Origin of the sequence: Pseudomonas sp. QD4 (assembly GCF_049199125.1) — a bacterium.
GTDB lineage: Bacteria > Pseudomonadota > Gammaproteobacteria > Pseudomonadales > Pseudomonadaceae > Aquipseudomonas.
Map to the genome: position 1 here is coordinate 1 of NZ_JBLZOM010000001.1, position 228629 is coordinate 228629.

Here is a 228629-nt window from a genome sequence, read left to right on the forward strand (position 1 = left end):
GGCGGGGGCCCGGGGCCGCCGGGCCCGGGGGGGGGGGCCCGGGGGGGGCCCCCCCCCCCCCCCCCCGGGGGGCCCCCCCCCCCCCCCCCCCCCCCGGGGGGGGGGGGGGGGGGCCGCCCCCCCCCCCCCCCCCCCCCCACGGCAGGGCCTCAGTCGAAACGGGTGCCGATCCGGCTGCGGTCCGGGGCGAGCCAGATACCCGTGATCCGACCGGTAATGTCGGACTCGGCGACCTGTCCCATAAAGCGGCTGTCATTGCTGTTGTCGCGGTTGTCCCCCAGCAGGTAGACATGGCCCGGCTCGACCTGCAGCGCTGCCAGGTGCTGCGAGTAATCTCTCCTGGCCCGCTCGGGCGGGGCGAAGAACAGGCCCAGGTTGCGGCCGTTGACCAGCACATTGCCGTCGACAATCGCCAGGGTATCGCCGGCCACCGCCGCCACCCGTTTCACCATCTCGGTGCCGTTGTAGCGGTGGACCACGATATCGCCGACCTTGACCGGCCCCGGGCGCAGGTCGGAGACGATGTAGTCACCCAGATCCAGGGTCGGGATCATCGAGCCGGACGGGACGTAGTAGGTCTTGAATCCCAGCAGATGCGGGCGCAGCGGCTCGAACATGACCAGGGTCAGCACCACCAGGCCTGCCAGGTACAACAGGTGCATCCGGGTGCTGGGGTAGCGTGCGCTGTCACTGTTGCGGGAGGCCGTTATGGCAGCAGCGATGGCCGAGGCAAGCTTGATCGACAACACCCACAGCAGGAACAGCAGCACGCCCATGGGGCTGGCCAGCAGGCCGCAAAGCCCCATCAGCGCCACGCCGCCGTAGAGTGCGGCAGCGACCCACACGCCCCATTTGACCCGGCCGACATACACCAGGCCCCAGCCTGCCGCCACACAGGACATGACGAAAGCGAGCAGCGGGTTCTTGCGGGCGAGTGTGGTCATGGGAAGCGTCCATCTGCAGAGGGGGCCGTATCCTAGCGAGTTGCGTGCGCTGACGGAAGGCGCTTCAAGCCTGGGGCGAATCGCGTGCTGCCTACGCCCTCATTCCCCTTCCCCAACTGCTGCCGACTGGGTCTGAAACCAGTCCAGCACTGCGTTGCAAGCCGGGTGCGCGGCGCCGCTGTCGCGCAGCCACAGGGCGTAGACGCCGCCGGTTTTAAGCGGCTGGCCAAAGGGCACGATCAGGCTGCCACGGCTGATGGCGTCCTGGGCCAGGACCCGATCGGTCATGGCCACGCCCAGGCCGCGGGCGGCGGCGTCCAGTGCCAGGTCGTCGAGGTTGAACATCAGGTGCTGGTAGTTGTGCGGTGTCTGGTCGGTCTGGGCCTGCAACCACACGGTCCATTCGTGACGGCTGGTGGAGCCATGGATCAGCGCATGCTCGGCCAGTTGCTCCAGGGAGCGTGGCGGCGGCAGGCCGTCGCTCAACTGCGGGGCGCACACCGGAATCAGGTACTCATCGAACAGCGGCGTCAGCGCCCGCTCATCCAGTCCGTCCCGCAGGTACAACACGTAGGCGTCGCAGTCGCCGCCGGTGTCCACCGTCTCGCCACCGACGGTTTCGATGGACAGGCACAACCCGGGGTTGGCCGCGTAGAACCCGCTGAGTCGGGGCAGCAGCCAGCGCACCGCCAGCGAGACAAAGATCCGGATCCGAAACGGCTGCTCCAGCGGCGCCGGTGCCAGGCGTTGTTGCAGGCCGCCCAGGGCGCGCAGCAGCTCCAGGGCCACGCCGTATACGTCGCGCCCCTGTTCGGTGAGTGATACCCGACGGCTGGTGCGCTCGAACAGCGCCACCGCGTAATGCTCCTCCAGTTGCTGGATCTGCCGGCTGACTGCGCTCTGTGTCAGGTGCAGGCGGCTGGCGGCAGCGGTGAAGCTGTTGCTCTCGGCCACATGGACCAGGGTCTGCAGGGCTTGCAGTGACGGTATCCGGAGTGGGTTATCCATGCGTTTCTCGAATAGATGGATGAATTAATAACGTTCGAAACCGGGCGCTGATCTCCATAGATTGTAGGCATTGGATTGTAGGTATTCAGCGCAAGCGGGGGCGGCGTAACGATTCCCCTGGCGCATCGATTCTGAAGGAGTGGCAGGCATTGAACAATGTATGTGGCTGGATTGCCCTGGCAGGTGAGTCGCCCCAGCGGCCGACGCTGGCGGGCTCGCAGAAAACCGACTGGCTGATTGTCGGCGGCGGCATCACTGGGCTCTCGGCGGCCCACAGCCTGGCGCAGATGTTCCCCCAGCAGCGCATCGTGCTGGTCGAGCGTCAGCGCGTGGCCCAGGGCGCCTCGGCCCGCAACTCCGGGTTTGTGGTCAGCCACGAACTGCCCGGTGCCAGCGAGCTGCTGGGCCAGCCCGGCCACGCCGGCTACCAGTTGGCCTCGCGTATCGGCGTCGCTGCCGGCCTTGAAGTGCGTCAGCGGATTGCCGAGTTGGGCATCGACTGTGAACTCAGCAACGCCGGCTACCACTTTGCCGTGCATCAACCCCAGCGCCTGGAACACGCCCAGCAGTGCGTGGCCACCCTCAACGCAGTCGGGGCCCAGGCCAGCGTGCTGGAGGGCGCGGCGTTGCAGCAGCGGCTGGGCAGCGACTTTTACCAGCGGGCGATCCATTGCGGCGGCGGCAACGGCCTGTTACAGCCGGCCAAGTACGTCAAAGGCCTGCTGGACAGCCTGCCGAACCAGGTCGAGGTATTTGAGAACAGCGCCATCGATGACCTGCAACCGTTGCCCGGCCGCGGCTGGAAAGCGCGCAGCGCCGAGGGCGAAATCGAGGCCGCACAAGTGCTGGTCTGCGTCGGCGCCTTCTTGCCCCGGGTTGGCCTGCGTCGCAGCCAGACCTTTGCCCTGGAACTGAGCGCCAGCATTACCCGGCCCTTGACCGAAGAGCCCTGGCAAACCCTGTTCGACGACCAGGGTTGGGGCGTGCTCTCGACCCTGCCGGGCGGGGCCACGGTGCGCCTGTTGCCGGGCCGGCGGCTGCTGATGCGCAACACCGTGGAGTATCGCCAGCGCGACCTCGACCGTGTGGAGTTGGCAGATCGCCGGCAGCAGCATTTGCACGGCTTGCAACGCCGCTTCCCGGGAATCGTGGCCGAGGATCTGCAGCACACCTGGACCGGGCACCTGAGTGCCACGCGCTCTGGCGAACCGTATTTCGGGCGTATCGCCGAGCGTTTGCACGGGGTCTCCGGCTGCAACGGCTCCGGTGTGGCGCGCGGCACCCTGTGGGGTCGATTGCTGGCGCAGATGGCCGCCGGGGGCGACTCCCAGGTGCTGCGCGATGTGTTGTCCCAGGCCCGGCCCGGCTACCTGCCGCCCAAGCCTTTTTTTGATATCGGCGCGGCGCTGCGCATGGGCTGGGAAGTCAGACGCGCGCAAAACGAACGTTAACCGTCGCGGCGAGGTTCGCCGCAACAATAAAAAAGAGAGGCGGCAACATGCTCAATCGCATACCCACAGCGTGGTTCACCCCGGCCCTGGTCCTGGCCTTGTCGGTCGGTTCGGTACAGGCGGCAGAGTCTGTGCGCATCGCCAACTGGAGCGGCTACATCGCCCCCGACACCCTGGCCAACTTCACCCGCCAGACCGGGATCCAGACCACCTACGACGTGATCGACAGCAACGAGACCACTGAAGCCAAGTTGATGACCGGCGGCAGCGGTTACGACCTGGTCAGCCCGTCCAACCACTTTCTGCCACGGTTGATCCAGGCCGGGGCGATCCAGGAGCTGGACAAGAGCAAGTTGCCGAACTGGAACAACCTCGACCCCAAACTGATGAAGATTCTCGAGGCCAGCGACCCCGGCAACCGCTACGCGATCCCTTACATGTGGGTCACGGTGGGCATCGGCTACAACGTCGACAAGATCAAGGCGATCTTCGGCAACACCGACATCACCCAGTCCTGGCAGATGCTGTTCAAGCCGGAAAACATCGAGAAGCTCAAGCAGTGCGGGGTGGCCTTTCTCGATAACCCGACGCAGATGGTGCCCATCACCCTCAACAGCCTGGGCCTGGATCCCACCAGCGAACAACCGGCCGACCTGAAGCGCGCCGAGCAGGCGTTACTGGCCATCCGGCCGTCGATCTTGTACTTCCACCAGTCCAAGTACGTCAGTGACCTGGCCAACGGCAATATCTGCGTCGCCATCGGCTTCAGCGGCGATGTGCTGCAAGCTATGGCGACCGCCAAACAGGCCAATAACGGGGTCAACCTGGGGTACAGCATTCCCCGGGAAGGCTCGACCGTGGCCGTGGACATGGTCGCCATCCCGAAAAACGCCCCGCACCTGGACAACGCCTACACCTACATGAACTACCTGCTGGACCCGAAAGTGATCGCCACTATCAGCAACGCCGTGCAGTACGCCAATGGCAACGCGGCGTCCCTGCCATACATCGAGCCCGGGCTGCGCAACAACCCGGCGGCCTATCCCGAACCGTCGGTGCTCGAGACCCTGTTCACCATCAAGACCATGTCACCCGCCGGCATGCGCCTGAGCACCCGGTTGTGGACACGGATCACCAGTGGTACGTGATCGGGCCTCGCAGCAAAGGGGGAGCAGGGCGGGGTAAAAACTGCGGGCTAAAGCGGACAAAGACGCATTCGTGTGTTATCAAACCGCGCTTGTCGTAAGCGTTGAGCGACTGGCGCGGCGTCAGCCCATCACCCCCTGTCTTTGTCTGTGAGTCTCAAGCAAATGGAATGCTCCCCGTTGTCCACCCGTTCCCCGTTGATCATGGCGACCCTCGCCGCCGGCCTGCTGGCGCTTGGCGGCTGCCAGAAACCGACCCCGGCCGAAGCCGCCGCCATTGAGGCGGTGGACCGGCAGCAGGTGGACCAGGGCTTTATCGAAGCATTTAGCCAGGTGCTCTATCGCAATGCCCTGGGAGCCAACCAGCAAGGGCTGATCGGGGCGGTGGACATGCACATGACCCTCAATGCGCAAAACCGTGTGCTGGCGTGCACGGCGCGGCCCAGCACCCACTACCTCATCGCCGATAAACGCAGTGACGCAGGACTGCTCAAACTGGCGACCGAGCTGTGCTGGAACACCCTTCTCCCCGGGGTCTCGCCGCAGGTGTTCAAGGACGCCGACGACACCCAGGTCATCGTTGCGCCTTTGGTTTTTCCATCCCTGGATGCGCTGTCGATTGAGCAGAAGCAGCGCCAGGCGGTGCGCGTGAGCCTGTACCAGCAGATGCGCTTCCTGCGTAAGCAGCTGGTGGCCCGGCAGAGCGTGGAGGGGGTCGGGGTGGCCAGTTTCCGCTATGTCGCCAATGCCCAGGGCCAGGTGCAGGAGTGCCAGGTGAGGCTGGAACCGAGCCCCTATCGCCCCGGCGAATTCAAACCTGATAGCGCCCTGCAGCAGCGCCTCGCCAGCCAGTGCCAACAACTGGACCTGCGGCAGATGCCCGGCTTCGCCACCGGCCCCGAGGGCCTGGCGCAAGGCTTCGTTTCCGTGGACTACAGCCCGTGGATGAATGGCGCCAGGGCCAACTGACACACACTGCTGACGCTGTAGCCGCGGCCTCGCAGGCTCGGCAGCGGCTACAGGTCAGCAGGGGTAGACGATTACGGGTCGACCTGGGCCATCAGCTCGGGGATGGATTCCGGGCGTTTGGCGTAGCGCTGGGCCAGCACCGCGCAGACCATCAACTGGATCTGGTGAAACAGCATCAACGGTAGGATCAGCACGCCGATGGTGCTGCCGGCGAACAGTACCTGGGCCATGGGCACACCGGTGGCCAGGCTCTTTTTCGAACCGCAGAACAAAATGGTGATGCGGTCTTCCTGGTTAAATCCGAACGCCTTGCTCAGCACGCTGGACGCCACCAGCACCAGCGCCAGCAGAATGCAGCAGACCACCACCAGCCCCCCCAGCTCCCACAGCGGAATCTGATGCCAGATGCCTTCATTCACCGCTTCGCTGAACGCGCCGTAGACCACCAGCAAAATCGACCCCTGGTCGACAAACTTCAGCCAGTTCTTGTTGCGGCCAACCCAGGCGCCGATCCATCGGCGGGCGATCTGCCCGAGGATAAACGGCAGCAGCAATTGCAGGCTGATCTTGAGGATCGCATCCAGGGTCGAGCCGCCTTCACCGTGCACATTCAGCAGCAGGGTCACCAGCAACGGGGTCAGGAAAATCCCGAACAGGCTGGACGCCGCCGCGCTGCAGATCGCCGCCGGAATATTGCCCCGGGCCAGGGAGGTGAAGGCAATCGCCGACTGCACTGTGGCGGGCAGGGCGCACAGGTAAAGCATGCCCATGTACAGGTCGTTGCCGATCAGCGGCGACAGCAACGGCTTGAGCGCCAGGCCCAGCAGCGGGAACAGGATAAAGGTCAGGCTGAACACCAGCAGGTGCAGGCGCCAATGGCCGGCGCCGGCGATGATCGCCTCTCGCGAGAGCTTGGCGCCATGCAGGAAAAACAACAGGGCAATGGCGGCGTTGGTCAGCCAGCCAAAGCCCACGGCCACCTGGCCGCTGGCGGGCAGGAAGCTGGCGAGCAGCACCACGCCGATCAGGGTCAGGGTGAAATTGTCGGGCAAAAGACGTGAGCGAGTCATAGCGGGATCATCCGGGGGTTGCCAAGAGCGATTGCGCGACTCTAACGTGACGGCTGTTTGCCGACTAACGCCAATGAGCCAGTTAATGCCGCCTAAAGGACATGAAAAGATCGTCCGGCGCAGTATTCCCGGTCTTCCCAGCCTGCCTCGACCGGTTTACGGCCGCACCGAATCACTGCCCAATCGCGCCCTGACCCGGCGCCACAGCCACCCCTGGGTGCAATTGTCGTACGCCATCGCCGGGGTGCTGGAGGTGCAGACCAGTGCCGGACGCTTCATTGCGCCGCCCCAGCGCGCGGTGTGGATCCCCGCCGGCATGCCGCACAAGGTGTTCAGCTCGCCGCGGACCGAAATGCGCAGCCTGTACCTGGATTGCAGCGTCACCGCCTGGGCGTCCGATGCCTGCCAGGTACTGGCGGTCAGCAGCCTGCTGCGCGAACTGATCCGCAGTTTCAGCCAGTTGCCGGTGGAGTACGCCGAAGACGGCGCCGACGGGCGCCTGGCCCAGGTGCTGCTGGACCAATTGGCCGCCGCGCCGCAGCTCGACCTGATGCTGCCGCTGCCCCACGACCCGCGCCTGCGGCAGATCTACCGTAGCCTGCAACTGCACCCCGAACAGGCCACCACCCTGGGCCAGTGGAGCCAGAAACTCGGGGTCGCGGAAAAAACCCTCAGCCGCCTGTTTGTGCACGACACCGGCCTGACCTTCCGCGCCTGGCGCCAGCGCCTGCGCCTGCTCGGCGCCCTGACCCCGCTGGAGCAGGGCGAGCGTGTGACCGATGTGGCGCTGGCCTGCGGCTATGACTCGACCTCGGCGTTTATTGCCGCGTTTCGCCAGCAGTTTGATTCCACGCCAGGGGAGTTTTTTCGCTAACGCCTGAGCGACCCTTCCTTAATAGTGTTTGGCTGGCGGCCGGCAGCGGATAAAATCCGAGCCTGACTTTTCAAGGATCGAAGCCGGTGCGCCCATGACCGACAAAAAGACACCGCCTCAGCGGCCGCGATTGTTCTCGGTCCACAGCAAACACATGACCCTGGAGTTCGACGCCTACGACAGCGAACTCAGGTGTGCGGTCTGCGCCTACCTGGTCGAGGAACTGGGGTTTGAGCGAAGAGGTGAGCGTGTCGATGGCTGGGACGAGGGCATCTCGCCGTCTTTCGTGCGTGACGGCCTGGAGCTCCAGGCGGGCTGGAGCCATTGGGCCGATGGTGACTACCTGGTTGCGGTCTGCGACCGTGGCGATCAACTGTTGCGCGAAATATTCGCGGCCACGGGCCCCGACCTCAGCTTTCAGCCGCAGCGCAGTGGGCCGCCTGAGTAACCTTCACCCCGCCGCCAAATGGCTCAGGGGCAGGATATTGGTCACCTTTATTTCCCGCAGGGAAATATTCGAGCAGATGCTCAGTACCCCGGGCAGTTTTCTCAGGACCTGTTCCACGAAGCGGCTGTAGTCGTCCAGGTCCCGGGCCACCACCTGCAACAGGAAATCGGCCGCGCCGGTGGTGTTGTGGCAGGCCAGCACGTTGGGGCAGGCGCGGATGATGTTCTCGAACTCGGCGGTGACCTCTTCCCCATGCTGGGTGCAGGCAATCTGCACAAAGGCCATGACCCCCATGCCGAGTTTTCGTCGATTGAGCACTGCCTGGTAACCCTCGATCACCCCGGCGTCTTCCAGGCGTTTCTGCCGGCGCCAGCAGGAGGCTTCACTCATGCCCAGGTGCTCGGCCAGTTTGGCGTTGGACAGCTTGCCGTCCTGCTGCAGGCGGTCGGCGATGGCGGCGTCCTGCTTGTCGAATTTTTCCACCTGCAAGATCCTTTCAGTCAGCGCTGGAGATCTGTAAGGCTATTTCGGATTTTTCAGTTATTCAAGGCTAAATAGAAGGGTAAATTCAGCGATCGTCTTCATACTGATGAAATGTTTCAGATAAGGAGCAGTTCATGAAAGCAGTGGTCTTCGAAGCATTCTCCGCGCCGCCCACCGTCCAGACCGTGGCCGACCCTACCCCCGAAAATCACGGGGTGGTGGTCAAGGTCATGGCCACCGGCGTGTGCCGCAGCGACTGGCACGGCTGGGTCGGGCATGACACCGATATCGAATTGCCCCACGTGCCCGGGCATGAACTGGCCGGGATCGTCGAGGCGGTCGGCAAGGACGTGACCCGCTGGAAAGTCGGCGACCGCATCACCGTGCCCTTTGTCGGCGGTTGCGGTGCCTGCCCGGAATGCAGCGCTGGCCAGCACCAGGTGTGCGATCGGCAGTTTCAGCCGGGTTTTACCCACTGGGGCTCGTTCGCCGAATACGTGTCGCTGCATCAGGCCGATATCAACCTGGTGGCGTTGCCCGAGAGCCTCGACTTCACCACTGCCGCGAGCCTGGGTTGCCGCTTCGTCACCTCGTTCCGCGCGGTGGTCGACCAGGGCCAGACCCGCGCCGGGCAATGGGTCGCGGTCCACGGCTGCGGCGGCGTGGGGCTGTCGGCAGTGATGATTGCCAGCGCCATCGGCGCCAACGTCGTGGCCATCGACATCGCCGAAGACAAGCTTGAACTGGCCCGCAGCCTGGGCGCGGTGGCCACCGTCAACGCCAGCCGCGTGGCGAATGTGGTGGAGGCGGTCAGGGATATCACCCAGGGCGGTGCCCATGTGTCGCTGGATGCCCTGGGCCACCCCACAACCTGCTTCAACTCCATCAGCAACCTGCGCAAGCGGGGCAAGCACGTGCAAGTCGGGCTGATGCTCGGCGAACACAGCACACCGATCATCCCCATGAGCACGGTGATCGCCAAAGAATTGGAAATCCTCGGCAGCCACGGCATGCAGGCGCACCGCTATGACGCGATGTTCGCCATGATGCAGTCCGGCAAACTGGCACCGCAGAAGCTGATTGGCCGCACCATCAGCCTGGAACAGTCGGTCGAGGCATTGATGAATATGGACAAGTTCGAGGTGGCGGGGGTGACGGTGGTCAATAGCTTTTGAGGTGAGGGCAGGGGCGGCGCGGGTCATGATGCCGGGTTGTTATGGCTGGAGAACGGATGAGGCGTCATCCGGTCATACGCCTGATTGAGATAAAAAGTGCTATTTTCAGCACTCTTAACAGCACTCGCGGGAGCCCCCTCATGACTCATGTCCTTCTGTCTCACGTAGTCGCGAGTATTTCCGAACTCAAGAAAAACCCCATGGGCACCGTCGCTGCGGGTGGTGGTTCGACGGTGGCCATACTTAATCGCAACGAACCCGCGTTCTATTGTGTTCCGGCCCGAGAATACGAGGCCATGATGGAGCGCCTGGACGACTTGGAACTGGTCGCCCTGTGCCGCGAACGGGAGAACGACCCGACCATCAAGGTTTCGCTCGATGACTTATGAGCTGGAGTTTTCGCAGAAGGCCTGGAAAGAGTGGCAAAAACTAGGCGCCACGCTGAAGGAGCAGTTCAAGAGCAAACTTCAGGAGCGGTTGCTCAATCCTCATGTTCCGGCCGATCGCCTTAGCGGCCTGGGTAATGCTTATAAAATCAAATTGCGCAGCGCGGGCTATCGCCTGGTGTATCGGGTGGTGGATGAAGTGCTGGTGGTAACGGTGATTGCCGTGGGCAAGCGCGAGCGTGGCCGGGTTTATCAAGAGGCCAGCAAGCGTTGAGTGCTCCAAGGCCGGCTGGAGAAAACTCACAGGTATAAGCGAGGTAGGACCGTTATGTTCACCCCCGAATTTGTTTCGCAGGAGCGCGGCGAATACATACTCGTCGCCAATCACAGCCTTGAAACTGGCCAGAGCGTTGACTTGAGTATCAAGTACAACCGGGCACGCATCCTGTTCTCGCGTCAGCATTTGCCTCAGGACTTGAAGGTTTGCAGGCTTGTTTATGACATTCGCGGGCAAGTGGTCGCCGCGTCGGATCTCGACAGAGTGGTTGGAAGCCTGTCGTCAATGTGCCAGGTGGAGTTCAAGCGCTGATGGGTATTCAGATCATTATCAAGTCCAACGACTTGGGCCGTATCCGCGCGGCGCTGGATAGGTTTGCGCCAGGTTGTGAAGTGTTTCCGATTGACCATGAGGTTTCGGGTGTGTCGATCCCGAGCCGGGTGCTGGAAGCCCATGGCGAACCCGCTCTCCAGGCCACGCTGGCCGCTTTTGAGTATTTTGATCTGTGGGCGGGCCGTTGGCAGAAGCCCAAGACAATTCTGTAGCCGCTGCCGTAAAACCCCCGGTACATACTCAAAAATCTGCCAGTCAGTCTTTACATCAAGCCCCCAATTCCTCATCATCCGCGCCGTCTAAGTTTCGCTGCTGACCGGACAATTCCAGCCACCAACAGGGTGGTTGTTTTGTTGCGTCCAAGAAAAGCAGTTGAAAATGACCAAGACTCCTCTGAAAAGAATTCAGCACAAGCTCGCCCGTTCCGGGGTGGCCATCGAACGCCTGAATTCCAATTCCCTCTCTATCTCTTCGATCAATGACGCCGGGCTCAAGGTGGATTTGCTGCTGCCTGACAGCTTTGCCATCGAAGAAAAAGCCATCCTGCAACTGATGGATTTCGCCAAGGTGGCCCACCCCCATGGCGGCGAAGTGAAGTGCGCCTGCGCCACGCCGGACTTCCACACCGGCAGCCCGATTCCGGTTGGCAGCGTGATTGTCACCAGCCACGACCTGGTGGTGCCGCAAGCCATTGGCACCGACATCAATTGCGGCATGCGCCTGCACAAACTGGGGCTGAACTACGAGCAGTTCATGGCGCAGAAAGCCAAGTGGACCGCCCTGGTGCGCGGCGATCTGCTGGAAGGCACGCGCAATATCCCCACCAGCCCGACGGCCATGAGTGCGCTGTTTGCTTCGGGGTTGGGAGATTTCTGGGCCCAGGTGCAGCAGCAGGACCCGATCGGGCTGTTTGCCGGGGCGGACTTTGCCCAATTGCAGCGTGAGCTTTCGGGCCTGCATGAGTCGTCCTTTGCCCGCGGCAGCACCGACTATGCGCCCGAGGCCCTGCAGGACCTTTCGCGCAAAATCCTCCGCGACCCGGGGCTGGGTTCCCTGGGCGGCGGCAATCACTTTGTCGAGATCCAGGTGGTCACCGAGCTGGTGGATCGCCAGGCCTGCTTCGCCCAGGGCCTGTCCGTGGGGCAGGTGGTGGTGATGATTCACACCGGCTCCCGGGACGTGGGCTTTTATGTCGGGCGGCGCTGGATGGACAAGGCCAAGGCCCTGTGGCCGGCGGGGATCAAGCATCCCGACTCGAAGATCTTCGCCCTGTTTGGCGAGATGGCCGATGAGTACCTGTTGGCCATGCACAGCGCCGCCCACTACGCCGATGCCAACCGTGCGCTGATCGCCGAGATGGTGCGCCAGCGCACCCGGCAGGTGTTTGGCGCCGGCATCGAGGCGCCGCTGATTGTCGATGTGCCGCACAACATTGTGCTGCGCGAAGAGGGCGGCAACGTCCACCGCAAGGGCGCGACGCCGGCCTATGCCGGGCAGCCGCTGCTGATTCCGGGGAGCATGGGGCATGATTCCTACCTGCTCACCGGGTTGGGCAATGAGCGCTGGCTGCGCTCGGCCAGCCATGGCGCCGGGCGCTCCATGTCCCGCAGCGAAGTGGTGTTCAAGGCCAAGAAGGACAAGGCCTTCCTCGGCCTGAATGGGGTGGAGTGCATCACTACCAAGGAGGAGCGGATGATCGAGGAAGCACCGGGGGCCTACAAGGAGATTGGCCAGGTGATTCAGTCCCAGGTGGAAGAGGGGACGGTGTCGGTGATAGCGCGGTTTTCGCCGATTCTGACGTTCAAGGCGTAAGGACGCGGGGCCCTTGGGGTCGGGTTGAAGCGAGGCATTCAAGGAGGGCCGCAGTTGTGGGTGTGAATGCCCGTTTTATGCGGGTGCAACGCTGAGGGGTTGCGGATTTGCCGTTCGGGGGTGTGGCCGATACATTGTCGCCCCCCGGCCTGTTCGTTCTGAGCGGTGCGGTTGAAGTTTTCTGTGGAAGGGATGTCATCAGATCGTGAAGCTGTTTAAGAAAGTTGTTTGGTTTGTGTTGTGTATTGCATCTGGGCTGACGATGGGGGCTGGGCTTTATCAGTTCATGCTGCCTAAGGGGGATCCGAGCCTGGCGTTGATGCTGGTGTTGATTGCGCTTATTTCTGGCTTTTACCTGCGGCCGCAAAAGCCGAGGCGGCTGTAGGCACTGCCGCAGGCTGCGCTGGCCGGCTCACACGCCTTAGATATCCGTGGTGAAACGGTATTTGGCAAAGCTTGTTGGGGGGCATATCCGTTGCTGCAGTAACAGGGCGGGTGGGTCAAGATCAAGGCCAACACCTACCGCCAAGCAACAACGAAAAGCCTTGGAGGTCCCGGAGTTTTCGTTCTGGTTTACGCCGCTTCAACAGACACCGAAAGACGTTTGCCCAGAGCAGTCAAAGCCATTTCTAATTGTTCCATCTTGGAGGTGTGCAGGAAGTCGACCAGCCGATCTCCCTGGGCTTGGTGAATACCCAGTAGCCGACACAGATCGGCCTTGCGCATATCTCGCTCCATCATGGTGTTCCAAAGCACGATCTTGGCCACAGTCACTGTGGGTAAATGAATGATGTATTCCCCGTCTTGCGGTGCAGAGGCTTGGGGGATGGCGCGGCGCTGATCAACGTAAATCGAGAGGGTGGTTTCGATCGCATCAAGGGCTTCTTTGAGTGCGTGTTCACGATCATTGCCGAAGCTGTTTAGCTCCGGCAGATCACGGCAGAACACTGCAAGCCCTGGCGTGCTGTCCTGCTCAAAGCGAATGGCGTAGTCGTACATGGTCACTCCTTATCAAGCTGAAGGCTGGCTTCGGCTTCAGTCTTTCTCTGTAGCCGCTGCCGTAGGCTGCGCTGGCCGGTTCAAACGCCTTAGATATTCCTGATGCAACGGTGCTTAGCAAAGCTTGTTGGGGGGCATATCCGTTGCTGCGGTAATGGCTGCTTAGGGTTTCGCCCTTACGGCGAGTCCCTTTTGTCAAACGCCACAAAAGGAACCAAAAAGTCTCGCCCCGAGCGTACGGCCCTCGCTGCGCTCGGGTTCCCTCGTTCCGGCGTCCCTCAGGGGGCATCGCTTCCAGCGACGTCTTCGACTGCGTCGAAGGGCGCTGCGCGCCAATCCCCTGATGAACACCTCCACTCGGCCTGCCGAAGGGGCGGGTGGATCAAGATCAAAAACAGGGTCAAAAGCCAGAGCCAGAGCCAGAGCACAGCATGTGCAATGGCTTTGGCTTGGCGCTACGGCTTAACGCTGTGGTAGGTCCATCGCTTGTTGTTCTGCCGCGCGCAACACGTCGCATCCGTCCTGCAACAACAGGGTTGCCACGCTGGAGAAGCGCATCAGGTCGAGGTCGTCGGCGTTGCGGCTGGTCATGTTGGAGACGCTGTCGAGCATGTCGCGGGCGGCGCGGATGCGCAGGCCGGCGTAGTTCAGCAGATCAAGCAGGGGGGCTTGAGGGTTGATAAAGGCGACGGGGTGGTCGGTGGTGTTGGAAGAGGTGAAAGGTTGGTAATCCATATCAGTGACGCTCCATAACTTAGGTAGCTACCACCAATCGCGGCCAAGCGAAGCAGGGTGGCAACTGTACGCGGGTTGGCCGACCGGGCCTAAGCATCCCGGCACACCCGAAGGTGTCCCACGCACAGTCGCCATAACACGAACGTGCGAGCGCAAAAAAAGCGCTTGCCTTGTTATGGGGAGCGCCTGTGCGCTTAGGATGCTGACGGCCAAGTCAGATCGCTGAATTTGCAGCGACGGGTCGGACTATAGGGCGATCCAGTGAGTCAGGCAAGGTTATAGGGCGTTGGGTTGTTCAGTTTTGTGCTGAGAATTGCTGCCAGCTATTGGAATTAATCAGGTCCTCCTAATGCCAGTCACTTAAGGGCAAGCACTGTCATTGTGGCGAGGGAGCTTGCTCCCGCTGGGCCGCGCAGCGGACCCAAAAAGGGGACTGCTACGCTCCGGAGCGCCGGCCGGTCCCACGGGAGCAAGCTCCCTCACCACAGGTTATGTTTCGTTCCGCTCTAGCGCTTAACTGATCGGCATTAGGGCTCCTCCGTCGCACCATTTTGTGTGCTGCCGAATCACGTTTCGTACCTTTGCGTATCACTCCCTACTCAGTCGATGTGTAACGCCAAAACCCGCGCTGTCCCCATCCCCTTGATTCCCTTCAATTTCCCCATCCCCTGTCATCCCTTCCCATCCCATGGCACACTTCCTGCTGTCTATTCCGTTGTTACATACCATATTCCGGTATAGCGGAATAAACACCATCCTTGGAGTGCTTGTCATGCATCGCGGACTTTCCTTGTTTAAAGCGTGTGTGTTGCTTGCTGTGTCGTTGGCTGGGGCTGTGGGGGTTGCGCAGGCGGCGGACGTTAAGTTGGATTCGGTGCTCAAGCGTGGGCATTTGATTGTCGGGACGGGCAGTACCAATGCGCCGTGGCACTTTCAGGGGGCGGACGGGAAGTTGCAGGGGTTCGATATTGATATCGCCAGGATGGTGGCCAAGGGGTTGTTCAATGACCCGAGCAAGGTGGAGTTTGTGGTGCAGTCGTCTGATGCGCGGATTCCCAATCTGCTGACGGATAAGGTTGATATGAGCTGTCAGTTCATTACGGTCACCGCCAGCCGCGCGCAGCAGGTGGCGTTTACCTTGCCGTATTACCGCGAAGGGGTGGGGCTGCTGCTGCCGGCTAACAGCAAGTACAAGGAGATCGATGACCTCAAGGCCGGCGGTGATGGGGTGACGGTGGCGGTGTTGCAGAACGTGTATGCCGAGGAGTTGGTGCACCAGGCGTTGCCCAAGGCCAAGGTTGATCAGTACGACAGTGTCGATTTGATGTATCAGGCGGTGAACTCGGGGCGGGCCGATGCGGCGGCCACCGATCAGTCGTCGGTGAAGTATTTGATGGTGCAGAACCCCGGGCGTTATCGCAGCCCGGCTTATGCCTGGAGCCCGCAAACCTATGCCTGCGCGGTCAAGCGTGGGGATCAGGACTGGTTGAATTTCGTCAATACCACGTTGCACGAGGCGATGACCGGGGTTGAGTTCCCGACCTACGCGGCGTCATTCAAGCAGTGGTTCGGTGTGGATCTGCCAACGCCCGAAATTGGTTTCCCCGTCGAATTCAAATGAAAACGACTGCGCTCAGAAATACGGCGTTGAAAACGGGATCGCACTGCTCATTGACTGACGTCAACTCCGCTTGCTCACCCGTTTTCGCCTTGTCTTTCTTTCGCTCGCTACGTTTTCACACACACATTGCTGAGTGGGGCGCCCCTCGAAAGCGCCCCGCTCAAGGTGGTGCCGACCATGAATTATCAGTTGAACTTTGCCGCCGTGTGGCGCGATTTCGACACCTTGCTGGCGGGGCTCGGTTTGGGCTTGCAGCTGGCGCTGGTGTCGATCGCCATCGGTTGTGTAATCGGCCTGATGATGGCCTTTGCCTTGTTGAGCAGGCATCGGGCGTTACGGGTGTTGGCCTCGGTGTATGTGACGGTGATCCGCAATACGCCGATTCTGGTGCTGATTCTGTTGATCTATTTCGCCCTGCCGAGCCTGGGGATTCGCTTAGATAAGGTGCCGTCGTTCATCGTCACCTTGTCGCTGTACGCGGGGGCGTATCTGACCGAGGTGTTTCGCGCCGGGCTGTTGAGTATTCCCAAGGGCCAGCGCGAGGCGGGTATGGCCATTGGCCTGGGGGAGTGGCAGGTGCGGGCCTATGTGACGGTGCCGGTGATGCTGCGCAATGTGTTGCCGGCGTTGTCCAACAACTTTATTTCGCTGTTCAAGGACACCTCCCTGGCCGCCGCCATCGCCGTGCCGGAGCTGACTTATTACGCGCGCAAGATCAACGTTGAAAGCTACCGGGTGATTGAAACCTGGATGGTGACCACGGCGTTGTATGTGGCGGCCTGTTACTTCATTGCCTTGCTGTTGCGCCATCTGGAGCAGCGGTTGGCGATCCGTCGCTAGGAGCCCGATATGTATCAAGCACCCAGTTGGTGGCATGAATTGTGGTTGGCTCGCGAGACGCTGTGGGCGGGGTTTCAGACCAGTGTCGGCTGTTCGGCCCTGGCGATTTTGTTCGGCACCCTGATCGGGGTGTTGGCCGGGTTGGTATTGACCTATGGCCGGTGGTGGATGCGGGCGCCGTTTCGGCTGTATGTGGACCTGATCCGCGGCACTCCGGTGTTTGTGCTGGTGCTGGCGTGCTTTTACATGGCGCCGGCCCTGGGTTGGCAGATCGGTGCGTTCGAGGCCGGGGCCCTGGGCCTGACGCTGTTTTGCGGCTCCCACGTGGCGGAGATTGTGCGCGGTGCGTTGCAGGCGATTCCCCGGGGGCAGATGGAGGCGAGCCAGGCCATTGGCCTGACGTTCAAACAGGCGCTGGCCTACGTGCTGTTGCCCCAGGCGCTGCGGCAGATTCTGCCGACCTGGGTCAACTCCTCGACGGAGATCGTCAAGGCCTCGACCCTGCTCTCGGTGATCGGCGTCGCCGAGTTGTTGCTCAGCACCCAGCAGATCATCGCCCGCACCTTTATGACGTTGGAGTTTTACCTGTTCGCCGGTTTGCTGTTTTTTCTTATCAACTACGGCATCGAACTCTTCGGCCGGACCATTGAAAAACGGGTGGCCTTGCCATGACTCACGCTCACGTTTCCCTGCCAGCCGGCCAGCAGCCGTTGCTGAGCATTCGTAACCTGCACAAGCAATACGGCGCGGTGGAGGTGCTCAAGGGCGTCGACCTGGAGATGCCACGGGGCAATGTGGTGACCCTGATCGGCTCCAGCGGCTCGGGCAAGACCACGTTGCTGCGCTGCGTGAATATGCTGGAGGAATTCCAGGGCGGGCAGATTCTGCTCGACGGCGAATCCATCGGCTACCACGAGGTTGACGGCAAACGCCTGCGCCACCCGGAGAAGGTGATTGCCCAGCATCGGGCGATGACCGGGATGGCCTTTCAGCAGTTCAACCTGTTCCCTCATCTGACCGCGTTGCAGAACGTGACCCTGGGCCTGATCAAGGTCAAGAAGCTGGCCAAGGACGAGGCCGTGGCCCTCGCGGAAAAATGGCTGGAGCGGGTCGGGCTGCTGGAGCGCCGCGATCACTTTCCCGGGCAGTTGTCCGGCGGCCAGCAGCAGCGCGTGGCCATCGCCCGAGCCATTGCCATGAACCCGAGCCTGATGCTGTTCGACGAGGTGACCTCGGCCCTGGACCCGGAGTTGGTGGCCGAGGTGCTGAACGTGATCAAGGGCCTGGCGGACGAGGGCATGACCATGTTGCTGGTGACCCACGAAATGCGCTTTGCGTTCGAGGTTTCGGACCAGATTGTGTTTATGAACCAGGGCCGCATCGAGGAGCAGGGCCCGCCCAAAGAACTCTTCGAGCGCCCGCAGTCGCCGCGCCTGGCGGAGTTTTTGAAGAACACCCGTTTCTGATTTCTAACTGCCTTTCAAACAGGAGAAGTACCCATGAGCATTACTCGTTACGGCACCGGCAGCACCGCTGGAGGCGGTCAGCCTCGTCCTTTCGCCCGCGCCGTGGAGGCCGATGGCTGGCTGCACGTGTCGGGGCAGGTGCCGGCCCTGGACGGTGAGATCATCACCGGCGGGATCGTCGAGCAAACCCGGCAGACCATGCGCAACCTGGTGGCGATCCTGGAGGAGGCCGGGTACGGCCTGGAGGACGTGGTGCGGGTTGGCGTGTGGCTGGAGGATCCGCGGGATTTCTGGAGTTTCAACAAGGTGTTTGGCGAGTATTTCAAGCCCGAACATGCACCGGCCCGGGCCTGCGTGCAGGCCAATATGATGGTGGATTGCAAGGTCGAGATTGATTGCGTTGCTTACAAGAAGCGCTAAGTGCTCTGCCACACGTGGCAAGTGAGGATAGAGTGAGCGACCAATTTCCAGGGGAATGCCAGATAGATGACTGAAGACACCATCAAGCGCCGGGCCAAGGGCCTGGATCGGGCGTTCGATATTCTTGATTTCCTCAAGGAGATCGGCCAGCCGTTGCGCCCCAACGATATCGCCAACGGCATCGGCAGCCCCAAGTCCACGGTCTACGAGCTGGTGGCGTCCTTGCTGGAGCGGCGGATTCTGGAGCCGGTGGGCAAGGATGGGCATGTGTACCTGGGCCGCCAGTTGTACTTTCTCGGCCAGGCCCATTTGCGCCATTTCGACCTGAGCCGCGAGGCCGATCAGGCCTTGCAGGACATCGTCAGCCAGACCCGTGAAACCGCGCAGATGTGCCTGCTCAATGGGCGCAAATACACCGTGGCGCTGATGAAGGAGGGCGAGCGGCATTTCCGTATTTCCTCGGACATCGGCGAGAACGCGCCGATTCCCTGGACCGCATCCGGGCGGCTGCTGCTGGGGCATTTGAGCGATGCGCAGATTGTCGATCTGATCGATGAGCGGGACTTCATCCTCCCCGACGGTGAACGCCTGCCCCTGGAGACGTTCCTCCAGCAAATCCGCCAGGCCACCGAGGATGGGTTCTTTTCCTTCGACAGCGTGGCCGACACCTTCACCCATTGTTTTGCCGCGCCGGTGCGGGATGAGCGCGGGGTGTGCATCTGTACGTTGTGCATCGTCGCGCCGCGGGCCGACGCCCAGACCCATTACCAGGAATACCGCCGGGTGCTGATCGACAGCGCCAACCGTCTGGCCCGGCGTATCAACGATTAATGCTGTCCTGCGGCTGTGCGCAGCCGCCTTGAATAAGGAGTGCCAACATGTCTTCCGTTTTTGATCTGCCGCTGGTGGAAAAGGGTGCCGCTGCCAAGGGCGCGAGCCTGTTGCAGGACGTCGCCCTGCCGGCCCTGGTGCTGCACCGCGAGGCCCTGGAACACAACATCCGCTGGATGCAGAAGTTCGTCAGCGACAGCGGCGCCGAGCTGGCGCCCCATGGCAAGACCAGCATGATGCCGGGCTTGTTCCAGCGTCAGCTGGAAGCCGGCGCCTGGGGTATCACCCTGGCCACCGCCACCCAGACCCGTGCCGCCTACGCCCATGGCGTGCGTCGGGTGTTGATGGCTAACCAGCTGGTAGGCGCGCCGAACATGGCGCTGATCGCCGAGCTGCTGACGGACCCGGATTTCGACTTTTATTGCATGGTGGATCACCCGGACAGCGTGGCCGACCTGGGGGCGTTTTTCGCCCAGCGCGGGGCAAAGCTCAAGGTGATGATCGAGTACGGCGTGGTCGGCGGGCGTTGCGGCTGCCGCACTGAGCAGGAGGTGCTGGATCTGGCCCGGGCGATCCAGGTGCAGCCGGCCCTGGCCCTGTGCGGGATCGAAGGTTATGAAGGGGTGATCCATGGCGACCAGGCCATCAGTGGCATTCGCCAGTTCGCGGATTCGCTGGTGCGCCTGGCGGTGGACCTGCACAACGACGGATTGTTCGCCATCGAGCGGCCGATCATCACCGCCTCGGGTTCGGCCTGGTACGACTTGATTGCCGAATCCTTCGAGACCCACAACGCCAAGGGGCGTTTCCTCAGTGTGCTGCGCCCGGGCAGTTATGTGGCCCATGACCACGGCATCTATAAAGACGCGCAGTGCTGCGTGCTGGATCGGCGCAGTGACCTGGAGGAAGGCCTGCGCCCGGCCATGGAGGTCTGGGCCCATGTGCAGTCGCTGCCGGAGCCGGGCTTTGCAGTGGTGGCCCTGGGCAAACGCGATGTAGCTTATGACGCCGGCTTGCCGGTGCCACTGCGGCGTTATCGCGCCGGGGCCGAGACCAGCGCCGGGGATGATGTGGGGGCATGCAAGGTCACGGCGGTGATGGATCAGCATGCGTTTCTCACTGTGGCGCCGGGGGTGAAGCTGCGGATTGGCGACATCATTTCCTTCGGCACTTCCCACCCCTGTTTGACCTTCGATAAATGGCGCACCGGGTTGCTGGTGGATGAGCGCCTGCGAGTGATCGAGAGTCTGGACACCTGCTTCTAGGAGCGGACGGCAACGGTGCACTCCCTCGGGGCGCACCCTTATCACTTCGGGCGCAGAGGTCCCAAGCATGAACCCAACCCCCCGCATCGCCTGCATCGGCGAATGCATGATCGAGTTGCAACAACGCCACGACGGCAGCCTGCAACAGAGCTTTGGCGGCGATACCTTGAACAGCGCGGTGTACCTGTCCCGGGAGTTGTACGGCCAGGGGCGGGTGGATTACGTCACCGCCCTGGGCGATGACAGTTTCAGTGAGGCCATGTGCCGCAGTTGGGCTGCCGAGGGTATCGGCCTGGAGCGGGTGCAGCGCCTGCCTGGGCGCTTGCCCGGCCTGTACTGCATCCAGACCGACGCCCAGGGCGAGCGACGCTTTTTGTATTGGCGCAATGAGGCGGCGGTACGCGATTGCTTCACCACCCCGGCGGCGGCGCCGATTCTTGCGGCGTTGCCGGGCTATGACGTGCTGTATTTCAGTGGCATCACCCTGGCGGTGCTGGGGCCGGTGGGGCGCGAGAAATTGCTGGAGGTATTGGTCGAGGCGCGTCAGCGGGGGGCGCAGATTGTCTTCGACAACAACTACCGGCCGCGGTTATGGACGTCGGTCGAGCAGGCCCAGGCGGCGTACCGTGGGGTGTTGCAGCACGTGGACCTGGCGCTGTTGACCCTGGATGACGAGCAGGCGTTGTTTGGGTTTGCCGACAGTGCGGAGGTGTTTGCGGCGTACGCCGATTGTGCGGAAGTGGTGCTCAAGCGCGGCGCCGAACCTTGCCTGATTCGCTGCGCCGGGGAATCTTTCGAGGTGCCAGGGCAGCGGGTGGAAAAGGTTGTGGACACCACGGCAGCAGGGGATTCGTTTAGCGCCGCGTACATGGCCAGGCGCCTCTTAGGCGGCAGCCCGGTCGACGCCGCAGAGGCCGGACACCGCCTGGCCAGCCAGGTCATCCAGTTCCCCGGCGCCCTGATCCCGCGAAATTAACCTTGTAGCCGCAGCCTTCGGCAGCGGCTACAGGTTTGCAGGGGCTACAGGGGTCAGTCGCGGTAGAAGACTTGCACCAGGTGGTAGCCGAATTTGCTTTTGATGGGGCCGTGCACGGTGCGCAGGGGCTTTTTGAAGATGACCTGGTCGATGGCACCGACCATCTGCCCAGGCCGTACTTCGCCCAGGTCGCCGCCGCGTTTGCCGGAGGGGCAGGTGGAGAACTTCTTGGCCAGCACATCGAAGGCTTCGCCCTTGGCGATGCGTTGCTTGAGTTGCTCGGCCTCTTCGGCAGTTTTCACCAGGATATGGCGGGCTTGGGCTTTCATCGGGCAGTTACCTTGGAACGGTGCGGACGGCGGCCGCGGATTATGCCTGAAATCAACCGGGCTGACTGATCATCTGGCGAATCTTCTGGGCCAGGTCGTCGATGGAAAACGGCTTGGCCATCAGGTCCATGCCGGCTTCGAGAAAGCCCTGGCGCTCGGCGGCCTTTTCCGCGTAACCGGTCATAAACAGCACCTTGAGCTGCGGCCGCTGTTGCCGCGCGATCTCCGCCAACTGGCGGCCATTCATCCCCGGCAGGCCGACGTCGGTCACCAGCAGGTCAACGCGGATCGGCGACTCCAGCAGCGGCAGCGCGCTCTTGGCGTCTTCGGCCTCGAACGCGGTGTAGCCCAGTTCCCCGAGCACATTGAGTACCAGCATGCGCACTGCCGGGTCGTCCTCGACCACCACCACGGTTTCGCCGGCCATGGCGCAGGGGGCCTCGCCGTTGCCGTCGGTTACCGGTTTTTCCTCGGGGGCGGCATACAGCCGGGGCAGGTACAGGCGCACGCTGGTGCCCTGGTTGGGTTCGCTGGTGATGGTCACGTGGCCGCCCGACTGCTGGGCAAAGCCATAGATCATCGACAGCCCCAGGCCCGTGCCCTGACCAATGGGTTTGGTGGTGAAAAACGGATCGAAAGCCTTGGCCAGCACGCGTGGGCTCATGCCGGCCCCGTTGTCGCTGACGCCGAGCATCACGTAGTCGCCGGCCTTGACCGGCTCCAGGGTGCGGATGTCGCTGCCGTCGAGGTAGCTGTTGGCGGTTTCGATCAGCAGCTCGCCGCCGTGGGGCATGGCGTCGCGGGCGTTGATCACCAGGTTCAGCAGGGCGTTTTCCAGCTGGCTGGCATCGGTGTTGACCGGCCACACACCCTCGCCCAGCGCCAGCTTGAGCTCGATGTGCTCGCCCTTGGTGTGGTTGAACAGCTCTTGCAGTGACTGCACCAGCTGGTTCGGGTCCAGGGGCTGGCGGTCCAGGGACTGGCGCCGGGAGAACGCCAGCAAGCGATGGGTGAGGGCGGCGGCGCGCTTGGCCGAGGACACCGCGGCCTCGGTAAAACGGCCGATCTCGGCGCTGCGGCCGTTGTCGATATAGCGCTGCATCAGGTCGAGGCTGCCGATGATGCCGGTCAGCATATTGTTGAAGTCATGGGCGATGCCGCCGGTGAGCTGACCCACGGCTTCCATCTTCTGCGCGTGGCGCAACGCTTCTTCGGCGCGCTCGCGTTCGAACATCTCGCTCTGCAAGCGCTGGTTGGCGGTGGCCAGGGCCTGGGTGCGTTCGTTGACCCGCTCTTCAAGGGTCTCGTTGAGGTTGCGCAGGGCCTCTTCGGTTTGCCGACGCTCGGTCTCGTCGATCACGAAAATATAAAACCCGTTGATTGCCCCATCGGCGCTGTAGCGCGGCAGGTATTTCATCAGTGCATGCCGTGGGCGGCCGTCGCGATGAGGCGAGTCGGCCTCGAAGCTGCACGGGGTGCCCGTGAGCGCGGCGCTGATCTGCTCGACGCGGGTGGCGTAGATCTCGTCGCCGATCACCTCGCGGATGCTCTTGCCGTACAGCTCTTGCGGGGTCAGGCCGTACCAGTCGAGGTAGGCGCTGTTGTTCAGGCGAAAGCGTTCGTCGCGGTCGACGTAGCCGATCAGCACCGGCATGGCGTTGATGATCAGCTGCAGCTCGGTCTGGCTCTGGCGCAGCGCCTGTTCCATCTGCTTGCGTTCGGTAAGGTCCAGGGCGGCACCGAGAAAACGCGTCGGCCGACCGTGGTGGTCCTTGTAGCAACGGCCCCGGGCAAACACCCAGCGCACCTGACCGTCGGCCAGTTGCAGGCGGTATTCCTCGGCGTATTCGGTGCCGTGGGTAATGCAGTGCTTGATGCTGCGCGCCACCATGCCGCGGTCTTCGGGGTGCACGCCGTTGAGGTAGTCGCTGATGGGCAATTGCCCGGCCTGCAACGGATCGATGCTGTGCAACTGGGCGAAGTGCGCATCGGCGATAAAGCGGTCGTCGCCGATGTTCCAGTCCCAGGTGCCCACCGCGTCGGTGGCGGCCAGGGCCAGTTGCAGGCGCTCTTCGGTTTCGTGCTGGGCCTTGAGGCTGGCCTCGGAGCGCTGCTTGAGTTCGAGGGCGATGCGCCGGCGTTCGCTGGTTTCGATGGCGGTGATCAGCACCCCGGCCACTTCGCCGCGCTCGTCGCGGATCGGGCTGTAGGTCAGGTCGAGCCACAGGTCGGACTCGCGACCGCCGTTTTGCAGGGTAAAGCGTTGTTCATTGAAGCTGCGCACCTGGCCCTTGAGTACGGCGCTGTAGATGGGCGCGGTGAACTCCTTGAGCTCCGGCCAGGCCAGGTCCACCGGTTTGCCGAAGGCCTGGGGGTGCTTGTTGCCCGCCAGCAGGGCAAAGCCGTCGTTGTAGATTTGCGTCAGTTGTTCGCCCCACAGCAGCATCATCGGCATCGGCGAGTGGATCACGATGTCCACTGCGGTGCGCAGGCTTTGCGGCCATTGGCCGGCTGCCCCCAGGGGGGTGGTGGTCCAGTCCAGCCGAGCAATCAGGGTTTCGGCTTCGCGGGCATTGGGGGAGACGTTCATGTCAGGGATCCTGGGGTGAAGCTTGATTCTAGAGCCGTGTCAGCAGAGGCATGCAAGCAGTAGACGGCTGGCACTTCAAAAAGTCCCATGCTTGGGGATTTCTATTCAAACGAAGGGGCTCGGTGCCGGTGAGAGGCGTATTTCACTCGTTTTTGCCTCGGATGACCAGTCTAGACAGGTTGCGCGGGATGACGACACCGGCAGAAAGCGTTTTTTGTGCGGGTTCAGGCGGCTCGGGCCAGGAGGTGATACACCTCTCTGGCCCGGCGGTTATCGATGGGCGCCAGGGGTCAGGTGGCCAGTTCCGCGCGGTCGCGAAACTGCTCCAGGGCCTCGGGGTTGGCCAGGGCATCGGTGTTTTTCACCGGCATGCCGTGCACCACGTTGCGCACGGCCAACTCGACGATCTTGCCGCTGATGGTGCGCGGGATGTCGCTGACCTGGAGGATCTTCGCCGGTACATGGCGCGGGGTGGTGTTGGCGCGGATCACCTGGCGGATCTGCTCTTGCAGCGCTGCATCGAGCTGCGCGCCGTCTTGCAGACGCACAAACAGCACCACGCGCACGTCGCCGTCCCACTGTTGGCCGATGGCCAGGCTTTCGCTGACCTGCTGCACTTTTTCCACTTGGCGGTAGATCTCCGCCGTGCCGATGCGCACGCCACCGGGGTTGAGCACCGCGTCCGAGCGGCCATGAATCAGCCAGCTGCCGTGGGCCAGTTGCTCAGCGTAGTCGCCCTGGGCCCAGACCCCGGGGAACTGACTGAAATACGAGGCCCGCAGTTTTTCCTGCTGCGGGTCGTTCCACAGGCCGATGGGCATGGCCGGGAAGTGGCGGGTGCAGACCAGCTCGCCCTTTTCGCCGATCACCGGCCGGCCCTGGTCATTCCACACTTCGATGGCCATGCCCAGGCTCTTGCCTTGCATCTCGCCACGGCGCACCGGCTGCAACGGGTTGCCGATGACAAAGCAGGAAACGATATCGGTGCCGCCCGACATCGAGGCCAGGCACAGCTCCTGTTTCAGTTCGCGGTACACGTAGTCGTAGCTTTGCGGCGACAGCGGCGAGCCGGTGCAGAGCAGGGTCTTGAGGCTGCCCAGGTCATGGCTGAGGCGCGGTTGCAGGCCGGCCTTTTCCAGGGCTGCGAGGTATTTGGGGCTGGTACCGAAAACACTGATGGCTTCCTGGTCGACCAGGTCCAGCAGGTGCTCGGGGCCGGGGTGGAACGGCGAGCCGTCATACAGCACCAGGCTTGCGCCCACCGCCAGGGCCGAGACCAGCCAGTTCCACATCATCCAGCCGCAGGTGGTGTAGTAGAACAGCACGTCGCCGGGGCCGAGGTCGGTGTTCAGGCCGTGCTCCTTGGCGTGTTGCAGGAGCACGCCGCCGGTGCTGTGGACGATGCACTTGGGCACGCCGGTGGTGCCGCTGGAATAGAGGATGTACAGCGGGTGGGCGAAAGGCACGGCGACGAATTCAGGCGTGCCGCCGGGGCGGTAGAAGGTGTCCCACAGCGCGACCTTGGCCGGGGTCTGGAAGTCTTCGACCCGGGCTTCGGGGCGCGCGTAGGGCACGATGATCAGCTGTTGCAGGGACGGCAGGCGTTCGAGGATTTCGTTGAGTTTGGCGCTCTGGTCGATGTCCTTGCCGGCGTAGCGGTAACCGGCGCAGGTGATCAGCACCTTGGGTTCGATCTGGCCAAAGCGGTCGATCACCCCCTGGGTGCCGAAGTCCGGCGAAGAGCAGGACCAGATCGCCCCGAGGCTGGTGGTGGCCAGCATGCCGACCAGGGTCTGCCAAGTGTTGGGCATGCACGCCGCCACCCGGTCGCCCACGCCCACGCCGGCCGCGCGCAGGCTCTGTTGCAGGCCGGCGACATGGGCCGCCAGCTCGGCGTAGGTCAGTTGTTCGCGTTGCCCGTTCTCATTGATCGCCACCACGGCGACCCCGTTATCCCGGCGCTTGAGCAGGTGTTCGGCAAAGTTCAGCGTGGCCCCGGGAAACCATTCGGCGCTGGGCATCTGCGGGCCTTCGCGCAGTACGCACTCGGGTGGGTGCTCAAAGCGCACCTCGAAGAAGTCGACAATCGCCTGCCAGAAGTCCTGGCGCTGGTCGATGCTCCACTGGTGCAGGGACGGGTAATCGTCGAGGGCCAGGTCATGGCGTTGATTGATAAAGCGGCGAAAGGCGTCGATGCGCGTCTTGCCGATGCGCTCGGCGCTGGGTTGCCAGAGAATGTCGGACATGCAAGGCCTCTGTTTCTTCTTATAGGGGGTGGTGCCGTATCGCGTTCGTGGCGAGGGAGCTTGCTCCCGCTGGGGCGCGAAGCGGCCCTGAAACCAGGCAACCGAGACGCAACGACAAAACGCGGTCGTCTGGTGTGCGACCGCTGCGCGGCCGAACGGGAGCAAGCTCCCTCGCCACAGAAAGAGGGAGCGCAGGCAGCGTTACTGCGCCAGCCACCCGCCATCGATGTTCCACGCCGCGCCGCGTACCTGGCTGCCGGCTTCGCTGCATAAAAATAGCACCAACTCACCCAGGTGAGCCGGGGTCACGAACTCCAGGGACGGCTGTTTTTCTGCCAGCAGGTCATGCTGCGCCTGTTGCGGATCGACGCCGCTGGCCGCGCGGTCGTCGATCTGTTTTTGCACCAGTGGCGTCAGCACCCAGCCGGGGCAGATGGCGTTGCAGGTGACGTTGCTGGTGGCGGTCTCCAGGCCCACCACCTTGGTCAGGCCGATCACCCCGTGCTTGGCCGCGACATAGGCGGCCTTGCCCACCGAACCCACCTGGCCGTGCACCGAGGCAATGTTAATGATTCGCCCCCAGCCCTTGGCGCGCATCCCCGGCAACCCCAGGCGCGTGCTGTGGAACACCGACGACAGGTTGATGGCGATGATCGAGTCCCAGCGCTCCACCGGGAATTCTTCCACCGCCGCCACGTGCTGGATCCCGGCGTTGTTGACCAGGATGTCGACGCCGCCGAACTCACGCTCGGCGTAGGCGAACATTTCGGCGATCTGCGCCGGGTCGCTGACGTCCGCCGGGTGGTGCCCGACCCGGGTGCCGAACTGCGCCACTTCGGCGATTACCTTCGACGCATCGCCGAAGCCGTTGAGGATTAGGTTGGCCCCGGCCTTGGCCAGGCCCAGGGCAATCCCCAGGCCGATGCCGCTGGTGGAGCCGGTCACAAGGGCGGTCTTGCCGGAAAGAGTGGTCATCAATACCTCACACAATGCCTGTGGCGTAGAAAGTGGCGATCACGACAAACACCGCCAGCGTCTTGATCAGCGTAATGCAGAAAATGTCTTTGTAGGCTTCGCGGTGGGTCAGCCCGGTCACCGCCAGCAGGGTGATCACTGCGCCGTTGTGGGGCAGGGTGTCCATACCGCCGCTGGCCATGGCGGCCACCCGGTGCAGCACTTCCAGCGGGATGTTGGCGGCGTGGGCCGCGCTGATAAAGCTCTCGGACATGGCCGCCAGAGCGATGCTCATGCCACCCGAGGCCGAACCGGTGATGCCGGCCAGCAGGGTCACGGTGATGGCTTCGTTGACCAGGGGGTTGGGGATGCTTTTCAGCCAGTCCGCCAGCACCAGGAAGCCCGGCAGAGAGGCGATCACTGCGCCAAAACCGTATTCCGAAGCGGTGTTCATGGCCGCCAGCAGCGCGCCGCTGACTGCGCTTTTGCTGCCTTCGGCCAGTTTGCTGCGAATCGCCGAAAAACCGAACGCCAGCACCATCAGGATGCCGATCAACAAGGCGGCCTGCACCGCCCAGATTGCCGTGAGTTTGGCGATTTCGGTGGTCACCGGCGCGGTCATGCCCGGCAGCGCCAGGCTGTGGGTCTTGCCGTACCACAGCGGGATCCAGTGGGTGAACAGCAGGTTCATGATGCCCACCATCAACAGCGGCGAGAGGGCGATCCAGGGGTTGGGCAGTTGGATGTCTTCGGCGGTTTCCGGCTCGTTGCGCAGCTCGGTGCCGTAGCCTTCACCGGCTTTCTGCGCCTTGTTGCGCTGGCGCTGGAGGAACAGCATGCCGGCGCAGAACACGAAGATGGTGCCGATCACCCCCAGCCACGGCGCGGCCCAGGCGGTGGTGTTGAAGAAGGTGCTGGGGATGATGTTCTGGATCTGCGGCGTGCCGGGCAGGGCGTCCATGGTGAAGGAAAACGCGCCCAGGGCGATGGTGGCCGGGATCAGGCGCTTGGGGATGTTGCTCTGGCGGAACATCTCGGCGGCGAACGGGTAGACCGCAAACACCACCACAAACAGCGAAACGCCGCCGTAGGTCAGCAGGGCGCACACCAGCACGATCACCAGCATGGCCTGGCGGGTGCCCAGGAGGCGGATGGCGGCGGCGACGATGGAGCGGGAAAAGCCCGACAGCTCGATCAGCTTGCCGAACACCGCGCCCAGCAGAAACACCGGGAAGTAGAGTTTGATAAAGCCGACCATCTTCTCCATGAACACCCCGGTAAAGGCGGGCGCCACGGCGGACGGGTCGGTCAGCAGCACCGCACCGAGGGCGGCAATCGGGGCAAACAGGATGACGCTGTAGCCACGGTAGGCAGCCAGCATCAGCAGCGCCAGGGCTGCCAGGGCAATGATCACACTCATGGTGTGTCTCTCCAGAGTTGTTATTTTTGTGGGGTGTTGCGTGTGGAGAGGCATATAGCGAGAACTGTGCCATTTACATAACATGTTGAAACATAAGGATATTTTTATAATTTTCGGCGATGAAGCCTGAGCTGGTCTCTGGTTAGAGACAGTGTGGCGAGGGAGCTTGCTCCCGCTGGACCGGGCTGGCGCTCCAGTGCGCAGCACTCCCCAGACCAGCGGGGCATCAGAAAGACCGCGATGGCGGGGTTTGGGGCCGCGGAGCGACCCAGCGGGAGCAAGCTCCCTCGCCACAAGGGCGGTTGTCTCTTTATCGGGACTATTGTCTCGTTATTGGGACTCGGCAATTCCCAGCGCTGCCATCTTTTTGTACAAGGTCGAGCGTCCCAACCCCAGGCGCCGGGCCGCTTCATCCACCTTGCCGGCGCATTGCACGAGGGTGCTGCTGATCAGTTGCCGATCAAAGCGTTCCCGGGCGGCGGCAAAGGTTTCCTGGGGTTGCGCCTCGATCATCTGCGGGACGGCATCCCGTGGCAGCGGGCTGAAGTTGCCAATGGCCGCCCGAATATCCCCGGCATTGAGCATCAGTTTGTCGCTCAGCAGCGCCGCCCGTTCCAGCACATTGCGCAACTCGCGAATATTGCCCGGCCAGCCATGCTGACCCAGCAGGGCTAGCGCCTCGCGGTCCAGTTCATGCTGGCTGCGCAGTTCTTCGAGAATGCCTTCGCTCAGGGCCGGCAGATCGTCCAGGCGCTCGCGCAGGGCGGGCACCTGGATCGGCAGCACATTGAGCCGGTAATAGAGGTCGGCGCGAAATTCGCCACGCTTGATGGCGGCCTCGAGGTCGGTGGAGGTGGCGGCGATGATCCGCACATCACTCTGGATCACCTCATTGGAGCCCACCGGTTCGAATTCCTTTTCCTGCAACACCCGCAGCAGCTTGCTTTGCAGGGGCAGGGGCATGTCGCCGATTTCATCGAGGAACAGGGTGCCGCCCTGGGCGATCTGCAATTTGCCGGAGCGGCCCTTGCGGTCGGCGCCGGTGAAGGCCCCGGGGGCGGTGCCGAAGAACTCCGCTTCCAGCAGGGCTTCGGGGATGGCGGCGCTGTTGATGCTGACAAAGGCCTTGTGCGCTCGCGGCGAGGCAGCGTGGATGGCCTGGGCCAGCAGTTCTTTGCCGGTGCCGGTTTCACCCAGCAGCAACACCGGGGAGTCGGCGCTGGCGCTGCGCCGGGCGCGGCGCTTGACCTCAAGGCTGGCGGCGCTGGTGCCGATGAAGTGGGCGAAGTTGTACTTGGTCTGCCGCGAGCGCAGCAGGGAGCGGGTCGAGGCCAGCTCTTCCTGCATGCTCAGGTAGCGCTTGAGCATGGGCGACAGGCTGCGTAGCTCATCGAACAGGGCAAAGCCGATGGCGCCGATCACGCTGCCGGCGGCGTCGTGGATCGGCAGGCGCATCACCACCAGCGGCTCCTTGGGGGTGTCTTGCATGTCCAGCAGGATCGGGCGCCCGGTGCGCACCACCTCCCGCAACAGGCTGCCGGGGATCACGCTTTCGCAGGCCTTGCCGATGGCGAAGGCGGCTGATTCCAGGCCAAAACGCCGGGCATAACGCTCGTTCATCCACACGATATTGGCGTCGCGGTCGACAATCACCGTGCCCTCGCTGGACTGCTCGATGATCTCGAACAGCGAACGGATCGCCAATTGGCGCACCCGCTGGTAATCCTTGAGGTTTTCGCTGTCGTTCATGCTGGCATCCAGAAAATGTGCGCCCGGGATTATGCCCGATGATTCAAACCCTGTAGTCGCTGCCTCGTGCCTCGGTAGCGGCTGCAGCAACCCTCTTGTAGTTGTGGGGCAATTATCCGGGCTGCGCAGCAGCCAGCAGTTCCTGGGTGTACGGGTGCTGGGGAGCTTCGAACACCTCGTGGCTGGGGCCTTGTTCGACGACTCTGCCGTCCTTGATCACGATCATGTCGTGGGCCAGGGCGCGGACCACGGCCAGGTCGTGGCTGATAAAGAGGTAGGTCAGGCCGTGTTTTTCCTGCAAGTGGCGCAGCAGCGCCACCACTTGCTTTTGCACCGTGCGGTCCAGGGCCGAGGTCGGTTCGTCGAGCAGGATCAGCGCCGGTTTCAATACCAGGGCGCGGGCGATGGCAATGCGCTGGCGCTGGCCGCCGGAAAACTCGTGGGGGTAGCGATGGCGGCTGGCGGGGTCCAGGCCGACCTCCTGCAGCACCTGGATCACCTGCGCTTCGCATTGCCTGGCGGTCGACTGGCTGTGCACCTCCAGCCCTTCGCTGATGATCTGCGCCACCGACATCCGTGGGCTCAGGCTGCCGAAGGGGTCCTGGAACACCACCTGCATCTGCTTGCGCCACGGCCGCAGTTGTTTCTGGGTCAGGCCATCCAGCCCCTGGCCCTGGAAGCGAATGCCACCCTGGGAGTCCAGCAGCCGCAAAATCGCCTGGCCCAGGGTCGATTTGCCCGAGCCCGACTCGCCGACAATCCCCAGGGTCTTGCCTTGCTGCACGCTAAGGCTGATGCCATCCACTGCCCGCAGGTAGTGCTTGCGGCGCAGCAGGCCGCCACCGATCTGGAAGTCGACCCTCAGGTTGTCCACCTCCAGCACCGTTTCCCGAGCATCGAGGCACAGCGCTTCGCCCTCAGGTTCGGCGTTGAGCAACTCGCAGCTGTAAGGATGAGTCGGCGTGCTGAACAGGGTTTCGCAGTCGGCCTGTTCGACGATTTCCCCGGCCTTCATCACGCACACCCGCTGGGCGATGCGTCGCACCAGGTTGAGGTCGTGGCTGATCAGCAGCAGGGACATGCCCAGGCGCTGTTGCAGGGATTTGAGCAGCAGCAGGATCTTGCGCTGCACCGTCACATCGAGGGCGGTGGTGGGTTCGTCGGCGATCAACAGTTCCGGCTCGCAGGCCAGGGCCATGGCGATCATCACCCGCTGGCGCTGGCCGCCGGAAAGCTGGTGCGGGTAGGCCTTGAGCCGTTCCTGGGGTTTTTGAATGCCCACCAGCTCCAGCAGTTCGAGGATTCGCGCCTGGGCCTGTTTGCCTCCCAGGCCCTTGTGCAGCAGCAGGGTTTCGCCGATCTGTTTCTCGATGCTGTGCAGCGGGTTGAGGGAGGTCATGGGCTCCTGGAAGATCATCGCAATGCGATTGCCTCGCAGCTTTTGCAGGGTGGCGGGCTCGGCGCCCAGCAGCTCCTGGCCCCGATAACGCACGCTGCCGGAGCTGCTGCAACCAGTCTGTGGCAGCAGTTGCAGGATCGAGTGTGCGGTCACCGACTTGCCCGAGCCGGACTCGCCCACCAGGGCCAGGCACTCACCGGGGCGGATGTCCAGGCTCAGGTCGCGGACCACCGTCTGCTCGCCGAAGGCGACATTCAGGTGGCGGATTTCGATCAGGTTGTCAGTCATTGCTACAGTCCGCTTCATAAACGTGGATCACGATCGTGGATCAAGATCGGGGATCAAGATCGTGGATCAAAGGCATCGCGCAACGCCTCGCCGATAAACACCAGCAGCGACAGAATCAGCGCCAGGGTGAAAAACGCCGTCAGCCCCAGCCATGGCGCTTGCAGGTTCTGCTTGCCCTGGCCGATCAGCTCGCCCAGGGACGCGCTGCCGGCGGGCATGCCGAAGCCGAGGAAGTCCAGGGCGGTGAGAGTGGAAATGGCGCCGGTCAGAATAAAGGGCAGGTAGCTCAAGGTGGCGTTCATGGCGTTGGGCAGGATGTGCCGCACGATCACCTTGCGATCGGTCAGGCCCAGGGCCCGCGCGGCCTTGACGTACTCCAGGTTGCGCCCGCGCAGGAACTCGGCGCGCACCACGTCGACCAGGGCCAGCCAGGAGAACAGCGCCATGATCCCCAGCAGCCACCAGAAATTGGGCTCGACGAACCCCGAGAGGATGATCAGCAGGTACAGCACCGGCAGCCCCGACCAGACCTCCAGCAAACGCTGGCCCAAGAGGTCGACCCAGCCGCCGTAATAGCCTTGCAGGGCGCCGGCGGCGATACCGATCAGGGCGCTGATGGCGGTCAGGGCCAGGGCGAACAGGATCGACACCCGCGCGCCATAAATCACCCGCGCCAGCACATCGCGAGACTGGTCGTCGGTGCCCAGCCAGTTGACCTTGCTTGGCGGGCTCGGGGCCGGCTGGGTCAGGTCGTAGTTGGGCGTGTCTTCACTGAACGGGATCGGCGGGAACAGCATCCAGCCGCCATCCTTGCGGATCAGTTGCTGCACGTAGTCACTGCGGTAGTCGGCCTGGAACGGCAACTGGCCGCCGAATTCCTGCTCGGTGTAGCGCTTGAACGCGGGGAAGTACAACGAGCCCTGGTAGCTGACCACCAGCGGCTTGTCATTGGCGATCAGCTCGCCGCCCAGGGTCAGGATAAACAGGCCGATAAACAGCCACAGCGACCACCAGCCACGGCGGTTTTTCTTGAAACGGTCGAAGCGCCGGCGCGCCAAAGGAGAAAGCGTGAGCATCAGGCGTTCCTCGCGGCGAAGTCGATACGCGGGTCGACCAGGGTGTAGCACAGGTCGCCGATGAGTTTTATCAGCAGGCCGAAGAGGGTGAAGATAAACAGCGAGCCGAACACCACCGGGTAATCACGGGACACCGCCGCCTCGTAGCTCATGCGTCCCAGGCCATCGAGGGAGAAGATCACCTCGATCAGCAACGAGCCGGCGAAGAACACGCTGATAAAGGCCTGGGGAATGCCCGAGACCACCAGCAGCATGGCGTTGCGGAACACATGACCGTACAGCACCCGGCGTTCGCTCAGGCCCTTGGCCCGGGCGGTGACCACGTACTGGCGGGTGATTTCGTTGAGGAATGAGTTCTTGGTGAGGATGGTCAGGGTGGCGAAACCGCCGATCACCAGGGACGTCACCGGCAGCACCAGGTGCCAGAAGTAGTCGGCGACCTTGCCCAGGGTGCTCAGCTGTTCGAAGTTGTCCGAGACCAGGCCACGCACCGGGAACCAGTTCAGCGAGGTGCCGCCGGCGAACAGCACGATCAGGAACATGGCGAACAGGAACGCCGGCATCGCATAGCCGATGATGATCGCGGTGCTGCTCCAGATGTCGAAATGGCTGCCGTGGTGCACCGCCTTGCGAATCCCCAGGGGGATCGACACCAGGTAGGTGATCAGGGTCGCCCAGAGGCCGAGGGAGATGGTCACCGGCATTTTTTCCAGGATCAGGTCAGTGACCGTGGCGCCACGGAAGAAGCTCTTGCCGAAATCCAGGTGCGCGTAGTTCTTGAGCATCAGCCACAGGCGTTCGTGGGCCGGTTTGTCGAAGCCGTATTGCTTCTCGATGTCCTGGATCAGTTTCGGGTCGAGGCCGCGGCTGGCCCGGGAGCTGCCGCTGCTCATCTCGCCGGAACCGCCGACGCTGCCACCGCCGCCAATCCCCTGCATGCGCGCAATGGCCTGTTCCACCGGGCCGCCCGGCGCGGCCTGGATGATGACGAAATTCACCAGGAGGATGATCAGCAGGGTCGGAATGATCAGCAGCAGGCGCCGCAGAATGTAGCCCAGCATCAGTGTCGCCCTCCGGATTTGCCACGGCGGATCAGCTCGGCGGCCATCTGTTCATTGGTCAGTGCGGTGCTGCTGACTTCCCACCAGCTTTCGATGGCTTCGTCATTGCTGGCGGGCACTGCCGGGATGCCGAAGCGGTTCCACCACACGGTGGAGGTTCCTGGCGGGTAGTAGTTGGGGATCCAGTAGTAGTTCCACTGCAGCACCCGGTCCAGGGCATGGGCGTAGCGCAGCATCTCCGGCTGGCTGGTGGCTTTCACCAGGCCATTGACCAGAGTGTCGACGGCCGGATTCTTGAGCACCATGTAGTTGTTGGAGCCGGCGTCCTTGGCCGCTGCGGAGCCGAAATAGTTGAACAGCTCCATGCCCGGCGACGTGGTCACTGGGTAGCCGGTGACGATCATGTCGTAGTCGCGGGCCATCAGGCGGTTGACGTATTGCGAAGGGTCGATGCGGCGGATGTTCAAGGTAATGCCGATCTGCGCCAGGTTGCGTTTGTAGGGCAGCAGCAGGCGTTCGATGGAGTTCTGGGTGATGAGGAAAGTGAAGCTCAGGGGCTCGCCGTCGGCGTTGACCAGGGTGTCGCCTTCGGCCTTCCACCCCGCCTGTTCGAGCAGGGCCAGGGCTTGCAGCTGCTTGTCGCGGATCACTCCGCTGCCATCGGTCCTGGGCGCCTCGAAGACCTGGGTAAAGACTTCATCGGGGATCTGACCGCGCAGTGGCTCGAGGATTTTCAGTTCTTCGGCGTCCGGCAGGCTGCGGGCAGCGAGCGCGGTGTTGGAGAAGAAACTCTGCTGGCGGATGTACATGTTGCGCATCATCTGCCGGTTGCTCCATTCGTAGTCCCAGAGCATGGCCAGGGCCTGGCGTACGCGGCGGTCCTGGAACATCGGTTTATCCAGGTTGAACACATAGCCCTGGGCTATTTGTGGCGCCGATTTTGCGAGGTGGGCCTTTTGCAGGCGGCCGTCGCTCAGGGGCGGGCTTTCGTAGCCGACGGAATAGCCGGTGGCAGAGAATTCGCGGTTGTAGTCGTAGGCGCCGCCGCGCAGGACCTGGCGCGCGACGTCGATGTCGCCGAAGTATTCGACGCTGAAGCGGTCGAAATTGTACAGGCCGCGGCTCACCGGCAGGTCCTTGCCCCACCAGGCAGGGTTGCGGACGAAGGTGATGCTGCGCCCGGAGTCGACCTTGTCGACCCGATACGGACCGCTGCCCAGGGGCGCGTCATAGCCACCGCCGTTGGCGAAGTCGCGACTCTTCCACCAGTGTTCGGGGAACACCGGCAGGGTCGCGATATCCAGGGGCAGGGTGCGGTTTTCATTGCTCTTGAAGTCGAAACGGATCACTCGCGGCGATTCCACTTCGACGTTTTTGACATCCTCGAACTGGGTGCGATAGCGCAGGCTGCCCTGGGTCATCAGCAGGTCGTAGCTGTAGCGCACGTCTTCGGCGGTGATCGGCGTGTTGTCGGCGAAGCGCGCCTTGGGGTTGAGGTAGAAACGCAGCCACAAGCCATCTTCGGCGCGCTCCATCTTCTCGGCCACCAGGCCATATACGGTGTAGGGCTCATCCAGCGAGCGCTGGGCCAAGGGCGAATAGACCATCCCGTCGAGCTGGGACACGCCAATGCCTTTGTCTATATAAGGCAGGACATGGTCGAAACGGCCGATTTCCAGCGCCGAGCGGCGCATGCTGCCACCCTTGGGGGCTTGCGGATTGGCGTAGGCGAAGTGGCTGAAGCCTTCGGGGTACTTGGCCGGTTCGCCGTAGACGGTCAGGGCGTGTTGCGGTGCGGCACTGGCACCTGCGGCGCCCAGCATCAGCGTCAGGGCGGTGAACATCACGGTGGGGAAAAACAGTCGCATTGTCAGCCTTACGAGCCGGGTGATCGAAGAGCATGATTTGTACGCTAGCGGCGCCTCGCTTGCCAGCCGCAAGCCATCTCCCAAACACAACGGCCCACCAAAAGGCGGGCCGTCATGGACACAAATCGCGACAGGATCAGTCCTGGCGGCTGGTCACTTCCAGCAGGTGGTAACCGAACTGGGTTTTCACCGGGCCTTGCACGACATTGATCGGGGCGCTGAACACCACGGTGTCGAATTCCTTGACCATCTGGCCAGGGCCGAACGAGCCCAGGTTGCCGCCATCACGGCTGGATGGGCAGGTGGAGTTCTTTTTCGCGACTTCGGCGAAGTCTGCGCCGGCTTCGATTTCGGATTTCAGTGCGTTGCACTTGGCTTCGTCGGCAACGAGGATGTGACGGGCAGTGGCTTTGGCCATGGGGAGTTGCTCCTTTCAAGAAAGTGGAGAGCCTACCGGATTCAGGTGGCTATTTCTCGTCAAAGTTCCTTCAACTCGTTACCGTCGCGACCGCTGGCCAACCCTTGTAGCCAATCGTTCCGGCAACGAAGACGCGACCTGTAGCCACTGCCGATAGGCTCGGGCCGCGTTCGGACGCTGTCCGGGACAGGCGCCGCGTTAACCCGAGAGTATTGGGTTGTCTGTAAGGGCCAGCGCAGCCTGGCGGCAGCAGCTACGGTGCTGTCGCCGCCGCGCGGGCTGTCAGGCGGACGCCGGCAACGCCCGCAATTGTTGCGCGGCGTTGCGCAGCAAGTCTTCGGTGGCGTCCCAGCCCAGGCAGCCGTCGGTCACCGATACGCCGTAGCGCATCGAGGGGCTCAGGGGCTGGCAGCCTTCGAACAGGTGGCTCTCCAGCATCACCCCGACCAGCGAGCGGTCGCCGTGCAGGCGCTGTTGCAGCACATCGTTGAACACCGCCGGTTGGCGCAGCGGGTCTTTACCGCTATTGGCGTGGCTGCAATCGACCATGATCCGCGCCGGGATCTTCAACTTCTGCAGCTCGTGCTGCACCTGGGCCACATGCGCACGGTCGTAGTTCGGCCCGCGGTGGCCGCCGCGCAGCACCAGGTGGGTGTCCGGGTTGCCTGGGGTCTGGATGATGGCCGGGTGGCCCTGGCTGTCGACACCGAAATGGCGATGGGGGTGCGCCGCTGAACGCATGGCGTCGCAGGCGATGCCGACCCCGCCGTCGGTGCCATTCTTGAAGCCCACCGGCATTGCCAGGCCGCTGGCCATCTCGCGGTGGATCTGGGATTCGGTGGTGCGTGCGCCAATCGCCACCCAGCTCAGCAGATCATCGAAGTAGCCGGCAGCCATCGGTTGCAACAGTTCGGTGGCAATCGGCAGGCCCAGCTCGAGCATCTGCTGCATCAGCTCGCGGGACAGGGTCAGGCCGCCGGCCATGTCGTCGCTGCCGTCCAGGTGCGGGTCGTAGGCCAGGCCTTTCCAGCCGACCGTGGTTCGGGGTTTTTCGACGTAGGCACGCATCACCAGCAGCAGGTCGTCGCTGACTTCGGCCGCCAGACGGGCCAGATGGGTGGCGTATTCAATAGCGGACTGTGGGTCATGGATCGAGCAGGGCCCGACGACTACCAGCAAACGGGAGTCTTCACCGTTGAGAATGTTGCGCACCGCTTGGCGATGGGTGGCGACTTGCTGTTGCAAGGCAGCGCTGAGGGGCAGTTGCTGCTTGAGGGCAAGCGAGCTGGGCAGGCGCTGGGTCAGGGCTTCGTTGGCAGAAGACAGGGTGGACAGCGGCAGGGCAGAGACGGACGAGTTCATGTTCAAGGCTTCCTGGGCAGGCGGCGGGACGGTTCCCGCGCGCGGCCCTACTGGGGTGTTCGACAATTGGCCGGATTGGCGATTGATGTTGGGTTGCCACCAGTCGGTGACCGATCGGAGGCGGCAGGCTGTCCCGAACGGAGGTTGCTAAATCGCCAGGCGAAGGATGGGTAACGGTAATAAGTGGCGTAGTTCATGGGTCAATCCTCAGTAAGTTCGGTGTGTTGCTAAAAATGTGCAGCCCTAAAAAAACAAAACCCCCGGTCGGGAAGCCGACCGGGGGTGAGAAGTTCTCTGGTGGGCGACCCGTGAAGTGGGCGCCGTTTGGGTATCAGGCGCGCCAGTGGCTAAACCAATACCCAAAATAAAAGCTTGCCGGAGCACAGACGTTGTTCACCCGAGCAGCCGCCACCGAGCGCGAGGCGCTGGCAGTGTGACGATGCGTGGACGGGGTGAGGGGCAACATGCTGTTTCTCCGTGAAGTGGGGCGAGCTTACTTGAGGCGGGGGTTGCGATTCAATCACTAATTTCTATGGCGATTGAGGCCGGGATCTATGGATTAAGCCACCGGAAGTTTTATGACACACTCGCCGCTCGCGAGCGTTGCCGCCCTTCAGGATCATTCATGCCGACACTGACCATTGCTGCTGCCCAATCGATTTCCGTGGCAGGCGACCTGCCTGGCAATATCGCCCGGCACCTCGACTTTATGGCCGCGGCCGCCGAGCAGGGCGTGCAATTGCTGGTGTTCCCCGAGTTGTCATTGACGGGTTATGAGCCTGAGCGGGCGGCCGATCTTGCCGCAGCACGCGGTGTCGGCGAACAGTTGGTGATCGCCCGGCGCACGGACCAGGTCTGGAGCGGGCGGGTCGTGGGCGTCGTGTGCTCTTGAGCGAATTCGAACTGCGCCCGGCCAGCGCGGCGGACCTGGCGTTCGCCCGCGACCTCACCCGCGAAACAATGCTTGGCTATCACATTCGCCACGACCTGCTGTGGTTGGATCAGGCGTTCGACGTCGCCTGGGCCGGACGGGAGAACTGGCTGATCTGCCGTGGTGCCGAGCGCTTGGGTTTTGTCAGCCTGAGCCGTGATCTCAAGGCGCTCTATATTCGCGAACTGCACGTGCAGGCCAGTCGCCGAGGGCAGGGCGCCGGCGCCTGGACAGTCGAACAGATGCTGGCGAAGGCACGCCATGAACGGCGCGGCCTGTTGCGCTTGACCGTGTTCAAGGACAACCCGGCCCAGGGGCTCTATCGGCGGATGGGGCTTGAGGTGGTGGGCGAAGACGAGTGTTTTCTACGGATGGAGCGGCACTGTGTCGCACCTGGGTAGGCGGGGCTGCTTCCGATTGGCTGTCACGGTTCGACGGTGGGGAGTTGAGCGGGTATTTCGTCCGCCAGAATGATTCCGTCCTTCATGCCCAGCAGCACCGCGACTTTATGCGCTTCTCCGCGCCGACCTTTCTTGCGTCCGGCCAGCACCTGATAGGTGGTCGCTGGATCGACACCGTGTTCACGTGCGAACTGTTGTACGGATTTACCTTGGTGTTCTAGCCAGGCCTTGGCTTGTGCGGCAGTGCGGATACCGGGCATAGTTCAAAACCGTTCAAATTTGTTCAATGCGTGAAGAGTGTAACACCCCTAGGGGTGTATAAAATGGGATCATACATCCAAATGAGTGGAATCGGTTCGCGGTTACGACGGGAGCGAGAGCGCCTGGGCATGTCGCAGAAAGTTTTTGGTGAAATAGGTGGCGTTGAAGCCAACGCGCAAGGCAAGTACGAGAGCGGTGACCGTGCGCCCAAGGCGGATTATCTGTCACGGGTCGCCGCCCAGGGGGTGGATGTGCTGTATGTGTTGACCGGCAGCCGCATTCCGGTCCATGTCGGTCATCTGAGCCAGACCGAGGAGAAGGTGCTGGACAGCTACAGAGCGTTGTTCAAGGAGGATCAGGATGCTATCCGGCGCCTGACCATGACCCTCGCAGAGCTCTCTGCCTCCAGCGTGTCGCGCAGAAAGGTGGGGGTGCGCGAAACCTGAGAACCAAGCATTTACTCAGGGATAACTCGGTAATCGCTGATTATTGTGAATAGATGCTCTTTATGTCGCGCTGCCATTAGGTCTGGGCGCTGCTTTTTTGCTAAGGTGTCCGGCAACCTATAAGACCATTTCGCGAGGTGTCTGCTTGATTAGGGTGCTAGTAGTCGATGACCATGATCTCGTTCGTACAGGCATTACACGAATGCTGGCTGACATCGATGGCCTGCAAGTAGTCGGACAGGCCGAGTCGGGAGAGGAATCCCTGCTCAAGGCTCGGGAGCTGAAACCCGATGTAGTCCTGATGGACGTCAAGATGCCCGGTATCGGTGGTCTTGAAGCGACGCGCAAATTGCTGCGCAGCCATCCTGACATCAAAGTCGTGGCCGTCACGGTCTGTGAAGAAGACCCGTTCCCGACCCGCTTGTTGCAAGCCGGTGCGGCCGGGTACCTGACCAAGGGCGCTGGCCTCAACGAAATGGTCCAGGCGATCCGCCTGGTGTTTGCCGGCCAGCGCTACATCAGCCCGCAGATCGCCCAGCAACTGGTGTTCAAGTCATTCCAGCCTTCCAGTGATTCGCCGTTCGACGCCTTGTCCGAGCGTGAGATACAGATCGCGCTGATGATTGTCGGCTGCCAGAAAGTGCAGATCATCTCCGACAAGCTGTGCCTGTCGCCGAAAACCGTGAACACCTACCGTTACCGTATTTTCGAGAAGCTCTCGATCAGCAGTGATGTCGAGTTGACGTTGCTCGCGGTTCGCCACGGCATGGTCGATGCCAGCGCCTGATAATGACTGACCAGTTTGATCCCAGTGCTTTTCTATCTACCTGCAGTGGCCGTCCCGGCGTGTATCGCATGTTCGACAGCGAAGCGCGCCTGCTCTACGTCGGTAAAGCCAAGAACCTGAAAAACCGCCTGGCCAGCTACTTTCGCAAGACCGGCCTGGCGCCCAAGACCGCTGCCCTGGTGGGGCGCATCGCGCAGATCGAAACCACCATCACCGCCAATGAAACCGAGGCCCTGCTGCTCGAGCAGACGCTGATCAAGGAATGGCGGCCGCCCTACAACATCCTGCTGCGCGACGATAAGTCCTATCCCTATGTGTTTTTGTCCGATGGCGACTTTCCGCGCTTCAGCATCCATCGTGGGGCCAAGAAGCAGAAGGGCAAGTACTTTGGTCCTTACCCCAGTGCCGGCGCCATTCGCGAGAGCCTGAGCCTGCTGCAGAAGACCTTTATGGTCCGCCAGTGCGAAGACAGCTACTACAAGAACCGCACTCGGCCCTGCCTGCAGTACCAGATCAAGCGCTGCAAGGCGCCTTGCGTCGGCCTGGTGGAAGCGCCGGTGTATGCCGAAGACGTACGGCATTCGGTGATGTTCCTGGAGGGGCGCAGCAATGCCCTGACCGACGAGCTTTCCAGCGCCATGGAAGCTGCCGCCAGCACCCTGGACTTCGAAAAGGCCGCTGAACTGCGAGACCAGATCTCCCTGCTGCGCCGGGTCCAGGACCAGCAGAGCATGGAAGGTGGCACTGGTGATGTGGATGTGGTGGCGGCTTTCGTTAACCCGGGCGGTGCCTGTGTGCACCTGATCAGCGTGCGCGGTGGGCGAGTGCTGGGCAGCAAGAACTTCTTTCCCCAGGTCGGTATCGAGGAGGAGGTGGCCGAGGTCATGCTGGCGTTTCTCGGCCAATACTTTATCAGCAGCCCTGAACGCGACTTGCCGGCCGAGTTGATCGTCAACGTGGTCCACGAAGACTTTCCGACCCTGATTGCCGCCATCGACGAACAGCGTGGGCGTGAACTGAGCATCAGCCACCGGGTGCGTGGTACCCGGGCCCGCTGGCAACAATTGGCCGTGACCAATGCCGAACAGGCCTTGAGTGCGCGCCTGGCCAACCGGCAGCACGTGGCGGCCCGGTTCGATGCCCTGGCCGAAGTGCTCAACCTCGACGAGCCACCGCAGCGCCTGGAATGCTATGACATCAGCCACTCCAGCGGTGAGGCCACGGTGGCGTCCTGCGTGGTGTTCGGTCCCGAGGGGCCGATCAAGTCCGACTATCGGCGCTACAACATCGAAGGCGTGACCGCTGGCGATGACTACGCGGCGATGCATCAGGCCCTGACCCGACGCTTCAGCAAGCTCAAGGACGGCGAGGGCAAGTTACCGGACATCCTGCTGGTGGACGGCGGCAAGGGCCAGCTATCCATGGCCCGTGATGTGCTCAACGAGCTGGCGGTGCCGGACCTGATCCTGCTCGGCGTGGCCAAGGGCGCTACACGCAAGGCCGGTTTCGAAACCCTGTACTTGAATGACGCGGCCCACGAGTTCACCCTCAAAGGCGACTCTCCGGCGCTGCACCTGATCCAGCAGATTCGCGATGAGGCTCACCGTTTCGCGATCACCGGGCACCGTGCCCGACGTGGCAAGACCCGACGCACCTCGACCCTGGAAGGGGTGGCGGGCGTGGGGCCGAAGCGGCGGCGGGAGCTTCTCAAACATTTTGGTGGATTGCAGGAGCTGTCTCGTGCAAGCATCGAAGAGATCGCCAAAGCACCGGGGATCAGTAAAAAGCTCGCAGAGTCGATTTATGCAAGCCTGCATAGCGAGTAGAATGCCACCTCACCTCGTAGCCAGTTGTGCCGATGAATATCCCTAATCTGATCACCGTTCTACGCGTCCTGCTTATCCCGATTTTCATTCTGCTGTTTTACCTGCCCTACAGCTGGAGCTATATGGCGGCCAGTTCGGTGTTTGCCTTCGCCGCTGCAACCGACTGGCTGGACGGCTACCTGGCGCGCCGCCTGGAGCAAAGCACGCCGTTCGGTGCCTTCCTCGATCCGGTGGCCGACAAGCTGATGGTGGCGGTGGCCTTGGTGCTGCTGGTGCAGGAACACGGCAACCTGTGGCTGACGTTGCCGGCGGCGGTGATCATCGGTCGTGAAATCGTTGTCTCGGCATTGCGCGAATGGATGGCCGAACTCGGCGCCCGTGCCCACGTTGCCGTGTCCAACATGGGGAAATGGAAAACCGCCGCGCAGATGCTGGCGCTGGTGATCCTGCTGGCCAACCCGTCGGACTTCAGCTTCTGGGTCCTGGTCGGCTATGCGCTGCTGTTGATCGCCGCAGGCCTGACCTTGTGGTCGATGCTGCAATACCTGCGCGCCGCGTGGCCGCACCTGAAGACCAATGCGGAAAAGAAATAAAACTTTTTTGAATCAAGGGCTTGACGCCGCTTCTGATTTCTATAAAATGCGCACCACCAAGACGCGGGAATAGCTCAGTTGGTAGAGCACGACCTTGCCAAGGTCGGGGTCGCGAGTTCGAGTCTCGTTTCCCGCTCCAAGCATTAAAAAATGGACCTCTGAAAAGAGGTCCATTTTTTTCGTCCAGAGAAAAGTCTTTCTTTGATTTTTGCCGCCCCGTCTGAAAACACTCGGCTCCAGCTTTGATGGGCGGGCTTTCGTTTATATGTTGATTCAGGGCGGGTTGCGGCCCGTATCTGACCTGCTCAGCTGCACCCAGCCGGAAGGTTTCAGTCTCCATTGTGTTGATCGAGCGCCCCGACCATCAGGGGGTCCACGGTCCCTGAGCAGGGTGGGCATTCACGGCAGGAACACGTACAGGTTCAGCACCTGCAGTCCGCAGAACAGGGTGATTGCCCAAGCCGTGGGGTCGCGACACACATTGACGCCCGGGCCGCCATGACCGCTGCCCGGCCCGTGCCGCGCGAAAAACAGCGCACGCTCCTCGCCCAACCAGTGCCGCAACCTTACGCCGGCCATGGAGAACAGGCCCAGCAGTGCCAGGGGCAGGGTCGTCACCAGCAAGGTGGAGGTAAAGCCCAGTTGCAGGTTCTCCAGCAATGGGCCGACGGTTGTGAAGATCAATCGCAGGTTCAGCGACACCAGGATAAAACCGGCCCACAGCAGCCATGATTGCGCGGCGCTGGTATTGACGTGAGGCGAAACGGTTGAAGCCCCCATCACCCTTCAAGCTCCACCAGGACCAGGCTCTTGAGGTGGCCCGCACAAGCCTCCTGCAATGCCAGCGGTGCTTGGTGCAGGCCTTTGACCAAGGTGTGGGGGGTACGAATACCGCCGTCGCGCTGCCACAGCGCCAGTTGTCGTATCCAGGCGTCGAACATTTCTGGTGCTTCTTCGTCGGCACTGAAACCGCGTAGCGTCACCCCCCTGAGAATCAGGGGGAAGGTGTCCAGTTCGACCGGTGCCTTCAGGGTTGCGCTGTGGGGGTTCAGTTCCGCCGACACTGCTCCGAGCAGTACACAACGTGCACCGTGCCGGACAATCTCCAGGGCGGCCGCCAGTTGTTCGCCGCCCACCATGTCGACAATAACGTCGATACCCTCTGGCGCCATGCGGGCCAGTTGCTCGCGGATCGGCTCGCCTTCGCGCGTGACCACGGCGTCATAGCCCAGTTCGGCCTGCATCCACCGGGCCTTCTCTTGGTTGCTGGTGGTGCCGATGACCCGTGTAGCACCCAGTAGCCGGGCGATTTGTCCGGCCATGGCGCCAATGGCGCCGGCGCCGCTGGTGACGAAGACTGTATCGCCCGGACGAACTTGCACGGCCTTTACCAACGCGGCGTAGGCCGTCCAGCCATGCCCGAGCCAGGCGGCAGGATCAACGACCGAGGCATCGATGAGCGTGCATTGCTCGACCGGCAGCACCGCGTAGTCGCGCCACCCCAGGGGATGCATGACGAGGCTGCCGACACTCAGGCTGACCCCGGCACCGACCCGGATCACCTCGCCAATGGCGCCATCGGCGAGGGTGTCGCCAGGTTTGAGCGGGGGGAAGGGAATGCCTTTGACCTCTTCGGCACCCGCTTCGGCCATCAAACGGGTCGAGATAGAGACCCGAAACCAGCGATTGCGCACCAGCACCTGCCCGGGGCCGGGTTCTGCAACCGCCGTTTCGACCACCGCGAAATGCTCGGCCTTGAGTTCCCGCGAGTGGTAACCGAGGAGTTTGACCTCCCGTGCTTTGAGTGTGTGTTCCGTCATGAATGGACTCCTGCGGTATTCATTTGAACGCTCCTGGGTCGGGCGTATGGAGGTGCTGTCGGTAAAGGCTGGAAATTGATGGGGCGCCAGAGGCGCAAGGCGGGCACACAGGGCTGATCGGCGCTCAACACGTGGCGTGGCGCGACTTCATGGGCACGCTCAATGGGCGTCGGTTGAGCGAGGTGCTCCGCGCCCAGCGCCGGCAGGTTGCCGGCAGCAAACAAGGGCAGCGCTATGAAAACAGTGCCATGCACCGTGTCAGGGAGATCAGTCATGGGGTGGCCAGGGCCGAAAGAGGCGCTAATTAAGGTCGGGCCACTATAGAATCCCAATGCGAATGGATCTGTTTACAGGTTTAGGCAGTCCGGATTATCTGTTTGGCATTTCGCAGATATCCCGGCATTGGGGCAGCGCAACACAAGGAATGATGAGCATGAGCTACCGATTTTCCTCCACGGACAGGGCTGCGCCTTCTCGCCTGGGGCAAACGCCTTGGCAGCGATCCCAGTTACCCGAAAGCCTGGGCACCTGCTTCACTGACTCTCTGACATTCGAGGATGGCCTGGCAGTGACCTACTCCCAGTTCAACCCGAACGTTGACCTGGTGGAGAGCGGGTCGTTTGAAGGGGAGCGTGCCCTGACGGTAGCGATCGCGTTGTCGGGACAGTCGAGCAGCACCGGTATGGACGGGCAGCGTTACGATTTCACCGGCGGCCACAGCACCGTCGCCACCTACGGCAACTTGCGCGGAGAGCGGTGTTATCCGGCCAAACAGGCGATCCGCCAGTTGCGCCTGGTGGCCAAGGCGCCGCTGCTGCAGCGGTACGGGTTGGAATACTTGCTCGAGGGCGGCGTCAAGGCGCTGTCGGCCAACCGTTTATTTTGCGGCAGGCACGGTGCGGCCACACAAAGGCTGGCCAATTCATTGGTCCATCTGCACGACCAGGCTGGAGGGCTGCTCGATATCCACATTGCCGCGCTCGGGCTGTTGTCGGAGCAGATCCGACCGCTGGCGCCCGCGCCAACGTCCGTAGAGGACAGGGTCCGCTCAAAGGACCAGGACTTGATGCTGAGAGCGCGGGATATCCTGATCAGCCAGTTCGACCGCCAATTAACCGTGGGGTATTTGTGCGCTGCGCTGAGCACCAATGAATTCAAGCTCAAGCAGGGGTTTCGCAAGGTGTTTGGCACCAGCCCTTACCGCATGCTGACGGATATCCGCATGGCGAAAGCCAGGGAGCTTCTGGAGTCAGGCATGTACGTGTCCACGGTGGCGTACAAGGTCGGGTTTCAACACCTTTCGAGCTTCAGTAGCGCCTTCGAAAAGTATTACGGGTGCACCCCCAAGTCATTGCGTCACGCCAAATGACACAGAAATGGCCACGGGGATTGGCAAAAACGGCAGGGCTACAGCAGCAATAAGCAACGATATGAGATCCAGTGCTTCAAGTCCTGCATCAAGCCCCGTCAGCCGCCTTGCTGTATCTGCTCCAGTATCAGGCTGTCGGTGATGTTCATGTCGTCCAGCAACAGAAACATCTTGCTCAGCACCTCGGCCATTATCTTGTCGGTGTCGGCGAACGGCAGGTAGAACTCGGTGACGTTGCGGCTCGCGGCCACGATGCACAGGTAGTTGCCGGGTTCGATATGGATGACGGCACTGCCCAGATGAATGCGGTAGTTCGCACGCTGGCCGGTAATGTGCAGAAAATGCCCGGCACATTCAACGTTTCGCAAGCCCAGTCCCTGGATCAACTCGGCGACCAGTTCGGCGCGTCGCTGCAGGGTTTCGTTGCTGGTGCTGTAGCCGTCTGCGGCGTGGGCCACGGAGACCAGCAGGTCGGCGTCACGCATGACTTCCGAGAACAGCAGCGGCGGTACGTGCTCAAGGGGGATGGCTTTCTGCTCGCGGTAGAACGCAATCGTGTCGAAGATAACGTGCTCTGTTTCCGAGAGGTAATGGCCGGTTTCCAGAAAGTTGAACAGGGCGTAAATCCCGTGTTCTTTGCTCTCGTAGTAGATGTCCTCGACGCTTGAGGTCGACCAGTTGCGGGCCTGCAGCAATCGCGCCGCGACGTTGCTTTTCAGGCGGTGGCCGGCAAATCGGTTGGACCACAGGCCGCTGTCTTTCTCGGCAGGTGTCAGCAGGTACAGCTCGCGAAAGGCCTGTTTGAACGGTTGCACGCGGCGATGGCTCACCACGTCTTTCTGCCAGGCCGAGAGTTGCCCTGCCGTAAACAGATGAAAAGGGTGAGCAATCCGCAGGGTTTTTGCCGCGGTGTGCTGGCGGCCTTCAAGGTCAGTCACCGTCAGCGTGGCGGTGTCGAGCCAGCCCAGCGCAGCGTCGTCGACCTGCACGATCAGTTGCTCCAGCAGCAGGCGCACCGCGGGCATGTTCAACAGCGGTTTCAGCTCGTCCAGGGCCAGGGTTTCGCCGCTGCTCATCATGGCTTCCAGGGTGCGGCAGAAGCGTGCGATCTGGTCCTTGAGCAGGGCCTGCTGTGCCTTGAGGGCGACGAAATCTGCGCTTTTGCGAATGGCTGGCGGTGCGGTTTTGAGCGTCTTTCCGGCTTTGCAGATGTGCAAGGTGGGGGACAAGCCGTCGATCACCAGCGTGACCTCGTAGCCATCGATGGTGGCGGCTGTCAGGGCGGATTCGGCGATCTCCGATTCCATGGCCCATTCCAGGCGCATCGCCGAGGGGTAACCGGCGACCCGCGCCAGGTTTTCAAGCCCGGCCTGCACGGCGGCGTGGGAGTTGGCCTGTCGCTCGGCGCCGTATTTACGCACCTCCTTGTGCAGTTTTTTCAGTGTCAGATAGCGCTGGCGTACGTCGTCCGCATCGGTGACGGGCAGTAGGCCATAGATGCGCATGGCCGCCTGGGCGTGGCGGGTCAGCTTCTTTTCCAGCGCCGGTCGACCGATGCCCTGATAGGCGTCAAGCAGCACGCGCGTCTCGGGAAACGCCCAGTGCGAGGGTTTGAGTGCCGCGAGGTACTGACGCAGGTGGTCCGGGTCGGCCTCGGCCAGCGCCTTGTCCAGCAGGTAGCGGTCTACCACACCCACGGTTTCATCCAGGGTATTGGGCAGGTCGCTGCCCCAGCCGGACTGAGGGGCCAGGGCAATGTTCAGGTATTCACGCTGGAAGGCCTGCAGGTCGCTCCAGCCGAGCGCGTCGAGCACCACTCGGCTGGCGTGTCCGGCGTAGGGCAGGGCGGTCAGCAGGGTATTTTTTGAAAAGCCCCTCAGCGCCGCGAGCAGCTCGGCCGATTGCTCCCTGGGCAATTCCTGAAGCAATAGGAAGCGTTCGAGCACGGCGGCCGTATCGCCGAAGCGGTCGAAGAAGCCATCGGGAGTCATGCCCAGTCGTTCGACGACCGCCAGGGCCTGCAGCAACCAGCGGCTCTGATACACCTCGACCGAACCCAGGATGTCAGCCAGCCGCTCGGCATTGTCGGGCAGCCCGGCCAGGGCGCTCTCGGCATAACGCGCGGTGAAGTTCGCCAGTTCAGGAGGCACTGCGGCGGGTTCTTCTGTGTCGGGCGCATCGCTCTGGGGCGACTCGTCATCGAGGTCTTGCTCTTGCGCGGCCTCGTCGTCTGCATCGTCTTCGTCGAACGCTTCATCGCTGCCCAGTCCGGCGACGTCTGAGTAGAACATCATGGCGCGGCCCCAGGTATCGGCCGCCCGCACGAAACGGGGGTAATCGAGGCGGCCCGCTGCCAGCAGGCCCAGAGCGATGCACTTGATATCCCGATGCAGGTAGTGATACGGGTCGGCGACTCTGCGTTGTTCACCATCAGGTGCTGAAGAGGGCTGTGCGCGGTTCCAGCTGCCGTCCAACAACCATTCGGCGAAACTCTGCCAGGCCGGGGTGGACGGGTAATTGCTCAGGCGATTGATGCAGGCTTGAACGTCCGGGAAGGCCCAGGCCTGGTCGGGACTTCTTCGGTAATAGGCTGGGCCATCCTCTTCAGTGGGCAATGGATAGTCACTGTCCTCGAAGGCAAATTGCAGCATGTGCCGCAGTCGCGAACAGATCTGTTCCAGCGCGTAGGCATCCGGGTGAGCAGTGATCCACGCATCGCAGAGTTGATATTGCAGGCCATAGCGCCGTTGATCGCGGTGGTCCTGCAGATCGTCCCAAACGGTCGGGAACACAAAACCATCAGCCAGTGCCTTGGGCCCATCTTCGGGATGCTGCCTGACCCAGTCATCGGCTATGCGCAGGAGGTCGAGGTCTTCCCAGAAATCGATCTCGGACTCTTCATCGGTTCCGGGCTCGCGATAGGCATCCAGCGCTCTATCACAGAAGGCTCGCAGCGCAGCGAGGCGTGTGGCTTGTTCAGGCAGAGGACGACGTGATGGCATGAGGTAATCCGAAGAAGTGAGCGACGAGGGTCAACCGCCAATCAGCGGTACCAGGCGGATAAACGCGAGGGTGGAAGGGGGACTCAGTTCGATGGACTCATCGAGGCTTTGCAGCATGACGCCGTTGTGCAGAACGCGGAACGCGCGGGTTTCGAACCCCTTCAAGGCTCGTTCGACCTCAACCCCGACATCCAGGTCCGGAGGCGCGCTGGCCTGAGGCATGGCCACCGCGCCTTGACGGGCCTGCTGAAGAACGTCCCGCTCGCTGAGGTATTGGCGGTCGAGCGCTTCGCGCGCCGACAGGTGTTGCAGCCAGTGCTGGACCGACAGCGCAGCGATCTGTTGGGCCACGGTCAGGCGAATGAGCTCGGCGACCGTCAAGGTCAATGAAGTCGGTTTCAGGGTGACGGGGGGCAGTAAAGGCTCCTGGCGCGCGCCTTTCAGGCAATAGCTATGAACCACGAACTCCATGACGCATTCCTTGCAAGTCAGGCCAGCCGGGCGGATGGCGCCTTAGCATAGTCCTGTGGGCAATAAACGTCATCGCACTTTATGGTGGAGCCTCATGAGGCGGGAGCTGTGGGTATGGCCCCGTGGATCATGGGGCAGCGCGTTCAGGGTTCAGAAAAAATCAGCCATCAGCAATGCGCTGTCTGTCGCAAATATGGACTCATAGATCGCTTCATGGGGGACGTCACGGGCCAACCAGGCGCTTGCGCTATAGACCCGTGCCTTGTTGAAAAAAACCAGGTGCCTTTCGTCTCCCTGCTCAAACAGCCTGAATTGCTGCTCCTCCATTTCCGCGCAGAGTGCGTCGAACAGCGCGGGGTCTTTTTTCTCCAGCGCGATGACCATCTCCGCCCGGTTGAGGCCGGCTTCGCTGGCTGCCCACAACACGATTCGAGTGGCCACCTGCCGATTTCTGCCGGGGAGGCCGGCGTCCAATGCCTGTTGCACCTCGGGATAACGGCAAGCCAGGCGTGAAGGCATGATCTTTTGCGGGGTATGGCTCATCACGGGCTCCCGAGGGTGGTTCTCCACGCTGGCGTTTTTCACCCTGACTAAGGCGCAGGTCGGCCGGTTGGCGCTTGGTCAGGGGCCAGGCCGGCAAGCGTTTGTGCGGCGATGTAGCCAAAGGTCATGCCCGGGCCGAGGGTGATGCCGCCGCTGGGGTAGTGGCCGTTCATGATGCTGTTCATGTCATTGCCTACGGCAAACAGCCCGGGAATCGGCGCGCCGTGTTGGTCCAGGGCGCGGGCGCAGGCATCGGTGTTCAGGCCGGCGAAGGTGCCGAGGCTGCCGGGCACCAGTTTCACCGCGTAGAACGGTGCTGTGCACAGGCCGCCAAGGGACGGGTTTGGCCCGTGCAGGACTTCGCCCTGTGCCTGGTTGTACAGCGACTCGCCACGCTGGAAGAGCGGGTCATGCCCCTGGGCCGCGCCCAGGTTGAATGCGCTGACGGTGGCTTGCAGTTGCCGGGCATCGATGCCGCATTGGCGGGCCAGGTCGGCCAGGGTCGGGGCCTTGAACAGGTAGCCCGCGCGCACGTAGCGCGCCGTCGGGAATGGAAAGGGCCTGGCCCAGCCCAGGCCATAGCGGCGTTGGGCGCGGTGGTCGCAGATCAGCCAGGAGAGCGGGGTTTCTCCCGGTCCCGTGGCGGCAAACAGGGCGCACATGTAGTCGTGGTAGGAGTCGGCCTCATTGACGAAGCGTCGGCCATCCTGGCGCACGGCGATAAATCCCGGCTTGGCGCGTTCCATCAGGTGCGCAAAACCACTGAAGCCGCCGTCTTCGCGGGGCACTCTCGACACCGGCGCCCAGGCGGCGGCATGGGCCAGGTCGGACACCACCCATGCCCCGACGCGCTCTCCCAGGCGCAGACCATCGCCGGTATTGCCCTTGGGGGCCGCGCTCAAATGGTCGCTGCCATTGGCGGCATGCTGGAACAGGCGCGCGATGCGCTGGTGATCGTGAGGGAAGCCCCCGCAAGCGAGCACCACGCCACGCCGGGCGCGGATCTCGACCCGGCGTCCGGCGGATTCGACGTGCGCCCCGACCACGCGTTCACCGTCACGCAGCAGTTCCCGTACCGGCGTATCAGTCAGCAGGCGTACCTTTTGATCCAGTGCGCTTTTGAGCAGGCGGGCCACCAGTGCATTGCCGTTTACCAGGTGCATGCCGCGGCCATGGCGCAGCAGGTCGCGGGCGTGGCGCAGCAGGCGTTTGCTGGCGTAGAGCAATGAGGACGGCGACTGGCGGGCATTGAGCAAATGATTGAGATCGGCACCGCCGGCGATGCCCATGCCGGCCAGGCTGATCAGGTCGAGTGGACGTCGCAGCCGGTTGATCCAGGGACCGAGGCGTCGCCCGTCGAAGGGCAGGGCACAGACCGAGCGGCCACCTGCTGCGCAGCCTTCGGTGGCGTGAAAATCAGGCATTTTGCTGCCGGAGAAAAACTGCACCTCGGTATGGCGTTGAAAAAACTCGACCATTTTCGGGCCCTGTTCGAGAAACGTCTCCACACGAGGGTCGAGCACCGTGCTGCGCAGTTCATGCCGCAGGTAAACCCGCGCCTGCTCCAGGTCCTCGACGATACCCTCGGCGATGGCCAGGGGGTTGCGTGGAATCCACAGCCAACCGCCCGACCAGGCGCTGGTGCCGCCGAATTGCGGTTCCTTCTCCACCAGCATGACGTCGAGGCCCAGTTGCGCCGCCGTGACTGCGGTTGCCAGACCAGAGGCGCCGGAGCCGACGACCAGAACATCACAAAACAGGGGATCGCTGATGGACATAGGGATTACCGCGATAAGGACGATGAGGTTGGCCGCTCCCGATTGGAAGCGGCACAACACGGCGCCGGGGTTATTTGAGCGGGGAAAAATCGGTAGGGCGCAGCAGGCGTGATTCCAGGGTCACCACGGCGTTCAGCTCCTTGTTCAGCCGCGCAAACTCCTGCCAGCGCGGGTCGGCAGCCATGGCGTTGCGACGGGTGATACGTTCGTCAAGGCTGGCATAACCCCAGATGTGCAGCACCTGATTGACCTCACCGATTTCGGTGGTGAAGAAGCCGACAAGGTTGCCCAGGTGTTCCTGCTGCACCGCCAAGGCGTTGCTTTTGTACAGGGCCAGCCAGTCGCCGAGCTTGGTGGGGTTAAGGGTGTAGGTGCGCAGTTCGTAATACATGCTGTTCTCCAGTGGGGGATGGTGATGCGGTGCTGGTGAGCCGGCGCGCGATGTCGCTGGCGGCGAGGTAGCCGAAGGTGAGACCGGGGCCGAGGGTGATGCCCGGGCCAGGGTAGGTGCCGTCCATGATCGAGTTCATTTCGTTGCCGGCGGCGTAGAGCCCGGGGATCGGCGCGTTGCTGCGATCCAGCACGTTGGCCTGGCCATTGGTGACCAGGCCGCGGGCGGAGCCCAGGTCGCCGGTAAACAGGCGTATGGCGTAGAAGGGCGCCTTGCGCAGCGGTTTCAGGCAGGGATTGGGCTGGTGCAGCGGGTCACCCATGTAGCGGTTGTAGGCCGTACTGCCCTTGCCGAACAGGGGGTCGACGCCGTGTTCGGCATCGGCGTTGTACTGTGCCAGGGTCTGCTCCAGGGACGCGGCGTCGATGCCGGCGGCAAGCGCCAGCTCGGCGAGGCTGTCGGCGCGCAACAGGTAGCCGGCCTTGATCAGTGCGCTGTTGTCGACGGGGCTCGGTCGCGCCAGGCCCAGGCCGTAGTTGTTCAGGGCTTCGCTGTCACAGATCAGCCAGCAGGGCGCATTGGCGCCGCCCTGGGCGAACATCCCCTGGACGAAACAGTGGTAGGAATCCGATTCATTGACGAAGCGCCGTCCGGCACGATTGACCGCGATCACCCCGGGTTTGGCGCGGTCGGTGACCAGATGGGGAAAGCGCTCCACGCTGCCATCGGCCTTGTGCAAGACCGAGACCGGGGCCCAGAAGAAATTCGCCGCCAGGTGATCGCCGACGGCGGCGTTGATCGACGCCGCCAAGCGTTGCCCGTCACCGACGTTGGCGGGCGGTGACATGCTCCAGTGTTCCGAGCCGGTGTCTGGCCGCTGTTGCGCCGCGTGGGCGCCTGCTGCAAAGCCGCCCATGGCCAGTACCACACCGCCCCGAGCGAATACCGGACGGGTGATGGCGCCTCGGGAAATCTGCACCCCGCGGACCCGGCCATGCTCGATGATCAACGCCTCGGGTGTCGCCTGCAGCCACAGGTCGACGCCATTGGCCAGGGCCGTGGTCGCCAGGCGCGCGATCAAGGCGTTGCCCACGGTCAGGCGCGTGCCGCGGGGATGGCTGAGGCGGTCGATGGCGTAGCGGGTCAGCAGTTTCAGGCAGTGCCAGAGGGATCTGGGCGAACGCTTGATGCTGAGGAAATGCTGGATGTCGACCCGGTTGACCATCATGCCGCCGAACAGCAGCATGCCGTCCGGTGGTCGTTTCAGGTCCTTGAAATGCTCGCCGAGGCGGCGTCCGTCGTATTCGTCGATTTCCAGCGCCCGGCCGGTGAGCGTGCCACCGGGCAAGTCCGGGTAATAGTCGGGCGACAGCGGCCGCAGGCTGTATTTGAGTTCGCTGTGGGTTTCCAGGTAGTGCAGGGCTTCACGACCGTGCTCGATGAACGCGTCGATCAAGGGCGGGTTGTAGCCTGGGCCTATCACCGCTTTCAGGTAGTCGCGCATCTGCTCGGCGGCCAGGTGATGCCCGGCGGCCCGGGCCTGATCGGTATCGTGCAGCCACACCGCACCCCCGGAAATCGCCGAGGTGCCGCCGAAGGCTTCGGTCTTTTCCACCAGCAGGACCTTGAGCCCGCGGCAACTGGCCGTCACCGCCGCGGCGAAACCGGCAGCGCCGCTGCCCAGGACAATGACGTCATAGGTCTGGCCGGCGTCGGCCGAGGCCAGGGAAGTCGTAGTGTTCATGGTTGTCACCTGTTTGAGGACGTTGCCGGAGAGTCAGATTTCCAGCGGCGTCACGCCCATGAAGTGCCCCAGGTTGCCCAATTGCGCCAGGGCCATTTCCGGTCCGGTCTGGATCGGGCAGCCGAGGCGTCGGGCAAAGGCAAGAAAGGGTGTCACTGCCGGTGAGGTCACGACGTCGGCCACCAGGGTGCTTGCGGTCAGGGTTGCCATCAGGGCCTCGGGCAACGGCATCGGGCCCTCATCGCGGGTTGCCCCCATGCCCACTGGCGAGGCGTTGACCACCAGGTCGAAGGGGGCGAGCGAGGTCGGTCCGGCGCTGATCGCGATAGCCGGGAAGGCACTGCGCAACAGCTTGCCGAGTGCCTCGACACGTTCGTGGCTGATGTCGCTGATGACCAGGCGACTGACTCCGGCCTGGCACAGTGCGTAGGCAATGGCGCTGCCCACGCCGCCTGTGCCGATCACCAGGGCCTGTTTGTGCTGGGGGTTGAACCTATGCTTGCGCGCGGCGTTGAGAAAGCCTTCGCCGTCGACGATATCGCCCACCAGCCGGCCGTCGGCCTCGCGGCGGATCACATTGATCGAGCGCAGCGCCGTCGAGCGTTCACTGACGCTGTCCAGGCTCCCGGCCAACTGCTGTTTGTAAGGCACGGTCACCACGCATCCGCGCAGGTTGTGCCAGCCGCGCAGGGTCTGGACGAAAGCGTCGAGGGCGGTTGGCGCCAGGTCGATGGCGATCATCGCGACGTTCTGCTGCTGGTCGACGAACCAGCGATTGAAGTTTTCCGGCGACTTCACCTGGGCGATAGGTGAGCCGACGATGGCGACCAGTTCAGTTGAACCCTGGATCATGGGGTAGTCCCGCTTATTGGCTGTGTTGTGGAGCCAATACTGCAAGCGAGGTACAGGGCGGACAATCAAACGCACCCTGGAATACATTGATAATCGCAGCGCCACTGCGATAATCGCAGTATTTGCCCCTCAAGGAGCCACTCCCGATGAAGCAACCCACCATCCATCAGCGGGATCTGATCGTTGGCCTGCAAAAGGGCTTGGCCCTGTTGCAGCTGTTTTCCCAGGAACATCCGCGCTTGAGCGTGCCCGAAGTCGCGCGCATGGCCGAGATGACCCACAGCGCGGCGCGGCGCTTTTTGCTGACGTTGGTGCATGACGACTTTGCCCAGACCGATGGCCGCCATTACTGGCTGACCGCCAAAACCTTGCGCATCGGCCAGGCCTATGTCGATTCCGCGGTATTGCCGCGCATGCTGCGCCCGATCGTGGAGCAGGTGGCGCGGACCACCCAGGAGCATGTGTCGGTGGGCGTGCGTGATGGGGATGACATTGTGCACGTGGTGCGCAGCCGCTATAGCCACATCACCTCGATGTCGATCCGCCCCGGTTCACGGGTGCCGATGTATTGCACCGGCAGCGGCCGGCTATGGCTGGCGAGCCTTTCCCCGGAGGCGCTGGCGGCTTACTTCCAGCGCAACCCGCCACGGGCCATCACCCCGTACACCCTCACCGACGAAACCCTGATCCGCCGTGAAATCGCCCTGGCCGGCGAGCGCGGCTATGTGATGGTGGATCAGGAATACGAAGTGGGCATGCGCGTGCTGAGCGTGCCGCTGATCGATCGGGAAGGGCACTTGCAGGCCACGCTGACCCTGACCACTCACGCCTCGCGCATGACCCTTGAGAGCATGCGCGAGCGCTACCTGTCGGCGCTGTATGAAGGGCAGGCACTGTTAAGGCCGATCATGACGCTCTGAGTTTCAACGACAGGCCGTTTGGAACCTGTTGAAAGGGCGCTTTTTGCGTGATGGTCATCATACGTCTGTCGCAAATTTGACGTCCTCATAGCACTCCTCGTCGATTTATCCAGCGCGTTTCACTGCGTGGATGCCGATCCCTGAAGCCTGAATCAGCTGAATAGCCCTTGTTTGCTAGGTTTAACGAATTTTATCGCCTCGCAGAAAACAGCTGTATTTGCCGATTGCGAAATCAAAAAATCACATGTCATACTACATCGTACAACAGCAGTGAGGCGCTGGAGGATCTTCCATGATCTTCAGCAAACCTCCAAATAAGGCGGGTAGTTCATGAGTTTTGAAAGTCAGCGCGTCAAGCAGATCTCTTCCTCTCCCAGCATGATCATCTCCATGCGTGCCAAAGAACTCGCCAGCCAGGGTCGCGACATTGTCGACATGAGCCTCGGCGAGCCGGACTTTGATACCCCGGCACATATCATTGATGCCGCCAGCCAGGCGATGCGTGACGGGCATACTCGCTACACGGCGCCCCAGGGAACTCTGGCGCTGCGCCAGGCGATTGTCGGCAAGTTCCAGCGCGAAAACGGCCTGAGTTTCAGCGTCGACGAAATCACCGTCGGCAACGGCGCCAAGCAGGTGATTTTCAATACCTTCATGGCGACCCTGGAAGCCGGTGATGAGGTGATCATCCCCGCGCCGTACTGGGTTTCCTATTCCGACATCGTCACCCTCAACGGTGGCAGCCCGCAGGTGATCGCCTGTGGCATCGAGGTCGGCTTCAAGCTGACTGCCGAAGCGCTGCAAGCCGCGCTGACCGAGAAAAGCCGCTGGCTGATTCTCAATTCACCGTCCAATCCGAGTGGCGCCATCTACTCCCAGGCCGAGTTGCAGGCGCTGGGCAAGGTGCTCGAAGACTTCCCCAACGTGCTGGTGATGTCCGACGAAATCTACGAGCACGTATTGCTTGCCGACCAGCCGTTCGTCTCATTCGGCAACGCTTGTCCTCAGTTGCGTGAGCGCACGCTGTTGATCAATGGCGTGGCCAAGGCCTATGCCATGACCGGCTGGCGTATCGGTTATGCCGCGGGCCCCAAGGCGCTTATCGCGGCAATCAGCAAAATCCAGTCCCAGAGCACTTCGGGCGCCAGCGCGATTTCCCAGGAAGCGTCGCGCGCCGCACTCGAAGGTCCGCAGGCATTCGTGAAGAGTTGCGCCGCCGAGTACGCCGAGCGCGGCCGCATGCTGGTGGAGGGCCTGAGCCAATGCGAGGGCTTGCGCCTGAGCGCGCCGGCGGGGGCTTTTTATGCCTTTCCCGAGTGCAGCCAGTTGTTGGGGCGCACCGCGCCTGACGGTCAGGTGATCACCGATGACGTCGAGTTATCGGCCTACCTGCTCAATCACGCCGGCGTGGCGGTCGTTCCGGGCCTGGCGTTTGGGCTGCCGGGTTACTTCCGGCTGTCGTTCGCCACGTCCCGCGCAAACCTACAAAAAGCGGTCGTTCGTATCCGCGAGGCGCTCGCAGCCTTGCGCTGAAGCCCTCGCTCTTTTGCTGTGCCAAAGCTGCCAAAACAATAGTCGGAGATCCCCATGCTCGATAAAAAGAAACAGCTGCTTGCCCTTGTCGTGACTGCCTGCCTCAGCGCCGGCGCTGCCCAGGCGGACGACCTCACCGGGACCCTGAAGAAGATCAAGGAGTCGGGCACTGTCACCCTTGGCTATCGCGATGCATCGCTTCCGTTTTCCTACCTCAACGATGCCCAGCAGCCCATCGGCTACAGCATCGAGCTGTGCCAGAAGATCGTTGATCAGATCAAGGTCAAGGTCGGCGAGCCCGGTTTGAAGACCGAGTACGTCTCGGTGGTCGCAGCCACCCGTACACCGTTGCTGATCAACGGCACCATCGACCTGGAATGCGGCGTTACCACCAACACGGTCGAGCGCCAGAAACAGATCGGCTTCCTGCTGACCAGCTACGTGGCCAGCGCCAAGTATGCCGTGAAGAAAACCTCTGGCATCAACAGCATTGCTGATCTCAAGGGCAAGTCGGTGGTGGTGATTACCGGTGGCAGCGGTGAGTGGATCACCAAGAAAATCGACCGCGAACAGCAACTGGGGCTGAAAATCCTCAACGCCAAAGATGGCGGTGAAGCCTTCCTGATGCTCGAGACCGGCCGCGCCGTGGCCTACATCAACGACGACGTGCAGTTGATGGCGACCATTGCGCAAAGCCGCAGCCCGGATGCTTACACCTTGCTGGCTGAACCCATGTCCGCTGAACCCTACGCCATCGGCATCCGCAAGAATGATCCGCAGTTCAAGACCTTCGCGGATGACGTATTGCGCAACCTCTACAGCAGCGGCGTGATCGATACCCAATACCCGAAATGGTTCCAGCAGCCGATTCCGCCGAAGAACGCTGTGATCAACCTGCCCATGAGCGACGCGCTGAAAGAAGCCATCGCCCACCCGAACGATACTGGCGTCTGATGCCACCCAGTGGGTCGAGTGAACACGGATCTGTGAGTAGTTAGTGTGCTGGTCATGAACGTCAAGGATGACGCGTGCGGTGTGGATGCACGTTGCAAAGGAAGGTGCTTCGCGAGCCAGCAAACGGCTGCTCCTGTGCATACGTCCCGTTCCTCGACCTGCCGGCATCTGCGAATGCTGAGTTCCGCTTTCTCTCAAAGGTTGGTGTTTCATGGATTACAACTGGAATTGGAGCGTGTTTTGGGACTTTGCGCCCGGAGAATCGTCTTCCTATCTGCATTGGCTGGTCACGGGCACCAGCTGGACTCTGGCTACAACCCTCGCCGCATTCATCCTGGCCTTTCTGATCGGTGGCCTGGTTGGCACCCTGCGTACCAGCAGCCTTCGACCGCTGGTGTGGCTGGGTAACCTCTACACCGAGGTGTTCCGCAACATCCCCTTGCTGGTGCAGATGTTCATCTGCTTCTTCGTGATACCCGAGCTATTGCCGGTATCGATGGGGGACTATCTCAAGCAGGTCTTGCCCTATCCCTCGTTTTTCAGCGCGGTCGTGGCGTTGACCCTTTTCACCTCGGCCAAGCTGTCGGAACTGTTCAAGGCTGGCATCGAATCGGTCGCCGCCGGGCAGCGCGGCGCGGCGTTGGCCTTGGGTCTGCGTCCGAGCCAGATGTACCTGCAGGTACTGTTGCCCCAGGCATTGCGGGTGGTGTTCCCACCGCTGACGTCCGAGGCGCTGAACACCCTGAAAAACTCATCGGTGGCCCTGACCATTGGCTTGATGGAATTGACCGCGCAGGCGAGAAACGTCAGCGAGTACTCGTTCAATACCTTTGAGGCGTTCACCGCCGCAACCTTGATCTACGTGGTCATTTCGTTGCTGGTGACCTTTGTCATGGGGCACATCGAGCGTTCCCTGACCCTTCGCGGCGCGACGAGGTAGTTATGTTTGAACTCGATCCAAGCGTAATCGTGCGGGCTATGCCGGCGCTGTGGAATGGCCTGAAGTTCACCCTGCTGCTGACGCTGGTGGCGATGTCCGTCGGTATCCTGGCCGGCACCTTGCTGGCGCTGATGCGACTCTCGCAGAACCGCGTCATGCGCGGTTTTGCCCTGGGTTATGTGACGGTGATGCGCAGCATTCCGTTGGTGCTGGTGATTTTCTGGTTCTACTTCCTGATGCCGCTGCTGCTGCAAATGGCTTTCGGCACCGAGAGGCCGGTGCAGATCGGTCCGGTGGTCACCGCCTTCGTGACGTTCTGCATGTTCGAGGCGGCGTACTACAGCGAGATCATTCGCGGTGGCATCCAGAGCGTCAGCGGCGGCCAGAGACAGGCCGCGGCGGCCCTGGGCATGCGGCCGGCACAATCAATGTTCTACGTGATCCTGCCCCAGGCGATGCGGCGAATGACGCCGTTGCTGCTGACCCAGACCATCATCCTGTTCCAGGACACCTCACTGGTCTACGTGCTTTCCATCGCCGACTTCACCGGTGCAGCGAGCAAGTTCGCCCAGCGTGACGGGCGCCTGGTAGAGCTGTACCTGTTCGTGGCCCTGGTCTACCTGGTGATTTGCTATCTGCTGTCCAGCCTGACCAAGCGCATGAAAAGAAATATAGGGAGAACCGCATGATCCAGATGAAAAACCTGAGCAAGTGGTATGGCAACTTTCAGGTTCTGAAAAACTGCACCACTCAGCTCTCGCGGGGGGAGGTGATGGTGGTGTGCGGACCTTCCGGTTCGGGCAAGAGCACCTTGATCAAATGCGTCAATGGCCTGGAGCCGGTGCAGAAAGGCGAGATTTTCATCGATAACCAGCCCGTCACCGGCAAAGGGGTCGACCTGCCCAAGCTGCGCGCTCGAGTGGGCATGGTGTTCCAGCATTTCGAGCTGTTTCCCCACCTGAGCATCATCGAAAACCTCAACCTGGCGCAGATCAAGGTACTGGGCCGCGACCGCGACACAGCCACCAAAAAAGGCATGCAACTGCTGGATCGCGTCGGCCTCAAGAACCACGCCCACAAGTACCCGATCCAGTTGTCCGGCGGCCAGCAGCAGCGGGTAGCGATCGCTCGTGCCCTGGCCATGGACCCGATCGCGATGCTCTTCGACGAACCGACCTCGGCACTCGACCCGGAGATGGTCAATGAAGTGCTGGACGTCATGGTCCAGTTGGCAAGTGAAGGCATGACCATGATGTGCGTCACCCACGAAATGGGCTTCGCGCGCAAAGTGGCTGATCGCATCGTGTTCATGGACGGCGGAGAAATTATCGAGGACGTGAAGTCTGAAGAGTTCTTCGGTGCGCCACGCTCGGATCGGGCACGCAGCTTCTTGTCGAAAATCCTGCAGCATTAACCAGCGGCAAAAGCACGGCAGGCCCCATGCCGCGCAACTGACGCCCGATGCCTTGCATCGGGCGTTTTGCGTCATGGGTCGCGGTTCTGGTCTGCGGCGGTTTGGGTGCTGTCTCTGATGCTGCGCAACAGGTTTGCATTGCAATGACCGCCATGATTTCCTGCGCGGGAATCCTGCGCCCTGGTGACCTTGCATGACTGACTTCAAGCTTGATCGGATGGATACACGAATAATCGCTGTGCTACGCAAGGAAGGTCGAATCAGCCATCAGCAACTCTCCACCCAGGTGGGGCTGTCACCTTCTCAGTGTCAGCGACGGGTGAAAAGGCTTGAAGACGAAGGCGTGATCCGTGGTTATTCAGCGGACATTGATGAAAACAAGCTCGGCAATGATGTCAACGCGTGGGTACTGGTGACCTTGCAGCGAAACCAGCCAGGCGCCCGCGAACGCGTTGCCCTGTTGCTGCAGAACCGACCGTGGGTGCGTCTGGCGACAGGCATCACCGGGGATGTCGATTTCATGCTGCGCGTGGTTGCGCCACGCATGGCCGATTTTACCCGGATTTTGGTCGATGAGTTGAGCAGCCACCCTGATATCAGCAGTACGCAGTCATTTATCTGCCTGGATGAGCTGGTCGGTGATCGCTCGTGAAGTCAGCATGGGTACCGGGCGCGGCAGCACCCATGCGTGGTGGCGGTGAGCTTAGAGCGACTCGTCCAGCGCCCGTATCAGTTGTTGCACTTCCTCCTGGGAGGTGTAGTGAACAAATGAAAGACGGAGTACGCCTTCGTCGGGATTGATCTCGAGCGCTTCCAGCAGGCGCACGGCATAGAAATGGCCAGCGCCGGCGATGATGCCCTTGGAGGCAAGGCGCTCGCAGACTTCGCGAGGTGTGGCATTCAGGGTTTGCAGTGACACGGTCGCGGCTTTTTTCTGCGCGTTGGTGGGGCCCAGCAACCGGACACGCGGATCCTTGGCGCAGAACTCCAGCAGTGGGCTCAGCAGCCCGACTTCGGCCTGCTTGAACAGTTTCCTGAGGTTTGCGCCGCGCTCGCTGTTGTCGGCCTCGGGAAAATGGTGGGCATGCACGCTGTCAAAATAGGCTGTGACGCCGTTGACCGCTGCGACCTGGGCATGGTCAGGCCCGGCCGGGACGAACCACTTGGCCAGGTGGGCGGCGTTAAAGTAGTGCGCCTGGTTGCCGAGGAAATCCATCAGCGGCCGTCGAATGACCATCGCGCCCAGGTGCGGGCCAAAGGTCTTGTACAGCGAGAACAGGTAGACATCCGCGCCGAGCTCGGCGACATCCGGCAAGCCATGGCCAGCGTAAGAAACACCGTCGACAACGGCTACGGCGCCGACCCCATGGACGATTTCGCAGATCTCGCGGACCGGGTTGATCTCACCCAGGATGTTTGAACAGTGGGTGAAAGCCACCACTTTGGTGCGTGAGGTCAGGAGTTCTACCAGGGCCGCTGAATCCAGGGAGCCGGTGGCCGCGTTGACCTGCCATTCTTTTATGACGATGCCGCGCTTGATCAGCCGACGCCACACGCCATTGTTGGCCTCGTGGTCCTGGTTGGTGACGATCACCTCATCACCCGCGTCGAGCCGATTGGCAAAGGCCTCTGCCAGCACATAGCTGTTCTGTGAGGAGGAGGGGCCCAGGTGGACCTCCTCGGGTGCGACGTTGAGGTAGCTGGCCATTTCGCGATGAGCACGGTCCATCTCCTCGCCACCCCGGCGAGATGCAGGGTGCACACCGTAGGGTTGCATCTTGTTCTGACGGTAAAAACGATTGAGGCGATCGATGACTTCCTGACAGGCGTAGGAGCCGCCAGCGTTATCGAAAAATGCCTGGCCTTCGAGCGAGGGCTCGGCAAAGGCCGGGAAGTGGCTGCGGATGAACGGCAGATCGAGAGTGGGCATGAACAAGACTCCGGCATCGCTAGGGGGAATTTGACACGCCCTATCCTAATGGCTGACCCATGCATAAGGGCCGCATAAGTAGGGCGGGCGAACCCCGTCAATGCAGGAATCACGCGTCATAACCTCGTGAAATGCGTGGAATCCGTCATAAGTGCCGGTGGTAATTGCTCAGGCATTGAGTGAGATCGCTGAAAGCTTGCCCGACCTTATCCCGCTTGCCCCTCCGGCGATCCCGGCCGTAGCCCCGGCAGGCTGCGCAACACCGCCCGCACCGGGCTCGCGTCCAGGGCCATGAACTTGAGGGGCAGGGCGATCAATTCGTAGTCCCCGGCCGGCACTTCATCCAGCACCAGCCCTTCGAGGATGGCCATGCCATGGCGCTCGATAGCGTGGTGTGCGTCCAGGGTCTTGGACTGTTGCGGGTCCACCGAGGGCGTGTCGATGCCCACCAGCCGCACCCCGTGCCGCGCCAGCAAGTGGAGGGTGGCCACGGCGATTGCGCTGGAGTCCGGGTCCCAGGTGCAAGGGTCGCTGCGACGATAAGTGCGCAGCAGGATGCGTTCCGGTGCCCCGGCCAGGTGCGGCGCTACCTGCTCCGGCTGGACCAGGGCGCCGCTGTCGAAGCAGTGGATCACCCGGCAGGTTCCCAGGTAGGGCTCGAGGGCCACCGCGCCAATGGCGGCGCCGCGGCTGTTGTAGTGCAGCGGAGCATCGGCATGGGCCCCGGTGTGGGGCGAGAGGGTGATTTTTCCGACGTTCACCGGGCACTGCTGATCCAGTACCCAGACGGCTTCCTGGCGGTAGCGGGTGTCCCCCGGCCAGGTGGCGAGGGTGCTGGAGATCGGTGGGCTAATGTCGAACAGTTTGCGTGCGGGCACCTGGCAGGCTCCTTCCCAGTCAGCAACGGCGACCCTGGGCCAGGTCGCTCAGGGGCGGCAGGCAGCGGGTCACTTCGTGCTCCACGGCATCCAGGTTGATCGAGGTCAGGTCGGTGTGGTTGGCCACGGCGAATTTCAGCAGTTGCTCCTGGATCTGCCCGCGAGCCAGGGCCTGGGCATAGGGCAGACGGCTGAAGGTGACCATGCTGTAGCGCGGGATGAAGCGCGTGGGTTGGCGCTGGGCCATGATTTTTCCCAGCTCGCGCTCCAGCAGGTAACTGGGGCTGGCGACCTTGCTGCTCATTTCCACGTAGTTCTCCAGGGCCATGGCCTGGATCGCCAGGGCGTTGGGCTGGCGTTGCGCGGTGAATGCCGCAAGGGCGCTGGCGATATTGCCGGGCTGTTGCAATTGCTCGGCGAGAGCCACCGCGTCTTCCAGGGCGCAGTTCATGCCCTGGCCGTGGAACGGCACCATGGGGTGGGCGGCATCCCCCAGCAGCACGGCCTGGCCGCCGATATGCCAGGTGTCGAGGCGCAGGGTCGCGAGCTTGCCGGTGGGGTGATGGTCGAAGTCCTGTTCCAGGCTGCCCAGCATCGGCGACAGCCCTGGGAATTCGCGGTCGAAAAAGGCCCGGGCGGCGCGTCCATCGACCAGTTGGGCGAAGCACGGGCTGGTGGGTTGGGTCGTCGGGCTCTGGTGGTGCAGGAACAGGGTGACGGTGAAGCTGCGGTCGAGGTTCGGCAGGGCGATGCACATGTAGTCGCCGCGAGGCCAGATGTGCAGGGCGTTGGGCTCCAGGCCGAAGTGCGCGCTGGCCTGCGGGGTGATCTGCAATTCCTTGTAGCCGTGGGGCTGGGTTTCCAGTTGCTGGTCCAGGTCGACCACCTCAGCCATGGCCTGGCGCACCGCCGAGTTGCAGCCGTCGGCGCCGATCAGCAACTGGAAGCGACTGTCCAGGTGAGCCCCCGAGGCGTTGCTGAAGGTCAGGCGCTGGCGGGGGAAGTCGACGCTGTGGAGCCCCAGGTTGAAGTGGATTTTCGCCCCGGCCGCTTCGGCGCCGTCGAGCAGAATCCGGTTCAGACGATCGCGATTGATCGACCAGATCACCTCGCTGTCATCGCGTCCGTACGGTTGCAGGCTGGGGGCCGTACCGGGGACGTGCACCATGCGCCCGCGCATCATCACCGCTTCGGCCAGCACCTCGGGTTCGAGCCCGGCCAGGCGCAAGGCATGGGCGCCGCGTTCGGCCAGGGCCAGGTTGATGGAACGGCCGCGGGCCCCGGTTTCGATGCGCGGATCGGGGCGTCGCTCGAACAGGCTGACACGCCAGCCCTGGCGGGCCAGCAGGCGGGCAACCAGGGCTCCGGCCAGCCCGGCGCCGATGATGGTGACTTGACGAACGTTGTCTGTAGCGGTCATGGCGAATTCTCTTGGGGTGGTGCCCGGTTCGCAGCGGCAGCGGGCTTGATAAGGCGTCGGCTAAAGGCTCGAGCGCAGGCTCCAGAGCTCAGGGAACAGCACGGTGCCGAGCATCTTGCGCAGGTACTCGACGCCTTCCGTGCCGCCGGTGCCTTTCTTGAAGCCGATCACCCGCTCGACCACGGTGACGTGGCGAAAGCGCCATTGGCGAAACGCATCCTCGATGTCCATGAGCTTTTCTCCCAGCTGGTACAGGTCCCAGTAGCGCTCCGGTTGTTGGTAGACCTGGACCCAGGCGGCCTCCACCGAGGCATCGCTGCGGGTCGGTTCGCTGGGGTCGGCGTCCAGTCGCAGGGCGGCAATGGGCAGGCCCTGGCGCGCCATCTGCTGGATGATCGCGTCGTACAGTGAGGGGCTGTGCAGGCAGCGTTCGAGGTTGCGGGCGATCTGCGGCGTGTGCTGGTGCGGCAGGAGCATGGCGCGGTTCTTGTTGCCGAACATGAACTCGATCTCGCGGTACTGGTAGGACTGGAAGCCCGAGGCTTGCCCCAGGTCCGAGCGAAAGCTGATGAACTCCATGGGGCTCAGGGTCGCCAGGATCGACCAGGAGCTGACCATCTGCTCCATGATCCGCAGGACCCTGGCCAGCACCCGGTGACTGCCCCCCAGTTGGCCGTGGTCGATCAACTGGCGGGCGTGACGCAGTTCATGCAACAGCAGCTTCATCCAGAGTTCCGATGCCTGGTGCTGAATGATGAACAGCATTTCGTTGTGTTGCTGGGAGCGTGGCGCTTGTGCGTCCAGCACTTTATCCAGCCCCAGGTAATCGCCGTAACTCATGCTTTCGGCGAAATCCAGTTGGGCGTCATGCCATTGTTGGGGTGGTGCTGGGTGCATATAGGGGCAAGGGCACATCGGTCATTCCTCGCTCGGGGGCGTTAAAAGCAGCCACCGGCGACGGCAGGCAGGATGGTGATCTGGTCCTGCTGCGTCACGGCGCTGTCGAGGCTCTGCAAGAAGCGGATGTCATCGTCGTTGACGTAGATATTGATGAACTTGTGAACTTCGCCGCCGTCGATCAGGCGGGCCGCAAGGCCCGGGTACTGCTGCTCGAGCGCGTCGATCACTTGCCTGACCGTTTGCCCCTGGGCCTCCACGGTTTTCTGGTTGGCGGTCAAGTGGCGCATCAGGGTGGGAACAATGATCTTCATGGGGTGGCACTCCGTAGGGGGTTAATCGGGCAGGTTCAGTGCAGCGACGGGCAGCGCATCGATGCGCACTTCCTCTTCGCTGACACAGCCCTGGACAATGCGAAAACTGCGCAGCGGCGGGTCGTAGTCCGCGGTGCTGACAATCAGGTAGTGGGCATTGGCGTCGGTGGCGAACGCGATGTCGGTGGCACTGGGGAAGGCCCGCGATGCGGTGTGGGAGTGGTAGAACACCCGGGGTTCTTCATCCCGGGCGTCCATCTCGCGCCAGACCTGGAGTTGCTGGCGCGGGTCGAACTCGAAATACACCTCGGAACGGGCACGGTTGACCATCGGGATCAGCCGCGTGGCGCGCTCGCTGCCGGCGGCTGCGGCGATGATTCCGCAGCATTCGATCGGGTGCGCCTGGCGCGCCTGGTCGAAGATCGCGCTGACGATGTCGTGGCTCAGCAGCAACATAAAGGGCTACTCGTTGGGGGCGGGGGGCGCGGGATCAATAGGCCGGCAGCGTCGGCGCATAGGCCGCGGCCCAGGCCAGGACCCCGCCTTCGAGGTTGCGCACGTTGTCGAAGCCTTGCTCGGTCAGGGCCTGGACCACCGTCCTGGAGCGGCTGCCGGCCTTGCAATAGACGACGATCTCGGCGTCCCGGGAAAGCTGCGCGTGGTGCACGCCGCTGAGCACCTGCTGCATCGGCATGAGCTGCGCCTGGGGGATGTGCAGGATGTCCCATTCGTTCTGTTCCCGGACATCGATCACCTGCAGCGGCTGCCCGCCCAGGCGCAGGGCTTGCAGGGCGTGGGCATCCAGGCTGGGCACGCTGGCCGGGGTCGGCACGCTGCCCAGGCCGCACAGTTGCTGGTAGTCCTGCAGCGCGGTGATCGGCTGGCGCTTGAGTGACGGGCGCAAAGGCAGGAAGCGGTAGCTCATTTCCAGGGCGTCATACACCGCAAGGCGCCCCAGCAGCGGCGTGCCGATGCCGGTGATCAGCTTGATGGCCTCGGTGGCCATGACTGCCCCGATGGAGGCGCAGAGCACTCCGAGCACGCCGCCTTCGGAACAGGATGGCGCCAGGTGCATGGGCGGCGGCTCGGGGTACAGGTCGCGGTAGTTGATCCCGCCGCCGGGTGCCTGTTCCCAGAACACCGAGGCCTGGCCTTCGAAGCGGTAGATCGAGCCCCAGACATAGGGCTTGCCCGCCAGCACGCAAGCATCGTTGACCAGGTAGCGGGTGGCGAAGTTATCGGTGCCGTCGAGCATCAGGTCATAGTTGGAAAACAGCGCCACGGCGTTGTCGTTGTCCAGGCGTTGCTGGTGCAGGTTGATCTGGATATGGGGGTTCAGCGCCTGCAAGGTGCGCTTGGCACTTTCAGTCTTGAGTTGGCCCACTTCCGCGAGGCGATGTATCACTTGTCGCTGCAGGTTGGACTCGTCCACCACATCAAAGTCGATGATGCCCAGGGTGCCGACGCCGGCCGCCGCCAGGTACAACAGCGTGGGCGAACCCAGCCCGCCGGCACCAATCACCAGGACCCGGCTGTGCTTCAAGCGTTGTTGTCCTTGCAGGCCGATTTCGGGCAATAACAGATGCCGGCTATAACGGCTTATTTCACTGGCGCTCAATGTGGCGTCAGCCTCTACCAGGGGGGGAAGTTGCATGGCTGTTCCTGTCTTGAATGAAATTCTGGGTGAGCGAAGCCCGCACCTCGATCAGCAGGTGATGCAGGCGTTGAAGGTTGTAGTGCTGTTGACGGTTGTAGCGCCGTTGCAGTCTTTTATTGACCAGGCCCGGGGTCAGCCCATCAAGGCGCCCATGCCCGCCGGTTGTTTAAATCGGATAGAAGAAGCCGTGGAAGTTGGCGCAAACCGTTTGGCTCATGACGGACTTGAAGACGTCCATTTCATCCCGGGTGCCTACCGTGACGCGCACCCACTCCGGGGCTTCGGGCCAGGCACGGCCGATGTGCACGCCGTGTTCCGCGAGGACCTGAATGACCTGGGGGGCCCGGTCCCCGACCTTCATCATGAAACAGCTCGATTGTGAGGCCGTGCACGGGATGTCCCGGGATTGCAGCCAGTCGATGGTTTCCTGCCGGGCCCGGGCGATTTCGAGCTTGCGTTGTGCCACTTGAGCGCTCTGGCCGAGGCTGGCCAGGGCGGCCTGGGCAGCGGTGATCGAGACGTCGTCGGCGGGCAGGGTGGTGATGCGCTGCAAGGTCTGGGGCTGGGCCATCGCCATGCCGACCCGCAGACCGGCCAGGCCATAGATCTTGGAAAAGGTGCGGAGCACGATCAGGTCGGGGCGCTGTTCGACCCAGGGCAGCATCGAGCGTTCATCGCAAAATTGCAGGTACGCCTCGTCCACCAGCAACACCGCGTCCCGGGGCTTTTCCGCCAGGGCCTGGAGGATGGCCTTATGGGGCGTGATGGTGCCGGTGGGGTTGTTCGGGTTGCACAGGTAGATCAGGCCGGCGTCTTCGATCGCGCACATGCGCTCCAGGTCGTGGGCGCCGTTTTTACCTAGGGCCACCTTGTGCACCTCGGCCCCGGCGCGCCGGGCGGCCAGCTCGCAGATCGGGTAGCCCGGGGAGGCCATGACCAGGGATTTGCTCGGCCCGGTAAAGGTCGCGGCGGCATAGTGCAGGGCCCGGTTGGAGCCCGGGTGCAGGGTCAGGTGGTCCCGGGGCACTGCCAGTTCCTGCGCCAGGGCCTGGTGCAGTTGATCGATCGCAGCGAAGCCGTAGCGCCCGCAATCCGGCAGGCTGTCGCGGGCCGCCTCCAGGGCCGGGGGCAGGGGGCCGAAAGGTGATTCGTTGAAGTTCAGGTACACCGCACGGCGATTCTGCTCGCTCACCGCCTGGCCGCCACTGCTGGCACTGGCACCTGGCGTCTGGGGTGTGAAGAGGTTGCTGTTTCTGAAGAAGTTGGAGAATTTCATCTCGGTTAAAAGTCCTGGAGAAAAGGGGACGTGCGCAAGCTCGGAGAGCCGACAGCGAGGTTGGCGTGGGCGCCGGTTGCGGCCTCAAGTGGCCGTAGGGCGAGCAGCCGACCGCGACGGTTTGCCGGGCGTCTTCCGGCATCTGCCAGGTATTGATAGGGGGAGCGCCTGCAGCGGGTGCAGGCATGCCAGGTCAATGGCTTGGGGCTGCAGCAGGGGCGGTGGGCTGGGGCCATCGCTCGGTGCGAATTCCTTTCTAGCATCACTGTGATCTCGAGTTGTCTCGTCGGGATTGGCCACACGTTAGAACCATTCTCAGGGGGGTGGAATAGTCCGCGCCGGAACCCATAGGAAATTCGTCGGACGGCATATTAATAAGAATGATTATCATTTTTTGCCGCTGTTACCATTTTTGCCATTGACCCAATGAGCACATTTTGGAGCGCATCAAATGAATGTCAGTCAGCCCGGGATCGGTCGTTGTGCCTGGGGAAAAAGCACGCCGTTGTGGGTCGCCCTGATGGTCGCGGCCGCGGCTCCAGCCCAAGCGCTGGAAGAGTTGCCAGCGATCACCGTGACCGCCAACGCCTTGTCCCAGAGCGCCGAGTCGGTGCCGGCGGCGATGAGTGTGTTCGACGGCCAGACCCTGGAACGCGAGCATGTGCAGGACCTGTCGGCGTTGTTGCGGCGGGTGCCGGGTTTTGGCTTCCAGCCCTTCGGCCAGTCGGCGATCCAGCCGCCGGTGGTGCGCGGCATCAGCTCCAACTTCGCCTCTTATTCATCTTCGGCGCTGATGATGGTGGACGGCGTGCCGACCTTCATGGCCCAGGGTTTCGACCACGACATGCTGGGGATCGAACGGGTCGAGGTGCTGCGTGGGCCACAGTCGGCGCTGTATGGGCGCAATGCTGAAGCCGGGGTGGTGAACATCTATACCCGCGCTCCGGACAACACCCCGCACGCCCGGCTTTCCACCGAGCTGGGCAGCCGCGACAAGCGCGTGGCGCGGGCCGACCTCAGCGGGCCGCTGGTGGAGGACCGCTTGTACCTCGGGGTCACCGGCAACTGGAGCGAGCAGGACGGCTATATCGATGACCGCTACCACGGTGGCGAGGCCGACGACCGCAGGAAGCACGGTGGCCGCATGGCCCTGCGCTGGACCCCGGACGACAGCTCCGAAGCCATCCTGCGCTACTCGCGCCAGGACTATGACGACGGCGCGGCCCAGTGGGGCGCCTCCGGCACTCCTCGGGCCCGGGTCAGCTCCGGCGTGCGCGGCTGGGATCACTCCAGTGCCCGCAGCGTCTCCCTGGACCTGAGCACCGAGCTGGCCTCGGGCCTGAAGCTGCGCTCGGTGACCGGCAACAGCGACTTCTACGACCGGGTCTTGCAGGACACCGACTTCCGGCCCGCCGACTCCCTGCACATCGGTCGCGACAATCACTTCAATACCCTGTCCCAGCAGTTCACCGTGGAAGGCACCCTGGGCGACAGCCAATGGGTCACGGGCATGTATTTCGATCGCGACCGGCACGACCTGGGCGGGGAGCAGAAGACCCCGATGCGCCTGCTGCCCTACAGCTCGAAACTGGAAGGGCACAGCGCCGCGCTGTTCAGCCACTGGATGATTCCGGTGGCCGAGCGCTGGACCCTGACCCTGGGCGGCCGCGCCGAGCGCGACTTTGTGCGCTTCACCCCGGAGGGCGGCGATTCCCGCGACGCCAGCTGGAAGCGCTTCTCGCCCAAGGTCGCCCTGCAATACGAATGGATGGATGACGCATTCGTCTATGCCAGCGTCGCCGACGGTTTCCGCGCCGGCGGTTTCAACACCTTCAGCCCGGCCGCCAACTACCCGGCCTACGCCCCGGAAAAGGTCCGCTCCTGGGAGGTCGGCCTCAAGGGCGGGGCCCTCGACCGCCGCCTGCAGTACTCGGTGGCCCTGTACACCATGAGCATCGACGATATGCAGGTGCAGCAGATGCTCACTCCGGGCGTGGTGTACATCGCCAACGCCGCGTCGGCGCGCTCCAGTGGCCTGGAATTGCAGGCCGACTACCTGCTGGGCAGCGGCTGGAAAGTCCTGGGCGCACTGGCTATCAACCGCACCCGCTTCGACAGTTTCACCGACGGTGCCAGTGACTATTCCGGCAATCACAACCCCTTCGCCCCGGACCTGACCGGCAACCTCGGGCTGCGCTACGACGCCGAGAGCCGCTGGTACACCCAGCTCAACCTGAGCGCCGTGAGCCGTACCTACCTGGACGCGGCCAACAGCAACCGCCGGGCCGGCTACGGCCTGATCGACCTGGACCTGGGGCGCAGCTTCGAGCGCTTCGAGGTCAGCGCCTACGTCAACAACCTGGCCAACAAACGCTACGACGCCGTGGGCTACCAGAACGGTTTCGTGGACGTCTACAGCCCACCTCGGGAGTTGGGAATGCGCCTGACATTCGACTTGTAAATAAGGGGATCCAGACCGTGAACATTATTGATTTCAACCACAGCCACCCGCTGCAGGCCTATTGGCAACTGGCCGGCGCTGCGGTCCAGGCCGACGCCCTGACCCTGGCCCTGGAACTGGACCTGTTCAGTGCCCTGGAGCAGCCCCTCGACGTGCCGACCCTGGCTGCGCGCCTGCAGCTGGCGCCGGACATCGCCGGGCACTGGCTCGAGCTGCTCTGGAGCATGGCGCTTTTGCAGCGCATCGACGGGCCGGACGGCAGCCGCTATGGCCTGAGCGACACTACTCGCCGCTACTGGCTGCCGGGGCCCCAGGGCTGTGTCGACGCCTGGCATTACCGGCTCAAGGCCTTGCGCCAGACCGGTGCCAGCCTGCGCCAGCGACTCAGCGGCGAGCCGCTCCAGGCGCCGGCCAAGCCCCAGGGCGGCGGGCAGGACTGGGCGGCTGCGGCGGCCAGCCATATCGCCCAAGAGCAACAGGCGATCAGCGTGCCGGCGGTGCTCTCGTTATTGCAGATGCTGCCCGAAGTGCAACGGGCCGAGCGGGTGCTCGACCTCGGTGGCGGGCCGGGGCTGGTGGCCCAGGCCCTGGCCCGGGAATACCCCGGCCTGCACGCGACGGTCTTCGACTGGCCGCCGACCGCTGCCGTGGCCCGGCAGTTGGTGGCCGAGGCCGGCTTGCAGGAGCGGGTGACAACAATGGGCGGCGACCTGTCTCGGGACTCGTTCGGCGAAGGCTATGACGTGATCTGGTGTTCCTCGGTGGTGCATTTCGTGCCCGATTGCCTCGACCTGCTGCGCCGCGTGCTGGGTGCATTGCGCCCGGGCGGGCTGTTTATCAGCGCCCATGCCGAACGTTCCGCGCAGCCCGGGATGAATGCCCGGGTCATGCCGTACTACTTGCCGATGCTGATGGCCGGGCGCTTTGTCCCGCGTGCCGGGGAAATGGCCGGGCTGCTGGCCGAGGCCGGCTTCGCCAGCGTGGAGCACGCCGGTGAATGTGATTTCCCCATGGCGCCGCTGACCGTGCTGCTGGCCCGCAAGGGCGTGCGATGAGCGCCCGGATTCGCGGCCCGGTGACGGGCCATTGGACCTTGCAGGAGGCGCAGCCATGACGCTTTATTCCTCTGCCCGGGCGCTCGACCAGAGTCCGAGCGTCTCACTGACAGTCCCTGGGCAGCCCTTGCTCCAGCACCTGACCTTGCAGCTGCCGGCAACGGCCTGGCCACCTTCGCTGGCTCCGGTCGCCCGGGCCCTGGGGCGGCGCCTCAAGGCCTTGGGCGGGCAGGTGCTGGAGGCCGACGCCACAGCCCCTAGGCCGGGTTTGAATCGATCGGCCCCTGGCTTGCTGGACGACGCCGGACGCCAGGTGGAACTGCACCTGCGGCCCTGGCCGGGGGCCTCGACCCTGGACGCCAGCGCCGCCCTGGTGGAAGCGGTGGTCGGCATCACGGCCCTGCACCAGCGCTCCACCGGCCAGCCATTACCCCTGGGCGTGGACTACTGCGCTACCTTCAGTGCCTCGCTGCTGCTGACCACGGCCCTGGCCAGCCTGGTGGGGCAGGCGCGGGGTTTGCCCCGGGCGCGGGTCGCCATGAGCCATGGCGGGGCGGCGCTGCTGGCCCTCGGTCAGTACCTGGCCATGGACAGTGCCGACGGCGGCTACCCGCCCGAGCCCGCGCCCCCGGCGGATGCGGCACGGCCGCCCTTTACCAGCGCCGATGGCGTGGTGTTTGAACTGGAGGCGCTGAACCCGGACGCCTGGCTGCGTTTCTGGAACCTGGCCGGTGTTGCCACTCCCGTGGCCGGCAAAGGCTGGCGACCGTTCATGCAGCGCTACACCCGGGCCACGGCCTGGTTGCCGGCAGCGCTGTTCAGCGCGGTCGGCGGCCATGGGTTTGCCGCGTTGCAGGCCATGGCCAAAGAGGCCGGCACCGAGCTGTGCGCCCTGCGTCGTTGGCAGGATTGCCGCCATGAGCCATCGTTCCAGCGCTGGATCCAGGGCGGCGGCTGGCGCTGCTTCGACCTGGCCCAGGAGCCTGTCGCCAGCCTGCCCGGCGACCGCCTGCCACCGCAGCAGGCCGGCCTGCCCTTGCAAGGGATCACCGTGGTGGAATGCTGCCGCTTGATCCAGGGCCCGTTGGCCGGGCATCTGCTGCGCCTGCTGGGGGCCACGGTGATCAAGGTCGAACCGCCGGGAGGCGATCCGATGCGCGGCATGCCGCCGATGACCGGGGACATCTCGGCGCATTTCGACGCGATCAATCAGGGCAAGCAGTGTGTGCAAATCGATTTGAAAGCGGCCAGCGGGCGCGCCGAGCTGCTGGCGTTGCTGGCCGACGCCGACGTGTTCCTGCACAACTGGGCCCCCGGTCGGGATGAGCAACTGGACCTGCAGCCGCAGACCCTCGCTCGGCTGATGCCGCAGTTGATCTACGTCTCGGCCTCGGGCTCCGGCCCCGCGCCGGCGCCGGAGCACCCTCCGGGTACCGACTTCATGATCCAGGCCTACAGCGGCCTGGCCGCGCGCATCCGCCAGCCCGAAGGGGCCGCTGGCGGGGCGCTGCTCACCCTGATCGACGTCCTCGGCGGGGTGGCTGCGGCCGAGGGCACGGTCGCGGCGCTCTACGCCCGGCAACGCGATGGCCGGGGCCGCTACCTCGATTCGTGCATGGCCGGCGCCGCTGCGCTGTTGCTGGCCGAAGAACCCGCTGAGCCGGTGGCCGGGCAGGCCGGCGCTGTCGCCTGCCGCGACGGCTGGCTGATGCTCGACCTCGCGCAGACCGCCGAAGGTCACGACTACCCGGACCGTCTCGAGGCCGGGGCTGACCTGGCGCGCTGGTGCGCCGAGCAGGAGACCCAGGCCTGCTGCGCCGCGTTGCAGGCCCGGGGCCTGATGGCCGTGGCCGTCACCGCCGATCTGCGCCAGTTGCCCGAGCAGCCGCTGCTGGCGGGCGCCTTGCGCCAGTCGGCCTACCTACACGTGAACAACCCCTGGGAGATTTCCAGTTTATGAATGGCGCCTCACTGGCTGATACCCGGACGGCTGTCGCCAGCCATCCGGACCACCCCGAATTTATCGATCTGGTGCCCGGCTCCCTGCGTCGACAGTGGCGTGAGCAAGGGCTGTACAGCGGGCTCGACCTGTTCTCCTCGTTTTACCGCCTGGCCTTGCAGCAACCCCGGGCGCTGGCGGTGGCGGATGCCGAGCACAGCCTGGATTACCAGCAGTTGCTGGAGCGCGCCCTGAGCCTGGCCCATGCCCTGGGGCAACAGGGTGTGGTCGCCGGCGATGTGGTGGCGGTGAACCTGGCCAATGGCTGGCAGGCCTGCGCCCTGGACTTGGCCGTGGCAGCGCTGGGGGCGGTGGTCCTGCCGTTTCCCATCGGCCGCAAGAAGCGTGAAAGCCGATCGCTGTTGCAGCGCTCCCGGGCCAAGGCCCTGGTCTGCTCGCGCTGGGTCGGCGAGACCGACTACGGGGCACTGATCGATGAGCTGGCCGAGCAATTGCCGGCCTTGCGCATCCGCATTCTGCAAGGCCAGGCCCGGGAGGGCTGGCTGGATCTGGATCGACTCTGGGACGGGCCGAGGCTGGCCTTCGAACCGGGGCGGATCGACGCCGACGGCCCGGCGCGGCTGATCGCGTCCTCAGGGTCGGAGTCGGAGCCCAAGCTGGTGGCCTATTCCCACAACGGCCTGCTCGGTGGCCAGGCGGCCTACCTCGACAGCCTGAGCCGCAGCGACGCTCCGGTGCGGGCCCTGTTTTGCGTGCCCCTGGCGTCGCCGTTCGGCTCCCTGGCCACCTCCTGTGTGATGGCCGCCCAGGGCGGGGCCCTGGTCACCTTGCCGCGTTTCGATCCGGACGAGGTGTTGCGGGCGGTGGTCCGGCATCAGGTCACCCACCTGTACGCCGGGCCGAACATGGTCGACCTGTTGCTGGCCAGCCCGCTGTTGCAGCAAGCGCCCTGGTCCGGGAGCAGCCTGGCGCTGGAAGCGATCATCAGCGGCGGTTCGGCCCTCAGCGCCGAGACCGCCCGTGGCGTGCAGCGCCTGCTGGGGTGCCGCTTGATCCAGTCCTATGGGTCCGCCGATGGTGTGGCCTGCCACACGGCCCTCGACGACCCGGCCTCGGTGCTGGTGGCCAGCGTGGGCAAGCCGGACCCGCGAGTGGTCGGCATCCGCATCGTGGATGAACAGCAACAGGCGCTGCCGATGGGTGAGGTGGGCGAGATCTGGGCCCTCGGGCCCATGACCCCGCTGTGCTACTACGGCGCCCCGGAGCTGAACCAGAGCGCCCGGGCCCCGGGTGGCTGGGTCAAGACTGGTGACAAGGGCCGGCTCGACGCGCAGGGGCGGCTGCAGGTGGTGGGCCGCAAATCCGACGTGATCCTGCGCAAGGGGATCAAGGTCAATGCCGGGGAGCTGGAAATGCTCCTCCACGAACACCCCCAGGTGCTGGATGTGGCGGTGGTCGCCGTGCCTCGCGCCGGCGGCGAAAGCTGGGTCCAGGCCTGCGTGGTCCTGCGCGATCCCGGGCAGGGCTTGAGCCTGGAGGCGGTCAATCACTTCCTGCAGCACCAGATCGGCCTTGAACGCTTCAAGTGGCCGGACGCCGTCAGCCTGCACCCGGCCTTTCCCCTGGCCCCTTCGGGCAAGGTCGACAAAGCAACTTTACGTGACGAACTATCGAGGAACAGCATGAACCAATCCGTTTCCCCCGTGACCCTGAGCGCCGCCCCGATCCTCGACATCCTGACCGGTGTCGAACGCGCCGGGGTCCTGCGCGCCGCCATCGAACTCAAGGTCTTCGACGGCCTGGCCGAGCAGGCCGCCAGCGCCGCGACCCTGGCCCGGGAACTGGGCACCAGCGAGCGCGGCATGCGCATCCTGCTGTCGGCCCTGGCCGGCCTCGGCCTGCTGCAAGTCGGTGGCGACGGGCGCTATGCCCTCAACGACCTGTCGCGGCGCTACCTGCTGAGCGAGAGCCTGCAGTACGTGGGCGGTCTGGCCCAGGTCTACAGCGCCGACCTGATGTGGGAAACCTTCCGCGATTTCAAAAGCGCGGTGATCGCCGGCAAAAGCACCCTGGCGCAGAACATCGAGGCCGATGACCACCCGTACTGGCAGGAGTTTTCTGCGGGGATCGAAAGCACCAGCCGTACCACGGCGCGCCGAGTGGTGGCGCTGTTGGATGAGTGGACGGCGCGGCAAGCGCGGCTGCGGATTCTCGACGTAGCCTGCGGCAACGGTATCTACGGCTTCACCTTTGCCCAGAAGTACCCCCAGGCCCAGGTCACCGGCCTCGACTGGCCGTCGGTGGCCAGCGTCACTGAAGGCTTTGCCCGGCAGTTCGGGGTGGCCGAGCGGGCGCGGGTGATTGGCGGCGATATCTTCTCGGTGGAGATCCCCGGCCAGTACGAACTGGTGATCATGAGCCAGATCCTCCACCACTTCGATCCCGAGCGATGCCGGCAGTTGATCGCCCGCGCCCGTGCGGTGCTGGCCCCCGGCGGCAAGCTGCTGATCAGCGACTTCATGACCACCGCGATCGACCCGGCCCTGGACCCGCTGCCACGCCTGTTCGCCGCGCAGATGCTCGGCCTGACCGACTGCGGCGACACCTACGCGGTGAGCTTTATCCAGTCGCTGCTGCTGGAACAGGGCTTTACCGAGGTCAAGGCCCAGCCGCTCAAGGGCCTGCCGATCCACTGCCTGGTGGCCAGCGCCCCGGCCTGATCCGCGCTACCCGCTGTCAACCGGCGCATGGGCCTGCCATGCGCACGGCTTCCCATTGTCTGGAGGTTTGCATGAACGTTGAACAATCCGCCGTCACCGGGCTTCGCCCGCGTGCTTCGGCGCGCGGCGAGCTGTGGCTGCTGCTGGGTTTTATTGTGGTGACGCTGAACCTGCGGATCGCCTTCGCCGGGGTTGGGCCGATCCTTGGCGAACTGCGCCTGAGCGCGACCCAGGCGACCCTGATCGCCTCGCTGCCACCGATCTGCCTGAGCCTGTTCGCCCTGGTCGGTGTGCGCCTGCGCCAGCGCTTCGGTGAGGAGCGCACGCTGTTCGCCGCGTTGCTGGTGCTGGCACTCGGTTGCGGGGTCCGGGCCCTGGGCGTGCACGGCCTGTTTGTCGGCACCTTGCTCGCCGGGGTCGGCATCGCGGTGATGAACGTGGTGGTGCCGGCCCTGGTGCGCAAGCGGTTCCAGCCGACCCAGATCGGTCACATGATGGGCCTGTTTTCCCTGATGCTCGGCGGTGGCGCGGTGTTGACCGCCGGCTTGACCGTGCCGATCTACCAGGGCTTGGGGGCGACGGTCGACGCCGCTTACCTGACCCTGGGCGCCTGGGCCATCCCGGCGTTGATCGCCCTGGTGTTCTGGGCGCCCCAGTTGGGCCATGGGCAGCCGCTTGCGGCGACGGGCGCAGTGGCCAGCGGGGGCAGGATTCGGGTCCTGAAGAATCGCACCGCCTGGTCGATCACTCTGTTCTTCGGTTTCCAGGCCCTGAACCTCTACGCCTTGCTGGCCTGGTTGCCGAGCATCTATGTCGAGCGCGGTGCCACGGTCGCCGAGGCGGCGCTGTACCTGGCGGTGTCCCAGGTGGGCCTGGTGCTGGGGGGCTATTTTGCGCCGGTGCTGGCGGCCCGGGTCAGGGACCAGCGTGGTTACATTGCCGCTACCGTGGGCTTGTGCCTCGCGGGGTGCCTGGGCCTGCTGTACGCGCCCTTGCCGCTGGCCTGGCTGGCGGTCCTGGTGCTGGGCATCGGCCAGGGCGCAGGGCCGGCCCTGAGTGCCCTGCTGTTTGTGCTGCGCAGCCCCGATCAGCAGGTCACCACCCAGTTGTCGGCCATGGCCCAGGGGTTCGGTTTCATGATCGCCGTGCTCGGCCCGCTGGGCATGGGCTTGCTGCATCAGTATTCCGGGGGCTGGATTCTGCCGTTGCAGGCCTTGATCGGCATCCTGTTGTTCGAACTCTGTGTCTCCCTGCGTGCCGGCAAGCCCGGCACCCTGGCTGATTGAGCGGGGGAGAGGCGCCATGACCCACGCCCGGGAGACCCTGGAGCACCTGTCATTGAGTACCCAGATCAACGCCCGCATCGAGGGCCTGCCAGTGGTCGGCTGGCAGGCCCGGGTGCGCCTGTTGCTGGGGGTGATCACCTTTTTCGAAGCCTTCGACCTGCTGCTGATTTCCTTCACCCTGCCGCTGCTCAAGCAGCAGTGGCAGCTGGACCCGACCCAGGTCACCCTGATCATCGGCAGCGGCACCCTGGGCATGCTCCTTGGCGCGCTGTTCGCCGGGGCCCTGGCCGACCGGGTGGGGCGCAAGCCGGTGTTGCTGGCGGCGATGCTCCTGACCGGGCTGTTCAGTGCGCTGATCGCCTGTTCCAGCGATTGGCAAGGGCTGCTGCTGGGGCGCCTGCTGCAAGGGATCGGGATTGGCGCCGAGGTGCCGATCGCCGCGCTGTACCTTAGTGAAATCGTCAGCGCCAGGGTCCGCGGGCGTTTTGTGCTGGTGTATGAGCTGTCCTTTCCCTGCGGCCTGATGTTCGCCGGGATGGCCTGCACCTGGGCCTTGCCGCTGATGGGCTGGCGTCCGCTGTACTGGCTGGGCAGCGTGCCTCTGCTTCTGGCGGTGCTGGTCTACGCCTATGTACCCGAGTCGGCGCGCTGGCTGGCGGCGCGAGGCCAGTTCCGGCGGGCCCAGGCGTGCATGGCGCACATGGAGCGGGCCACCGGTTGCGCGGTGCCCGAACCGACGCCGGTCGAGGACCTGACAACCGCGGGCCGCCGGGCCAGCGTGGGCTGGCGGCAACTGTTCAACCCTGGGCTGCGGCATGCCTCGGCCAGCGTCGCGGCCTTGTGGTTCCTCGGTTACCTGGTGAATTTCGCCTTGTTGATCTGGCTGCCGAGCCTGTATGTCGAGGTGTTTTCCACATCCCTGGCGCAGGCCCTGAACTTCGCCTTGTTGAGCAACGTCGCCGGCCTTGCCGGGTGCATGGCCGGCGCTGGATGCGTCGATCGGATCGGCCGCGTGCCGTTGCTGTTCGGCGGCTACCTGGGGGCCGGTCTGAGCCTGGTCTTGATTGCGCTGACGGTGGCGGCGCAGCAGGTGTTGCTGGTGGCGCTGCTGGCGGCCAGTTGTTCGTTTTTTCTGTACGCGGCGAACATGAGCCTGCACCTCTACACGCCCGAGCTGTACCCCACGTTACTGCGGGGCAAGGGCGCGGCGTGGGGCGCATTGTGCAACCGCACTGGGGCCCTGCTGGGCTCCATCGGCATGGGCTGGCTGCTGGCCTGGGACTGGGGGGCGATGGCGATTTTCATCCTGCTGGGCGGGCTGTTGCTGCTGGCCAGCGCCATCGCCCTGCAGGCCCGGGAAACCAAAGGCCGGGCGCTGGGTTGAGGCAATGTCGGATAGTGGCTTATGAGCCCTGCAGTTGCCCGGGCTGATGGGAAGGGCGGTCAAGGCTGAAGATCCGCTTGCGGCTGTGCCAGGCCAGGAGGAATACCACAGTCAGGCCCACCAGCAGGCAGCTCAACATGCCGGAGTAGCCGAGACGGTCGAGCAGCACCCCGGCAAGGATCGGCACCAGGGTGCGGGTGGCGACGAACAGGCTCGACTGGATGCCGTAGTCCAGGGCCGCCAGCCCGGGGCGGGTGTGGTACATCATCAAGCCGAACATCAGGCCGGCCGAGGCGCCCATCGCCAGGGCCACCAGCATGGCGGCGGCGATCAAGGCGGTGTGACCCAGGCCGGCCACCACCACCAGGGTCAGGAAACCGATGGCCAACAGATTGCCCAGGGCCAGCAGCGGCAGGCTGATGCTGGCGCCGATCAGGCGGGTCAGGCGTCCGGCGAGCATGCTGGAGAGGGCGCCGACCAGGCCGCCGACAATCCCGACGATAAGGGCGATGCGGTCTGCAGCGAACCCCTGGTCGAGCATCAGCGGCTTGAGGTACAGCCACACCGCACCGAGGAACGGGTAGTACAGCAGCACCAGCAAGCCCCAGACGCGATGTTCGGCCACTGCAAAGTAGCCCGGCCATTGGCGCCAGCCGGCCTGCACCGGCAGCGGCTCGGGCCGAGCCAGGGACGGCGCCTCGGGTTGCCCGGCCCCGGGCTTGAGCCAGGGCAGCAGCCCGGCCCCCGACAGCAGGCCCAGGCCCAGTACGTAGAAAGGCCAGGCCCAGCCGGTGCGGGTGTGCAGCAGCAACATGACGCCACCGCCGACTATCGCCCCCAGGGACATGGCTGCGGATCGAATGGCACCGGCGCGGACCCGTTCCGACTCCGGGAGGATCTGGATCGCCAGGGCGTTCAGCGGCACATCGGCCCAGGTGCCGAGCACGCTGACCAGCATCGCCAGGAGGAACATCAGGCGCGGCTCGGTGTTGCCCAGGTCATGGGCCGCGAGCAGCCACAAGGCGCCGGCGTAGCCGAGCACCAGCACCAGGCTCCAGTTGCGGTAGCTGGCCCGGCCCAGCCGATAGCGATCGACCGGGGTGGCCAGGAGGAATTTGAACATGGCGGGCAGGCCGGCCAGTTGCATCAGACCGATCTGGGTACCGCTCCAGCCGTTCTGGCGCATGACCAAAGGCAGGCCGATGTACAGGTAGATCAGGGGCGCGGTGAGCGCCAGGTTGAGCCAGCCCAGCAACAGCTGTTGGGGCCACCATGAGGTGCGGGGAGCGGGGATCGGCATCGAACAATTCCTTATGGGCGTCGGATCAGGCGCAGGCCCGCCTCCCGGGGCGGGCGGCAGGCGATGACAGGGTCGCCCTGGTCATCCGCGGCGGGGTGGCGCAGGCGGATAGGGCTGGTCAGGACGGTATGTTAGTGCAATCCGAGATGAGAATGATTAGCATTGCTTGTGCGTGGCGGTGAATAACCTATGGGAAACGGCTGGCGGCCTTGGGTCTGCCGGGCGCTGTAGTCGGATCCGCTGCCATCAGATCGGTGCCGGCTTCGCCGTGGCACCGCAAGGAAGCCAGGCAAGCGCGGCCGTTCGAGTCAGGCACGCGCGTTGAGGGAATGGAAATGCGAGAGTTATCGAGCCCGGCCCGGGCCAGTCAGGATTCATCGGCGTCTTCCTCCTGGACGCAGTTCGAGGGCGCTGCGGGAACGGGCAACTATCAGGTCGAGCGGCTGGACTGTGAAGCGGGGTTCACGGTGATCAAGTCCCAGATGACCGCCCACAAGATCTGCGCCGAGCTGTGCCAGCACCAGGGGGCGGAGCGCATGCTGGTGATTGCCTTCGCGTTGTCCGGGCAGTCGGAGTTCCGTTGCCCGAACGGCCGGGAAATGAAGTTTCAGCCCAACCAGGCGACGGTCTCGGTTTTTCGCGAGGGCCAGGGCCAGCGGGTGTACGCCGCCGACACGCCGATCCAGCAATTGCGCCTGGTGGTGACCGAGTCGGCCCTGGCCCGATTCGTTGGCCCGGAGCGCTGCCAGGGCCTGCTCGGCAGCGCCCTGGGCCAGCATGAAAGCTTTCGCCAGGTGGCCTGCTGCGACATCAACCCCAGCGAGCACCTGCGGCGCCTGAAAAGCCCGAGCATCCACCACCAGGACGGCCTGACCCAGCGCATTCATGCCTTGAGCCTGCTGTCGGAGCAGCTCCAGGCCCTCGAAGTGGCCCCGAGCCGCCAGGCCAAGTTGACCGCTCGGGACCTGGACACCCTGGATCGCATTGACCTGTACATGCAGTCCAATCTGGACCAGCCGCTGAACAACGCCTACCTGTGCGCGGCCATGGGGGTCAGCGAGTACCGGCTCAAGGAATACTTTCGCCAGGTCCACGGCATCAGCCCGGGACGTTACCTGCTGGAGCTGCGGATGAACCGCGCGCGGGAATTGCTGGGCGCCGGCTATCGGGTGTCCGAGGTGGCGTACAAGGTCGGTTACCAGCACCCGAACAACCTGACGGCGGCGTTTACCCGGCACTTTGGCCATACGCCCAAATCGGTGTGTGGCAACCGCGCCACCTGAGTCTGGGCAGGCGCTGCGCTACCTGGGCGATTGACCGCTGTGGCAATCATCCGGAACGCCGGCCGCCGTTCGCTTGTCAAACCCCCTTCAGCAGCCTGGTGATCAACCCCGTCATGGTCCCTTCGGGTCCGGGCGCCTGGCACGACACTGCGACAATGAGGAATATGCGATGAAAGTTCTGATGGTTCTCACGTCTCACGATCAGTTGGGCAACACCGGTTTGAAAACCGGGTTCTGGCTTGAAGAGTTCGCCGCCCCTTATTACGTGTTCAAGGATGCCGGCGCCGAAGTGGTGCTGGCGTCGCCGGCGGGCGGCCAGCCGCCGTTGGACCCGAAGAGCGAACAGCCCGATTTCCAGACTGCAATGACCCGGCGCTTCAACGCTGACCCGGCGGCGCAGAAGGCCCTGGCCAGCACTGTCAAGCTGGAGACGGTCAACCAGCAGGACTTCGACACGGTGTTCTACCCGGGTGGGCATGGCCCGCTGTGGGACCTGGCCGAGTCCAGGACCTCTATCAGCCTGATCGAGTCGTTCGAGCGTGCCGGCAAGCCCATCGGCTTTGTCTGTCACGCGCCTGGGGTACTGCGGCATGTGCAGGCCGCGGATGGCACGCCGTTGATCAAGGGCCGTCGTGTGACCGGCTTCACCAACGGCGAGGAGGCGGCGGTGCAACTGACCGATGTCGTGCCGTTCCTGATCGAAGATGAGTTCCAGCGCCTGGGCGGGCTGTATGAGAAAGGACCGGATTGGGCACCGTTCGTGGTCGAGGACGACAAACTGATCACCGGCCAGAACCCGGCCAGTTCCGAGGCCGTGGCCAAGGCCCTGCTGGCGCGCTTGAGCTAAAGGCTGCTGGCTTCACCGATAAGGCCAGACACGCACGTGTGGCGAGGGAGCTTGCTCCCGCTGGGCCGCGCAACGGCTCCGAAAAAGCGCTGGAGCACCTACAACTTCAGCGCCAGCAAACGCCCTCGCCCTGGGTGACCTGTGCCTTGCCCGTGCCTTAGCTCGCCTCGCGATGCTGATACACCGTCGCACTCCAGTAACGGCTGCCGTTGCGGGTCTGGCGAGTCCAGCCATCGGCCAGCAGTTGCCTGGCGATCAGGCGATTTATCACCCCATGCCCGAGCAGCAGCACCGGTCCTTCGCTGGCCAGCGACTGCAGGCGTTGCGCTGCGCGGCTGGCACGGGCCCGGGCATTGGCGGCGGATTCGACGTTGGGCGAGTAACCGCACAGCCATAAGACCCGCAGGATAACGGCCCAGGTAAACGGCGAGAGCCGTGGTCGTTTCCAGCGGGCAAAAGGCAGTTGCGCTTCGCAGAACATCCCATCGACCAGGACCGGCTCCAGGCCCAGCGCCTGGACCGAGGAGAGTGCACGAGGCGCGGTGCTGGAAACGATCACCCTGGCCCTGGCCGCGAGTTGCCTGCTGGTATCGGGGGCAGGTTGCCGGGTGATGACGGACTGGTCGTAATCTTCGATCCACGCTTTCATGCCGAGCGCCGACACGTTGCCGGTGGCCGCCAGCTGCGGCTGGCCATGGCGCATCAGGATTATCTCTCTGCTCACAGTTGCTTTACGTCCTTGTAGTCGGGGGCGCGAGATTAACGGTTTTGGCACTGACGGATGGGGATTTATCGCGCACGGCAGGGGGTTAGGGTTTGAACCCGCCATGCTCCCGATACCAGGCCAGCGTGTCGCCAATGGTCTGCTCCAGCACCCGGAAACTCAGGCCCAGTTCCTGTTCACTCTTGCGGTGGTTGAAGCAGGTGCGGTGCTCCTCCCGGATCAACAGGCGCAAGGTCGCCATGCTCAGCAAAATAGGTTTGCCGCTCAGGCGTGCGTAGGCTTCCTGTACCGCTGCCAGGGCGTAGAGGAAGGGCAGTGGCAGCCGTCGAACCGGGGTCTTGACTCCCGCAATACGCCCCAGCACAGGCACCAGTTGGGCCATGGTCAAGTTCCGACCTGCGGCAAGATAACGCTCGCCGCGCCGTCCGTGCTTGGCGGCAGCAATCAGCGCCCAGGCTACATCTCGGGCATCGACCACAGAGAAGGTGCCGGGGATCAGCCCGGGCAGCTTGCCATTGACCACATCCTTGACCAATTGCCCCGAAGAGGTCGGGCCCCTATCGCCCGGTCCCCACATCCAGCCCGGCAGCACCATGCAGGCGTGCAGGTCGGGATGGGTTTCAAGAAACCCCAGGAGCACCCGCTCAGCCCGTATCTTGCTGCGGTAGTAGTCATCGGCGTCGGCCTCGGCCCGCAGGCAGGTCTCATCGATGGCGCTGTCCGGTGCGCCGTCGAGCACGGCAATCGAAGAGGTATGGACAAAGCGCCGAATGCCCGCGCCATAAGCCTGGTGCAGCAGCGCTTGCGTGCCGGCGACATTGACCTTTTCCAACTGCTCGCGGTGACTGCCACCCTTGTAGTTATCGCGAAAGAAGGCCGCCGTATGAAACACCGTATCGCAGCCGTGCAGTGCCGCTGCGAACGCCTCGACATCGGCCATGTCTCCCACTACCAACTCCACGCTCGGCAGGTCGTAGAACTGTTGTTCGCCTTTGCTTCGTGAGCGGACCAGGGCCTTGACCGCGTAGCCCCGGGCCACCAACTCACGTACCAGGTTGTTGCCCAGCAGGCCGGTTGCGCCGGTCACGAAGGTGCTGCGCATGGCCGCTTGCGCAGCCTGCGGAGGGAAGGCGGTTGCGGTGGGGTGTACAGGGTTGTTGTGGCCGGTGGTCATACAGTCCATTCCAGTAGTTTCCAGGGCCGGTAGATATACCTTCGCGACCCCTCATGAAAAACAGCGACTGCTGCATAATGGCTTTGCATAAATGCAAAGCATCGAGGATGGGACGTATGGCTGTGCAAGCAAACTGGGACGATCTTCGTCTGCTGTTGGCCGTCTCGCGCCGTGGCAGTTTTCTGCAGGCCGGCCAGTTGCTGGGTGTCGCGGCGTCGACCGTATCCCGCCGCCTGACCCAGCTCGAAGCCGCCCTGGGCGAACCCCTGATCGAACGAGGCGTTGAAGGATGCTGGTTGACCGCGCGCGGCCAATCCCTGGTAGAGGTCGCCCAGGCGGCGGAAGCGGGGTTGCGGCGTCAGACGGCGACGGACCTGCCCGGGCTGCACCCGGAGCTGCATGGCAGTGTGCTGGTCAGCGCGGGGGAGGGGTTCTCGTCGAGCGTGCTGGAGGCCGCGAGTCGTTTCACTACCCTGCACCCGGGGTGTTCCGTGGAGCTGCTGGTCACTGCCGACTTGCAGAAAATCGCCCGCGGTGTGGCGGATATCGCGGTCCGCACCACGCACCTGGGTGAGCCCTCGCTGATTTATCGAGCCTTGGGCCAGCTCTCCTACGGGGTCTTCGCCGACGCCGGGTATCTCAAGCGCTGTCCCGAGGTGACCCCGGCCACTGTGCTCAATATCGCCCTGCTGCCGCCGCTGGACATGCTGCCGCAGATGCGTGCCGCCAAAGCGGCGGGCCTGGATCGGGCGCAACTCAGCGTCAACTCGTTCGCTGCCCAACTGGAGTCGGTGAAGCGCGGCATGGGGGTGGCGGTCCTGCCCCGTATCCTGGCGCAGGACCTGGTCGAGCTGTTCCCGGAGCTGGAGCTTCCAGCCATGGAGGTCTACCTGGTGACTCGGCCTCAGGCGCTGAAGCAGCCCCATATAAAGTGTTTCTTCGCCATCCTTGAGCAGGTGCTGCATGAAGCCCTGGGCGTGGAGCCTGTTGAAGGGTGCGCCGGCTGACTCCCGGGTTCGCCATTAGCACACCCATGGTTTTTACAGCGATGCTCTGACCACCAATGGACAATCAACCGGCTGGGCTCCCGACACCTCGAGGGTTTCGATCAAGTGCCGGGCGGCATTGCGTCCGATTTCGTAGTACGGCAGTTGCACCGTGGTCAGGGGCGGGATGAACAGCTCGGCGATACCGATCATGTTGTCGTAGCCAAGCACCGCGACGTCGGTGGGGATTTTCAGGCCACGGCCCAGCAGCAGTTGATACGCGCAAAAAGCAATGCGGTCGTTGCCGCAGATAAGAATATCGAACTGCGGACGGCCCTCGATGATGTGCCGTTCGAGGATCGCGGCGGTTTCACCGTAGGCGTCATGTTCGGACAGGTCGTACTGCAACAGTCCGTCATGGGCCAGGCCGAACGCCTGGCAGGCCCGCTGCATGCCTTTTTGTCGCAGTTCCCAGGCCAGGCTCTGTCTGGGCAGGTTGATAAACAGCGGGCGCCGGTAGCCCTGGCTCAATGCGTGATGGACCGCTCGGTACTGGCCCATTTCGTCGTCGGGCACATAGCTGACCAGACGGCTGTCATCGGCCAGGCAATTGGCGAGGACCAGGGGTTTGCTTTTCAAACGCTCGGGTATGCACACCTCGCGCAGCCCCATGGCGCTGAAGATCAAACCGTCGGGGCGGTGAGACAGCATCAGGTCGATGTTCTGGTCGGTGGGCGGGTTGCTGAGCAGGTTGAGGATAAAGACGTTCCAGCCGGCTTGTTGCGCGGTCTGCTCGATGGACAGCAGCAGTTCGACCGCGAACGGTGTGGTCGCGGTGTCCAGGGCAAACACGCCGATGGTGCGGGTCTGCAGGTTGTCTCCGCGAATCCTGCGCGCCGACAGGCTCGGTACGAACTGCAGTTCATCAATGGCGCGGCGTACCCGTTGATAGGTCTCGGGGCTCAGTTTTTCCGGATTGTTGAGCGCGCGCGAGACGGTCATCAGGGACACACCGGCCAGCTGTGCAACGTCTTTCACTGAAGTCATGCTAGGCGGGGCCTGTCAGGGTGACGGGCGATCATGACACAGGGGCCGGACTTGTTGCGACTGCAATGACCCCCCTCATCGCCAGCCCGAGGCCAGTGGCCACGCATCGGCAATCGCCACCCGGCCGCCCTGCGCATTGGCCAGCAGCTTGACTCCCAGGCTGTCGGTTTGCGGGTAGAGGCGGCTGCTGAGGGTGAAGCGGCCCTGGCTGTCGAACACCTCGATGGAGGAGCGATCGAGGAACACTCGCAGTTCAATCCGCCCCGACGCCGGGTCTATTGCCACGCTGCGCTGGCCGCTGACATGGCTTCCCGAGTGGCTTCGGTCCAGCACCAGGCGCTGCAGCGCAGCATCGTAGTAGAGCAGGGTGCGTTCATGGCCGTCCGCGCTGCAACGCAAGGCCACCCCCAACTGGCCGTCGGTGCTGCCGAGCAGGTCCAGCAGCAGGTGAATTTCTAGCCTGTCGCCCCGGATATGCGGCACCCATTGGCTGTCCGATTCGCTCAACCAGGGCGTGCCTGTCAATGGTGCCTGGCGCAGCGCGATGAGTTCGCGGGCGGGAAATACCCGCAGCCGATCGGCGTGCAGTTCAAGTTCGCGCGGCAGGCCGAGCATCCCGCGCCAGTGGTGGGCGGCGCAGGGCGTCGGGCTTTCCCACATGTCGAGCCAGGCCCACACCAGGCGCCGGCCATCGGCCGCCTCCAGGGTCTGCGCCGCATAGAAGTCGTGGCCGTTATCCAACTCAATAAAAGGCCCGCCCGTGAACTGCCACTGGCTGTCGAGACGGCCCACGCGATAACCGGTGTGGTACTTGTTGAGTTGTGCGTAACCCTGGGCTGGCATGCCTTGGGGCGAATACAGCAGCACATCGCGCCCGTCGAGGCGAAACAGGTCCGGGCATTCCCACATATAGCCATCGCCGTCGCTGCCGCTGGCCACATAGTCGAGGAACTCCCAAGTGTGCAGGTCCGCAGAGCGGTACAGCGGCAGCAGTGGCTGGTCCTCCAGGCGCGCGCCGGCAATCAGGTACCAGTGCTCATCCTGCCGCCAGACCTTGGGGTCACGAAAATGCATGATACTGGCGTGCGGCGCCGCCTCGATCACTGCGCCGTGCTTGACGAAGTGGATGCCGTCGACGCTGGTGGCGAGGCACTGGACCTGGCGAATAAAACGCTCGTCACCCACCTCCCCGAGCCAGGCATGCCCGGTGTAGATCAGGGCCAGGGTGTCGCCGTGCACCACCGCGCTGCCGGAAAAACAGCCGTCACGGTCGACGTCATCACCGGGCGCCAGGGCGATGGGCAAGTGCTGCCAATGCACCAGGTCAGCGCTCTTGGCGTGCCCCCAGTACATCGGGCCCCACTTCGCATCAAAGGGGTAGTGTTGATAGAACACGTGGTATTCGCCGCGAAAGTACACCACGCCGTTAGGGTCGTTCATCCAGCCTGCCGGAGGGGCCAGGTGATACCCCGGGCGATAGTCGTCGACAACCCGTGCCCGGCCGGTATTCAGCGCCTGTTGCGCCTGCTCGATAGCGGCGGACATCGGATCGCTCAGTGCATTCAAGGACAACGTCATAGGGCGCCTGCTTTGACCGAGCGCAACGCAGCGCCTTCAGCCAGGTGTTGATGGGTCGGTGGCTGGCGTTTCAAGGCGCGGCCATCAGCGTTGAACAGGTGCAGGTGCTCGACCGGCAGGTGCAGCTCGACCCGGTCGCCTGCCTGCCATCCGGCGTTGGCCTCGCAACGGCAGATCAGCGGCTCCTCTTGGCCGGTGTCGAGGTGCACATAGGTTTCGCTGCCCAGGTATTCGACCCCGATCACGAGCACGCCCGCGCCGCCGTCCGCGGCCTTGAGTGATACCTGCTCCGGGCGGATGCCCAGGGTCACTGGGGTGTTGGCGTCCAGGTCCGAGCTGTCGAAGGGCAGGGCAGTCACGCCCAATAGCGGGCTGTCGATCAGGCTGCTCAGGCCTGGAGCATGCAGGCGCGCTTCCAGGAAGTTCATCCGTGGCGAGCCGAGAAAACCGGCGACAAAGCGGCTGGCCGGGTGTTCGTAGAGGTCGCGTGCGGAGCCGACCTGTTCGACTCGGCCACCGTTAAGCACGACGATTTTGTCGGCCAGGGTCATGGCTTCGACCTGGTCGTGGGTGACGTAGATCATGGTCGAGCCCAGGCGCTTATGCAGCCGGGCGATTTCGTTGCGCATCTGCACCCGCAACGAGGCGTCCAGGTTGGACAACGGTTCATCGAACAACAAAATGTCCGGCTCCCGCGCCATGGCCCGGCCCATTGCCACGCGCTGACGCTGCCCGCCCGAGAGCTCCTTGGGCTTGCGTTGCAGCAGGGTGTCCAATTGCAGGATCTTCGCAGTTTTCAGCACGCGCTCGCGCAGGCTGATCTTGTCGGTCTTGGCCAGCTTGAGGCCGAAACTGATGTTGTCGTAGACGCTCATGTGTGGGTACAGCGCGTAAGACTGAAACACCATGCCGACCCCGCGCTCGCGTGGCTCCAGGTCGTTGACCCGGCGCCCATCGATCAGCAGGTCGCCGTCGCAGATCGAGTCCAGTCCGGCGATCAGTCGCAGCAGGGTTGACTTGCCGCAGCCCGAAGGACCGACGAAAACCACGAACTCACCCGCTGCGATCTCGAGGCTGACGTCACGCAGAATCCGCATGCCGCCCAATTGTTTGTTGACGTTGGCTAACTTCAATTTGATCACGGTGCTGTTCCTTGTAGTTGTTGGGCATCAACCCTTTAACGCGCCGGTAGTCAGGCCGGAGACGATACGGCGCTGGAAAACCAGGACCAGAATCACCAGCGGCACGGTCACCAGCACCGATGCCGCCATCAGCAGTCCCCAGGGCAGCTCATGGGAGCTGCCGCCGGAAATCAGGGCGATGGCAACCGGTACCGTGCGTTGTGTGTCGGTGAGGGTGAAGGTCAGGGCGAACAGGAATTCGTTCCACGCGGCGATAAAGGCCAGCAAGCCGGTGGTTACCAGAGCTGGCCACAGCAGTGGCAGCAGCACACGGGTCAGCGTGACCCAGGGCGAGGCGCCATCCATGATGGCCGCTTCCTCCAGTTCGTGGGGCAGTTGCCCCATAAAGGTGGTCAGCACCCAGACGGTAAAGGGCAGGGTGAAAATCGTGTAGCTGAGGATCAACGCCCAGGAGGTGTTGTACAGCCCCAGGGCGCGGATCACTTCAAACAGGCCTGACAGTACCGCCACCTGGGGAAACATTGAGACCCCCAGCACCAGCATCAACACCACACCACGCCCGCGAAACTTGACCCGGCCCAAGGCATAGGCGGCGGTCAGGCTGAGAAACAGCGCCAGCACCACCACGCTCAAGGCGACCAGCAGCGAATTGCCAATGGCCTGCAGAAACGAGGGCTGGTTGAGGACCGCCGCGTAGTTGGAAAAGTCCGGTTTATCGATCCAGTAGCTCACCTCGAACAAGGCGCTGGAGGGCTTGAGTGAGGTGATGACGGCGTAATAGAAGGGGAACACGGCATACAGCAGCAGGATCCCGATCAGGCACCAGAGTCCGAGGCGCAGCAGCGCTTTTTTCAGCAGGCGCAGGTTCATGCGCGAACCTCCATTTGTCGGCGTCCAAGATAGAGATAGAGCACAGCGATAACCGCCACCACCAGAAACAGCAGGGTCGAGGCCGCGCTGCCGTAGCCCACGTCCTGGAATTCCACCAGGTGCTGACGGGCATAGACCGACATGCTCATGGTGCTCGAGGAGTTCGAGGTCAGTACGTAGATCACGTCGAACACGCGCAGCGAGTCGAGGATGCGGAAGATCGCCGCCACCAGCAGTGCCGGCATCAGCAGCGGCACCGTGACTCGCCAGAACACCCGCAGGGGATGGATGCCGTCGACCCGTGCGGCTTCGTAGCAATCACCGGGCAGCATCTGCAAGGCCGCCAGCATCAGCAGCGTGACGAAGGGCACGGTCTTCCAGACGTCGACGATGATCACCGCCCACATCGACAGCGCCGCATCCGCGGTCCAGGCCAGGGGCGCGTCGATCAGGCCCAGGCTCAGCATCAGGTGATTGATGACGCCGAACTGGTCGTTGAGCATCCAGGACCAGATCTTGGCCGAGACAATGGTCGGGATCGCCCATGGGATCAGGATCAAAGCGCGCACCAGGGAACGGCCGGTGAACTTGAGGTTCAGCAGCAACGCCACCAGCAGCCCCAGGACCATTTCCAGGCCCACCGAGATCACGGTGAAGTGCAGGGTGTTGCGCACCGCGTTCCACCATTGCGGATCGACCAGGATCCCCGACCAGCTGGAGCCGTTATGGAACAGGTAATTGCTCAGGCCGACAAAGGAACCGCCGGTGGTGTCCGCCAGGTTGGCGTCGGTCAGGCTGAACCAGAAGGTGCGCAACAGCGGCCAGGCCGCGACCAGTGCCAGGCACAGCAGCATGGGCGCGAGAAACAGCCAGGCTGCGCGTACGCGGCGGCGCTGGACAGGGGTTTCCCGGGTGGCGAGAGGCTCGTCACAGGGGAGCGCGGGAGAAGAGACAGGCATGAGTGATTCCTTTCTTGTGGCTTACCAGTTGCGGTGCTTGATGCGCGTCAGCTCGCCTTCCAGCTCGAGCAGTGCCTGGTCCACCGGCAGTTCGCCTGCCAGCACGCCATGCACCCGATCAAAGAACGCGTTGGAGACTCGCGGATAGCGGCTGGCGGTGATCGCGGCGGGGCGCATCACTCCATCGTTGAGAATGTCGCGCAACTGGCTGTAGTAAGGCATTGCCGCGAGCAGGTCGGCGTCTTGGTAGAGCGACTCGATAACCGGGTTGTAGGCACCGGCCAGGGCCCGGTGTTTTTGCTGTTCGGCGCTGCTCAGGTAGGCCACCAGTTCTGCGGCAAGTTTCGGGTTGGCGCTGTAACGGGAGACCGCCAGGCCCCATCCGCCAAGCGTCGAGGCATGGCTGCCGGCGGTGCCGCCGCGGGGTAGGGGCGCGACCCCAACCTGATCCTTGACCGCGCTGTCCGGGCTTTGTACCAAGGCCCAGACATACGGCCAGTTGCGCATGAACAGCGCGTTGCCCGACTGGAATACCCCACGTCCTTCCTCCTCGGTGTAATTGAGTACGCCGCGCGGGGAAATATCGCCGACCCAGCTTTTGGCCAGGGTCAGGGCTGCCCGTGAGGCTTGGCTGTTGACCACGATTTCTCCCTGCGGGCTGATCAATCCGCCCTGCGGCTGGCTGCTGATCCACTCCAGGGCATTACAGGTCAAACCCTCGTAGGCGCGGCCCTGGAAGATGTAGCCCCAGGCATTGGGGTTGCCGGCACTGCGCTCGGCGTTCTGCACCTCTCGGGCGGTGGTGGTCATCTCTTCCCAGGTCTGGGGAACCGGCTTGTGGTACTTCGCCAGCAGATCCTTGCGGTAATACAACAAGCCCGAATCCGTGAACCACGGCATCGTCACCAGCCGTCCATTGACCGTGGCGTTATCGACCTGGGCCTGGAAGTAGCCTTGGGTCACATCGCCCGGCAGCACTTCGCGCAGGTCCATCAAGTGCTTGGCCAGCATTCCCGGCCACACCATGTCGATTTGAATGATGTCTATGTCGGCGGACTGGGCACTGAGGATCTGTTGGTAGAACGACAAACGCTCAGTGGCCGAGTTCGGTGTGGAAACCACCTCGACCCGGTTGCCAGTCTGTTTCGACCAGGCATCGACGGCCTCTTTGCACAGTTGCAGTTCGGCACCTACGGCACCGCATGAGATCGTCAAGTTGGTTGCGTTCGAGAGCAATGGGAACCCGGCGCAGAGGGTGAAAAAAGCGACTGGAAGAAGCGATTTAAGCTGTTTCATAAAGCCCTCTTTATTTTTGTTTTTATAAAAGTTAACGTTAACATCGCCAAATGTAGCAGCGTATATGCGATGAGGCACCCTTTTTTTCGCTGATTTTGACAATTCGCTCATCAGCAGAAAAAAAGGCCGACCCCCTACAGAAAACAATAAAAACAAACAGGAAAAACCACATGCAGAAAGCATCAAGCTGGCTCTTCGCAGGGGTGCTCGGCACCTCATTGGCGAACGCTCAGGCCGCGACTCTGGAGGAGCGCATGGCGGCATTCGAAGCCCGCGCCAGCGCCGCGGAAACACGTGCGGCCAGGGCCGAACAGCAAACCCAGGCGCTGGCCAAGGAACTGCAACAACTCAAGCTCGCCACGTCTGTCTTGCCGCCTGCCGTCTCTAGCACAACCCCCACCGCCAATGCGGGCGCCGCGCCGACGCTGGACACGCGGGTGGCCACCCTCGAAGCCCGTCAGCAGAGCCTGGAAAAACGCCGCAGCACCTCTGAGCACCTCACCGACGGGTTCAGTTTCAAGGGCTACGCTCGCTCCGGATTGCTGATCAACGACAGCCTGGGTGGCGGTCGCGGCGGCCCTTACACCACCCCTGCCGGTTCGGTCGGCGGGGCAGTGGGGCGGCTGGGCAACGAAGACGACACCTACATGCGCATCGACCTGTCGAAAGAGGCGTATGCGCTGAACGGCACCCATTCCAAGTTCACCGTGTCGATCGCCGATGGCGTTGAAAGCGCCAATGACTGGACCGCTCAGGAGAGCAACCTGAACGTGCGCCAGGTGTTTACCGAACTCGACCATCTCGCCGCCTTCAAGGGCAATTCGGTGTTTGAAAACGCCACCCTATGGGCCGGCAAGCGCTTTGACCGGGACAACTTCGATATCCATTGGCTGGACTCGGATGTGGTCTTTCTGGCCGGCACCGGCGGAGGTATCTACGACCTGCAGATGAACAGGAATTGGCGCTCCAATTACTCGTTGATCGGGCGTACCTACGGGGACTTCAGCGAGGGCGGGGTGGATGCCGAGGTCGAAAGCTACATCCTGACCTCCAATCAATTCTTCAACGACGGCCAGTGGCAGTGGATGTTCAACGCCATCGGCGCCAAGCAGAACGACATCGGTAGCCGCGCCAATAAAGCCGGCCTGACCCCCGCCGATTCCGGCCTGCACAGTATGCTGGCCAACCATCAGAAGAACTTTTTCGGTCGCGAAGGCTTCTTCAAGACGGCGCTGCTCTATGGCCAAGGCTTGGGAGCAGAGGTCAAAAACATCGGTTCGGATGGTGAGCTGATCGAAGATGCCCGTGCCTTGCGCCTGGCGGCGTACGGCGAGACGCCACTGGTCCCGGGCTGGCGTATCGGTCCCAGCGTGCTGGCCGAACGCAGCACCGATCGCTACGTCAAAGGGGACGACTACCGTTGGATGACCCTGAACCTGCGCCTGGCCAATGAGATCAACAGCAATTTCGAGATGGCCTACGAAGTAAGCTGGCAGACCATGGACCTGGACCCCAAGGGCTACCTGCAACGCAATGCGGTTGACGGCAACTTCTGGAAATTCACCGTTGCCCCGACCTTCAAGCCGGATTTCGGTGACTTGCTGACCCGGCCCCAACTTCGCGTATTCGCGAGCGTCATGGACTGGTCGTCGGACCTGGACCGCTACAGTGCCGCGGATGCGTTCGGCAAGAGCGACTTCAGCGCCGGTGGTACGTGGCAATACGGCATACAGATGGAAACGTGGTTTTAATCAATCAACGGGCTCGCCGGCCCGCCTTCAGTGCTCAAGTAGTGCCTTAACGGGGGCACGCTGCTGCTGTGGGTCCTGGGTGCGTTCTTCCTGTTCAACAGGTGCAGCCTTGCGCACCCGCAAGCCTGATCGCGCCGGCCTCTCAAGCCCGATCTATACGCCATCTTAATATCCACCCGGGCAATCAGTGCCCGTCCTTGATACCGCCTCTCTTATGCTTTTGCGCAGGGGAGGTCAGGTCAATCTGTGCCTTGATCATCCCCTTATGGCACCCGGTTTCGGGGGCCATCTTCGAATAATGGCTGCGGGTCTTAGGCTGCGAATTCACATCGCCGACGACTCTTTTCGCCTTCATCAAGGGGAGCTGTCTTGTTAACACTGGAATTCATCTACGGCGCCAGCGGCGTGTGCGCTGTCGCTCTGTTCGCCTACCTGGGGTACGCCCTGATCCGTGCAGAAAAATTCTGATGGCCCGGCCATAGCGTTTTTCATTCGCCCTGCGGGGCTATCCCAAACAAGGAAACCGGCAATGTACGACCTGACGTTCGTGGGGTTGACCCTGTTGTTTTTTGGCGTGACAGCCTGGGCCATTGGCGCCTTGGGCAAGATTTGAACGGAGCATCGACATGTTGAGCACTCTGCTGGAATTTGCGGTGATTCTCGGTCTGATGACCGGGCTTGCCGTGCTGATGGGGAAATGGCTGGCCCGGGTGTTCACCGCACCGGGGCATGCCTTGCTGGAGCGCGGGACCTACCGCCTGCTGGGGGTTGATCCGCAAGAGTCCATGGGCTGGGCGCGTTATGGCTCGGCGCTGCTGCTGTCGAATATGGCGATGATGCTGCTGGGCTACATCCTGCTGCGGGTACAGGGCAGCATGCCCCTCAATCCGCTGGAGCTGGTGGCGCAGACGCCGGACCTGGCGTTCAACACTGCGGCCTCCTTTATCACCAATACCAACTGGCAGGCCTACTCGGGCGAAACCAGCCTGTCGAACTTCAGCCAGATGGCGGTGATTACCTTCCTGATGTTTGTCGGGGCGACCTCCGGGGTGGTGGCGGCAGCGGGTTTCATTCGCGGCCTGAGCCGTTCCAACGCCACCGGTATCGGCAACTTCTGGGTCGACTTCACCCGCATCCTGTACCGGGTGATGCTGCCGCTGTGCTTTGCCATGGCGCTGGTCTATGTCTGGCAGGGCATGCCGCAAACCCTGTATTCCCAGGCGCTGGCCACGACGCTTGAGGGCGCGCAACAGCAGTTGATTGTGGGCGCGGTGGCGAGCTTCGAATCGATCAAGCACATCGGCACCAACGGCGGCGGTTTCTTCAGCATGAACGCCGCGCACCCCTTCGAAAACCCCACGCCGCTGACCAATGCCTTGCACATCCTGAGCATGTTGCTGATTCCTTCGGCACTGACCTACACCTTCGGCAGCATGCTGTTGCGCCGGCGTCAGGGCTGGGTGTTCTTCGGTACGTTCCTGGTGATGTTCATCGGCTTCCTGAGCATCGTCTACGTCGCCGAGCAGGGCGGTAATCCGTTGCTGACCCAGGCCGGCGCCGACCAGATGCTGTCGTCGACCCAGAGCGGCGGCAACATGGAGGGCAAGGAACTGCGCTTCGGCATTGCCGACACCAGTCTGTTTGTCACCACCACCACCGGCGCGACGACCGGCTCGGTGAACGCGATGCACGATTCGCTGACCCCGATGGGCGGCTTCGTGCCCCTGGCGCAGATGATGCTCAACTGCGTGTTTGGCGGCGACGGCGTGGGCTTTATCAACCTGATCCAGTACGCGCTGCTGACGGTGTTCCTGGTGGGCATGATGATCGGTCGCAGCCCCGAGTTCCTGGGCAAGAAGATCGAGGCCAGGGAAATCAAGCTGGTCATGCTGTCGGTCCTGGCGCACCCCATCAGCATCCTCGGCTTCACCGCCCTGGCGGCGCTGTGGCCGGACACCCTGAAAAGCCTCAACAACATTGGCCCCCATGGCTTCAGCGAGGTGCTGTACGCCTACACCTCGGGCACGGCCAACAACGGTTCGGCCTTCGCCGGGCTCAATGCCAACACGCCATTCTTCAACACCACCATTGGCCTGGCGATGCTGATCGGACGCTTCTTCACCATGCTGCCGATGCTGGCCGTGGCCGGTTCCCTGGCCCTGAAGAAAAACATCCCGGCCGGTGCCGGCACCATCCCGACCGCGACGCCGCTGTTCATGGTGCTGGTGGTGTTCGTGGTGTTGGTGGTGGGCGGCCTGACTTTCCTGCCGGCGCTTGCGCTGGGCCCGCTGGTGGAGCAATTGCAATTGCTGTCCTGCCAGACGTATCCATAAGGGGCTGTGTGATGACGACTCAAACTCAAATCAAGACCCAACCTCTGCTCAAAGGGCTGCTGCGCCCGGTGCTGGTGTCGGCGGGGTTTTTCATGCTGTTGACCGGCCTCGGCTACCCGCTGGCGACCACCCTGGTGGCCAACGTGATGTTTCCCCACCAGGCCCAGGGCAGCTTGATCGAGCGCGACGGGCTGGTGATCGGCTCGGCGCTGATCGGTCAGCAGTTTTCCCGGCCCGAGTACTTCCAGGGTCGCCCGAGCATGACCGCGGACCAGCCCTATAACGCCGGCTCCAGCGGCGCGAGCAACCTCGGGCCGACCAGCCAGAAGCTGATGGACCAGGTGGCGCAGCGGGTTCAGGCCTATCGCCAACTCAATGGCCTGGCGGCGGACAGTCAGGTGCCGGTGGACGCGGTGACGGCGTCGGCCTCGGGCCTGGACCCGCACATCTCCCTGGCCAATGCCCAGCTTCAGGCGGCGCGGGTGGCGCGCCTGCGCCAGCTGCCCGAGGCCGAACTGCTGAAGGTGGTTCAGGCCCATACCGAGCAGCGCACCCTGGGCCTGTTGGGCGAGCCCCGGGTCAATGTGCTGCAACTCAACCTCGCGCTCGATGCCCTGCATCAGCAACCCCTCGCGGCCAGTGAGTAAGAGAAACAACCATGCGTAACAAGAAACCGTTGTTCGATCGCACCATCGTGCTGACTGCCTGCCTGGAGGCGCTGAAGAAACTGGCGCCCCAGGCCCAGTGGAAAAACCCGGTGATGTTTGTGGTCTATCTAGGCAGCATTCTCACCACCCTGTTGTGGGTGCAGTCCCTGGGCGGTGCTGGCGAAGCCCCCAGCGGCTTTATCCTGAGCATCACCCTGTGGCTGTGGTTCACCGTGCTGTTCGCCAACTTTGCCGAAGCGCTGGCTGAGGGCCGCAGCCGCGCCCAGGCCGCGAGCCTGCGCAGCATGAAGCGCCAGACCCTGGCCAAGCTGCTCAAGCAGCCCAAACACGGCGCCCCCTGGGCGCCGACCGAGGCCAGTCTGTTGTGCAAGGGCGCGGTGGTCTTGATCGAGGCCGGCGACCTGGTGCCCCTGGACGGGGAGGTGATCGAAGGGGTGGCGTCGGTGGATGAAAGCGCGATCACCGGCGAATCGGCGCCGGTGATTCGCGAGGCCGGCGGCGACTTTTCCTCGGTCACCGGCGGCACCCGGGTGCTGTCGGACTGGCTGGTGGTGCGCATCAGCGTCAACCCCGGCGAATCGTTCCTGGACCGCATGATCTCCATGGTCGAGTCGGCCAAGCGGCAGAAAACCCCCAACGAGGTGGCCCTGACCATCCTGCTGGTGGGCCTGACGTTCCTGTTCCTGCTGGTGATTGTCACCCTCAGCCCGTACTCGATCTTTGCCGTGGCCATGGGCGGCAGCGGCAGCGTGGTCAGCGCCACGGTGCTGGTGGCGTTGCTGGTGTGCCTGATTCCCACCACCATCGGCGGCCTGTTGTCAGCCATCGGCGTGGCGGGCATGAGCCGGATGATGGCGGCCAATGTCATTGCCACCTCGGGCCGTGCGGTGGAAGCGGCCGGTGACGTCGACGTGCTGTTGCTGGACAAGACCGGCACCATCACCCTGGGCAACCGCCAGGCCTGCGCCTTCCTGCCCGCACCCGGGATCCAGGAAGCGGAGCTGGCCGATGCGGCGCAATTGGCGTCCCTGGCCGATGAAACCCCGGAAGGGCGCAGCATCGTGGTGCTGGCCAAGCAGAAGTTCGATCTGCGTGCCCGCGACCTGCAACAACTGCAGGCCAGTTTCGTGCACTTCACTGCACAGACCCGCATGAGTGGGGTCGACTTGCCCGCTGGCCGACAGTTGCGCAAGGGCGCGGCGGATGCGATCCGGGCCCATGTCGAAGCCCTGGGGGGCAGCTTTCCCCAGGCGTTGCAGGCCCGGGTGGACGAAGTGGCGCGCCGTGGCAGCACGCCGCTGGTGGTGGCTGACGGGCCGCAGGTGCTGGGGGTGATCGAGCTCAAGGACGTGGTCAAGGGCGGGATGAAGGAGCGGTTTGCCGAGTTGCGGCGCATGGGCATCAAGACCGTGATGATCACCGGCGATAACCGCCTCACCGCTGCCGCCATTGCGGTGGAGGCGGGGGTCGATGACTTCCTGGCCGAGGCGCGTCCCGAGGACAAGCTGCAACTGATCCGCGACTACCAGGCCCAGGGCAAGCTGGTGGCGATGACCGGCGACGGCACCAACGACGCCCCGGCGCTGGCCCAGGCCGATGTGGCCGTGGCGATGAACAGCGGGACCCAGGCGGCCAAGGAAGCGGGCAATATGGTCGACCTCGACAGCAACCCGACCAAGCTGATCGAGGTGGTGGAAGTCGGCAAGCAGATGCTGATGACCCGGGGCGCGTTGACCACGTTCAGCGTGGCCAACGATGTGGCCAAGTATTTTGCTATCGTACCGGCCGCTTTCGTCGCGACTTACCCGCAACTGGGGGCATTGAACGTGATGCAACTGAGCAGCCCCAACTCGGCGATCCTCAGTGCGGTGATCTTCAATGCGCTGATCATCGTGTTCCTGATCCCCCTGGCGCTCAAGGGCGTGACCTACCGAGCGATCGGCGCGGCGGCGCTGCTCAACCGCAACCTGCTGATCTACGGGGTGGGCGGGGTGCTGGTGCCGTTTGCCGGGATCAAGATCATCGACCTGCTGTTGACCGGGCTCGGCCTGGTCTGAAAGGACTGACTGCACGGCGCCGCCCCTGGCGCCGCGCAGTTCACAAGGAATGCCATGGCTGTCATCGACACCTTTACTGCTGCATCGGATGGACGCCCCGACCCGGACGCGCTGCTGGAAAAACTGCAACAGCAGGAGCAGGCCGCGCAACAGGGCAAACTGCGTATCTACTTTGGCTCCAATGCCGGGGTGGGCAAGACCTGCGCCATGCTCAGCGCCGCGCGCCACGAACAGAGCCAGGGCCGGGACGTGGTGGCCGGCGTCGTCGAAACCCACGGCCGGCGCGACACCGCCGATGGCCTCAAGGGCCTTGAGGTCCTGCCCCGCAGCAGCCTGCTGCATCGCGACACCACCCTGAGCGAGTTCGACCTGGATGCCGCCCTCGAGCGTCATCCTTCGGTATTGCTGGTGGACGAGCTGGCCCATAGCAACATCCCCGGCTCCCGCCACCCCAAGCGCTGGCAGGATGTGGAAGAACTGCTGCGTGCCGGGATCGACGTGTGGACCACGCTCAACGTCCAGCACCTGGAGAGCCTCAACGACATCATCAGCGGGATCATCGGCATTCGCGTGCGCGAGACGGTGCCCGACCATGTGTTCGACAACGCCCATGAAGTGCTGGTGATCGACCTGCCGCCTGACGACCTGCTGCGTCGGCTCAAGGACGGCAAGGTCTACCAGGCGCCCCAGGCTGAGCGCGCTTCGCGCAACTTTTTTCGCAAGGGCAACCTGTTGGCCCTGCGCGAACTGACCCTGCGCCGCACCGCCGACCGGGTCGATGCGCAGATGCGCGACTACCGCCGTGAACGCTCGATCATCACCCTGTGGCCGGCGCGCGAGCGCTTGCTGGTGGGCGTGGCCGGGCACCCGTCCGACGAGCGCCTGGTGCGCGAGGCGGCGCGCCTGGCGCAAAAGCTCGAGGCGGACTGGCTCGTGGTGCATGTCAGCGGTCCGCAGCGCCGGGGCCAGGCGGCCAACCGCTACGCCAGCGCCATGAAGAGCCTGGCCCTGGCCGCCGAATTTGGCGGCGATACCCTGACCCTGAGCGGCATGGACGTCGCCGAAACCCTGGTGGCCTGCGCCCGCGAGCACAATGCCAACCGCCTGGTGCTGGGCCATTGCCCGCGCAAGGTCTGGCAGTTCTGGCAGCCGTCGGTCAGCGATCACATCAGCCGCCACCACCCGCACATCGATCAGATGGTCATGGCCCACGGCCCGATGCCGCGGACGGCGGCGCCGGTGGCCAAGGCCGAGGGCGGATTGCCGCCGAGCCGGCTCCCGGCCTATCTGTGGGCCAGCCTCGCCTGTTTTGGCGCGACCGCCCTGGCGGCGCTGCTGCTGCAAGTGTTCGACCTGGCCAACGTGGTGATGCTGTTCCTGCTCACCGTGGTCCTGGTTGCCCTGCGCTACGGACGTGGCCCCGGGGTGTGGGCGGCGATGCTGGCGGTGCTGTGTTTCGACTTTTTTTTCGTCCAGCCCCGCTGGTCATTCACCGTCAACGACACCCAGTACTTTTTCACCTTCGCCCTGATGCTGGGCATCGCCCTGATCACCGGGCAGCTCACCGCACGCCTGCGCTTCGAGGCCCGCAGCGCCGCCGCCCGGGAACGCCGGGCAACGTCCCTGGCGCGGCTGGCGCGGGACTTGTCGGCGGCGCTGACGGTGGAGCAGATCAGCGAGGTGGCCTTGCGCACCTTCAGTGGCGTGTTCGACGCACGGGTCGGCCTGGCCTTGCCGGACCTGGCGGGCAGCGTGCACGGCGTCGGCAGCGGGGCCTTTGCCCTGGATGAAAGCATTGCGCAATGGGCCTATGACCATGACCAGCCTGCGGGCCAGGGCACCGACACCCTGGCCGCCGCCAAGGGCCGCTACCTGCCGCTCAAGGCACCGATGCGGGTGCGCGGCGTGCTGGTCCTGGAGCTGGCTGAAGCCGAGCGCCTGGCTGATCCCCAGGAGCAGGGCTTGCTGGAGGCCTGCATGAGCCAGTTGGCAATCGCCCTGGAGCGGGTGCATTACGTCGAGGTGGCGCAGAGCACCCTGGTGCAGATGGAGGGCGAACGCATGCGCAACACCTTGCTCGCCGCCATCTCCCACGATCTGCGCACCCCGCTGACCACCATCATCGGCGCGGCGGACGCCGCTGGCCCCCATGCGCCACCGGGTCCGTTGCAGGACCTGTTGGGCGGCATCCACGAGCAGGCCAGCTCCATGCAGCGCCTGATCGAAAACCTGCTGGACATGGCGCGCATGCAAGAGGGCGGGGTGCGCCTGAATCGGCAGTGGCATTCCCTGGAGGAAATCGTCGGCAGCGCCCTGCGCCAACTGCGCGAGCCCCTGGCCCGGCACGTGGTGCGCACAGCCATGGCGCCCGAGTTGCCGTTGGTGGAGGTCGATGCCCTGTTGCTCGAACGGGTGCTGGTCAACTTGCTGGATAACGCCGCCAAGTACACGCCCGCCGGCACCTTGATTCAGGTCAAGGCCCGGGAGGAGCAGCACAGTATCGTCCTGCAGGTCAGCGATGCCGGGCCGGGCTGCCCCGATGGCAGCTCGCTGCACAGCCTGTTCGAACCCTTCACCCGCGGCCGGCAGGAATCTTCGGTGGCCGGTATCGGCCTGGGGCTGGCCTTGAGCCGGCGCATTATCGAAGCCCACGGCGGCCGCATCGAGGCCCAGCCTCACGCGGGCCCGGGCATCAGTTTCATCATCACCTTACCCGCGGGGCAGCCGCCCTCCATGGAATCCCTATGACCAGTGCGCGCATCCTTATCGTCGAAGACGAGGCCAATATTCGCCGTTTTGTCGGCATCGCCTTGCAGGATGAGGGCTTTCAAGTGTTCGAGGCCGACAGCGTGAAACGCGCGCTGATCCACGCTGCCAGCCGCCAGCCGGACCTGGTGATCGTCGACCTGGGCCTGCCGGACGGTGATGGCAAACAGCTGATCACCGAACTGCGGGGCTGGCTGGCAGTGCCGATCCTGGTGCTGTCGGCCCGAGACCGCGAGGACGAGAAAGTGGCGGCGCTGGATGCCGGCGCCGACGACTACCTGGTCAAGCCCTTCGGTGTGCCGGAACTCCTGGCGCGGATCCGCGCCCAACTGCGACGCCATGTGCAAGCCAGTACCACGGCCGCCACCAGCAAGGTGGCCTTCGGCAGCATCGAGGTCGACCTGGCCACCCACGAGGTGCGCCGCGAAGGCGCGCCGGTGCATTTGACGCCCATTGAATACCGCCTGCTCTGTGCCCTGATTCGCGGCCAGAGCCGAGTCCTGACCCATCGCCAATTGCTCCTGGAAGTGTGGGGCCTGGACTATGTGGAGCGCTTTCATTACCTGCGCGTGCACATGGCCCACCTGCGCCAGAAACTCGAAGCCGACCCGGCACAGCCGGCGCACTTCATTACCGAGTTGCAGGTGGGGTATCGGCTGATGGGGCTGTAGCGGTCAATCGCAGCCCCTGTGCGCAAGGTGCAGGGGGCAGCGTGCCAGGGGCGGTCAGCCAATACCGTTCCTGCCTGCGGTTGATCACGGGTCTGGAGACTGAAAACGTTTCACCTGAATGGGGGACGGGTTTCATTGGACCTCTCCACTGAGAACTCCCAGGGTGGGCACGCCTGTTGGGTGGCGCAGCGAGCTATATAACCCTCGGGTGAAAGCGATAAGTTACTGCTGTATCACTGGCCCATGACTTGAACTGCAACATGACTCGGCAGGCACTTATAGCGGGAAGGATAGAAATAAGAATTTTCTTATTTTCTTGGGAGGGTGCTGCGCGTAGGATCAAAAAAGTTTCGCAAGATGACCTCATGTAACGTGAAAACGCTAACAGTAATACTCTTTTGTTCGAGTACCTCAAGATCCAGTTCGTTAGTTTGTAAGTTAGAGGCCGCTGGCGTCGAACACATCCATGTTGTCGGTGGTGTCGAGGCCGCAGTGCTGCCTCCGGCGGAAGAGAAAATAGATTTGGTGGTGTGCGATTCTTTTAAAACCCTAAGCGAGTTTGGGGTATTCAAGGCGTTGTGCGAACGGCTTTCTTTTTTTTCGATCGTCATGTCTGAGAGTTTGGGGGGAGGGCTGAAGTGGGGCGTTCAAAGTTTGCAAGTCAAGTCAAAAAAGTACAATGCCGGCTTTTATGAGTTGACGGAAGGTGGGGCAGGGTTCGACAGCCTGGTTAGAAAGGCCCTGGCGGTAAAGAAAATAGTCATTGATCATTGTGGCTCCAACAGGCGTTTGGCGGGGCAGGGTGATGGGCTTCATGAGTCGCAGTTGTCCGAAGATATAACTAACCAGGCGCTCAAGGCCAAGCAGATACAGCCTTACTTTCAACCGCGGCTATGTCTGGGGACAGGGTCTATAGTCGGCATGCAAGTAGTGGCGCAGTGGCTGCACCCTGAATATGGCGCGGGGGTGTTGGAAAAGTTTGGTGGAATGGTTACTTGCCCTGTTCTGCAGAGAGATATTTTTTACTGCGTGTTGAACCCTGCTCTCAGGCTGCACAGGTATCTGGGCAGTATTGGCGAGTCGTTAATATTCTCCTATAGCCTTGATTGGGGGCTGTTGGGCGACAAGCAGTTTGGCGAAGAGCTGGTTAAAGTCATCAAGGCCGCGGGTGTACCGCTTAAACATGTATTTCTTGATGTGGCTTGGGCAGAAACCAATCTTATGAGCCTGGATTGCATTGAAAATATCACCGTGTTGGTGAGTGCTGGAATATGCCTGTGCCTGTGTCGATATGATGTCCGGTGTTCGCTGATCAAGATCCTGGCTGACATTCCGTTCACGCAGATAAAGATCTGCTCAAGTTTGTTGAAACCTTCGTTCTCTATTAACAACGATCAGATTATTAAAAGCGTGTCATTGCTGGCCAAGTCTGTCAGCGCCAAGGTAGTCATCGACGGAGTCGAGACGCAGAACGCGCTCCCGTACTTGAAAGACTTGGGCGTCGATTTGGCTCAAGGAGATTTTTTCTATTCGCCCAAGCCTGCTGCTGAACTTCTTGCGCTCATGCTGGAGCGCAAATCCATAAAAACCCTTAAGCCAAGCGTATAAGCGCTTCTGGCTCTCTTAAGTGTGGTTGCCTTTCCGGTCTGCGACTGCCTTATCAGACAAGGAATGAACATTCATTCCTATTAAATAAGCGCCAGCCTTGATGGCGGGAATGCGCTGTCGCGAGCAAAAACCAGCGCACCCTGGAAAGCGCCGATTGTTTGGTAATTGTTTATCTTTTCATCAGTTCCAATGAGATGTTTATGAAATATAACCTCCAGCACTTTCAACGCAACCGCACCGGTTCTGCGATACGCCTGACTTTTTTCTTCGTGGCATCTGTAGGTTCCACATTCACCCCTCTAATGTCCGCTTCTGCTGCGGACATCATTTATACCGGAAGCCCTTCTGATCTGAAGGCCGATCCAACGGGAGATACATCAACCCCGAAAAACAGCCTGTTGCCGAGTGATGTGTCGAATAACACCGTTATTGTCGGCGATCCTGATGCTGCCACTCGGGAAGTTTGGGGTTCGAGTGGCAGTACCCTTGTCGCTCCCTATGTTATTTATGGTGGTGTGGATGTCGGCGCGGATGGCGGCGCTCACGCAGTCGATATACATGGCAATAACGTGACGGTGAGTAACGTCCAGTACAGCTGGGACGGGCAAACAGCATTCAATGGCAAGGATTTGCAAACCGGGAGCGGTGGCGGTGTTGGCGGTATGGGCGGCGGCAGTGTTTATGGCGGATTGAGTGTCGGTGGCACTGGCGGTTCGGGTGCGGTTCGTGTCGGTGGGAACGGCGGTTCGGTTTACAACAACTCCATAACCCTGAGGCAGGTGCTGTTAGAGGGGGCCACCGGTGGTACTGGCGGTTCCAGCGGCAGCGGAAACGGCGCTGGCGGCGTTGGCGGCATGGGGGGCGGTAGTATTTATGGTGGGTTGAGTCTCGGTGGCGCCGGCGGTGGCATGAAGGGTGATGGCGGTAGTGGGGGCGATGTTTACAACAACTCGGTGACCTTGACCGATGTCGTGCTGACAGGTTCAAAAGGTGGCGACGGTGGTACAGCGGTTCAAAGCTCTACCTCGGGCGGTGTTGGCGGCATGGGTGGCGGCAGTGTGTATGGCGGCCTGAGTATCGGTGGCGCTGCGGGTTTGTTCGATTTCATTGACCTGTCCAGCGGCAGTGGCGGTGCGGCAGGAAAGGTCACCAACAACCATTTGCTCCTCACGAATGTGACGCTGACGGGGGCAGCAGGCGGCAGTGGCGGCAGTGGTAGCAGTGCTGACGGCATGGCGGGCATGAACGGCGGCAGTGTCTATGGCGGCTTGAGTGCCGGCGGCGCCGGTGCGGATGCTGGCGGCAACGGTGGTCAAGTCACTGACAACAGTATCGTCCTCTCAGGCACGTCATCCCTCTCTGGTGATATCTACGGCGGCTACAGCAGTGGCGGCGCTGCGGATACCGATAGCGGTGGCCTCGCCGGTCTGGGCGGGAACGCCAATAACAATACGGTGACGCTGCAAGGCCCTGACTTGACGATCGCCGGCTCGGTTTATGGCGGTTATAGCGTTGATGGCGATGGCACGGTGCAAAACAGCAGGGCCTTTACCGGCAACACCCTCAACCTCAATGGCTACAGGGGCTCGCTGGCCGGCATCTACAACTTTGAGACCTATAACTGGGTCTTGCCCAAGGACGTGGTCAACCAGGACACCTTGATCAGGATCACCGGTACCGACAAGGTCCAGCTTGATAACACCCGGCACACGATAGCCATGGAAAACGATGGCAATCGCCTTAATGCGGGTGACATCGTGACCCTTATCGATAAGGCCGAGGGCACTCCAACGCTTACGACTCAGCAGGTCAAGCAGGGGCATTTCATCATTTACGATGCAAGCCTGAAGACCCGCAATGACGGCCTCGTCTTGAGCATTGACGGCAAGCAGGACGCTACGCCTGCCGGTCGAATCAACCCGACTTCAAAAGCCTTCCTGGAAGGCCGAGCAGCGTCTCTTGCTTTCACCAATCAAGGGGCTGATTTGATCAGTGATTACGCAATCGGTGCCGCTGATTCAAGTGTCAAACGAGCCCGGCAGGACGGGATCAACCTGACGCCATTCGTGCTGCTCAATGGTGGTTCCAGCCGTTACAACACGGGCTCTCATGTTGATGTACGGGGTTTCAACATGCTCTTCGGCGTGGCCACCGGCCTTGAGCTCAAAGACCAGAGCGCTGTGACCCTGGGCGTCTTTGCTGAGCGGGGTGATGGTGATTACGACAGCTACAACCGCTTCTCTGACTTCGGCTCCGTCCATGGCACCGGCAATGTGCGTTACACCGGGGGTGGTGCGTTGTTCCATATGAACGTCGCCGGCACTGCGCTGAACAAAACGCCCTCATCGAGTACCCGTGGGCATGCGGGGCTGTACCTCGATGGATCGGTACGTACGGGTAATACTGACCTGAGCTTTGACAGCCATGACCTGACGGATGCCGAAGGGGTTCGTGGTACCTACAACAAAAAGTCCAAGTACTACGGTGCTCATGGTGCAGTGGGGTATGTGCTGAATCTGGATGAACAGCAGTCGCTTGATGTGTACAGCCGCTACACCTGGACCCGGCTGGAGGCGGACAAGGTCAGCATCGGTAAAGACACCCTGAGTTTTAATACCTCGGACAGCTCCCGTCTGCGCCTGGGTAGCCGTTACAGCTACGCCTACACACAGAGAATCAAACCTTATGTGGGAGCAGCCTATGAGCATGAGTTCAAAGGTGATGTGTCGGGTAGCGCCTACGACCTTTCAATCGAGAAACCCGTGCTCGGTGGTAGCACAGGGATCTTTGAGGTGGGTGTGACCATGAACCCACTGGCGTCTGCCGAGGCCCTGAGTATCGATGTGGGTGTGCAAGGGTATGTCGGTGAACGTGAGGGCGGCGCGGGCACCCTTAAAGCCAGTTACGCGTTCTGATCCGGCTGTCTGATTTAGCCTCTGCGGTGCGCCGTAGGGGCTAGGAGCCTCCAAGCGTAAAAGGCCCTTCTTGATATCGGGGAGGGCAGAAGTTTCAGGTATTTCTTCGAGTGACTTCGGTGGTCATCGATGCCTGGTTCCAGTCAGTGCAACTTCGAAGGTTGCGCGCCCCGCAGGCGGGATGTTTTCCGGCCTGATCTTTCCGATTCGTCGATGCTCGCCCCCTATCCTCCAAGACCGCTCGATATGCGGCGCCTGGCGCTTGAGTCCGGGGCTGACACCCCGTGTCCAACTGAGAAGTGTGCGGCGTCGGTCGCCTGGTTATTCAGGGCGATATTGATGTTGCAGCATCTACCCGGGTCGGGTACGGCTCGTCATCGAACCCCCACTCCAACCCGAGTCCCTTGTTGAGCTGCCAATACCTTGAGCCCTTCAGGCGGCGTTTTTGTTCCAGCCGGCAGCCCGGACGGCGGCCGCAATTTTCGCGCAGCAACAAGAAAAAGGTTGAATAGTCACATCAAATGTTATTTAAATAACAAAAATAATAACGCTGTGGTGCTTGCCACGACGTGCACAAGGTAAAGATATCCATGAATAAGATCGCGGTCATCGGCAGCAACATGGTGGATTTGATTACCTATATCGACCGGATGCCCCAGCAGGGCGAGACCCTCGAGGCCCCGGGGTTCGCCATGGGCTGTGGCGGCAAGGGCGCGAATCAGGCGGTGGCGGCGGCCAAGCTTGGCAGCGGGGTGTTGATGGTGACCAAGCTGGGGGATGACATGTTCGCCGATAACACCCTGGCCAACTTTCAGCGCCATGCCATCGACTCGCGCTATGTCACGCGGGTGCCGGGCGTCTCCAGCGGCGTGGCGCCGATCTTTGTGCAGAGCGATTCCCATAACAGCATTCTGATCGTCAAAGGCGCCAACGCGCATTTGAAGCCGGCGGATATCGACGCCGCAGAAGCGGCGTTGCGTGAATGCAGGCTGATGGTGCTGCAACTGGAAATCGACCTGGCGACCGTCTATTACGCCATCGAATTTGCCAAGCGCCACGGCATTCCGGTGTTGCTCAATCCGGCCCCCGCCGTCGCCGGGCTAAGCCGCGAGCATCTGGCGCAGCTGGACTTTTTCATCCCCAACGAAAGCGAACTGGCATTGATCACCGGCAAGGCGGTCGATGGCCCCGAGAGCGCGCTGCTTGCCGCCCGGGAGTTGGCCGCCCAGGGCATTCGCCACGTCATCGTCACCCTGGGCGAACAGGGCGCGTTGTATGTGGGCGAGGAGGGTGAGTTTCACGTGCCGGGGCGCAAGGTCGTGGCCCGGGATACCACCGGTGCCGGTGACGCCTTTATCGGCTGCTTTGCGCACTACTGGACTCAGCAGGGCGACATGCGTGCAGCCATGACCCGGGCCGTGGCGTACTCCGCCTGCTCGGTCACCGCCCTCGGCACCCAGAGTTCCTACCCCGACGCGGCCAGGTTCGCCGAGTTTTTTGACGAGCGTTGATCCCACGCTCACGCAGTTGGCCACACCCGCGTGGCGCTGATGCGCCCTGAATCCCACGGAGAATAACAATGACAAAAGTCCCGCTCCAACAGACCCCCGATGGTTTCTACCTCAACCGCACGCCCTGGTTCGCGTTCTTGCTGCTGTGCAGCATCTTCGCCCTGTGGGCGGCCGCGGCCAGCATGAATGACGTGTTGATCGCCCATTTCAAGAAAGCCTTCCTGCTCAGCGATTTTCAGACCGCCTTCGTGCAATCGGCGTTTTACCTGGGCTACTTTTTCGTGGCAATTCCGGCGGCCATGGTGGTGCGCCGCTTCGGCTACAAAAGCACGATTCTGGTCGGCCTGATGTTCTACATGGCGGGCTGTGCGCTGTTCTTTCCTGCGGCATCCACCGCGACCTACGGCATGTTCCTGATGGCGCTGTTTGTGATCGCGTGCGGGCTGTCGTTTCTCGAAACTGCCTGCAACACCTACTCGACCCTGATGGGCCCGCGTGAAACCGGCACCCGACGCCTGAACATCTCGCAAACCTTCCACCCGTTCGGGGCCATGGCCGGGGTGTATGTCGGCAGCTTTGTGATGTTCAAGGACACCGACGCCACCCACGAACAGCTGACCCAGATGAGCGCCTCGGAGGCGGCCATCCAGCAGTTGGAAATGATCCAGTCGACCTTGCTGCCGTACAAATGGATGATCGCCGTGCTGGTGCTGATGTTCATCCTGATCGCCATTACCCGCTTCCCCGCGTGCCGTGGCAATGCCAAGTCAGACGTGAAAAAGCCCAGCCTCGGCCAGAGCCTGGTGCGCCTGTCGCGCAACCCGCGCTTTACCTTCGGGGTGCTGGCGCAGTTTCTGTATGTGGGGGCCCAGGTCGGGGTGTGGAGCTTCACCATTCGCCTGGCGATGCAGATGGGCGGAATGAACGAGCGCAGCGCGTCATGGTTCCTGCTGACGACCTTTGCCGCTTATTTCGTGGGCAAGATGATCGCCAACCTGCTGATGCGCAAGCTGCACCCGGCCAAGGTCCTGGCGATCTACGGCGTGCTGACCATTGTCCTGCTGGCCTACACCATCCTGGTGCCGAACATCAGCGCGGTGTACGCGGCGGTGGCGGTGAGCATTTTCCTCGGGCCGTGCTGGCCGACCATCTACGGCCTGACGATTGAAGGGCTGGGTGAAGACACCAGCGTCGGCGGTTCGCTGCTGGTGATGAGCATCGTCGGCGGCGGGGTGATTCCGGTGTTCCAGGGTCTGCTGTCAGATGCCACCCACGGCAATATGCAACTGGCCTACAGCGTGCCCCTGCTGTGCTTCGTGGTGATTGTCGCCTACGCCTATTCCTGCATGCGCCACAGTCGCGCCACGCAGCCTCGGGCCGGTGCGGTGGTGGCCTCATGAATGCCTTCACCCTGGCCTTGGCTCCCGAGCAGTTCAGCGGGGTGGAAAAGACCCTGCTGCAATCCGCCGACTTCCGCGTGCTGGCCTGGACCTACCCCAGTGGGGTCAAGGCCCTGGCGCTGGAAAACGCCCGTGGCCGGGTGGTGGCCCTGCCTTATCAGGGGCAGATGATTTGGTCCGCGACCTTCGATGGCTGCGACCTGACCATGCGCAATATGTTCAGCCAGCCCAGGCCCAGCCCGACGGTGATCGGCACCTACGGCTGCTTTATGTTCCACGCTGGCCTGCTGCGCAACGGTTGCCCGGCTCCCGAGGATACCCACCCGCTGCATGGCGAAATGCCTTGCGCGCCCATGGGCGCGGCCTGGCTCGAAGTCGGCGAGGACGCTGCGGGCCTGTACCTGCGTTTGAGTGGCGACTACGAGTATGTGCAGGGCTTTGGCGACCATTACCGGGCCACCCCGACCCTGACCCTGCGTGCCGGTTCGGGGCTATTTGATATCGGCATGGCGGTCACCAACCTTGCGGGCAAGGCCATGGAGTTGATGTACATGGCCCACATGAACTACGCCTACATTGCCGGTGGCAGCCTGGTCGAGCCCCTGGCCGGAGCCCGGGCGCGGGTGCGCAGCAGCGTGCCGGCCCACGTCAAGCCGACCCCCGAGTGGTCGGCCTACATGGCGCAGTTGAGCCAGGATCCCTCGCGCCTGAGCACCCTGGACACCCCCGCGCTGCATGATCCGGAAATCGTCTGTTTCTTCGACGCAGTCCCGGCCGACACCGCGGGCAACGCGCATTTTCTGCTGGACCACCCAGCAGGCCCGGCGTTTTACACCCGCTACCGACCCGATCAGTTCTCCCATGCCACCCGCTGGATCCTGCACAACGCCGACCAGGGCGTGGCCGCCTTCGTCTTGCCGGCCACCTGCGAACCCGAGGGCTACCTGGCGGAAAAAGCCAAAGGCCATGTGCGCTCATTGGCGGGCGGGCAACGCGCAGTGTTCAACGTGACCACCGGCTACCTGTCGGCTGAAGAACGGCGCCGCCTGCGGGATGAACTGGGCGGCTGATGTGCGGCGGCGAGGGTGGTTCAGACCACCCACTGCGCGCCGTATTGGGTGATCAGTTCGCGGTAAGGCTTGGGCAGTTTCTTGTCGGAGACCACCACGTTGAATTGGTCCAGGGTGGCGAAATGGGCGGTGCGCACGACGTCGAACTTGCTGTGATCGGCCAGCAGCATGCAGTGCTGGGCCTGGCGCAAGACCTTCTGCTTGACCGCGACTTCATTGAAGTTGAAGCAGGTCACGCCGAAGGTTTCGCTGACGCCTGCGGCCGAGATAAAGGCCCAGGTCAAGCGCACGCTGTCGAGGATGCTGCTCTCGTCGGCATGCTCGAACACCTGGTTCTTGCGATGGAAGGTGCCGCCACACAGGACGATAGTGCAGTTGGGCTTCTGTTGCAGCTTGAGCAGCACGTTGAGCGAGTTGCAGACCGCGGTGAACTCCAGTTCTTCGGCAATGAAATCAATCACGAAAGGTACCGTGGTGCCGCAGTCGAAGAACACCGTGTCGCCGCTCTTGATAAATGCAGCCGCGAGCTTGCCGATGCGGCGTTTCTCTTCCACGTGGCGGGTGCCCTGTTCCGTGACCTTGTAGTCGGGCGCGTCGGCTGGGTCGAAGGCCAGGGTGATATGCCCGCCGAGCAGATGAAACTTGTCCGGGTAGCGGTTGAGATCCCGGCGCAGGGTCATTTCCGAGACTTCCAGCAACGCGGCCATTTCCCGCAGGTGGATCGCTTTTTGGTCCTGCAGGGCTTGCTGGATCAGTTTGATGCGTTCTGATTGTTTGCTTTCCACAGGCATTCCGATCGGCTAGTAATGTTGTAATTACATCATTTGTTGGTATTATATTAACATCTGTTGGGCGAGCTTTCTAACGTATTACGCCCATCGTGCTCCTTCACCAGGAACGGATTTCATGACCTCAATCACACCCGCAGCACTTGCACAGTTTATCGACCACACCTTGCTGGCGCCTGACGCGACGCGGCAGCAGATCGCCGTGTTATGCAAAGAAGCGCAGGAGTACGGGTTCTATTCCGTGTGCGTGAACTCGGGCCAGGTGCCTTATGCCGCTCAATTGCTCAGCGGGCAGAAGGTCAAGGTCTGCGCTGTGGTCGGGTTCCCGCTGGGCGCCGGGCTGAGCGAGAGTAAAGCCTTCGAAGCCCAACAGGCAATTGCCGCAGGTGCGGGCGAGATCGACATGGTGCTCAATATCGGCGCGTTGCGAGAGGGGCTGCTGGACACGGTGCGCGACGACATCGCCACGGTGCATCAAGCCTGCGGCTCGGTGCCGCTGAAAGTGATCCTCGAAACGTGCCTGTTGGACGAGGAGCAGAAGATCCGCGCCTGTGAAATCTGCCGTGAACTGGGGGTGGCCTTCGTCAAGACCTCGACCGGCTTCAGCCGCAGTGGCGCTACCGCCGAAGACATCGCCCTGATGCGCCGTGTCGTCGGCCCGCAGATGGGGGTCAAAGCGTCGGGCGGGGTGCGTGATTACGCGGCCGCAGTGGCCATGATCGAAGCCGGCGCCACTCGCCTGGGCACCAGTTCGGGAGTGAGCATTGTCAGTGGCAAACCGGAGGGCGGGGCGGGTTATTGATTTCGCCAGCACCTTCGACGTCTGTCGATGTTTGAAAAAAGGAGCCTCGGCTCCTTTTTTCGTTGCCGAGCCTGTTACCGTGATCCCCACGCCAATCAACGACCGTCAGGAACACGATGAAACCGCTAATGGATCAGTTCGATCGGCTGTGCCAGCAGGCGCAGTCTGCCTTTGGCGAGGAAGGGGAGCGGTCTTATGAGGCAACGCTCATCGATATCTTGAATTTCGTAAAACGGCACCCGCAGTGTCGGGCGGGATTTGTGGAGCGATTCAAGCTGATATTGAACGTCGGCAACGCGCCGTTCGAAGCCGTTGCGTTCTGCATGCGCGAGCTGCAGTGGTTCGAGCTGAGGGACTACGTGAGTGCGGTGCTTCAGTCTTCCGTGGATCCGCGCAGTCAAGCGCTGACCAGCGTGTTGAGCGCCTATGACGAGGTTTGGCCCGATGCCGATTTGTATCGTTATTATGGCGGCCCGGCATGAGTGGCGATCTGTGACTCGTGGCTCGCTAAACAGGGCGCGCTCCAGTGTGCGAAGCCGATCCACGCAAATAAAAAAGCCACAATCGAAATTGTGGCCTTTGTTGCTGCGGCTTGCCCTGGCGCTTAGAACGCCCAGCGCAATTTCACCGACGCACCCTGGTTCAGGTAATCGCTGCGCGATTCGGCGTCGTAGTTCACGCTGACTTCGGTGCCGTTATCCAGGGTGTGGGTCAAGCCCAGGCCGGCGCGGCCCAGCCATGGGCTGGGGTCCACGCCACGGGTGGTGAAGGCGGCGGTGGGTGAGCCGGCGTAGGTCGAGGAGATCGACGTCGATTCGTTAAGCACGTCGTAACCCACGCCCAGGTTGGCGCTGAGCACGGTGTTGCTGCCCAGGTTGTAATTGAGCTTGCCGTCCACGCTCAGCACCAGTTCTTGCGCGTCACGGCTGTCGACGTCGAGGTTCAGCGCCCCGGCACCTTTCTCGTGATAGGACTCATCACCGATCCAAGTGTAGTCGGCACGTACCGACGGCACGAAGGTCATGGTGTCGGTGAACCGCAGTGTGTGGCCCAGGCCAACCCCGGCGTGGGCGCTGTAGCTGTCGTAATCGGCCTTGGCGGTGGCGTCGGCGAACGGCATGTGGCGCTTGCCCTGGTTACGGTTCTTGCCGGCGTCGACCTGGAAGTTCAGTTCGGTATCCGGGGCCAGCGCGTAGCTGCCGTAGCCGATCAACTGGAAGGTGTCGATCTGCGCGTCTTGCGGGGCGACATGGGAGTCGCTGTCGATGTCGGTCTTGGCGTAGGCGAAGGCCACACCCAGGCGCGCCTGCTCGGAGAAGGCACCATCGATACCAATGGCCAGGCCCTGGGTGTTGGCGTCGAATCCGGAGATCCCGCTGCGCTCGCTTTGATCGGCCCACGAACCGAAGGTCTTGATCCACAGGTTCTGTTCAGCCGCCGGAGCGTCACCGGAGGACAAGCCGCTGTTGCTGGCCTGCCGCGCCTGGATCACCCGGTTGATGCCGGAAAGGGTGCTGCTGGTGGCCGCATTGGTACCGCCGGTCAGCAGGGGCAAGGTCTGGGTCACGGCGTCGGACACTTGCTGCCCGGTGGTCAGGCCGACGAAGTGGCTGGCCAGTTCGCCGTTGGGGTTTTGCGCAAAGGTCCGGTCAAGTGCACGGGCAGCCGGGCCGGCTGGGGAGTTGCCCATCTGGTTGACCACATGTTCGACGCTGGGGCCCGGGCCGTCCGTTGGGTTGGTCGGATCGACCGGATCGACCGGTGTGGTGGCCGCCGCCTTCAGGGTCAGGTCGATGGCATTGCCGTTCTTGATCGCGCCGAAATCGAACAGCAGTGAGTTGTCGCTGACGGCAAAGGTCCCGTCACTGACCAGGGTGCCGGCACTGAACACCTTGTCCATGTGCGACACGTTGAACTTGGTGCTGGCATTGCTGACGTCCACCACAATGTTCGCGTTGCTTTGCAAGGTCGCGGTGCCGCTTACAGCCAACTTGCCAAAGTGGTTATCGTCGGCCACGCCGATCTTCAGGGTGCCGTTGCCGGTTTGCGAGTAGTCACCGTTGAAGTTGGCCGTGACCCCGGCGCTGGAGGCGACCCGCAGCGTGCCGTCGTTGGAAAAGCTCTTGATGGTGAAGGCTTCGCCGCCGGTGAGGGTATAGGTCGCATCTTTGCGCAACAGCACATCGGTGTCTTTGGCGTCGACGGCGCCCATGAAGCGAGCGGTGTCATTGCCGTCGATAACCAGCTTGGCCAGGCTGCCTGAGGTGTCGGAGTCGACCTTGATGGAGTTCAGGGCGCCGCCGATGATGCCGCTGTTGGTGATCGTATCGATCGTGGCACCGTTGGCGAGGATGATGCCGTAGGCCTGGCCGGCGATTCTGCCGCCGGTGTTGTTGTCGATTGCCTTGACTGAACCACCGTCGACGCTGATACCCACCGCCGTGCCCTGGATGACTCCTTTATTGAGGATCGGGCCGTTGATCTGGGTGCCTTGCGAGGCTATGCCGATGGCGCCGGTGATGATGCCGCTTGCATCGTTGGAGATGCCTCCGGTGATCTCGCCCTTATCCACCTGGACGGCTATTCCGGTATCGCTCTTGATGGTGCCGGAGTTGATCAGCCAGCCAACGGAGCCGGTGCCCGAGCCTCCGTCGTCATCGAGGGCCAGATTGATGCCGGCTGTTTTGCCGCCAATCAACCCGGTATTTTCGATCACCCCTTCCACCTTGCTGCCATTGGTCACCTGAAGGCCGAATCGGTCGCCGGTGATGGCGCCGCTGTTATAGAGGTCGGTGCGGATGGTGCCGCCGTTCAGGTTCACCCCGGTGCCGCCGGAGATGGTGCCGCGGTTGAGCATGGAGTAGAGCGCGGCGCCCTTGAGTATGTTCACGGCCGAGCCGGTGCTGGTTACAGCGGTGATTCTTCCGAAGTTGGCGATGGCCCCCAGATTCAGGCTGGAGGCTCCTCCGCTCAAGACAATCGCGTTGTCATAGCCGCTGATTTTGCCGCCGGTCTGGTTGGTGATGGAGGTGCCGCTGCCGGCGCCGATCGCAATCGCGGTGCCATTCTCCGAGGTCACGGAGCCGCCATTGCTGATGGTGCTCCAGTAGCCGGGAGTCGTTGCCGTGTTGATGGCGTTGGTGCCGGCGGTGGTGATCGAGCTGTCCCCGTTCACGGTGAGGCTTGCACCGCCTTCGATGGAGCAGGTCGACGTCAAGGCGACCCCGGACAGGGTTGGTGTGGTCCCTGAGCAGGCGGGCGCAGCCATGGCCGGGCCGGCGACGGCCAGCAGTCCGGCCCCCGCGCCGGCCAGCAGCAGACGGCTGGCGCTGCGTTTCCCGCGGGCGCTGGTGAGTTCGTCGACCACGACGAAAGCCTGACGCGTGTGGCTCCAGATAATGCGAAATGCAGTGTTCATTCGATTCCTCGAAGAAGCCTCTTTGGGCTTTAGGTGACAGACCGAGGCAATCTAACGGAAGCGTTGGCCGGCAAACTGAGCAAATCTGAGCGCCTTGTAGCCGCTGCTGCCAGGCCGCGCTGGCCCGCCCAAGCAACCCACCTGCACCTGACACCCCACGGTGACCACGTCGGCCAGCGCAGGCTCGTGCCTCGGAAGCGGCTAGAGGTTGCATTGGGGGTGATGTTGAACAGGTTTCGTGGGGCTAGGGCCGGATGCTGGCCGGCGCGTAGAAGCAATACCCGGCGTTGCGCAGGGTATTGATCGGCACTATCTGCCCGGAGGTTTCCTCGATGTTGCGCCGCAGGCGTCGCATCTGCGAGTCGAGTCGCCGCTGGTCATAGTCCAGATAGTCCTGGCCCAAGGCTTGAACGATGCTTTGCCGGCTGACGTTGCTGCCGGCCTGGCGCATCAGGCAGTGCAATACCAGCAGATCCTGTTGTGACAGGCGCACCGGGCCGGCGCCCGGGACCAGCAGGCGTCGGGGCCCAAGTTCGAGCAGCCAGGGCTGTTCGCTGCGGTCCAGGTTCAGACGCCATTTCAGGGCATCGAGCACCGCTGCCAATTCGTCCAGGTCGCAGTTCTTGCTCAGGTAATGATCGGCCCCCTCGCCAAGTCCGGCGATCTTGCTGGGCACACTGCCGCGCGCGGTAAACACGACGATGCCGAGCCGATGCCCGGCTTGGCGCAAGCGCCGGATCAACTGCAGCCCGTCACCGTCAGGCAGGCCCAGGTCAATGATCGCCAGGTGATGAACCTGGGCATCGAAACACTGCTCGAACTGCGCCAGGCTGCCCACCGTGGTCGTGACGTAGCCATGCTCCGCAAGGAACTCGTCGAGTTCCACGGCCAGTACGGGTTCATCTTCAAGGAGAATTAGCGGGGTCATGGCATAATTGTATCAAAGCGCCATCATCTTTGAGGCGGGTCTTTCTGAGTGAAACTGAGTGAATCCAAGTGCTGATCGATTGGGCCTGAGGGCTGTGGCAAAGCGCGCCATCCTGCAAAACCTGCTGGGTTGGCTGTCAGTGCTCCTGCTCTGCGCAGTCACCGCCCAGGCTCAGGCCCAGGTTCTGCTGCTGGGCGCGGCCACGGCCCCGGCCAATGCCAAGGGCTATTTGCAGCGTCTGGACGACCCCTCGGGGGGGCTGACGCCGACCGAGGCCGAGCAATCCCCGGCCTGGCGCGCGCTGCCGCAAAGCTTGAGCGCGGGCTACACCACCAACACGGTCTGGCTGCAAGTGCAGGTCGAGGCCCAGGACCCGGGCGAACACCGTTGGGTGATGCGCCTGAGCAATACCCTGCTCGACGATGTGCGTCTGTACCAGCGCGACAAACAGGGGGCCTGGCAGGAGCAGAAAGCCGGTGAGGACCTGGCGCGCAGCCAGTGGCCCATCGACTACCGCTCGGCGGTGTTTCCTCTGAAGTTGCGCCAGGGCGAGGTCAAAGTGCTATTGGTGCGCCTGCAGACCAAGAACGCCATGTCGGTCAGCCTGGAATTTGCACCGCGCCAGCTGTTTTCCGATATGAGTCGCCACGAGTACCTGGGTTTCGGTCTGTATTTCGGCGTTTACCTGATGCTGATCGGTTTCCATAGTGTGTTCTGGCGCATGACCCAGGCACCGGAAAGTGGCTGGTACCTGAGTTACGTCAGTTGCTGCGTGGCGGTCGAGGCCTTGACCGCCGGTTTGCCTCAGCAGCTTTTCAGGTTGCCAGTGAGCCTGAGCGATCCATTACTGGGGGTAGCGCTGGCGGTGGGAGTGCCGATTGGCGTGGTGTTCGCCGGGCGTCAATTGGGCTTGCCTCAGGTCTACCCCAGGTTGCACCGAGGCTTTGCCACCCTCGCTTGGTTGCTCTGCGGGCCTGCGGCACTGATCGTCATGGCCGGGCACTACCGCGATGCCATGCCGATCGTTCAGCTCACCGCGCTGTCGCTGGTGCCGTTGTATATCGGGATGGCCCTGTGGCTGCTGGTGCGCGGCCATCGCCCGGCACGTTTTTACCTGCTGGCGTTCGGCATCTATTACGCCGGGGTGGTGATCAGTTTCCTGCGCAACCTGGGCTACGTGCCGGCCACCTTCTGGACCGACAATGCCGCCGCGGCGGGCACCCTGATTCATATGGCGCTGATGAGCCTGCGCATCATCAGCCACTACAACCGCCTCAAGCAGGACAAGCAGCAGGCGCAAGCCGAGTCGGCCAGGCAGACCTTGCAGCAGAACGCGAGGCTTGAATCCCTGGTGGCTGTGCGGGTCAGCCAGCTGAGTGAGGAAATCGGCCGACGCGTGCTGCTCGAACAGGACCTGCGCGTGGCCCTGGAGCAGGAACAGCATATCCGCGCCCAGCAGAATGACTTTGTGGCGATGGTGTCCCATGAGTTCCGCACGCCGCTGGCCATCATCAATACCTCGGCGCAGCAATTGGCCAAACACTTGGATGCGCCCGTGGACAAGAGCCAGCGCCGTTGCCAGAACATCCGCGAGGCCGGTTCGCGCCTGCTGGCGCTGGTGGATGACTACCTGACCCACGACCGCATGGCCGACGTGCAGCCGATGTCGCAGTTCAAGGACTGCGACCTCAGAGCCCTGTTCGAGGATGTGCTGGCCGGGTTCGAGTCGGGGCGGATCCGCTTCAACTGCACGCTGCCCGAGCGGCCCTTTATCTGTGACAGCGGGTTATTGCACGTGGCCGTGCGCAACCTGCTGGCCAACGCCGACCGCCATGCCCCGGCCGGGGCACAGATCGAGTTCGAGCTGTTCGAGCAGGACTCGGCCATCTGCCTGAGCATTCGGCACCCCGGCGAGGCCATCCCCGAGCAGGAGTGCGGACGCCTGTTCGACAAGTACTACCGTGGCCAGCAGGCCCAGCGCAGTTCGGGCGCGGGCCTGGGGCTATACATGGTGCAACGGATCGCGCAGTTGCATGACGGGGATGTGCAACTGCTGGAGGCAGGCGGGCAGGGGAGCATCTGCTTTCGGATGCGTTTGCAATTGCGTCAGGGGCCCGCTCAAACAGCGATCACCGCCGTTGCCAGCGATGTGTATGGGTAGCCCCCGGCTGCGTTCATGACCCATTGCCGAGCGCCCGGCAGTCGTATGCGGGCGGTCAGAGGCGGGCCGAATCAGGGGGCGCGGCACCCACCCCCAGTAACCCGCTTCAACGCCGTCCTTCAAACGCCATACGCACTGCCAGGCCCGCCAGCACCGTGCCCATTAGCCAGCGCTGCACCAACTGCCACACCGGCTTACTGGCGAGGAAGGCGGCAATGGAGCCGGCCATAAGCGCGATCAGCGCATTGACGCTCACGCTGATGGCGATCTGGGTCGAGCCCAGCACCAGGGACTGGGCCAGTACCGAGCCGTGGCCGGTGGGGTCGATGAACTGCGGCATCAGCGACAGGTACATGACCGCAACCTTGGGGTTCAGCAGGTTGGTGACAAACCCCATCGTGAACAGCTTGCGCGGGCTGTCCTGAGGCAGGTCCCGGACCTGAAACGCGGAGCGTCCGCCGGGCTTGACTGCCTGCCAGGCCAGGTACAGCAAGTACAGCGCGCCGCCCAGGCGCAGGGCGTCATACGCATAGGGCACCGCCAGCAGCAAGGCGGTGATACCCAGGGCCGCGCACAGCATATAGACCAGGAAACCCAGCGCCACGCCGCCCAGGGAAATCAGCCCGGCCATCCGTCCCTGGCAGATCGAGCGTGAGATCAGGTAAATCATGTTCGGCCCCGGGGTCAGCACCATGCCGAGGGAAATCAGGCCGTAGGCGATGAGGTTGGACAGTTCGGGCATGGCGTGACTCCTGAAGGCATTGAAGGGAATCGGTACTGCGCCGAACCTTTACCTGGCGGTATTGGCCAGCGCCGAAGCAGTCGACTCGATGGCGCGCCGATAGTAGGGCGCCCGACAGCCGTGCGTTAGATACAGATTCATCAACAAAACGACATACAGCGCGGCGATCAGCTTTGGCCGGACGCGCCAAGCCCATCGGCAGCGCGGCTTTGTGGGTATCTGGCCATCAGCCACCGGCGGGTCTCGCCACTGAAAAGCCGGCCCTATAGACTCGCCGGTTCGGGCGCGAGGACGGCGCCTTTATCGAGGACTTCTTCCATGGCAAAGCAGATGCCGGCACCTGGCGACGTGCTGGGTTTTCCCATCGAACGCATTGGCCGCTTTGGCGCGTGCCAGATCCTGGCGCTCGACAGCGACAAGCAACAGGTCACGGTGGCATTGCTGGACTGGACCGGTGAGCGGATGCCGACGCTGGATGACGTGGTGGATGCCCCGCGCTTCGTGAAGAACTTCATGTTCTGGAACGACCAGGAAATCGTCATGCACCTGGCCCTGCCCGTACCCGTGGCGTATTGCAGTATCGGCAACCTGCCGCTGCGAGGCAGCAGCGAATCCAACAGCTATGGCGGCTGGGGCTTCGGCGATCTCATCGCCCGCCAGTATGTCTGGAACGCGCTGCCCGGCGAGCTGACCCAGGCGTTCAAGGCCAGCCTGGACAGCGACGCCCTGGTCACTGCTCCGGGGCTCCTCGGTGAGGACAACGACCAGCCGATGCAGATGCGCGTCAGGTCTGCGTCGCGCTTCAGCGATGACGCGGCCTACCGCATCAGCGGCGATTTCAACATGGCCTCACTGCATGCCTGGCCACTGCTGCACCAGGTGTTCCTGCACGCCTGGCGCGACGACCTGATACCTTTTCTGTGCAGCGCGCCCCTGGTCACCGAGCTGTCGCTGCTCAAGCACGATCAGCGCGAGCTCGACTTCTCGGCCACCTCCCTTGAACGGCTGGTGATCGACATCGCGGGCCTTGAACGACTGGTCCTGCCCAAGAGCCTGACCACCCTGATCGTCCACGGCCAGGGCGCGGTCAAGCGCTTCGGCGCCATCGAGGAGCGCAGCCAGCCGGCACCTGATGTGCGCCCCATGCTGACCGTGGTGGCCACGCAGAACGGGCGCTGGATCTCGCTGCAGGCCACCGGCACGGTGCCGGCAGTGCACGGGCTCGACCAGTTGCGCGGGCTGCTTGTGGCCAAGGTGAGCGAACTTGACCTGGCCGAAGTCGTCGACACCTTCCCCCACGTCGAATACCTGCACCTGTTCGGCGCCCCCGGGACCCTGAGCGGGCTGGGGTCATTGAGCGAGCTGCCGAAGCTCGAAGCGCTGTGGTTCTGTGACCTGTTCGGCTACAGCCCGGATGATTTCCCTGCACCCGCTGCGCTGCCAAGCCTGACCAGCCTGAGCCTGGACAGCCTGCCGGCGGACGTCGCGGCTGCGGTGCGCAAGGCGTACAAGAAGGCGCCGCAGGTGGACCTGACACTGAGCAAACCGCGCAAGCCCGAATGGCTGGCGGAGAACCTCGACAACCCGCTGCGGCACTGGGACGGTCGCGAAGGGTTTGCCCCGGCCCTGGTCAAGAAGGTGCACGCGGCCTACATCGCGGCGTTGCGCCAGGTGCGCGAGGCTGAAACCGTCCGGGTCGACGAGGGGGCCTACAGCCAGCGGGTCACCGCGGCCATCGCCGCGTTCCTCGAGGTGATCGCCGGGCTCAATCGCAAGCATGGCTTCCTCTACACCCTGGAACGCGACGAAGTGATCGACGCGGTCAACCTCTTGGCCGCGTCACTCTCGGCCCCGGCACGCGTCGCGCTGGACCCCTTGATCGAAGGAGCCCTGGACGATTGAACCGGTCCGTTGCGGCCTGCATCGCTCAAGCCTGCTGATCGACGGCTGCGTAACGCCACTCTTGCAGTGGCTTTATCGGTTGTTTTGTATCTTGTATCGACAGAAAACAATCGTGTTAAGCTGCGCCGCAACACGCTGGAGCGGCGTTCGAGGACCTTTTAATCGTTTTGTGCGGGCGACATCACGTCGCCTTCAGGCACGCCATCCGGCTGAGTCTTGAGCCGGCCGACATGGTCCAGATGCCTCCAGAGAAAGTGCGCGGCCTCTTCACGCCGATCGGATTCGATGAGGTCGAGCAAGTGAATATGTTCCCGGCATTGCGCCGCAAGACGCGTGCGATCGACGTTGGCTTTGTAGCCCATGAAACGCCGGAGCTGGTTTTGCTGGCGGATGGCGTCGATGAAAAAGGCATTGGCGGAGCCCTGCACGATCAGTTCGTGAAACTGCGCGCCGATCTCGAACAGTTGGGCGCGGGACAAGGTCTGGATCTCTCCGTCGAGCAGGGCCTGTTGTTGCTGCCGGGCCTTGGCAAACGCGCTGTGATTGACCTGATAGCCAGGCTCGAGCAGCGCGGCTGGCTCAATGGCCATGCGGAAGCGGTAGCTCTGGATGTAGGTCTGGGTGTTGTGCACGAAGCTCTTGAGGCTCCAACCTTGGCCGGGATTGCGCTCGACCATGGCTTCGCCGGCCAGCCGGTTCAACACCTTGAGCAGTTGCCCGCGCGGCACGGCATAGCGGCGCAGCAGTTGTGCTTCAAAAAAGTGGGCGGGTATTTCACCGCTCAGAATGTCGTCGACCACGCGCAGGTAAAAGTCGTCGAAAGGGTCGCTGGCAAGAGGGAACGCCGCTTGCTGAATCTGCGCGGCGTCCTGATTCAGAAAGTAGCCGCGATTGGGTTCGTGGATCGCCAGGCCCCACTCGGCGAGCAAGGCAAACACCCGCCGCACAGGGGAGCGCGAAACCCCCAGGGCCTCGGCGAAGGTCTGCTCGCGCAAGGGCTCACCGGTTTGCATCGAGCGGGCGCGAACCAGGTCGATGACGCGGGGGGCCAGTTGCAAGGCGAGGTCTTTCTTGATCACGGGTTCTTTCTCGAAGGAGTGGCCTCAGTCCCTCAGCGGTAGCCCAGGGGGCTGCGGCGGACTGGTGGTGGAAAATACCATACGCAGCGACTGCGGGTGGGCTGGCAGGCAATCGTGGTACAGGCCCTTGTTGAATACGCCGATGGCGCAGTGCTGGAGCGGGGCAAAGAGCTCCAGGCGGATGATTTGTTTTTCCCAGGATGGAGGTTTACCCCGTGCTCAAGTTCAATGCTCACCTTGGTTTTCAGTTCAATGAATGGCCGTTTCTGCAACGTATCGAAGCGGCTGCGGCCGCAGGGTTTCGGGCGGTCGAGTTCCCGTCGCCCTATGAGTTCGACGCCAGTCTCCTGGCCGATCACCTGGCCCAGCATGGGTTGCCACTGATTCAGTTCGCCGCGCCGGCCGGTGTCAGCAAAGGCCTGGCCGCCCAGCACGGCAAGGAGCAGGAGTTTCGCGCGGGCCTGGCGCAGGCGGTGCGCTATGCCAGGACATTGGGGTGCTCGGATGTGCACATCATGTCCGGCGTCACCACCCGGGACGATGCGGCATCGACCTTCGGCGGCAACCTGGAGTATGCGGTCAAGTACTTCGAAGACCAGGGGCTGCGGCCGCTGATCGAAGTGATCAGTGCCCAGGAGGTGCCCGGCTACTACCTGTCCGACTTCGACAAGGCGCAGCAGGTGCTGGAGGACTTCCCGAGTGTCGGGCTGATTCTCGATCTGTACCATGCCCAGTTGCTGACCGCAGACGCTGCCGAGGTGCTGGCAAGGTTTTATCAGCGAACTGTGCATGTGCAAATTGCCGACTGCCCGGGGCGTCATCAACCGGGAACCGGAAGCATGGATTTCCCGGCCTTGTTCGCGGCACTGGAACAGCGTGGCTACAGCGGTTGGATCGGTTGTGAGTACCGGCCTTCGGGCCCGACCGTGAACTCCCTCGAATGGCTCAAACGCCTGGGCGCCTAGAGCGCGCACGGTACGCCCCGACCCCAACCCTGGAGCAAATCATGAGTGCAATCACCCCTGCGGTTCTTCAAGACCTGGCCCCTGGCGGCGTGCTGCGCGCGGCCATCAATCTCGGCAATCCGGTACTGGCGCAGCAGGACCCGGATGGCTCGCTACACGGGGTCTCCGTGGCCCTGGCCAAGGCGTTGGCCGAGGAGCTGGGGGTGCGTCTGGAGATGCTGACATTCGACGCCGCCGGCAAAGTGTTTGCCGCGCTGGAGGAGGGCAGCTGGACCCTGGCCTTCCTGGCCATCGAGCCGGTGCGCGAGCAGCAGATCGCGTTCAGCGAACCCTACGTGATGATCGAAGGCACCTACCTGGTCGCGACCGACTCGGCGTACCTCAAGGTCGAAGATCTGGATCAGCCCGGGCTGCGCCTCGCGGTCGGCCGGGGCGCGGCGTACGACCTGTTCCTCAGTCGGACCTTGCAGCACGCACAACTGGAGCGGGCCGAGACCTCCGCGGCGGCGGTGGAGCTGTTCTTCGACCAGGGCCTGGATGCCGCCGCCGGCGTGCGCCAGCCCCTGCAAAAGGTTGCCGCTGCCGATGGACGTTACCGGGTGCTGGAAGGCGCGTTCACCGCGATCCGCCAGGCGCTGGCCGTGCCTCGCCAGCGAGCGGCAGGGGCGGCGTATGTGAGGGCCTTCGTCGAGCGGAAAAAGGCCGAAGGGTTTGTCCACGCCGCACTGGCGGCGAGTGGGCAAGCCGAGGTCACGGTGCCCTAGGGCCGATGCTCTGGCTTGACGCCCAGCCACACCAACGGCGGGTTGTCAGGCCGGGGGCATTGCCCCTCAGCGTGAGCGAAACCCCCAGACCATCTCCACGATGCGCTCCGCAACCACCAGGTAGATCACGATAAGGCCCAGTTGCAGCGCCAGGTGATATTCCAGCTTGGCCAGCCGGCGAACCCCATCACTGACATTGAGCAGCCACAACAGGGCCGATAAGCCGATCAGGCCCCAGCCTGCCATGTTGGAAACCAGCAGGCCCAGGAACAGGTCATGGGTGCCCCTGAGCGCATCGGTCCCCGCGGCAAACAGCAGGGCGCAGACGATCAGGTTTTTAACGTTGTCGAAGATCTGCGTACTGAGATCGTTTTCCAGCAGTTCCAGATAGCGATTCCAGAGTTTCTGCATAGTCGATAGGCCTCAAGTGTAGGCGTTGAAAGCCGGCGCCAACCCCACTCAGGGGCCATCAGCAGCGCCCTGGGGCAGCGCCAGCCCCGGTGAGAATGTCAGCGTAGCAGCCCGGGCCCCAGGCGCAGGGTGATGGGCGTCTCAGGCGCCCACCCCAAGGCATCGTCGCGACGATTCGCCTTTGTCGGCGCAGCAACACTCACCGGGCTTTGTGCCGCCGACAGCGCTCCGAGCAATAGCGCACCTGATCCCAGCACCGCGCCCATTTCTTGCGCCAGGCAAAGGGCAACCCGCAGGTCGCGCAGGTCTTGACCGGCAGTTCGCTCTTTTTCACAGCGGGTCCCCGGCGTCCAGGGCCGCGAGCAAATGCTGGCCGCGTTGCCAGAGCGCTTGCTGCTTGGCCTCCGGCATGCGGTCGAGGTTTTTATAGAGCATGGCCATGCGTTGGTTGCCCCGCAGCAGGTCGCCGTGGCGCATCAGGAAGTGCCAGTACAGCGCATTGAAGGGGCAGGCATTGTCGGCCGTGCTTTCAGTGACCTTGTACGCGCAGTCGCGGCAGTAATCCGACATGCGCTTGATGTACTGGCCACTGGCGCAATAGGGTTTGGACCCCAGGTAACCGCCATCGGCATGCATGACCATGCCCAGGGTATTGGGCAGTTCGACCCAGTCGAAGGCGTCCATGTAGATGGCCAGGTACCACTCGCAGATCTGGCTCGGCACGATCCCGGCCAGCAGGGCAAAGTTGCCGGTGACCATCAGCCGCTGGATGTGATGGGCGTAGGCATGCTCCAGGCTCTGGCCGATGGCCTGGCGCATGCAGTTCATCCGGGTGGCGCCGGTCCAGTAGAACTCGGGCAGCGGCCGCTGGTTGCCGAAGGCATTGCCCTGGGCGTAGTCGGGCATTTTCAGCCAGTACACGCCGCGCACGTACTCGCGCCAGCCGATCAGTTGGCGGATAAAGCCTTCGGCGGCATTCAGGGCAATCCTGCCCGACCAGTACGCCGCCTCCACATCGCTGCAGACCTGGCGGACATCCAGCAGGCCGATATTCAGCGCGGCGCTGATGCGTGCGTGAAACAGAAACGGTTCGTTGCTGGCCATGGCGTCCTGGTAGTCGCCAAACCCGGCCAGGCCGAAATCCAGAAAGTACTCCCACAGCGCCAGGGCCTCGGCGTGGGTCACCGGGTAGTCGAAGCGCTCCAGGGAGCCGTAGTGGCTGGAGAAGCGTGCGGCCACCAACTCCAGCACCTCGCAGGTAATCGAGTCCGTGCCAAACCGCGCCGGGTAGGGCGCCTTCGTTCCCTTGGGCAGCGCCTTGCGGTTGTCCGCATCAAAGTTCCAGGCACCGCCCACCGGGCTGCCGTCGCCATTGAGCAATAGCCCGCATTTGCGCCGCATCTCACGGTAAAAGAACTCCATGCGCAGCTGTTTCTTGCCCTGGGCCCAGGCCGCGAACTCGCTGCGGGAACAGATAAAACGCGTATCGGCGTGCCACTCGACGCTTAACCCGCAGTCCTTGATCGACTGTTCGAGGCGCCAGTCGCCGCACTCCGTCAGGCACAGGACCTGAGCCTGCAACAGCGCTTGCCAGCGGCGCAATTCGCCCGGCACCGAGCCGGTGTTGTGCGGATCATCCAGGGTCACGTACTGCACCCGCAAACCCCGTTCGCGCAACGCCTGGGCAAAATGGCGCATGGCACTGAAAATCAGCACGATCTTCTGCGGGTGATGGGGCACATGGCTGGCTTCCTCCATCACCTCCACCAGCAACACCGTGTCGCGTTGCGCATCCAGCCCCTGCAGCGAGGCCAGGTCAAAGGACAACTGGTCGCCCAGCACCAGGCACAGTCGGCGAGTCGTATTCATGGGTGGATCCAGCCAGTGTCGGGTGAGCGGAAGGTCATCCGGGCGGGAAGAGGGGGCGCAACACCGGATACGCTGTGGTTCTATCGTCTAAAACCTATACAAATATATATTTGTGTATAGGTTATTCATAGAGCTTTGCGCAGGAAACGGGATTGTTCCGCGGTGCCTGAGGAACCACCCTCAGCCAGGTCTGTAGCTCGTAACAGCGGTCGATGGCCTGGCAAGGCCTGCCTTGCAAACTGAAAAGCCCCGGCTACGCTGATGGCAGAATGCCCTACCTGAAAAAAAGAGCATCCCTATAACAGCTTGTATGGCCCCCTCATTCATTCGAAATGTTGAAGGCTTGGAATGCACTTAATGCTCAGGTGGCTACTTATACTTTCCATCTCGCTGACGTGCTCTTGCACGGTGGTTCATATTATCGGCGAGAGCGGCAATGTCGAAACCCGCTGGATGCCGGGCATCTCCTATATCCACATTGACGCCACTGAGCGTCCCTTGTACGTGCAAAGTGAGACCCTGGGCCTTGGCTTTTCCAATCAATCACTGACGCTGGGTTACGGGGTGTTTGAACAAGTAGTGGTAGAGGATATCAGCGGCGGCACCTGCCTCCTGATATCTATTGCTGGCGGCCCCGCCAATCGAGACTTCTCATTTCAGAAAAAGGATCCTGAATATGTTTGTACAAACAAGGAAGTCAGCGTTCGTTAATACCAGGGCCATGCTCCTGGTGGTGGCGGGGGCAGGAGCGGGGTGTGCCCCCTTGCAGCAAGCGCCCTTGGTCTATACATCTTCCCACGTGATTGGCGTGAAGCTTGGGGTCGCCCCTACGCAGCCGGAATCCATGGAAGCCGTGATCGGCTATAAGGACCTGGACGCCGCCTATGCGCCTGTCGCGGTCTCTAATCCGCATTTGGACAAGGCCATGCAACCTGGAAATAAATACGATAAGGATCTCTATGAAATCAAGGAAATCTACGGGATCTATGGAACTCAGGCGAGCGCGGCGGGTGCCACTCAGTTATTGACGCCGGAAGAGTCGGTGGATATGAAGACGTATTTTGAAGAGTTCTCGAAGAAGGAGAACAGCGCAATCACCACCAGTAAGGCTAAGGCCGATTGGGAGGAAAAGCAGATTTGGAAGACGTTGAGTGAACAATTAATAAAGGAGTCTAAGGGGAGGGGCTGTAAAGAACTCGTAAGAAGTATGCCTATCAAAGACACCTATTTAAATCTATTCAACTGCGTTGCGGTAGATGCCCAAAGCGAAGTCAGGAGGATGTACGGCACCTTAAGCGATAAAAATCAGAGTTATGACTACTTTGATAGTGAGGAGCGCAAAGCTAAAGCGGAGTATGACAAAGCTAACGATGCCTCTCAGGTCGCCCTGACGAATTTCGCCCGCATCACTGACAAAGTTAAGGGCGCCCTTGAGAAGTTGGCCAGTATCCAGAAACGAGACGCCATTTCGGTCTATGGCTCGTTCGACGCCGATACCGGTGCAGAGACTGCCAAGGTCCAGGGCACCGACACCAATGGAAATAATGGTGTGAAGGTTAAAGTCGGCAAGGTTTTTTCAACCGGCGTGGCTGCGCAGAACGTGTCCGAGGCACAAAAAACTGTCGCTTCAGCGGTGGTTGTCAGTGCATGTATCAATGCCCTGGGTGATCAGGCGCAGAAGGTGCACACAGGAGATGGTGCAGGTGCCGCCAGACAAGCATTTATTCAAGCCTTGTTACCCGAGTGCTTCAAAGTGAAGCAGGAGAAATAATCCCCCTTCAGCCGGTCAGGGGTTTGGTTTTTGCGGCTGGATAAGCTGTCTTGGGGTGAGTCGGAGCGGGTGCACTGCATCCGCTGCCACTCCTCAAAAACCAAACGCCGGATGCCGCCCCTCGCTGTAGCGCCACTTTTTCCCGGCCATAAATGCGTCTTCGCCAAAGTGCCTGCGGATCGCCAGTCGGACTTCATCCGGCACCGGGTCGGTGATCTGCGCGGTGGCCTCCAGCCAATAGAGATCGTCGCCAAGCTGCTCCACACGCTGGAACGGTGCACTTTCTATGGCTTGCCTGCCGAACAGCTCGATATAGGGCTTGCCGTAGAGCGAGATGTTGGGAATTTCCGGCAGGCGCAGGTGAAGGTTGAATGGGGTGTCCCAGCCGGCGAATTCCATGCTGCGGATGTCGCCATACAGGGTGTTGCTACAGGCTGCCAACCGTTTGATCAAAGCCAGGAAGTCGTCAAGCATTGCGGGCTTTTTGCTGAAGGCTTTGCGCATCAGGAAACCACTGACAAAGGGAAACGATGGCGGGGTCGAGCGATTCCACTGCACTTGGTACCCAAGGTGGCTGCCTGCCTCCAGCACCAGGCTGCCCGCCGTCGCCGAGGTGCCCGGCTGCGCCAGAAAGCGCAGCGGTTCTTCCACATCGACCAATGGCTGGCGCCCTTCGAAGGCGCCGAACCGGGTGGGCCGGATACTGGCGACGGCGCTGTCAAGGCACTGGATGATTGCCCGGGCCTGGGACGGTATCGAGAAGTCGCCCGTTGAGCTCAATGAAAAAGTGACGCCCGGAACTGGATTACTCATGAAGCTTCCCTTGATTTGCTGTGGACAGTCTGCGGCGCGCAGTCTAGCAAGGTCGGACGGCTCGGCGGGGGCCGAACCCTAGGGTGCTTCGGGTGTCAGGCGCCGGCGCGTTGCCGGTCGTGCCAGAAGCCGGCGTAGCGCCCGTGGTTGGCCAGCAGTTGGCGGTGGGTGCCGGATTCCACCAGGCGTCCCTGGTCCAGCACCAGGATCTGGTCGGCGGCCATGATGGTCGGCAGGCGATGGGCGATCACCAGCACCGTGGCGCTGTGCATCAGGCTGCGGATGGCGGCTTGCACAAAGGCTTCGTTCTGCGGGTCGAGGGCTGCCGTGGCTTCATCCAGCAGCACGATCGGCGCACGTTTGAGCAAGGCCCGGGCCAGGGACACGCGCTGGCGCTCGCCACCGGACAGGCTGGCGCCGCCTTCACCCACTGGTGTATCCCAGCCCTGGGGCAGGCGCGCGACGATCTCATCAACCCCCGCCAGGCGCGCCGCCTCGGCCACCTGCCCAGGGCTGGCGTCGGGGCTGCCCACGCGGATATTGGCCGCCAGGCTGTCATCGAACAGGTACACGTCCTGCATCACCAGGGACAGTTGGGCCATCAGGGCTTCATTGGACAGCTCGCGCACATCCACCCCGCCGACCATGACCCGGCCCTGGCTGGCGTCGAAGAAGCGCATCAGCAAGCGGGTGACGGTGGTTTTACCGGAGCCCGAGGCGCCGACGATGGCGGTCATCGAATGGGCAGGGGCGCTGAAACTCAGGTCCTTGAGCACCGATGGGCCGCTGGGATAGGCGAAGCTCACCTGTTCGAAGGCGATGCTGCCGGGGGCGGTCAGTGGCCGGCTCAGAGCCGGTTCTGGCAGCGGTGGTTCGCGCAGGATGCTCACCAGTTGCTCCAGGTCGTTGCCGGCCATGCGCAGCAAGCCGCTGCGAGCAGCGGCTTCGGCCAAGGGCCCGACAAAGCGCGCCACCAGGGCCAGCAGCGCCACCAACTGGATGGCATCGATCTCGCCGGCCATGGCCAGCGCCAGCCCCACGCCCACCAGCAGGGCGAACGCCAATTGCACGGTCAGGCCGCCAGCCAGCAACTTGGGAAAGGTCTGCGCCAGCATCGAGCCGCCGGCCTGCTGTTGCGCCCGATTGGCGGCCTGCAAGGGTGGGTAGCCGTCCTGGGCCTGGCCAAAGGCTCGCAGCACCTGTTGAAACCGTGCGAATTCCACCACGCGGTTGCCGGCCAGGGTAGCGGCGGCCTCCACCCTTTGGTCATTGCGGGCGATGGCGTTGGCCGACCAGTGATGGGTGAAGTAGATCAGAGGTGCGCACAGCACTGCCGTCAGCCCCAGGCGCCAATCAAACACAAACAGGCTCAGGGCCACGGTGGCAGGTACTACCACGCCGGACACCACCGGCCCCAGGTAATGGGCAAACAGGCCGGTGACCATCAGCGTGCCGCTGGTAGCACTGCGGGACAGGCGCCCGATCTGCTCCGAATTGAACCAGCCCAGGGGCAGGCGCATCAGGTGCTGGCCGAGGCGGTCGTGCAGAGTGGTGAGCACCCGCAGGGCCAGGGTGAAGCCCTGCATCGCCTGGTGGTAATGGGCGATACAGCTCAGCAGCACCATGGTCCCGAGCACGCCGAGCCAGGCCATGGCCCCGTGCAGATCACCACTGAACAAGCCGTGCAGGATCGGCACCAGCAAGGCCACGGCCAGCCCCTGGAGCACGGCGCTGATCACCAGCCAGGCCAGGTAGCGGTAAAAGCGTGGGGCGTGGTCGGGGCCCAATAGGGTGAGCAGGCTGCGGATCACAGGGACATCTCCAGGTCGGGGGCGGTGGTTTCAGTGCTGGCGCGCCACAGTCGGGCATAGGCACCGTTGGCCTGCAGCAGTGCGCAGTGGCTGCCGCGCTCCAGCACCCGGCCCTGGTCGAGGACCACGATCTGGTCGACGCCGCTGATGCTCGCCAGGCGATGGGCTATCACCAGTACCGTGCGCCCGCGGGCCAGGGCCGACAGGGCGTCCTGGATCAGTGCCTCGGATTCCGGGTCGGCGTGGGAGGTGGCTTCATCGAGGATCAGCACCGGGGTATCGGCCAGCAGCGTGCGGGCGATGGACAGGCGCTGGGCTTCGCCGCCGGACAGGATCGCGTCCTCGCCGATCACCGATTGGTAGCCACGGGGCAGAGCCTGGATGCGCTCATGGATCTGCGCCGAGCGCGCGGCGGCCTCCAGTTCGGCGTCGCTGGCCTGGGGGCGGCCGAGGCGCAGATTGGCGGCCACGCTGCCGTGCACCAGTTGCGCGTCCTGCAAGACAAAACCCACCTGGCGGTACAACAGGCCTGGCTCGATGTCGCGCACATCGACGCCACCCACCCGCACCCGCCCGGCGCTGACATCGTGAAAGCGCGGCACCAGCTTGGCCAGGGTCGACTTGCCGGCGCCGGAGGCACCCACCAGCGCGGTCACGCTGCCCGCCGGGCAATGCAGGTCGATGCCCCTGAGAATCAGATGCGCCGGGTCGTAGCCAAATTCGACCTGGTCGAAGGTGATGTCGCGGCCCTCTGGGGCTTTGCCCGGCGTCGGGCTAGGCAGCTCCTCGACCTGCAGCAGGGCTTCGATGCGCCCGGCGGCGGCCAGGGCGGTGCGCTGGGCGCCAAGGCTCTGGGTGATCACCAGCAACGACTGGGGGATGACCACCGCCACCAGGGTTTCGGCAAACAGCTCCAGGGGCGTGACCCAGCCCCGGGCCAGCAGCAGGCTGCCGACCCCCAGGCTCACCAACAGAATCAGCGGCACGCTCAAGGCCATGGAGGAAAAGGTCTCCAGGCGCAGCAATGGCCGCACCCAACCGGCGTACTGCGTGCTGAAACGGTCGACCGCCTGCTGATAGCTGCGATGGGCCTGGCCCGCCCGGCCGAACGCCTTGACCACGGCAATGCCATGGACGAACTCGACGATGGCCGCGCTGACCCGGGTCATGCTGACGTCCAGCTGCTGCATCTTATCGCCGAAGCCACGCATCATCAGGCGGTAGGCCAGCCCATAGATCGGCAGGGTCAGCACCGCCAGCAGCGCCAGGCGCCAGTTCAGGCTGGCCAGCCAGAGCAGCCCGGCCAGGGGAGTGACAATGGCCGAGGTCTGCTCCACCGCATGGTGGGCAATCAGGTGATGCAGGTCTTCAAGATCGTCTTGCACCACCTTGCGCACCGCACCGGAGGTGGTGTCGCTGTACCAGCCCAGGGGCACGCGGCCGAGCTTGCGCACCATGGCTTCGCGCAAGCTCGCTTGCAGCCGGTGGTCCGCCAGGTGCGTCAGCCACAGGGCAAGGCCGCTGGCCATCCAGCCCAGGCTCAGGGCGCCCACCACCAGCGCCGCCCAGCGCCACAGCAATTGGGGTTCGGCATGGCCGTCGAGCAACAGACGGCCCAGCTCGGTCAGGCCGATAAAGGGCACCAGGTTGACCAGCGCGCCCACGGCGGCAAACGCCACGCCGAGGCGAACAAGGCGATTGACTGGGCGTTTCAGGGTGTCCAGGGCGCTAGTCATGGGTTTTTCCGTGGTGACTCAGCCGCTGCACCGGTAGTGCCTGGGCGCGGCTGATGTGAATGGCTGGAAAGTCGAGCAGGTTCAAGGAGCAACGATGCTAGTCGTTCCCATTGTCGGCACTACCCGCATCCAGTCGATTTCGCCCCGCATCCATTGGCCGGCCGGGGACTTGGGCGCTGCCGCTGCAGGGGGCGGTCCCTGGAGGCTGCGGGATACGGTTGGAAAATGACTTGAATCGGGTAGAGGCCGACCCGCGGCCTTGTCTACCGTCCCTGGCTGCCCCCTTCGCGGGCAGGTGTTCCCGCCCATCAGTGCCCGCCGCCCATCAGGGTCTCGTTCGACCCGAGGCCGGCGGCGGCACCTTGTCCATGGAGTTGCAGATGTCAGTCGATTCGGGGTTGCAGGTGCGCGGCCTGCACAAGCGCTACAACAACGGTGTCCAAGCGTTGCGCGGTGTGGACCTGAGTGTGGGCCCGGGCATGTACGGCCTGCTGGGCCCCAACGGTGCCGGCAAAAGCAGCCTGATGCGGACCCTGGCCACCCTGCAGCAAGCGGATGCCGGCAGCATTCGCCTGGACGGGGTGAATGTACTGGCCGACTCCGATCACCTGCGCCGGCGCCTGGGTTATCTGCCGCAGCAATTGGGGGCCTATCCGGGCGTCAGTGGCCGGGACCTGCTGGACCGTTTCGCCTGGCTCAAGGGCCGGACCGATGGCCGCCAGCGCCGCGAAGAAATCGAAGGGCTGCTGGCCAAGGTCAATTTGCAGGACGCCGCGCACCGCGCGCTGGCCACCTATTCGGGCGGCATGCTGCGCCGCTTCGGTATCGCCATGGCGTTGGTGGGGGCGCCGCGCCTGTTGATTGTCGATGAGCCGACGGCGGGCCTCGACCCGGCGGAACGCAACCGCTTTCACCGGGTGCTGGCAGATGTAGCCGCCGAGTCCATCGTGCTGCTGTCGACCCATATCGTCGAAGACGTCGAGAACCTGTGCAGCCGCCTCGCGGTATTGGCCGGCGGGCAAATCATTGTCGAAGGCAGCCCGGCGCAACTGCTGCAGGCTGAACAGGGGCGTCTGTGGCAAGCCTCGTTCGCCCGGGGTGAAGCCTTGCCGACGGCATTGCATGTCGCGGCCAGCCCCGAGGGCAGCCGGGTGATCGTGCACGGGGAGCGTCCGGCCGACCCACGTTTCATCCCCCACACGCCACGCCTGGAAGATATCTACTACCTGGCACTGGCCCAGGCCGGCGAGGTGGTCGAGGCATGAATACCTTCGCCCTGATGATGCGCGAGGCCTGGGTGGAAATACGGGCCGGGCTGCGCAGCGGCATTCCGTTGCTGGTGTTCCTGGGCCTGGCCGGCTACTTGCTGATGTCCCTGACCAATGCCGACTACGTGCAGAAAATGGGCGCCAGCGATATTCCGCGCAATGCTCCCAGCCTGATTTACCTGATGGCGTGCGGCTGCATGTTCTTCCTGTTTTTTGCCTGGGCCTGGGTCTTTGCCCAGCCGGCCCTGAGGGAGCGCAAGGCGCAGTTGGAGGAGGTCTGGCTGGCCTTGCCGGTGTCGTTGCCGGCACTGTTGTGGGGGCGCTTTATCGGCGCGGCGGTGGTGGGCGGCCTGCTCGCCAGCTCGTTGCTGGTCGGTTTTTTGTTGAGCCCGGTCCTGGCCTGGCTGGGTTGGGTGCCGGCGGGCAGCATCGCGGCGCCGGCATGGGCGGCGCTGGGGTTTACCTGGGTGGCCCTGCTGCTGCCGGTGAGTACCGGCGTCGGGGCCCTGTATTACCTGCTGGCGCTGCGCAGCCGCGGGCTGGCGGCACCCTTTGCCCTGGCCACGCTGCTGATGCTGCTATGGATGTTCGCCGTGGTGGTGCTCAAGGGCGGGCATATCAATCCGCTGTTGGCGGCCAGCCTCGACCCGTCGCTGTTTACCTTCGCCCAGGCCCAGGTCGAAACCTGGAGCCCGGGGCAGAAGTCCCAGGCCTTGCTGGCATTGACCCCGGGCTTCTGGCTCAACCGTGGCCTGTGGTGTGGCGTGCCTCTGTTGCTGTTGGCCTGGGTCCTGGCCCGCAGTACGCGGGAGGGCTTGATGGGGCGGCGCTCCGGCACGCTGCTGGCCGAGCCGGCGCTGCACCGGGCGTCGGATGCACCTGTGCCGGGCCCGTTGCTGCCCAGTCGCTGGGCACTGGCCCTGCGCTGCGAAACCCATTGGCAGTTACGTCAGATCCTGGCCCGCAAGCTGGCCTGGCTGGCCCTGGGGTTGTTGCTGGTGATGGGGGTGCTCAGCGGCTTTGTGCATGGGGTGTGGCATGCCAGCGGGCCAATGGTACCCCGGGCGGACCTGACCCTGCCGCTGCTGTCCAGTGCGCTGTTTCTGGTGATCGCCTTCGTGCTGGCGGCGCTGGTGGGCCTGGTCTGTCGTCGCGATGCGGTGGAGGGGCTGGGGGAGATGCTGCACGCCACGCCGGCCCCGGTCTGGTTGCGCCTGCTCGGCCAGGTGCTGTGCGTGGTGCTGGCGACCCTGCTGCTGGCCCTGGTGCCCGGCGTCGCCAGCCTGTTGATCAGCGCCATCGCCGCACCGCACAGCCTGGCCCCGGGCCTGGGGCTGACCTACTCACTGCTGGTGTTCGCTCCGCCCTTGCTGGAGCTGGCCCTGCTGACGGTGCTGGTGCATGCGTTGATCCGCCGTTCCGGGCTGGCCTACGCCACTTCGATGCTGCTGACATTTTTCCTGGTGCTCAATCACGAACTGGGGCTTGTGAGTTACCCACCCTATGCCATGGCGATCCCGGCTCATGTGGCGTTGTCGGCGTTGACCGGATGGGCGCCCTGGTGGCCGTACCTGGCGACCCTGGCCAGCTGGAAACTGGCGCTGTGCCTGGTGTTGCTGGCGCTGGCGGCCCTGGCCTTGCCCCGCGGGCCCGAGCCGCGGCGAATGGCCGATCTGCGTCGGCGCCTGTTCGGCCTGCCGGGTGCACTGCTGGCGTCGGGGCTGGTGCTGATGGGCAGCAGCGGTGCGCTGTTGCATCGGCATCTGGTGGAGCAGGGCACTTATCAGTCGGCTGCTGCCGAGCGGGCCGAACGCGCGGCCTGGGAGCGGCGCTGGCTGGCCGGTGCAGGTCCCTGGCAGGTTGCTGGTGGCCACCTGCGCTTGCAGGTGGATGGCGCGGCGCGGCAGGTGCTGGGGCAGTGGACCCTGGAGGGCGTGATCGCCGCTAACGGGCAGCTGGATGCCGAGTTGCCAGTGGGCATGAAGGTCACTGAGGTCCGAGTGATGGGCCAGCCGCTGGCAGTGGAACAAGACACGGACCACCTGCGCATTGCCCTGGGTACGTGCGCGGCGACGGGGTGCAAGGTGGATATGCGCTGGACCTTGAGCGCCAGCGGTTGGCCGAGCGCGGGCGAGGGCTTCTGGCTAGGCCCTCGGGCGGTGTGGCTGGAAGCGCGGCGGGTGATGCCGCGCCTCGGCTTCGACCCCGAGCGATGGTTGCGGGCGCCGTTGCAGCGCACACAGGCCGGGTTGCCGGTGCAGTTGCCCATGCTGCCGGCGGGGGCTGCGGTGGCGGCCCAGGCGGTGGCCCCGGCGGGTGCCTGGCAATGGCTGATCGAGCTCAACGGCCAATCCATCAGTGGCAGCAGTCAGCAGCCGTTGGACTTTGCTTACGCCATCGCTCCTGGAGCCTTGGCCCAGAACCTGGACGGCGTGCAGGTCGTGGCCGATGCCAGTCGTCAGCAGACCGCCCGTGAGGTGCGCGAGGACCTGGACGCCATGGCCGCCTGCGTGGCGCAGCGCCTGGGCAGCAGCCCGACGGTCAATGAACTGAGCCAGTGGCCCAGCGGCATGGGCCGCAGCCGCTTGAGCCATGGTCATCTGTTGCTGGGTCAGACGCCGAGCTGGGATGTGGCGGCGGCCGGCGTCGGACGCTGGGCGCGGCGCGGGCATATCGCCGAACTGCTGGCTCGTCAGCGCCTGATCAGCACCGGCGACCTGCGTGAAGCCCCCGGGCATGTCTGGCTCAGCCACGGCGTGGCCGGGGCCATCGGCTTGCTGTGTGTGGGCGATGTGGACGGCCCCGAAGCCCGGGCCGCACTGGTTCGGCTACAGGCCGATGACCTGGCCCGGGCCCTGGGCAGCGACGGCGAACCCATCGGCACCCTGGCCCAAGCCCGGGAGCAGGGCTGGGCGACGTTATATGCCCCTTTGGCCAGCCTGGACTGGGTCGCCAGCCAGAGCCCCGAACAACTGACGGCCATGACGGCCGCACTGCGCAACGGCCAGGGATGGCCCGCTTCGATCCAGGGCCTGCTTGGCGCGCCCTCGGAGCCTGTGGTGGCCGAGGCGCTGCGGCGCTGGGGCCCGCCGCAATAAATGGTCCTTGCTCTTTCATATCCCTGGAGTTTTTCCATGCCTGCACATTGGTCACTCACACCGCTGCGCCGTCCCGAGGGCTGGCGCGCCAACGTCCTTACCCAAACCCTGGCCCTGGCCTTGTCCAGCCAGATGTGCCCGGCCTTTGCCGTGGACTACCAGCCGCGCCCCGGCGCCATCGAGTTGACCCCACTGACAGTCAGTGCCCGGTTGAACCAGGAAAGCGCCCAGGACATCCCGTTCGGCCTGTCAGTGATCGACGGGGCCACCCTGGATGCCCGGCGCCTGCGCACCCTCGAAGAAGCCTTGCGCGGCACCCCCGGAGTCGACGTCAATTCCTGGGGCGGCGCCAATGACGCCAATGTGCGCATTCGCGGCGTCGGCTCGCTGAACCAGATGAGCATGGACGACGGCTCGGTGCTGCTGAATGTGGACGGGGTGCCGATGTCGATGCGCAATGCGGCCATGGCCACCCTCGATGTGCAGCAGGTGGAGGTGCTCAAGGGGCCCCAGGGCACCCTGCTTGGACGCAACAGCGAGGCCGGGGCGATCAACGTCACCACCCGCAAGCCGACCCGCGAGGTGCAGGGTTATGTGCGTGCCGAAGGCGGCCAGCAAGGCCAGTTCATGACTGAAGGTGCCCTGGGCGGTCCGTTGACCGAGACCCTGGCCGGGCGCCTTGCACTGCGCCGCAGCGGTTTCGACAACTGGGTCGACGACCAGCAGGATGGCCAGCCACTGACCAGCCCCCGGGACCTGGCCCTGCGCGGCAGCCTGCTGTGGGACAACGATGCGGGCAGCACCGGGCTGCTGGTTGCCGAACGCCAGCGGGCCGAACAGCATGCCGGCCTGGAGATGCTGCGGCCCTTCGCCAGCCAACCGAGCCTGGACTACACCCCCGGCGTCTTTGACGGTAACCGCAAGACCAATGAACGCTATTCCCTTGAGCTGAACCGGGACCTGGCGCAGTCGCGACTGACCTCGATCAGTGCCTATACCCGCACCGACTTCAACGCGGTCAAGGGTTACGATCGCAACATCACCCGTGCGCTGTACGGCTCGCCCTTCGAATACCTGATCGAGGATGCGGCCCGCGAGCAAGTCTGGAGCCAGGACCTGCGGCTGGGCTCGCTGGCGGGGGCCGAGGTGTTTTGGGTCGGCGGGTTCAACCTCTCGCGTTCCGAACGCAGTTTCGACTCCGACAACTTCACCAACGGCGCCCGGCAACGGCGTGACTTCAGCAGCAACAGCCATGCGGCCTATGGCGAAGTAACCTATCCGCTTGCCGAGGACTGGAAGCTCACCACCGGCCTGCGTCATACCTGGGATCGCAAGACCTACGACGCCGACTACTCCAGCGCCGGCAGCGTGGCCCATGACAGCCGGCAGTTGCAGGACCACTACAGCACCGGGCGGGTGGCGCTGGCCTACGCGTTGACGCCCCAGAGCAACCTCTACGCGGTGCTGGCGCGCGGCTACAAGTCAGCCGGTTTCAACGATTACGCCACCTCGGCCAAGGACAGCGAGCCCTACAAGGCGGCCAAGGTGAACTCAGCCGAACTGGGCTTCAAACACGCCAGCGAGGACGGGGCGTTGAGCCTCGAAGGCGCGCTGTTTATCACCCGGGTCCGGGATGACCACCTGCTGGGTTATGACTTCAACACCCTGGCGGTCAGCGCGGTGAATGCTGACACCCGCAGCCAGGGCGCCGAGCTGTCGAGCACCTGGCATGTCAACGATCAACTGACCCTGGGCAGCGCCATGAGCTACACCCATGCACGGGTGACCTCGGCTGCGCCAGGGGTGTCTGGCGGTGATGTGGCCGCGGGCAGCCGGGTGCCGGATGTGCCGTTGTGGAGTGGCAATTTCAGCCTGGCCTGGACCCGGGACCTGCCTGATTGGCTGGGGTTGCCGGCACCAAGGCTGAATACCCTGTTCAATTACCGGTTGCAGAAAAACCGCCCGGCGGACGCGCAGAATCACTACGACCTCAAGGGTTACGCCAAGTTGGATGCGCACCTGGGGCTGGAAAGTGCCGGCTCGGAAGTCTACCTCTGGGGCGACAACCTGCTGGATGCGCGTTATGACCTGTATGGCTCGTACTCCACCGATCAGGTGCTGACCGGCCTGCCCGGCAGGGGGCGCTCGGTGGGGCTGGGGTACTGCTATTCGTTCTGACTCGCGGGCAGTGGGAGCAGGCACGCCTGCTCCCCGGATCCGTCAGAACTGATAGGTGTAGCCGACGCCAAGGGTGCGGCGCTGCGCGGGCGCGCCATAGGCCACCGGGTCGCTGTAGAAACCATAGGTGTCATAGGTCTGGTTCAGCAGGTTGTCGGCGTAGGCATAGACTTCGCCGAATCGGCTTTCCAGGCCGGCACGCAGGTCCAGTTTTTCGTAGTTGTCCAGGTTGAAATGGTTCTGCGGGTCCGCCGCCCGTTCGCCCACCAGGTGGTAGTTGAGGCTGGTGTTGAGGGTGGTTTCTCCGAGGCTGGCAAGGGTGCCCAGGGGGTGCTTCCAACTGGCGTTGAAATTGCCGCTCCAGCGCGGCACATCCGGTGTGCGGTTGCCGGCGTCGACGTCACCGGCCTGGATCCCCTGCACACCGCTGGTGATCCTGGCGTCGAGGTAGGTGGCGCTGGCGGCCAGGGTCAAGCCATGGTCGAAGCGCCAGCTGCCTTCGAACTCGGCACCTCGGGTCCGGGTGTCGGCGTTGAAGGCGTTGGTGGCGAAGGTCGCGGCGTCGTAGCCCAGCAGGTGGTCATCCTTGACCCGGGTGTAGAACACGGCGCCACTGAGGCTGCCACGGCGGTCGGCGGTTTCACTCTTGATCCCCAGTTCAACGGCGTTGCTGACGGCGGCCCGGTACGGCTCGCTGTCGCTGACCTGGGAGGCATAGTCATTGAAACCACCGGATTTATAGCCCCGTGCCCCTTGCACGTAGACGTTGGTCTGCGGGGTGAGGGCGTAGCTCAGGGCGACGCGGCCGGTGCCGTAGTGATCGGTCAATCGGCGCGAGTCGTCGACCGCGTCGCTGCCCGCGAAATACTGGCCGTTGTAGGTCTTGCGATCCCAGGAGTGACGGTAGCCGGTGGTCAGCTTCAGGCGCTCGCTCAAGGGCAAGGTCACCTCGCCGTAGCCGGCATAGGTGGTGGTGCTGAAGTCGCGGAACTTGGCGCCCGAGGTGCCGTAGGTGTTGCGCGGGGTGTCATAACTGCGCTCGTTGCGCGTGGCGGCAAGGCCGGTGACCCAGAACACCTCGGAATCGGGCAGGGAGCTCAAGTGCAGATCCTGGCTCCAGCTGCGCTCGAAGGATTTGTCCACCACCCAGAACTCATTGGGCGTGCCGTACAGGGCGCCCATGAGTTTGCTGTCGTAGGCGATCAGGCCTTCGAAGTTCGCGGTGGAAGTGGCGGTGGTGGAGGTCAGGCGGCTGTTGGCGAAATCATGGTCGAGTTTGATCGCGTAGCGTTCGGTGGTCTTGAAGTTGTCGTCGAACAGGCCCGGGGTCAGGTCCAGGCTCGGGTCGCTGCCGTAGGGGCGCAGCACCAGAGAGTTGGTGGCGCGCCTGGTTTTCTGCCGTTCGGCGCTGAACAGTACGTGGGTGTCAGGGTCGAGGTCCCACAGCAGGCTGCCCCGGTAGGCCTCGTTGCGTGGCTTGGTCAGGGGGTGGTTGGTCTGGTCGTTGTCGATCCAGCTGTCGTAGCCTGCGCGGCGTACCGCCAGCCGGCCACTGAGGCTGTCACTGAGGGCCCCGCCCACCGCGCCCTCGGTGAGGAACTGGCCTTCCTGGCCCACTTCACCGCGCACATAACCTTGCAGCTCGCGGCTGGGCTGGCGGGTGGTGATATTCACCGCGCCCGCCTGGCCAAGGGCGCCAGACAAGGTGCCCTGCGGACCCTTGAGCACTTCGATGCGCTCGACATCCAGAGTCTCGAAACCCAGGCTGCGGGACGATACCGGCACCCCATCGATGTTGAAGGCTACCGAACTGTCATCCATGGACATCTGGTACAGCGAGCCGACACCGCGAATCAGCACGTTGAAATCATTCGGCCCGCCGGACGAGTTGACGCTGACCCCGGAGGTGTTGCGCAGGGCGCTCTCCAGGGTGTCGAGGCGCTGGGTGCGCAGCTGTTCGCCGCTGATCACGCTGAGGCTGATGGGCACGTCCTTGGGGTCCTCCTGCTCCATGCGCGCGGTCACGGTCGAGGCCGGCAACTGCAGGGTGTCCCGGGCCGTCTCGGCCAGGGCGCCATGACTCAAGGTGCAACTGATGGCTATTGTTATAGTGTAACGTGTGTAGGCTGGTCGACGGCTGGCGGTCGAGGGGCGTGGTGCAGACATGATGGGGCCTTGGCTGGGTTCTTGGGCGATGCGCATCGCGGTGTGCGACGGCGGCTAAGGAAGCAACTGCAACGCCGCGAATGCTAGTGATTATCAATTGCGCCTCTCTACCCCAATGTGATCTGATTCGAGCCGTATCCGGTCAGCAAGGAGATTTATCGATGTCAGCTGTTCAGGAGGAGGGGCTTGAGTCCCTGCCCATCTCGCGGATTATTGCCAATGGCTATGGCGGGGAATTCGGCCCGGGCACCCAGTGCCGGGTCACCCGTGTGACCTTGCAGGGAGGGCTGGACATCGTGCGCTGGCAAAGCACCTTCGAGCAGCCGGTCGAACTGCCGCTGCATGACGACAGCGAGCGCATCCACTTCAGCTTCACCAACCTGCTCAGGGGCAAGGCCTCCTGCAGCTTCCTCGAAGGCAGGCGCCAGCGTCGATTCGCGATTGACGAGGGGGCGGGCAGCATCAGTTTCGGGCGCAGCCGCCAGGGCCTCTACCACCAGCACGGCGAGATCGACAACATCACGGTGATGATCCATCCCGAATTGCTGGCCCAGTGGGAAACCCAGATCGATCCGACCCTGCACAGCGCACTGGCGTGCGATCACTGTTTCCTGGACGGCCACCGCAGCGGCGAAATGAGCGCCACCGCGCAACTGCTCTGCGACGCCATGGACCCCGGTGCTGGCCTGGCCCCGGGCCCGCCGCGCAGCAGCCTGTGGCTGTATGGCCAGAGCGTGACCCTGGTCAGCCTGTTCCTGGAGGCACGGCGCAACCCGGGCTGTATCTGCCGCATCAGCCACATCGACCGGCAACGACTGCTGCGCGCCCGGGAGCGGCTGCTCCAGGACCTGGGCAAGGCGCCCAGCCTGTCCGAGCTGGCGCGGGAGTCGGGAATGAGCCAGCCCAAGCTGACCCGAGGCTTTCGCCAACTGTTCTGCAACAGCGTGTACGGCGTGTTCCAGCAAGCGCGGATGATTCAGGCCCGCAGTCGGCTACTGGAGGGCGATGAGTCGGTGATGCGGGTTGCCTCGGACCTGGGCTACGCCAACGCCAGCCATTTCGCCACGGCGTTTCGCAAACAGTTCGGCATCAATCCATCGCTGCTCAAGCACGGCGGCAAAAGCTGGCTCATCGGTGCCGATCCGCTGAGCCAGGACCTTCAGTGCCAGATCTTCAGTGAGGGTTCAGGCTCAGCGTAGCCCAGGGCCCAGCATGCTCTGCGCAGCCCCTGAACGACGCCTTCACTTCGCCAACAGATTGGCCAGCAGGCGTGCCGCGCCCGGCACGCCTGCCGGCAGTTGGCGGAAGAACGACAGCGGCGCGTAGATGAAGCGGCCCCGGCCCACCTGCGCGCTGATCAATGCGCCACTCAGTTCCTGTTCGCCACGGTCGTGCATGCCCAGCAGACGTTGATAGCGCGGGTCGATGTCGCTGGCGAAGTACAGCCCGCGCTCCTGCACCCAGCCATCGAAGTCGTGCTCGATGATGGGGTTGGGGTGGTTCAGCAACGGATGCTCCGGCAGCAGCAGGCGTACCGCGGCGTCCTCTTCGGTGACCCGGTCGCGGGTGATCGTGAAGGGGTAGGGCCCCAGCGGTTCGGCAGGCAGGGGCGCCAGCGTGTTGTATTGCACCAGCAGCACGCCGCCTTGTTCGACGTACTGCAGCAGTTGGGTGCGCGCCGCGGCGAGCGCCGGGTTGACGTTGTAGGCCCGGACCCCGGTGACGATGGCGTCGTACTCGGCAAGGGATTGCCGGGTGAGGGTCTCGGCCTTCAGTTCATCGACCTGATAGCCCAGTTGCCGCAACATCTGCGGCAGGCGGTCGCCGGCACCGGGCAGGTAGCCGATGCGTTCACCGCCGCGCTTGAGGTCGAATTTGACCAGGGTCGCGGTGGCCGGGGGGAACCAGTCAAACGCCGGAATATGCCCGTAGTCGATGGTTGCCAGGGCCTTGTCCAGCACCTGGCCGTCGACCCTGGCCTGAAAGCGCAGCTCGCCGTTCTGCGGGTGAGCCTCGGGTTCGAGGTCGAAGCCCAGGGTCAGTTCGTCGTCCTTGCGCCGCAGGCTGAACGGCTGCTGCTCGGGGGTGATGCGCCAGCCGGCCGGGGCCTGCGGTTGCAGCACGCCATTGAGTCCGTCGGCGAAAGCGTGCACCCGGACTTCGATCCGCCGGCTGTGATCATCACCAAACAGGTAGGCCGTGCTCGACGGGGTCAGTGTCAGCGGCGGTGTGAACTGCACTGGGCGATAGACCTCGCCACGGATCGGATCGACGTGCTTGAACTGGATCTCGCGCTGCACCTCAAGCACCTGCCCGGCGATGGCCAGCTGGGTGCCGACCTGCAGGCTGTGGGCCGAGCCGCTCAGCCGCAGCGGCTGGTCAATCTGCAATGGACGGTGCTCGCCAGCACTGAGCACTGACACCTCGACCGCGCTGCGCAGGAGGATTTCGGTGCGCACGGGAATGGCGCTGCCGGCCGGGAAGCGTGGCGCATCGGCCGTGGTTTCCAGCCACACGCCCGCCGCTGCCAGCAGCAGCGTCTGCACGTCTTGCAGCTTGCGCTCGCGCCACACGCCGGCGGGTAACCCCAGCAGTTGTCTGTGCAGTTGGGCCAGCCCCGGCACGGACTTGGCCGGTGCGGCACTGTCGTATTCGCGTTGCAGACGCTCGACCTGCCGGGCGATGGCCTGGGTCTGGGGCAGGCGGCTCCAGGTGCTGTCCACGCCGTCGAACAGGTCCTGTCGCGCGGCTTGGCCGTCGAGCAGGGCAAAGGATTCCATCAGTCGACCACGCTGTGCGGCGCTGCCGAAGCCCTGGCTCTTGTGGTGGTTGCGACTCAGGGCGGCTATTTCGCCATAGCTCAGGCCGAGCCTGGGGTTGAAGCCGCCGATGTCGACCTGCAATTGGCCGGGTTCGGTGGTGTCGCCGCTGCCCAGAAATGACTTCCAGGTGTTCCACAGCAGGCGCTTGGCTTGCCAGGGCTGAACCTCGCTCAACTGCTGGGGAAAACGGCGTGGGTCGGCCGCCGCGCGAAAGGCCTCCTGGGCCAGCAGCGAAGACGCCTGGTGATGACCGTGGCCGGCGCGGCTGTCACCGGGGAAGCGGGTGATGATGACGTCGGGCTGGAATTTGCGAATGGCCCAGACCAGATCGCCCAGGGTCTGTTCCTGGCCCCAGGCGCGCAGGGTTTCTGCCGAAGTCTTGCTGAAGCCGAAGTCCCTGGCCTGGCCGAACAGTTGCTCGGCGCCATCTTCCTGGCGAGCTTCGAGCAACTCCCGGGAGCGGATCAGGCCCAGGGCATTGCCCTGCTCGTTACCCAGCAGGTTTTGCCCGCCATCGCCACGGGTCAGCGACAGGTAGGCGGTGCGGTAGTGCCGCTGCTGAGCCAGCCAGGCGAGCAGTTGGGTGTTCTCATCATCGGGGTGAGCGGCGATGTACAGTACGCTGCCCAGGACCGCCAGGCGATCCAGGCCCTGGCCGATCCGACCGGCATCCAGTACCTGGGGTTGGGCCTGGGCCAGGCTGCTGGCGAGCAGCCAGGCGCAGAGCAGGGTGCCCATCCGTGTCAGCCGGGGCCAAGGCTTGATCGGGGCGCGCATCAGAACGCGTAGCTCAGGTTGGTGTAGTAGAACGCGCCCTGATGACCTTCCGGCGACACCGTGGAGTACTTGGCAATGCCGTAGGGGCCGCTGCCGGTGGCGTCCAGTTTGTCGGGGTGGCTGTCGAACAGGTTCTGCGCACCGACCGCCACCCGCAGCCCTGCGGCAAAGCGATAGCTCAGGTCGAGGTCGCTGATCCATTGCGCGGAGAAGGTCTGGTCGGTGCTGGCGGTGGTGCCACGGGTGGTGTACTCGCCGTAGCGGCGCTGGTTGAAGTTGGCTTCGAAGCCGTTGAAGGCGTAGTGCAGGCCCCAGATCAACTTGTTCTCCGGCACGTTGTCTTCCAGCACGCCGATGGCGGTGCGGCCCATGATCCGGCTCGAGGCGAAGCGCCCCACATCCCGTGCGTTGGTGACTTCGGTCTCGGTATGGGCAAAGCCCGCGCTCAGGTCCAGGGTGCCTCGGGGCAGGGTGAGGCGGTACTTGCCCCCCAGCTCCAGGCCCTTGGTGCGGGTGTCGAGGACGTTGGTGAAGAAGGTCGCGCTGTTGACGCCGGTGATGCCTGCCGCCGCCAGGGCCGCCACCACGTCCGCGCCGGTCAGGTTTTCGGAAGGGGTGATGCGGTCGTTGATATCGATGCGATAGGCATCCAGGGTGATGCTGGCCTCTGGCAGCGGGCGCAGCACCAGGCCGACGGAGATGTTCTTCGACTGTTCCGGCTTCAGCGCCTTGCCGCCCAGGGCCGCGGCGATCGGGCCGTCGGCACGCAGCGTGCGCTGCAACACCGAGTCGTACACCGCGCCGGTCTGCACGATCTGGATGCCGGAGGCCTGATACCCGGCCTGCACCAGGGAGGGCGCGCGGTAGCCGGTGCTCAGGCTGCCGCGTAGCGCGACCTTGGGCGTGAAGTCATACCGCAGGGACAGCTTGCCGTTGGTGGTGTCGCCGAAGTCCGAATAGTGCTCGGAGCGCAGGGCCACCCCGGCGTTGAATTTCTCGGTGACCTGGGCCTCGACATCGACATAGCCGCCGAACACATTGCGCGACAGGCGGCCGGCGTCCACCGGGGTGATCCCGGAGCTGGCGGGGGTGTAGAAGCCGCCCGCCGGGTGCGGGTACCAGCGGTTTTCCGAGGCGGCGGCTTCACCGGCCTGCAACTCGTATTGTTCCCAGCGATAGGCCAGGCCGCTGGACAGGGTCAGCGGGCCGTGCAGGCCATCGACCTCGAAGTCCTTGACCCAGTCCAGCCCCAGGTTGGCCTGGGAGTTGATGCGGCTGCCGGTGTCGAAACGGGTCGGCGAGGTGGGGCCCCAACTGGCATTCAGGGTGTCGTAGTAGGTGGAGTCGACTTCGTTGCGCCCGTAGTTGGCCGAGAGGTCGAACTTGCCCAGGCCCGGGTCCTCGAAGCGCAGGCCGGTGGTGGCGGCGTAGTCTTCGAGGCGATAGCGGGTCACCGGCCAGTAGCCGTTGGGGTAGACCGCGGCAATGTTGCGCCGATCTCCCGGCAGCACCAGCGAGGCTTCGGCGTCGCTGTTCTTGTGCGACCAGGTGGCGAAGCCGTAGGCACTCAGGCGCTCACTCAGGGAGGCCTCGCTGTTGAGCAGCAGGTTGTACTGGTCGGACACCTTGCCGACGCCGAAGCGCCAGTCACGCAAGGGGTTGCTGGCCGGCACCCGATTGTCCGGGTTGGTGTCGTTGGCCGGGTCCGACTCACCGGCATCGAAACTCACCGTCAGGAAGCCATCCCCCGGCAGCGCCAAACCCTTCCAGCCACTGAGCTTGCGCGACAGCCCATCGCCCTTTTTGTATTCACCCAGGCGATAGCCCAGCTTGCCGCCCTGGTCCGCGCCCTTGAGCACGATATTGATCACCCCGGCGATGGCGTCCGAGCCGTACTGAGCCGAGGCGCCGTCACGCAGCACTTCCACCCGCTCGATGGCATCCAGCGGGAACAGGCTGATGTCCACCGGCACGCCGCCCTTGGCCGCGTAGTTCTGCCGGGTCACCGTCGAACCCGTGTGCCGGCGCTTGCCGTTGACCAGCACCAGCACCTGGTCGGAACCCAGGCCCCGCAGTGACACCCCCGGCGGCACCTCCTGGGCGAAGGCGCCGTTGACGTTCTGCGGGAAGCTGAACGAGGGCAACAGGCTGGCCAGCGCCTGGCCCAGGTTGGCGGCACCGGAGTCTTGCAACTGGGCAGCGGAAATCACATCCACCGGTGCCGAACTCTGCAGCGCCGTCACATCGCTGCGGCGGGTGCCGATCACCACCACGCTGTCGAGCTGCTCGTCTTCGACGCGGGTTTCACGGCTGTCCTGGGCGAAAGCCAGCGAGGACGGGTTAAGGGCGGCGAGTGCAACGGCACCGGCTAAAACATTGGACTTGAACAAGGCGCTGATCCTGCATGAAGAAGGGAAGGTATCGGCGCTAGAGCAAGGGCGGTGCCAAGGCATTCGGAGGGCGGCGGCGAGGCGCGGAATGCGCGCCAGGAAAGCCTTGTGAAACAACCCACTACGGACGCTTTTTTTTCACGCACCAGGGCGAGAAAAACAACCAAGGCCCCCGTCGCAGAGGGCTCGCTGCTGCGTGGCAGGCACTATGCCAGCAACGCATCTGCAGCCGGGACGCTGACGTTCCGGGCCGTGAGCTTGGACAGGTCGGGGGTGATGTTCTGGGGGTGTGGTTGGGCGCTGCCCAGCAGGCCGGTGAGCACCAGCAGCAGGGCGAACAGCAATGAGACCAGCCAAGGGGTGAAGCGCAGTGCGTATGCCATGGGGGAGATCCTGACCGTTACCAGAGAGAGGGTTTGCCTCCACCTGGCAGGGGTCGGTCAGGAGCGAACTTAAGCGGCTGGCCAAGCCGTGTGAAATCATTTTTTGATCTAAGTCGCGTAGTAAACAACCTAGCCCGCCCGGAGCATCGCGCCGGTCAGGCCCACGCCTCAGGGTGTCGGCGACACCAGGGTGCGCTCACCCGACATCGACAGCTCGTAGATGCTCAGGGTGTAGCCGTCGGCGAGCACGGTTTCGATGAGGTAGGTCTGCAACGGCTTGGGCGTGAAGATCTGAACCGGCGGCTGCTTGCTGGCGCCCAGGGGGATCGGGATGCCGTTGAAGACGAAGGTGGATTCCTTGACCTTGGCCCGGACCTTGATCGGCTGGCCGGCGCTGACCAACTGGTCGATCACATCGGTCCCGGGGGCCATGCGCCGCAGGTAGGCGGGGATTTTCTTGAGGTAGGTGGCATCGAACACCGGCTCGCCGGCCACGATCATGAGGTCGTTCGGCACTTGCGGACTGCTGAAGTAGAACGTGACCGGGTTGTTGCCTCCGCCGCCGACATGGCGGTACGTCAGGCTGGCGTGCTTGTCGTCCGGGACCAGGGTCACATGGGGCGCGGGGGGCGGCTTGACCGCCTTGGCCGTCGGAGCGCGGTGGGAGCAGGCGCTGATCAGCAGGGCGGCGGCGATGGCGGTGGACAGCGTCAGTGCTTTATTCACGGGTATTCCTTAATAAAACTCACCGCCCTACGACTGCCAGTCCGTCTTTAGGTTCAAGGGACCGTGGCCTGCTGGGCAGATGAGGCCGTTGGCGCCCAAGCGACGATGCACGGCCGAAGGTGTCGCCCTGTGCCAGGCCTGACGCAGGTGTAGCGGCCGATGCGACACCTGTCGCACCCGGACGCAAGCCCTGGTCCGGGCTGCACGCCTTGCCCCGTGGGGCTTGCAGGGGATTGTCCGAAGGCTGGCATGGCGGTTGCTCTTCTCTAGTCGCGCAGCGCAATGGCTTCGCTACTAATAAGAATCAGGAGTCTCCCCCCATGACACAGATTGGCCTCGCCGTGCCTCCCTCTTTGCCGACCGCGCCCCTTGGCGTTCCATTCAAGACCCTGTTTATCGCCCTGGCCCTGGCCTTGGGTGGTGCGCCGGCCTGGGCCCAGGACCTGCCGGCCAATGTCGATGGCCCGCGGATTATCGCCGCCGACAAGGAGCCCGGTAACTGGATGAGCACCGGGCGCACCTACGACGAACAGCGCTACAGCCCGCTGAATAAGATCAGCGACCAGAACGTCGGCAAGCTGGGCCTGGCCTGGAGCTACAAGCTCGACCTGGATCGCGGGGTCGAGGCCACGCCCATTGTGGTTGACGGCGTGATGTACACCACCGGGCCGTTTTCGGTGGTCTATGCCCTGGACGCGCGCGACGGCAAGCTGCTGTGGAAGTACGACCCCAAGTCCGACCGCAACCGCGCGGGCGAGGCTTGCTGCGATGCGGTCAACCGCGGCGTGGCGGTGTGGAAGGGCAAGGTCTATGTCGGGGTGCTCGACGGTCGCCTGGAGGCCATCGACGCCAAGACCGGGCAGCGCGCCTGGTCGGTGGACACCCGCGCCGACCACAAGCGCAGCTACACCATCACCGGCGCGCCACGGGTGGTCAACGGCAAGGTGGTGATCGGCAACGGCGGCGCCGAGTTCGGCGTGCGCGGCTATGTCACTGCCTACGACGCCGAAACCGGCAAGCAGGCCTGGCGCTTCTTCACCGTGCCGGGGGACCCCAAGCTGCCACCGGAAGACAAGGCCATGGAAATTGCCGCCAAGACCTGGCACGGCGATGCTTTCGTCGAGCAGGGCGGGGGCGGCACCGCCTGGGATTCCTTCGCCTTCGACCCCGAGTTGAACCTGCTGTACATCGGCGTGGGCAACGGCTCGATGTGGGACCCGAAATGGCGCAGCCAGGCCAAGGGCGACAACCTGTTCCTGTCCTCCATCGTCGCAGTCAACGCCGACACCGGCGAGTACGCCTGGCACTACCAGACCACCCCGGGCGACGCCTGGGACTACACCGCGACCCAGCACATGATCCTCGCCGAGCTGCCGATTGATGGCAAACCGCGCAAGGTGCTGATGCAGGCGCCGAAGAACGGCTTCTTCTACGTGATCGACCGCGCCACTGGCGAGCTGCTGTCGGCCAAGGGCATCGTGCCCCAGAGCTGGACCAAGGGCATGGACATGAAGACCGGCCGGCCGATCCTCGATGAGGAGAACGCCGCCTACTGGAAGAACGGCAAGCGCAACCTGGTGACTCCGGCGTTTTGGGGCGCCCACGACTGGCAGCCGATGTCCTACAACCCCAACACCGGGCTGGTGTACATCCCGGCGCACATCATGTCCGCCTACTACGAGCACATCCCCGAGGCGCCCAAGCGCAACCCGTTCAAGAGCATGTACCAACTGGGCCTGCGCACCGGGATGATGCCGGAGAACGCCGAAGGCCTGCTGGAAATGGCCAAGGGCTGGTCCGGCAAGCTGATCGCCTGGGACCCGGTGAAGCAGAAGGCGGCCTGGGAAGTGCCCTACGTCACCATCTTCAACGGCGGCACCCTGAGCACTGCCGGCAACCTGGTGTTCGAGGGCAGCGCCGATGGCCGGGTGATCGCCTACGCGGCCGACAGCGGCAACAAGCTCTGGGAGCAGCCCGCCGCCAGCGGAGTGATGGCGGCGCCCATTACCTACAGCGTCGACGGTGAGCAATACGTGACCTTCATGGCTGGCTGGGGTGGCGCCTTCTCGACCTTTGCCGGGGCCTTGTCGCTGCGGGCCGGGGTCCAGCCGTTTTCCCAGGTGCTGACCTACAAGCTGGGGGGCACCGCCACGCTCAACGAACCGGCACCGCCCGCCGACACGCCGAAACCACCGCCCTTGAGCCGTGACACCGCCGCCATCGACGCCGGCGCCAAGCTGTATGACGGCTACTGCTCGCAGTGCCACGGCATCCATGCGGTCAGCGGCGGCGTGTTGCCGGACCTGCGCAAGCTGACGCCGGAAAAACACCAGATGTTCCTCGGCATCCTTTTCGGCGGCCGGGTCCCCGATGGCATGCCGTCCTTTGCCGACGCCTTCACCCCGCAACAGGTGGACCAGATCCATCAGTACCTGATCAAGCGCAGCCACGACCTGCAACAGGAAGGCGGCATCTGGAAAACCTTCAGCACTCAGTAACGACCCGCGACGCAGGCGCCCCGGTGGCGCCTGCAGCCTTTTTTTGACCCTGTCTGCGAGAGAACCACCATGACCGAGCTGATTCATTACCAGAACTTCATTGGCAACGCCTTTGTCCCCAGCGACCAGCACATCGAGGTGCACAACCCGGCCAATGCCCGCTTGCTGGCACGGGTGCCCCAGGCCAGCAGCGACCAGGTCGAGGCCGCCATCGCCGCCGCGCGCCAGGCGCAAAAGGGCTGGGCCGCGCGTCCGGCCATCGAGCGCGCCGGCTACCTGCGCCAGATCGCGAGCAAGGTCCGCGACAACGCCGAACGCCTGGCCCACATCATCACCGCCGAGCAGGGCAAGGTCCTGGGGCTGGCCCGGGTCGAGGTCAACTTCACCGCCGACTACCTGGACTACATGGCTGAATGGGCACGGCGCCTGGAAGGCGAAGTGCTGACCAGTGACCGGGTCGGCGAAAGCATCTTTCTGCTGCGCAAACCCCTGGGGGTGGTGGCCGGGGTCCTGCCGTGGAATTTCCCGTTCTTCCTCATCGCTCGCAAAATGGCGCCGGCGCTGATCACCGGTAACACCATCGTCATCAAGCCCAGCGAAGAAACCCCGATCAACTGCTTCGAATTCGCCCGCCTGGTGGCTGAAACCGACCTGCCGCCCGGGGTGTTCAACGTGGTCAGCGGCACCGGGGCCACGGTCGGCCACAGCTTGACCAGCCACGCCGGCATCGACCTGATCAGCTTTACCGGCAGCGTCGGCACCGGCTCGCGGATCATGGCCGCCGCCGCGCCGAACATCACCAAACTCAATCTGGAACTGGGAGGCAAGGCCCCGGCCATCGTCCTCGCGGACGCCGACCTGGCGCTGGCGGTCAAGGCCATCACCGCGTCGCGGGTGATCAACACCGGGCAGGTGTGCAACTGCGCCGAGCGGGTGTATGTCGAGCGCAAGGTGGCCGAGCCCTTTATCGAGCAGATTGCCGCATCGATGGCGGCCACCCGCTATGGCGACCCCCTGGCCGAGGACGACCTGGACATGGGCCCGCTGATCAACCAGGCGGCCCTGGACAAGGTAGCGAAGATGGTCGAGACCGCTCGCGGCCAGGGGGCTGAAGTGATGACCGGCGGCGCGGTGGCCGACAAAGGCCAGGGCTTCCATTACCAGCCCACGGTGTTGGCCGGCTGTGGCAGCGAAATGCCGATCATGCGCCAGGAGATTTTCGGCCCGGTACTGCCGATCCAGATCGTCGATGACCTGGAAGAAGCCATTGCCCTGGCCAACGACAGCGAGTACGGCCTGACCTCATCCATCTACACCCGCAGCCTGAGCGCGGCCATGCGCGCCAGCAACGGCCTGGATTTCGGTGAGACCTACATCAACCGCGAGAACTTCGAGGCGATGCAGGGCTTCCATGCCGGGACGCGCAAGTCCGGGATTGGCGGCGCCGACGGCAAGCACGGTTTGTACGAGTACACCCATACCCACGTGGTGTACATCCAGATCTGAGGCCGGGTCCGAGGTAAAAAAATGCCGGCCCCCATCAAGGGGCCGGCATTTTTCATGGGGGCGACGGCGTCTTACAGCCGGTCGTTGGGCGCGATCAGCCCGTGCTTTTTCATCTTGCGGTACAAGGTCGAGCGCGAGATGCCCAGCTCACTGGCGGCGGCGCTGATGTTCCAGCGCTGGCGGCGCAGGCAGTCGTGCAGGCGCCGGGATTCATCGTCGCCCAGTTGCTCGGCGAGGTGCGCGGTCGGCGGCGGGTCGCGGCTGATCAGGGGCAAGGGCAGGGGCGCCAGCAGTTCGCCGGGCAGGCAGTCGAGGTCGATGACCCCGTCTTCGGCCAGGGCCACGGCGTAACGCAGGCTGTTGAGCAGTTGGCGGATATTGCCCGGCCAGGGGTAGTCGAACAGGCACTGTCGAGCCGGGGCGTCCAGGCGCAGCCCGTGGGCGTCGGTCTGCGCCCGCAGCAGGCTGTCGATCAGCTCGGCGCGGTCGCTGCGCTCGCGCAAGGCCGGAAGCGCCAGGTTCATGCCGGCCAGACGGTAGAACAGGTCCTGGCGAAAGGCTTTGGCGGCGATCATCCCGTGCAGGTCCTGGTGGGTGGCGGAGATCACCTGCACATCCAGCACCACCGGCACTTCGGCCCCCAGGGGCGAGATTTCCCGCTCCGCCAGGACCCGCAACAGGCGGGTTTGCAGGTGCGCCGGCATGTCGCCGATCTCGTCGAGAAACAGCGTGCCGCCGTTGGCCAGTTCCAGCTTGCCCTTCATGCCTTTCTTGTTGGCGCCGGTGAAGCTGCCGGCGCGGTAGCCGAACAGCTCGCTTTCGATCAGGGTTTCCGGAATCGCCGCGCAGTTCAGGGCGATAAACGGCCCGGCGCGACGGCTGCTGGCCTGGTGGATGGCGCGAGCGAAGGCCTCCTTGCCGGTGCCGGTCTCGCCGGTGATCAGGATCGGAATGCCCTTGTCGATCACCTTGCGTACCCGGCGTATGTTCTGTTGCAGGCGTGGGTCGTTCCCGGCCAGTTGTTGCAGGTCCGGATGCGGCTGGCTCGCCGGGCGCACCACGGCGGGCGGCCGGTGCTGCTCCGAGGGGATGCGCAGGCCGATATCGAGCAGGGCTTCATCCTGCAGGCCACGCAGGCGCACACCGCGCGCGCCGCCATTGGTGAACTGCAACAGTTCCTCCACCGTGGCCGGCAGCAGGCTGTGGATCGGCGCCCCCAGCAGCGGCGCCCCGGCGCCCCGCTCCAGGGCCACAAAGGCCGCGCGGTTGGCGCCCATCACCCGGCCGTTTTCATCCAGGGCCAGCAACTGTTCGTTGGCCAGGTCGGCGATTTCATCGATGGGCTTGAGGGACAGGGTCAGGCGATCGCGGTGGCTCTGGCGAAAGTGCGCGTTCTCGATCAGGCGCGCGTACATGATCACCAGTTGCAGGGTCAGGTACTGGCTTTCCCGCGGGCCGTCGCTGTTCAGGCAGGTGGCGTTGAGGCAGCCGCGCAGCAGGCCCTGGGCGTCGAAGATCGGCGCCACCGAGCAACTGAGGCGGAAGTTGGAGGCCAGGAAGTGTTCTTCGCGGTGGATGATCAAGGGCTGGGCGGCTGCCAGGGTGGTGCCGATGCCGTTGGTGCCGACCATCGATTCGTCCCAGCGCGCGCCGACCACCAGCCCCGACTGGGTGTAGGCGTCGTCGTGGCTCGGCAGCCGTGAGTCGAGGGTGATGCCGTTTTCGTCGCTGAGCAACACCGCGAACCCGGCCGGAACCACGCGCTTGGCCAGGCCGCTGACGCCCTGGCTGGCAATCGACAGGTACTGTTGATGTTGCTGCTGATGGCGGCGGATGTCCTCGGCGCACAGGATGTTCTTGCGGCTGGCGGCGCCCGGGTCGAGGCGGTGCTCGACCACGCTGCGGTACCAGGACTGGGCGATCAGTCCGTCGGGGCGGATGCCGCGTGCGGAAAAGTGATCGTTGACGAAGGCCGCGAGTTCGCTGGGGCTGGTCTGCGCGCTGTGCCGAGTCATGGAGTGCTCCCATCAGGCGTGACACCGGGGGGTGGTGTGCACGGCGATCTTATTGTTGTTGACGGTTAGCCGGGGCTGGCCGCTGTCTACCTTAGTCGCTGGCGCATTATTTTTCAGCCCCTGATGGTGTCGGCGGCTTTATCGGGGGCTGCCGCGATCAGGCCAGGTGGGGCAGCCAGAGCGCGATCTGCGGAAACAGGATCAACAGCGCGATCAGGATCAGCAGCACTGCGCAGAACGGCAGGGCGCCGTACACCACATCCAGGAAGCGGCCCTTGTTGCGGATGCTTTGCACCACGAACAGGTTCATGCCAAATGGCGGGGTGATCTGCCCCATCTCGCAGAGGATGATCAGGATCACCCCGAACCACAGCGGGTCGAAGCCCAGCGCGACAATGATCGGCACCACCAGCGGTGCGGTGGTGATCAACATCGCCAGGGTGTCCATAAAGCAGCCGAGGACGATGTAGAACAGGATGATCGCCAGCAGGGTGCCCATCGGCGACATGTCGAGGTCGGTGACGAAGCTGACCAGAGTCGAGGTCAGCCCGATGGACGCCAGCACGAAATTGAGAAAGAACGCCGACAGGGTGATGAACAGGATCATGCCGGTGGTGCGCATGGTGGATTCAAAGGCCTGGCCCAGGTTGGTCCAGGTGAATGCACGGCGCCACAGGCCCAGGGCAAATGCGGCGATCACCCCCAGGGCGGCCGACTCGCTGGCGGTGGCGAAGCCGCTGTAGATGGCGCCCACCACCAGGGCGAAGATCGCCAGGGGTGGCAACAGGTCGGGGATGCTGGCCAGGCGTTCGGCCCAGGTCGCGTGTTGCTTGTGGCCGCCCAGCTCGGGGCGGATCAGGCAGGCGATGACGATCATCGCCACGAACATGAAACTGAGCAGGATCCCCGGCAGGGTCGCCGCCAAGTACAGCTTGGGCACCGAGAGGTTGGCGATCAGGGCGAACAGAATCATGTTGATCGACGGCGGAATCAGGATGCCCAGGGTGCCACCGGCCGCGATCGACCCCAGGAACAGCGGGGCCGGGTAGCCTTTGCGCTCCTGCTCCGGCAGGGCAATGGTCGAAATGGTGGCGGCGGTGGCCACGCTGGAGCCGCTGGTGGCCGAAAACAGCGCCGAGGCGCCGATGTTGGAGTTCATCAAGCCACCCGGCAGCCACGACAACCACTTGTCGACGGCGCCGTACATGCGCCCGGCGACCCCCGAACACACCAGCAGCTCACCCATCAGGATGTACAGCGGAATGGCCACCAGCAGGAATTCGGCGCTGGTGCTCCAGGCGATTTCGCCCATGGCGTTGCTCAGGGGCAGGCTGGAAAACAGCTCGGACAACGACATGCCCAACAGGCCGACGCTGACCGCCGCCGCCACGCTCAGGCCAAGCAGGGCCAGCAGGGTAAAGAGGGTAAAGGCCAGCATCTAGTGCGCTCCATGGGATGGCGCGCCGGCGCCACCGTGGGTTTCTTGTTGAATGTCTTCTTCGACCGAGTTGATCCCGATCAGTCCGTTGATTGCTGCCCAGCGTCGTTGGCGCAGCCGGGACAGGCTGGTGCAGGCCAGCACCGCCAGGGTCAGGGCAAAGAACGCGTAGCCGGCGAACCAGATCGACTGCGGCGCCCACAGCGGGATCTGCAGCGGCGTGGTGGAAATCGAGCGGTAGTGGATCGAGTCCCAAAGCACGCCCCAGGCGTGGTACAGCAGGGTTCCGGCAAACAGCGCCATGCCGCTCAAGGCCAGCAGGTCCAGCAGGCTCCGGGCCTTGAGCGACAGCCGTGAATAGAGGATGTCGACCCGGATATGGGAGCGTTTCAACAGGGCGATAGGAAACGCCCAGGTGCTGACAATCGCCAGTACATAGCCGGCTATCTCATCGGCCCCGCCCAGGGACAGGCCCAGAGTCTTGCGCAGGATCAGGTCGATCCCGATCATCAGCGCGGTGCCCATCAGAGCGATGCCGCCCACCCAGGCGCTGAGCCGGGCAATGCCGTTCACCAGCCGGGTCGCGCGGGATTCAGTGGGGGTCATGGATGCTTCTCCGCAAACGGTGTGGGTTCAGGACGCTGGGCACGTTGCACGGCTCAGGGCTGTTGCAGGTGCACGCCGATGGCGGCGCCTGCGGTGGCATTCCAGCGTTCGACGCAGGGCGCGCCACAGCGTTGGCCCCAATCGTTGGCGATGGTCAGCACGGCGTTCTGCAGGACCTGGCGCTCGGCGTCCGTCGGGGTGCTGACCTGCATCCTGGCCGGTCGATGGATCTTGCAGTCCGGGGCGCCGATGTTGCAGGCCAGCGCCGACTGGTTCTCGTTGGCGGTGGCTTCCCACCAGCGGTCTTCCAGGGCCTGGGCCTGTCCCTGGAGCAGGCGTTGCACCGGTTCGGGCAACGCCTGCCAGCGCTTGAGACCGATGGCATAGAAGCCGATGGACCAGTCCACCGGCAGGTTGTAGAGGTGGTTGGCGACGTCATACCAGCGGGCGGCATTGCCGGAGCCGATGCCAGTCACCGCACAATCGATGACACCGGTCTGCATCGCCGTCACCACCTCGGCGAACGGCAGGGTCATGGGCGTACCGCCGAGGGCGCTGATCATGTCCGACATATTGCGCCCACGAACCCGGACCTTGCGGCCCTTGAGGTCGGCGAGCGAGGACAGCGGGTCGCGACAGAAAAACACCTGTGCGGTGTAGGGCACGGTCGCCAGCAGCTTGACCCCGTGATGCTCGGCCATACGCTCGGCCAGTACCGGCTTGAAGGCACTGGAAATCTGCCGGGAGGTCTGGATGTCGGGGGCCAAGCCCGGCAGGTCGATGCCTTCGAAAAACGGGTCGTCACCGGCGACGAAGGCAAACACCCCCATGCCGATTTCCACCGCGCCGCTGCGCAGCAGGCGCACCATCTCCGGGCCCTTGAGCCCGCTTTCCGACAGCCCGCGCAGGCTCGCCGTGAGGCTGCCGCCGGAGCGGGCGGGCAGGGTCTGGTTCCAGAACGGTTTTTCCACCGCGCCAAAGGTGTAGTTGTGGCTGCCGCCGCCAATCACATTGAAGTGAATCGGCGGTGGGGTATCGGCCTGGGCTGGGACGGCCAGGGCGAGGGTCAGGGACGCTATGAGGTACGGTTTCATGGTAGTCCTGTTGTTTTTCTAGAGGGAGCTACTAAGGCAGAAACGGCGTGGCAAAGGGGCTGCGGGTGGTGCTTGCTCCGGGTCAGGAACGGCGCTGGATGGCCGCCTCGATAATGGCTCGGGAGCCGACGATATCAGGGAATTTCTCGCCCTTGGCCAACCTGGTCAGGGTGGTTTTTTCATTGTTCTGGAATTCGATGGCCCGGCGCGCCAGGGGTATGGCCTGATCAGGGGCCATGACCACGATGCCGTTTTCATCGGCCAGCACCGCATCCCCAGGTCGGACCACCACGCCGCCACACTGAATCGTGGTGCAGAATTCGCCTTCTTCGCCCTTGAGCCGGGTGGTGATGGCGCTGGCGCCCCAGGACCAGATCGGCACCCCGTGCTGGCGCAATTCGCCGAGGTCGGTGACAAAGCCGTCAATCACGATCCCGGCGATGCCCGCCTGTTTGGCCGCATAAGCCATGGCCCCTCCGAGGGCGGCGGTGACCCGTTCGCCACAGCGATCCACGATCAAAAAATCTCCGGGGCGCACACACCCCATGGCGTATTGCAGGATGCCGCCATCAGCCCCGGGCATCCTCACCGTGACCGCCGTCCCGGCGGCGCGCACATCCTGGAAGTGAGCCTTTATATCGCTGTTTAAAATACCCCGGGTGATGAAGTGACCCAGGGTGGCCGGTTCTGCCGCAAGAAGTATCGAACGTTCTTCTTCGGTCATTTGCTGCGGTAGTTCTCGAATAATATACATGCTTGGCTTGACTTGTTTTTTGGTGAATGTCTGGTGCATTTAGTTCATCCTAGCAAGCAGGATTTTAAGGCGATAATAAAAATCAGCGCGTCAACTTCGGGACTATTTTTATCATGCGAATTACCCTGATGCAGATCGAGGCCTTCTATTGGACGGCCCGATTAGGGGGCGTGCATGCCGCCTCGCGCCACCTTCACCTGACCCAGCCGGCCATCTCCTCGCGCATTCGGGAGATGGAGTCATTGTTGAGCGTGAAACTCTTCGATCGCAGCAAACAGCGGATGATAATCACCGCTGACGGCTTGATCGCCCTGCAACATGCCGAACTGGCGCTGAACAACAGCGTGAAACTGGAACAGTTCGCAGCCAAGCAGAAGCAGAACCGCCGGCTGCGGGTGGGCGCCGACGAGTGTTCGGCCATGGTCGGGCTGACGGCAGTGATTGCCGAGATCAAGGCGCATTTCCCGGAGATCACCCTGGAAATCACTATCGATGTGGGGGCGGTGCTCAATCGCAAGCTCAATGATCACGAGCTGGACCTGGCGCTTTTGACCAACCCCATGACCCGCGATGACGTGACCGATATCTTCTTGGGCTGGATGACCTTCCAGTGGGTGGCCGCCGCCCACCTGGAAATCGACGGCGATTCGTTTCAGCCGCAGCACGCCGGGGCTTACCCGATCGTCACCCATTCCGCGCCTTCGACCCTGTATTCAGTGGTCGAGCGCTGGTTGAAAGAGGGCGGCAATGTCTCCGAGGCATTTCATTCCAGTAACTCCCTGGCCTTTATCGCGAAGATGATATCGGCCGGGCACGCTATTGGGATTCTGCCAGTACCGTTGATTCGAGATATGTTGGCAGTGGACATGCTCAAGGTATTACCTTGCACGCCGCCTATTGCACCCGCCAAGTTCTGTTTGTCGTATGTGACGGAAAAGCCGGACGTACAACTTGATGAGTTAGTTGCATTGACGCGGGCCACTTTATTGCGACAAAACTTCCTGGTTAATTGATCTTTTAATGCATGGCTTGAAAGGCCGAATCAAGTTACTAAGTTCGGCCACAAGCCTGTGGGTTATTCCGACAAGAGTGGATTGAGCTGATAATGTCCCCGGCAAACCGGGAGCTTATTCCGACCCCTCGAGTGCTTCACGGGTGGCGGCGATCTGTTGCCCGGCCTGATTCAGCCAGGACAGGTCACTGCCCATCAGCAGCATGTCGCAGCCCATTTCCCGCAGGCGCCGGGCGGTTTCAGTGTCGGCCGGGAAGCACGGCACCATCACCTGGATCGCACGCTGATGGCATTTCTTGATCAGCCATTGCAGGCGCGCCAGGACCTCGGGGTTGCCCAGGCGATAATCCACCGGCAACTGGCGGGACAGCGAGTAATCGGCCGGGCCGAAATGCACGGCGTCGATGCCCTCGACGTCGAGGATCTCATCGATGTTGTCGAAGAATTCATAGCTCTCGGCCATGGGCACGATCACGCTGCGCTGGTTTTCCGCCTCGGTGTAGCGCGCCCATTCGAAGCCGGGACCGGCGTAGCGGGCCGAGCGCACCGAACTGTCGCCGCCGCGCCGGCCCACGGGCGGAAATTTGCTGCAGCGGATGATCTCGCGCATCTGCGCGGCGTTGTGCACCTGGGGAATGATCACCCCCGAGGCGCCCATTTCCAGGGCTTTGCGAATGTCCCATTCGAGGGTGCCGCGTACCCGGACCAGGCTGTGGACCGCCGCGTGGTGCGCCGCCAGCAGCAGTTTTTCCATGTCCCGGTCGACCCCCAGAGCCGTGTGCTCGGCGTCGATAAAGACAAAGTCCAGCCCCCAGTTGCCGGCCACTTCGATGGGCAGGCAGGCGGTGCTGTAAATGTTCATCCCGAACGTCACGCCAGCGGCCATTCGGTCCTTGAGCGAGCGGATTGTGTTGAGCATTGCGATTACCTGAAAAGTGAGGGGCGATGGCCGGGTGCTGATTCGCTATCCGAGGCCCGATCAAAGGCGTGGCGCCTCGGCACCCGGGTTTTCAGAGGCGATAGGTCGCTGGCAGGCGGTCGCGGAACGGGTGGATCTCGAACACCCCCGGGTCGCGGATCAGCGACTTGTTGCGCGCCTTGGCCAGGTCGATCTCGACGCTGAACACCCCGTCTTCCAGGCCGGCGCGGGTCAGGGTGGTGCCGGACGGCTCGATGATGTGGCTCATGCCGATAAACTGCATGCCGCCGTCCAGGTCATTGCGGTTGGGGGCCACGAAATACACGATGTTTTCCGCGGCGCGCACGGTGCTGAACAGGTCCGGCAGCAACCGCGCCTGCTCCGGCCAGGCGGCCGGCAGAACCACGATATCGGCGCCTTCCAGGGCCAGGGTGCGGATGACTTCCGGGAAGCGGATTTCATAGCAGATCGCCAGGCCGATGCGGCCGATGTCGGTGTTGAACACCGGCGGCGTCCACTCGGCGGGGCGATCGGTGAAACGGTCGCCGATCATGAACGGCAGATGACGTTTGCGATGCAGGCCGATGACGCCCTGGGGGCCGATCAGGGCGGCGGTATTGAAGATCGACTCGGCGTGTTTTTCATAGAAGCCGACCACGATGTGGATCCCGCTTTCAGCGCTGACCGCCAGCAACGGGGCCAGGGCGTCGAGGCTGATGGCGCCTTGTTCCAGTTCTTCACGGCTGTCGAACGAGCCGCCGGTCAACAGGCATTCGGCAAAGGCGATCAGGCGCGAGCCGTCTGCCGCGGCCTGGCGTGACAACTGCGCGACCTTGTCGATGGTCTGCGCGGGATTGCCGATGACCGGGTGGATCTGGGCGACCGAAATTTTCATTTTGCTGCTTCCTCTTGGCTGATACGGCAGTGCCCGCCGGGCGGGCGTATAAGGCGGAGACCGGGGTGACTTGTGGCGAGGGCGAGGGCCCTCGCCGGACTGCGCCGCAGTCCTTTACTGCGCCTGGTAACCCACGGCCTGGTAGACCTTCTTCACCAGTTCGGGGTTGATCTGCGCCGCGTACTTTTCGATCACCGGGCGGATCTTCTGCTGGATGCGCACCACCTCTTCGGCGGGCAATTCGTTGACCTGCATCCCGGAACTGGCGAGCTCGGCAATCGCCTTGCTGTCGGCCGCGCGGGAGATCTGGCGCTGCTCCAGGCGCACCTCCATGGCCACCTCTGTCAGCAGCGCCTGCTCGTCCGGGTTCAGGGTGTCCCAGAAGGGTTTGCTGATCAGCACGATCTGCGGGTTGTAGTTGTGATGGGTCAGGCTCAGGTACTTCTGCACCTCATTGAATTTTGAGGCCAGGATCAGCGCCGCCGGGTTTTCCTGGCCGTCCACGGTGCCGGTCTCGAGGGCGGTGTGCACCTCGGTGAAGGGCAGGGGCGTGGGGTTGGCCCCTAGGGTCGACCACACGTCGAGGAACAGCGGCGATTGCTGGGCGCGAATCTTCAGGCCGGTGATGTCTTCCATCTTCTGCACCGGGCGCACGTTGTTGGTCAGGTTGCGCACCCCCAGCTCCCAGAACGCCAGGCCCACCAGTTTTTTCTCCGGCAACTGATCGATCAGCATCTTGCCGACCTCGCCATCGAGCATGGCGTCGACCTTGGCGGTGTCGGTGTAGAGAAACGGGAAATCGAGGATGCCGAAGTCGGTCACGTGGTTGAGCATCAGGCCGGCGTTCCAGGTCATCATTTCCACTACGCCGCCCTGCAGCGACGACAGCACCTGCACGTCGCCCCCGAGCACGCCGTTGGGGAAGGTGCGGACCTTGATCTTGCCGCCGCTGCGTTCGTTGATCTTCTTCGCGAACAGTTCCATGCCAATCGCCGGTGGCGTGCCCTTGGGGCTGGTGGCGGCGAATTTGAGGGTGCGTGAGTTGTACTCGGCGGCAAAGCTCAGGCTGCTGGCCAGCAGCAGCGCGGCGAGCACGGTGAGGTGTCGGGTCATGGTCATTCCTTATTGTTGTTCGGGGTGTCAGTGGGCGAACCATTGCGCCGGAACCGTCACCAGTTCAGGGAAGATCACCAGCAGGAAGAGCACGATGATTTCGGCGATAAGGAACGGGAAGGTGCCCTTGAGCAGGGCCTCGTAGCGCATCTTGCCGATCCCGCACACCACGTTGAGCACCGTGCCCACGGGCGGCGTGATCAGGCCGATGGAGCAATTGATCATGAACAGCACGCCGAAGTAGATCGGGTCGATATTGGCTGCGGTCACCACCGGGACCAGGATCGGCGCCAGGAGCAGGATGGTCGGCGTCAAGTCCATGACCATGGAGATCAGCAGGATCAGCAGCATCAACACCACGATCAGCAGTTTCGGGTTGTCCATGACCGGCTGGATCAGGTCGATGATCTGCCCCGGGATGTCGGCGATGGTGATCATCCAGGCCGGGATCGACGCCGCGGCCACCAGGAACATCACTGCGGCGGTGGTCTTGCCGGCGCGTAACAAAAGCTCGCCGAGGGATTTCAGGCTCAGCTCGCGGTAGATCAGCGACGACACCAGCAGCGCATAGACGCTGGCCACGGCCCCGGCTTCGGTCGGCGTCACCACACCGAAGCGCAGGCCGGCGACGATGATCACCGGCAGCATCAGCGCCCAGGTGCTGTCGACGAAGGCCTTGAGGCGTTCCTTGCCGGAAGCCTTGGCGCTCAGCTCGACATCGTTGTCCCGGCGCGACACCAACCACCAGGCGATCACCAGGGCCACGGCAATCATCAACCCAGGAGCGATCCCCGCGAGGAACAGTTTGGTGATCGACAAGCCGGAAGCCACCCCGAGCACCACGAAGCCGATACTCGGGGGAATGATCGAGCCCAGCACCGAAACCGAGGCGATCAGGCCACCGGAGCGATTGCGGTTGTAGCCCGCGATCACCATCATCGGCAGCAGCAGGGCGGTCAGCGACGCGGCGTCGGCCAGGGCCGAGCCCGAGAGGCTGGACAGCAGCACCCCGGCAAAGATCGTCACGTAGCCCAGGCCGCCGCGCATATGGCCGACCAGAGAAATCGCCAGGTTGATGATGCGCTTGGACAGGCCGCCGCTGTTCATCACTTCGCCGGCGATGATGAACAACGGAATCGCCAGCAACGGAAAGCTGCCCGCCGAGTTGATGATGTTTTGCGCGATGATCTGGCCATCGAACAGCCCCAGCAGCCACATCAGGGCCACGCCGCAGAGAATCAGGGCATAGGCGATGGGCACGCCGATAAGAATGGCGGCCATCAGCACGCCGACAAATACACCGAGGGCCATTACTTGAGCACCCCTTGCACGGTGGTGGAAGGTTGGAGCTCGCCGGCCGGGGTGGCCAGGTGCTTGACCAGTTGGGCTCCGAGCAGAACGCTGCTCAATACCGAAAACACCAGGCCGGCGCCGTAGAACAGGCCCATAGAGATGCCGGTGGAGGGCGCGCCCACATTCAGGTTGATCAGGGTCTGTTTCCAGCTGCCCTGGAGAAACAGCCAGGTGGCGAACAGCATCAGCAGGTAGGTCAGGGTCAGCAGGTGTTTGGCGACCCTGGGCGAGGCGCGGCTGGTCAGGATATCGACCCCGATATGGCCGTTCTCGTGCAGCATCAGCTGGGAGCCGGCGAACACCAGCCAGACGAACGCCAGCCGGGAAATTTCCTCACTGAAGAACAAGCCGGAATTGAAGCCGTAGCGCAGCACTACATTGGTGAAAATCAGCGCCGTGATACACACCAGGCAACCGACGATCAGTGCCTTCAGGGCCAGGAAATAAAGTCTTGTAAGTTCTTTCATGAACGGTGCTCCCCGCTGAGTGGGGGGCGGTTGTGCAACTCGCTGCGGGCCGCTGAAGAACGGTTTGGGCGAATGGGTCGCGCTGCATGAAACTGCAAACAGAGCATAAGTAAGACCACCTTTTATTATTAGTTATACGTCGTCGTATGACCTGGGTAGAGTCTTTATTTATGCGGGGTTCGTGTCAATGAAACTCCCTGTGTTTGCTGAGTCAATGTTCTTATTAGGGCGATAAGGGATGGTAATCAGTGAGCCGGCTTATTGATTTTAAAAAGCGCGAGCGCGGGTTTTGAATACTAAGTTGTGGGACGACTTATCAGATTATTGATAAGGGTCGGCTTTTATTCTTGGGGCCAGTTTGTGCTGCCGTTTGCCTGCCTCTGGTGCTGCGCCGGGCAAACACCGCAAACTGTGCCCCCGTTAACGCAACAGAGTGCGAGCCTTGATCGAACGACGGCAATTCAGCACAGGCATGAAGGGCAAAAACCTGCGCTACCTGAATGAGCAATCCAGCCAGGGTCAGCGGCCACTGCAGGCGGGGTTTGTGCTGCTCGAGCATTTTTCCCTGCCGGCGTTCACCCAGGCGCTGGACACCATCGTCACCGCCAACCTGCTGCGGCCTAACCTGTTCTGTTCCCGAACCTTTGGTTTGCACGAAGGGGAGGTGGTGAGCGACCTGGGCCTGGTGATCCGGCCGGACGCCCGTCTCGATGGCTCTCAGCTCAAGGACCTCGACCTGCTGGTGGTGTGCGGCGGCTACCGCACCGAACTCAAGGCATCGGACGCGTTCATTCAACTGCTCAAGGCCGCTGCCGAGCAGGGCGTGACCCTGGCCGGGCTGTGGAATGGAGCGTGGTTTCTCGGCCGGGCCGGGCTCCTGGCGGGCTACCGCTGCGCGATCCATCCCGAACATCGGCCGGCATTGGCGGAGTTCTGCAAGGCGACCCAGGTCAGCAGCGAACCCTATGTGATCGACCGCGACCGGCTCACCGCGGCGAGTCCTTCGGGGGCGTTCCATATGGCCCTGGACTGGATCAAGGGCCTGCACGACAAGGCCCTGGTCGAGGGCATCGAAGACATCCTGGCCTTTGAGGAGTCGCGCTACCGACGTATCAAGCCGACCGAAAATATCTGCCTCAGCGCGCCCCTGCGCGAGGTGGTCAAGCTGATGGCCGCCAACCTCGAAGAACCCCTGGAACTGGAGCAACTGGCGGTCTACGCCGGTCGCTCACGGCGTCAGCTCGAACGCTTGTTCAAGGAACAACTGGGCACCACGCCGCAACGTTATTACCTGGAGTTGCGCATCACCGAAGCTCGCCGCCTGCTGCAACACACCGAACTGTCACAGGTCGATGTGCTGGTGGCCTGCGGCTTTGTCTCGCCCAGCCATTTCAGCAAGTGCTACAGCGCCTACTTCGGCTACCGGCCGTCAAAGGAAGTGCGCCTGGTGAAGTAGGCTTGGCTGGAAACCCCGTAGCCGCTGCCGAGTCCGCGAGGCTGCGCTGGCCCGAGCGCCCCCCGTGATGCCTCAGATAAACCCTGTTTGCGGATAAAACCCCACCCCGCCCGCAGCAGCCTCTACGGCTGGCGGCAATTTTGCGCGGGTGACAACTGCGGCGCCGGCTCGTAGCTGGTCTGCTGCAAGCCATCGGCACCGAGGAAGATGAAGTACTTGGTGCGACAGTCCTTGAACATTGCCGAGTAACCCTCGGCCCTGATGCCCTGGTCCTTGACGGTCTTGGTCACGGTATTGCTGCGGCTGATCACGGCCAGCACCTGGTCATAACTGTCGCCCATCTTTACCCCCGGCTCGCCGGTGACGGTCATCGACGACGCGCAGCCGCCCAGGCCCAGCATCGCCAGCATCAGCGCCGCCATCCGGCCGCCATGGGCCAGCGTGTTGCAGGTGGGGTGTGTGCCGTTCATTCCCTGTACTCCATCCATCAATCGTTGTCGGCAGCCGTCACACGGCGCGGGTCCGCCCAAGAGGCTCGCAGGCCATACGACTGACCATTGCCGGGGATGGTTCCGTCGGCCAGGGAGTGGCGCGCGGGCGCCAGGTTGGACCCGCCAGGACGGCGGGTCCGGCAGGTGCATCAGAGTTTTGGCAGCTGGCCGATACGGCCCATCATTTCGGTCACGATCTGCAGGTCCAGCAGGAACTGTTCAACGGTCTTGAACTCGTTGTCGTTATGACCGGTGTACTTGACCTCCGGCCGGGCCAGGCCGAATTGCACGCCGTTGGGCAGTTCATGCACCGAGGTAGCGCCGGCGGAAGTGCCGAATTTGTGCTCCATGCCCAGGTTCTCGGTGGCCACGGCCAACAGCGCCTTGACCCATTCACCCTCGGGGTTGCGGTACATCGGCTCGGCGATCGAGTAGTCGAAGGCCACCGCGACCTTGGCCTTCTTGCTCCAGGCGTCGAGTTTATCGGCGATTTCGCTTTTCAGCACTTGCGGCGACTTGCCTTTTGGCACCCGCAGGTTGACCGCCAGCTGGAAGGCGTTGTCCTTGACCCCGACGTAGGTCAGGGAGGTGGTCAACGGGCCCATGAAGTCGTCGGAGAAACCGACTCCGAGTTTGCCACCCAGGTAATCCAGGCCCCAGTTATCGGCGGCGTAGCGCGCGGCATCGGTGATCTGGTTGTGCTTGAGCGCGACCTTGCCGTCGAGGCTGTTGAGGAAGTCGAGCATCCGCGCCACCGGGTTGACCCCGGATTCGGGTTCGGAGGAGTGGGCGGACACACCGGTGACCGTGAGCTTGACGTTCTTGCCGTCGACCTTGGCGCTGACCTCGAATTTGCCGCCGTTGCCGGCATGGCGCTGGGCGTACTCGCTGCCGGCCTTTTGCAGGCTCGCTGCCAGTTCGGCCGGCTTGTCGGTGACCAGGGTGGCGACCGAGGTCGAAGGGATCTGGTTGGTGGCCAGGCCCCCGGTCAGCGTGGTGATTTCCGCGCCTTTGCCCTGGGCTTTACGCTGCGGGAAATTGGCCATCACCGTGCCGTAGCCTTTCTCGGCGATCACCACCGGGTAGCCGCCGTCCAGCGCCAGGTTGTAGTTGGGCGTGGGATTGCGCTCGAAATAGTAGGGGATCGCGTCGCCGGTGGTTTCCTCGGTGGTGTCCACCAGCAGCTTGAAGTCGCGCGCCAGGGGCAGCTTCTCTTCCTTGATCACCTTCATCGCGTAAAGGGTGACGACGATGCCGTTCTTGTCATCCTCGGTGCCGCGGCCATACATGCGGTCGCCCACCAGGGTGACCTTGAACGGGTCGAGGCGGGTGCCGTCCTGCAACACCCAGTTTTCCGGGGTGACCGGCACGACGTCGGCGTGGGCGTGGATACCGACCACTTCATCGCCGCTGCCCTCCAGGGTGATTTCATAGACCCGGCCGTCGACGTTGCGATAGGCAAGGTTGAAGGCCTGGGCCAGGCTTTTGATCTTGTCGGCAATCTTGATGAACTCGGGGTTCTCATGGGCCGGCACGCCGTCGACGCTGAAGGTGGGGATCGCCACCAGTTCGCGCAGGGTGTCGGTGGCGGCCTTGCCGTACTTGATCCGTGTGTACAGGCCCAGCAGGCGATGGATCTCGTTCTGCTGCTCGGCGGACAGCGGCTTGTTATCGAGGAAGGCGCCGATGGTCGAGTCCAGGTGGTCGGTTTTGCCCAGCTCGCTCTTGGCCAGGGCGCCCAGGAACTGCCTGAAATCCGTGGCCGAGGCCTCGTTGAAGTTTTTCAGGATGGCTGCGTTCTGTTGCGGGGTGAGGTTGGCCTGGGCCGAGTTGGTGAACAATGACAGGCCCGCCGCCATCAGGGTCGCAGCGGCCAGGTGCTTCAGGGAAAAATCCATGGTGTGAGGCATTCCTTTGCAGAGTGAGGGAAGTATCTGAACTGAAAGTCAGAAAGGTCCACAACCTAACACCACCTGGCAGCGGAACGGGAGTCCCATAAGTGGGGTCTGTCGCACATAAATGCAAAAACGGCGCACAGGCGACAAAGCCCGGGGCATTCTCCAGGCGAGGCCTCAGCGCTCGACAACCCGTACTCGACGCTACTGATACTGCTGCTCCTGCCGGATCGGCAGCTCGACGCGAAAGGTGGTGCCGATCCCCAGTTCGCTGCGCACGCTGATCTCGCCACGGTGCTTCTTGATGATGCCGTAGGACAGGGACAAACCCAGGCCCGTGCCCTGGCCCACCGGTTTGGTGGTGTAGAAGGGGTCGAAGATTTTCTGCAGGCTGTCCGGCGCTATCCCCGAGCCGGTGTCGCTGACTTCGATCCAGACCCGTTCTCCTTCCACGCCGTTGCTCAGGGTGATGGTGCCCCGTTCCGGGCCCATGGCCTGGGCGGCGTTGACGATCAGGTTCATCAGCACCTGGTTGATCTGCGACGGCAGGCACTCGACCTCCGGCAGCGGTGTGTAGCACTTGACCACGTCGGCCTTGTACTTGATCTCGGTGGCAACGATGTTCAAGGTCGAGTCCAGGCCCTGTTGCAGGTCTGCCCATTGCCATTCCTGGCTGGAGTCCACCCGGGAGAAGTCCTTGAGGTCCTTGACGATCTGGCTGACCCGGCCAATGCCCTCCTTGGACTCCTTGATCAGCAATGGAATGTCCTCCAGGAGAAAGTCCAGCTCGATCGCCGTGCGCAGTTGCACCAGGGACTCCAGCGCCGCCGCCTGGGCGATGGCCTGCTCCCCGTGGCGATAGGCATCGAGCATCTCCTGCAGGCGCCTGAAGTAGTTGTCCAGGGTGCCCAGATTGGAAGAAATGAAGCCGATGGGGTTGTTGATTTCATGGGCCACCCCGGCAGCCAGTTGCCCCAGGGACGCGAGTTTTTCGGATTGCACCAGCTGGCTTTCCAGCAACTTGCGCTCGTCAATCTCCCGTTGCAGTTCGGCGCTGGTCTGTTTGAAGGCCAGGGTGCGTTGCTCCACCCGCTCTTCCAGCTGGCTCATCTGCAGATTGGCGCGGGTGGTCATGTCCCACTTGGTGGTGAGGGTGTTGGCCATTTGCTGGACTTCGATGTTGTCGAAAGGCTTTTTCAGGATCAGCAGGCGGTCGTGGCCGTCCAGGCGATCGAGCAACTCGTCCCAGGAGTAATCGGAGTAGGCGGTGCACACCACCACTTGCAGCAACGGGTCGTGTTTCCACAGTTCCTCGATGGTCTGCGCGCCGTCCCAGCCATCGGGCATGCGCATGTCGACAAAGGCCAGGGCGTAGGGCCGCCCGCGGCTCGCGGCATCCAGCAGCTTGGCCAGGCCTTCCTGGCCGCCGTAGGCCGAATCCAGTTCGAACAGGGTGGCGGCGGTCTTCGGCGCGCTGCCGAACAGTGCGCTTTCCATGGCGTCCAGTTCGGCACTGTCACCGGTCTGGGGCGTGAGGATCTTGCGGAAGTCGACGTGGATCGCCGGGGTATCGTCGATCAGCAGGATGCGCCGGTTGATGGGGTTGCTCATGACTCACCTTCGGCGATTTTCAGGGGGATTTGCAGGACGAACAGCGCTCCGGTGCCCGGACCGTCGCTGTAGGCATTCAAGCGGCCGCTCATCTCTATGGCCGCCAGCGCGCAGCTGTGCAGGCCAAAGCCGTGGCCTTCCTTGCGCGTGGTGAAGCCGTGGACAAAGATGCGCGCCATGTTTTCCGGGGTGATGCCTTCGCCTTCATCGCGGACGCTGATCTGCAGGGTCTCGCCGTCGACGATGCCGGTGGCCAGGGTCATGTTGCGCTCGTGGTTGGAGACGTCGGACATGGCGTACTTGGCGTTGCTGATCAGGTTGATCAGGATCAGCAGCAGCCGGTGCTTGTCGCCCATGATTCGCGGGATATCGGCGTACTCCTTGAGCACCGTCACATGGTGCCGGGTGAGGGCGCCGGAATTCATGCGTAGCGCATCTTCCAGCAGCTCGCCGATCGACAGCGACTCCAGCACGCTGCTGGCCCCGGCGTAGGATTGCTGGGTGGAGACGATGTCCTTGATGTGATCGACGCTCTTGCTCAACTGGGCCAGTTCCTCGGCCATGCCTTGCTGCTCAAGGTCAATGGCCTCCACCAGCTGGTTCAGGTAGCCGGGGAGCAATTTGCCTTTCTCGTCCTCGCTGAGAAAATGCCCCAGGTCCTGGGGGTGCTGGTTGATCAACTGCATCGCCTTGCCCAGGCCCTGGGCCTTGCTGTTACGCAGTTTGCGGGTCACCAGGTCGGCGGAGATGTTCACGCTGTTGAGCACGTTGCCGACATTGTGCAAGACGTTGGTGGCGATCTCCGCCATGCCGGCCTGGCGGGCGCTGTCCAGCAGTTCGCTCTGGGTATCCTTGAGCTCGCGCGTGCGCTCCTCGACCCGCTGTTCGAGTTCGTCGTTGGCCACCACCAGCGCCCGGTTCATCTGGTTGATCTGGGCAAAGCTGCGCATCAGGCGGACCGCCAGCCAGACCAGGAGCATGACCAGCAGCGCGGAAAACACCAGCAAGTAGAAATGGTAGCGCTGGTCAATGATTTCAGCCTCCTGCTGGTCACGGTTGAGCAGGTTGGTGATGTCGTCCAGGCGCTCGGCGACCGGAACCAATTCGATCTGTTCAAGCAGGCCGTTGACCAGGGGCTGCTCGCGCAGGATCAGGGAAATATGGTTGCTGAGCACATCGATGGAGTCATAAAACTCCGGGGGCAACCGCGCCTTGTTCACTTGCAGTTTGTTCAGCCCCACCAGGATGTCGGCGGCATGCTCGGCAGAGGTGACCTGGGCGAACTCCAGGCTGCTGAGCAACAGGTCGTAGGTGTCGGTGGCGATATTCTGCAGCTGCTCTTTGTCGGTATCGGTGAGTCTTGCCAGTTGGGCCTGGATGTCATCCTCTGCGGTCGGCAGGAAGGCCAGGGAGTTGCGCAGCACGGCATTGTGCGACTTGAACTGCTCCACCAGCCGGGTCTTCTCCTTCATCGCGTCGAGGTACGCATCCTGGGTAGTGCGCCAGGCTGGCGAGGCGTTGCGGCGTTCCTGGGAGGCCATGGCGTCGAAGCTTTGCCACAGCTGGGTCATTTTGCTCAAGGGTGAGACCAGCGGGTCGTAGTTGTGACTGATGGCGACCCGGGCCTTGAGGATCTCGTTTTCCCATTGGGCGTTCTGCTGCATGATCTGGCGGATCAGGTCCCGGGACTCGGTGTAGGAGGCGGTCTGGTCCGATCGCGAATTGACGTACAGAAACAGCAGGATCGACGCCAGCCCGGCGGCGACCCCGGCCAGCAGGAAGAGGCTGGTGCGGCGGGATACTTTCATAGGGGCTTGCCTTCCCATTCGCCGGTCAGGGTCTTGAGGAACAGGACGATCAGGGCCGTGTCTTCCGCGGAGGGAATACGCCCCAGCTGGTACTTGAACATGATCGCCACGGCGCCCTCGAGGGTCGGTTCCGAACCGTCATGGAAGTAGGGCGCGGTGACCGCGACGTTGCGCAGGCTCGGCACCTTGAACACATTGCGGTCATCTTCATCGCCGGTGATGTTGAACCGCCCCAGGTCAGCCACGGTCGGGTTGCCCCGGGCCTTGAAGTAATCGCCGAGCACGCCGAATTTCTGGAACATGTTGCCGCCGATATTCACCCCCTGGTGGCAGGCGATGCAGCCGTAGTCCTGGAAGCGCTGGTAGCCGTACTTTTCCTCCAGGGTCAGGATCGCGGTGTTACCCGCCAGGTACTGGTCGAAGCGCGAGTTGCTGCTCAGCAGGGTCCGTTCATAGTCGGCCAGGGCGTTGCGAATATTGGCCTGGGTCACGGCGTCCGGGTAGGCCTCGGCGAATGCGCGGCCATAGGCCGGGTCGGCGCCGATGCGCTCGACCACGGTGGCCCAGTCACTGCCCATCTCGGAAGGGCTCTGGACCACGACGTGCACCTGTTCTTCCAGGGTTTCGGCGCGGCCGTCCCAGAACTGGCGGAAGTTCAAGCTGGCGTTGAACACGCTCGGCGTATTGACCGCCACGGGTTTGCCGTCAAACCCCAGGGACAGGGGCTTGTCATCGGCGCCACCATGCTCCAGGCGATGGCAACTGGCGCAGGACAGGCTGTTGTTGACTGAAAGGCGTGGGTCGTTGAACAGCTGGCGTCCCAGTTCGACGTGCTGGCCATTCAGGGCTGGCACCGGCGGCAAGGACTTGAGGGGGCCCTCGAGCGGCGCTGCCTCGGCTCCGGCCGCGAGCAGCACGCTGGCGCAGAGCAGTGATGGGAGTGACGACATGGTCGGTATCCTTACCCGGCGGACGTTCATGAACGGCTTGGTTGGGGCTGGCGCGAGGCGTTCAGGAACAGCACGAACGCCTCGGGCTCCACGGCCTTGCTGAAGTAGAAGCCCTGGCCTTCCTCGCACCGGTGGCGCCTGAGAAAGTCCAGTTGCTCGGCCGTCTCGATACCTTCGGCGATGATACGCAGGTTGAGGCTTTTTCCCAGGTCGATGATGCTGCTGACCAACTTGGCGTCGTTGCTGTCGATACTCAGGTCGCGCACGAACGATTGGTCGATCTTCAGCACATCGACCGGAAATTTCTGCAAATAGCTCAGGCTCGAATAGCCGGTTCCGAAGTCATCCACCGCCAGGCGCACTCCGAGCCGCTTGATCGCATGCAGGGTGGTGATGGTGGTGGCGACGTTCTGCATCAGCACGCTTTCGGTGATCTCCAGCTCCAGCTGCGACGGGTCGAGCCCGGTCTCGGCCAGTGTTCGGGTCAGGCGTTCGACGAAGTCGGCCTGGCGGAAATCGATGGCTGAGACATTCACCGACATGCAGATGGGCGGCAGGCCCTGGGCCTGCCAGGCCCGCGACTGGAGGCAGGCGCTGCGCAGCACCCACTGGCTGAGGGCGACGATCAGCCCGCAGTCCTCGGCCACCGGAATGAACACCGCGGGACTGACCAGGCCATGGCCGGGCCGGGCCCAGCGCACCAGGGCTTCGGCGCCGCCCACGGCGCCGCTGGCCAGGTCCAGTTTGGGCTGGTAGTGCAGGACCAGCTCCTGGCGTTGCAAGGCCAGACGCAGCCCGCTTTCCAGGGTTTGCCGGTGCCGGGCGTGGAGGTTCATGTCTTCGATAAAAAAACTGAAGCCGTTGGGGCCGCAGTCCTTGACGTTGCGCATGGCGGTCTCGGCTTTTTTGATCAGGGTCACCGCATCGCAACCATCATCGGGGTAAATGCTGATGCCCAGGCTGGCGGTTACCGTCAGGTCGTGGCCGGCTACCCAGTGCGGGGTGTTGACCGCCGCCAGCAGTTTTTCCGCGACCCCGCGGGTCTGCTGCGGATGGACGATGTCGCTCAGGATCACCACGAACTCGTCCGAACCGTAGCGGAACACCGAGTCGGACTCGCGCAGCGCCTGCGCGAGGCTCTGGGCGACGAGCTTGAGCATTTCATCCCCGGCGGGATGGCCGAGGGCATTGTTGATCCGCTTGAAGCGGTCCAGGCCGATGAACATCACGGCAATCTGCCGGTCATGGCGCCGGGACTGGGACAAGTACTGGGTCAGGCGATCACCCAGCAAGGTACTGTTGGGCAGTTCGGTGAGCAGGTCGTAGTGCAGCAGGCGGGACACGCTCAGCAGTTCCTGGACCCGTTGCTCGATGGTTTGCTCCAGGTCGCGCATCTTGATCGCGGCATCTTGTGCCAGTTGCCATTTCCAGGTGAGGGCACTGGCCATCTGGCGGATTTCCAGGCTGTCGAAAGGCTTTTTCAGGATCAGCAATTGATCGCCGAATTCAATGCGCTCGGCCATGGCCTCCCAGGAGTAGTCGGAGAACGCGGTGCACAAGGCAATCTGCAGGTGAGGGTCGGTTTTCCAGAGCTGCTCGATCGTTTGCAGGCCGTCCCAACCAGGCGGCATGCGCATGTCGATAAAGGCCAGGGCGTAGGGCCGACCTTCGGCCAGGGCCTGCTTGACCCGTTCCACGCCTTCTTCGCCCTGATAGGCGGAATCGAGCTGGAAGTGTGATTGGGGAATGCGCGTGGTGCCGAACAGCAGCGCCTCGGTACTGCTCAGCGGACCTTCATCGTCGGGGCAGAGGATCTTGCGAAAGTCCAGGTGGATGGCCGGCGTGTCGTCGATGATCAGGATCCGTCGGTTGGCGGTTGCAAAAGCAGGGTTCATTTGAGCGTCTCCGACGTTGGGTCCGCAGCTTCGACGGCGGACGTGGCCTTGAGCAGTTCACCAGCCTGTTCGCTGTCCACCGCCCGTGCCGGGACGTGCCCCAGTGGCACACCGCTGGACAGCAGGGTGATGCGCTGCTCCTGGGTTTCCACCCCTTCGGCGGTGACGCCGATCCCGGCCTCGCTGGCAAAATTGAGGATTGCGCGCAGGGTCATGGCGTTGTCCGGGTCGCTGCTGGCACTGTCGAGCAGGCGCTGGGCGAGCTTGAGGTGGCTGACCCGGTAGGTTTTCAGGTAGTCGAACGATGAATACTCGGTGCCGAAGTCGTCGATGGCGATCTTCACGCCCAGTTCGCACAGCCGGGGCAGTATGTCGTTGTGGGTCCACTTGGTCTGGGCCAGCGTGCCCTCGGTGACGTCGAATCGCAGGTCCCAGGGGCAGAGGTTCCAGCGCGCGGTGGTCCGCAGTACCTGGTAAATCAGCTCCGAACCGGTCTTGAGCTGGACCAGGGACAGGTGGATCGCAATCAGCGGCGGCGCCAGGTCCTGGTCGCGCCATGCCCGCATCTGCCGGCAGGCCTGGTCCAGTATCCAGTGGCCCAGGGGGATGATGATCCCGGTCTTTTCCGCCACCGCCATGAACTCCGAGGCTTCGAGCCAGCCGCGCTGGGGGTGGAGCCAGCGCACCTGGGCGGCCATGCTGAGGATTTTGCCGGTGCCGAGATCGACTTCGGGCAGGTACTGCAAATGCAGTTCGTCGCGCTCCAGGGCCAGTTTCAACTGATTGGCCAGGGTCACTCGCTGGGTGACTTCCTGGTTGATGTCCTCGCTGTGGAAGTGGAACTGGTTGCGGCCCTTGTCCTTGGAGCGATACAGCGCCATGTCCGACTGCGCCATGAGCCCGTCGGCGCTGAGGGTATGGGGGCTGTAGAGGCTGATGCCGATGCTGGCCGAGATACGCGCCTCGTTGCCGTCCAGGAAATAGGGGAGCGCCAGGCTATCGAGGATCTTCGCCGCCAGGCTCGCGCATTGGGTGGCTTCCTCGACCTCCAGCTGCAGGATCGCGAATTCATCGCCGCCCAGGCGCGCCACCACGTCGTTTTCCCGGGTGCAGGACTTCAGGCGCCGGGCCACCTCCTGCAACAACAGGTCGCCCGCGGGATGACCCAGGGTGTCGTTGATGCGCTTGAAGTGGTCCAGGTCCAGGTAAAACATCGCGAAGGGCGCCGCGCCGCGTCGGGCCGCGGCAAACGCCTGGTGCAGGCGTTCGACCAGGGTCGGCCGGTTGGCCAGCCCGGTCAGGCCGTCCGTGTGGGCCAGCAGGGCGATTTTATCTTCGGCCAGGCGGCGCTCGGTGATGTCGAGGATGATGCCTTCCACCTCGAGCAACTGGCCCAGATTGTTGCGCACCGGGATGTAGCGGTTTTCCACCCAGCGAAAGCTACCGTCACCGGTGAGCATGCGAAATTCGATGGAGGCGCCGCAGACGTCCCGGTCCAGTGCGCGCAGCATGGCCAGCTCGACCTTGGCCCGGTCGTCGGCGTGGATCAGCGCCTGGGCCCAGTCGGGGGACGCCACCAGCTGCGCCGCCACATGCCCGAACTTGGTGATGTTGTGGGAGATGTACATCAGCGTGAATGAAGGCTCGCCCCGCAGCCGATAGAGAATCGTGGGGCTGTTCTGGACGATGATGTTGGCGTCGGCCAGCTCTCGGGTACGCTCCTCGACCGCTTGTTGCAACTGGTCCAGTTTCAACTCTGCGGCTTCGGTCATCTGCCATTTGACGGTCAGGGTACTGGCCATCTGCCGGATTTCGATGGCATCGAAGGGTTTTTTCAGGATCAGCAGGCGGTCGCCCAGCTCCAGGCGCTCGGCAATGTCTTCCCAGGAATAGTCGGAATACGCCGTGCACAGGGCAATTTGCAGCTTGGGGTCGGCCTGCCACAGCCGCGAGATGGTTTCCAGCCCGTCCCAGCCGGGTGGCATGCGCATGTCGATAAAGGCCATGGCATAAGGCTGGTCGCAGTCCAGCGCCGCCTGCACTTTTTCCAGCGCCTCCTGGCCCTGGAAGGCCGAGTCGAGGGTAAAGTCTTCTGCCGCAACGCTGAGGGGGGAGCCGAACAGTGCGGCTTCGGCGCTGCCCAGGGGGTCTTCGGCGGGGGTGCCGGGGGCCAGGATCTTGCGAAAGTCCTGATGGATCGCGGCGGTGTCGTCGACGATCAGGACTCGCCGGTTGCGGCGATCCGTCAGCGCCGTCATTGCCAGGTTCCAGCCCAATGCAGCGACCTTGGGTTTAGGCTCATCGGGCTTCCTTTCGTGTTTGACGCGGGCGATCCATCCGGGGCCTGAGCATAGTCCTGTGCGGGTGCAAGTGCGAACCTTGCGGCATTCAGTTCGTACATCGCGAGCGCAATTCATCTAGTCTGATGCCCACGGCGGGCCTGATAGACGTCAAACGGAAGGGGGAAGCATGGACGAGCATGAAAACGACGTGACTCAGAACCGGCCGACGATTCTGTTGGTCGATGACGAAGAACCGATTCTCAACAGCCTGCGCCGCCTGTTGCGCAGCCAGCCTTACGAGATCCTGCTGGCCGACAGCGGCGCCAAGGCCCTGGAAATCCTTGAGCAGCGGCCGGTGGATGTGGTCATGAGCGATGCACGCATGCCGAGCATGGACGGCGCGACCCTGCTGGCGCATATCCATCGGCTTTATCCCTCGACGCTGCGTATCCTGCTCACCGGGTACGCCGACATGACGATGATCGCCAAGGCCATCAATGAAGGGCAGATTCATCGCTATATCAGCAAACCCTGGAACGACGATGAAATGCTGGTGACCTTGCGCCAGGCCCTGGTCTATCAGCATTCGGAAAGCGAACGCCAGCGCCTGGAAGCCTTGACCCAGCAGCAGAACGAACAGCTGCGCAGCCTCAATGTGACCCTGGAAAAACACGTGGCGGCCCGCACCGCCGAGCTGCAGCAGACCGCCGACATGCTCGACCTGGCCTATGAAGAGCTCAAGCGCAGCTACGTGACCGGAACCGAGGTCTTTTCGCTGCTGGCCAACCTGCGCTTGCCCAAGGCCAAGCAGACCAACCGTCAGATCATCGAACTGATTCGCGTCTACTGCGCCAGCCATGGCCTGGACGAAGCCGCAAGCCGCGACATGACCATGGCCGCCGCGCTCTACAACATCGGCAAGCTGAGCTGGACCGACAGCATGATGACGGCCCCGGCCGACCTGCTTTATCACACCGAACGCGAGCTGTACCGGGCCTATCCGAAGCAGAGCGAGTCGTTGTTGATGACCCTGGAGCCGATGAAGGACGCGGCGCGGATCATCCTGCATCACCAGGAGCGCTGGGATGGCACCGGCTTTCCCGATCACCTCAAGGGCTCGGCGATTCCTCTGGGCTCGCGCTGGCTGAAACTGGCGGTGGACTTTATCGAGTTGCAGCGTGGGCTGGTCCTCGAACGGCAGATGAACAGCGATGAGGCGCTGCTGTTCATTCGCAAGTACGCCGGCAAATTGTATGACCCGGACCTGGTGGAAGACTTCGTCAACGTCTGCGCCACCTTCCTCAGCGACGTGACCCTGGCCGATCCGAGCGTCAAGGACCTGGGCACCCGGGAACTGGCCGCCGGGATGATCCTGGCACGCAACCTGAATGCCGACAACGGCATGCTGCTGCTCAATGCGGGCAAGGTCTTGAGCATGGCCCTGGTGGATAAGCTGATCGCCTTCGAGGCCATGGAGGGCGGCAAGTACACGGTCTTTGTGAAAATCCCGGAAGAGCCGGTCGAGACCGCGATCCTGGCCTCCTGAGCAGCCCTTGAGCGCCTGAGGGCGTCGAACATGTCCCTCAGCGCTGCAACACCGCCTTGAGCCGCGGGTCATTGAGGTAAGCGACGTTGAGCCGGGTCCAGGGGTTGATCCGCGATTGCTCCGGGGAAAAGATGTGCCCGGGGGCGATCATGAACCCTTTGGGCAGCAGTTGCCGGGTCAGCTCCCGGGCATCGTCGATATGGGCAAAGCGGGCCCACAGGTACAGGCTCTGCTCGGGGCGCACAAACACCTCGGCGCCGATTTCGTCCAGTAACTGCAAGCCGCTGTCGGTGGCGCTGCGCAGGCGTTCCTGGAGGCGGATCAGGTGGCGCAGGAAATGGCCTTCGGTGAGGATCACGTCCACCGTGCGCTCGCAGAACTCCGATGAGCTGGTGTGCAGCAGCATCTTCAGGTCGCCCAGTTCATCTATCAGCTCCTTGCTGCCGGCGATAAAGCCGACCCGCAGCGCGGCCGACACCGACTTGGAAAAACTCCCGACATACAGCGAGCGCTGCAACTGATCCAGGGCCGAGACCCTGATGCCCGAGGCCGGCTTGAAATCGGCCAGGGCGTCGTCGTCCACCAGGATGAGGTTGTGGGCCTGGGCCAGTTGCACCAGGCGAAACGCCTTGCTCGGCGAGAGGTCGGAGCCGGTGGGGTTATGGCCGATCGACTGGATGAAAAACAGCTTGGGCTTGTGTTCGCGCAGGTGCTGTTCGAGCACGTCCAGGTCCGGCCCGTCCGGCAGGCGCGGCACCGGCAGCATGCGCGCGCCCTGCAATTGCAACTTGCCGAACAGCGGGTAGTAGCCCGGGTCTTCCACCAGCACCGTATCGCCGTAGCCGACAAAGCGCCGGATGATCAGGTCCAGGGCGTGGTTGGCGCCGTGGGTGGTGACGATCTGGCGCGGGGTGGCGCTGATCGAGTAGGCCGCCAGTTTCTGCACCAGGTGCTGGCGCAGGCTGGCGTTGCCCAGGCGGTTGCCGTAGCGGAACAGGGTGCTGACCCCGGTGCGCATGATCTGCCGGGTGAACTTGTCGAGGCGCATGTCCATCAGCCACTCCACCGGCGCAAAGCCCTCGCCGAGGGGGGACTGCCCGGGCTCGCGCACGAACTGCTGGCGCATCAGCCAGATGGTGTCCATGGCCCGGGCATAGGGCGGCGGCTCCTCGGGTTCGCTGCCATTGGGCGCTCCCTGCTTGACGAAAAAACCCCGGCCATGGCGCGCCTCCACCAGGCCCTGGGAGGCCAGCGCCTCGTAGGCGTTGATCACGGTGTTTTTCGAATGGCCGAACAGGCGCATGCATTCGCGCAGGGACGGCAGGCGGTCGCCGACGCGGTAGGTGCCGTTGCCGATTTGCTCGGCAAGCGACGCCGCCAGTTGCTGGGCCAGGGTCAGGTGCGCCATGGGGGAAGTCCTGGGGGGAATTATGCGCAGGGTACAGCGTGGGTACTGTCTGTCCAAACTGTACCTTCTTTGCCGGGACGCAGCGGATTAGGGTGGCGCTCACTGAACAACAATAACTGTGACAGGATTTTTATGAGCCTCGATTCCCGCCTCCCCATGTTCCGTAGCATGACCCCGGCCGAACGCCTGAATCACTTGCAGGAGTTGCTGCAACTGCCCGGTGCCGACGTGGCGCTGCTGCGCGATGCCGGAGCACTGCCGCTGGAAATCGCCGATGGCATGATCGAAAACGTGATCGGAAAATTCGAATTGCCCTATGCGGTGGCCAGCAACTTCCAGATCAATGGCCGCGATGTGATCGTGCCCCTGGTGGTCGAGGAACCCTCGGTGGTGGCCGCGGCCTCGTTCATGGCCAAGCTGGCCCGCGAAGCCGGGGGGTTCCAGACCTCGAGCTCGCTGCCGCTGATGCGCGCCCAGGTGCAGATCGTCGAGGTCGAGGACCCGTTCAACGCCCGGCTGAGCCTGATGCGGCGCAAGGCGGAAATCATCGAGCTGGCTAACCGCAAGGATCAGTTGCTCAACCAGCTGGGCGGCGGCTGCCGGGATATCGAAGTCCATACCTTTGCCCAGAGCCCACGGGGGCCGATGCTGGTGGCGCACTTGATCGTCGATGTGCGCGACGCCATGGGCGCCAACACCGTGAACACCATGGCCGAAGCCGTGGCGCCGCTGATGGAGGAAATCACCGGCGGCAAGGTGCGGTTGCGCATCCTCTCCAACCTGGCCGACCTGCGCCTGGCCCGGGCCCAGGTGCGCATTGCCCCCGAGCTGCTGACCACCACCGCGTACAAGGGCGAAGAGGTGATCGAGGGCATCCTCGATGCCTACAACTTCGCGGTGATCGACCCGTACCGCGCCGCGACCCACAACAAAGGCATCATGAACGGCATCGATCCGCTGATCGTCGCCACCGGCAACGACTGGCGCGCGGTGGAGGCGGGGGCCCATGCCTACGCCTGCCGCAACGGCCACTACGGCTCCCTCACCACCTGGGAAAAAGACCGCCAGGGGCACCTGGTGGGCACCCTGGAAATGCCCATGCCGGTAGGCCTGGTCGGCGGCGCGACCAAGACCCACCCCCTGGCCCAGCTGTCGCTGCGCATTCTCGGGGTCAAGAGCGCCCAGGATCTGGCGGAAATCGCCGTGGCCGTGGGCCTGGCGCAAAACCTCGGGGCCTTGCGCGCCCTGTCCACCGAAGGCATCCAGCGCGGGCACATGGCCCTGCATGCACGCAACATTGCCTTGTCCGCCGGGGCGCGCGGGCCCGAGGTGGATTGGCTGGTGAAACAGATGGTCGAAGCCCGTGACGTGCGGGCCGACAACGCGGCGGCGCTGCTGGCACACAAGCGCGCCGAGGGATGAGCCGCGCCGCGCAACAGGCGGTGCGCCTGGTGGAGGTCGGCGCCCGCGATGGCTTGCAGAACGAGGCGCAGGTCCTCACCCCCGAGGTCCGCCTGCAACTGCTGCAGCGGTTGGCGGATGCCGGCTTGCGCACCCTGGAGGCGGGGGCTTTTGTCTCGCCGCGCTGGGTGCCGCAAATGGCCGGTTCGGATCAGGTGTTCCAGGCCCTGCCCGAGCGTCCCGGGGTGACCTGGACCGCCCTGGTGCCCAATGTCCAGGGGCTGGAGGCGGCGCTGGCAGCCGGCTGCCGCGAGGTGGCGGTGTTTGCCGCAGCGTCCGAGGCGTTCTCGCAAAAAAACATCAACTGCTCGATTGCCCGCAGCCTGGAGCGTTTCGACGCGGTGTTGCAGGGAGCGCGCGCGGCCGGGATCAAGGTCCGGGGTTATGTGTCGTGCGTCATGGAGTGCCCGTTCAGCGGACGAGTCGAGCCCGAGGCGGTGGCCACGGTCAGCGCCGCGCTGTACGCCATGGGCTGCTATGAAATCAGCTTGGGAGATACCCTGGGCAGCGGCACGCCGAGGGCCACCCGCGCCTTGATCGAGGCGTGCAGCCGGGTGGTGCCGGTGGCGGCCCTGGCCGGGCATTTTCATGACACCTACGGCATGGCCGTGGCCAACGTGCACAGCGCGCTGGAGGCCGGGGTCCGGGTGTTCGACAGCTCGGTCGCGGGTTTGGGGGGCTGTCCGTATTCCCCGGGCGCCACCGGTAATGTGGCCACCGAAGACCTGGTGTACCTGCTGGATGGCCTGGGGATGGAGCATGGCGTCGACCTGGATCGGCTGATGGCGGCTGGGGCCTTTATCAATGCCCGGCTGGGCCGGGAAACCGGGTCGAAGGTGGCGCAGGCGTTGCAGGCCAAGGGACGGCTCGCCATCGGCCATTGAGTGGTATCTCTTCACGTGCATAACAATAAAAGCCCGCAGGGGCGGTGGGAGAAGTGCTTTGAAACCCGAACTCTATGAAGTGTGGGGCGACACGGTTGACGGTCGTCACCTGATCTATTCGATCGGCATTGGTGCCTGCGTCAGCCTCGGCGCATTTTTCGGTGCCCAGCAGCTGCTCAATGGCTGGGTCGAGTCGGCGCAGATGGCGCGGGCCTACGCCATGTTGCTGGGGATTGTCGGCTGCCTGATCGGCGGCGCCGTCAGTGCCCGTCTGTTCAAGCCCAAGCGCCACGTGGTGGAACACCAGGCGGATCTGGGGACGCGGACCCAGGTCCTGATTGAGCTGCAAAGCGAATTCGGCGACCTGGGGCGGCTCAGCGACCTGCCGCCGGAAACCATCGCCGAACTGCGGGAGATGGACCTCTATGAACTGTTCGCCCAGTACGAGCAGGCTCAGGTCGCGCCGGCAACCGGCAGTGACTTGCCGGCTGCCGTCGGCCCCGTACAAGGTGTCCGCCCATGATCGCGCCCTTGCTCGACACACTCCTGATGGCCCTGGGCATGGGCATCCTCGGTGCGGTGATCTTTGCCGGCATCGGCCTGATTTCCGGCAGCGATGAAACCACCACCCTGGCGCCCCTGACCCTGCTGGTGGTGCTGCTCGGCGTGCCGGCGCCCGGGGTGCTGACCTTCTTCCTGGCCGGCGCGGTGGCCAAGCACATGACCCACGCGGTGCCCACGGCGCTGCTGGGAATTCCCGGCGACACCATGGCCACGCCATTGATGCGCGAGGCCAACTTCCTGCGCAACCTGGGGGTGCCGCACATTGCCCTGCGCAAGATGATTTCCGGCGCGGTGATCGCGGCCTTGATCGCGGTGCCGATGGCGGTGTTGTTCGCGGTGATGCTGGCGCCGTTCGGCGACATTATCAAACACGCGGCGCCCTGGGTCTTTCTCGCAGCGGCGGTGGCCATTGCCTGGTTTTCCAAGGGGCGGCTGGCGGCGGTGCTGACCCTGATCCCATTCGTGATGGTGATCCTCGGCCTGCAAAGCTTCACCGGGCAGTACGGGGCCAAGCTCAGCGTCAGTTATTTCCTGGGGATCGCCATCGGGCCGTTGATCGCCGCACTGTTTTCCATGCTGGCCCCGGCGGAGCGGGCGAAGATGCGCCGCGATCAGGTGCGGACCTTTTCGCTGTCGCCGGACGTCAAGAGCTGGGGCGGATTCTTCCCCAACCCGCTCAAGGTCCTGGACCGCAAGCAAAGCCTGTGGACCGGCATCACCGCGGTGATTTCCAGTGCCACCTTCGTCTTCAGCCCGGTGGCCATGACCGTGATCATGGGCGAGCTGGTGGGCTCCCGGGTGCGGCATGTCTACCACCGCCTGACCACGGTGATTACCGCGCGCAATGGCGTGACCGAGGCCACCTACATCGCCGAAGCGTTGATCCCGCTGATCGCCTTCGGCCTGCCCCTGAGCCCGGTGGCCGCGGGGCCGGCAGCGCCGCTGTTCAACGCGCCACCACGCTTCAGCGTCGACGCGGCCTCGGGCCAGGTCAATAACCTGCACTCGCTGCTCAGCACCTGGGAATTCCTCGGCTACGGCCTGCTGGCGGTGGTGGTGGCGATCCTGATTGCCTACCCCTTCACCATGAATTACGCCCACCGCGCGGCGTCTTATGTGTCGCGCAAGATCAGCCATGAAGCGGTGATCGCGACCTTTGTCGGGCTGATCCTGGTGATCGGCATTTGGGAGGGCGGTTTGCTCGGCCTGTTGGTGATCGTCACCGTGGGCCTGCTGGGCGGTTTTCTCTCGCGTTTCCTGGGGTTCAACATCGGCGTGCAGTTCATGGGCTACTACACCGCCGTACTCACGGTGCCGGCCCTGGCCGCGCTGCTGGGTGCCTGACCTATGGCCTGCATAACAACACTATCGGGGTTTCATCATGCCTAAGCTGATTGCGCTTTCCCTGCTGTTTGCCCTTGTCGCTGCGGGCCCTGGAGTCCAGGCCGCCGAGCCGTTGCCGAGCCTGACCTACCCACCGGGTGGCGCCCGGTTGCAGGCGCTGCCGGTGGCCGAGCGCGACCTGCCGACGGTCACCGCCCAGCGCTGGCTCCAGGTCTCGGACCAGGGCTTGCAGCTCGAAGGGCCGTCGTTCGACCGCGCCGGCAACCTGCTGTTTGTCGAAGTCTTCGGCGGCCAGGTGCTCAAGGCCGATCCCCAGGGACGGCTCAGTGTTGTGGTGCCAAAGAACGCCCTGGGCTCGGCCGGGCTGGCGATCCACAAGGACGGGCGGCTGTTCGTGGCCGGCCTGGGCAACTTCAAGGACAGCGGCAACCTCACGGTCTACAACGCCGACGGCTCGGACCCGCAGGTGCTCATCGCCGGCGACCGGCACTTTCTGGTGGATGACCTGGTGTTCGACCGCCAGGGCGGCTTCTACTTCACCGACTTCAAGGGCACCTCCACCGAACCCACCGGCGGCGTGTACTACGTGGCACCAGGCAGCCAGCAGATCGTGCCGATCCTGCCCAGGCTGGCCATCGCCAACGGCATTGCCCTGTCGCCCGACGGCAGGACCCTGTGGGTCACCGAGTTCGCCACCGGGCTGCTGCACCGTATCGAGCTCAAGGATGCGCAGACCATCGCCCCGTTCGGCGAGGCGGTGGTGTACCGCTTCAACGGCCCGTCGCCGGACTCGATGCGGGTCGATCAGGACGGCAACCTGTATGTGGCCCAGTACAGCCAGGGGCGGGTGCTGGTGCTCAACCCCAACGGCCTGCCGATTGGCCAGATCCTGATCCCGGGGCGTGACGACGGGCACTTCCTGCGGTCCACCAGCCTGGCGCTCAAACCCGGCACCAACGAGGTGTACCTGGTGGCCAGCGACGGCGACCTGGGGCAGGGCAGCGCTATCTTCCGGGCCCGGGGGTTCGCCAAGGCGTTGCCGTTGTATTCCCATCAGTGACTGCGAGGCGGAGTCAGGCTCCGGGCGCGCCCAGGGGAATCGGATACAGGCCATGGGGGCTGTCATGCCAGGCGAACCCCAGGCCGAACGCCTGTTCCAGCCAGCCAGCCTGCCGGACTGCCTGGGGGCTGCCCGTGCCCAGCAGGCGGCCTTCGGCCAGGACCGCGATGCGGTCGGCGAAGCGCATCGCCAGCCCCAGGTCGTGCAGCACCAGCAGTTGCGCGCAATGGTCCAGGCGGCTGCGCAGGTAGTTCATCAGGCTCAGTTGGTGGGCGATGTCCAGGGCGGCGGTGGGTTCGTCGGCCAACAGCAGGGGCGAGTCGGCGGCCAGCGCCCAGCCGATCCCGGCTCGTGCCCGCTCGCCGCCGGACAGCTGGGACAGCCGCCGCTGCAGCAGGTGGTGGATGTCCAGGGAGTGGATCAGCGCCCGGGGCAACGGCTGGCCGTGCAGCGCCGGGTTGCGCCGGGAGCCCAGGCTCAGCAGCTCGGCCACTTGCAGGTCCCATTGGCTGCGAAAGTCCTGGGGCAGGTAGGCAAGCTGTTGCGCACGCTGCGCCGCGGGCCAGGCGGCAAGGGGCCGTTGCTGCAACTGCACCTGTCCGGCGCTGGTCGGCTGCACCCCGGCCAGGGCGCGCAGGGCGCTGCTTTTGCCCGAGCCGTTGGGACCGACCAGCACCAGCAGCTCGCCGGGTTGCAGCTCCAGGTTGAAGTCATGCAGCACCGCTCGGCCGGCGTGTTCGACACACAGGCCCCGGGCCTGGAGGACGGGAGCGATGCTCATGGGGCAGGCCTCGTGCGGGTCAGCAAGACAATGAAAAACGGCGCGCCGAGCAGGGCGGTCAGCAACCCCAGGGGGATTTCCGCCGGTGGCAGCAGGCTGCGGGCCAGGCCATCGAGCAGCGCCAGCAGGGCGCCGCTGACCAGGGCACTGGCCACGATCAGGCGCTGGTGGGTCGGGCCCAGCAGCCAACGCACGGCATGGGGCGCGACCAGCCCGACAAACCCCACCAGCCCGCCCCAGGACACCGCCAGCGCGGTGATCGCCGCCGCCAGCAACAGCGCCAGGTTGATAAAGCGCCGGGGCCGCAGACCCATGCTGTAGGCCACCTGATCGCCGAACCCCAGCAGGTCCAGGCCATGGGCCAGGCGCCGGGCCGCCAGCAGCGCGAGGAGGGTGAGCAGGCCCAGCAGGCCGAGTGCGGCGAAGTCCGGGGTGTGGATGCCGCCCAGGGTCCAGCTCAGCACCACTTGCAGGTTGACCGTTTCATCCGACAGCGCCAGCAGCAGCAAGCTGCGCACGGCGCCGAGCAGGGCGGCTACGGCGATGCCGGCCAGCAGCAGGCCGCTGGTGTCGTTGATCCGCGTCAGGCGGGTGATCAGCAGCACCAGCAAGGTCGCGCCCCAGGCTCCGGTAAAAGCCAGCAGTGGCAGGCTCAGGGCCAATGCCAGCGGCAGCGGCACCAGCAGCGCAATGGCCGCCCCCACCGCCGCCCCCGGGGCGCTGCCAAGCAGGTAGGGCTCGGCCAGGGGATTGCGAAACACGCCCTGGAAAATCACCCCGGCCAGGCCCAGGCAGGCACCGACGCAAAAAGCCGCCAGCACCCGTGGCAGGCGCCAGGTCAGCAGCAGTTGGGCAAAGGGCGAATCGCTGCCGTGCCACAGCGCCACGGCGTCGCTCCAGTGGGTCAGTTCGGCGCCCAGCCACAGGGCAATCAGGATCGCCGGGATCGGCGTCAGGCACAGCAGGCGGTAGCGGCGGTCGACGCGGCGGGGGGCCCGGGTCATGGCGTAATCTCGCTCAGGGGCTTGGGAAACAGCTCAGGGTGCAGCAGCGCCGCCAGTTGCTCGACGCCTTCAACCACCCGCGGACCGGGGATCAGCAGCAGGGCGCTGGGCAGGCTGTCGACCCGGCCCTCGGCCACTGCGGCAATGCTCTGCCAGCCGGGGCGCGATCCCAGGCTGGCGGCCTGTTGCGGGCTGCCGGCGACGATGATTCGGGTGGGGTTGGCGTGGTACACCGACTCGCCGCCGACCTGGCTCAGGCGGCTGTCGGCGAACAGGTTGCGCCCGCCTGCCAGGCGCAGGATGTCGCTGGTGTAGTTGTGCCCGCGCAGGGTCAGGTAGCTGCCGCGATCGTTACTGCCGGTCTCCAGGTACACCGCCACCGGCGGCTGCCCGGCCAGGCGCGCCTGGACCGCCGCGAGGCGTGCCTGCATGTGCTCGATCAGCTGTTCGGCGCCGCTTTCATGGCCGGTGGCCTGGCCCAGCAGGCGGATGTTGGCCTGCACCGCGACCAGGTCGCGGTGGTTGAGCACCAGGGCCGGAATGCCGATGCGCTGCAAGGGCTCGACCAGGGTTGCGGCCTGCCGCGCCGGGGTCATGATCACCAGGTCGGCGCGCAGCCGGGCAATGGCTTCCACGGAAAACCCCAGGCGCCCACCGACCTTGGCCCGGGCGGCGATGTCGGCGGGGTAGCGGGTCCATGCCTCGACCCCGACGATGGCATCGCCGGCACCGATCGCCGCCAGCATCTCGACGTTGCTGGCGAAGATCGCGACGATGCGCTGCGGCTTGTGCCGGATCTCCACCGAGCGTCCCAGGGAGTCGACCAGGGTCCGGGGGAAGCCCTCATCCGCACGCACGCCAGGGCTTGCCAAAAGGCACAACAGCAGTAGCCAGCGCACCCGGCTTAAAACCGGTAGCGCGCGCCGAGGTACAGCTCGCGCCCCGGGTTGCTGTTGCCCAGGCCACCGTTGGAGGCGCGCGGATCGGCCAGCGGCGAGTCATTGCCGGTGGCGATAAACAGGCTGCTGCGGTCAATGTCGAACAGGTTGTTGACCCCGCCGAACAGGCTCAGCTGCTGGCTCAGGGTGTAGTTGCCGCGCAGGTTGAAGACCCAGAACGGCGCCTTGCGGTACACGTAGTTGGCATCCGGGTTCAGCAGCCGCTCTTCGGTGCGGTAGTACACCGGGCCGTGCAGGATCCCGTTTAGCCCCAGGTCCCAGTCACGCTCGCGGCCGTAGGTCAGGCCAAGGCTGGCCTGGTATTGGTACATGCGCTGGATCTGCTCGCGGTGCGGGCCGGTCAGGGTGCTGGCGGCGCCCTTGTCGTCCATGTCGAAGTTCCAGTTGGCGTTGCTGTTGAGGCGCAGGATGCGCTCGTCACCCAGGGCCAGGGCGCGGGCCAGGTCGTATTGCCATTGCGCTTCAAGGCCACGGATCACCGCGTCGCCGTCGCCGTTCACGTACTGGCTGACATTGCCGCTCAGGGGGCGGCTGGTGATGCGGTCCTGGATCCGGTTCTGGAACAGCGCCAGGTCGAAAAACTGGTGGCGGCTGGTCAGGGTGATGCCGGTTTCGTATTGCAGGCTGGTCTCGGGCTTGAGGTCGGCATTGCCCAGGGTCTGGCTGCCGCTGGTGGTGGTGAAGTCGGCCGCCAGCTCGCCTGCCAGCGGTGCGCGGAAACCGGTGGAAACCCCGGCCCGCAGCTTGACCCCGGGCATGGCCTCGAAGGCTGCGCCGAGGCTGTAGGTGACCTCATCGAAGCTGCGGGTCTGTTCTTCGAGGGTCGGCATGTAGTCGGTCTTGACCGTGCTCGAGCGGCCATAGCTGTAGCGCGAACCGGCGCGCAGGGTCAGGCGGTCGTCCATCAGGCGCTGGATCAGCTCGGCGTACAGCGCCGCGCTGAGGTCATCGGAGTTGATGTCGTAGGGTGCCACCTGGCTGCTGGTGGAGCCGTTCATGGCCACGCGGAAACGATCATTGCGCAGTGTGCTTTTTTCCAGGTCCAGGCCCAGCAGCAGGTCGGTGCCGGGGCCCAGCAGGAACTGCGGCGTCAGCTTCAGGCCATAGGCGTCCAGGCGGCGCTCGATATGGTCCTTGCTGAACCCGGGGCTGCCGTTGCCCTGGCGCTCCGAACCCCAGTGCAGGTCGTCGACATCGCGCAGGGCGTAGACCTGGGCCGCCCAGTTCAGCCAGTTGGTCGGCTTGGCGGTCCAGTTGGCTTCCAGGGACTGGTTATAGCGGTTGTCGTAGTTGTTGTAGTCCCATTGCGAACCGCGAAAGCCCGCGTCGTAGATACCGTCCGAGCGCAGAGTCAGGTCCAGGCGCTGGTCATCGGACAGGTCATAGCCCAGGGCCAACAACCCGCCCCGACGCTTCCACGAGGTGTTTTCCTGGGTGCCGTCCCGGCTCTGATAGTCACCGCGCCGGCCGCTGTCCAGACCCAGGTAGTAATCCAGCGGCCCGGACACGCCGCTCTGGAACAGGCTGCCCTGGGCCAGGCCCCAGGAGCCGCCCTGCAGGGTCGCGCCACCGCCTTCGGTGTTGCGGCCATTGCGGGTGATGATGTTGATCACACCACCGATGGCCTGGCTGCCATAGATCACCGAGGCCGGGCCACGGATCACTTCAATGCGCGCGACCTGGGCCGGCGACAGCTTGGAAATATTCGCCGTGCCGGCCCGGCGCCCGTTGACCAGCACCGTTACCTGGCTGCGAAAGTCCCGGCCCTGGCCATCGGTATTGCCGCCACGGATGTTGATCGAGGTCTGGCCCGGGGTCCATTCACTGAAAAAGCCCACCGCGTTTTCCGCCAGCAGGTCGGTCAGGTTGCGCGCCGAGGAGCGTTCGATCTGCTCGCTGTCGATCACCTGCACGGTGCTGGTGGCGTCCTTGAGCGACTCGCCGGCCCGGGGTGCGCTGACCAGGGTCGTGTCCATCTGCAGCACCGACGTTTTGTCGGCGGCCTGGGTGGCGAGGCTGGTGCCCAGCAGCAGGGGCAGGGCGAAGGTGTGGCGCAGGCTAGGCATGGGGAAGGTCCGCAGGCAGGTTCTTATGGGAGAGTTCACGCGTGCCAGAGCAAGCTGGCGGCGCGTTTCGGGGCGCTGGCCAGCCAGCCCCCCGGGGCCGGTTGCAGGTGATCCTGCAAATGCCGTTCAAGCAGCCCCAGCGCCGCGCCATCGAGGGCGCCGAGCTTCTCCCTGAAATGCATCAGGGCTGCTTCGGGGGTGGCGAACAACGTGCTGAACGCCCAGTCGGTGAAGTGAATCTCGTCGGGCCGGGCGCTGGCCGGCAGCTCGGCCAGGGTCAGTTGATAGCCCGGGGTCATGTCGCTGCGGTGCAGTTGCGGCGGCAGGAACCCCGAGAGGCAATAGGTGCGCGGGCCCTCTTGGGCCGGCAGGTTCCACACCAGGGTGCCGCTGGCCAGGGGCCGCACCCGCTCGAGAAAGGCCTGGGCCTGGCCGTCGCTGACCGGGATGTTGGCGCAGAGCACGGTCTGTGTCGGCGCCAGGCCCAGGTCGCCGATGTCTTGCCAGAGGCCCGGGTGCAGGCTCAGGCTCACGGCCGGTTCACGGGCCGCCAGGCGCTCGATGCAGCGACCCATATAGGCGTTGGGCTCGACCACGGTCCACTGCCCATCGGGGGCCAGCAGATGCCGCCCAAGGATCCCCGAACCGGCGCCGATATCCAGCAGTTGCCGCTGCGGGCCGAGCAGTTGCAGCAGGCAGCCACCGATACGTTCGACATAGTTGGAGGCGGCCAGATGCTCGGCATAAAACGCCGCTTCGTGGTCGGGCCAGACAAAGGGAGCAGGGCGGGGCGAGGTGCAAAGCGTCATCGGAAAGCGCCGGGTTGAGCCAGGTCGGGCCACCCGCGGGAGCTGAAGCAGAAAGTGGCGGGCAGGGGACAGCATGCGCACGCCAAGGCCTGCACCCGCCCACCGCGGATTGCCATGTAGGGATCAGGCCGGTCTCCGGGCTCGCGAGGGGCATGAAACATTCGCCTTCCCATGCCCAGGCACAGTGGCTGTGTGAATGTTTCGCTCGCATACCGTTGCGGGGGCAGCGCCGGACTCGCCCAAAGGGCCTACCGGCTTCCCGTTTCACCCGCAGCACGACGGCTGCGGACACCTGAAACTGGCGCGCATCTGACCATTGAGGGACGGCAGCGTCAAGCGCCTAAGCCGCAAGCTTGCGGCGTGCAGCTTCAGAGCTTGATGACCACCTTGCCTTTGGCGCGCCCCTGTGCGACGTACTTCAGGGCCTCGGCGGTGGAGGCCAGCGGGTAGCTGCGATCGATCACCGGCTGGATCGCACCGGCCTCGATCAGTCGGCTCAGTTCACCCAGTTGTTCGCCGCTGGCGCGCATGAACACGAAGCGGTAGTGCACACCCGCCTGGCGTGCCTTGCGGCGGATGCCATGACTGAGCAGGCCCATGGTCTGCTTCAGCCCCCAGGACAGACGCTGCTCCCGGGCAAAGTCGGCGGTGGGCGGGCCGGAAATCGACACCAGCAGGCCGCCGGGCTTGAGCACCTTGAGCGAACGCGCCAGGGTCGCGCTGTCCAGGCTGTTGAGCACCAGGTCGTAGCCGTGCAACAGGCTGTCGAAGGGTTGGCGCGTGTAGTCGATGACCAGGTCCGCCCCGAGGGCCTTCACCCACTCGACATTGGCGCTGCTGGTGGTGGTCGCGACGAAGGCCCCCAGGTGCTTGGCGAGCTGGATGGCGAAGGTCCCCACACCGCCGGAGCCGGCGTGGATCAGTACCTTTTGCCCCGGCTTGAGCTGGGCGGTTTCCACCAGCACCTGCCAGGCCGTCAGGCCGACCAGGGGAACGGATGCGGCGTGCTCCATGTCGAGGTTGGACGGCTTCAGCGCCAGTGCCTCCTCGGCCACGGCAATCCGCTCGGCGAAGGTGCCGATACGTGCCTGGGGAGGGCGCCCGTAGACCTCGTCCCCCGGCTTGAAGCGCCGGACCTCAGTGCCCACCCGCAGCACCACGCCGGCCAGGTCATTGCCCAAAACCAGGGGCAGGTGGTACGGCAGGATCAATTTGAATTCGCCTTTGGCGATCTTGGCATCCAGCAGATTGACGCTGCTGGCATGCACCTGGACCAGGACCTCGTGGGCTTGCACCTGCGGCTCGGGCACCTGGCCCAGCCGCCCGGTGTCCTGGCCGTAACGCTCGATAAAAAATGCTTGCATACACAGCCTCTCAGGAGAGCGGTGCCCAACGCTGGCGCGCGGATCGGCGTCAGCGGATGGTCGGGCATGCTCAGGTGGGCGCGGGCTCAGGACGCGCTGCGATAGCGCTCGGCGGCGCGGCTCTGGCGGATGTCGGTCAGCAGCACCTGGCGCGCGGCCTGCAGGTTGTCCCAGCGCGACACTTCATGCAGTGGCGGGATGGTCACCGGTTCGCGGCGATCGAAGCCGACCAGGGCCGCATCCACCAGTTCACCAACGTCCATGACCTCGGGCAGGGTGTTGATATCGATGCCGGAACGTTCCCAGATCTCGGTGCGCGTGGCGGCAGGCAACACGGCCTGGATATAGACCCCCTTGGGGGCCAGCTCCAGGGTCAGCCCCTGGGACAGGAACAGCACGAAGGCCTTGGTCGCGCCATAGACCGTCATCCCCAGTTCCGGCGCCAGGCCGACCACCGAGCCAATATTGACGATGGCGCCGTCACCGGCCTCTGCCAGGCGCGGGGCGATCGCGCTGGCCAGCCGCACCAGGGCGGTGGTGTTCAGGGTCACGATCTGCGCCACCGCGTCCGGGGTCTGGTCGATAAAACTGCCGGACTGCGCGGCCCCGGCGTTGTTGATCAGAATGCCGATTTTGCGGTCATCGCGCAGGCGCGTCTCGACCTTGATCAGGTCGCTGGTCTGGGTCAGGTCGGCCTGCAACACATCGACGGCGATCCCGTGTTCGCGCCGCAGGCGGCTGGCGAGGGTATCCAGGCGCGCCTGGTCGCGGGCCACCAGCACCAGGTCGTGGCCGCGACGGGCAAAACGCTCGGCGTAGGTGGCGCCGATGCCGGAGGACGCGCCAGTAATCAGAACAGTCGAAAGAGTGGTCATGGAAATGCTCTCTGGATCAAAAGGGGGGCAAGCCGTAAGGCGCGAAATGCCGCGCCGGACTTTATGATGATGATCATAATCTTAATCGTCAATGGTTTTGATGATGAACGACATCAATGTATAGTGTGCGCCTGACGAGCAACGAGGCATCCAGCTATGAGGGTCACCAAGGCGCAGGCACAGGCTAACCGGGCGCACATCGTCGAGACGGCGTCGGTGCTGTTTCGGGAACGGGGGTATGACGGCGTGAGCGTGGCGGACCTGATGGCCGCCGCCGGCTTCACCCATGGCGGGTTCTACAAACACTTCGCTTCCAAGGCCGACCTGATGGCCGAAGCGGCCGCGTGCGGGTTTTCCCAGAGCCTGGAAAACCGCGCCCAGGTCGATATCAGCGAGTTCATCACGCGCTACCTGTCCCGTGAACATCGCGATGGCCGGGGAATGGGCTGCACCATGGCGGCGCTGTGCGGTGACGCGGCGCGGCAGCCGGAGGAGATCAAGGCCACCTTCGCCAGCGGTATTGAAAACATGCTGGCCGCCCTTGAGCCCGGGGAGGGGGCCCAGGATGAAACAGGCCAGCAGCTGCGCGCCGCCATCATCAGCCGGGTGGCCCATGCGGTCGGCGCCCTGGTGCTGTCCCGGGCGTGCCCGGATGACTCGCCACTGGCCGATGAGATCCTGGCAGTGTGCCGGACCCGGATCCTGGCATCGCTGCCGCCTTTATCGGTCGACTAGGCGACCCGTGCCGGGCCTCGGCCGGCGGCCAGCAGGGTGGCTGCTGCCGCGTGGCTAGTGATCGTCCTCGGGCCCGTCGTGCAGCAGGTGGAAGATGTTGCGCTTCATGCGGATAAAGTCCGGGTCCATGACCATGTCCAGGTTGCGCGGGCGGCCGATGGGCACGTCGAGCACCTCCTTGATCCGCCCCGGGCGTGCGCCCATGACGAAGATCCGGTCGCCGAGCAGGATCGCCTCGTCGATATCGTGGGTCACGAACAGCACGGTTTTCTTGCTGTGCTCCCAGACCTTGAGCAGCAGTTGCTGCATCTGCAACCGGGTCTGGCTGTCGAGGGCGCCGAAGGGTTCGTCCATCAGCAGGATCTGCGGGTCGTTGGCCAGGGCCCGGGCGATGGCCACGCGTTGCATCATCCCCCCCGAAAGTTGCTTGGAATAGTTATCGGCGAAGCGCAGCAGGCCGACTTCATTCAGGTAGTGCTCGACGATCTCCTTGCGCTCCGCCGCCGGCACGCCACGGCGCTTGAGGCCGAACTCGATGTTCTTGCGCACCGTCAGCCATGGAAACAGGGTGTAGCCCTGGAACACCATGCCGCGATCGGCACCGGGCCCATCCACCTGCTGGCCACCGACATAGATCTCGCCCGAAGTCGGCTCGGCCAGGCCCGCCGTCAGGTACAGCAGGCTCGACTTGCCGCAGCCCGAGGGGCCGACCAGGACCGCAAATTGCTGGTCCGGCACCTCGAACGACACCTGCTCCAGGGCGGTGAAGGTGCTGCCCGACGGGGTCTTGTATTGCAGGGTGACCTGATCCACCCGCAGTTGCGGCGCCGGCTGCGGGGCGATGCGGGCCTGGGTGAGTTGGGTGGGAGAAGTTGCGGTTACTGAGCCCATGCGGCCACCTTCAAACGGAGGAATCTGAACAGTTGATCGGTGATCAGGCCCAGCAGGCCGATCACGGCGATCGCCAGGAAAATCACGTCGACCTGGAACCCGCGCATGGCTTTGAGGCTGAGGTAGCCCAGGCCGCTGGAGGCGGCCACCAGTTCGGCCACCACCAGGTAGGTCCAGGCCCAGCCCATGGTCACGCGCAAAGTGTCGAGTACCCCCGGCAGCGAGGCCGGGGCGATCACGTGCACCACCGCGTCGGCGCGGCTCGAGCCCAGGGTGTAGGAGGCGTTGATCAGGTCCTTGGAAATGCCCTTGGACACGTCGGCGATCATCACCAACTGCTGGAAGAACACGCCGAAAATAATGATCGACACCCGCTGCTCCAGGCCGATGCCGATCCACAGGATGAACAGCGGCACGAACGAGGTCACCGGCAGGTAGCGGATAAAGTTCACCAGCGGTTCGAGAAACGCCTGCACCACCCGGAAGCTGCCCATCAGCAGACCGATGGGCACTGCCACCAGGGATGAGATCACGAAGCCGATCATCACCACCTCGACGCTGGCCCAGACATGGGGCCCCAGGGTGCCGTCGCGGGCCAGGCGCAGGGCGGCGTCGAACACCGCCCCCGGGGTCGGCAGGAACATCGCCGGGACCACGCCGCCGTAGGACAGAAACGCCCACAAGCCGATCAGCAGGCCCCAGGCCAGGGCGCTGGCGCTCCAGACCACCTGGATCGGCAAGCCGGTCTTGGGCGTCAGGCAGCGGTTCAGCCACGAATTGCGCTTGGACATGGCGAGCTCCTATTTCGGGCTGATAAAGCGGTTGTCGATCAGGTCGCTGTAGCTGACGTTGAAGGCTTTACCCTGCAGCTCGCTGGCGGTTTCATTGGCCAGTTTGATCACCGTGGCCGCCTCGCCGGTGCTGCCATTGCTGCCCAGCAGCTTCTCGCTCATGACCTGGTCGTAGAAGCGCACGCCCTTGGCCGCGGCTTCCAGTTCGGCCGGGTCTGCCAGGTAGCCGCCGACGCCCTTGGCCATGATCGCGTAGGCCTCCTTCGGGTGCTCCTGGGTGTACTTCACGGCCTTGTACAGGCCGGCCACCAAGGCCTTGATGTCGTCCGGCTGCTTGTCGATCACGTCGCAGCTCAGGGCCACCACATCGACGATCACCCCCGGGGTACTGCTGCTGTCCACCAGCACCTTGCCCTGTTGCTTGTTGCGCACGGTGGTCAGGTGCGGCTCCCAGGTCACGGCGGCCGGCACGCGCCCGGAAATAAAGGCGGTGGCGGCGTCGTCGGCGGTCATGTTCTGGATGTTCAGGTCGCTCATTTTCATGCCGGCGTTTTTCAGCAGGTAATTGAGCCAGAACTGCGACACCGAACCCTCGTTGACCGCCACCGACTGGCCCTTGAGGTCTTGCAGGCGGTTGACTTCCTTGCCCACCAGCACGCCATCGCCACCATGGCTTTCATCCAGGGCGGCCACAGCCTTGAAGCAGAACTGCGGTCGGTACTTGAGGATCTCATCCAGAGTCGAGGCCGAGCCGGACAACTTGCCCGAAGCCTGGGCCGCCATGTACATCGAGGCTTCCTCGATGGTCGGCAGGTCGACGGTAAGCCCGCCTTCCTTGAAGTAACCCAGGTCCTTGGCCAGGTACAGGGTGCCGTAGCCGACCCAGGTGGTATGGCCGATGGACAGGGTGCCGGCCTGGGCACCGCTGGCAACGCCGGCGGCGATAGCGGTGAAGACCAGGGGACGCATGCAGCGCGAGACGAAAGACTTGATCATTGAGCACTCCCGGAACGATGGTTTTTAGTTCGTATATCTCGGGGCAGTGGGGCTAGACGCCAAAAACGGGAACATCCTGCGGGTCTCTGACGGACCTTTTGCCGCTGTGGGGCGAGGTTGATGTTGGCTGATGTCGAGGGGCAGGAAAATTAGTAAATATGTCGTCGCTGACGATGAAAAAGATGGGCTGTTTTTGTGGCGAGGGAGCCAGGTGTATGAGCGCCGCACTGCGCTGTTTTTGTGGTGGGGACTTGCTCCCGCTGGCCTGCGCAGCAGGCCCAACCCCTGGCACCTCGATACATCTGGCCCAGCGCGCCCCCATTTGCGGCCGCTGCGCAGCCGAGCGGGAGCAAGCTCCCTCGCCACATGGGCGGGGAGCCGGGTCGCAGGGGCGTCGCCCTGCGCTCTTTTTTGTGGCGAGGGGAACCAGGTCGACCGAATCGTCAGCTGGTCACCGCCTGGTTCAGGCGGGTGGCACTGGCGGCCTGGGGCGTGCCGTGCAGGATCAGGTCGGCGGCTTTTTCGCCGATCATGATGCACGGCGCGTTGGTGTTGCCGCTGATCAGGCTCGGCATGATCGAGGCATCCACCACCCGCAGCCCCTGCACCCCATGCACCTTCAAGTCCGGGCCCACCACGCTCATGGGGTCGAGCCCCATCTTGCAGGTGCCCACCGGGTGGAACACCGTCGCCGCGTACTCGCGCACATAGGCCAGCAGTTGCTCGTCGGTCTGCACCGCCTTGCCGGGCAGCATCTCCTCGCCGCGAATGGCGTCGAACTGGCTGTCGGCCAGAATTCGCCGGGCCAGCTTCAAGCCCTCGATCAGCACCTGGGCGTCGCTCGGGTCACTGAGGAAGTTGAAGTCGATCAGCAACTGGCCGTCTCGGTCCAGGCGCAGTTCGCCAATGCTTTTGGGCCGCAGCACGCAGGTGTGCACCGCATAGCCGTGGCCCCATTCGAACAGCCGTCCGCGATGGCTGCGATAGCCCGGTACAAAGTGGAACTGCACATCGGGCACGGCCTTGGCCAGGGGCGTGCGGGCAAAGCCGCCGGCCTCCACGTAGTTGGTGGTGAGCCAGCCTTTGCGCGCCAGCAGGTAGCGCAGGGGCGCGGCGAGGATGCTGGGCAGCGAGCCCAGGGAGAAGCCCAGCGTCAGCGGGCTTTTCGAGCGAATGGTGAGCAGCCCGTCGAGGTGGTCCTGGAGGTTTTTGCCGACCCCGGGCAGGTCATGCCGGACCTCGACCCCGGCCTGTTGCAGCTCGGCGGCCGGGCCGATACCAGACGCCAGCAGCAGCTGCGGGCTGCCCAGGGAACCCGCGCACAGCAGCACTTCACGGCGGGCAAGCAAGGCCTGGGGCTGGCCCTGGATGTCCACTTGCACGCCGCGGGCCACCCGCTGTTCGAGAATCAATGAGCGCACCGCACAGTCGGTGACGACGGTGAGGTTGGGTCGCTCCCGGACCGGCGCGACAAAGGCGCGGTAGCTCGACAGGCGCCGGGCATTTTTCTGCGTGAGGTTGTAAATCCCGCAGCCTTCGAGCCGCTCGCCGTTGAAGTCATCGTTGCGGGCCAGGCCCAGGCGCTGCGCGGCCCTGACAAACAGTGCCGACACCGGGTTGGGGTCGCGCGCCGCCTCGACATTGAGCTCGCCGCCCGTACCATGCAGGCGCGGGTCCTGGCCCAGCTGGTTGTTCTCCGACTTCTTGAAATAGGGCAGCACGCTGTTCCAGTCCCAGCCCGGGCAGCCGGCCTCGGCCCAGCGATCGTAGTCGCTGGCATGGCCGCGAATGTAGATCATGCTGTTCATCGAACTGGAGCCGCCCAGGGCCTTGCCCCGTGGCGTGTGCAGGCGGCGCCCGTTGAGGTTTTTCTGTGGCGTGGAGAAGAAGTTCCAGCTGTAGGTCTTGCTCTTGTACAGGGTGATGGTGCCCGCCGGGGTCTGGATGCGCTGGCTGTTGTCGTGGCCGCCGGCTTCGATCAGGCACACGCTGACGCTCGGGTCGGCGCTCAGGCGGTTGGCCAGGACGCAGCCGGAGGAACCGGCGCCGACAATGATGTAGTCGTAGTCAGTGTTCATGCATTTCTCCCTGCGGGTTTGAGTGCTTGCTGGCGGCTGCGACGGCGGCTGGCCAGGTAGTAGACCGGCGAGATCACCAGCAGCCCGACGATCCAGGAAATATCGGCGCCGCCCATGGCCTGGGCGATGACCCCGGTGTACAGCTCGGTGGCCATGAACGGAATCTGCACCAGCACCCCGAGCACATAGCAGCCCACCGCCGTCCAGTTGAAGTAGCCGTAGATCCCGCCGTCGCGACGGAAGAACGAGTCGACGTCGTAGTTGCCATGGGCGATCAGGTAGTAGTCCACCAGGTTGATCGCAGTCCAGGGCACCAGCACATACAGCAGCAACAGGATGAAGTTGGTGTAGTTGGCCATGAAGTCATCCTGGCCCAGCAGCGCCAGGGCCAGGGCAATGGAGAACAGCAGCAGCGCGGTCACCGCCCGCGACAGGGCGCCGGCCGACCACGTGGGCACCAGGGTCTGGCCCACGGTGATGGCCGAGAGGGTGCCGCAATACAGGTTCATGGCGTTGGTGGCGGCGATGCCGATGGAAAACACCGCCACCACCAGGGTCGCGATGCTGCCGGTCATCTCGATCAGGCCGCTGATGATGTCGCCTTCCACACTCAGGCCAACCACCACCCCCAGGGTCATCGGCAGGATCGAGCCCAGGCAGCAGCCCCAGTAGCTGGACCAGAACGCGGCGCGGCCACCGGTGTCGGCCGGCATGTAGCGCGAGTAGTCCGAGACATAGGGCGCATACGCCAGTTGCCACAGGGCTGCGATCGACAGGGTGCCGAGAAAGCCCTGGAGGTTGGTCTGGTTGCGTTGCAGGAAGTCCGCCGGCAGCCCGTGCACGCCGATGATCCAGGCAAAGCACAGCAGCAGGATCGCCCCCGACACGTAGGACATGAGCCGGGTGTAGGCGTGGATCAGGCGATAGCCGAACACCGTCGCCACCACACTGATCAAGCCCACCAGGACGATGCCCTGGTTGGTGCTGAACAGCGGGTAGCGGCTGTGCAGCGATTGCCCGCCGAGCACCAGGTTGGAGGCGAAAAAGCCCAGGTACATGATCACCACCAGGGCCACCACCAGCAGCGAGCCGTAGGAGCCGAACTGGCCCCGGGTCTGCACCATCTGCGGCACACCCAGTTGCGGGCCCTGGGCCGAGTGCAGGGCCATGAAGATGCCGCCGATCAGGTTGCCGGCAATCAAGGCGGCCATGGCCGCCAGGAACGGCAACTTGAACACCGTGACCGCCAGCGCACCGGTGACCACCGTCAGCAACATGATGTTGGAGCCGAACCAGATGGTGAACAGGTCGCGGGCGCGACCGTGGCGCAGGTGCCGGGCAATGGGCTGGATGGTGCTCAGTTCAAGGGTTGCGGCTCTGTTGTCGTTATTATTCATCGGTCATTCACTCTGGTATCGCCCGGGCAAACACCCAGGCATGAGTTGCAGGCAAGGAAGATCAAGCCGGTAAACAGTGCCCGGCCGGTTTTGCGCAAACGGCCAGGTCGTGCGTCACAGAGGCCAAGCACGAACCGGGCCGCTGTTGCGATAGGGGCTCAGCGCAGCTGGAACCAGGTGGTTTTGAGCTGGGTGTATTTGTCGAACGAGTGCAGCGACAGGTCGCGGCCAAAGCCCGATTGCTTGCCGCCGCCAAAGGGTACGCAGACGTCCAGCGCATCCACGGTATTGACCGACACGGTCCCGGCATTCAGGCGGCTGGCGACGCGATGGGCCCGGTTCAGGTCATCGCTCCAGACCGAGGCGGCCAGGGCATAGATATGGTCGTTGGCCATCTGCACCGCCTGGTCTTCATCGTCGAAGGCGGTGATCGCCAGCACCGGCCCGAACACTTCCTCGCGGGACAGGCGCATCTGCGGCGTGACCTGGGTGAAGAGGGTGGGCTGGATAAAGTTGTTCGAACCGTTGAGCGTCACTTGCTCGCCGCCGGCCACCCGCTGTGCCCCGTCGCTGCCGGCCTGGGCGATGTAGTCCATGACCCGGGCGGTCTGCCGTGCATCGACCATCGCCCCCATCTTGCTCGCGGGGTCCAGTGGGTCGCCGGGCTGCCAGTGCCGGGTCTGTTCGACCAGGCGTTCGACGAACTCATCGTGGATCGAGCGCTGCACCAGCAGCCGCGAGTTGGCCGAGCACACTTCTCCCTGGTTGAAGAAAATCCCGAACGCGGCCTTTTGCGCGGCCAGGTCCAGATCCTGACAATCATCGAACACCAGGTTCGGGCTCTTGCCGCCGCATTCGAGCCACACCTGCTTGAGGTTGGATTGCGCCGAGTACTGCATGAAATGCTTGCCGACCTGGGTCGAGCCGGTGAACGCCAGCGCGTCGATATCCGGGTGCAGGCCCAGGGCGCGCCCGGCGTGCTGGCCGAGCCCGGTCACCACGTTGAACACGCCTTCTGGGACCCCGGCTTGCAGCGCCAGTTCGGCCAGGCGCAGGGCCGAGAACGGCGACTGCTCGGCGGGTTTGAGGATCACGCTGTTGCCGGCGGCCAGGGCCGGGGCGAGCTTCCAGGCGGCCATGTCCAGCGGGAAGTTCCACGGCACCACGGCGGCGATCACGCCCAGGGGCTCGCGGGTGATGGTGGCCAGGGCGCCGCGGCCGGTGGGGGCGACCTGGTCGTACAGCTTGTCGAGGCTTTCGGCGTACCAGGCAAAGACGTGGGCGGCCCCAGGCACATCGATGCTCCAGGCATCCATCACCGGCTTGCCCATGCTCATGCTGTCGAGCAGGGCCAGCTCTTCGCGGTGGGCCAGAATCAGCTCCGCCAGCCGCAGCAGCACGGCCTTGCGATCCCGCGGCAACAGGCGGGCCCAGGGGCCGCTGGCAAAACTCTTGCGGGCAGCACTGACGGCCAGGTCGATATCGGCATCGCCGCAGGCGGCGACGTTGGCCAGCAGGGCATTGGTCGCCGGGTTGCGCACGGCAAAGGTCTCGCCGCTCAACGCGGCGTGCGCACGTCCGGCGATCAGTGCGCTGTTGCTGAAGGGTTGCTTGGCCGCCAGCGTTTGCCAGGTATTGAGGTCAGTCACTGCATACTCCCAGTTGCCCCTCGGGGCTACGTCCACGATCAGTGGGGCCGATAGTGGGCCAAGCGCCGGGGGTGGGAAATTAGTAAAAATGTGTTCCGTATCGATAAAAAAACTCGGCTGGCGTGCTTCATCGTGGCGCACACATCGCCCGTAGCCGCTGCCGAGGTACGCGGCTACAGGGGTTGGTCCTGCCTGACCACCTCGTACACAGGCGGCATCGGGTTGAGCAGCTTTTTTAAGTTCAGGCCCCAGGAAATTGCTGGTTTCACCCGGGGCGTGCTGGTTGCAGAATCGAGGTTGTGTGCGCGTAGGCGCAACGGCCCGATTCTTGATTGACCTGGCCCAGTACCGCGCATCATTGCACCGGGGGCTCGATTGCTCGTGCAGGCACGCAGCGGCGGCGTTCAACTAGGCTGCACGCTGTGCACGAGCGCCGTGATCGCGCCCCGTTTTGATGCGTTCGACCCATCTCTTTCGAGGTAGCCATGGCCGCTTACAACTTGCGACAACTCAAATACTTCGTCACCACCGTCGAATGCGGCAGCGTGGCCGAGGCGTCGCGCAAGCTCTACATCGCCCAACCTTCGGTCTCGACCGCAATCAAGCACCTGGAAGAAAGCTTTGGCGTGCAGTTGTTTATCCGCCACCACGCCCAGGGTGTGTCCCTGACTCCCAGCGGCGCACGCTTCTATCGCAAGGCTCAGGAGCTGCTGCGGGTGGCCCACGAGTTCGAGCAAAACGCCCTGGCCGATAACGACGTGGTGGCCGGGCAGATCGACATTGGCTGTTTTGAAACCGTCGCGCCGCTGTACCTGCCACGTTTGATTGCCGGCTTTCGCGATCGCTGGCCGGGGGTGGAAATTCGCATCCGCGACGGCGAGCAGCAAGAGCTGGTGCAGGCCCTGACCTCGGGCAGCATCGACCTGGCGATTCTCTATGAGCATGACTTGGACAGCACCATCGACACCGCGCCGTTGATGGCGCCGCAGCAGCCCTACGCGCTGTTGCCCGAAGGCCATCGCTTTGCCCATCAGGCCCGGGTGTCACTCAATGACCTGGTGCTCGAACCCATGGTGCTGCTGGATGTGCAGCCCAGCCGGACCTACTTCGTCAGCATCTTCGAGGAGCGCGGCCTGACCCCGCACATCCTGTTCAGCTCACCGTCGATCGAGATGGTGCGGGGCATGGTCGGGCGCGGTTTCGGCTTTTCGATCCTGGTGACCCGGCCCAAGTCCGACTACACCTACGACGGCCAGAAGCTGGTCTGCGTACCGCTGGTGGAAGAGGTCACCGGCTCCGGGTTGTCGGCGGCCTGGTTGCGCCGCTCGCAGTTGACCAAGCCGGCGCAATTGTTTGTCGATCACTGCCGCGAAGTCTTGGCGCCCAGGGATCAGGCCTGAGGTCAGCCCTGCAGGGCTGACGCCAGGCGTTCGAGCATGGCGTCGCAGCCCGCGAGCTGGGTGAGGCTGACAAACTCGTCGGGCTTGTGCCCCTGATCCATGCTGCCCGGCCCGCAAATCACCGTGGGGATGCCCACGGCGTCGAACAGACCGCCCTCGGTGCCAAACGCCACGGTGCCAAATTCGCTGGAACCGCAGAACTGGGCAATCCAGCGCGCCGCCTGGCTGTCGGCGTCGGTGGCCAGACCCGGATAGGCCGAAAGCTCGGAAAAACCAATGCCACTGGCACCATCCACGGCCTGCATCCTCGGCACCAACTGCTGTTGCGCGAAGTGCCGCAACTGCTCGGCGACCTGCCGCGGATCCTGGTTGGGCAGGGCGCGGACTTCGAAATCGAAACGACAATCGGCCGGGACGATATTCAGTGCCTTGCCACCACTGATCAGCCCGGTCTGCACCGTGCTGTACGGCGGGTCGAAACGCGGGTCGTGCAGCTCCGGGCGGCGCAGGCGGGCGCCGATGCGGCCCAGTTCGCCAATCAGCTCGGCGGCGTATTCGATGGCGTTCACCCCCTGGGGGGCGTAGGCCGAATGGCAGGCCGCGCCGTGCACGTCACAGCGCATCGCCAGCTTGCCCTTGTGCCCGAGCACCGGCTTGAGCTCGGTGGGTTCGCCAATGATGCACAGCAGCGGTTTGTGTGGCCGCCGCTCAAGCTCGGCGAGCAGCGAGCGCACCCCCAGGCAGCCGACTTCTTCGTCATAGGACAGGGCAATGTGCAGCGGCATGCGCAATGGCGCCGCAAGAAACCTGGGCACCGCCGCCAGCACACAGGCGATATAGCCCTTCATGTCGGCGGTGCCGCGCCCGTAGAGCTTGCCGTCGTGCTCGCTGAGCTCAAAGGGGGCGACGCTCCACGCCTGGCCGTCCACCGGCACCACATCGGTGTGGCCGGACAGGACAATGCCCGGCACCTGCGGCGGGCCGAGGGTAGCGAACAGATTGGCCTTGCTGCGCGGCTCATTGAAGATCAGTTCGCAGGGCACGCCGAACCCGGCCAGGTAGTCGCGCACGAACTCGATCAGGTGCAGATTGGATTCGCGGCTGGTGGTGTCGAAGCCCACCAGTTTGGCCAGCAACTCGCGGCTGTTCATCTATTCATCCCCGGGCACGCCGTAGCTTGGGGCTTTGGTCGGGTCCAGCGCGCGCACGATGTAGTCCTGCATCTGTGGGCTGTAGGCCTGCCACAGCTGGGCCAGTTGGCCGATGGGGTCATGCTCGGCCCAGTCGACCCGCAGGTCGACGATGGGCCAGGTCAACTCGCCGACCACCACCATCGCCGCCGAATGCACCGGCCCGGCTTCGCCCCCGGCCGCGACTGCGGCCTGCATCGCGGCGATCAGCCGGTCGGCCAGTTGCCCGCCGCTGGTTTCGAAGGTCTGCACCAGGGTTTCGATCACCCTGGGGTCGGCCAGCATATTGCCGGCGCCGACGCACTGCTCGCCGGCCAGCGCATGGTGGGTGCCCAGGGTCTGGCTGCCGCTGAAGTGCGCGGTCTGGCCCAGGTGATCGATGGCGGTCAATTGCCGGTACTGGCTGTAGCCATTGCTGGTCAGGGCCTTGTCCAGCGCCTGGGCGGGGGACAGGCCGGCCTCCATCTGTTCCAGCACCTGGGGCCCGAGGGCGGGCAGGGTGATGTTTTGCGTGGCGACCGCCCCGACCCCCGGGCGCAGCCAGGGGCAACGCGCGCCCACGGCAATGCTCGAGGAACTGATGGCGATCCCCAGTTGACCGGTTTCGGCGCAGCGGCCGACGATGGAAAAAGTCATGGCGTGGTGCTCCTGTTTCGTCTGGCCAGCCATCCGCGCCCCAGGTGGTCCTGGGGCGTGGACTGGATATGAATCCATTCTGTCCAGGCGCTGCGGTTGGCGAAACGAGGTTTTTTGTGGTGCTTGCTTAAGTAAATACTTGTCAGGCCAGTGACCGCCGTTACAAGCGTCCGTACTCGCGGGCCGTGCGATCGACGGCGATCCGCGTCTTGTCCACCAACTCATCGAGCTCGGCACGGGTCGCCACCAGGGCCGGGGCCATGATCATGCGGCCCAGGGTCGAGCGGATGATCAGGCCTTCTTCGAAGCCGATGGTGCGGCAACGCCAGGCAATATCGTTCTCGTTGGCAAAGCGTTTGCGGGTGGCCTTGTCCTCGGCAAATTGCAGTGCCGCCACCAGGCCGATGCCCTGGACTTCACCCACCAGCGGGTGGTCGCTGAACACCTCCCGCAGGCAGTTCTGCAAGTACGGGCCGGTGTCGGTACGGACCTGGGTCACCACCCCTTCATCGCGCAATGCCTTGAGGTTGGCGATGGCCACGGCGGCGGCCACCGGGTGCCCGGAGTAGGTCAGGCCGTGGGCGAATACGCCGCCTTTTTCCACCAGGGCCTCGGCCATGCGCCGCGACAGAATCAGCCCGCCCATGGGGATGTAGCCCGAGGTCAGGCCCTTGGCGATGGACAGCGTGTCGGGCTCGAAGCCCATGGTCTGGTGGGCGAACCATTCGCCGGTGCGGCCAAAGCCGCCGATCACTTCGTCGGCGCACAACAGCACGTCGTACTGGCGGCAGATGCGCTGGATTTCCGGCCAGTAGCTGGCCGGTGGGATGATCATCCCGCCCGCGCCCTGGAACGGCTCGGCAACGAAGGCGGCGACCTTGTCGGCGCCCAGTTCGAGGATCTTCTGCTCCAGTTGCCGCGCCATCTGCAGGCCGAACTCCTCGGGGCTCAGGTTGCCTTCGTGGGCGTACCAGTAGGGTTCGTCGATATGCGCCACATCGGGCACGGTGCCGCCCATTTCATGCATGAATTTCATGCCGCCCAGGGCCGTCGCCGCCAGGGTCGAGCCGTGGTAGCCGTTCCAGCGACCGATCATGATTTTCTTCTGCGGCTGGCCCATCACCTGCCAGAACTTGCGCACAGTGCGGATCAGCACCTCGTTGGCCTCGGAGCCGGAGTTGGTGTAGATCGCGTGGCTGTAGTGAGCCGGCAGCAGGCTGAACAGCAGCTCCGACAGCTCGATCACCGCCGGGTGGGTGGTGTGGAAGAACATGTTGTAGTACGGCAGTTGCTGCAATTGCGCATAGGCCGCGTCGGCCAGGTCCTTGCGGCCGTAGCCGAGGTTGGTGCACCACAGGCCGGACATGCCGTCCAGGTAGCGCTTGCCGTCGTTGTCCCACAGCGCCAGGCGCTCGCCGCCGACCATCACCCGCGGGCCTTCGGCGTTGAGGGCTTTCTGGTCGACGAAGGCGTGAATGTGGTGCGCGGCGTCGGCGTTTTGATAGTCCAGGGTGCTGCGGGTGGGGTCGAGGTCGGCGGTCATGGCGTGCTCCAGGTATGAGGCGCAGTGGGCGATCGGGCTGCCTGCCGACGGGGGGCAGGGCAGCGCGGGGATAATATTTGGCACCTAAAAATATTTTTGTAAAGAAAATATTTGTCCTTGAAAAGTGATATCCGTAGGCTGGCCGACATCGTCAGCGCACCCCAGGGGAACCATGTCCGGACTACGAGAGAGGCAAAAGGAGCAGCGCCGCCAGGTGATCGCCGAGGCCGCGTTGCAGCTGTTCAAGCGCAATGGGTTCGGCGCCACGACCCTGGAGCAGATCGCCCACCAGGCTGGGGTGTCGTCGCCGACCGTGGTCAATTATTTCGGCGGCAAACAGGAGATCCTTCTGGCCCTGCTTAAGGCCCCGGACGAGCAGGCCATGGGCGAAGCCCGCGCGCACCTGGACGAGCGCAGCGACCCGCTGGAGGCGCTGTGCGAGTTCGAAGGCCTGATGACCCGCTATCAGCTCCAGGCCATGCCGGCATCCCTGTGGCGCGAGCTGGCGCCGTTCCTGTTCACTGGTGAGCTGTCCCAGGCCCTGCAACCCTGGAACGCGGCGGTGATCGAGGAAACCCAGGCCCTGCTGATGCATTTCCAGCGCCTGGGCAAGGTGCGCGCGAGCGTCGATATCGAGGTCGCCGCCACCGTCTTCAACCAGTACGCCAACATGGCGTTCATCCGCCTGGCCACCGAGCCCACGCCTGACCGTGCCGCCCATGCCGCCCATATGCGCAGCTTCCTCGGCCTGCTGTGCCACGGCATGCTCGGCGCCGAGTAGGCCAGCCACAGGGTCGTGCAGGCGTCGCTGCCGGCCCTAGTTTTTTCCTGCCTTGCGACGACAAAAATCATAATTTCGCTATGCCCGGTATCTGCACAGAATGCGACCACACCCGCCTTCGAGAAGGACACAGGCATGACAGCTGGAAAAATACAGACAGATACGCTGGTTGTGGGCGCCGGTCAGGCAGGCGTGGCCATGAGCGAACACCTGAGCAAACTGGGGGTGCCGCACCTGGTGCTGGAGCGCAACCGGATCGCCGAGGCCTGGCGCACCGGGCGCTGGGATTCCCTGGTGGCCAATGGTCCGGCCTGGCACGATCGCTTTCCGGGGTTGGAGTTCGACGACCTGAGCCCGGACAGCTTTGCCTCCAAGGAGCGGGTGGCGGATTACTTCGAGGCCTACGCCCGCACCTTCAACGCGCCGATCCGCACCGGGGTCGAGGTGCACAAGGTGCGGCGCAATATCGGGCGTCCGGGCTTTACCGTGGAAACCTCCGAGGGCGTGATCGAAGCCAACCGCGTGGTGGCGGCGACCGGGCCGTTCCAGCAGCCGGTGATCCCGGCCATCGCGCCCCAGGATCCACGCCTGACCCAATTGCATTCGGCGCACTACCGCAACCCCGGGCAACTGCCCGAAGGCGCGGTGCTGGTGGTGGGCGCCGGTTCATCGGGCACGCAGATTGCCGATGAACTGCAACGCGCCGGCAAGACCGTCTACCTCTCCATCGGCCAGCACGACCGGCCGCCACGGGCCTATCGCAACCGGGATTTCTGCTGGTGGCTGGGGGTGCTGGGGGAGTGGGACGCGGCCGCGATGAAGCCCGGGCGCGAGCACGTGACCATCGCCGTCAGCGGTGCCCACGGCGGGCGTACCGTGGACTTTCGCGAGCTGGCCCAGCGCGGCCTGAACCTGGTGGGCCTGACCCAGTCCTTCAAGGACGGGGTGGTGACCTTTCGCCCGGACCTGGTCGACAACCTGGCACGCGGCGACGAGAACTACCTGGCGCTGCTCAATGCCGCCGATGCCTATATCGAGCGCAACGGCCTGGACCTGCCCCAAGACCCTGAAGCCCGTCGGGTATTCCCCGATCCGCAGTGCGTGACAAACCCGATCCTCGAACTCGATCTGGCGGCGGCAGGCATCAGCACCATCATCTGGGCCACCGGTTTTGTTGCGGATTACAGCTGGCTGGAAGTCGATGCCTTTGATGCCAGCGGCAAGCCGCAGCACCAGCGCGGGGTGTCCACGGAATCGGGGATCTACTTCCTGGGCCTGCCGTGGCAGTCACGGCGTGGTTCGTCGTTTATCTGGGGCGTTTGGCACGACGCCAAATACGTCGCCGACCATATCGCCACCCAGCGCCAGTACCTGACCTATCGCGATGCCAGCCAGCGCCAGGCGGACAGCGCCGTCGCGCCGCTCACCCTGCTGGAAAAGCCGGCGGTCAGTGCCTGACAACCATGGTCCGAACCGGCACCCGCAGTGCCGGCCTTGCGTTGTATTTCTCTACTCTGGAGCTCCCGATGTCGCAGCCCACCCACACCCGCATCCGCATGTTCAACACCAAGGAAACCTACCCCAACCAGGCCCTGGACAACGACCTGTGCCAGGCCGTGCGCGCCGGCAACACGGTGTATGTGCGCGGCCAGATCGGCACCGATTTCGACGGCAACCTGGTCGGCCTCGGCGACCCCCGGGCCCAGGCCGAGCAGGCGATGAAAAACGTCAAGCAATTGCTGGAAGAGGCGGGTTCGGACCTGTCCCATATCGTCAAGACCACCACCTACATCATCGACCCGCGCTACCGCGAGCCGGTGTATCAGGAGATCGGCAAGTGGCTCAAGGGCGTGTTCCCGATCTCTACCGGATTGGTGATCTCGGGCCTGGGCCAGCCGCAATGGCTGATGGAAATCGATGTGATTGCAGTGATCCCCGATGACTGGCAAACCGGCGCCGCAACCCTGTAGCCGCTGCCGAGCCTTGCGACCGCGCGCAAAAACGCCATGGCCTCGGGGGAGGGCATGGCGTTTTTTTTTGGCTGGGCGGGGGCTAGAAATCCCAGCGGGTGTTGAGCATCACGTTGCGCGGGTCGCCGTAGTAGGCGGTGTTGTAGAAGCCGATGTTGGTGTAGTAGCGCTTGTCGAAGGCGTTATTGAGGTTAAGGGTGGTGGACAGGTGTTCGGTGATTTGGTACTTCGCCATCAGGTCCACCAGCCAGTAGGCCTCCTGGGAGAAGTCCTGGTATTGGTTCTTCGGCCGAATGTACAGGTTCTGCCAGGCCTTGCTCTGCCAGCGCGCGCCGCCGCCGACGGTCAGGCGGTCGAGGGCACCCTGGAATGTGTACGAGGTGTCGAAGCTGACCTGGTCTTCCGGCTCCCAGGTCGAGAGTTTCTTGCTCTGGTGGTCGCGGATGATCTTATGGGTGTAGCCGGCCTGGAGCTGCCAGCCCGGGGCCAGTTCGCCGGAAATCTCCGCTTCATAGCCCCGTGTCTTGGCGTCGGTGCCGACCGAGGCGTAGCCCAGCGCCGGGTTGGTCGGCGCGGCGTTGTATTCGGCGTCGCCTTCGGCGCGGTTGCTTTCGTGGACCTCGAAGTACGCCAGGCTGGTGTTGAGCCGTCCGTCAAAGAATTCACCCTTGACCCCGACCTCGTAGTTCTTGCCTTCATCCGGCTCCAGCACCTTGTTGTTGCGGTCGCGGTTGTAAGTCTGGGGCATGAAGATTTCGGTGTAGCTGGCGTAGGCGGTGAAGTTGTCGTTGAGGTCGTAGGTGACGCCGACGTAGGGCACCAGCCGCCCGGTTTCCGTGGAGTGTTCGTCGCCGGTCAGTTTGTAGTTGGCGACGCGGGTGCCGAGGAACAGGTTCAGGTCATCGCTGAGATTGAAGCGGGCGCTGATGTAGCCCGCGCTCTGGCGGGTGGTCAGGTCGTTGTACTGGGTCGGTTCGCCCCAGTCCGGCTCGGCGCGATCGCCGTTGAAGCTCCAGAAGTCGAAGCTGTTGCCGTTGGCGTAGACGGGGGCGCCGTAGTCCTTGCCGGTCCAGTGGGAGTTGGACGCCGAGGCGCCCACCACCAGTTCATGCTCGCGACCCAGCAGGCTGAAGGGGCCGTTGACGTACAGGTCGGCCGAATCCGCGCGGGTTTTGCCGGTGAATTTGTTGGACCACAGCGACGACAGCCCGGTGGCCGGAAACGGGCCGCTCTGCACCGAACCCAGCGGCGCGTTGTAGCCGTTTTGCAGATGGGTCAGTTGCGCCTTGGCCACCCAGCCATTGGCGAAACTGTGTTCCAGGGTCGAGAACACGCTCTGGGTGTACTGTTCCCAGCGGCTCCACTTGGCGCCGTTGTTGTAGGAGCGCTTGACGTCGATGCGGTCGCCATTGCGGTCGAACAGCGGCCGGCTGCCGGACCATCCCGAGCCCTGGGGGTCGTTTTCCTGGGCGTCGAAGCCCACCGTCAGCAGGGTGTCCTCGCCGAGGTCGGCTTCCAGGCTGCCGAAGTAGACGCTGGTCTTGCGCTGGTAGTGGTCCATGAACGAATGCTTGTCCTGGTACACCGCCACGGCCCGGCCGCGCAGGTTGCCGCTGTCGGTCAGGGGGCCGCTGACATCGATCTGCGAGCGGTAGTTGTCCCAGCTGCCGGCGCCCAGCTCGATGTTGGCCTTGAAGTCGCGGGTCGGCTTTTTGCGGATCAGGTTGATCGTCGCCCCGGGCGCTCCGGCGCCGTTCAGCAGGCCGGTGGCGCCTTTGAGCACTTCCACCCGGTCATAGATCGCCATGTCGCTCAGGGTCTGCCCCGACGAATAGGCCGAGTTGCGCAGGGTCGGGATGCCGTCGTATTGGAAGTTCTCGACCGAGAAACCCCGCGCGAAGTAGTTGGTGCGTTCGCTGTCATAGGTCGACACGGTGATGCCCGGGGTGTGGCGCATCACATCGTCGATGGAACTGAGGGCGAAATCGTCCATGTGCTGGCGGGTGATCACGGTGATCGACTGCGGCGTTTCCCGCGGGGTGAGCACCATGCGTGTGGAGGTGGCGAGGGTGCCCGGGGTGTAGGAGCCGCTGCCTTCGGTGATGGTGCCCAACAGGTTGGCGTTGATCTGGGTCGCGCCCAGCGCCAGCGCACCTTGCACCGGGGCACTGTCGAGCTGGTAGCCATCGGCGCTGGCCCGGGCACTGAAGCCGCTGCCGCCGAGCACCTGGGCAAACCCGTCCGCCACGCTGTAGTTGCCGCGCACGCCGGGGCTGGTCAAGCCGGCCACCTGCTCGGACTGAAAGGAGATCGGCGTACCGGCGGCCTGGGCAAAACGGCTCAGCACATCACCCAGGGGACCGGGGGCAATGTCGAAGGCCTGGACCTGCTCCTGGGCATAGGACAGGGCCGGCAACGCCAGCGGCAGGCAGCCAAGCAACAGGTGGCCGGCCAGCAGCAGGCCGCCACGGGTGGACGGGATTGAAGACATGTTATCGGTGCTCCTTTGGATGTTGGCCAAGGGAAGGACGGAGCAAAACCGCAAACACGCAACGCCCGGGCACATTATTTTTCCGCGGGGGGCAGGGTCACCCGGGTCAGCCATGGGGTGTAGTGGCTGACTTCAATCGGCAAGGTGCGCTGCAGCAGGCGCAGCGCCTTGTCGCTGTCGTCGGTCGGCAACATCACCGTCACGCGCAAGCCTTGCAAGGCCTGGCGATCGAACAGCAGCAGGCCCGGTCGATGCCGCGCCAGGCGTTCAAGCACGTCCGCCAGGGGCTGGTCATTGGCCAGCAATTGATGGTGGGTCCAGGCTTGCTCGAGGGCGTCGGCATCGACCTGTTCCACCGTCCCCGGGCCCCGGGCGTCGAAACGTAGGCGCTGGCCGGGACCGAGCACCTGCTGTTGCCCGGCGCTGTCAATGCGGGTGGAGGACTCGAGCATGGTGACCTGGGTCGCATCGCCGCTGCGCTGGACGATAAACCGCGTGCCCAGGGCGCGGATGCTGCCTTGGGGGGTGTCGACATAAAACGGCCGCTGGGCGTCCTTGGCCACGTTCACCAGGATTTCGCCGCGCAGCAACTGCACCCGACGCTGGCCGGGGTCAAAGTGCAGGTCCACCGCCGAGCCGCCTTCGAGTTGCAGGTCGCTGCCATCGTCCAGGCGTTGCTGGCGCCACTGGCCGCTGCCGGTGCTGAGGTCGGCCAGCAGGTAACCCTGCTGCCCATACTCATAGGCCGGCACCGCAGCCAGGCCCAGCAGCACAGCCAGGCCCAGGCATTTGGCCGCCGTGGCCGCGGCTCGTGGTTGTCGGGCCCGGCGCAATGCGGCACGGGCCGGGGCCTGTTGCAGGGGCAGCAGGTGGCCTTGCAGGCGCGTGATGCTGTGACGGTGTTGCGGGTCGGCGGCCAGCCAGGCCTGGAACGCCTGTTCGGTGGCGGCATCGGTCTGGTGGTCGAGACGCACCAGCCATTCGGCGGCCTGCCGCAATACCTCGGGTGGCAGCGATGACTTCATGCCTGGGCGCACCGGTCGCAGGCCAGCAGGGCCTCCACCAGATCGTGCTGCACGGTGCGCACCGAGACCCCCAGGCGCTGGGCGATCTGCGTCTGGTCCAGGCCTTCGAGGTGCCGCAGGATAAAACTCTCGCGCACCCGGGGCTTCATCTGGGCCAAGGCCCGGTCGATGGCCTCCAGCACTTGCACCGCTTGCAGGATCTGCTCCGGCGAAGGCGCGTGGTCCATGCAGGCGGCGCAGAGTTTGAGCTCTTCCAGGTAGGCCTGCTCCAGGCGCTGGCGCCGGCCCTTGTCCATCAACAGGCGACGCGCCACGGTTGCGAGGTAGGCCTGGGGTTCGCACGGGGCCACATAGGGGCCGGTGGCGAGCAGACGGATAAAGGTGTCCTGCGCCACGTCCGCCGCGTAGTGAGAACACTGCACGCGGCGGCGCAGCCAACTCAGCAACCAGCCGTGATAGCCGCGATACAGGGCTTCGAGCGTTGCGGCCTCGGCGGGTGGAGTGGGCTTCATGAGAAAAAGTCGTAAGTGGGAATGAATCCTATTCTAGTGTGTGGCGGCTCGGGCCTGCAATGGGCGCAAGTTCGCAGGTTATTTGTCGGCGTCGAGAGGCGAGGGCGGGGCGGCCCTCAGCGCAGGCTCCACGACACACCGAAATACACCCCCAACCCCTCGCCCGGCGTCGAACGCGCCGCGTCCAGCCCTTTGTCGTCGTAGCCCGGTGTCACGGTGGCGGCGTAGTGCTGGTTGGTCAGGTTGCGCATGTCGACCCAGGCCTGCCAGTCGTCCTTGGGTGCGTTGTAGCCCAGGGTGGCGCCGAACAGTGCGTAAGGGTCGGCGTAATAGCTGTTGGCGTAATCCACCGTAGCCTTGGACACCAGTTGCGTATTGAGCGCCGCGAAGAAACCCAGGGGCCAGTCGTAGCGCAGCTCGCCCTGGTAATAGTGCATCGGCAGGCCCGGCAGGCGGTTGTCGCCAAAGCGCTGATCGTCGCGGTAGTGGAAGTCGCTCAAGGTGTAGGCCTGGCGCAGGCTCAGTCGGCCGACGCCGTCCCGCGACCACAAGGTGCTCTGCAGGCTGGCTTCCAGCCCCTGGTGCACCGTGGGGCTGGCGTTGAGTTCATAGGGCGTGGTGGCGTTGGCGTCGGGCAGCACCGACAGCAGTTCATGACGCACCTGGGCGTAGTACCAGGCCAGGCTCCACTGGCCCAGGGCGCTGTCGCCACGCCCGCCGAGTTCCAGGGTAGTAGCGGTCTGATTGCGCAACTCGATCGGCTCGCGCTGGGCGCCGGTGGCGACCCCGCTGCCGGGCCCGAACACCCGGTTGGAGCTGTAGATCAGCGACCAGGGGTGCGGCCCTTCCACTGAACGGCTGAGGTTGCCGAACAGTTGCACGTCCTTGTTCAACTGGTAGCGCAGGCCCAGGCGCGGCGCGTAGTCCCAGTCGTGCAGGCTGGTCTTGCCGCCGCTGTCGGGGTAGGTCACCGCGCTTTCACGGCGGGTGTAGATGGCCGCCAGGCCCGTGGTCAGCCACAGGTCGTCGGCGATCTCCAGGTCGTTGCCCAGGTGCAGCACGCTGTCCGAACCCTGGTAGGTGAAATCGCGGATCCGCGTGCCCGGTGCATAGCCGGCGGTGTTGCCGGTGGGAATGCGCACAAACTCGCTGGCGCCGGCATTGGGCAGGTGCTTGGTCACGCGCAGGCCCAGGGTGCTGTGGCTTTCCAGGCCCCACAGGGTGTCGCGGCGCTTGTAGTCGAAGGTGCCGCTGACGTCGGTATAGGCCACCCGCAGGCGGTTGGGGCCTTCGCGCAGGTCCATGGGGTAGTCGTGGTAGACCAGCCCGGTCTGGAGGCTCGAATCGTCGTCGATGTAGTAGGTGGTCTTGTTGCCGATAAAGGTGCTGCCCGGCTGGTCGCGGTTGTAGTCGCGGGCGACGTAGGTGGGGTTGGCCGCCCGTGGATCATGATCGATGGAGCGCTTGGTCACGCGCCCGGCCAGTTCGTTTTCGGTCTCGCGGTGGCGCAGGTAGAAGCGCGTCTCCAGGTTCGGGTTGAAGCGATAACCGAAGTTGGCCACCACTCCCTGGCTGCTGCTGGAGGTGTGGTCCTGATAACCGTCGGAGCGCGCATCGGTCAGGGACAGGTAGTAATCGAAGTCGCCCAGCACCTGGCCCGAACTGACCTGGCGCTGGCGGTAGCCGTGGCTGCCCATGCCATAGCGCACCTGCAACAGCGGCGCGTCGTAGCCGGTGTGGCTGACGTAATCGATGGCCCCGCCCAGGGCCAGGGCGCCACGGTCGAAGCCGCTGGCGCCGCGCAGCACTTCCACATGATCGAGCCACAGCGGCTCCAGCAATTCATAGGGCGTGCCACCGGGGCCGGTCAGGGGCAGGCCGTCGAGCATCGTGTACAGCCCCGACGCATGGGCGCCGGGGGCGCGGTTGATACCCGAGCCGCGAATCGAAATCTTCACCCCTTCATTGCCCGCCGACTGCGCGTACACCCCCGGCTGATACGCCAGCACATCCTGGTTGCTGGCCACCCGGCCCTGCAGCGGGCGCCGCATATCGACCACATTGGTCGCCCCCGGCACCTGGGACAGCCGGGTCTCGGCATCTTCCAGCGTCTGTTCCTCGCCGCCCTGTTCCTGGGCCCGGATCAGCACCTGACCCAGCTCCATCTCCTGGGCCTCGGCCAGGGCCGGGCAGGCAAGGGCCAGGCCCAACAGCGCAGTGGGCAGGGATTTGGGCGAGGGCATCGAGAAACTCCAGGCAGGGGGAAACGGGCAATGAAAGGTGCGACGTAGGAAAGGACGAAGGAAACACATGGCAATTTGGGTTTTTTGCCGGGTTAGCGGCACCCGGCGCCCCGGGCCTTATGGGCAACCACACGAAGCGGCAGGCGTAGGGGCTCGGTTCAACGAGCGGCCCAGGCCAGTGCGTCAGGCAGAACGCGGTATATCGGGCGTTGCCTGTCCGGCTTCCAGGCGCTGGAGTCGAACATTCGCCACCAGGTAGTCGAGAAAAACCCGCACCCGTAGCGGCATCTGCGGGCCCTGTCCGAGAAACACGGCGTGCAGGGGATCGACGTCGCCCGGGTTGAAACCTTGCAGGACCGGCACCAGCCTTCCCGCGGTAATGTCGTCGACCACCTGGAACTCATCGAGGCGTGCCAGGCCCATGCCGGCCAGTGTCAGTTGGCGCAGGGCTTCACCGTCGCTGGCCGTCAGATTGCCCTCGGGCGAGACGATCCATTGCGTGCCGTCCACCACAAAAGGCCAGCCTTTGAGGGTGCGCGTGTAGCCGAAGTCCAGGCGGTTATGCCGGGTCAGGTCGTCGGGCACGCGCGGCAGGCCATGGAACTCCAGGTAGGCGGGCGCGGCGACGACGATCATCCGTGATTCACCGAGCTTCCTGGCCACCAGGCGCGAGCTTTCCAGTGCGCCGTGGCGTATCGCGACATCGGTTCGCTCTTCCAGCAGATTCACCACCTGGTCGGTCAGTACGATGTCGAGTTCGATGCCCGGGTAGCGCGAGAGAAACCCTGGAACCAGTGCGAACAAGACCCCTTGGGCAAAGGGCACACTGGCGCTGACCCTGAGACGACCCCGGGGTTCGCCCTGGCCGGAAGTACTGCGTTCTGCGTCCTCCACCTCGGCAAGAATCCTCACGCATTGCTCGTAAAACGAGTGGCCTTCCGGCGTCGGCGTCAGGCGGCGCGTGGTGCGGTTCAACAGGCGTGCTTGGAGTCGGGTTTCCAGGCGTGAAATCAATTTGCTGACCGCCGAGGGGGTCATGCGGAAGTCCCGTGCGGCCAAGGAAAAATTGCCGAGCTCTATCACTCGGATGAACATTTCCATCTCTGCCAAACGGTTGATATCCCAGCGTGCCATTGTGAATTTATGTCATGGAAGTCAGTCGTGACGGCAGTCTATATCACAGATAGCACGAGGGGCATCATGTGTCTCAAGCCGTGCATCCTGCATGGAAGGAGCAAGCAAATGATCGAATTTGGTAATGGGGAGGCGCTATGAGCCTCACTCCGGCAAACCGTAAAACCGCGCTGGTGGTCGGCGCCAACGGCATCATCGGGAATGCCGTGGCCCAGGAACTCAAGCGTGAAGGCTGGCGGGTCAGGGCGCTGGATCGGCGCCCCGTAGCCGGCACCGAGACCTTGCAGGCGGACCTGGTCGACGCGCAGGCGGTGGCCCTCGCGTTGCAGGCAGCCCGAGACACGACCCATGTGTTTTACGCCGCTTTCAGCCCGGACCCTGACTTGGCGCTGGAAGCCCAGCGCAATGCGCGGATGCTGGGCAATGTGCTGGACGGGCTGGAACAGGCTGATTCCGCCCTTGAACGGGTAGTCATCTATCAGGGCTTCAAGATCTACGGTTCGCACCTGGGCGCCAAGGTACCCACGCCGGCCCTGGAGAGCGACGCCGGGCATATGCCGCCGAACCTGTACAGGGCCCAGGAAGCCCAGCTCAGAACGCGCGCCGAACGCAGTCGCTGGGATTATGTGGCGCTGCGTCCTGATCTGGTTGTCGGTGATATCCACGGCAACCCGATGAATATTGCGCTGCTCATCGGCGTCTTTGCCGAATTGTCCCGTGCCCTTGATATCCCGATGCGATTCCCCGGAACCGACAAGGCCTATGGCCAACTGCTGCAGTTCACGGATGCCGGGTTACTGGCACGGGCCAGCGTCTGGGCAGCCCTCAGCGAGTCGGCGGGCGGCGAGGCGTTCAATGTGGCCAACGGCGATATTTTCCGCTGGGAACGCATGTGGCCGGACATCGCCCGGCACCTGGCAATGAACATCGCTTCGCCGGTGCCGCTGACACTGACCCGGCACATGCCGGACAAGGCCGGGTTATGGCGGGAGATCGCCAAGCGCCACAATCTGATTCAAGACGACCTGGAGAAACTGGTGGGCTGGGCCTTCGGGGATTTTATCTTCCACACCGAGAACGACATCATTTCCGATACCAACAAAATCTACCGCTATGGCTTCACTGAAAGGGTCGACTCAACCGCGTCGCTGCTCAATGCGCTGGACAGCCTCAAGCGCCAGCGCGTGCTGCCCTAGTCGGCGGCCCGGCCTGGGCATTGCCGTTGGCCTGGGTGTCGCCAACGGCGAGCGGGGCTAGGCGTCACTGTTCAAGGCCTTGGCCAACCGAGGATCCGCCTTCCACAGCGCATCGGTGACGGCGAAGGCTTCGGCTCCGCGACCGGAACTCATCGCCTCGTGCCGAGACAGCATCCGGCCCAGAATCGGCTTGCCGGCCCATGAGGTGTCGTCTGCATCGAGGACCCGGCAACCGGGTTCGCGGTCGGTGATTCTCCACTCCAGCGCCACGCATTCCTTGGCCGTTGTGTCCGAGCCCGCGCCCCAGCCCCGAAGGCTGACGGCCATCGACAGGCCCCGCTCGGGATGGGCGGCCGTATAGGTGCCCAGGTACACGGCATAAGCGCCGTCAGCATTGAATACAAAACCGCGAAACATCCTGGTTTCGTGCCCACAGGTTTCGCAATGTCCTACGACCGTCTCTTCGCCGGGTTCTATTTGCAACGCATTGTCCATACCCAGATTTCCTTGGCGGGGGTGGCGGCTGAGGTCCATCAGCGCATTCGATCCGGCGCGCATCTTACCTGAGCACCGGCTGTTGCAGCGCAAGCCGGGCAGGGTGTCGTCCATTGGGCCGGTCATGGAGTCGGAGCGCAGGTGCTGTAAGCTTGCGCTCGCTGTGACCGGGCCGCAAAAACCAGCCCGCCTTTTATTCAGCTGTGCTGGCCGCTCGCCCTTTATCTTTAGCGAGCAGGGCAGCCGAGGTGATGAATGAACACCTATAGAGTTCGCGAACTGAGAAGTACCGACGCCCAAGCCTTGCTGGCATTCGAAACCGACAACCGCCAGTGGTTCGAGTCCCATATCGATGCCCGTGACCCGGCTTTCTACTCCTTGCAGGGCGTCACCGAACATATTCAAGGTTACTTGTCCGACTTTGCCGATGGCCGCTGGCACCCGTTCGTGGTCGAAGAGACCGGGGGAAAAATAGTCGGTCGGGCCAACTTGAAAAGCATCGACCCGGTGCAGCGTTCTGCGCAGATCGGTTATCGCATCGCGCAAGACGCATGCGGGCAGGGGCTGGCGACCCTGGCCGTGCGGCACCTGATCCAGGAGGCGCGCAGGCGCTGGCAGCTTTCTCAGCTGGTGGCGTATGTCTACGAGGCCAATCTCGGTTCGAAGAAAGTCCTGATGCGCTGCGGGTTCCTGCTTGAACACCCCGCTACCGGCGCGCAGGCGGGGGGCGAGAGCCGTTTTGTGCTGGCGATCTAGATAAACCTGCTGACGGGTTTGAGTCGATGGTTTTTCAGCAATTGGGCCCATCGATTCGCGCCGTTATCCACTTTCGGCTGTAAGCCAGGACAGCAGCGCCCAGTGCGGTCGGAAAATGAATGAAGCCATGGGCCGCAGCGGGCACCACGTGCACCTCGACCGCCGCCGACTGCACCCAGCGCTCGGCGATCTGCAGGGTGTCGTCTATCAGCGGATCCAGCTCGGCGGCCAGCAGAAGGGCTGGCGGCAAGTCGGTGAAGTCGCCATACAGCGGTGACAACGGCGGCTGCCGGCGCTGCTCGTCGCTCAACCCCGGCGTCAGCACGCGCAGCGCCTGCACCATGCCGGGCCCGTCCAGCACCAGGGTTTGCGCGGGCGCGGCGTGCACGCTGGGGGTTCCGCCGAGGTCGTAGACGCCGTAGTACAGCAGCGCACCGCGCACCCGCTGCAGCAGGTCGGGCCACTGTTTCAGGGCCAGCAAGGTGGCCACAGCCAGATGGCCCCCGGCCGACTCACCCACGACAATCACCGGCATGCCGGCAAACTCCTCGCATTCGGCACTCAGCAACCAGCGCGCGGCACTCAGGCAGTCCTGCATCAGGCCTTCAACCGGGGTCGATACGGCAAGCCGGTAATCCACTGAAACCACCGCGACCTGGCACTCATTGACCATGGCCAGGTTGAGGGGGTCGTTCATCTGCGCGTTGCCGATCACCCAGCCGCCGCCATGGAAATCCAGCACCACACCCTTGGCTTTTCCGGCGGGCCTGAGGATGCGCACGGGCACCGCAAGGCCGTCGACACCGATGACCCGTGTTTCAGCCTTGAGCCCGTGCTGCAGTAATTTGCCGGCGCCGCCGATCTGGCCGGCACGCAGCAGGGCCTGGATCACCCGGGGCGTGAGCCGATTGCGGATTCGAAAGCGTGGCAACCAGGCGAGCTTTTTATTGAAGTCGCGCATCTGCCGCAACTCCTCCTCGCTGGCAGGCCACAGCCGGCTTGTCCAGGGTTGGCGAGGGGTCATCAGCGGTTATTGCGCAGGATGGAAAAATTCAACGCCGCCGCCACACACAGCCACGCCAGGTACGGCAACAGGATCAGCCCGGTGATCAGGTCCAGCTGCAATGCCAGGACCACCATGGCCGCCACCACCAGCCACAACAGGGTGATGATCAGCATGCCGGCCAGTATTCGGTGGGCGCCGAAGAACACCGGCGTCCACAACGTATTCAGCGCAATCTGCGCGGCCCACAATGCCAGCACCGACTGGCTGCCGGGGATCAGGCTCAAGCGGTAGCCGGCCCAGGCGAGCAGCAGGTAGATCAGCGTCCAGGCAACCGGGAACAACCAATTGGGTGGGGTGAAGCCGGGTTTGACCAGGGCGTCGTACCACGGGCCCGGCTTGAACAGGAGGCCGGTGCTTGCCGCGGCAGCACAGGCCAGTAGAAAAATGAAGAAGGTCATCATCCGTCCTTAGCTGAAGTCAGCTGTCTGGGGCCACAAGAGGTGTCGGCAGCGTTAAATAAAGGACGTCCGGCGCGGCAAAAAGTTTGAATTGAACGCTGACAATTTTCTGCTCGTCCGAGGCAGCCGACCTGGCGCCGGCTGCATTCGAGCCACCGGGCGTTTAGGGAAAGTGCGGATCAGCCACTGCGCGGACCTGGCTGATCCGGCGGCTCAGTACTGATAACGCAAGGTCAGTGCAACGTGCGCGGGTCGCCATAGAGCAATCCGCCGAAGTTGTTCGAGGTCGGCAGCGACCCCGCTCAGGCGCGTGCCGAGGATCAGGCTCAGGTCGTCGCTCAGGCTGAGACGCGTCGCGCCATACAGGCCTCGTTCCTTGCGGATGTAGTGGTAGTCGGACTGCGCGTTGCCTGACGCGGTGACGGCGGCTTGCGCGCCGGGGTGATCGGGAGTGGCGCCTGCTGCGCGCCACTCCCTGGGTGGTCAGCCTTTGTTGCCCGCCAGGGCCGGAGTCCGCAGTGGGATCACCCGCTTGTCGGCGGTGGATTCAAAGGCCGAGGCCAGGCGCAGCAGGGCCGAGTCGTCGTAGGCGCGGCCGGCGAAGGTCAGGCCCACGGGCATGCCGATGTCGGCCATCAGGCCCATGGGCACGGTGACCGTGGGCACGCCCAGGTGGCGGATGGCGAGGTTGCCGTTGGCCACCCAGACCCCGTTGCTCCAGGCGATGTCCGCCGCCGCCGGGTCGACATCGGCATTGGCCGGGGCCACGTCGGCCACGGTCGGGAACAGCACCGCATCCAGGCCCAGGCGATCCATCCACTCCTCGAGGTCGATGCGCCGGGTCTGCTCCAGGCCGCGCAGGCCGTCGGGCACGCTGTCGATCTGGTCCCAGGGGGTGATGCCGCGCTCGGCCATCTTCACGTATTCATCCATGCCGGCGGCGAGGTCGCCTTCGCGGTTGGGCAGGGTGCCCGGGTCGTGGGGGAAGATTTTCGGCCCGTCGACGTCCACCAGGCGCTTGAGCTTGGGGTCGCCGTTGGCTTGCAGGAAGTCATCGAACGCCCAGGCCGTCAGGTCCCACAATTCGTGGTGCAGGAACTCCTTGGACACCAGGCCGCGGTTGTACACGGTCGGCGCACCCGGGCGGTCGCCCTCGCAGTTGGAGACCAGCGGGAAGTCCACTTCCAGCACTTCGGCGCCGGCCGCTTCCAGGGCCTGTCGCGCCTGTTGCCAGAGCTCGATCACCGAGGGCCGGGTGTGGATGCGCTGGCCGGTCGGACCACCGATCCCCGGCGCTTCGCTGGTGCCGGCCTCGGGGTCGGCGTTGATGTACATGCGCGGCACGCCCAGGCGCTTGCCCTTGAGGGCCTTGGCGTCGGCCGCCAGTTGCGGGTAGGACGCCGGGCGCACCGAGGCCACGCTGGGGATCGGCACCCAGGGTTGCAGGCGCCACAGGTCGCCGCGGGTGTCCGGGTCTTCGGCCACCACCACGTCCAGCACTTCCAGCAGATCGGCCATGGTCCGGGCGAAGGGCACTACCACGTCCATGGTCGGGGTCAGCGGCCAGTTGCCACGCACCGAGATCACCCCGCGGGAAGGGGTGTAGGCGCACAGGCCGTTGTTCGAGGCCGGGCCGCGACCGCTGGACCAGGTTTCCTCGGCCAGACCGAAGGCGGCGAAGCTGGCCGCCGTGGCCGTACCGGCGCCATTCGACGAGCCGGAGGCGAAGGGCGCCGTGAGGTAGTCGGCGTTGTACGGGCTCTCGGCGCGGCCATAGACCCCACGCTGCATGCCGCCGTTGGCCATGGGCGGCATATTGGTCTTGCCCAGGCAGATGGCCCCGGCGCCGCGCAGGCGTTCGATGGTGAAGGCGTCGCGATAGGCCACCAGTTCGGCAAAGGCCGGGCTGCCGGAGGCGGCGGTCAGGCCCTTGACCAGGTAGCTGTCCTTGGCGGTGTAGGGAATGCCATCCAGTGGCCCCAGGGCCTGGCCCCGGGCGCGACGGGCGTCGCTGGCCTCGGCCTCCTTCAAGGCTTCGGGGTTGCGCACCACCACCGCATTGAGGGCGGTCGGCGTGGCGGGGCCGTCATAGGCGTCTATCCGCGCCAGGTACGCCTGGACCAGCGCCACAGACGTGACCTGGCCGGATTCGAGGGCGGCGCGCAGTTGGGCAATGGAGACCTCGGTGACGTCGAACGGGGTCTTGGGCTCAGGCACATCACGTTTCAAAATGGATTCTCCTCTCGATTCTTAGGGCACGGCGTGGCGCGGCAGGAGGCTGGGCTCACCCTTGAGGGGGGCTATTTTGCACCAAGTCGGCGTTCAAGAAATTGCTATAAGCTTCGTTCTCGGTTATCCGCCCGCGACGGGGCCGTGGGTAGCCAGCAGGCCCAGGGCTGCGGCGCCATTGCCGGAGGTCCGGCCCAGGCGCGCTGGCCGGCAGATCAACGACCCATAGCGGTCAGCCAGACGCTGACCGGGGGCCATAAACGTAAGAGTTTGAACAACGGCGAGCCAAGCTCGCCCCTATGCTCGCGGTCACTCGACCAACCAACCGCTTTCACCTTCGACCAGCGTGCCGCCATGGCTCGTGGTATCCCCCTGACGAGCAGCGGCCTGGCCCTCGATGATGGTTCCGGGTGAACCGCTCTGGATAACCGCGCCACAACTGGTCTGGTCACCTACCCGGGCCACCGCTTTGCCATTGACGGTGGCAGAGCTCGCACCACTGACCACGGTTCCACCTCCATGAATAGGGCAACTGTGCGCGTGGCCGACGAGAACGATGGGTTTCATGTTTGGTTTCCTTTGCTTAAACGTAGGAGGGTGCCCCCTGCAACTGGCTGCACCATTGGTTCTGAGTGGCAAGCGCAGTGCCAGGCTGTACGTGGGCATGTTGTTGTCGGGATTGGCCCATTCCAGTGTTTAACTTCTTCAGTAATGCCTGCGTACGGCGGTAGTGTTTTTGTGCATCAAAATTCAATTCAACGAATTTTCATCATTCCTCTCCATTCCAGACACCGTCACAAGCGTCAATGAGTTCTTGGGGCCATTTCTTTCGTGGGAGTATACGATCAAGCGCCATGTAGAGCAGATCTCCTAAGGTTATTAACCAAAGTGTTGGCGCTACGAGTGGGAATAAAAATGGTGCTATAAGACGCTTCCACCAAACTTTGCTTTGGAAGATTTTGAATGGCGACCACATAGAGAAGCACTCTCGAATGCTTGTGGCTTTATAGTTGCTTATGGCAGAAGAGGGCGGAAGAGCTCCTGCGCCTTGATGCATGAAAAGTCGAATATATTCCAAAATCATTGCGGCTCCGTATATACCTCGATTGAAGTAAGCTTCGTCTGCATCCTTTGTTGCGCTGATGCTAATACGTAACTGGTCATTAGAAAATGTTTTGTCTTGTTCTGCATAAGGAAAGGCCAGTATCAATACCCCTTCGTTAATAGGTGCGCCTCCTGAGGCGATGGTTGTTATATCTTTTATATAAACTTCCAGATGCTCGTATCTCTGGCTGATCCATTTTCCTTTGATAATGCATGTGACTTTGCGCGTCTCACGGTTGAATATGATCGGGAGCTGAGTGCGCCATGGGATAAATATCCAAATGCAACAGAGGAAAAATACAAAGGTTATGCCGGCTGGGTAATGCCAGTTTTCCATGTAGTGACTTATAGCTCCGGCGTTATATCCGTTTGTAGCTGTGTCGTGACGGTAGCTGAAAAACTCTACTATAGAAAAAAACACGAATATAAAGGGCAGTACTACTGTTGCCCACCAGCTCATACTGGACCGTCCACCATAAATACTCCCGGATACGGGACGTATAAAGAGGCATTTTTCAGTGATTTTCATCACGTTGTTGTCGGCGGCAGGTTCTATGCCTAAAGACGGGCTTGCTGCAGACAACACATCAACACGGGCGTGGAGAGTGCCGTATTTGGGTTGCCATTTAGGATGAGTACACATCAGCTCTCTTTCCCATCCCAGATACCATCGCAGGCATTAACTAGCTCTTGAGGCCACTTGCGGCGGGGAAGAATACGGTCAAACCACATGTATAGGATGTCCCCAATCATTATCAGAGGCGCCAAAGGCAGCGCTAAAAATATGAAAAATGGTACAGCTAGCAGTAGCCACGCAGGATGACTGACGTTCAATATCTTCAGCGGATTGAATTGCTGGATAGCTTCGCGGGCATGAGCAATCCGGTAGGGTGTGATAGCACAAGACGGAGGCAGGGCAGCGGCTCCTTCACCCATGTACAGTCGGATGTACTCCCATAGTTGGGCAGCGCCGTAAATTTTACGACTGCCTGCAGGTCTAATCGAATCTTGTGTGGCATAGATACCTATATATTTCCGTTTGCAACGTGAGGTTGTAGCTGTATCGGTAAGTCCTAAAGTTAAAACGCCTTCATTAACAGCAGCGCCGCTAACTGAAAAGGATGTAATGTCTTTGATATATGCTTCCAGGTGCTGCCATTCTTCGCTCACGATATTTCCATTAATAAAAGCTGTGACGTGGCCTGATTGACGATTGAAAATAATGGGCAGCTGTCGGCGCCAAGGAATAAATAGCCACGAACAAGCCATAAAAAATGCGATTGTAACTCCGATAGTCAGTCCCCAGTTATTGGTATAGTGCTCTAAGAACGTGCCTTTGAAATCTTCGTGCGTTATGTCGTATAGATACCCACCGTACTCGCCAGCGGAAAAGAAGAAGAAGACGAATATCGTTATTACAGTTGTCCACCAACTCATTCCACGACGACCACCGTAAATACTTCCCTCGGCGGTTCTGACAAATAAACAGTGCTCCGTTATTTTCATAATATTAGCGTCAGCCGCTGCCTCAACTCCCAGGCACGGCGTTGCGGAATCTAAGGCATCGATATGAGTCACTCCTATGCCGTATTGGTTTTTATGGGGTGGTGTTCCGGATATCATTAGTTTTTTCCCTCAGCCTGATGTTGGGTCGAACTGCCTGAGCCTGGACGGACTCTTGACATCAGAGTTGTGCTGGGAAGATTTTCCGGCGTATAGGAAAATTTAATCTCGAAAGTTCCTTTGTCACTTTTATTGACTCCCCTGATGGTGTATTTATATCGTTCGCCACCGCTTGTGAGATTAAGATTCTTTGCTTCTATTTTCGTGGCTTTTAGTTCGTTTTTATCAAGATTTATTGAGGGTTCGGCAATTTTTCCCGGGAGTGGGTAGTGGATCTCAATCTCTAATTTTGGGTCGTACTCTAATGGTATGGCTGCGGTATCGGTGTAGGCGTAATAAGTTGAGGGCTCGTGGTTGATTGATACACTGCTCCAGTCCAGTTCAATCAGTTTTGGTGAATAGCAGGCGACCATGTAACTATAATTTTCCTCGTCAAGTGACGTGAATTTATCTACGTTTTTTCGGCCAAGTAACTGTCGCTTTCCAAAGGTTCCATCATTTAGCCAATAGTCCAATGGTTCATATTTTGCGGCGTTCCCTCGCATCATAAGATATGCTCCGATAGTTAAGAATATTGCACCTGCGAGCAGCCAGCCCCACAAAGGAACTCCCATTTCCCATAAATACCGAATCCCGAACCCATGGATTACGTAGGGAAAAAGCATCATGGTCCACATCCACCAATTGATCTCGAATTGCTGGTAACACTCCGGTGCGGGGCGACCGGGAAAACCGCCATGCGATTGCCATGCGCTTAACGCTCCAATCCAAACTGCGCGGAAGCTCCCGCACTTTTATCGAGTCCCTGGTTGGGAACAGCTGCGCTCAGGGCACCTGTCCAGTGGCTTTGTCCGATGATGTAGTCGCGCCAAAAGATGGCAAATTCCATGACATTCGGTAATTCCGGTCCGCGGTTCATGGTGATTGCCCCCCAAATCGACGTTACCCATGAAGAATTGTCGTGCCAGCGGCTATCGATGCCTGTCAAACCCAATACCTCGAGCTGTTGTTTTTCCAATAGCGCTGGCGCGAAGTCCGCGGCATACCAGTGTTTAATTTCTTCAGTAAGACCTGCGTAAGCCAGTAGTGTTTTTGTGCATGAAAATTCAATTCAACGAGTTTTCATTGGATTTTCATTGTTCCTCTCCATTCCAGACACCATCACACGCGTCAATTAATTGTTGGGGCCATTTCCGACGTGGGAGAACACGGTCAAACATCATATAGGTGATGTCACCCAACAGAACGCAGGTTAAGAAAGGGACGGAGATGGGTGAAAGAAGAATAGCCACAAGTAATTTCCACCAAGCACGATAGGTAAATGGCATCCAGGGATTCATGAAGTCAATACAGTCGCGAATGCCAGTGGCGCGGTAGTTAGCTTCTGGTGCTGGAGGAGGGACTGCATCAATACCCTCATTCATATACAGTCTGATATATTCCCAGATCATGCCTGCCCCATAAGATCCGCCATTTATAATGGCTGCTGGTACATCCTCAGTCGCCTTGATTCCAATCCTCGGGCTACGGCTTCGATGTGAGCTATCGTTTGGGAATACGAGTTGCAATACCCCTTCATTTATGGGCGCGCCGCCGACGGCGATGGTGGTTATATTCTTGATATAGGCCTCCAGAGAACTCCAATCACAACTGACCACTCGACCTTCTATATAGCAAGTCACTGTCTGTTTATGACGATTAAAAATAACGGGGAGCTGTCGGCGCCAAGGGATGAACATCCAGAAGCAGCAAGAAAACATTAAGAGTGGAATTCCTAGGCTAATATCAATGTTTTCAAGCAGATGATCAATGCGGCCGCCTCGGAAACTTTCATTTGTTCTGGATTCTGAGAAGCTGGAATATCCTAATGTTGTGAAAAATAAAATCATGA

General features: G+C 63.6%; 193 protein-coding genes, 1 tRNA gene, 1 pseudogene and 1 riboswitch (1 of these 196 running past the window's edge). Of the genes and pseudogenes, 85 read left to right on the top strand and 110 right to left on the bottom strand.

Going from position 1 to position 228629, the window contains the following annotated elements:
- Positions 1–149: 149 nt before the first annotated feature.
- Positions 150–944, bottom strand: coding sequence for a signal peptidase I (lepB, locus tag ACOZJV_RS00005; protein ID WP_421546415.1), 795 nt, complete (start codon positions 942–944; stop codon positions 150–152).
- Between the two features lie 99 nt (positions 945–1043).
- Positions 1044–1952, bottom strand: a complete 909-nt coding sequence (locus ACOZJV_RS00010) for a LysR substrate-binding domain-containing protein (protein ID WP_421546416.1) — start codon at positions 1950–1952, stop codon at positions 1044–1046.
- Positions 1953–2101: 149 nt separating this feature from the next.
- Here ACOZJV_RS00010 and ACOZJV_RS00015 point away from each other — a divergent pair, with 149 nt between their 5' ends.
- From ACOZJV_RS00015 to ACOZJV_RS00025, 3 genes are all read left to right on the top strand, one after another.
- Positions 2102–3403, top strand: a complete 1302-nt coding sequence (locus tag ACOZJV_RS00015; protein WP_421546417.1) for an NAD(P)/FAD-dependent oxidoreductase — start codon at positions 2102–2104, stop codon at positions 3401–3403.
- A 47-nt stretch (positions 3404–3450) separates the two neighbouring features.
- A complete protein-coding gene (locus ACOZJV_RS00020; RefSeq protein WP_201131469.1) occupies positions 3451–4551 on the top strand; it encodes a polyamine ABC transporter substrate-binding protein in 1101 nt (366 codons plus the stop codon).
- 177 nt (positions 4552–4728) lie between these two features.
- Positions 4729–5517: a hypothetical protein gene (locus tag ACOZJV_RS00025; RefSeq protein ID WP_421546418.1), complete on the top strand. Its 789-nt coding sequence runs from the start codon at positions 4729–4731 to the stop codon at positions 5515–5517.
- A gap of 71 nt (positions 5518–5588) precedes the next feature.
- Here the strand turns inward: ACOZJV_RS00025 and ACOZJV_RS00030 are convergent, their stop codons facing one another.
- Positions 5589–6587 carry a bile acid:sodium symporter family protein gene (locus ACOZJV_RS00030; RefSeq protein WP_201131468.1) on the bottom strand — a complete coding sequence of 333 codons (999 nt, stop codon included), beginning with the start codon at positions 6585–6587 and terminating at the stop codon, positions 5589–5591.
- An 85-nt stretch (positions 6588–6672) separates the two neighbouring features.
- Between ACOZJV_RS00030 and ACOZJV_RS00035 the strand changes: the two genes are divergently transcribed.
- Both ACOZJV_RS00035 and ACOZJV_RS00040 read left to right on the top strand, forming a co-directional pair.
- Positions 6673–7461 carry an AraC family transcriptional regulator gene (locus ACOZJV_RS00035; RefSeq protein ID WP_421546419.1) on the top strand — a complete coding sequence of 263 codons (789 nt, stop codon included), beginning with the start codon at positions 6673–6675 and terminating at the stop codon, positions 7459–7461.
- Between the two features lie 94 nt (positions 7462–7555).
- Positions 7556–7909 carry a hypothetical protein gene (locus ACOZJV_RS00040; RefSeq protein ID WP_421546420.1) on the top strand — a complete coding sequence of 118 codons (354 nt, stop codon included), beginning with the start codon at positions 7556–7558 and terminating at the stop codon, positions 7907–7909.
- A 3-nt stretch (positions 7910–7912) separates the two neighbouring features.
- On the opposite strand, the gene ACOZJV_RS00045 is transcribed toward ACOZJV_RS00040, so the two are convergent.
- Entirely contained in the window at positions 7913–8392 is a 480-nt protein-coding gene (locus ACOZJV_RS00045; protein ID WP_078468802.1) for an Lrp/AsnC family transcriptional regulator, read from the bottom strand.
- A 134-nt stretch (positions 8393–8526) separates the two neighbouring features.
- Between ACOZJV_RS00045 and ACOZJV_RS00050 the strand changes: the two genes are divergently transcribed.
- The 7 genes from ACOZJV_RS00050 to ACOZJV_RS00080 all read left to right on the top strand — a co-directional run bounded on the left by ACOZJV_RS00050 (position 8527) and on the right by ACOZJV_RS00080 (position 12760).
- Positions 8527–9567, top strand: coding sequence for a zinc-dependent alcohol dehydrogenase family protein (locus tag ACOZJV_RS00050; protein WP_421546421.1), 1041 nt, complete (start codon positions 8527–8529; stop codon positions 9565–9567).
- Positions 9568–9707: 140 nt separating this feature from the next.
- Positions 9708–9956: a type II toxin-antitoxin system Phd/YefM family antitoxin gene (locus ACOZJV_RS00055; protein WP_201131463.1), complete on the top strand. Its 249-nt coding sequence runs from the start codon at positions 9708–9710 to the stop codon at positions 9954–9956.
- The gene (locus ACOZJV_RS00060) at positions 9946–10227 is read left to right on the top strand and encodes a type II toxin-antitoxin system RelE family toxin (protein ID WP_421546422.1); all 282 of its coding nucleotides are present in this window, start codon (positions 9946–9948) and stop codon (positions 10225–10227) included. Before ACOZJV_RS00055 ends, ACOZJV_RS00060 begins: the two co-directional genes overlap by 11 nt.
- Positions 10228–10281: 54 nt before the next feature.
- The gene (locus ACOZJV_RS00065; protein WP_201131461.1) at positions 10282–10542 is read left to right on the top strand and encodes a hypothetical protein; all 261 of its coding nucleotides are present in this window, start codon (positions 10282–10284) and stop codon (positions 10540–10542) included.
- The gene (locus ACOZJV_RS00070) at positions 10542–10775 is read left to right on the top strand and encodes a hypothetical protein (protein ID WP_421546423.1); all 234 of its coding nucleotides are present in this window, start codon (positions 10542–10544) and stop codon (positions 10773–10775) included. Before ACOZJV_RS00065 ends, ACOZJV_RS00070 begins: the two co-directional genes overlap by 1 nt.
- A 166-nt stretch (positions 10776–10941) precedes the next feature.
- A complete protein-coding gene (locus ACOZJV_RS00075; protein WP_421546424.1) occupies positions 10942–12375 on the top strand; it encodes an RtcB family protein in 1434 nt (477 codons plus the stop codon).
- A 205-nt stretch (positions 12376–12580) separates the two neighbouring features.
- Positions 12581–12760, top strand: a complete 180-nt coding sequence (locus ACOZJV_RS00080) for a hypothetical protein (protein WP_078468806.1) — start codon at positions 12581–12583, stop codon at positions 12758–12760.
- 188 nt (positions 12761–12948) lie between these two features.
- Here the strand turns inward: ACOZJV_RS00080 and ACOZJV_RS00085 are convergent, their stop codons facing one another.
- The gene (locus ACOZJV_RS00085) at positions 12949–13374 is read right to left on the bottom strand and encodes a type II toxin-antitoxin system HicB family antitoxin (RefSeq protein WP_421546425.1); all 426 of its coding nucleotides are present in this window, start codon (positions 13372–13374) and stop codon (positions 12949–12951) included.
- A gap of 462 nt (positions 13375–13836) precedes the next feature.
- A complete protein-coding gene (locus ACOZJV_RS00090) occupies positions 13837–14109 on the bottom strand; it encodes a hypothetical protein (protein ID WP_421546426.1) in 273 nt (90 codons plus the stop codon).
- Positions 14110–14881: 772 nt separating this feature from the next.
- Here ACOZJV_RS00090 and ACOZJV_RS00095 point away from each other — a divergent pair.
- From ACOZJV_RS00095 to ACOZJV_RS00130, 8 genes are all read left to right on the top strand, one after another.
- Positions 14882–15730, top strand: coding sequence for a transporter substrate-binding domain-containing protein (locus ACOZJV_RS00095; protein WP_043228526.1), 849 nt, complete (start codon positions 14882–14884; stop codon positions 15728–15730).
- 177 nt (positions 15731–15907) lie between these two features.
- A complete protein-coding gene (locus ACOZJV_RS00100) occupies positions 15908–16570 on the top strand; it encodes an amino acid ABC transporter permease (protein WP_421546427.1) in 663 nt (220 codons plus the stop codon).
- A 9-nt stretch (positions 16571–16579) separates the two neighbouring features.
- Entirely contained in the window at positions 16580–17242 is a 663-nt protein-coding gene (locus ACOZJV_RS00105) for an amino acid ABC transporter permease (RefSeq protein ID WP_078468810.1), read from the top strand.
- Positions 17239–18036 carry an amino acid ABC transporter ATP-binding protein gene (locus ACOZJV_RS00110; protein ID WP_421546428.1) on the top strand — a complete coding sequence of 266 codons (798 nt, stop codon included), beginning with the start codon at positions 17239–17241 and terminating at the stop codon, positions 18034–18036. The genes ACOZJV_RS00105 and ACOZJV_RS00110 overlap by 4 nt, the downstream gene beginning before the upstream one ends.
- Positions 18037–18069: 33 nt before the next feature.
- Positions 18070–18456, top strand: coding sequence for a RidA family protein (locus ACOZJV_RS00115; RefSeq protein ID WP_020295176.1), 387 nt, complete (start codon positions 18070–18072; stop codon positions 18454–18456).
- A gap of 66 nt (positions 18457–18522) precedes the next feature.
- Entirely contained in the window at positions 18523–19287 is a 765-nt protein-coding gene (locus tag ACOZJV_RS00120) for an IclR family transcriptional regulator (protein ID WP_421546429.1), read from the top strand.
- Positions 19288–19334: 47 nt separating this feature from the next.
- Complete coding sequence (locus ACOZJV_RS00125; protein ID WP_421546430.1) at positions 19335–20552, top strand: amino acid deaminase; 1218 nt, start codon at positions 19335–19337, stop codon at positions 20550–20552.
- A 67-nt stretch (positions 20553–20619) separates the two neighbouring features.
- Positions 20620–21528 (top strand): sugar kinase, encoded by a 909-nt coding sequence (locus tag ACOZJV_RS00130; RefSeq protein WP_421546431.1) that lies wholly within the window; start codon positions 20620–20622, stop codon positions 21526–21528.
- Positions 21529–21581: 53 nt separating this feature from the next.
- On the opposite strand, the gene ACOZJV_RS00135 is transcribed toward ACOZJV_RS00130, so the two are convergent.
- The 12 genes from ACOZJV_RS00135 to ACOZJV_RS00190 all read right to left on the bottom strand — a co-directional run bounded on the left by ACOZJV_RS00135 (position 21582) and on the right by ACOZJV_RS00190 (position 38288).
- Entirely contained in the window at positions 21582–21857 is a 276-nt protein-coding gene (locus ACOZJV_RS00135) for a peptidylprolyl isomerase (RefSeq protein WP_008369722.1), read from the bottom strand.
- Positions 21858–21909: 52 nt separating this feature from the next.
- A complete protein-coding gene (locus tag ACOZJV_RS00140; RefSeq protein ID WP_201131450.1) occupies positions 21910–24447 on the bottom strand; it encodes a PAS domain-containing hybrid sensor histidine kinase/response regulator in 2538 nt (845 codons plus the stop codon).
- Positions 24448–24737: 290 nt separating this feature from the next.
- Positions 24738–26693: an acetoacetate--CoA ligase gene (locus ACOZJV_RS00145; protein ID WP_421546432.1), complete on the bottom strand. Its 1956-nt coding sequence runs from the start codon at positions 26691–26693 to the stop codon at positions 24738–24740.
- Between the two features lie 201 nt (positions 26694–26894).
- Positions 26895–27668, bottom strand: coding sequence for a 3-hydroxybutyrate dehydrogenase (gene hbdH, locus ACOZJV_RS00150; RefSeq protein ID WP_078468817.1), 774 nt, complete (start codon positions 27666–27668; stop codon positions 26895–26897).
- Between the two features lie 7 nt (positions 27669–27675).
- Complete coding sequence (locus ACOZJV_RS00155) at positions 27676–29067, bottom strand: GntP family permease (protein ID WP_020295169.1); 1392 nt, start codon at positions 29065–29067, stop codon at positions 27676–27678.
- A gap of 330 nt (positions 29068–29397) precedes the next feature.
- The gene (locus tag ACOZJV_RS00160) at positions 29398–30816 is read right to left on the bottom strand and encodes a sigma-54 interaction domain-containing protein (RefSeq protein ID WP_421546433.1); all 1419 of its coding nucleotides are present in this window, start codon (positions 30814–30816) and stop codon (positions 29398–29400) included.
- A gap of 112 nt (positions 30817–30928) precedes the next feature.
- Positions 30929–32503, bottom strand: a complete 1575-nt coding sequence (locus ACOZJV_RS00165; RefSeq protein WP_421546434.1) for an ABC transporter ATP-binding protein — start codon at positions 32501–32503, stop codon at positions 30929–30931.
- Positions 32504–32556: 53 nt separating this feature from the next.
- Entirely contained in the window at positions 32557–33579 is a 1023-nt protein-coding gene (locus ACOZJV_RS00170) for an ABC transporter permease (protein ID WP_078468821.1), read from the bottom strand.
- Complete coding sequence (locus ACOZJV_RS00175) at positions 33579–34640, bottom strand: microcin C ABC transporter permease YejB (protein ID WP_421546435.1); 1062 nt, start codon at positions 34638–34640, stop codon at positions 33579–33581. The genes ACOZJV_RS00170 and ACOZJV_RS00175 overlap by 1 nt, the downstream gene beginning before the upstream one ends.
- Positions 34640–36508 carry an extracellular solute-binding protein gene (locus ACOZJV_RS00180; RefSeq protein WP_421546436.1) on the bottom strand — a complete coding sequence of 623 codons (1869 nt, stop codon included), beginning with the start codon at positions 36506–36508 and terminating at the stop codon, positions 34640–34642. The genes ACOZJV_RS00175 and ACOZJV_RS00180 overlap by 1 nt, the downstream gene beginning before the upstream one ends.
- 136 nt (positions 36509–36644) lie before the next feature.
- Positions 36645–36926 (bottom strand): peptidylprolyl isomerase, encoded by a 282-nt coding sequence (locus ACOZJV_RS00185; protein ID WP_020295163.1) that lies wholly within the window; start codon positions 36924–36926, stop codon positions 36645–36647.
- Between the two features lie 282 nt (positions 36927–37208).
- Positions 37209–38288, bottom strand: a complete 1080-nt coding sequence (locus ACOZJV_RS00190; RefSeq protein ID WP_421546437.1) for a 3-deoxy-7-phosphoheptulonate synthase — start codon at positions 38286–38288, stop codon at positions 37209–37211.
- Between the two features lie 625 nt (positions 38289–38913).
- Between ACOZJV_RS00190 and ACOZJV_RS00195 the strand changes: the two are divergent.
- Together ACOZJV_RS00195 and ACOZJV_RS00200 are read left to right on the top strand one after the other, a co-directional pair.
- Positions 38914–39096 (top strand): annotated as a pseudogene (locus ACOZJV_RS00195) (nitrilase-related carbon-nitrogen hydrolase); the annotation flags it as partial.
- Between the two features lie 80 nt (positions 39097–39176).
- Positions 39177–39620: a GNAT family N-acetyltransferase gene (locus ACOZJV_RS00200; protein ID WP_421546438.1), complete on the top strand. Its 444-nt coding sequence runs from the start codon at positions 39177–39179 to the stop codon at positions 39618–39620.
- Between the two features lie 23 nt (positions 39621–39643).
- On the opposite strand, the gene ACOZJV_RS00205 is transcribed toward ACOZJV_RS00200, so the two are convergent.
- Complete coding sequence (locus ACOZJV_RS00205; protein WP_078468827.1) at positions 39644–39880, bottom strand: DNA-binding protein; 237 nt, start codon at positions 39878–39880, stop codon at positions 39644–39646.
- An 81-nt stretch (positions 39881–39961) separates the two neighbouring features.
- On the opposite strand from ACOZJV_RS00205, the gene ACOZJV_RS00210 reads away from it, so the two are divergent.
- The 5 genes from ACOZJV_RS00210 to ACOZJV_RS00230 all read left to right on the top strand — a co-directional run bounded on the left by ACOZJV_RS00210 (position 39962) and on the right by ACOZJV_RS00230 (position 43672).
- Positions 39962–40327 (top strand): helix-turn-helix domain-containing protein, encoded by a 366-nt coding sequence (locus tag ACOZJV_RS00210; RefSeq protein WP_078469138.1) that lies wholly within the window; start codon positions 39962–39964, stop codon positions 40325–40327.
- Between the two features lie 145 nt (positions 40328–40472).
- Positions 40473–41114: a response regulator transcription factor GacA gene (gene uvrY, locus ACOZJV_RS00215; protein ID WP_020295157.1), complete on the top strand. Its 642-nt coding sequence runs from the start codon at positions 40473–40475 to the stop codon at positions 41112–41114.
- 2 nt (positions 41115–41116) lie between these two features.
- The gene (gene uvrC, locus ACOZJV_RS00220) at positions 41117–42940 is read left to right on the top strand and encodes an excinuclease ABC subunit UvrC (RefSeq protein ID WP_020295156.1); all 1824 of its coding nucleotides are present in this window, start codon (positions 41117–41119) and stop codon (positions 42938–42940) included.
- 32 nt (positions 42941–42972) lie between these two features.
- Positions 42973–43533, top strand: a complete 561-nt coding sequence (pgsA, locus tag ACOZJV_RS00225; protein ID WP_020295155.1) for a CDP-diacylglycerol--glycerol-3-phosphate 3-phosphatidyltransferase — start codon at positions 42973–42975, stop codon at positions 43531–43533.
- Between the two features lie 63 nt (positions 43534–43596).
- Positions 43597–43672: transfer RNA gene (locus tag ACOZJV_RS00230), tRNA-Gly, on the top strand.
- Positions 43673–43932: 260 nt separating this feature from the next.
- Here the strand turns inward: ACOZJV_RS00230 and ACOZJV_RS00235 are convergent.
- Positions 43933–44313, bottom strand: coding sequence for a hypothetical protein (locus ACOZJV_RS00235; RefSeq protein WP_421546439.1), 381 nt, complete (start codon positions 44311–44313; stop codon positions 43933–43935).
- The gene (locus ACOZJV_RS00240) at positions 44313–45353 is read right to left on the bottom strand and encodes an MDR family NADP-dependent oxidoreductase (RefSeq protein ID WP_421546440.1); all 1041 of its coding nucleotides are present in this window, start codon (positions 45351–45353) and stop codon (positions 44313–44315) included. Before ACOZJV_RS00240 ends, ACOZJV_RS00235 begins: the two co-directional genes overlap by 1 nt.
- A 337-nt stretch (positions 45354–45690) precedes the next feature.
- Here ACOZJV_RS00240 and ACOZJV_RS00245 point away from each other — a divergent pair, with 337 nt between their 5' ends.
- Positions 45691–46722 (top strand): helix-turn-helix transcriptional regulator, encoded by a 1032-nt coding sequence (locus ACOZJV_RS00245; protein ID WP_421546441.1) that lies wholly within the window; start codon positions 45691–45693, stop codon positions 46720–46722.
- 98 nt (positions 46723–46820) lie between these two features.
- Here the strand turns inward: ACOZJV_RS00245 and ACOZJV_RS00250 are convergent, their stop codons facing one another.
- The 7 genes from ACOZJV_RS00250 to ACOZJV_RS00280 all read right to left on the bottom strand — a co-directional run bounded on the left by ACOZJV_RS00250 (position 46821) and on the right by ACOZJV_RS00280 (position 55503).
- A complete protein-coding gene (locus tag ACOZJV_RS00250; protein ID WP_421546442.1) occupies positions 46821–49724 on the bottom strand; it encodes a DUF4132 domain-containing protein in 2904 nt (967 codons plus the stop codon).
- 30 nt (positions 49725–49754) lie between these two features.
- The gene (locus ACOZJV_RS00255; RefSeq protein WP_421546443.1) at positions 49755–50195 is read right to left on the bottom strand and encodes a hypothetical protein; all 441 of its coding nucleotides are present in this window, start codon (positions 50193–50195) and stop codon (positions 49755–49757) included.
- A 150-nt stretch (positions 50196–50345) separates the two neighbouring features.
- The gene (locus ACOZJV_RS00260) at positions 50346–50738 is read right to left on the bottom strand and encodes a hypothetical protein (protein ID WP_421546444.1); all 393 of its coding nucleotides are present in this window, start codon (positions 50736–50738) and stop codon (positions 50346–50348) included.
- Between the two features lie 47 nt (positions 50739–50785).
- On the bottom strand, positions 50786–52516 hold the full coding sequence (locus ACOZJV_RS00265) for an FAD-dependent oxidoreductase (protein ID WP_421546445.1): 1731 nt from the start codon (positions 52514–52516) through the stop codon (positions 50786–50788).
- A 70-nt stretch (positions 52517–52586) separates the two neighbouring features.
- Positions 52587–52907, bottom strand: a complete 321-nt coding sequence (locus ACOZJV_RS00270) for an NIPSNAP family protein (RefSeq protein WP_421546446.1) — start codon at positions 52905–52907, stop codon at positions 52587–52589.
- Positions 52876–54651, bottom strand: a complete 1776-nt coding sequence (locus tag ACOZJV_RS00275) for an FAD-dependent oxidoreductase (RefSeq protein WP_421546447.1) — start codon at positions 54649–54651, stop codon at positions 52876–52878. Before ACOZJV_RS00275 ends, ACOZJV_RS00270 begins: the two co-directional genes overlap by 32 nt.
- A 33-nt stretch (positions 54652–54684) precedes the next feature.
- Positions 54685–55503 (bottom strand): shikimate dehydrogenase family protein, encoded by an 819-nt coding sequence (locus ACOZJV_RS00280; protein ID WP_421546448.1) that lies wholly within the window; start codon positions 55501–55503, stop codon positions 54685–54687.
- Positions 55504–55649: 146 nt separating this feature from the next.
- Between ACOZJV_RS00280 and ACOZJV_RS00285 the strand changes: the two genes are divergently transcribed.
- The 7 genes from ACOZJV_RS00285 to ACOZJV_RS00315 all read left to right on the top strand — a co-directional run bounded on the left by ACOZJV_RS00285 (position 55650) and on the right by ACOZJV_RS00315 (position 61916).
- Complete coding sequence (locus ACOZJV_RS00285) at positions 55650–56423, top strand: IclR family transcriptional regulator domain-containing protein (protein WP_201131434.1); 774 nt, start codon at positions 55650–55652, stop codon at positions 56421–56423.
- 330 nt (positions 56424–56753) lie between these two features.
- Positions 56754–57956 (top strand): pyridoxal phosphate-dependent aminotransferase, encoded by a 1203-nt coding sequence (locus tag ACOZJV_RS00290; RefSeq protein ID WP_421546449.1) that lies wholly within the window; start codon positions 56754–56756, stop codon positions 57954–57956.
- A gap of 54 nt (positions 57957–58010) precedes the next feature.
- Complete coding sequence (locus tag ACOZJV_RS00295) at positions 58011–58910, top strand: transporter substrate-binding domain-containing protein (protein WP_020295059.1); 900 nt, start codon at positions 58011–58013, stop codon at positions 58908–58910.
- 211 nt (positions 58911–59121) lie between these two features.
- Complete coding sequence (locus ACOZJV_RS00300; protein ID WP_421546450.1) at positions 59122–59850, top strand: amino acid ABC transporter permease; 729 nt, start codon at positions 59122–59124, stop codon at positions 59848–59850.
- A gap of 2 nt (positions 59851–59852) precedes the next feature.
- Entirely contained in the window at positions 59853–60539 is a 687-nt protein-coding gene (locus tag ACOZJV_RS00305) for an amino acid ABC transporter permease (RefSeq protein ID WP_078468841.1), read from the top strand.
- Positions 60536–61264: an amino acid ABC transporter ATP-binding protein gene (locus ACOZJV_RS00310; protein WP_078468842.1), complete on the top strand. Its 729-nt coding sequence runs from the start codon at positions 60536–60538 to the stop codon at positions 61262–61264. Before ACOZJV_RS00305 ends, ACOZJV_RS00310 begins: the two co-directional genes overlap by 4 nt.
- Before the next feature lie 193 nt (positions 61265–61457).
- Positions 61458–61916 (top strand): Lrp/AsnC family transcriptional regulator, encoded by a 459-nt coding sequence (locus ACOZJV_RS00315; RefSeq protein WP_078468843.1) that lies wholly within the window; start codon positions 61458–61460, stop codon positions 61914–61916.
- A 51-nt stretch (positions 61917–61967) separates the two neighbouring features.
- Here the strand turns inward: ACOZJV_RS00315 and ACOZJV_RS00320 are convergent, their stop codons facing one another.
- The 8 genes from ACOZJV_RS00320 to ACOZJV_RS00355 all read right to left on the bottom strand — a co-directional run bounded on the left by ACOZJV_RS00320 (position 61968) and on the right by ACOZJV_RS00355 (position 69636).
- Positions 61968–63194 (bottom strand): aminotransferase class V-fold PLP-dependent enzyme, encoded by a 1227-nt coding sequence (locus ACOZJV_RS00320; protein WP_421546451.1) that lies wholly within the window; start codon positions 63192–63194, stop codon positions 61968–61970.
- Between the two features lie 206 nt (positions 63195–63400).
- On the bottom strand, positions 63401–64072 hold the full coding sequence (kynB, locus tag ACOZJV_RS00325) for an arylformamidase (RefSeq protein ID WP_421546452.1): 672 nt from the start codon (positions 64070–64072) through the stop codon (positions 63401–63403).
- 19 nt (positions 64073–64091) lie between these two features.
- Positions 64092–65492: an FAD-dependent oxidoreductase gene (locus ACOZJV_RS00330; RefSeq protein ID WP_421546453.1), complete on the bottom strand. Its 1401-nt coding sequence runs from the start codon at positions 65490–65492 to the stop codon at positions 64092–64094.
- A 60-nt stretch (positions 65493–65552) separates the two neighbouring features.
- On the bottom strand, positions 65553–66407 hold the full coding sequence (gene kynA / locus ACOZJV_RS00335; protein WP_421546454.1) for a tryptophan 2,3-dioxygenase: 855 nt from the start codon (positions 66405–66407) through the stop codon (positions 65553–65555).
- A gap of 23 nt (positions 66408–66430) precedes the next feature.
- Complete coding sequence (locus ACOZJV_RS00340) at positions 66431–66703, bottom strand: MoaD/ThiS family protein (RefSeq protein ID WP_078468848.1); 273 nt, start codon at positions 66701–66703, stop codon at positions 66431–66433.
- 21 nt (positions 66704–66724) lie between these two features.
- On the bottom strand, positions 66725–67159 hold the full coding sequence (locus ACOZJV_RS00345; RefSeq protein WP_421546455.1) for a M67 family metallopeptidase: 435 nt from the start codon (positions 67157–67159) through the stop codon (positions 66725–66727).
- Between the two features lie 34 nt (positions 67160–67193).
- Positions 67194–68357: a molybdopterin-synthase adenylyltransferase MoeB gene (moeB, locus tag ACOZJV_RS00350; RefSeq protein WP_421546456.1), complete on the bottom strand. Its 1164-nt coding sequence runs from the start codon at positions 68355–68357 to the stop codon at positions 67194–67196.
- A gap of 169 nt (positions 68358–68526) precedes the next feature.
- Complete coding sequence (locus ACOZJV_RS00355) at positions 68527–69636, bottom strand: aminotransferase class I/II-fold pyridoxal phosphate-dependent enzyme (RefSeq protein ID WP_421546457.1); 1110 nt, start codon at positions 69634–69636, stop codon at positions 68527–68529.
- Positions 69637–70087: 451 nt separating this feature from the next.
- Here ACOZJV_RS00355 and ACOZJV_RS00360 point away from each other — a divergent pair, with 451 nt between their 5' ends.
- The 6 genes from ACOZJV_RS00360 to ACOZJV_RS00385 all read left to right on the top strand — a co-directional run bounded on the left by ACOZJV_RS00360 (position 70088) and on the right by ACOZJV_RS00385 (position 80502).
- The gene (locus tag ACOZJV_RS00360) at positions 70088–72097 is read left to right on the top strand and encodes a TonB-dependent receptor (protein ID WP_421546458.1); all 2010 of its coding nucleotides are present in this window, start codon (positions 70088–70090) and stop codon (positions 72095–72097) included.
- Between the two features lie 17 nt (positions 72098–72114).
- Complete coding sequence (locus ACOZJV_RS00365; protein ID WP_421546459.1) at positions 72115–73152, top strand: methyltransferase; 1038 nt, start codon at positions 72115–72117, stop codon at positions 73150–73152.
- Positions 73153–73207: 55 nt separating this feature from the next.
- Entirely contained in the window at positions 73208–75112 is a 1905-nt protein-coding gene (locus ACOZJV_RS00370; RefSeq protein WP_421546460.1) for a CoA transferase, read from the top strand.
- Entirely contained in the window at positions 75109–77832 is a 2724-nt protein-coding gene (locus ACOZJV_RS00375) for an AMP-binding protein (RefSeq protein WP_421546461.1), read from the top strand. The genes ACOZJV_RS00370 and ACOZJV_RS00375 overlap by 4 nt, the downstream gene beginning before the upstream one ends.
- A gap of 71 nt (positions 77833–77903) precedes the next feature.
- Positions 77904–79118 carry an MFS transporter gene (locus tag ACOZJV_RS00380; protein ID WP_421546462.1) on the top strand — a complete coding sequence of 405 codons (1215 nt, stop codon included), beginning with the start codon at positions 77904–77906 and terminating at the stop codon, positions 79116–79118.
- Between the two features lie 16 nt (positions 79119–79134).
- On the top strand, positions 79135–80502 hold the full coding sequence (locus tag ACOZJV_RS00385; protein WP_421546463.1) for an MFS transporter: 1368 nt from the start codon (positions 79135–79137) through the stop codon (positions 80500–80502).
- A 19-nt stretch (positions 80503–80521) separates the two neighbouring features.
- Here ACOZJV_RS00385 and ACOZJV_RS00390 read toward each other — a convergent pair whose 3' ends face one another.
- Positions 80522–81802, bottom strand: a complete 1281-nt coding sequence (locus tag ACOZJV_RS00390) for an MFS transporter (protein ID WP_421546464.1) — start codon at positions 81800–81802, stop codon at positions 80522–80524.
- A 335-nt stretch (positions 81803–82137) separates the two neighbouring features.
- On the opposite strand from ACOZJV_RS00390, the gene ACOZJV_RS00395 reads away from it, so the two are divergent.
- Entirely contained in the window at positions 82138–83085 is a 948-nt protein-coding gene (locus ACOZJV_RS00395; RefSeq protein WP_043228957.1) for an AraC family transcriptional regulator, read from the top strand.
- A 169-nt stretch (positions 83086–83254) separates the two neighbouring features.
- Positions 83255–83932 carry a type 1 glutamine amidotransferase domain-containing protein gene (locus ACOZJV_RS00400; protein ID WP_421546465.1) on the top strand — a complete coding sequence of 226 codons (678 nt, stop codon included), beginning with the start codon at positions 83255–83257 and terminating at the stop codon, positions 83930–83932.
- Positions 83933–84089: 157 nt separating this feature from the next.
- Here ACOZJV_RS00400 and ACOZJV_RS00405 read toward each other — a convergent pair whose 3' ends face one another.
- Both ACOZJV_RS00405 and ACOZJV_RS00410 read right to left on the bottom strand, forming a co-directional pair.
- Positions 84090–84656: a histidine phosphatase family protein gene (locus ACOZJV_RS00405; RefSeq protein WP_421546466.1), complete on the bottom strand. Its 567-nt coding sequence runs from the start codon at positions 84654–84656 to the stop codon at positions 84090–84092.
- Between the two features lie 85 nt (positions 84657–84741).
- Complete coding sequence (locus tag ACOZJV_RS00410) at positions 84742–85758, bottom strand: SDR family oxidoreductase (protein WP_421547563.1); 1017 nt, start codon at positions 85756–85758, stop codon at positions 84742–84744.
- Between the two features lie 188 nt (positions 85759–85946).
- Here ACOZJV_RS00410 and ACOZJV_RS00415 point away from each other — a divergent pair, with 188 nt between their 5' ends.
- The gene (locus ACOZJV_RS00415; protein ID WP_421546467.1) at positions 85947–86837 is read left to right on the top strand and encodes a LysR family transcriptional regulator; all 891 of its coding nucleotides are present in this window, start codon (positions 85947–85949) and stop codon (positions 86835–86837) included.
- 33 nt (positions 86838–86870) lie between these two features.
- Here ACOZJV_RS00415 and ACOZJV_RS00420 read toward each other — a convergent pair whose 3' ends face one another.
- The 6 genes from ACOZJV_RS00420 to ACOZJV_RS00445 form a co-directional block, all read right to left on the bottom strand.
- Positions 86871–87863 (bottom strand): LacI family DNA-binding transcriptional regulator, encoded by a 993-nt coding sequence (locus ACOZJV_RS00420; protein ID WP_201131417.1) that lies wholly within the window; start codon positions 87861–87863, stop codon positions 86871–86873.
- 75 nt (positions 87864–87938) lie between these two features.
- On the bottom strand, positions 87939–89441 hold the full coding sequence (locus ACOZJV_RS00425; RefSeq protein WP_421546468.1) for a glycoside hydrolase family 32 protein: 1503 nt from the start codon (positions 89439–89441) through the stop codon (positions 87939–87941).
- Complete coding sequence (locus tag ACOZJV_RS00430) at positions 89438–90583, bottom strand: ABC transporter ATP-binding protein (protein ID WP_421546469.1); 1146 nt, start codon at positions 90581–90583, stop codon at positions 89438–89440. The genes ACOZJV_RS00425 and ACOZJV_RS00430 overlap by 4 nt, the downstream gene beginning before the upstream one ends.
- Before the next feature lie 27 nt (positions 90584–90610).
- Entirely contained in the window at positions 90611–91453 is an 843-nt protein-coding gene (locus ACOZJV_RS00435; RefSeq protein WP_201131414.1) for a carbohydrate ABC transporter permease, read from the bottom strand.
- Entirely contained in the window at positions 91450–92412 is a 963-nt protein-coding gene (locus ACOZJV_RS00440) for a carbohydrate ABC transporter permease (protein WP_421546470.1), read from the bottom strand. The genes ACOZJV_RS00435 and ACOZJV_RS00440 overlap by 4 nt, the downstream gene beginning before the upstream one ends.
- A 21-nt stretch (positions 92413–92433) precedes the next feature.
- The gene (locus tag ACOZJV_RS00445) at positions 92434–93708 is read right to left on the bottom strand and encodes an ABC transporter substrate-binding protein (RefSeq protein WP_201131412.1); all 1275 of its coding nucleotides are present in this window, start codon (positions 93706–93708) and stop codon (positions 92434–92436) included.
- Between the two features lie 170 nt (positions 93709–93878).
- Between ACOZJV_RS00445 and ACOZJV_RS00450 the strand changes: the two genes are divergently transcribed.
- From ACOZJV_RS00450 to ACOZJV_RS00505, 12 genes are all read left to right on the top strand, one after another.
- Entirely contained in the window at positions 93879–95459 is a 1581-nt protein-coding gene (locus ACOZJV_RS00450; protein WP_421546471.1) for a carbohydrate porin, read from the top strand.
- A 369-nt stretch (positions 95460–95828) separates the two neighbouring features.
- A complete protein-coding gene (kdpF, locus tag ACOZJV_RS00455) occupies positions 95829–95927 on the top strand; it encodes a K(+)-transporting ATPase subunit F (RefSeq protein WP_020296215.1) in 99 nt (32 codons plus the stop codon).
- Between the two features lie 158 nt (positions 95928–96085).
- Positions 96086–97792, top strand: coding sequence for a potassium-transporting ATPase subunit KdpA (gene kdpA, locus ACOZJV_RS00460; RefSeq protein WP_421546472.1), 1707 nt, complete (start codon positions 96086–96088; stop codon positions 97790–97792).
- 11 nt (positions 97793–97803) lie between these two features.
- A complete protein-coding gene (kdpC, locus tag ACOZJV_RS00465) occupies positions 97804–98439 on the top strand; it encodes a potassium-transporting ATPase subunit KdpC (RefSeq protein ID WP_201131409.1) in 636 nt (211 codons plus the stop codon).
- 11 nt (positions 98440–98450) lie between these two features.
- Positions 98451–100517 carry a potassium-transporting ATPase subunit KdpB gene (kdpB, locus tag ACOZJV_RS00470; RefSeq protein ID WP_421546473.1) on the top strand — a complete coding sequence of 689 codons (2067 nt, stop codon included), beginning with the start codon at positions 98451–98453 and terminating at the stop codon, positions 100515–100517.
- A gap of 54 nt (positions 100518–100571) precedes the next feature.
- Positions 100572–103265 (top strand): DUF4118 domain-containing protein, encoded by a 2694-nt coding sequence (locus ACOZJV_RS00475; RefSeq protein ID WP_421546474.1) that lies wholly within the window; start codon positions 100572–100574, stop codon positions 103263–103265.
- Positions 103262–103954 carry a response regulator gene (locus ACOZJV_RS00480; protein WP_020296250.1) on the top strand — a complete coding sequence of 231 codons (693 nt, stop codon included), beginning with the start codon at positions 103262–103264 and terminating at the stop codon, positions 103952–103954. The genes ACOZJV_RS00475 and ACOZJV_RS00480 overlap by 4 nt, the downstream gene beginning before the upstream one ends.
- Positions 103955–104311: 357 nt before the next feature.
- The gene (locus ACOZJV_RS00485; RefSeq protein WP_421546475.1) at positions 104312–105562 is read left to right on the top strand and encodes an EAL domain-containing protein; all 1251 of its coding nucleotides are present in this window, start codon (positions 104312–104314) and stop codon (positions 105560–105562) included.
- 158 nt (positions 105563–105720) lie between these two features.
- Positions 105721–108477 (top strand): autotransporter, encoded by a 2757-nt coding sequence (locus ACOZJV_RS00490; RefSeq protein ID WP_421546476.1) that lies wholly within the window; start codon positions 105721–105723, stop codon positions 108475–108477.
- Between the two features lie 590 nt (positions 108478–109067).
- Complete coding sequence (gene rbsK / locus ACOZJV_RS00495; protein WP_421546477.1) at positions 109068–109988, top strand: ribokinase; 921 nt, start codon at positions 109068–109070, stop codon at positions 109986–109988.
- Between the two features lie 68 nt (positions 109989–110056).
- Positions 110057–111388 carry an L-fucose:H+ symporter permease gene (gene fucP, locus ACOZJV_RS00500; protein WP_078468873.1) on the top strand — a complete coding sequence of 444 codons (1332 nt, stop codon included), beginning with the start codon at positions 110057–110059 and terminating at the stop codon, positions 111386–111388.
- A complete protein-coding gene (locus tag ACOZJV_RS00505; protein ID WP_421546478.1) occupies positions 111385–112458 on the top strand; it encodes an aldose 1-epimerase family protein in 1074 nt (357 codons plus the stop codon). The genes fucP and ACOZJV_RS00505 overlap by 4 nt, the downstream gene beginning before the upstream one ends.
- Positions 112459–112478: 20 nt before the next feature.
- Here the strand turns inward: ACOZJV_RS00505 and deoR are convergent, their stop codons facing one another.
- Complete coding sequence (gene deoR / locus ACOZJV_RS00510) at positions 112479–113249, bottom strand: DNA-binding transcriptional repressor DeoR (protein ID WP_421546479.1); 771 nt, start codon at positions 113247–113249, stop codon at positions 112479–112481.
- Between the two features lie 115 nt (positions 113250–113364).
- Between deoR and deoC the strand changes: the two genes are divergently transcribed.
- Together deoC and ACOZJV_RS00520 are read left to right on the top strand one after the other, a co-directional pair.
- The gene (gene deoC, locus ACOZJV_RS00515) at positions 113365–114048 is read left to right on the top strand and encodes a deoxyribose-phosphate aldolase (RefSeq protein WP_421546480.1); all 684 of its coding nucleotides are present in this window, start codon (positions 113365–113367) and stop codon (positions 114046–114048) included.
- A 128-nt stretch (positions 114049–114176) separates the two neighbouring features.
- Positions 114177–114530: a hypothetical protein gene (locus ACOZJV_RS00520; protein WP_238596113.1), complete on the top strand. Its 354-nt coding sequence runs from the start codon at positions 114177–114179 to the stop codon at positions 114528–114530.
- Between the two features lie 122 nt (positions 114531–114652).
- Here the strand turns inward: ACOZJV_RS00520 and ACOZJV_RS00525 are convergent, their stop codons facing one another.
- Entirely contained in the window at positions 114653–117466 is a 2814-nt protein-coding gene (locus ACOZJV_RS00525) for an autotransporter domain-containing protein (RefSeq protein ID WP_421546481.1), read from the bottom strand.
- 244 nt (positions 117467–117710) lie between these two features.
- A complete protein-coding gene (locus ACOZJV_RS00530) occupies positions 117711–118394 on the bottom strand; it encodes a response regulator transcription factor (RefSeq protein WP_078468879.1) in 684 nt (227 codons plus the stop codon).
- Positions 118395–118488: 94 nt separating this feature from the next.
- Between ACOZJV_RS00530 and ACOZJV_RS00535 the strand changes: the two genes are divergently transcribed.
- Positions 118489–120555 carry a sensor histidine kinase gene (locus tag ACOZJV_RS00535; RefSeq protein WP_421546482.1) on the top strand — a complete coding sequence of 689 codons (2067 nt, stop codon included), beginning with the start codon at positions 118489–118491 and terminating at the stop codon, positions 120553–120555.
- 106 nt (positions 120556–120661) lie between these two features.
- Here the strand turns inward: ACOZJV_RS00535 and ACOZJV_RS00540 are convergent, their stop codons facing one another.
- Positions 120662–121297, bottom strand: a complete 636-nt coding sequence (locus ACOZJV_RS00540) for a LysE family translocator (protein WP_078468881.1) — start codon at positions 121295–121297, stop codon at positions 120662–120664.
- Between the two features lie 318 nt (positions 121298–121615).
- Between ACOZJV_RS00540 and ACOZJV_RS00545 the strand changes: the two genes are divergently transcribed.
- Positions 121616–123199, top strand: coding sequence for a hypothetical protein (locus ACOZJV_RS00545; RefSeq protein ID WP_421546483.1), 1584 nt, complete (start codon positions 121616–121618; stop codon positions 123197–123199).
- 158 nt (positions 123200–123357) lie between these two features.
- Here the strand turns inward: ACOZJV_RS00545 and ACOZJV_RS00550 are convergent, their stop codons facing one another.
- Positions 123358–124278, bottom strand: coding sequence for a GntR family transcriptional regulator (locus ACOZJV_RS00550; protein ID WP_421546484.1), 921 nt, complete (start codon positions 124276–124278; stop codon positions 123358–123360).
- A gap of 215 nt (positions 124279–124493) precedes the next feature.
- Here ACOZJV_RS00550 and ACOZJV_RS00555 point away from each other — a divergent pair, with 215 nt between their 5' ends.
- Entirely contained in the window at positions 124494–125243 is a 750-nt protein-coding gene (locus ACOZJV_RS00555) for a hydroxypyruvate isomerase family protein (RefSeq protein WP_421546485.1), read from the top strand.
- Positions 125244–125284: 41 nt separating this feature from the next.
- Positions 125285–126007, top strand: a complete 723-nt coding sequence (locus tag ACOZJV_RS00560) for a transporter substrate-binding domain-containing protein (RefSeq protein ID WP_421546486.1) — start codon at positions 125285–125287, stop codon at positions 126005–126007.
- Between the two features lie 66 nt (positions 126008–126073).
- Here the strand turns inward: ACOZJV_RS00560 and ACOZJV_RS00565 are convergent, their stop codons facing one another.
- From ACOZJV_RS00565 to ACOZJV_RS00575, 3 genes are all read right to left on the bottom strand, one after another.
- The gene (locus ACOZJV_RS00565; protein WP_078468884.1) at positions 126074–126418 is read right to left on the bottom strand and encodes a hypothetical protein; all 345 of its coding nucleotides are present in this window, start codon (positions 126416–126418) and stop codon (positions 126074–126076) included.
- A 199-nt stretch (positions 126419–126617) separates the two neighbouring features.
- Entirely contained in the window at positions 126618–126752 is a 135-nt protein-coding gene (locus ACOZJV_RS00570; RefSeq protein WP_078468885.1) for a DUF2256 domain-containing protein, read from the bottom strand.
- Entirely contained in the window at positions 126749–128287 is a 1539-nt protein-coding gene (locus tag ACOZJV_RS00575; protein ID WP_421546487.1) for a cryptochrome/photolyase family protein, read from the bottom strand. Before ACOZJV_RS00575 ends, ACOZJV_RS00570 begins: the two co-directional genes overlap by 4 nt.
- Before the next feature lie 408 nt (positions 128288–128695).
- Between ACOZJV_RS00575 and ACOZJV_RS00580 the strand changes: the two genes are divergently transcribed.
- Together ACOZJV_RS00580 and ACOZJV_RS00585 are read left to right on the top strand one after the other, a co-directional pair.
- A complete protein-coding gene (locus tag ACOZJV_RS00580; RefSeq protein WP_153050178.1) occupies positions 128696–128998 on the top strand; it encodes a hypothetical protein in 303 nt (100 codons plus the stop codon).
- Positions 128964–130058 carry a hypothetical protein gene (locus ACOZJV_RS00585; RefSeq protein ID WP_421546488.1) on the top strand — a complete coding sequence of 365 codons (1095 nt, stop codon included), beginning with the start codon at positions 128964–128966 and terminating at the stop codon, positions 130056–130058. The genes ACOZJV_RS00580 and ACOZJV_RS00585 overlap by 35 nt, the downstream gene beginning before the upstream one ends.
- A gap of 93 nt (positions 130059–130151) precedes the next feature.
- On the opposite strand, the gene ACOZJV_RS00590 is transcribed toward ACOZJV_RS00585, so the two are convergent.
- From ACOZJV_RS00590 to ACOZJV_RS00600, 3 genes are all read right to left on the bottom strand, one after another.
- Complete coding sequence (locus ACOZJV_RS00590; RefSeq protein ID WP_201131393.1) at positions 130152–130718, bottom strand: hypothetical protein; 567 nt, start codon at positions 130716–130718, stop codon at positions 130152–130154.
- Between the two features lie 248 nt (positions 130719–130966).
- Complete coding sequence (locus tag ACOZJV_RS00595; protein WP_421546489.1) at positions 130967–132682, bottom strand: ABC transporter ATP-binding protein; 1716 nt, start codon at positions 132680–132682, stop codon at positions 130967–130969.
- Positions 132679–134418, bottom strand: a complete 1740-nt coding sequence (locus tag ACOZJV_RS00600; RefSeq protein ID WP_421546490.1) for an ABC transporter ATP-binding protein — start codon at positions 134416–134418, stop codon at positions 132679–132681. The genes ACOZJV_RS00595 and ACOZJV_RS00600 overlap by 4 nt, the downstream gene beginning before the upstream one ends.
- Before the next feature lie 380 nt (positions 134419–134798).
- Between ACOZJV_RS00600 and ACOZJV_RS00605 the strand changes: the two genes are divergently transcribed.
- The 3 genes from ACOZJV_RS00605 to ACOZJV_RS00615 are packed head-to-tail and all read left to right on the top strand — an operon-like array spanning position 134799 to position 140962.
- Positions 134799–135683: an ABC transporter ATP-binding protein gene (locus tag ACOZJV_RS00605; protein WP_421546491.1), complete on the top strand. Its 885-nt coding sequence runs from the start codon at positions 134799–134801 to the stop codon at positions 135681–135683.
- Positions 135680–138784, top strand: a complete 3105-nt coding sequence (locus tag ACOZJV_RS00610; protein WP_421546492.1) for a hypothetical protein — start codon at positions 135680–135682, stop codon at positions 138782–138784. Before ACOZJV_RS00605 ends, ACOZJV_RS00610 begins: the two co-directional genes overlap by 4 nt.
- Before the next feature lie 36 nt (positions 138785–138820).
- Positions 138821–140962, top strand: coding sequence for a TonB-dependent receptor (locus tag ACOZJV_RS00615; protein ID WP_421546493.1), 2142 nt, complete (start codon positions 138821–138823; stop codon positions 140960–140962).
- Between the two features lie 42 nt (positions 140963–141004).
- Here ACOZJV_RS00615 and ACOZJV_RS00620 read toward each other — a convergent pair whose 3' ends face one another.
- A complete protein-coding gene (locus ACOZJV_RS00620; protein WP_238596114.1) occupies positions 141005–143047 on the bottom strand; it encodes a TonB-dependent receptor in 2043 nt (680 codons plus the stop codon).
- A gap of 242 nt (positions 143048–143289) precedes the next feature.
- On the opposite strand from ACOZJV_RS00620, the gene ACOZJV_RS00625 reads away from it, so the two are divergent.
- Positions 143290–144327, top strand: a complete 1038-nt coding sequence (locus tag ACOZJV_RS00625) for a helix-turn-helix transcriptional regulator (RefSeq protein ID WP_421546494.1) — start codon at positions 143290–143292, stop codon at positions 144325–144327.
- 42 nt (positions 144328–144369) lie between these two features.
- On the opposite strand, the gene ACOZJV_RS00630 is transcribed toward ACOZJV_RS00625, so the two are convergent.
- From ACOZJV_RS00630 to ACOZJV_RS00645, 4 genes are all read right to left on the bottom strand, one after another.
- Positions 144370–146688 (bottom strand): PIG-L family deacetylase, encoded by a 2319-nt coding sequence (locus ACOZJV_RS00630; protein ID WP_421546495.1) that lies wholly within the window; start codon positions 146686–146688, stop codon positions 144370–144372.
- Between the two features lie 38 nt (positions 146689–146726).
- Positions 146727–149117 carry a TonB-dependent receptor plug domain-containing protein gene (locus tag ACOZJV_RS00635; RefSeq protein WP_421546496.1) on the bottom strand — a complete coding sequence of 797 codons (2391 nt, stop codon included), beginning with the start codon at positions 149115–149117 and terminating at the stop codon, positions 146727–146729.
- 206 nt (positions 149118–149323) lie between these two features.
- Complete coding sequence (locus ACOZJV_RS00640; RefSeq protein WP_161955726.1) at positions 149324–149500, bottom strand: hypothetical protein; 177 nt, start codon at positions 149498–149500, stop codon at positions 149324–149326.
- A 168-nt stretch (positions 149501–149668) separates the two neighbouring features.
- Positions 149669–150226 carry a hypothetical protein gene (locus ACOZJV_RS00645; protein ID WP_201131391.1) on the bottom strand — a complete coding sequence of 186 codons (558 nt, stop codon included), beginning with the start codon at positions 150224–150226 and terminating at the stop codon, positions 149669–149671.
- A 320-nt stretch (positions 150227–150546) separates the two neighbouring features.
- Here ACOZJV_RS00645 and ACOZJV_RS00650 point away from each other — a divergent pair, with 320 nt between their 5' ends.
- Both ACOZJV_RS00650 and aldA read left to right on the top strand, forming a co-directional pair.
- Positions 150547–152724 carry a PQQ-dependent dehydrogenase, methanol/ethanol family gene (locus ACOZJV_RS00650; RefSeq protein WP_421546497.1) on the top strand — a complete coding sequence of 726 codons (2178 nt, stop codon included), beginning with the start codon at positions 150547–150549 and terminating at the stop codon, positions 152722–152724.
- Positions 152725–152793: 69 nt separating this feature from the next.
- Positions 152794–154230 carry an aldehyde dehydrogenase gene (gene aldA / locus ACOZJV_RS00655; protein ID WP_078468900.1) on the top strand — a complete coding sequence of 479 codons (1437 nt, stop codon included), beginning with the start codon at positions 152794–152796 and terminating at the stop codon, positions 154228–154230.
- A gap of 71 nt (positions 154231–154301) precedes the next feature.
- Here aldA and ACOZJV_RS00660 read toward each other — a convergent pair whose 3' ends face one another.
- From ACOZJV_RS00660 to ACOZJV_RS00680, 5 genes are all read right to left on the bottom strand, one after another.
- Positions 154302–156245, bottom strand: a complete 1944-nt coding sequence (locus ACOZJV_RS00660; RefSeq protein ID WP_421546498.1) for a sigma-54-dependent Fis family transcriptional regulator — start codon at positions 156243–156245, stop codon at positions 154302–154304.
- A gap of 157 nt (positions 156246–156402) precedes the next feature.
- The gene (locus ACOZJV_RS00665) at positions 156403–157683 is read right to left on the bottom strand and encodes a TRAP transporter large permease (RefSeq protein ID WP_421546499.1); all 1281 of its coding nucleotides are present in this window, start codon (positions 157681–157683) and stop codon (positions 156403–156405) included.
- The gene (locus ACOZJV_RS00670) at positions 157684–158289 is read right to left on the bottom strand and encodes a TRAP transporter small permease subunit (RefSeq protein ID WP_421546500.1); all 606 of its coding nucleotides are present in this window, start codon (positions 158287–158289) and stop codon (positions 157684–157686) included.
- A 53-nt stretch (positions 158290–158342) separates the two neighbouring features.
- A complete protein-coding gene (locus ACOZJV_RS00675) occupies positions 158343–159383 on the bottom strand; it encodes a TRAP transporter substrate-binding protein (protein WP_421546501.1) in 1041 nt (346 codons plus the stop codon).
- Positions 159384–159465: 82 nt separating this feature from the next.
- A complete protein-coding gene (locus ACOZJV_RS00680; protein WP_421546502.1) occupies positions 159466–160137 on the bottom strand; it encodes an RraA family protein in 672 nt (223 codons plus the stop codon).
- A gap of 113 nt (positions 160138–160250) precedes the next feature.
- Here ACOZJV_RS00680 and ACOZJV_RS00685 point away from each other — a divergent pair, with 113 nt between their 5' ends.
- A complete protein-coding gene (locus ACOZJV_RS00685; protein WP_078468905.1) occupies positions 160251–161150 on the top strand; it encodes a LysR family transcriptional regulator in 900 nt (299 codons plus the stop codon).
- A gap of 114 nt (positions 161151–161264) precedes the next feature.
- On the opposite strand, the gene ACOZJV_RS00690 is transcribed toward ACOZJV_RS00685, so the two are convergent.
- From ACOZJV_RS00690 to ACOZJV_RS00710, 5 genes are all read right to left on the bottom strand, one after another.
- The gene (locus ACOZJV_RS00690) at positions 161265–162068 is read right to left on the bottom strand and encodes an HpcH/HpaI aldolase family protein (protein ID WP_421546503.1); all 804 of its coding nucleotides are present in this window, start codon (positions 162066–162068) and stop codon (positions 161265–161267) included.
- Positions 162069–162159: 91 nt separating this feature from the next.
- Positions 162160–162963, bottom strand: a complete 804-nt coding sequence (locus ACOZJV_RS00695) for a carbon-nitrogen hydrolase family protein (protein ID WP_078468907.1) — start codon at positions 162961–162963, stop codon at positions 162160–162162.
- A gap of 114 nt (positions 162964–163077) precedes the next feature.
- Positions 163078–164076 carry a TRAP transporter substrate-binding protein gene (locus tag ACOZJV_RS00700; RefSeq protein WP_421546504.1) on the bottom strand — a complete coding sequence of 333 codons (999 nt, stop codon included), beginning with the start codon at positions 164074–164076 and terminating at the stop codon, positions 163078–163080.
- Between the two features lie 27 nt (positions 164077–164103).
- The gene (locus ACOZJV_RS00705) at positions 164104–165387 is read right to left on the bottom strand and encodes a TRAP transporter large permease subunit (protein ID WP_421546505.1); all 1284 of its coding nucleotides are present in this window, start codon (positions 165385–165387) and stop codon (positions 164104–164106) included.
- On the bottom strand, positions 165387–165896 hold the full coding sequence (locus ACOZJV_RS00710) for a TRAP transporter small permease (protein ID WP_421546506.1): 510 nt from the start codon (positions 165894–165896) through the stop codon (positions 165387–165389). The genes ACOZJV_RS00705 and ACOZJV_RS00710 overlap by 1 nt, the downstream gene beginning before the upstream one ends.
- Positions 165897–166368: 472 nt before the next feature.
- Here ACOZJV_RS00710 and ACOZJV_RS00715 point away from each other — a divergent pair, with 472 nt between their 5' ends.
- A complete protein-coding gene (locus ACOZJV_RS00715; protein ID WP_078468910.1) occupies positions 166369–167352 on the top strand; it encodes a GlxA family transcriptional regulator in 984 nt (327 codons plus the stop codon).
- Between the two features lie 122 nt (positions 167353–167474).
- On the opposite strand, the gene ACOZJV_RS00720 is transcribed toward ACOZJV_RS00715, so the two are convergent.
- From ACOZJV_RS00720 to ACOZJV_RS00750, 7 genes are all read right to left on the bottom strand, one after another.
- Entirely contained in the window at positions 167475–167822 is a 348-nt protein-coding gene (locus tag ACOZJV_RS00720) for a hypothetical protein (protein ID WP_078468911.1), read from the bottom strand.
- 170 nt (positions 167823–167992) lie between these two features.
- Complete coding sequence (locus ACOZJV_RS00725; RefSeq protein ID WP_421546507.1) at positions 167993–169741, bottom strand: dipeptidase; 1749 nt, start codon at positions 169739–169741, stop codon at positions 167993–167995.
- A gap of 201 nt (positions 169742–169942) precedes the next feature.
- Positions 169943–171349, bottom strand: a complete 1407-nt coding sequence (locus ACOZJV_RS00730; RefSeq protein ID WP_078468913.1) for an ATP-binding protein — start codon at positions 171347–171349, stop codon at positions 169943–169945.
- Positions 171346–173157, bottom strand: a complete 1812-nt coding sequence (locus tag ACOZJV_RS00735) for a DAHL domain-containing protein (RefSeq protein WP_421546508.1) — start codon at positions 173155–173157, stop codon at positions 171346–171348. The genes ACOZJV_RS00730 and ACOZJV_RS00735 overlap by 4 nt, the downstream gene beginning before the upstream one ends.
- Entirely contained in the window at positions 173154–174107 is a 954-nt protein-coding gene (locus ACOZJV_RS00740) for a cytochrome-c peroxidase (RefSeq protein ID WP_421546509.1), read from the bottom strand. The genes ACOZJV_RS00735 and ACOZJV_RS00740 overlap by 4 nt, the downstream gene beginning before the upstream one ends.
- Before the next feature lie 26 nt (positions 174108–174133).
- Complete coding sequence (locus ACOZJV_RS00745; protein ID WP_421546510.1) at positions 174134–176002, bottom strand: EAL domain-containing protein; 1869 nt, start codon at positions 176000–176002, stop codon at positions 174134–174136.
- Positions 175999–178260 (bottom strand): GGDEF/EAL domain-containing response regulator, encoded by a 2262-nt coding sequence (locus tag ACOZJV_RS00750; RefSeq protein WP_421546511.1) that lies wholly within the window; start codon positions 178258–178260, stop codon positions 175999–176001. The genes ACOZJV_RS00745 and ACOZJV_RS00750 overlap by 4 nt, the downstream gene beginning before the upstream one ends.
- A 211-nt stretch (positions 178261–178471) precedes the next feature.
- On the opposite strand from ACOZJV_RS00750, the gene ACOZJV_RS00755 reads away from it, so the two are divergent.
- Positions 178472–179830, top strand: coding sequence for an HD domain-containing phosphohydrolase (locus ACOZJV_RS00755; RefSeq protein ID WP_421546512.1), 1359 nt, complete (start codon positions 178472–178474; stop codon positions 179828–179830).
- Positions 179831–179867: 37 nt separating this feature from the next.
- Here the strand turns inward: ACOZJV_RS00755 and ACOZJV_RS00760 are convergent, their stop codons facing one another.
- Positions 179868–181238, bottom strand: coding sequence for a PLP-dependent aminotransferase family protein (locus ACOZJV_RS00760; RefSeq protein ID WP_421546513.1), 1371 nt, complete (start codon positions 181236–181238; stop codon positions 179868–179870).
- Positions 181239–181370: 132 nt separating this feature from the next.
- On the opposite strand from ACOZJV_RS00760, the gene ACOZJV_RS00765 reads away from it, so the two are divergent.
- From ACOZJV_RS00765 to ACOZJV_RS00785, 5 genes are read left to right on the top strand one after another with little or no spacing between them, the layout of a single operon-like run.
- Complete coding sequence (locus tag ACOZJV_RS00765; protein WP_421546514.1) at positions 181371–182660, top strand: hydroxymethylglutaryl-CoA reductase, degradative; 1290 nt, start codon at positions 181371–181373, stop codon at positions 182658–182660.
- Positions 182657–183583, top strand: a complete 927-nt coding sequence (locus ACOZJV_RS00770; RefSeq protein ID WP_421546515.1) for a hydroxymethylglutaryl-CoA lyase — start codon at positions 182657–182659, stop codon at positions 183581–183583. Before ACOZJV_RS00765 ends, ACOZJV_RS00770 begins: the two co-directional genes overlap by 4 nt.
- A 58-nt stretch (positions 183584–183641) precedes the next feature.
- A complete protein-coding gene (locus ACOZJV_RS00775) occupies positions 183642–184106 on the top strand; it encodes a hypothetical protein (RefSeq protein ID WP_421546516.1) in 465 nt (154 codons plus the stop codon).
- Entirely contained in the window at positions 184103–185491 is a 1389-nt protein-coding gene (locus ACOZJV_RS00780) for a tripartite tricarboxylate transporter permease (RefSeq protein ID WP_421546517.1), read from the top strand. Before ACOZJV_RS00775 ends, ACOZJV_RS00780 begins: the two co-directional genes overlap by 4 nt.
- A gap of 37 nt (positions 185492–185528) precedes the next feature.
- Positions 185529–186551 (top strand): SMP-30/gluconolactonase/LRE family protein, encoded by a 1023-nt coding sequence (locus ACOZJV_RS00785; RefSeq protein ID WP_421546518.1) that lies wholly within the window; start codon positions 185529–185531, stop codon positions 186549–186551.
- A 13-nt stretch (positions 186552–186564) separates the two neighbouring features.
- Here the strand turns inward: ACOZJV_RS00785 and ACOZJV_RS00790 are convergent, their stop codons facing one another.
- The 7 genes from ACOZJV_RS00790 to ACOZJV_RS00820 all read right to left on the bottom strand — a co-directional run bounded on the left by ACOZJV_RS00790 (position 186565) and on the right by ACOZJV_RS00820 (position 194409).
- Entirely contained in the window at positions 186565–187332 is a 768-nt protein-coding gene (locus tag ACOZJV_RS00790) for an ABC transporter ATP-binding protein (RefSeq protein ID WP_421546519.1), read from the bottom strand.
- Positions 187329–188336, bottom strand: a complete 1008-nt coding sequence (locus ACOZJV_RS00795) for a FecCD family ABC transporter permease (protein WP_421546520.1) — start codon at positions 188334–188336, stop codon at positions 187329–187331. The genes ACOZJV_RS00790 and ACOZJV_RS00795 overlap by 4 nt, the downstream gene beginning before the upstream one ends.
- Positions 188333–189193, bottom strand: coding sequence for an ABC transporter substrate-binding protein (locus ACOZJV_RS00800; RefSeq protein ID WP_421546521.1), 861 nt, complete (start codon positions 189191–189193; stop codon positions 188333–188335). The genes ACOZJV_RS00795 and ACOZJV_RS00800 overlap by 4 nt, the downstream gene beginning before the upstream one ends.
- Before the next feature lie 47 nt (positions 189194–189240).
- Positions 189241–191361 carry a TonB-dependent receptor gene (locus ACOZJV_RS00805; protein WP_421546522.1) on the bottom strand — a complete coding sequence of 707 codons (2121 nt, stop codon included), beginning with the start codon at positions 191359–191361 and terminating at the stop codon, positions 189241–189243.
- A 35-nt stretch (positions 191362–191396) separates the two neighbouring features.
- Entirely contained in the window at positions 191397–192170 is a 774-nt protein-coding gene (locus ACOZJV_RS00810) for a class I SAM-dependent methyltransferase (protein WP_421546523.1), read from the bottom strand.
- A 109-nt stretch (positions 192171–192279) separates the two neighbouring features.
- Positions 192280–192481, bottom strand: a riboswitch (cobalamin riboswitch).
- 57 nt (positions 192482–192538) lie between these two features.
- Positions 192539–193534: an NADP-dependent oxidoreductase gene (locus ACOZJV_RS00815; RefSeq protein WP_421546524.1), complete on the bottom strand. Its 996-nt coding sequence runs from the start codon at positions 193532–193534 to the stop codon at positions 192539–192541.
- A gap of 86 nt (positions 193535–193620) precedes the next feature.
- Positions 193621–194409, bottom strand: a complete 789-nt coding sequence (locus tag ACOZJV_RS00820; protein ID WP_421546525.1) for an SDR family NAD(P)-dependent oxidoreductase — start codon at positions 194407–194409, stop codon at positions 193621–193623.
- A 156-nt stretch (positions 194410–194565) separates the two neighbouring features.
- Between ACOZJV_RS00820 and ACOZJV_RS00825 the strand changes: the two genes are divergently transcribed.
- Entirely contained in the window at positions 194566–195144 is a 579-nt protein-coding gene (locus ACOZJV_RS00825; RefSeq protein WP_421546526.1) for a TetR/AcrR family transcriptional regulator, read from the top strand.
- A gap of 54 nt (positions 195145–195198) precedes the next feature.
- On the opposite strand, the gene ACOZJV_RS00830 is transcribed toward ACOZJV_RS00825, so the two are convergent.
- The 6 genes from ACOZJV_RS00830 to ACOZJV_RS00855 all read right to left on the bottom strand — a co-directional run bounded on the left by ACOZJV_RS00830 (position 195199) and on the right by ACOZJV_RS00855 (position 202946).
- The gene (locus tag ACOZJV_RS00830) at positions 195199–196035 is read right to left on the bottom strand and encodes an ABC transporter ATP-binding protein (protein WP_020298635.1); all 837 of its coding nucleotides are present in this window, start codon (positions 196033–196035) and stop codon (positions 195199–195201) included.
- On the bottom strand, positions 196023–196826 hold the full coding sequence (locus ACOZJV_RS00835) for an ABC transporter permease (protein WP_421546527.1): 804 nt from the start codon (positions 196824–196826) through the stop codon (positions 196023–196025). Before ACOZJV_RS00835 ends, ACOZJV_RS00830 begins: the two co-directional genes overlap by 13 nt.
- Before the next feature lie 9 nt (positions 196827–196835).
- Positions 196836–197822 (bottom strand): ABC transporter substrate-binding protein, encoded by a 987-nt coding sequence (locus ACOZJV_RS00840; protein ID WP_421546528.1) that lies wholly within the window; start codon positions 197820–197822, stop codon positions 196836–196838.
- 443 nt (positions 197823–198265) lie between these two features.
- Entirely contained in the window at positions 198266–199900 is a 1635-nt protein-coding gene (locus ACOZJV_RS00845) for a GMC family oxidoreductase (protein WP_421546529.1), read from the bottom strand.
- Positions 199897–201297 carry a purine-cytosine permease family protein gene (locus ACOZJV_RS00850; RefSeq protein WP_020298639.1) on the bottom strand — a complete coding sequence of 467 codons (1401 nt, stop codon included), beginning with the start codon at positions 201295–201297 and terminating at the stop codon, positions 199897–199899. The genes ACOZJV_RS00845 and ACOZJV_RS00850 overlap by 4 nt, the downstream gene beginning before the upstream one ends.
- A 158-nt stretch (positions 201298–201455) precedes the next feature.
- Positions 201456–202946 carry an aldehyde dehydrogenase gene (locus tag ACOZJV_RS00855; protein ID WP_421546530.1) on the bottom strand — a complete coding sequence of 497 codons (1491 nt, stop codon included), beginning with the start codon at positions 202944–202946 and terminating at the stop codon, positions 201456–201458.
- A 485-nt stretch (positions 202947–203431) separates the two neighbouring features.
- On the opposite strand from ACOZJV_RS00855, the gene ACOZJV_RS00860 reads away from it, so the two are divergent.
- Positions 203432–204346, top strand: a complete 915-nt coding sequence (locus ACOZJV_RS00860; protein WP_078468937.1) for a LysR family transcriptional regulator — start codon at positions 203432–203434, stop codon at positions 204344–204346.
- A 2-nt stretch (positions 204347–204348) separates the two neighbouring features.
- On the opposite strand, the gene argE is transcribed toward ACOZJV_RS00860, so the two are convergent.
- The 3 genes from argE to ACOZJV_RS00875 all read right to left on the bottom strand — a co-directional run bounded on the left by argE (position 204349) and on the right by ACOZJV_RS00875 (position 207715).
- Positions 204349–205497, bottom strand: coding sequence for an acetylornithine deacetylase (gene argE / locus ACOZJV_RS00865; RefSeq protein ID WP_421546531.1), 1149 nt, complete (start codon positions 205495–205497; stop codon positions 204349–204351).
- Positions 205498–206172, bottom strand: a complete 675-nt coding sequence (locus ACOZJV_RS00870; RefSeq protein WP_421546532.1) for a DUF1028 domain-containing protein — start codon at positions 206170–206172, stop codon at positions 205498–205500.
- Positions 206173–206332: 160 nt separating this feature from the next.
- The gene (locus tag ACOZJV_RS00875) at positions 206333–207715 is read right to left on the bottom strand and encodes an aspartate aminotransferase family protein (protein ID WP_201131311.1); all 1383 of its coding nucleotides are present in this window, start codon (positions 207713–207715) and stop codon (positions 206333–206335) included.
- 172 nt (positions 207716–207887) lie between these two features.
- Between ACOZJV_RS00875 and ACOZJV_RS00880 the strand changes: the two genes are divergently transcribed.
- The 3 genes from ACOZJV_RS00880 to ACOZJV_RS00890 all read left to right on the top strand — a co-directional run bounded on the left by ACOZJV_RS00880 (position 207888) and on the right by ACOZJV_RS00890 (position 210466).
- On the top strand, positions 207888–208496 hold the full coding sequence (locus ACOZJV_RS00880) for a TetR/AcrR family transcriptional regulator (protein ID WP_201131310.1): 609 nt from the start codon (positions 207888–207890) through the stop codon (positions 208494–208496).
- A 135-nt stretch (positions 208497–208631) separates the two neighbouring features.
- The gene (locus ACOZJV_RS00885; RefSeq protein ID WP_421546533.1) at positions 208632–209954 is read left to right on the top strand and encodes a flavin-containing monooxygenase; all 1323 of its coding nucleotides are present in this window, start codon (positions 208632–208634) and stop codon (positions 209952–209954) included.
- Positions 209955–210022: 68 nt separating this feature from the next.
- A complete protein-coding gene (locus tag ACOZJV_RS00890; protein ID WP_078468943.1) occupies positions 210023–210466 on the top strand; it encodes a RidA family protein in 444 nt (147 codons plus the stop codon).
- An 82-nt stretch (positions 210467–210548) separates the two neighbouring features.
- Here the strand turns inward: ACOZJV_RS00890 and ACOZJV_RS00895 are convergent, their stop codons facing one another.
- The 5 genes from ACOZJV_RS00895 to ACOZJV_RS00915 form a co-directional block, all read right to left on the bottom strand.
- Positions 210549–212957, bottom strand: coding sequence for a TonB-dependent siderophore receptor (locus ACOZJV_RS00895; protein ID WP_078468944.1), 2409 nt, complete (start codon positions 212955–212957; stop codon positions 210549–210551).
- Positions 212958–213031: 74 nt separating this feature from the next.
- Positions 213032–213982 (bottom strand): FecR family protein, encoded by a 951-nt coding sequence (locus ACOZJV_RS00900; RefSeq protein WP_421546534.1) that lies wholly within the window; start codon positions 213980–213982, stop codon positions 213032–213034.
- Positions 213979–214494: a sigma-70 family RNA polymerase sigma factor gene (locus tag ACOZJV_RS00905; RefSeq protein ID WP_078468946.1), complete on the bottom strand. Its 516-nt coding sequence runs from the start codon at positions 214492–214494 to the stop codon at positions 213979–213981. The genes ACOZJV_RS00900 and ACOZJV_RS00905 overlap by 4 nt, the downstream gene beginning before the upstream one ends.
- Positions 214495–214610: 116 nt before the next feature.
- Complete coding sequence (locus ACOZJV_RS00910) at positions 214611–216737, bottom strand: TonB-dependent receptor family protein (protein ID WP_421546535.1); 2127 nt, start codon at positions 216735–216737, stop codon at positions 214611–214613.
- Positions 216738–216920: 183 nt separating this feature from the next.
- Entirely contained in the window at positions 216921–217871 is a 951-nt protein-coding gene (locus ACOZJV_RS00915) for a LysR family transcriptional regulator (RefSeq protein WP_421546536.1), read from the bottom strand.
- A gap of 137 nt (positions 217872–218008) precedes the next feature.
- Between ACOZJV_RS00915 and ACOZJV_RS00920 the strand changes: the two genes are divergently transcribed.
- The gene (locus ACOZJV_RS00920; protein WP_421546537.1) at positions 218009–219067 is read left to right on the top strand and encodes an SDR family oxidoreductase; all 1059 of its coding nucleotides are present in this window, start codon (positions 218009–218011) and stop codon (positions 219065–219067) included.
- Between the two features lie 57 nt (positions 219068–219124).
- Here the strand turns inward: ACOZJV_RS00920 and ACOZJV_RS00925 are convergent, their stop codons facing one another.
- Positions 219125–219676, bottom strand: coding sequence for a hypothetical protein (locus ACOZJV_RS00925; RefSeq protein WP_421546538.1), 552 nt, complete (start codon positions 219674–219676; stop codon positions 219125–219127).
- Between the two features lie 141 nt (positions 219677–219817).
- Here ACOZJV_RS00925 and ACOZJV_RS00930 point away from each other — a divergent pair, with 141 nt between their 5' ends.
- The gene (locus tag ACOZJV_RS00930) at positions 219818–220318 is read left to right on the top strand and encodes a GNAT family N-acetyltransferase (RefSeq protein WP_421546539.1); all 501 of its coding nucleotides are present in this window, start codon (positions 219818–219820) and stop codon (positions 220316–220318) included.
- Positions 220319–220352: 34 nt separating this feature from the next.
- On the opposite strand, the gene ACOZJV_RS00935 is transcribed toward ACOZJV_RS00930, so the two are convergent.
- The 9 genes from ACOZJV_RS00935 to ACOZJV_RS00975 all read right to left on the bottom strand — a co-directional run.
- Complete coding sequence (locus tag ACOZJV_RS00935; RefSeq protein WP_421546540.1) at positions 220353–221279, bottom strand: alpha/beta hydrolase; 927 nt, start codon at positions 221277–221279, stop codon at positions 220353–220355.
- Positions 221280–221341: 62 nt separating this feature from the next.
- Positions 221342–221782, bottom strand: a complete 441-nt coding sequence (tspO, locus tag ACOZJV_RS00940; protein ID WP_421546541.1) for a tryptophan-rich sensory protein TspO — start codon at positions 221780–221782, stop codon at positions 221342–221344.
- 483 nt (positions 221783–222265) lie between these two features.
- Positions 222266–223999 (bottom strand): amidase, encoded by a 1734-nt coding sequence (locus ACOZJV_RS00945; RefSeq protein ID WP_421547564.1) that lies wholly within the window; start codon positions 223997–223999, stop codon positions 222266–222268.
- A gap of 321 nt (positions 224000–224320) precedes the next feature.
- Positions 224321–224578, bottom strand: a complete 258-nt coding sequence (locus tag ACOZJV_RS00950; protein WP_078468962.1) for a PAAR domain-containing protein — start codon at positions 224576–224578, stop codon at positions 224321–224323.
- A 202-nt stretch (positions 224579–224780) separates the two neighbouring features.
- Positions 224781–225758, bottom strand: a complete 978-nt coding sequence (locus ACOZJV_RS00955) for a hypothetical protein (protein ID WP_421546542.1) — start codon at positions 225756–225758, stop codon at positions 224781–224783.
- Positions 225758–226693: a DUF6708 domain-containing protein gene (locus ACOZJV_RS00960; protein ID WP_421546543.1), complete on the bottom strand. Its 936-nt coding sequence runs from the start codon at positions 226691–226693 to the stop codon at positions 225758–225760. Before ACOZJV_RS00960 ends, ACOZJV_RS00955 begins: the two co-directional genes overlap by 1 nt.
- A 44-nt stretch (positions 226694–226737) precedes the next feature.
- The gene (locus ACOZJV_RS00965) at positions 226738–227406 is read right to left on the bottom strand and encodes a hypothetical protein (protein WP_421546544.1); all 669 of its coding nucleotides are present in this window, start codon (positions 227404–227406) and stop codon (positions 226738–226740) included.
- A gap of 86 nt (positions 227407–227492) precedes the next feature.
- Positions 227493–227756 (bottom strand): hypothetical protein, encoded by a 264-nt coding sequence (locus ACOZJV_RS00970; RefSeq protein ID WP_421546545.1) that lies wholly within the window; start codon positions 227754–227756, stop codon positions 227493–227495.
- Positions 227757–227871: 115 nt separating this feature from the next.
- Positions 227872–228629 carry the 3' portion of a DUF6708 domain-containing protein gene (locus ACOZJV_RS00975; RefSeq protein WP_421546546.1) on the bottom strand. It continues 31 nt past the right edge of the window, so 758 of the gene's 789 nt are visible here — the last part of the coding sequence; the start codon falls outside the window, past its right edge; its stop codon occupies positions 227872–227874.

Excerpts from the sequence above, each read along its gene's own strand:
- lepB (WP_421546415.1), bottom strand. The coding sequence starts at position 944 with ATGACCACACTCGCCCGCAAGAACCCGCTGCTCGCTTTCGTCATGTCC.
- ACOZJV_RS00010 (WP_421546416.1), bottom strand. The coding sequence starts at position 1,952 with ATGGATAACCCACTCCGGATACCGTCACTGCAAGCCCTGCAGACCCTG.
- ACOZJV_RS00020 (WP_201131469.1), top strand. The coding sequence starts at position 3,451 with ATGCTCAATCGCATACCCACAGCGTGGTTCACCCCGGCCCTGGTCCTG.
- ACOZJV_RS00030 (WP_201131468.1), bottom strand. The coding sequence starts at position 6,587 with ATGACTCGCTCACGTCTTTTGCCCGACAATTTCACCCTGACCCTGATC.
- ACOZJV_RS00035 (WP_421546419.1), top strand. The coding sequence starts at position 6,673 with ATGCCGCCTAAAGGACATGAAAAGATCGTCCGGCGCAGTATTCCCGGT.
- ACOZJV_RS00040 (WP_421546420.1), top strand. The coding sequence starts at position 7,556 with ATGACCGACAAAAAGACACCGCCTCAGCGGCCGCGATTGTTCTCGGTC.
- ACOZJV_RS00050 (WP_421546421.1), top strand. The coding sequence starts at position 8,527 with ATGAAAGCAGTGGTCTTCGAAGCATTCTCCGCGCCGCCCACCGTCCAG.
- ACOZJV_RS00055 (WP_201131463.1), top strand. The coding sequence starts at position 9,708 with ATGACTCATGTCCTTCTGTCTCACGTAGTCGCGAGTATTTCCGAACTC.
- ACOZJV_RS00060 (WP_421546422.1), top strand. The coding sequence starts at position 9,946 with ATGACTTATGAGCTGGAGTTTTCGCAGAAGGCCTGGAAAGAGTGGCAA.
- ACOZJV_RS00065 (WP_201131461.1), top strand. The coding sequence starts at position 10,282 with ATGTTCACCCCCGAATTTGTTTCGCAGGAGCGCGGCGAATACATACTC.
- ACOZJV_RS00070 (WP_421546423.1), top strand. The coding sequence starts at position 10,542 with ATGGGTATTCAGATCATTATCAAGTCCAACGACTTGGGCCGTATCCGC.
- ACOZJV_RS00075 (WP_421546424.1), top strand. The coding sequence starts at position 10,942 with ATGACCAAGACTCCTCTGAAAAGAATTCAGCACAAGCTCGCCCGTTCC.
- ACOZJV_RS00085 (WP_421546425.1), bottom strand. The coding sequence starts at position 13,374 with ATGTACGACTACGCCATTCGCTTTGAGCAGGACAGCACGCCAGGGCTT.
- ACOZJV_RS00090 (WP_421546426.1), bottom strand. The coding sequence starts at position 14,109 with ATGGATTACCAACCTTTCACCTCTTCCAACACCACCGACCACCCCGTC.
- ACOZJV_RS00095 (WP_043228526.1), top strand. The coding sequence starts at position 14,882 with ATGCATCGCGGACTTTCCTTGTTTAAAGCGTGTGTGTTGCTTGCTGTG.
- ACOZJV_RS00100 (WP_421546427.1), top strand. The coding sequence starts at position 15,908 with ATGAATTATCAGTTGAACTTTGCCGCCGTGTGGCGCGATTTCGACACC.
- ACOZJV_RS00105 (WP_078468810.1), top strand. The coding sequence starts at position 16,580 with ATGTATCAAGCACCCAGTTGGTGGCATGAATTGTGGTTGGCTCGCGAG.
- ACOZJV_RS00110 (WP_421546428.1), top strand. The coding sequence starts at position 17,239 with ATGACTCACGCTCACGTTTCCCTGCCAGCCGGCCAGCAGCCGTTGCTG.
- ACOZJV_RS00115 (WP_020295176.1), top strand. The coding sequence starts at position 18,070 with ATGAGCATTACTCGTTACGGCACCGGCAGCACCGCTGGAGGCGGTCAG.
- ACOZJV_RS00120 (WP_421546429.1), top strand. The coding sequence starts at position 18,523 with ATGACTGAAGACACCATCAAGCGCCGGGCCAAGGGCCTGGATCGGGCG.
- ACOZJV_RS00125 (WP_421546430.1), top strand. The coding sequence starts at position 19,335 with ATGTCTTCCGTTTTTGATCTGCCGCTGGTGGAAAAGGGTGCCGCTGCC.
- ACOZJV_RS00130 (WP_421546431.1), top strand. The coding sequence starts at position 20,620 with ATGAACCCAACCCCCCGCATCGCCTGCATCGGCGAATGCATGATCGAG.
- ACOZJV_RS00135 (WP_008369722.1), bottom strand. The coding sequence starts at position 21,857 with ATGAAAGCCCAAGCCCGCCATATCCTGGTGAAAACTGCCGAAGAGGCC.
- ACOZJV_RS00140 (WP_201131450.1), bottom strand. The coding sequence starts at position 24,447 with ATGAACGTCTCCCCCAATGCCCGCGAAGCCGAAACCCTGATTGCTCGG.
- ACOZJV_RS00145 (WP_421546432.1), bottom strand. The coding sequence starts at position 26,693 with ATGTCCGACATTCTCTGGCAACCCAGCGCCGAGCGCATCGGCAAGACG.
- hbdH (WP_078468817.1), bottom strand. The coding sequence starts at position 27,668 with ATGACCACTCTTTCCGGCAAGACCGCCCTTGTGACCGGCTCCACCAGC.
- ACOZJV_RS00155 (WP_020295169.1), bottom strand. The coding sequence starts at position 29,067 with ATGAGTGTGATCATTGCCCTGGCAGCCCTGGCGCTGCTGATGCTGGCT.
- ACOZJV_RS00160 (WP_421546433.1), bottom strand. The coding sequence starts at position 30,816 with ATGAACGACAGCGAAAACCTCAAGGATTACCAGCGGGTGCGCCAATTG.
- ACOZJV_RS00165 (WP_421546434.1), bottom strand. The coding sequence starts at position 32,503 with ATGACTGACAACCTGATCGAAATCCGCCACCTGAATGTCGCCTTCGGC.
- ACOZJV_RS00170 (WP_078468821.1), bottom strand. The coding sequence starts at position 33,579 with ATGCTCACGCTTTCTCCTTTGGCGCGCCGGCGCTTCGACCGTTTCAAG.
- ACOZJV_RS00175 (WP_421546435.1), bottom strand. The coding sequence starts at position 34,640 with ATGCTGGGCTACATTCTGCGGCGCCTGCTGCTGATCATTCCGACCCTG.
- ACOZJV_RS00180 (WP_421546436.1), bottom strand. The coding sequence starts at position 36,508 with ATGCGACTGTTTTTCCCCACCGTGATGTTCACCGCCCTGACGCTGATG.
- ACOZJV_RS00185 (WP_020295163.1), bottom strand. The coding sequence starts at position 36,926 with ATGGCCAAAGCCACTGCCCGTCACATCCTCGTTGCCGACGAAGCCAAG.
- ACOZJV_RS00190 (WP_421546437.1), bottom strand. The coding sequence starts at position 38,288 with ATGAACTCGTCCGTCTCTGCCCTGCCGCTGTCCACCCTGTCTTCTGCC.
- ACOZJV_RS00205 (WP_078468827.1), bottom strand. The coding sequence starts at position 39,880 with ATGCCCGGTATCCGCACTGCCGCACAAGCCAAGGCCTGGCTAGAACAC.
- ACOZJV_RS00210 (WP_078469138.1), top strand. The coding sequence starts at position 39,962 with ATGAGTGGAATCGGTTCGCGGTTACGACGGGAGCGAGAGCGCCTGGGC.
- uvrC (WP_020295156.1), top strand. The coding sequence starts at position 41,117 with ATGACTGACCAGTTTGATCCCAGTGCTTTTCTATCTACCTGCAGTGGC.
- pgsA (WP_020295155.1), top strand. The coding sequence starts at position 42,973 with ATGAATATCCCTAATCTGATCACCGTTCTACGCGTCCTGCTTATCCCG.
- ACOZJV_RS00235 (WP_421546439.1), bottom strand. The coding sequence starts at position 44,313 with ATGGGGGCTTCAACCGTTTCGCCTCACGTCAATACCAGCGCCGCGCAA.
- ACOZJV_RS00240 (WP_421546440.1), bottom strand. The coding sequence starts at position 45,353 with ATGACGGAACACACACTCAAAGCACGGGAGGTCAAACTCCTCGGTTAC.
- ACOZJV_RS00245 (WP_421546441.1), top strand. The coding sequence starts at position 45,691 with ATGGATCTGTTTACAGGTTTAGGCAGTCCGGATTATCTGTTTGGCATT.
- ACOZJV_RS00250 (WP_421546442.1), bottom strand. The coding sequence starts at position 49,724 with ATGCCATCACGTCGTCCTCTGCCTGAACAAGCCACACGCCTCGCTGCG.
- ACOZJV_RS00255 (WP_421546443.1), bottom strand. The coding sequence starts at position 50,195 with ATGGAGTTCGTGGTTCATAGCTATTGCCTGAAAGGCGCGCGCCAGGAG.
- ACOZJV_RS00260 (WP_421546444.1), bottom strand. The coding sequence starts at position 50,738 with ATGAGCCATACCCCGCAAAAGATCATGCCTTCACGCCTGGCTTGCCGT.
- ACOZJV_RS00265 (WP_421546445.1), bottom strand. The coding sequence starts at position 52,516 with ATGTCCATCAGCGATCCCCTGTTTTGTGATGTTCTGGTCGTCGGCTCC.
- ACOZJV_RS00270 (WP_421546446.1), bottom strand. The coding sequence starts at position 52,907 with ATGTATTACGAACTGCGCACCTACACCCTTAACCCCACCAAGCTCGGC.
- ACOZJV_RS00275 (WP_421546447.1), bottom strand. The coding sequence starts at position 54,651 with ATGAACACTACGACTTCCCTGGCCTCGGCCGACGCCGGCCAGACCTAT.
- ACOZJV_RS00280 (WP_421546448.1), bottom strand. The coding sequence starts at position 55,503 with ATGATCCAGGGTTCAACTGAACTGGTCGCCATCGTCGGCTCACCTATC.
- ACOZJV_RS00285 (WP_201131434.1), top strand. The coding sequence starts at position 55,650 with ATGAAGCAACCCACCATCCATCAGCGGGATCTGATCGTTGGCCTGCAA.
- ACOZJV_RS00290 (WP_421546449.1), top strand. The coding sequence starts at position 56,754 with ATGAGTTTTGAAAGTCAGCGCGTCAAGCAGATCTCTTCCTCTCCCAGC.
- ACOZJV_RS00295 (WP_020295059.1), top strand. The coding sequence starts at position 58,011 with ATGCTCGATAAAAAGAAACAGCTGCTTGCCCTTGTCGTGACTGCCTGC.
- ACOZJV_RS00300 (WP_421546450.1), top strand. The coding sequence starts at position 59,122 with ATGGATTACAACTGGAATTGGAGCGTGTTTTGGGACTTTGCGCCCGGA.
- ACOZJV_RS00305 (WP_078468841.1), top strand. The coding sequence starts at position 59,853 with ATGTTTGAACTCGATCCAAGCGTAATCGTGCGGGCTATGCCGGCGCTG.
- ACOZJV_RS00310 (WP_078468842.1), top strand. The coding sequence starts at position 60,536 with ATGATCCAGATGAAAAACCTGAGCAAGTGGTATGGCAACTTTCAGGTT.
- ACOZJV_RS00315 (WP_078468843.1), top strand. The coding sequence starts at position 61,458 with ATGACTGACTTCAAGCTTGATCGGATGGATACACGAATAATCGCTGTG.
- ACOZJV_RS00320 (WP_421546451.1), bottom strand. The coding sequence starts at position 63,194 with ATGCCCACTCTCGATCTGCCGTTCATCCGCAGCCACTTCCCGGCCTTT.
- ACOZJV_RS00330 (WP_421546453.1), bottom strand. The coding sequence starts at position 65,492 with ATGACCGCTACAGACAACGTTCGTCAAGTCACCATCATCGGCGCCGGG.
- kynA (WP_421546454.1), bottom strand. The coding sequence starts at position 66,407 with ATGTGCCCTTGCCCCTATATGCACCCAGCACCACCCCAACAATGGCAT.
- ACOZJV_RS00340 (WP_078468848.1), bottom strand. The coding sequence starts at position 66,703 with ATGAAGATCATTGTTCCCACCCTGATGCGCCACTTGACCGCCAACCAG.
- ACOZJV_RS00345 (WP_421546455.1), bottom strand. The coding sequence starts at position 67,159 with ATGTTGCTGCTGAGCCACGACATCGTCAGCGCGATCTTCGACCAGGCG.
- moeB (WP_421546456.1), bottom strand. The coding sequence starts at position 68,357 with ATGCAACTTCCCCCCCTGGTAGAGGCTGACGCCACATTGAGCGCCAGT.
- ACOZJV_RS00355 (WP_421546457.1), bottom strand. The coding sequence starts at position 69,636 with ATGAAATTCTCCAACTTCTTCAGAAACAGCAACCTCTTCACACCCCAG.
- ACOZJV_RS00360 (WP_421546458.1), top strand. The coding sequence starts at position 70,088 with ATGAATGTCAGTCAGCCCGGGATCGGTCGTTGTGCCTGGGGAAAAAGC.
- ACOZJV_RS00370 (WP_421546460.1), top strand. The coding sequence starts at position 73,208 with ATGACGCTTTATTCCTCTGCCCGGGCGCTCGACCAGAGTCCGAGCGTC.
- ACOZJV_RS00375 (WP_421546461.1), top strand. The coding sequence starts at position 75,109 with ATGAATGGCGCCTCACTGGCTGATACCCGGACGGCTGTCGCCAGCCAT.
- ACOZJV_RS00380 (WP_421546462.1), top strand. The coding sequence starts at position 77,904 with ATGAACGTTGAACAATCCGCCGTCACCGGGCTTCGCCCGCGTGCTTCG.
- ACOZJV_RS00385 (WP_421546463.1), top strand. The coding sequence starts at position 79,135 with ATGACCCACGCCCGGGAGACCCTGGAGCACCTGTCATTGAGTACCCAG.
- ACOZJV_RS00390 (WP_421546464.1), bottom strand. The coding sequence starts at position 81,802 with ATGCCGATCCCCGCTCCCCGCACCTCATGGTGGCCCCAACAGCTGTTG.
- ACOZJV_RS00395 (WP_043228957.1), top strand. The coding sequence starts at position 82,138 with ATGCGAGAGTTATCGAGCCCGGCCCGGGCCAGTCAGGATTCATCGGCG.
- ACOZJV_RS00400 (WP_421546465.1), top strand. The coding sequence starts at position 83,255 with ATGAAAGTTCTGATGGTTCTCACGTCTCACGATCAGTTGGGCAACACC.
- ACOZJV_RS00410 (WP_421547563.1), bottom strand. The coding sequence starts at position 85,758 with ATGCGCAGCACCTTCGTGACCGGCGCAACCGGCCTGCTGGGCAACAAC.
- ACOZJV_RS00415 (WP_421546467.1), top strand. The coding sequence starts at position 85,947 with ATGGCTGTGCAAGCAAACTGGGACGATCTTCGTCTGCTGTTGGCCGTC.
- ACOZJV_RS00420 (WP_201131417.1), bottom strand. The coding sequence starts at position 87,863 with ATGACTTCAGTGAAAGACGTTGCACAGCTGGCCGGTGTGTCCCTGATG.
- ACOZJV_RS00425 (WP_421546468.1), bottom strand. The coding sequence starts at position 89,441 with ATGACGTTGTCCTTGAATGCACTGAGCGATCCGATGTCCGCCGCTATC.
- ACOZJV_RS00435 (WP_201131414.1), bottom strand. The coding sequence starts at position 91,453 with ATGAACCTGCGCCTGCTGAAAAAAGCGCTGCTGCGCCTCGGACTCTGG.
- ACOZJV_RS00440 (WP_421546470.1), bottom strand. The coding sequence starts at position 92,412 with ATGCCTGTCTCTTCTCCCGCGCTCCCCTGTGACGAGCCTCTCGCCACC.
- ACOZJV_RS00445 (WP_201131412.1), bottom strand. The coding sequence starts at position 93,708 with ATGAAACAGCTTAAATCGCTTCTTCCAGTCGCTTTTTTCACCCTCTGC.
- ACOZJV_RS00450 (WP_421546471.1), top strand. The coding sequence starts at position 93,879 with ATGCAGAAAGCATCAAGCTGGCTCTTCGCAGGGGTGCTCGGCACCTCA.
- kdpA (WP_421546472.1), top strand. The coding sequence starts at position 96,086 with ATGTTGAGCACTCTGCTGGAATTTGCGGTGATTCTCGGTCTGATGACC.
- kdpC (WP_201131409.1), top strand. The coding sequence starts at position 97,804 with ATGACGACTCAAACTCAAATCAAGACCCAACCTCTGCTCAAAGGGCTG.
- kdpB (WP_421546473.1), top strand. The coding sequence starts at position 98,451 with ATGCGTAACAAGAAACCGTTGTTCGATCGCACCATCGTGCTGACTGCC.
- ACOZJV_RS00475 (WP_421546474.1), top strand. The coding sequence starts at position 100,572 with ATGGCTGTCATCGACACCTTTACTGCTGCATCGGATGGACGCCCCGAC.
- ACOZJV_RS00480 (WP_020296250.1), top strand. The coding sequence starts at position 103,262 with ATGACCAGTGCGCGCATCCTTATCGTCGAAGACGAGGCCAATATTCGC.
- ACOZJV_RS00485 (WP_421546475.1), top strand. The coding sequence starts at position 104,312 with ATGACCTCATGTAACGTGAAAACGCTAACAGTAATACTCTTTTGTTCG.
- rbsK (WP_421546477.1), top strand. The coding sequence starts at position 109,068 with ATGAATAAGATCGCGGTCATCGGCAGCAACATGGTGGATTTGATTACC.
- fucP (WP_078468873.1), top strand. The coding sequence starts at position 110,057 with ATGACAAAAGTCCCGCTCCAACAGACCCCCGATGGTTTCTACCTCAAC.
- ACOZJV_RS00505 (WP_421546478.1), top strand. The coding sequence starts at position 111,385 with ATGAATGCCTTCACCCTGGCCTTGGCTCCCGAGCAGTTCAGCGGGGTG.
- deoR (WP_421546479.1), bottom strand. The coding sequence starts at position 113,249 with ATGCCTGTGGAAAGCAAACAATCAGAACGCATCAAACTGATCCAGCAA.
- deoC (WP_421546480.1), top strand. The coding sequence starts at position 113,365 with ATGACCTCAATCACACCCGCAGCACTTGCACAGTTTATCGACCACACC.
- ACOZJV_RS00520 (WP_238596113.1), top strand. The coding sequence starts at position 114,177 with ATGGATCAGTTCGATCGGCTGTGCCAGCAGGCGCAGTCTGCCTTTGGC.
- ACOZJV_RS00525 (WP_421546481.1), bottom strand. The coding sequence starts at position 117,466 with ATGAACACTGCATTTCGCATTATCTGGAGCCACACGCGTCAGGCTTTC.
- ACOZJV_RS00530 (WP_078468879.1), bottom strand. The coding sequence starts at position 118,394 with ATGACCCCGCTAATTCTCCTTGAAGATGAACCCGTACTGGCCGTGGAA.
- ACOZJV_RS00540 (WP_078468881.1), bottom strand. The coding sequence starts at position 121,297 with ATGCCCGAACTGTCCAACCTCATCGCCTACGGCCTGATTTCCCTCGGC.
- ACOZJV_RS00545 (WP_421546483.1), top strand. The coding sequence starts at position 121,616 with ATGGCAAAGCAGATGCCGGCACCTGGCGACGTGCTGGGTTTTCCCATC.
- ACOZJV_RS00560 (WP_421546486.1), top strand. The coding sequence starts at position 125,285 with ATGAGTGCAATCACCCCTGCGGTTCTTCAAGACCTGGCCCCTGGCGGC.
- ACOZJV_RS00565 (WP_078468884.1), bottom strand. The coding sequence starts at position 126,418 with ATGCAGAAACTCTGGAATCGCTATCTGGAACTGCTGGAAAACGATCTC.
- ACOZJV_RS00575 (WP_421546487.1), bottom strand. The coding sequence starts at position 128,287 with ATGAATACGACTCGCCGACTGTGCCTGGTGCTGGGCGACCAGTTGTCC.
- ACOZJV_RS00585 (WP_421546488.1), top strand. The coding sequence starts at position 128,964 with ATGTTTGTACAAACAAGGAAGTCAGCGTTCGTTAATACCAGGGCCATG.
- ACOZJV_RS00600 (WP_421546490.1), bottom strand. The coding sequence starts at position 134,418 with ATGACTAGCGCCCTGGACACCCTGAAACGCCCAGTCAATCGCCTTGTT.
- ACOZJV_RS00605 (WP_421546491.1), top strand. The coding sequence starts at position 134,799 with ATGTCAGTCGATTCGGGGTTGCAGGTGCGCGGCCTGCACAAGCGCTAC.
- ACOZJV_RS00610 (WP_421546492.1), top strand. The coding sequence starts at position 135,680 with ATGAATACCTTCGCCCTGATGATGCGCGAGGCCTGGGTGGAAATACGG.
- ACOZJV_RS00615 (WP_421546493.1), top strand. The coding sequence starts at position 138,821 with ATGCCTGCACATTGGTCACTCACACCGCTGCGCCGTCCCGAGGGCTGG.
- ACOZJV_RS00625 (WP_421546494.1), top strand. The coding sequence starts at position 143,290 with ATGTCAGCTGTTCAGGAGGAGGGGCTTGAGTCCCTGCCCATCTCGCGG.
- ACOZJV_RS00630 (WP_421546495.1), bottom strand. The coding sequence starts at position 146,688 with ATGGGCACCCTGCTCTGCGCCTGGCTGCTCGCCAGCAGCCTGGCCCAG.
- ACOZJV_RS00640 (WP_161955726.1), bottom strand. The coding sequence starts at position 149,500 with ATGGCATACGCACTGCGCTTCACCCCTTGGCTGGTCTCATTGCTGTTC.
- ACOZJV_RS00650 (WP_421546497.1), top strand. The coding sequence starts at position 150,547 with ATGACACAGATTGGCCTCGCCGTGCCTCCCTCTTTGCCGACCGCGCCC.
- aldA (WP_078468900.1), top strand. The coding sequence starts at position 152,794 with ATGACCGAGCTGATTCATTACCAGAACTTCATTGGCAACGCCTTTGTC.
- ACOZJV_RS00660 (WP_421546498.1), bottom strand. The coding sequence starts at position 156,245 with ATGACTCGGCACAGCGCGCAGACCAGCCCCAGCGAACTCGCGGCCTTC.
- ACOZJV_RS00665 (WP_421546499.1), bottom strand. The coding sequence starts at position 157,683 with ATGCTGGCCTTTACCCTCTTTACCCTGCTGGCCCTGCTTGGCCTGAGC.
- ACOZJV_RS00670 (WP_421546500.1), bottom strand. The coding sequence starts at position 158,289 with ATGACCCCCACTGAATCCCGCGCGACCCGGCTGGTGAACGGCATTGCC.
- ACOZJV_RS00675 (WP_421546501.1), bottom strand. The coding sequence starts at position 159,383 with ATGAAACCGTACCTCATAGCGTCCCTGACCCTCGCCCTGGCCGTCCCA.
- ACOZJV_RS00680 (WP_421546502.1), bottom strand. The coding sequence starts at position 160,137 with ATGTATATTATTCGAGAACTACCGCAGCAAATGACCGAAGAAGAACGT.
- ACOZJV_RS00685 (WP_078468905.1), top strand. The coding sequence starts at position 160,251 with ATGCGAATTACCCTGATGCAGATCGAGGCCTTCTATTGGACGGCCCGA.
- ACOZJV_RS00690 (WP_421546503.1), bottom strand. The coding sequence starts at position 162,068 with ATGCTCAACACAATCCGCTCGCTCAAGGACCGAATGGCCGCTGGCGTG.
- ACOZJV_RS00695 (WP_078468907.1), bottom strand. The coding sequence starts at position 162,963 with ATGAAAATTTCGGTCGCCCAGATCCACCCGGTCATCGGCAATCCCGCG.
- ACOZJV_RS00700 (WP_421546504.1), bottom strand. The coding sequence starts at position 164,076 with ATGACCCGACACCTCACCGTGCTCGCCGCGCTGCTGCTGGCCAGCAGC.
- ACOZJV_RS00705 (WP_421546505.1), bottom strand. The coding sequence starts at position 165,387 with ATGGCCCTCGGTGTATTTGTCGGCGTGCTGATGGCCGCCATTCTTATC.
- ACOZJV_RS00710 (WP_421546506.1), bottom strand. The coding sequence starts at position 165,896 with ATGAAAGAACTTACAAGACTTTATTTCCTGGCCCTGAAGGCACTGATC.
- ACOZJV_RS00715 (WP_078468910.1), top strand. The coding sequence starts at position 166,369 with ATGAAGGGCAAAAACCTGCGCTACCTGAATGAGCAATCCAGCCAGGGT.
- ACOZJV_RS00720 (WP_078468911.1), bottom strand. The coding sequence starts at position 167,822 with ATGAACGGCACACACCCCACCTGCAACACGCTGGCCCATGGCGGCCGG.
- ACOZJV_RS00725 (WP_421546507.1), bottom strand. The coding sequence starts at position 169,741 with ATGGATTTTTCCCTGAAGCACCTGGCCGCTGCGACCCTGATGGCGGCG.
- ACOZJV_RS00730 (WP_078468913.1), bottom strand. The coding sequence starts at position 171,349 with ATGAGCAACCCCATCAACCGGCGCATCCTGCTGATCGACGATACCCCG.
- ACOZJV_RS00735 (WP_421546508.1), bottom strand. The coding sequence starts at position 173,157 with ATGAAAGTATCCCGCCGCACCAGCCTCTTCCTGCTGGCCGGGGTCGCC.
- ACOZJV_RS00740 (WP_421546509.1), bottom strand. The coding sequence starts at position 174,107 with ATGTCGTCACTCCCATCACTGCTCTGCGCCAGCGTGCTGCTCGCGGCC.
- ACOZJV_RS00745 (WP_421546510.1), bottom strand. The coding sequence starts at position 176,002 with ATGAACCCTGCTTTTGCAACCGCCAACCGACGGATCCTGATCATCGAC.
- ACOZJV_RS00750 (WP_421546511.1), bottom strand. The coding sequence starts at position 178,260 with ATGACGGCGCTGACGGATCGCCGCAACCGGCGAGTCCTGATCGTCGAC.
- ACOZJV_RS00755 (WP_421546512.1), top strand. The coding sequence starts at position 178,472 with ATGGACGAGCATGAAAACGACGTGACTCAGAACCGGCCGACGATTCTG.
- ACOZJV_RS00760 (WP_421546513.1), bottom strand. The coding sequence starts at position 181,238 with ATGGCGCACCTGACCCTGGCCCAGCAACTGGCGGCGTCGCTTGCCGAG.
- ACOZJV_RS00765 (WP_421546514.1), top strand. The coding sequence starts at position 181,371 with ATGAGCCTCGATTCCCGCCTCCCCATGTTCCGTAGCATGACCCCGGCC.
- ACOZJV_RS00770 (WP_421546515.1), top strand. The coding sequence starts at position 182,657 with ATGAGCCGCGCCGCGCAACAGGCGGTGCGCCTGGTGGAGGTCGGCGCC.
- ACOZJV_RS00780 (WP_421546517.1), top strand. The coding sequence starts at position 184,103 with ATGATCGCGCCCTTGCTCGACACACTCCTGATGGCCCTGGGCATGGGC.
- ACOZJV_RS00785 (WP_421546518.1), top strand. The coding sequence starts at position 185,529 with ATGCCTAAGCTGATTGCGCTTTCCCTGCTGTTTGCCCTTGTCGCTGCG.
- ACOZJV_RS00790 (WP_421546519.1), bottom strand. The coding sequence starts at position 187,332 with ATGAGCATCGCTCCCGTCCTCCAGGCCCGGGGCCTGTGTGTCGAACAC.
- ACOZJV_RS00795 (WP_421546520.1), bottom strand. The coding sequence starts at position 188,336 with ATGACCCGGGCCCCCCGCCGCGTCGACCGCCGCTACCGCCTGCTGTGC.
- ACOZJV_RS00805 (WP_421546522.1), bottom strand. The coding sequence starts at position 191,361 with ATGCCTAGCCTGCGCCACACCTTCGCCCTGCCCCTGCTGCTGGGCACC.
- ACOZJV_RS00810 (WP_421546523.1), bottom strand. The coding sequence starts at position 192,170 with ATGACGCTTTGCACCTCGCCCCGCCCTGCTCCCTTTGTCTGGCCCGAC.
- ACOZJV_RS00815 (WP_421546524.1), bottom strand. The coding sequence starts at position 193,534 with ATGCAAGCATTTTTTATCGAGCGTTACGGCCAGGACACCGGGCGGCTG.
- ACOZJV_RS00820 (WP_421546525.1), bottom strand. The coding sequence starts at position 194,409 with ATGACCACTCTTTCGACTGTTCTGATTACTGGCGCGTCCTCCGGCATC.
- ACOZJV_RS00825 (WP_421546526.1), top strand. The coding sequence starts at position 194,566 with ATGAGGGTCACCAAGGCGCAGGCACAGGCTAACCGGGCGCACATCGTC.
- ACOZJV_RS00830 (WP_020298635.1), bottom strand. The coding sequence starts at position 196,035 with ATGGGCTCAGTAACCGCAACTTCTCCCACCCAACTCACCCAGGCCCGC.
- ACOZJV_RS00835 (WP_421546527.1), bottom strand. The coding sequence starts at position 196,826 with ATGTCCAAGCGCAATTCGTGGCTGAACCGCTGCCTGACGCCCAAGACC.
- ACOZJV_RS00840 (WP_421546528.1), bottom strand. The coding sequence starts at position 197,822 with ATGATCAAGTCTTTCGTCTCGCGCTGCATGCGTCCCCTGGTCTTCACC.
- ACOZJV_RS00845 (WP_421546529.1), bottom strand. The coding sequence starts at position 199,900 with ATGAACACTGACTACGACTACATCATTGTCGGCGCCGGTTCCTCCGGC.
- ACOZJV_RS00850 (WP_020298639.1), bottom strand. The coding sequence starts at position 201,297 with ATGAATAATAACGACAACAGAGCCGCAACCCTTGAACTGAGCACCATC.
- ACOZJV_RS00860 (WP_078468937.1), top strand. The coding sequence starts at position 203,432 with ATGGCCGCTTACAACTTGCGACAACTCAAATACTTCGTCACCACCGTC.
- argE (WP_421546531.1), bottom strand. The coding sequence starts at position 205,497 with ATGAACAGCCGCGAGTTGCTGGCCAAACTGGTGGGCTTCGACACCACC.
- ACOZJV_RS00870 (WP_421546532.1), bottom strand. The coding sequence starts at position 206,172 with ATGACTTTTTCCATCGTCGGCCGCTGCGCCGAAACCGGTCAACTGGGG.
- ACOZJV_RS00875 (WP_201131311.1), bottom strand. The coding sequence starts at position 207,715 with ATGACCGCCGACCTCGACCCCACCCGCAGCACCCTGGACTATCAAAAC.
- ACOZJV_RS00880 (WP_201131310.1), top strand. The coding sequence starts at position 207,888 with ATGTCCGGACTACGAGAGAGGCAAAAGGAGCAGCGCCGCCAGGTGATC.
- ACOZJV_RS00885 (WP_421546533.1), top strand. The coding sequence starts at position 208,632 with ATGACAGCTGGAAAAATACAGACAGATACGCTGGTTGTGGGCGCCGGT.
- ACOZJV_RS00890 (WP_078468943.1), top strand. The coding sequence starts at position 210,023 with ATGTCGCAGCCCACCCACACCCGCATCCGCATGTTCAACACCAAGGAA.
- ACOZJV_RS00895 (WP_078468944.1), bottom strand. The coding sequence starts at position 212,957 with ATGTCTTCAATCCCGTCCACCCGTGGCGGCCTGCTGCTGGCCGGCCAC.
- ACOZJV_RS00900 (WP_421546534.1), bottom strand. The coding sequence starts at position 213,982 with ATGAAGTCATCGCTGCCACCCGAGGTATTGCGGCAGGCCGCCGAATGG.
- ACOZJV_RS00905 (WP_078468946.1), bottom strand. The coding sequence starts at position 214,494 with ATGAAGCCCACTCCACCCGCCGAGGCCGCAACGCTCGAAGCCCTGTAT.
- ACOZJV_RS00910 (WP_421546535.1), bottom strand. The coding sequence starts at position 216,737 with ATGCCCTCGCCCAAATCCCTGCCCACTGCGCTGTTGGGCCTGGCCCTT.
- ACOZJV_RS00915 (WP_421546536.1), bottom strand. The coding sequence starts at position 217,871 with ATGGCACGCTGGGATATCAACCGTTTGGCAGAGATGGAAATGTTCATC.
- ACOZJV_RS00920 (WP_421546537.1), top strand. The coding sequence starts at position 218,009 with ATGAGCCTCACTCCGGCAAACCGTAAAACCGCGCTGGTGGTCGGCGCC.
- ACOZJV_RS00925 (WP_421546538.1), bottom strand. The coding sequence starts at position 219,676 with ATGGACGACACCCTGCCCGGCTTGCGCTGCAACAGCCGGTGCTCAGGT.
- ACOZJV_RS00930 (WP_421546539.1), top strand. The coding sequence starts at position 219,818 with ATGAACACCTATAGAGTTCGCGAACTGAGAAGTACCGACGCCCAAGCC.
- ACOZJV_RS00935 (WP_421546540.1), bottom strand. The coding sequence starts at position 221,279 with ATGCGCGACTTCAATAAAAAGCTCGCCTGGTTGCCACGCTTTCGAATC.
- tspO (WP_421546541.1), bottom strand. The coding sequence starts at position 221,782 with ATGACCTTCTTCATTTTTCTACTGGCCTGTGCTGCCGCGGCAAGCACC.
- ACOZJV_RS00950 (WP_078468962.1), bottom strand. The coding sequence starts at position 224,578 with ATGAAACCCATCGTTCTCGTCGGCCACGCGCACAGTTGCCCTATTCAT.
- ACOZJV_RS00955 (WP_421546542.1), bottom strand. The coding sequence starts at position 225,758 with ATGTGTACTCATCCTAAATGGCAACCCAAATACGGCACTCTCCACGCC.
- ACOZJV_RS00965 (WP_421546544.1), bottom strand. The coding sequence starts at position 227,406 with ATGATGCTTTTTCCCTACGTAATCCATGGGTTCGGGATTCGGTATTTA.